This is a genomic window from Marmoricola sp. URHB0036, from assembly GCF_000426045.1.
Classification (GTDB): Bacteria; Actinomycetota; Actinomycetes; order Propionibacteriales; family Nocardioidaceae; genus Marmoricola.
The window spans coordinates 1-227,594 of the sequence record NZ_AUEP01000003.1 but is presented as its reverse complement, the minus strand read 5'-3'; the positions used below and the strand labels follow the sequence as shown (position 1 = coordinate 227,594).

The 227,594-nt window shown below is 70.1% G+C and carries 217 protein-coding genes, 3 tRNA genes and 1 pseudogene (1 of these 221 running past the window's edge); 105 read left to right on the top strand and 116 right to left on the bottom strand.

The genetic code is table 11. The features are described from left to right. Nucleotides 1–136 carry the 3' portion of a WecB/TagA/CpsF family glycosyltransferase gene (locus tag H976_RS23885; protein ID WP_081682569.1) on the top strand. It extends 731 nt beyond the left edge of the window, so only the last 136 of its 867 coding nucleotides appear in the window; its start codon lies off the left edge, out of view; it ends in the stop codon at nt 134–136. A 179-nt stretch (nt 137–315) separates the two neighbouring features. Further along, nucleotides 316–1,395: a hypothetical protein gene (locus tag H976_RS0101115; protein ID WP_027860024.1), complete on the top strand. Its 1,080-nt coding sequence runs from the start codon at nt 316–318 to the stop codon at nt 1,393–1,395. Between the two features lie 9 nt (nt 1,396–1,404). On the opposite strand, the gene pth is transcribed toward H976_RS0101115, so the two are convergent. The 6 genes from pth to H976_RS0101085 form a co-directional block, all read right to left on the bottom strand. Continuing rightward, nucleotides 1,405–2,001: an aminoacyl-tRNA hydrolase gene (gene pth / locus H976_RS0101110; protein WP_027860023.1), complete on the bottom strand. Its 597-nt coding sequence runs from the start codon at nt 1,999–2,001 to the stop codon at nt 1,405–1,407. A gap of 11 nt (nt 2,002–2,012) precedes the next feature. Next, the gene (locus H976_RS0101105; protein ID WP_027860022.1) at nt 2,013–2,723 is read right to left on the bottom strand and encodes a 50S ribosomal protein L25/general stress protein Ctc; all 711 of its coding nucleotides are present in this window, start codon (nt 2,721–2,723) and stop codon (nt 2,013–2,015) included. A 351-nt stretch (nt 2,724–3,074) separates the two neighbouring features. Continuing rightward, on the bottom strand, nt 3,075–4,055 hold the full coding sequence (locus tag H976_RS0101100; RefSeq protein ID WP_027860021.1) for a ribose-phosphate diphosphokinase: 981 nt from the start codon (nt 4,053–4,055) through the stop codon (nt 3,075–3,077). Nucleotides 4,056–4,162: 107 nt separating this feature from the next. Beyond that, nucleotides 4,163–5,611, bottom strand: a complete 1,449-nt coding sequence (gene glmU / locus H976_RS0101095) for a bifunctional UDP-N-acetylglucosamine diphosphorylase/glucosamine-1-phosphate N-acetyltransferase GlmU (RefSeq protein WP_027860020.1) — start codon at nt 5,609–5,611, stop codon at nt 4,163–4,165. A 1-nt stretch (nt 5,612) separates the two neighbouring features. Beyond that, a tRNA-Gln gene (locus tag H976_RS0101090) sits at nt 5,613–5,691 on the bottom strand. A 100-nt stretch (nt 5,692–5,791) separates the two neighbouring features. Beyond that, nucleotides 5,792–6,634 carry an acyl-CoA thioesterase domain-containing protein gene (locus tag H976_RS0101085; protein WP_027860019.1) on the bottom strand — a complete coding sequence of 281 codons (843 nt, stop codon included), beginning with the start codon at nt 6,632–6,634 and terminating at the stop codon, nt 5,792–5,794. Between the two features lie 105 nt (nt 6,635–6,739). Between H976_RS0101085 and H976_RS0101080 the strand changes: the two genes are divergently transcribed. Continuing rightward, on the top strand, nt 6,740–9,823 hold the full coding sequence (locus H976_RS0101080; RefSeq protein WP_155917863.1) for a hypothetical protein: 3,084 nt from the start codon (nt 6,740–6,742) through the stop codon (nt 9,821–9,823). Nucleotides 9,824–9,889: 66 nt separating this feature from the next. On the opposite strand, the gene H976_RS0101075 is transcribed toward H976_RS0101080, so the two are convergent. Further along, nucleotides 9,890–10,669, bottom strand: coding sequence for a trans-aconitate 2-methyltransferase (locus H976_RS0101075; protein WP_027860017.1), 780 nt, complete (start codon nt 10,667–10,669; stop codon nt 9,890–9,892). 51 nt (nt 10,670–10,720) lie between these two features. On the opposite strand from H976_RS0101075, the gene H976_RS0101070 reads away from it, so the two are divergent. After that, nucleotides 10,721–11,209, top strand: coding sequence for a MarR family winged helix-turn-helix transcriptional regulator (locus H976_RS0101070; protein ID WP_027860016.1), 489 nt, complete (start codon nt 10,721–10,723; stop codon nt 11,207–11,209). A gap of 7 nt (nt 11,210–11,216) precedes the next feature. On the opposite strand, the gene H976_RS0101065 is transcribed toward H976_RS0101070, so the two are convergent. From H976_RS0101065 to rsmI, 6 genes are all read right to left on the bottom strand, one after another. Continuing rightward, complete coding sequence (locus H976_RS0101065; RefSeq protein WP_027860015.1) at nt 11,217–12,992, bottom strand: ABC-F family ATP-binding cassette domain-containing protein; 1,776 nt, start codon at nt 12,990–12,992, stop codon at nt 11,217–11,219. Then, nucleotides 12,992–13,903 (bottom strand): 4-(cytidine 5'-diphospho)-2-C-methyl-D-erythritol kinase, encoded by a 912-nt coding sequence (locus tag H976_RS0101060; protein WP_027860014.1) that lies wholly within the window; start codon nt 13,901–13,903, stop codon nt 12,992–12,994. Before H976_RS0101060 ends, H976_RS0101065 begins: the two co-directional genes overlap by 1 nt. Beyond that, nucleotides 13,900–14,763, bottom strand: coding sequence for a 16S rRNA (adenine(1518)-N(6)/adenine(1519)-N(6))-dimethyltransferase RsmA (gene rsmA / locus H976_RS0101055; protein WP_027860013.1), 864 nt, complete (start codon nt 14,761–14,763; stop codon nt 13,900–13,902). Before rsmA ends, H976_RS0101060 begins: the two co-directional genes overlap by 4 nt. Nucleotides 14,764–14,782: 19 nt before the next feature. After that, nucleotides 14,783–15,898, bottom strand: a complete 1,116-nt coding sequence (locus tag H976_RS0101050; protein WP_304412351.1) for a resuscitation-promoting factor — start codon at nt 15,896–15,898, stop codon at nt 14,783–14,785. Nucleotides 15,899–16,099: 201 nt separating this feature from the next. Further along, nucleotides 16,100–16,954, bottom strand: a complete 855-nt coding sequence (locus tag H976_RS0101045; RefSeq protein WP_027860011.1) for a TatD family hydrolase — start codon at nt 16,952–16,954, stop codon at nt 16,100–16,102. Beyond that, nucleotides 16,951–17,805 (bottom strand): 16S rRNA (cytidine(1402)-2'-O)-methyltransferase, encoded by an 855-nt coding sequence (rsmI, locus tag H976_RS0101040; protein ID WP_027860010.1) that lies wholly within the window; start codon nt 17,803–17,805, stop codon nt 16,951–16,953. Before rsmI ends, H976_RS0101045 begins: the two co-directional genes overlap by 4 nt. A gap of 34 nt (nt 17,806–17,839) precedes the next feature. On the opposite strand from rsmI, the gene H976_RS0101035 reads away from it, so the two are divergent. After that, nucleotides 17,840–19,495 (top strand): dolichyl-phosphate-mannose--protein mannosyltransferase, encoded by a 1,656-nt coding sequence (locus H976_RS0101035; protein ID WP_231388757.1) that lies wholly within the window; start codon nt 17,840–17,842, stop codon nt 19,493–19,495. A gap of 38 nt (nt 19,496–19,533) precedes the next feature. Here H976_RS0101035 and H976_RS29790 read toward each other — a convergent pair whose 3' ends face one another. After that, on the bottom strand, nt 19,534–19,707 hold the full coding sequence (locus H976_RS29790) for a hypothetical protein (RefSeq protein ID WP_155917861.1): 174 nt from the start codon (nt 19,705–19,707) through the stop codon (nt 19,534–19,536). Nucleotides 19,708–19,925: 218 nt separating this feature from the next. Here H976_RS29790 and H976_RS0101025 point away from each other — a divergent pair, with 218 nt between their 5' ends. Both H976_RS0101025 and H976_RS23880 read left to right on the top strand, forming a co-directional pair. Continuing rightward, nucleotides 19,926–22,058, top strand: a complete 2,133-nt coding sequence (locus tag H976_RS0101025; RefSeq protein WP_027860008.1) for an MMPL family transporter — start codon at nt 19,926–19,928, stop codon at nt 22,056–22,058. Nucleotides 22,059–22,093: 35 nt separating this feature from the next. Further along, nucleotides 22,094–22,825, top strand: a complete 732-nt coding sequence (locus tag H976_RS23880) for a hemerythrin domain-containing protein (protein WP_051275904.1) — start codon at nt 22,094–22,096, stop codon at nt 22,823–22,825. Nucleotides 22,826–22,827: 2 nt separating this feature from the next. Here the strand turns inward: H976_RS23880 and H976_RS0101015 are convergent, their stop codons facing one another. The 5 genes from H976_RS0101015 to H976_RS0100995 all read right to left on the bottom strand — a co-directional run bounded on the left by H976_RS0101015 (nt 22,828) and on the right by H976_RS0100995 (nt 29,054). After that, a complete protein-coding gene (locus tag H976_RS0101015) occupies nt 22,828–26,130 on the bottom strand; it encodes an AfsR/SARP family transcriptional regulator (protein ID WP_027860007.1) in 3,303 nt (1,100 codons plus the stop codon). Between the two features lie 81 nt (nt 26,131–26,211). Beyond that, complete coding sequence (locus H976_RS0101010) at nt 26,212–26,682, bottom strand: hypothetical protein (RefSeq protein ID WP_155917859.1); 471 nt, start codon at nt 26,680–26,682, stop codon at nt 26,212–26,214. Nucleotides 26,683–26,810: 128 nt separating this feature from the next. Next, complete coding sequence (locus H976_RS0101005; RefSeq protein WP_027860005.1) at nt 26,811–27,284, bottom strand: SRPBCC family protein; 474 nt, start codon at nt 27,282–27,284, stop codon at nt 26,811–26,813. Nucleotides 27,285–27,315: 31 nt separating this feature from the next. Continuing rightward, on the bottom strand, nt 27,316–27,663 hold the full coding sequence (locus H976_RS0101000) for a helix-turn-helix domain-containing protein (RefSeq protein WP_027860004.1): 348 nt from the start codon (nt 27,661–27,663) through the stop codon (nt 27,316–27,318). Between the two features lie 71 nt (nt 27,664–27,734). Beyond that, nucleotides 27,735–29,054: an alpha-hydroxy-acid oxidizing protein gene (locus tag H976_RS0100995; RefSeq protein ID WP_027860003.1), complete on the bottom strand. Its 1,320-nt coding sequence runs from the start codon at nt 29,052–29,054 to the stop codon at nt 27,735–27,737. A gap of 160 nt (nt 29,055–29,214) precedes the next feature. On the opposite strand from H976_RS0100995, the gene H976_RS0100990 reads away from it, so the two are divergent. Beyond that, nucleotides 29,215–29,949 (top strand): DUF3105 domain-containing protein, encoded by a 735-nt coding sequence (locus H976_RS0100990; protein WP_027860002.1) that lies wholly within the window; start codon nt 29,215–29,217, stop codon nt 29,947–29,949. Between the two features lie 150 nt (nt 29,950–30,099). Here H976_RS0100990 and H976_RS0100985 read toward each other — a convergent pair. From H976_RS0100985 to H976_RS0100955, 7 genes are all read right to left on the bottom strand, one after another. Further along, nucleotides 30,100–30,172 (bottom strand) — tRNA-Ala (locus H976_RS0100985). Between the two features lie 70 nt (nt 30,173–30,242). Further along, nucleotides 30,243–31,124 carry a hypothetical protein gene (locus tag H976_RS0100980; RefSeq protein WP_027860001.1) on the bottom strand — a complete coding sequence of 294 codons (882 nt, stop codon included), beginning with the start codon at nt 31,122–31,124 and terminating at the stop codon, nt 30,243–30,245. Between the two features lie 61 nt (nt 31,125–31,185). Beyond that, the gene (locus H976_RS0100975; RefSeq protein WP_027860000.1) at nt 31,186–31,758 is read right to left on the bottom strand and encodes a GNAT family N-acetyltransferase; all 573 of its coding nucleotides are present in this window, start codon (nt 31,756–31,758) and stop codon (nt 31,186–31,188) included. A 35-nt stretch (nt 31,759–31,793) separates the two neighbouring features. Beyond that, the gene (locus H976_RS0100970) at nt 31,794–32,273 is read right to left on the bottom strand and encodes a molybdenum cofactor biosynthesis protein B (protein WP_027859999.1); all 480 of its coding nucleotides are present in this window, start codon (nt 32,271–32,273) and stop codon (nt 31,794–31,796) included. Further along, the gene (moaC, locus tag H976_RS0100965; protein WP_027859998.1) at nt 32,270–32,740 is read right to left on the bottom strand and encodes a cyclic pyranopterin monophosphate synthase MoaC; all 471 of its coding nucleotides are present in this window, start codon (nt 32,738–32,740) and stop codon (nt 32,270–32,272) included. Before moaC ends, H976_RS0100970 begins: the two co-directional genes overlap by 4 nt. Before the next feature lie 8 nt (nt 32,741–32,748). Beyond that, on the bottom strand, nt 32,749–33,990 hold the full coding sequence (glp, locus tag H976_RS0100960; RefSeq protein WP_027859997.1) for a gephyrin-like molybdotransferase Glp: 1,242 nt from the start codon (nt 33,988–33,990) through the stop codon (nt 32,749–32,751). A gap of 9 nt (nt 33,991–33,999) precedes the next feature. Beyond that, entirely contained in the window at nt 34,000–35,385 is a 1,386-nt protein-coding gene (locus tag H976_RS0100955; protein ID WP_027859996.1) for a UTP--glucose-1-phosphate uridylyltransferase, read from the bottom strand. A 22-nt stretch (nt 35,386–35,407) separates the two neighbouring features. Here H976_RS0100955 and H976_RS0100950 point away from each other — a divergent pair, with 22 nt between their 5' ends. From H976_RS0100950 to H976_RS0100940, 3 genes are read left to right on the top strand one after another with little or no spacing between them, the layout of a single operon-like run. Continuing rightward, the gene (locus H976_RS0100950; protein WP_231388756.1) at nt 35,408–35,989 is read left to right on the top strand and encodes a 5-formyltetrahydrofolate cyclo-ligase; all 582 of its coding nucleotides are present in this window, start codon (nt 35,408–35,410) and stop codon (nt 35,987–35,989) included. 47 nt (nt 35,990–36,036) lie between these two features. Further along, nucleotides 36,037–36,468: a GNAT family N-acetyltransferase gene (locus tag H976_RS0100945; RefSeq protein ID WP_051275902.1), complete on the top strand. Its 432-nt coding sequence runs from the start codon at nt 36,037–36,039 to the stop codon at nt 36,466–36,468. 27 nt (nt 36,469–36,495) lie between these two features. Continuing rightward, nucleotides 36,496–36,849, top strand: coding sequence for a nuclear transport factor 2 family protein (locus H976_RS0100940; protein WP_027859993.1), 354 nt, complete (start codon nt 36,496–36,498; stop codon nt 36,847–36,849). A gap of 1 nt (nt 36,850) precedes the next feature. Here the strand turns inward: H976_RS0100940 and H976_RS0100935 are convergent, their stop codons facing one another. Further along, nucleotides 36,851–39,412: a penicillin acylase family protein gene (locus tag H976_RS0100935; protein ID WP_231388755.1), complete on the bottom strand. Its 2,562-nt coding sequence runs from the start codon at nt 39,410–39,412 to the stop codon at nt 36,851–36,853. A 78-nt stretch (nt 39,413–39,490) separates the two neighbouring features. Here H976_RS0100935 and H976_RS0100930 point away from each other — a divergent pair, with 78 nt between their 5' ends. The 3 genes from H976_RS0100930 to H976_RS0100920 all read left to right on the top strand — a co-directional run bounded on the left by H976_RS0100930 (nt 39,491) and on the right by H976_RS0100920 (nt 40,977). Beyond that, entirely contained in the window at nt 39,491–39,823 is a 333-nt protein-coding gene (locus tag H976_RS0100930; protein WP_027859991.1) for an FmdB family zinc ribbon protein, read from the top strand. Between the two features lie 78 nt (nt 39,824–39,901). Next, nucleotides 39,902–40,558: an SAF domain-containing protein gene (locus H976_RS0100925; RefSeq protein WP_051275897.1), complete on the top strand. Its 657-nt coding sequence runs from the start codon at nt 39,902–39,904 to the stop codon at nt 40,556–40,558. 53 nt (nt 40,559–40,611) lie between these two features. Further along, nucleotides 40,612–40,977 (top strand): MscL family protein, encoded by a 366-nt coding sequence (locus tag H976_RS0100920; protein ID WP_027859989.1) that lies wholly within the window; start codon nt 40,612–40,614, stop codon nt 40,975–40,977. Nucleotides 40,978–40,981: 4 nt separating this feature from the next. Here the strand turns inward: H976_RS0100920 and H976_RS30255 are convergent, their stop codons facing one another. The 4 genes from H976_RS30255 to helR form a co-directional block, all read right to left on the bottom strand. Further along, nucleotides 40,982–41,158, bottom strand: a complete 177-nt coding sequence (locus tag H976_RS30255) for a hypothetical protein (RefSeq protein ID WP_196803910.1) — start codon at nt 41,156–41,158, stop codon at nt 40,982–40,984. A gap of 4 nt (nt 41,159–41,162) precedes the next feature. Further along, nucleotides 41,163–42,086, bottom strand: a complete 924-nt coding sequence (locus H976_RS23875) for an NAD(P)-dependent oxidoreductase (RefSeq protein ID WP_196803909.1) — start codon at nt 42,084–42,086, stop codon at nt 41,163–41,165. Between the two features lie 158 nt (nt 42,087–42,244). Continuing rightward, nucleotides 42,245–43,426 (bottom strand): LCP family protein, encoded by a 1,182-nt coding sequence (locus H976_RS23870; protein WP_051275894.1) that lies wholly within the window; start codon nt 43,424–43,426, stop codon nt 42,245–42,247. Between the two features lie 118 nt (nt 43,427–43,544). Continuing rightward, complete coding sequence (gene helR / locus H976_RS0100900; RefSeq protein WP_231388754.1) at nt 43,545–45,707, bottom strand: RNA polymerase recycling motor ATPase HelR; 2,163 nt, start codon at nt 45,705–45,707, stop codon at nt 43,545–43,547. Nucleotides 45,708–46,159: 452 nt separating this feature from the next. Here helR and H976_RS0100895 point away from each other — a divergent pair. The 3 genes from H976_RS0100895 to H976_RS0100885 all read left to right on the top strand — a co-directional run bounded on the left by H976_RS0100895 (nt 46,160) and on the right by H976_RS0100885 (nt 49,446). Beyond that, a tRNA-Arg gene (locus tag H976_RS0100895) sits at nt 46,160–46,232 on the top strand. A 243-nt stretch (nt 46,233–46,475) separates the two neighbouring features. Next, nucleotides 46,476–47,858 (top strand): pyridine nucleotide-disulfide oxidoreductase, encoded by a 1,383-nt coding sequence (locus H976_RS0100890; protein ID WP_027859987.1) that lies wholly within the window; start codon nt 46,476–46,478, stop codon nt 47,856–47,858. A gap of 31 nt (nt 47,859–47,889) precedes the next feature. Next, nucleotides 47,890–49,446: a DHA2 family efflux MFS transporter permease subunit gene (locus H976_RS0100885; RefSeq protein WP_051275892.1), complete on the top strand. Its 1,557-nt coding sequence runs from the start codon at nt 47,890–47,892 to the stop codon at nt 49,444–49,446. A 24-nt stretch (nt 49,447–49,470) separates the two neighbouring features. Here the strand turns inward: H976_RS0100885 and H976_RS23865 are convergent, their stop codons facing one another. After that, the gene (locus H976_RS23865; RefSeq protein WP_051275890.1) at nt 49,471–49,887 is read right to left on the bottom strand and encodes a response regulator transcription factor; all 417 of its coding nucleotides are present in this window, start codon (nt 49,885–49,887) and stop codon (nt 49,471–49,473) included. Nucleotides 49,888–50,055: 168 nt separating this feature from the next. Between H976_RS23865 and H976_RS0100875 the strand changes: the two genes are divergently transcribed. The 5 genes from H976_RS0100875 to H976_RS23845 are packed head-to-tail and all read left to right on the top strand — an operon-like array spanning nt 50,056 to nt 54,938. After that, nucleotides 50,056–51,093 carry an alpha/beta fold hydrolase gene (locus tag H976_RS0100875; RefSeq protein WP_051275888.1) on the top strand — a complete coding sequence of 346 codons (1,038 nt, stop codon included), beginning with the start codon at nt 50,056–50,058 and terminating at the stop codon, nt 51,091–51,093. A 58-nt stretch (nt 51,094–51,151) separates the two neighbouring features. Continuing rightward, entirely contained in the window at nt 51,152–52,042 is an 891-nt protein-coding gene (locus H976_RS23860) for an isoprenylcysteine carboxylmethyltransferase family protein (RefSeq protein WP_051275886.1), read from the top strand. Further along, a complete protein-coding gene (locus H976_RS23855) occupies nt 51,964–53,010 on the top strand; it encodes a C40 family peptidase (RefSeq protein WP_081682565.1) in 1,047 nt (348 codons plus the stop codon). The genes H976_RS23860 and H976_RS23855 overlap by 79 nt, the downstream gene beginning before the upstream one ends. A 49-nt stretch (nt 53,011–53,059) precedes the next feature. Beyond that, entirely contained in the window at nt 53,060–53,725 is a 666-nt protein-coding gene (locus H976_RS23850; protein WP_051275882.1) for a class I SAM-dependent methyltransferase, read from the top strand. Between the two features lie 34 nt (nt 53,726–53,759). Continuing rightward, nucleotides 53,760–54,938 (top strand): DUF2235 domain-containing protein, encoded by a 1,179-nt coding sequence (locus tag H976_RS23845; protein WP_051275880.1) that lies wholly within the window; start codon nt 53,760–53,762, stop codon nt 54,936–54,938. Here H976_RS23845 and H976_RS0100850 read toward each other — a convergent pair. Continuing rightward, nucleotides 54,935–57,031, bottom strand: a complete 2,097-nt coding sequence (locus H976_RS0100850; protein ID WP_027859984.1) for an MMPL family transporter — start codon at nt 57,029–57,031, stop codon at nt 54,935–54,937. The genes H976_RS23845 and H976_RS0100850 overlap by 4 nt on opposite strands. 272 nt (nt 57,032–57,303) lie before the next feature. Here H976_RS0100850 and H976_RS0100845 point away from each other — a divergent pair, with 272 nt between their 5' ends. Continuing rightward, the gene (locus H976_RS0100845) at nt 57,304–58,488 is read left to right on the top strand and encodes a molybdopterin-dependent oxidoreductase (RefSeq protein WP_196803908.1); all 1,185 of its coding nucleotides are present in this window, start codon (nt 57,304–57,306) and stop codon (nt 58,486–58,488) included. Further along, nucleotides 58,488–58,934, top strand: a complete 447-nt coding sequence (locus H976_RS23840; protein ID WP_051275878.1) for a hypothetical protein — start codon at nt 58,488–58,490, stop codon at nt 58,932–58,934. The genes H976_RS0100845 and H976_RS23840 overlap by 1 nt, the downstream gene beginning before the upstream one ends. Here H976_RS23840 and H976_RS0100835 read toward each other — a convergent pair. Beyond that, nucleotides 58,908–59,774 carry an aldo/keto reductase gene (locus H976_RS0100835; protein ID WP_027859982.1) on the bottom strand — a complete coding sequence of 289 codons (867 nt, stop codon included), beginning with the start codon at nt 59,772–59,774 and terminating at the stop codon, nt 58,908–58,910. The two genes, H976_RS23840 and H976_RS0100835, sit on opposite strands and share 27 nt — an antisense overlap. A 61-nt stretch (nt 59,775–59,835) precedes the next feature. Between H976_RS0100835 and H976_RS0100830 the strand changes: the two genes are divergently transcribed. The 4 genes from H976_RS0100830 (at nt 59,836) to efeB (ending at nt 64,195) form a co-directional block, all read left to right on the top strand. Next, on the top strand, nt 59,836–60,477 hold the full coding sequence (locus H976_RS0100830; RefSeq protein ID WP_027859981.1) for a DUF1345 domain-containing protein: 642 nt from the start codon (nt 59,836–59,838) through the stop codon (nt 60,475–60,477). 378 nt (nt 60,478–60,855) lie between these two features. Further along, on the top strand, nt 60,856–61,722 hold the full coding sequence (efeU, locus tag H976_RS0100825; protein ID WP_027859980.1) for an iron uptake transporter permease EfeU: 867 nt from the start codon (nt 60,856–60,858) through the stop codon (nt 61,720–61,722). A 20-nt stretch (nt 61,723–61,742) separates the two neighbouring features. Then, a complete protein-coding gene (efeO, locus tag H976_RS0100820) occupies nt 61,743–62,909 on the top strand; it encodes an iron uptake system protein EfeO (RefSeq protein WP_027859979.1) in 1,167 nt (388 codons plus the stop codon). Further along, nucleotides 62,906–64,195 carry an iron uptake transporter deferrochelatase/peroxidase subunit gene (gene efeB / locus H976_RS23835; RefSeq protein ID WP_036223884.1) on the top strand — a complete coding sequence of 430 codons (1,290 nt, stop codon included), beginning with the start codon at nt 62,906–62,908 and terminating at the stop codon, nt 64,193–64,195. The genes efeO and efeB overlap by 4 nt, the downstream gene beginning before the upstream one ends. A gap of 108 nt (nt 64,196–64,303) precedes the next feature. On the opposite strand, the gene H976_RS0100810 is transcribed toward efeB, so the two are convergent. Next, nucleotides 64,304–65,482 carry a trans-acting enoyl reductase family protein gene (locus H976_RS0100810; RefSeq protein WP_027859978.1) on the bottom strand — a complete coding sequence of 393 codons (1,179 nt, stop codon included), beginning with the start codon at nt 65,480–65,482 and terminating at the stop codon, nt 64,304–64,306. 63 nt (nt 65,483–65,545) lie between these two features. On the opposite strand from H976_RS0100810, the gene H976_RS0100805 reads away from it, so the two are divergent. Next, nucleotides 65,546–67,387 carry a beta-propeller domain-containing protein gene (locus H976_RS0100805; protein WP_027859977.1) on the top strand — a complete coding sequence of 614 codons (1,842 nt, stop codon included), beginning with the start codon at nt 65,546–65,548 and terminating at the stop codon, nt 67,385–67,387. 9 nt (nt 67,388–67,396) lie between these two features. On the opposite strand, the gene H976_RS0100800 is transcribed toward H976_RS0100805, so the two are convergent. Continuing rightward, complete coding sequence (locus H976_RS0100800; RefSeq protein WP_027859976.1) at nt 67,397–67,633, bottom strand: ANTAR domain-containing protein; 237 nt, start codon at nt 67,631–67,633, stop codon at nt 67,397–67,399. Between the two features lie 168 nt (nt 67,634–67,801). Between H976_RS0100800 and H976_RS0100795 the strand changes: the two genes are divergently transcribed. Next, entirely contained in the window at nt 67,802–68,074 is a 273-nt protein-coding gene (locus H976_RS0100795; RefSeq protein WP_027859975.1) for a DUF2277 domain-containing protein, read from the top strand. Continuing rightward, nucleotides 68,067–68,924, top strand: a complete 858-nt coding sequence (locus H976_RS23830) for an NAD-dependent protein deacetylase (protein WP_051275876.1) — start codon at nt 68,067–68,069, stop codon at nt 68,922–68,924. The genes H976_RS0100795 and H976_RS23830 overlap by 8 nt, the downstream gene beginning before the upstream one ends. On the opposite strand, the gene H976_RS0100785 is transcribed toward H976_RS23830, so the two are convergent. Further along, on the bottom strand, nt 68,862–69,548 hold the full coding sequence (locus H976_RS0100785; protein ID WP_027859974.1) for a metal-dependent transcriptional regulator: 687 nt from the start codon (nt 69,546–69,548) through the stop codon (nt 68,862–68,864). The genes H976_RS23830 and H976_RS0100785 overlap by 63 nt on opposite strands. A gap of 155 nt (nt 69,549–69,703) precedes the next feature. Here H976_RS0100785 and H976_RS0100780 point away from each other — a divergent pair, with 155 nt between their 5' ends. After that, on the top strand, nt 69,704–70,387 hold the full coding sequence (locus H976_RS0100780) for a response regulator transcription factor (protein WP_027859973.1): 684 nt from the start codon (nt 69,704–69,706) through the stop codon (nt 70,385–70,387). A 14-nt stretch (nt 70,388–70,401) separates the two neighbouring features. On the opposite strand, the gene csrA is transcribed toward H976_RS0100780, so the two are convergent. From csrA to H976_RS0100755, 5 genes are read right to left on the bottom strand one after another with little or no spacing between them, the layout of a single operon-like run. Further along, complete coding sequence (gene csrA, locus H976_RS0100775; RefSeq protein WP_027859972.1) at nt 70,402–70,644, bottom strand: carbon storage regulator CsrA; 243 nt, start codon at nt 70,642–70,644, stop codon at nt 70,402–70,404. A 47-nt stretch (nt 70,645–70,691) separates the two neighbouring features. Further along, complete coding sequence (gene fliW, locus H976_RS0100770; RefSeq protein ID WP_027859971.1) at nt 70,692–71,132, bottom strand: flagellar assembly protein FliW; 441 nt, start codon at nt 71,130–71,132, stop codon at nt 70,692–70,694. Continuing rightward, complete coding sequence (locus H976_RS0100765) at nt 71,129–72,019, bottom strand: flagellin (RefSeq protein WP_027859970.1); 891 nt, start codon at nt 72,017–72,019, stop codon at nt 71,129–71,131. The genes fliW and H976_RS0100765 overlap by 4 nt, the downstream gene beginning before the upstream one ends. Further along, on the bottom strand, nt 72,019–73,410 hold the full coding sequence (gene flgK / locus H976_RS0100760; RefSeq protein WP_027859969.1) for a flagellar hook-associated protein FlgK: 1,392 nt from the start codon (nt 73,408–73,410) through the stop codon (nt 72,019–72,021). Before flgK ends, H976_RS0100765 begins: the two co-directional genes overlap by 1 nt. A 2-nt stretch (nt 73,411–73,412) precedes the next feature. After that, nucleotides 73,413–73,889: a flagellar protein FlgN gene (locus H976_RS0100755; RefSeq protein ID WP_027859968.1), complete on the bottom strand. Its 477-nt coding sequence runs from the start codon at nt 73,887–73,889 to the stop codon at nt 73,413–73,415. Nucleotides 73,890–74,158: 269 nt separating this feature from the next. Between H976_RS0100755 and H976_RS0100750 the strand changes: the two genes are divergently transcribed. The 31 genes from H976_RS0100750 (at nt 74,159) to H976_RS0100600 (ending at nt 99,195) form a co-directional block, all read left to right on the top strand. After that, nucleotides 74,159–75,022 (top strand): sigma-70 family RNA polymerase sigma factor, encoded by an 864-nt coding sequence (locus tag H976_RS0100750; protein ID WP_051275872.1) that lies wholly within the window; start codon nt 74,159–74,161, stop codon nt 75,020–75,022. A gap of 195 nt (nt 75,023–75,217) precedes the next feature. After that, the gene (locus H976_RS0100745; protein ID WP_027859966.1) at nt 75,218–76,006 is read left to right on the top strand and encodes a flagellin; all 789 of its coding nucleotides are present in this window, start codon (nt 75,218–75,220) and stop codon (nt 76,004–76,006) included. Between the two features lie 121 nt (nt 76,007–76,127). Next, nucleotides 76,128–77,456: a flagellar filament capping protein FliD gene (gene fliD / locus H976_RS0100740; RefSeq protein WP_027859965.1), complete on the top strand. Its 1,329-nt coding sequence runs from the start codon at nt 76,128–76,130 to the stop codon at nt 77,454–77,456. A 26-nt stretch (nt 77,457–77,482) separates the two neighbouring features. Beyond that, entirely contained in the window at nt 77,483–77,869 is a 387-nt protein-coding gene (gene fliS, locus H976_RS0100735) for a flagellar export chaperone FliS (RefSeq protein WP_231388753.1), read from the top strand. Then, on the top strand, nt 77,866–78,204 hold the full coding sequence (locus H976_RS0100730; protein WP_027859963.1) for a hypothetical protein: 339 nt from the start codon (nt 77,866–77,868) through the stop codon (nt 78,202–78,204). The genes fliS and H976_RS0100730 overlap by 4 nt, the downstream gene beginning before the upstream one ends. A 151-nt stretch (nt 78,205–78,355) precedes the next feature. Next, the gene (flgB, locus tag H976_RS0100725; protein WP_027859962.1) at nt 78,356–78,724 is read left to right on the top strand and encodes a flagellar basal body rod protein FlgB; all 369 of its coding nucleotides are present in this window, start codon (nt 78,356–78,358) and stop codon (nt 78,722–78,724) included. Then, on the top strand, nt 78,724–79,116 hold the full coding sequence (locus H976_RS0100720; protein WP_027859961.1) for a flagellar basal body rod protein FlgC: 393 nt from the start codon (nt 78,724–78,726) through the stop codon (nt 79,114–79,116). Before flgB ends, H976_RS0100720 begins: the two co-directional genes overlap by 1 nt. Beyond that, on the top strand, nt 79,116–79,448 hold the full coding sequence (fliE, locus tag H976_RS0100715; RefSeq protein WP_027859960.1) for a flagellar hook-basal body complex protein FliE: 333 nt from the start codon (nt 79,116–79,118) through the stop codon (nt 79,446–79,448). Before H976_RS0100720 ends, fliE begins: the two co-directional genes overlap by 1 nt. Continuing rightward, nucleotides 79,448–81,028: a flagellar basal-body MS-ring/collar protein FliF gene (fliF, locus tag H976_RS0100710; RefSeq protein ID WP_027859959.1), complete on the top strand. Its 1,581-nt coding sequence runs from the start codon at nt 79,448–79,450 to the stop codon at nt 81,026–81,028. Before fliE ends, fliF begins: the two co-directional genes overlap by 1 nt. After that, nucleotides 81,028–82,041 (top strand): flagellar motor switch protein FliG, encoded by a 1,014-nt coding sequence (fliG, locus tag H976_RS0100705; protein ID WP_027859958.1) that lies wholly within the window; start codon nt 81,028–81,030, stop codon nt 82,039–82,041. The genes fliF and fliG overlap by 1 nt, the downstream gene beginning before the upstream one ends. Next, nucleotides 82,025–82,714 (top strand): FliH/SctL family protein, encoded by a 690-nt coding sequence (locus H976_RS0100700; protein WP_155917855.1) that lies wholly within the window; start codon nt 82,025–82,027, stop codon nt 82,712–82,714. Before fliG ends, H976_RS0100700 begins: the two co-directional genes overlap by 17 nt. Next, complete coding sequence (locus H976_RS0100695; RefSeq protein WP_027859956.1) at nt 82,711–84,015, top strand: FliI/YscN family ATPase; 1,305 nt, start codon at nt 82,711–82,713, stop codon at nt 84,013–84,015. Before H976_RS0100700 ends, H976_RS0100695 begins: the two co-directional genes overlap by 4 nt. After that, complete coding sequence (locus H976_RS0100690) at nt 84,012–84,458, top strand: flagellar export protein FliJ (protein WP_027859955.1); 447 nt, start codon at nt 84,012–84,014, stop codon at nt 84,456–84,458. Before H976_RS0100695 ends, H976_RS0100690 begins: the two co-directional genes overlap by 4 nt. Next, the gene (locus H976_RS23825; protein ID WP_036223879.1) at nt 84,455–85,408 is read left to right on the top strand and encodes a transglycosylase SLT domain-containing protein; all 954 of its coding nucleotides are present in this window, start codon (nt 84,455–84,457) and stop codon (nt 85,406–85,408) included. Before H976_RS0100690 ends, H976_RS23825 begins: the two co-directional genes overlap by 4 nt. Beyond that, the gene (locus H976_RS0100680) at nt 85,405–86,520 is read left to right on the top strand and encodes a flagellar hook-length control protein FliK (RefSeq protein WP_027859954.1); all 1,116 of its coding nucleotides are present in this window, start codon (nt 85,405–85,407) and stop codon (nt 86,518–86,520) included. Before H976_RS23825 ends, H976_RS0100680 begins: the two co-directional genes overlap by 4 nt. Nucleotides 86,521–86,529: 9 nt before the next feature. Further along, a complete protein-coding gene (locus H976_RS23820; protein ID WP_036223875.1) occupies nt 86,530–87,039 on the top strand; it encodes a flagellar hook capping FlgD N-terminal domain-containing protein in 510 nt (169 codons plus the stop codon). 28 nt (nt 87,040–87,067) lie between these two features. Continuing rightward, nucleotides 87,068–87,922: a flagellar hook protein FlgE gene (locus H976_RS0100670; protein WP_027859953.1), complete on the top strand. Its 855-nt coding sequence runs from the start codon at nt 87,068–87,070 to the stop codon at nt 87,920–87,922. Between the two features lie 386 nt (nt 87,923–88,308). Next, nucleotides 88,309–88,584 carry a flagellar FlbD family protein gene (locus tag H976_RS0100665; RefSeq protein WP_027859952.1) on the top strand — a complete coding sequence of 92 codons (276 nt, stop codon included), beginning with the start codon at nt 88,309–88,311 and terminating at the stop codon, nt 88,582–88,584. After that, nucleotides 88,584–89,348 carry a flagellar motor protein gene (locus tag H976_RS0100660; RefSeq protein ID WP_027859951.1) on the top strand — a complete coding sequence of 255 codons (765 nt, stop codon included), beginning with the start codon at nt 88,584–88,586 and terminating at the stop codon, nt 89,346–89,348. The genes H976_RS0100665 and H976_RS0100660 overlap by 1 nt, the downstream gene beginning before the upstream one ends. Nucleotide 89,349: 1 nt before the next feature. Continuing rightward, nucleotides 89,350–90,243 carry a flagellar motor protein MotB gene (locus tag H976_RS0100655; protein WP_027859950.1) on the top strand — a complete coding sequence of 298 codons (894 nt, stop codon included), beginning with the start codon at nt 89,350–89,352 and terminating at the stop codon, nt 90,241–90,243. Next, nucleotides 90,240–90,695, top strand: a complete 456-nt coding sequence (gene fliL, locus H976_RS0100650) for a flagellar basal body-associated protein FliL (RefSeq protein WP_027859949.1) — start codon at nt 90,240–90,242, stop codon at nt 90,693–90,695. Before H976_RS0100655 ends, fliL begins: the two co-directional genes overlap by 4 nt. A gap of 47 nt (nt 90,696–90,742) precedes the next feature. Next, nucleotides 90,743–91,693, top strand: coding sequence for a flagellar motor switch protein FliM (locus tag H976_RS23815; protein ID WP_051275866.1), 951 nt, complete (start codon nt 90,743–90,745; stop codon nt 91,691–91,693). Continuing rightward, complete coding sequence (fliN, locus tag H976_RS0100640) at nt 91,690–92,496, top strand: flagellar motor switch protein FliN (protein ID WP_027859948.1); 807 nt, start codon at nt 91,690–91,692, stop codon at nt 92,494–92,496. The genes H976_RS23815 and fliN overlap by 4 nt, the downstream gene beginning before the upstream one ends. 2 nt (nt 92,497–92,498) lie before the next feature. Next, nucleotides 92,499–93,014 (top strand): flagellar biosynthetic protein FliO, encoded by a 516-nt coding sequence (locus H976_RS28370; protein WP_051275864.1) that lies wholly within the window; start codon nt 92,499–92,501, stop codon nt 93,012–93,014. Then, nucleotides 93,011–93,880 (top strand): flagellar type III secretion system pore protein FliP, encoded by an 870-nt coding sequence (gene fliP / locus H976_RS0100630; protein ID WP_027859947.1) that lies wholly within the window; start codon nt 93,011–93,013, stop codon nt 93,878–93,880. The genes H976_RS28370 and fliP overlap by 4 nt, the downstream gene beginning before the upstream one ends. A gap of 8 nt (nt 93,881–93,888) precedes the next feature. Next, nucleotides 93,889–94,158: a flagellar biosynthesis protein FliQ gene (gene fliQ / locus H976_RS0100625; protein WP_027859946.1), complete on the top strand. Its 270-nt coding sequence runs from the start codon at nt 93,889–93,891 to the stop codon at nt 94,156–94,158. A 2-nt stretch (nt 94,159–94,160) separates the two neighbouring features. Beyond that, complete coding sequence (locus tag H976_RS0100620; RefSeq protein ID WP_027859945.1) at nt 94,161–94,928, top strand: flagellar biosynthetic protein FliR; 768 nt, start codon at nt 94,161–94,163, stop codon at nt 94,926–94,928. A 4-nt stretch (nt 94,929–94,932) separates the two neighbouring features. After that, nucleotides 94,933–96,078, top strand: coding sequence for a flagellar biosynthesis protein FlhB (locus tag H976_RS0100615; protein WP_027859944.1), 1,146 nt, complete (start codon nt 94,933–94,935; stop codon nt 96,076–96,078). Between the two features lie 75 nt (nt 96,079–96,153). Continuing rightward, nucleotides 96,154–98,202, top strand: coding sequence for a flagellar biosynthesis protein FlhA (gene flhA / locus H976_RS0100610; RefSeq protein ID WP_027859943.1), 2,049 nt, complete (start codon nt 96,154–96,156; stop codon nt 98,200–98,202). After that, nucleotides 98,199–98,438 (top strand): hypothetical protein, encoded by a 240-nt coding sequence (locus H976_RS0100605; RefSeq protein ID WP_027859942.1) that lies wholly within the window; start codon nt 98,199–98,201, stop codon nt 98,436–98,438. The genes flhA and H976_RS0100605 overlap by 4 nt, the downstream gene beginning before the upstream one ends. A 10-nt stretch (nt 98,439–98,448) precedes the next feature. Then, complete coding sequence (locus H976_RS0100600; RefSeq protein ID WP_051275862.1) at nt 98,449–99,195, top strand: hypothetical protein; 747 nt, start codon at nt 98,449–98,451, stop codon at nt 99,193–99,195. Between the two features lie 3 nt (nt 99,196–99,198). On the opposite strand, the gene H976_RS0100595 is transcribed toward H976_RS0100600, so the two are convergent. Continuing rightward, a complete protein-coding gene (locus H976_RS0100595) occupies nt 99,199–99,636 on the bottom strand; it encodes a MarR family winged helix-turn-helix transcriptional regulator (protein ID WP_027859940.1) in 438 nt (145 codons plus the stop codon). 268 nt (nt 99,637–99,904) lie between these two features. Between H976_RS0100595 and H976_RS0100590 the strand changes: the two genes are divergently transcribed. Further along, complete coding sequence (locus tag H976_RS0100590) at nt 99,905–100,183, top strand: hypothetical protein (RefSeq protein ID WP_027859939.1); 279 nt, start codon at nt 99,905–99,907, stop codon at nt 100,181–100,183. Between the two features lie 16 nt (nt 100,184–100,199). Here the strand turns inward: H976_RS0100590 and H976_RS0100585 are convergent, their stop codons facing one another. The 4 genes from H976_RS0100585 to pdxH all read right to left on the bottom strand — a co-directional run bounded on the left by H976_RS0100585 (nt 100,200) and on the right by pdxH (nt 105,385). Further along, a complete protein-coding gene (locus H976_RS0100585; RefSeq protein ID WP_027859938.1) occupies nt 100,200–102,224 on the bottom strand; it encodes an ABC transporter ATP-binding protein in 2,025 nt (674 codons plus the stop codon). Continuing rightward, entirely contained in the window at nt 102,221–103,957 is a 1,737-nt protein-coding gene (locus H976_RS0100580) for an ABC transporter ATP-binding protein (RefSeq protein WP_027859937.1), read from the bottom strand. The genes H976_RS0100585 and H976_RS0100580 overlap by 4 nt, the downstream gene beginning before the upstream one ends. Then, the gene (locus H976_RS28365; protein WP_196803906.1) at nt 103,957–104,571 is read right to left on the bottom strand and encodes a TetR/AcrR family transcriptional regulator; all 615 of its coding nucleotides are present in this window, start codon (nt 104,569–104,571) and stop codon (nt 103,957–103,959) included. Before H976_RS28365 ends, H976_RS0100580 begins: the two co-directional genes overlap by 1 nt. Nucleotides 104,572–104,728: 157 nt before the next feature. Beyond that, on the bottom strand, nt 104,729–105,385 hold the full coding sequence (pdxH, locus tag H976_RS0100570; RefSeq protein ID WP_027859936.1) for a pyridoxamine 5'-phosphate oxidase: 657 nt from the start codon (nt 105,383–105,385) through the stop codon (nt 104,729–104,731). Nucleotides 105,386–105,451: 66 nt separating this feature from the next. Between pdxH and H976_RS0100565 the strand changes: the two genes are divergently transcribed. Continuing rightward, nucleotides 105,452–106,582, top strand: a complete 1,131-nt coding sequence (locus tag H976_RS0100565; protein WP_027859935.1) for a citrate synthase 2 — start codon at nt 105,452–105,454, stop codon at nt 106,580–106,582. Here the strand turns inward: H976_RS0100565 and H976_RS0100560 are convergent. Both H976_RS0100560 and H976_RS23800 read right to left on the bottom strand, forming a co-directional pair. Continuing rightward, nucleotides 106,489–107,169 carry a hypothetical protein gene (locus tag H976_RS0100560; RefSeq protein ID WP_027859934.1) on the bottom strand — a complete coding sequence of 227 codons (681 nt, stop codon included), beginning with the start codon at nt 107,167–107,169 and terminating at the stop codon, nt 106,489–106,491. The two genes, H976_RS0100565 and H976_RS0100560, sit on opposite strands and share 94 nt — an antisense overlap. Before the next feature lie 74 nt (nt 107,170–107,243). Then, nucleotides 107,244–108,635 carry an amidohydrolase family protein gene (locus tag H976_RS23800; RefSeq protein WP_036223872.1) on the bottom strand — a complete coding sequence of 464 codons (1,392 nt, stop codon included), beginning with the start codon at nt 108,633–108,635 and terminating at the stop codon, nt 107,244–107,246. Between the two features lie 136 nt (nt 108,636–108,771). On the opposite strand from H976_RS23800, the gene H976_RS28360 reads away from it, so the two are divergent. Further along, complete coding sequence (locus tag H976_RS28360) at nt 108,772–109,563, top strand: hypothetical protein (RefSeq protein WP_051275858.1); 792 nt, start codon at nt 108,772–108,774, stop codon at nt 109,561–109,563. Here H976_RS28360 and H976_RS0100545 read toward each other — a convergent pair. Beyond that, nucleotides 109,545–110,060, bottom strand: coding sequence for a GNAT family N-acetyltransferase (locus H976_RS0100545; protein ID WP_051275856.1), 516 nt, complete (start codon nt 110,058–110,060; stop codon nt 109,545–109,547). The two genes, H976_RS28360 and H976_RS0100545, sit on opposite strands and share 19 nt — an antisense overlap. Here H976_RS0100545 and serC point away from each other — a divergent pair. From serC to H976_RS0100530, 3 genes are read left to right on the top strand one after another with little or no spacing between them, the layout of a single operon-like run. Next, nucleotides 110,059–111,210: a phosphoserine transaminase gene (serC, locus tag H976_RS0100540; RefSeq protein ID WP_369758985.1), complete on the top strand. Its 1,152-nt coding sequence runs from the start codon at nt 110,059–110,061 to the stop codon at nt 111,208–111,210. The genes H976_RS0100545 and serC overlap by 2 nt on opposite strands. Before the next feature lie 7 nt (nt 111,211–111,217). Beyond that, nucleotides 111,218–111,967: a pyrimidine reductase family protein gene (locus tag H976_RS23790; RefSeq protein WP_036223869.1), complete on the top strand. Its 750-nt coding sequence runs from the start codon at nt 111,218–111,220 to the stop codon at nt 111,965–111,967. Continuing rightward, nucleotides 111,960–112,472 (top strand): flavin reductase family protein, encoded by a 513-nt coding sequence (locus tag H976_RS0100530; protein ID WP_027859931.1) that lies wholly within the window; start codon nt 111,960–111,962, stop codon nt 112,470–112,472. The genes H976_RS23790 and H976_RS0100530 overlap by 8 nt, the downstream gene beginning before the upstream one ends. Here H976_RS0100530 and H976_RS0100525 read toward each other — a convergent pair. The 6 genes from H976_RS0100525 to H976_RS0100495 all read right to left on the bottom strand — a co-directional run bounded on the left by H976_RS0100525 (nt 112,469) and on the right by H976_RS0100495 (nt 118,618). After that, complete coding sequence (locus H976_RS0100525; RefSeq protein ID WP_036223866.1) at nt 112,469–112,960, bottom strand: O-acetyl-ADP-ribose deacetylase; 492 nt, start codon at nt 112,958–112,960, stop codon at nt 112,469–112,471. The two genes, H976_RS0100530 and H976_RS0100525, sit on opposite strands and share 4 nt — an antisense overlap. Further along, on the bottom strand, nt 112,957–114,000 hold the full coding sequence (locus H976_RS0100520; protein ID WP_155917853.1) for a hypothetical protein: 1,044 nt from the start codon (nt 113,998–114,000) through the stop codon (nt 112,957–112,959). The genes H976_RS0100525 and H976_RS0100520 overlap by 4 nt, the downstream gene beginning before the upstream one ends. Continuing rightward, the gene (locus tag H976_RS0100515; protein ID WP_027859928.1) at nt 113,997–115,205 is read right to left on the bottom strand and encodes an SAM-dependent methyltransferase; all 1,209 of its coding nucleotides are present in this window, start codon (nt 115,203–115,205) and stop codon (nt 113,997–113,999) included. The genes H976_RS0100520 and H976_RS0100515 overlap by 4 nt, the downstream gene beginning before the upstream one ends. A gap of 92 nt (nt 115,206–115,297) precedes the next feature. Beyond that, complete coding sequence (locus H976_RS23785) at nt 115,298–116,575, bottom strand: MFS transporter (RefSeq protein WP_081682560.1); 1,278 nt, start codon at nt 116,573–116,575, stop codon at nt 115,298–115,300. Beyond that, a complete protein-coding gene (locus H976_RS0100500; RefSeq protein ID WP_231388752.1) occupies nt 116,572–117,024 on the bottom strand; it encodes a MarR family winged helix-turn-helix transcriptional regulator in 453 nt (150 codons plus the stop codon). Before H976_RS0100500 ends, H976_RS23785 begins: the two co-directional genes overlap by 4 nt. 157 nt (nt 117,025–117,181) lie before the next feature. Further along, the gene (locus tag H976_RS0100495; protein WP_027859926.1) at nt 117,182–118,618 is read right to left on the bottom strand and encodes an NCS2 family permease; all 1,437 of its coding nucleotides are present in this window, start codon (nt 118,616–118,618) and stop codon (nt 117,182–117,184) included. 64 nt (nt 118,619–118,682) lie between these two features. On the opposite strand from H976_RS0100495, the gene H976_RS0100490 reads away from it, so the two are divergent. Then, nucleotides 118,683–118,964, top strand: coding sequence for a DUF2530 domain-containing protein (locus H976_RS0100490; RefSeq protein ID WP_231388751.1), 282 nt, complete (start codon nt 118,683–118,685; stop codon nt 118,962–118,964). A gap of 36 nt (nt 118,965–119,000) precedes the next feature. Beyond that, nucleotides 119,001–119,552: a dihydrofolate reductase family protein gene (locus tag H976_RS0100485; RefSeq protein ID WP_027859924.1), complete on the top strand. Its 552-nt coding sequence runs from the start codon at nt 119,001–119,003 to the stop codon at nt 119,550–119,552. Here the strand turns inward: H976_RS0100485 and H976_RS0100480 are convergent. Beyond that, complete coding sequence (locus H976_RS0100480; RefSeq protein ID WP_027859923.1) at nt 119,549–120,298, bottom strand: DUF3027 domain-containing protein; 750 nt, start codon at nt 120,296–120,298, stop codon at nt 119,549–119,551. The two genes, H976_RS0100485 and H976_RS0100480, sit on opposite strands and share 4 nt — an antisense overlap. Nucleotides 120,299–120,366: 68 nt before the next feature. Between H976_RS0100480 and H976_RS0100475 the strand changes: the two genes are divergently transcribed. After that, nucleotides 120,367–121,734, top strand: a complete 1,368-nt coding sequence (locus tag H976_RS0100475) for an MFS transporter (protein WP_051275852.1) — start codon at nt 120,367–120,369, stop codon at nt 121,732–121,734. On the opposite strand, the gene H976_RS0100470 is transcribed toward H976_RS0100475, so the two are convergent. The 3 genes from H976_RS0100470 to larE all read right to left on the bottom strand — a co-directional run bounded on the left by H976_RS0100470 (nt 121,710) and on the right by larE (nt 124,276). After that, nucleotides 121,710–122,345: a hypothetical protein gene (locus tag H976_RS0100470; RefSeq protein ID WP_027859921.1), complete on the bottom strand. Its 636-nt coding sequence runs from the start codon at nt 122,343–122,345 to the stop codon at nt 121,710–121,712. The two genes, H976_RS0100475 and H976_RS0100470, sit on opposite strands and share 25 nt — an antisense overlap. 16 nt (nt 122,346–122,361) lie before the next feature. Next, nucleotides 122,362–122,757: a cold-shock protein gene (locus H976_RS0100465; RefSeq protein ID WP_027859920.1), complete on the bottom strand. Its 396-nt coding sequence runs from the start codon at nt 122,755–122,757 to the stop codon at nt 122,362–122,364. 88 nt (nt 122,758–122,845) lie between these two features. Further along, nucleotides 122,846–124,276 (bottom strand): ATP-dependent sacrificial sulfur transferase LarE, encoded by a 1,431-nt coding sequence (gene larE, locus H976_RS0100460; RefSeq protein WP_231388750.1) that lies wholly within the window; start codon nt 124,274–124,276, stop codon nt 122,846–122,848. A 652-nt stretch (nt 124,277–124,928) separates the two neighbouring features. Between larE and H976_RS0100455 the strand changes: the two genes are divergently transcribed. Next, nucleotides 124,929–126,218 (top strand): HNH endonuclease signature motif containing protein, encoded by a 1,290-nt coding sequence (locus H976_RS0100455; protein WP_027859918.1) that lies wholly within the window; start codon nt 124,929–124,931, stop codon nt 126,216–126,218. A 541-nt stretch (nt 126,219–126,759) separates the two neighbouring features. Then, the gene (locus H976_RS23780) at nt 126,760–127,557 is read left to right on the top strand and encodes a DinB family protein (protein WP_051275850.1); all 798 of its coding nucleotides are present in this window, start codon (nt 126,760–126,762) and stop codon (nt 127,555–127,557) included. On the opposite strand, the gene H976_RS0100445 is transcribed toward H976_RS23780, so the two are convergent. The 8 genes from H976_RS0100445 to H976_RS0100410 form a co-directional block, all read right to left on the bottom strand. After that, a complete protein-coding gene (locus tag H976_RS0100445) occupies nt 127,490–128,689 on the bottom strand; it encodes an AGE family epimerase/isomerase (protein WP_051275848.1) in 1,200 nt (399 codons plus the stop codon). The two genes, H976_RS23780 and H976_RS0100445, sit on opposite strands and share 68 nt — an antisense overlap. Continuing rightward, the gene (locus H976_RS0100440) at nt 128,689–129,630 is read right to left on the bottom strand and encodes a glycoside hydrolase family 130 protein (protein WP_027859916.1); all 942 of its coding nucleotides are present in this window, start codon (nt 129,628–129,630) and stop codon (nt 128,689–128,691) included. Before H976_RS0100440 ends, H976_RS0100445 begins: the two co-directional genes overlap by 1 nt. A gap of 25 nt (nt 129,631–129,655) precedes the next feature. Next, on the bottom strand, nt 129,656–131,626 hold the full coding sequence (locus H976_RS0100435; RefSeq protein ID WP_081682559.1) for a hypothetical protein: 1,971 nt from the start codon (nt 131,624–131,626) through the stop codon (nt 129,656–129,658). Between the two features lie 2 nt (nt 131,627–131,628). After that, nucleotides 131,629–132,459: a carbohydrate ABC transporter permease gene (locus H976_RS0100430; protein WP_027859914.1), complete on the bottom strand. Its 831-nt coding sequence runs from the start codon at nt 132,457–132,459 to the stop codon at nt 131,629–131,631. After that, entirely contained in the window at nt 132,459–133,346 is an 888-nt protein-coding gene (locus H976_RS23775) for a carbohydrate ABC transporter permease (RefSeq protein ID WP_081682558.1), read from the bottom strand. The genes H976_RS0100430 and H976_RS23775 overlap by 1 nt, the downstream gene beginning before the upstream one ends. A gap of 4 nt (nt 133,347–133,350) precedes the next feature. Continuing rightward, nucleotides 133,351–134,634 (bottom strand): extracellular solute-binding protein, encoded by a 1,284-nt coding sequence (locus tag H976_RS0100420; protein WP_027859913.1) that lies wholly within the window; start codon nt 134,632–134,634, stop codon nt 133,351–133,353. 7 nt (nt 134,635–134,641) lie between these two features. Further along, the gene (locus tag H976_RS0100415; RefSeq protein ID WP_027859912.1) at nt 134,642–135,664 is read right to left on the bottom strand and encodes a LacI family DNA-binding transcriptional regulator; all 1,023 of its coding nucleotides are present in this window, start codon (nt 135,662–135,664) and stop codon (nt 134,642–134,644) included. Between the two features lie 66 nt (nt 135,665–135,730). Then, on the bottom strand, nt 135,731–137,179 hold the full coding sequence (locus H976_RS0100410; RefSeq protein WP_027859911.1) for an MFS transporter: 1,449 nt from the start codon (nt 137,177–137,179) through the stop codon (nt 135,731–135,733). A gap of 61 nt (nt 137,180–137,240) precedes the next feature. Here H976_RS0100410 and H976_RS0100405 point away from each other — a divergent pair, with 61 nt between their 5' ends. Further along, nucleotides 137,241–137,675: a hypothetical protein gene (locus H976_RS0100405; RefSeq protein ID WP_027859910.1), complete on the top strand. Its 435-nt coding sequence runs from the start codon at nt 137,241–137,243 to the stop codon at nt 137,673–137,675. 3 nt (nt 137,676–137,678) lie between these two features. Here the strand turns inward: H976_RS0100405 and H976_RS0100400 are convergent, their stop codons facing one another. Genes H976_RS0100400 through H976_RS0100390 form a run of 3 tightly spaced genes read right to left on the bottom strand, consistent with a single transcriptional unit; the run spans nt 137,679 to nt 141,707 of the window. Continuing rightward, nucleotides 137,679–139,331, bottom strand: coding sequence for a DUF885 family protein (locus H976_RS0100400; RefSeq protein ID WP_051275846.1), 1,653 nt, complete (start codon nt 139,329–139,331; stop codon nt 137,679–137,681). Further along, entirely contained in the window at nt 139,331–140,974 is a 1,644-nt protein-coding gene (locus tag H976_RS0100395) for an AMP-binding protein (protein ID WP_027859908.1), read from the bottom strand. The genes H976_RS0100400 and H976_RS0100395 overlap by 1 nt, the downstream gene beginning before the upstream one ends. Nucleotides 140,975–140,990: 16 nt before the next feature. Continuing rightward, entirely contained in the window at nt 140,991–141,707 is a 717-nt protein-coding gene (locus tag H976_RS0100390; RefSeq protein WP_027859907.1) for an SDR family NAD(P)-dependent oxidoreductase, read from the bottom strand. Nucleotides 141,708–141,827: 120 nt separating this feature from the next. Here H976_RS0100390 and H976_RS23770 point away from each other — a divergent pair, with 120 nt between their 5' ends. From H976_RS23770 to H976_RS0100375, 3 genes are read left to right on the top strand one after another with little or no spacing between them, the layout of a single operon-like run. Beyond that, complete coding sequence (locus tag H976_RS23770) at nt 141,828–142,316, top strand: SigE family RNA polymerase sigma factor (RefSeq protein ID WP_036224070.1); 489 nt, start codon at nt 141,828–141,830, stop codon at nt 142,314–142,316. Continuing rightward, nucleotides 142,313–142,963 (top strand): hypothetical protein, encoded by a 651-nt coding sequence (locus H976_RS0100380; RefSeq protein ID WP_027859906.1) that lies wholly within the window; start codon nt 142,313–142,315, stop codon nt 142,961–142,963. The genes H976_RS23770 and H976_RS0100380 overlap by 4 nt, the downstream gene beginning before the upstream one ends. A gap of 10 nt (nt 142,964–142,973) precedes the next feature. Continuing rightward, a complete protein-coding gene (locus H976_RS0100375; protein ID WP_027859905.1) occupies nt 142,974–143,522 on the top strand; it encodes a hypothetical protein in 549 nt (182 codons plus the stop codon). Here the strand turns inward: H976_RS0100375 and H976_RS0100370 are convergent. The 3 genes from H976_RS0100370 to H976_RS23765 all read right to left on the bottom strand — a co-directional run bounded on the left by H976_RS0100370 (nt 143,519) and on the right by H976_RS23765 (nt 146,977). Next, complete coding sequence (locus H976_RS0100370; protein ID WP_027859904.1) at nt 143,519–144,154, bottom strand: hypothetical protein; 636 nt, start codon at nt 144,152–144,154, stop codon at nt 143,519–143,521. The genes H976_RS0100375 and H976_RS0100370 overlap by 4 nt on opposite strands. 1 nt (nt 144,155) lies before the next feature. Next, complete coding sequence (locus H976_RS0100365; RefSeq protein ID WP_027859903.1) at nt 144,156–145,592, bottom strand: MFS transporter; 1,437 nt, start codon at nt 145,590–145,592, stop codon at nt 144,156–144,158. A 68-nt stretch (nt 145,593–145,660) separates the two neighbouring features. Next, nucleotides 145,661–146,977: an MFS transporter gene (locus H976_RS23765; protein WP_036223857.1), complete on the bottom strand. Its 1,317-nt coding sequence runs from the start codon at nt 146,975–146,977 to the stop codon at nt 145,661–145,663. Nucleotides 146,978–147,071: 94 nt separating this feature from the next. Here H976_RS23765 and H976_RS0100355 point away from each other — a divergent pair, with 94 nt between their 5' ends. From H976_RS0100355 to serA, 6 genes are read left to right on the top strand one after another with little or no spacing between them, the layout of a single operon-like run. Continuing rightward, nucleotides 147,072–147,755 carry a DUF2848 family protein gene (locus tag H976_RS0100355; protein ID WP_027859902.1) on the top strand — a complete coding sequence of 228 codons (684 nt, stop codon included), beginning with the start codon at nt 147,072–147,074 and terminating at the stop codon, nt 147,753–147,755. 27 nt (nt 147,756–147,782) lie between these two features. Beyond that, complete coding sequence (locus H976_RS0100350) at nt 147,783–149,936, top strand: helicase-associated domain-containing protein (protein WP_027859901.1); 2,154 nt, start codon at nt 147,783–147,785, stop codon at nt 149,934–149,936. Between the two features lie 9 nt (nt 149,937–149,945). Continuing rightward, nucleotides 149,946–150,635, top strand: coding sequence for an aspartate/glutamate racemase family protein (locus H976_RS0100345; RefSeq protein ID WP_027859900.1), 690 nt, complete (start codon nt 149,946–149,948; stop codon nt 150,633–150,635). Between the two features lie 37 nt (nt 150,636–150,672). Next, nucleotides 150,673–151,110, top strand: a complete 438-nt coding sequence (locus tag H976_RS0100340; RefSeq protein ID WP_027859899.1) for a hypothetical protein — start codon at nt 150,673–150,675, stop codon at nt 151,108–151,110. Between the two features lie 31 nt (nt 151,111–151,141). Continuing rightward, entirely contained in the window at nt 151,142–152,809 is a 1,668-nt protein-coding gene (locus H976_RS0100335; RefSeq protein WP_027859898.1) for a DNA repair helicase XPB, read from the top strand. Between the two features lie 26 nt (nt 152,810–152,835). After that, the gene (gene serA, locus H976_RS0100330; protein ID WP_027859897.1) at nt 152,836–154,044 is read left to right on the top strand and encodes a phosphoglycerate dehydrogenase; all 1,209 of its coding nucleotides are present in this window, start codon (nt 152,836–152,838) and stop codon (nt 154,042–154,044) included. Nucleotides 154,045–154,050: 6 nt separating this feature from the next. Here the strand turns inward: serA and H976_RS23760 are convergent, their stop codons facing one another. Beyond that, the gene (locus tag H976_RS23760; RefSeq protein WP_036223855.1) at nt 154,051–155,646 is read right to left on the bottom strand and encodes an alpha/beta hydrolase; all 1,596 of its coding nucleotides are present in this window, start codon (nt 155,644–155,646) and stop codon (nt 154,051–154,053) included. 20 nt (nt 155,647–155,666) lie between these two features. After that, nucleotides 155,667–156,404, bottom strand: coding sequence for a copper homeostasis protein CutC (locus H976_RS23755; RefSeq protein ID WP_081682557.1), 738 nt, complete (start codon nt 156,402–156,404; stop codon nt 155,667–155,669). Here H976_RS23755 and H976_RS0100315 point away from each other — a divergent pair. Continuing rightward, nucleotides 156,397–156,750: a hypothetical protein gene (locus H976_RS0100315; protein WP_051275840.1), complete on the top strand. Its 354-nt coding sequence runs from the start codon at nt 156,397–156,399 to the stop codon at nt 156,748–156,750. The genes H976_RS23755 and H976_RS0100315 overlap by 8 nt on opposite strands. Before the next feature lie 53 nt (nt 156,751–156,803). On the opposite strand, the gene H976_RS0100310 is transcribed toward H976_RS0100315, so the two are convergent. The 7 genes from H976_RS0100310 to H976_RS0100280 form a co-directional block, all read right to left on the bottom strand. Next, nucleotides 156,804–157,541, bottom strand: a complete 738-nt coding sequence (locus H976_RS0100310; protein ID WP_027859895.1) for a GntR family transcriptional regulator — start codon at nt 157,539–157,541, stop codon at nt 156,804–156,806. A gap of 87 nt (nt 157,542–157,628) precedes the next feature. Then, complete coding sequence (locus H976_RS0100305) at nt 157,629–160,166, bottom strand: ABC transporter permease (RefSeq protein WP_155917849.1); 2,538 nt, start codon at nt 160,164–160,166, stop codon at nt 157,629–157,631. 10 nt (nt 160,167–160,176) lie between these two features. Beyond that, nucleotides 160,177–160,953: an ABC transporter ATP-binding protein gene (locus H976_RS0100300; protein ID WP_027859893.1), complete on the bottom strand. Its 777-nt coding sequence runs from the start codon at nt 160,951–160,953 to the stop codon at nt 160,177–160,179. A gap of 74 nt (nt 160,954–161,027) precedes the next feature. Beyond that, nucleotides 161,028–161,720 carry an SRPBCC family protein gene (locus H976_RS0100295; RefSeq protein WP_027859892.1) on the bottom strand — a complete coding sequence of 231 codons (693 nt, stop codon included), beginning with the start codon at nt 161,718–161,720 and terminating at the stop codon, nt 161,028–161,030. Nucleotides 161,721–161,724: 4 nt separating this feature from the next. Continuing rightward, nucleotides 161,725–162,576 (bottom strand): xanthine dehydrogenase family protein subunit M, encoded by an 852-nt coding sequence (locus tag H976_RS0100290; RefSeq protein ID WP_027859891.1) that lies wholly within the window; start codon nt 162,574–162,576, stop codon nt 161,725–161,727. Then, nucleotides 162,573–165,056: a xanthine dehydrogenase family protein molybdopterin-binding subunit gene (locus H976_RS0100285; RefSeq protein ID WP_027859890.1), complete on the bottom strand. Its 2,484-nt coding sequence runs from the start codon at nt 165,054–165,056 to the stop codon at nt 162,573–162,575. The genes H976_RS0100290 and H976_RS0100285 overlap by 4 nt, the downstream gene beginning before the upstream one ends. Before the next feature lies 1 nt (nt 165,057). After that, on the bottom strand, nt 165,058–165,558 hold the full coding sequence (locus H976_RS0100280; RefSeq protein ID WP_027859889.1) for a (2Fe-2S)-binding protein: 501 nt from the start codon (nt 165,556–165,558) through the stop codon (nt 165,058–165,060). A gap of 192 nt (nt 165,559–165,750) precedes the next feature. Here H976_RS0100280 and H976_RS0100275 point away from each other — a divergent pair, with 192 nt between their 5' ends. Next, entirely contained in the window at nt 165,751–166,473 is a 723-nt protein-coding gene (locus H976_RS0100275) for a hypothetical protein (protein WP_027859888.1), read from the top strand. Here H976_RS0100275 and H976_RS0100270 read toward each other — a convergent pair. Further along, the gene (locus H976_RS0100270; protein WP_027859887.1) at nt 166,466–167,131 is read right to left on the bottom strand and encodes a VOC family protein; all 666 of its coding nucleotides are present in this window, start codon (nt 167,129–167,131) and stop codon (nt 166,466–166,468) included. The two genes, H976_RS0100275 and H976_RS0100270, sit on opposite strands and share 8 nt — an antisense overlap. A gap of 53 nt (nt 167,132–167,184) precedes the next feature. On the opposite strand from H976_RS0100270, the gene dapD reads away from it, so the two are divergent. Together dapD and H976_RS23750 are read left to right on the top strand one after the other, a co-directional pair. Next, a complete protein-coding gene (dapD, locus tag H976_RS0100265; RefSeq protein WP_081682555.1) occupies nt 167,185–168,150 on the top strand; it encodes a 2,3,4,5-tetrahydropyridine-2,6-dicarboxylate N-succinyltransferase in 966 nt (321 codons plus the stop codon). Nucleotides 168,151–168,166: 16 nt separating this feature from the next. Next, a complete protein-coding gene (locus tag H976_RS23750) occupies nt 168,167–169,009 on the top strand; it encodes a hypothetical protein (protein WP_051275838.1) in 843 nt (280 codons plus the stop codon). 112 nt (nt 169,010–169,121) lie between these two features. Here H976_RS23750 and dapC read toward each other — a convergent pair whose 3' ends face one another. Both dapC and fdxA read right to left on the bottom strand, forming a co-directional pair. Beyond that, entirely contained in the window at nt 169,122–170,219 is a 1,098-nt protein-coding gene (dapC, locus tag H976_RS0100255; protein ID WP_027859885.1) for a succinyldiaminopimelate transaminase, read from the bottom strand. Between the two features lie 9 nt (nt 170,220–170,228). Continuing rightward, nucleotides 170,229–170,552 carry a ferredoxin gene (fdxA, locus tag H976_RS0100250; protein WP_027859884.1) on the bottom strand — a complete coding sequence of 108 codons (324 nt, stop codon included), beginning with the start codon at nt 170,550–170,552 and terminating at the stop codon, nt 170,229–170,231. Between the two features lie 57 nt (nt 170,553–170,609). On the opposite strand from fdxA, the gene H976_RS23745 reads away from it, so the two are divergent. Further along, complete coding sequence (locus H976_RS23745; RefSeq protein WP_155917847.1) at nt 170,610–171,617, top strand: GNAT family N-acetyltransferase; 1,008 nt, start codon at nt 170,610–170,612, stop codon at nt 171,615–171,617. Between the two features lies 1 nt (nt 171,618). On the opposite strand, the gene H976_RS0100240 is transcribed toward H976_RS23745, so the two are convergent. The 6 genes from H976_RS0100240 to H976_RS0100215 form a co-directional block, all read right to left on the bottom strand. Then, nucleotides 171,619–172,119, bottom strand: a complete 501-nt coding sequence (locus tag H976_RS0100240) for an NADPH-dependent FMN reductase (RefSeq protein WP_027859882.1) — start codon at nt 172,117–172,119, stop codon at nt 171,619–171,621. A 62-nt stretch (nt 172,120–172,181) separates the two neighbouring features. Continuing rightward, nucleotides 172,182–173,585, bottom strand: coding sequence for a VanW family protein (locus tag H976_RS0100235; protein WP_196803905.1), 1,404 nt, complete (start codon nt 173,583–173,585; stop codon nt 172,182–172,184). After that, entirely contained in the window at nt 173,579–173,926 is a 348-nt protein-coding gene (locus H976_RS0100230) for a hypothetical protein (RefSeq protein WP_155917845.1), read from the bottom strand. The genes H976_RS0100235 and H976_RS0100230 overlap by 7 nt, the downstream gene beginning before the upstream one ends. A gap of 5 nt (nt 173,927–173,931) precedes the next feature. Next, nucleotides 173,932–174,837, bottom strand: coding sequence for an N-acetyl-1-D-myo-inositol-2-amino-2-deoxy-alpha-D-glucopyranoside deacetylase (gene mshB / locus H976_RS0100225; RefSeq protein ID WP_036223851.1), 906 nt, complete (start codon nt 174,835–174,837; stop codon nt 173,932–173,934). Nucleotides 174,838–174,861: 24 nt separating this feature from the next. Continuing rightward, a complete protein-coding gene (locus H976_RS0100220; RefSeq protein WP_036223848.1) occupies nt 174,862–175,134 on the bottom strand; it encodes a hypothetical protein in 273 nt (90 codons plus the stop codon). Beyond that, complete coding sequence (locus H976_RS0100215) at nt 175,134–175,532, bottom strand: (deoxy)nucleoside triphosphate pyrophosphohydrolase (protein WP_051275834.1); 399 nt, start codon at nt 175,530–175,532, stop codon at nt 175,134–175,136. The genes H976_RS0100220 and H976_RS0100215 overlap by 1 nt, the downstream gene beginning before the upstream one ends. A 34-nt stretch (nt 175,533–175,566) precedes the next feature. On the opposite strand from H976_RS0100215, the gene H976_RS0100210 reads away from it, so the two are divergent. Further along, complete coding sequence (locus H976_RS0100210) at nt 175,567–176,604, top strand: hypothetical protein (protein WP_027859877.1); 1,038 nt, start codon at nt 175,567–175,569, stop codon at nt 176,602–176,604. Nucleotides 176,605–176,614: 10 nt separating this feature from the next. On the opposite strand, the gene H976_RS23740 is transcribed toward H976_RS0100210, so the two are convergent. The 4 genes from H976_RS23740 to H976_RS0100190 all read right to left on the bottom strand — a co-directional run bounded on the left by H976_RS23740 (nt 176,615) and on the right by H976_RS0100190 (nt 180,721). Beyond that, the gene (locus H976_RS23740) at nt 176,615–177,886 is read right to left on the bottom strand and encodes a lytic transglycosylase domain-containing protein (RefSeq protein WP_051275832.1); all 1,272 of its coding nucleotides are present in this window, start codon (nt 177,884–177,886) and stop codon (nt 176,615–176,617) included. 131 nt (nt 177,887–178,017) lie between these two features. Further along, on the bottom strand, nt 178,018–178,875 hold the full coding sequence (locus tag H976_RS0100200) for a thioesterase family protein (RefSeq protein ID WP_027859876.1): 858 nt from the start codon (nt 178,873–178,875) through the stop codon (nt 178,018–178,020). 20 nt (nt 178,876–178,895) lie between these two features. Further along, the gene (locus H976_RS0100195; RefSeq protein ID WP_027859875.1) at nt 178,896–180,128 is read right to left on the bottom strand and encodes an NADH:flavin oxidoreductase; all 1,233 of its coding nucleotides are present in this window, start codon (nt 180,126–180,128) and stop codon (nt 178,896–178,898) included. Between the two features lie 35 nt (nt 180,129–180,163). Then, complete coding sequence (locus H976_RS0100190) at nt 180,164–180,721, bottom strand: NADPH-dependent FMN reductase (RefSeq protein ID WP_027859874.1); 558 nt, start codon at nt 180,719–180,721, stop codon at nt 180,164–180,166. Nucleotides 180,722–180,849: 128 nt separating this feature from the next. Here H976_RS0100190 and H976_RS0100185 point away from each other — a divergent pair, with 128 nt between their 5' ends. Further along, nucleotides 180,850–182,007: a GAF domain-containing sensor histidine kinase gene (locus H976_RS0100185; protein ID WP_027859873.1), complete on the top strand. Its 1,158-nt coding sequence runs from the start codon at nt 180,850–180,852 to the stop codon at nt 182,005–182,007. Here H976_RS0100185 and H976_RS0100180 read toward each other — a convergent pair. Then, a complete protein-coding gene (locus H976_RS0100180; protein WP_155917843.1) occupies nt 182,004–183,035 on the bottom strand; it encodes a hypothetical protein in 1,032 nt (343 codons plus the stop codon). The two genes, H976_RS0100185 and H976_RS0100180, sit on opposite strands and share 4 nt — an antisense overlap. 169 nt (nt 183,036–183,204) lie before the next feature. On the opposite strand from H976_RS0100180, the gene H976_RS28355 reads away from it, so the two are divergent. The 3 genes from H976_RS28355 to H976_RS23720 all read left to right on the top strand — a co-directional run bounded on the left by H976_RS28355 (nt 183,205) and on the right by H976_RS23720 (nt 198,217). Continuing rightward, nucleotides 183,205–188,556 carry a PKD domain-containing protein gene (locus tag H976_RS28355; RefSeq protein ID WP_155917841.1) on the top strand — a complete coding sequence of 1,784 codons (5,352 nt, stop codon included), beginning with the start codon at nt 183,205–183,207 and terminating at the stop codon, nt 188,554–188,556. 138 nt (nt 188,557–188,694) lie between these two features. Beyond that, nucleotides 188,695–193,347 carry a PKD domain-containing protein gene (locus H976_RS23725; protein WP_051275828.1) on the top strand — a complete coding sequence of 1,551 codons (4,653 nt, stop codon included), beginning with the start codon at nt 188,695–188,697 and terminating at the stop codon, nt 193,345–193,347. A 205-nt stretch (nt 193,348–193,552) separates the two neighbouring features. Then, nucleotides 193,553–198,217 (top strand): PKD domain-containing protein, encoded by a 4,665-nt coding sequence (locus H976_RS23720; protein ID WP_081682554.1) that lies wholly within the window; start codon nt 193,553–193,555, stop codon nt 198,215–198,217. Between the two features lie 85 nt (nt 198,218–198,302). On the opposite strand, the gene H976_RS23715 is transcribed toward H976_RS23720, so the two are convergent. The 11 genes from H976_RS23715 to H976_RS23700 all read right to left on the bottom strand — a co-directional run bounded on the left by H976_RS23715 (nt 198,303) and on the right by H976_RS23700 (nt 210,636). Then, the gene (locus H976_RS23715) at nt 198,303–199,295 is read right to left on the bottom strand and encodes a DUF5995 family protein (RefSeq protein ID WP_155917839.1); all 993 of its coding nucleotides are present in this window, start codon (nt 199,293–199,295) and stop codon (nt 198,303–198,305) included. 167 nt (nt 199,296–199,462) lie between these two features. Then, the gene (locus tag H976_RS0100150; protein WP_027859871.1) at nt 199,463–199,759 is read right to left on the bottom strand and encodes a putative quinol monooxygenase; all 297 of its coding nucleotides are present in this window, start codon (nt 199,757–199,759) and stop codon (nt 199,463–199,465) included. Nucleotides 199,760–199,823: 64 nt separating this feature from the next. After that, on the bottom strand, nt 199,824–200,417 hold the full coding sequence (locus H976_RS0100145) for a class F sortase (RefSeq protein WP_081682608.1): 594 nt from the start codon (nt 200,415–200,417) through the stop codon (nt 199,824–199,826). A 77-nt stretch (nt 200,418–200,494) separates the two neighbouring features. Continuing rightward, nucleotides 200,495–201,415 carry an ice-binding family protein gene (locus tag H976_RS23710; RefSeq protein WP_051275824.1) on the bottom strand — a complete coding sequence of 307 codons (921 nt, stop codon included), beginning with the start codon at nt 201,413–201,415 and terminating at the stop codon, nt 200,495–200,497. Between the two features lie 302 nt (nt 201,416–201,717). Next, nucleotides 201,718–202,794 carry a redox-regulated ATPase YchF gene (ychF, locus tag H976_RS0100135; RefSeq protein ID WP_027859869.1) on the bottom strand — a complete coding sequence of 359 codons (1,077 nt, stop codon included), beginning with the start codon at nt 202,792–202,794 and terminating at the stop codon, nt 201,718–201,720. A gap of 42 nt (nt 202,795–202,836) precedes the next feature. Beyond that, on the bottom strand, nt 202,837–205,590 hold the full coding sequence (locus H976_RS0100130) for an AAA family ATPase (RefSeq protein ID WP_155917837.1): 2,754 nt from the start codon (nt 205,588–205,590) through the stop codon (nt 202,837–202,839). 60 nt (nt 205,591–205,650) lie between these two features. Then, nucleotides 205,651–208,176 (bottom strand): RNA helicase, encoded by a 2,526-nt coding sequence (locus tag H976_RS0100125; protein ID WP_027859867.1) that lies wholly within the window; start codon nt 208,174–208,176, stop codon nt 205,651–205,653. A 3-nt stretch (nt 208,177–208,179) separates the two neighbouring features. Next, entirely contained in the window at nt 208,180–208,512 is a 333-nt protein-coding gene (locus tag H976_RS0100120; protein ID WP_051275822.1) for a TraR/DksA C4-type zinc finger protein, read from the bottom strand. Next, the gene (locus H976_RS0100115; protein ID WP_155917835.1) at nt 208,509–208,931 is read right to left on the bottom strand and encodes a hypothetical protein; all 423 of its coding nucleotides are present in this window, start codon (nt 208,929–208,931) and stop codon (nt 208,509–208,511) included. The genes H976_RS0100120 and H976_RS0100115 overlap by 4 nt, the downstream gene beginning before the upstream one ends. A gap of 216 nt (nt 208,932–209,147) precedes the next feature. Continuing rightward, complete coding sequence (locus H976_RS23705) at nt 209,148–209,663, bottom strand: DUF4190 domain-containing protein (protein WP_051275820.1); 516 nt, start codon at nt 209,661–209,663, stop codon at nt 209,148–209,150. A gap of 43 nt (nt 209,664–209,706) precedes the next feature. After that, entirely contained in the window at nt 209,707–210,636 is a 930-nt protein-coding gene (locus H976_RS23700; protein ID WP_036224033.1) for a metallophosphoesterase, read from the bottom strand. Nucleotides 210,637–210,695: 59 nt separating this feature from the next. Here H976_RS23700 and H976_RS0100100 point away from each other — a divergent pair, with 59 nt between their 5' ends. The 3 genes from H976_RS0100100 to H976_RS0100090 all read left to right on the top strand — a co-directional run bounded on the left by H976_RS0100100 (nt 210,696) and on the right by H976_RS0100090 (nt 212,242). Then, a complete protein-coding gene (locus tag H976_RS0100100) occupies nt 210,696–211,469 on the top strand; it encodes an exodeoxyribonuclease III (RefSeq protein ID WP_027859864.1) in 774 nt (257 codons plus the stop codon). Then, the gene (locus H976_RS23695) at nt 211,466–211,906 is read left to right on the top strand and encodes an N-acetyltransferase (protein WP_051275818.1); all 441 of its coding nucleotides are present in this window, start codon (nt 211,466–211,468) and stop codon (nt 211,904–211,906) included. The genes H976_RS0100100 and H976_RS23695 overlap by 4 nt, the downstream gene beginning before the upstream one ends. Before the next feature lie 69 nt (nt 211,907–211,975). Continuing rightward, entirely contained in the window at nt 211,976–212,242 is a 267-nt protein-coding gene (locus H976_RS0100090) for a GlsB/YeaQ/YmgE family stress response membrane protein (RefSeq protein ID WP_027859863.1), read from the top strand. 64 nt (nt 212,243–212,306) lie between these two features. Here the strand turns inward: H976_RS0100090 and H976_RS0100085 are convergent, their stop codons facing one another. Further along, complete coding sequence (locus tag H976_RS0100085; RefSeq protein WP_027859862.1) at nt 212,307–212,750, bottom strand: DUF1003 domain-containing protein; 444 nt, start codon at nt 212,748–212,750, stop codon at nt 212,307–212,309. 134 nt (nt 212,751–212,884) lie between these two features. Here H976_RS0100085 and H976_RS0100080 point away from each other — a divergent pair, with 134 nt between their 5' ends. The 3 genes and pseudogenes from H976_RS0100080 to H976_RS31050 all read left to right on the top strand — a co-directional run. Next, the gene (locus H976_RS0100080; protein WP_051275816.1) at nt 212,885–213,829 is read left to right on the top strand and encodes an aminoglycoside phosphotransferase family protein; all 945 of its coding nucleotides are present in this window, start codon (nt 212,885–212,887) and stop codon (nt 213,827–213,829) included. A 66-nt stretch (nt 213,830–213,895) separates the two neighbouring features. After that, nucleotides 213,896–215,023: a DNA recombination protein RmuC gene (locus tag H976_RS23690; RefSeq protein WP_051275814.1), complete on the top strand. Its 1,128-nt coding sequence runs from the start codon at nt 213,896–213,898 to the stop codon at nt 215,021–215,023. Between the two features lie 52 nt (nt 215,024–215,075). Next, nucleotides 215,076–215,405, top strand: a pseudogene (locus H976_RS31050) (DUF6542 domain-containing protein); the annotation flags it as partial. 44 nt (nt 215,406–215,449) lie between these two features. On the opposite strand, the gene H976_RS0100065 reads toward H976_RS31050, so the two are convergent. After that, on the bottom strand, nt 215,450–216,070 hold the full coding sequence (locus H976_RS0100065; RefSeq protein ID WP_027859859.1) for an L-threonylcarbamoyladenylate synthase: 621 nt from the start codon (nt 216,068–216,070) through the stop codon (nt 215,450–215,452). A 9-nt stretch (nt 216,071–216,079) separates the two neighbouring features. Continuing rightward, entirely contained in the window at nt 216,080–217,090 is a 1,011-nt protein-coding gene (locus tag H976_RS23685) for a 4-hydroxy-3-methylbut-2-enyl diphosphate reductase (RefSeq protein ID WP_036223829.1), read from the bottom strand. Between the two features lie 38 nt (nt 217,091–217,128). On the opposite strand from H976_RS23685, the gene xseA reads away from it, so the two are divergent. Next, entirely contained in the window at nt 217,129–218,400 is a 1,272-nt protein-coding gene (gene xseA / locus H976_RS0100055; RefSeq protein ID WP_027859858.1) for an exodeoxyribonuclease VII large subunit, read from the top strand. Continuing rightward, a complete protein-coding gene (locus H976_RS0100050) occupies nt 218,393–218,605 on the top strand; it encodes an exodeoxyribonuclease VII small subunit (protein WP_027859857.1) in 213 nt (70 codons plus the stop codon). The genes xseA and H976_RS0100050 overlap by 8 nt, the downstream gene beginning before the upstream one ends. Before the next feature lie 4 nt (nt 218,606–218,609). Here the strand turns inward: H976_RS0100050 and H976_RS0100045 are convergent, their stop codons facing one another. Both H976_RS0100045 and H976_RS28350 read right to left on the bottom strand, forming a co-directional pair. Then, nucleotides 218,610–219,518, bottom strand: a complete 909-nt coding sequence (locus tag H976_RS0100045) for an SGNH/GDSL hydrolase family protein (protein ID WP_051275812.1) — start codon at nt 219,516–219,518, stop codon at nt 218,610–218,612. 53 nt (nt 219,519–219,571) lie between these two features. Then, nucleotides 219,572–220,147 (bottom strand): DUF4245 domain-containing protein, encoded by a 576-nt coding sequence (locus H976_RS28350; RefSeq protein ID WP_051275810.1) that lies wholly within the window; start codon nt 220,145–220,147, stop codon nt 219,572–219,574. A gap of 43 nt (nt 220,148–220,190) precedes the next feature. Here H976_RS28350 and glpX point away from each other — a divergent pair, with 43 nt between their 5' ends. After that, nucleotides 220,191–221,216 (top strand): class II fructose-bisphosphatase, encoded by a 1,026-nt coding sequence (gene glpX, locus H976_RS0100035; protein WP_027859855.1) that lies wholly within the window; start codon nt 220,191–220,193, stop codon nt 221,214–221,216. A 12-nt stretch (nt 221,217–221,228) separates the two neighbouring features. Next, a complete protein-coding gene (locus tag H976_RS0100030) occupies nt 221,229–222,143 on the top strand; it encodes a carbohydrate kinase (protein WP_027859854.1) in 915 nt (304 codons plus the stop codon). Here H976_RS0100030 and H976_RS23675 read toward each other — a convergent pair. Then, nucleotides 222,076–222,939 carry an alpha/beta fold hydrolase gene (locus tag H976_RS23675; RefSeq protein ID WP_051275808.1) on the bottom strand — a complete coding sequence of 288 codons (864 nt, stop codon included), beginning with the start codon at nt 222,937–222,939 and terminating at the stop codon, nt 222,076–222,078. The two genes, H976_RS0100030 and H976_RS23675, sit on opposite strands and share 68 nt — an antisense overlap. Nucleotides 222,940–223,018: 79 nt before the next feature. Between H976_RS23675 and H976_RS0100020 the strand changes: the two genes are divergently transcribed. Then, the gene (locus H976_RS0100020) at nt 223,019–223,945 is read left to right on the top strand and encodes an alpha/beta fold hydrolase (RefSeq protein WP_036223826.1); all 927 of its coding nucleotides are present in this window, start codon (nt 223,019–223,021) and stop codon (nt 223,943–223,945) included. On the opposite strand, the gene H976_RS23670 is transcribed toward H976_RS0100020, so the two are convergent. Then, nucleotides 223,942–225,603 (bottom strand): sulfatase, encoded by a 1,662-nt coding sequence (locus tag H976_RS23670; protein WP_051275806.1) that lies wholly within the window; start codon nt 225,601–225,603, stop codon nt 223,942–223,944. The two genes, H976_RS0100020 and H976_RS23670, sit on opposite strands and share 4 nt — an antisense overlap. Before the next feature lie 72 nt (nt 225,604–225,675). Beyond that, the gene (locus H976_RS0100010) at nt 225,676–227,343 is read right to left on the bottom strand and encodes a sulfatase (protein WP_027859852.1); all 1,668 of its coding nucleotides are present in this window, start codon (nt 227,341–227,343) and stop codon (nt 225,676–225,678) included. Nucleotides 227,344–227,594: the final 251 nt, after the last annotated feature.

Genomic DNA, 227,594 nt, shown 5'->3' with positions numbered 1-227,594 from the left:
GCTGCGCCGCTCGGGCCTGGAGTGGATCGCGCGCGTCGCCCAGGCACCGCAGCGACTGGGTCCCCGCTACGCCAAGGGCGCCGGGGCCACGGCCGTCCTGGCGATGAGCACGCTCCGGCGCCGCTCACGGTCCTGACCGGTCCAGCTCCTCTACGGGGAGCTGGTCCAGTCCAGAAGCCACCCACCAGGTCCGCCCACGCGGGGAAAGCACCCCGTTCGACCTAGAATCTCCCGCAACGTCAACGCGCTCGCGTCCGCTTTCTGACGGGCCGGTGACAGGTTTTGTCTCACTCCTCGAACCGGACTGGCGCTCACATGTCGATCACGGCACTGACCTCTCCCGCGACGCGTGTCGCTGCGGTCGTGCTGCTCTCCGGACTGCTGGTCGTGGGCGGCGCCACCGCTCCGCGCGAGGGGCCGACCGCCGTCGAGACGGTGATCACGGCCGCGCCGGCGAAGACGCCGGCGAACACCGACCCGAGTCGCGTGGCGCGGATGAACCAGGTGCCGCAGTCACCCCGGAAGCGGCTCGCGCTCCGGGTGCTCGACAACGGTTGCCCCTACAGCCGGCGTGGCATCCCGAAGTGCGGCGTGCTGCTGGGGGCGGCGTACGGCTCGAACACCGACCCGACGTCCTGGGAACGCTCGATGGGTCACCGGCTCGGCGTGCACCGCACCTACTGGGCGGCCGACGAGGTGTCCGAGGCCGTGCTCACCGCGCGCCAGGACGTGGCCCACCAGCGGGTGCCCTGGATCAGCTTCAAGCTGCCCTACAGCTGGGCCGAGATGGCCGCCGGGCAGGGCGACACCTGGGCCCGTGACCTCGCCAGCCGGCTGGCCACCGTCGACGGGCCTGTGTGGGTGGCCTTCCACCACGAGCCCGAGGGCGACGCCCAGGACATCACCCAGTGGACCGCGATGCAGGAACGGCTCGCGCCGATCGTGCGCTCGACCGCGCACAACGTCGCCTACACGATCATCCTGACCGGCTGGAACCAGTTCTACGGTCCTCGCGACTACTCCCTGACGTCGTTGTGGCCACGCGGCACCAAGATCGACCTGGTCGGGTTCGACGTCTACAACAAGTACGGCGCCGTGGCCGACGGCCGGACCGTCACCGAACGCACCCGCTTCAAGAGCCGCTACCTCGCGAAGTTCGAGAAGTTCGCCCAGGAGCACCAGCTGGCGTGGGGCCTGGCGGAGACGGGCAACACCGATGTCTCCGCCGGCGTGGAGCCGAGGTTCGTGCAGCACCTCTACAACGGCGTGCGCAAGCATGGTGGCATCGCGGTCACCTATTTCAACTCGACGCTGAACAGCACCGCACCCTGGCGGTTGCTCGGCGGCAAGGAGCAGCACTTCGCGGCCCAGCTCCGGACCACGCCCACGCTCTGAGGTGGACCCTCAGCTGTTGTAGCGCTGCTGGGTGGCCTCGAGGCCGACCGTGATCAGCGATTCGACGGCGTCGGCCGCGGTGTCGACCTGGAAGGGCAGCTCCTTGCGCTCGGTCGAGGAGTACCCCGAGAGCACGAAGTCGGCCGGCGCCTGACGTCCCGGAGGCCGGCCGATGCCGGCGCGGACCCGGTAGAAGTCACCGGTGCCGAGCGACGAACGCATCGACTTCAGCCCGTTGTGGCCGTTGTCGCCACCACCCAGCTTGCTGCGCAGGGTGCCGAAGTCGATGTCGAGCTCGTCGTGGATCGCGATGATGTGGTCGGGCGGCACCTTGTAGAAGGTCGCCAGCGCCTTCACCGGGCCCCCGGACTCGTTCATGTAGCACCGGGCGCGCGCCAGCACGACGCGCGGCCCCGGTGATCCGGGAGCACCGAGACGCCCCTCGACCACGTCGGCCCGGCCGGTCTTGTGGGAGCGCCAGCTGCCCCCGATCCGACGGGCCAGCTCCTCGACGACCAGGTAACCCACGTTGTGGCGGGTGCCGGCGTACGTCGGGCCGGGGTTGCCCAGCCCGACGACCAGCCAGACGTCGTCGGCCGAGGTCAACTGACCCGGGCTCAGCTCTCGTCGTCGGAGGACTCGGAGGACTCGCCGCCCTCGCCCTCGGCGCTCTCGTCACCCTCGGCGGCCGCAGCCTCGGCTGCCTCCTCCTCGTCGGAGAGGTCGTGCTCGATGCCGGCCTCGGCCTCGGCCTCCTCGAGCTCGGCCTCGATCTCCTCGGCGGTCGGCGCGTGGACCACGTTGACCACGAGGGCCTCGTCGTCGGTGAGCAGCAGCGAGCCCGCGGGCAGCTGCAGGTCCTTGGCGAGCACGTGGAAGCCGGCCTCGGCGTCCTCGACGGAGACCTCGATGTACTCGGGGATGTTGGTCGCCTCGGCCTCGACGGAGACCGTGTTCAGCTCGGTCACGGTCATGGCGTCCGGCTTGGACTCGCCCACGACGTAGATGCGGACCTCGACGGTGACCTTCTCGCCCTTCTTCACCTCGACGAAGTCGATGTGCTCGAGGAAGCCCTTGATCGGGTCGGCCTGGACCTGCTTGGTCAGCGCGATCACGGTCTTGCCCTCGATGGTGATGTAGAGCAGGGCGTTGGTGCCGCCGTGCTTGAGCGCCATCATCGTGTCGTGGCCCGGCAGGGTGATGTGCTGCGGGTCGTTGCCGTGGCCGTAGATGACCGCGGGCACCTTGTCGGCGCGACGGATCCGGCGGGCCGCACCCTTGCCGAACTCGGTGCGGGTCTCGGCGGTGATCTTCAGGTCTTCAGCCATGCTGTGTGTGCTCCTCGTGATGCTTCATGTGCGTGTCGGTGGTTGTCCCGGGGCCGGAGACGACACATGCACCGCACTCCAGACGGGCGCGGTGCATGAAGTACCTGCATCCGGCCACGTCGATCACGGAGGTGAGTCCCTCGCCGAGGCAACTTGCCGATCCTAACGAACGCGTACTGGGTAAAGCGAATCAGGATGTGGGGAGGCCGTGCGGCTCGCGGTCACCTGTAGTGGAGCGTCGCCCGTGTCTGTCGACTTGCCGGCTCGCCGTGGACGCCGACAGGGCGGAGCCGCCCTCCCGCTGCGCTCCTCCGGTGCATTCCACCCGGTCGGCTGTGCTAGCCCTGCAGGCTAGGCATGCCCATCGAACATGCTCGTGACACTGCCGTCCTCGAAGACTTCCTTGATCGCGCGCGAGATGAGCGGGGCGATGGAGAGGCAGGTGAGCTTGTCGAACTCGCGCTCGGGGGCCAGCGGGAGGGTGTTGGTGACGATGATCTCGGTGGCCGGGGAGTTCTTCAGGCGGTCGACCGCGGGGTCGGAGAGGATGGCGTGGGTGGCGGCGATGATCACGCCGGCCGCGCCGTCGGCCATCAGTGCCTCGGCCGCCTTCACGATGGTGCCGCCGGTGTCGATCATGTCGTCGACCAGCACGCACATCCGGCCGTCGACCTGGCCGACGACGCGGTTGGCGACGGTCTCGTTGGGCCGGTCCTCCCGACGGGTCTTGTGGATGAAGGCCAGGGGTACGCCGCCGAGGCGGGCCGACCAGCGCTCGGCGACCTTGATCCGGCCGGCGTCCGGGGAGACCACGGCGAGCCGCTGGTCGCCGTACTTGTCCTTGACGTGGTCGGCGAGGATCGGCAGCGCCATCAGGTGGTCGACCGGGCCGTCGAAGAAGCCCTGGATCTGGTCGGCGTGCAGGTCGACGGTGATCAGGCGGTCGGCGCCGGCGGTCTTGAACAGGTCGGCCATCAGCCGCGCCGAGATGGGTTCACGACCGCGGTGCTTCTTGTCCTGACGGGCGTAGCCGTAGAACGGCAGCACCACGGTGATCCGCTTGGCGGAGGCGCGCTTGAGCGCGTCGACCATGATCAGGTGCTCCATGATCCACTCGTTGACCGGAGCGGTGTGGCTCTGGATGACGAAGGCGTCGCACCCGCGGACCGACTCCTCGTAGCGGATGTAGATCTCGGAGTTGGCGAACTCGTAGGCCGAGGTCGGGACCAGTCCGGAGCCGAGGTCCTCGGCCACCTCCTCGGCCAGCTCGGGGTGGGCCCGCCCACTGAAGAGCATCAGGTTCTTCTCGGTGGTCTTCTTGTATCCAGTCACGCTGTCTGGCTCCCCAGTGATGCTGGTGGCACGGTCACGTGTTGATTGTCACCCACGGTCCGTCCCGGACGGAACAGCGGGTCGGGCTCGTGACGTCGTGTCGCGAATCAGGACTCGTGCGCCTCGTCGGCTGCCCGCGCCTGGTCGGCTGCCTGTGCCTGGTCGGTGCCGGGGCGCTTGCGCTGGGCCCAGCCCTCGATGTTGCGCTGCGGGCCGGCGCTGACGGCGAGGGCGCCCGGAGGCACGTCCTCGCGGATCACGCTACCGGCGCCGGTGCCGGCACCGTCACCGACGTGCACCGGCGCGACGAAGGTGTTGTTGCTGGCCGTGCGGGCGTGCCGGCCGATGACGGTGCGGTGCTTCTGCTGGCCGTCGTAGTTGGCGAAGATGGTGCCGGCGCCGACGTTGGTGCCCTCACCGATCTCGGCGTCGCCGACGTAGGACAGGTGCGGGACCTTGGCGCGGTCACCGATCTTGGCGTTCTTGGTCTCCACGAAGCCGCCGATCTTGCCCTCGACCCCGAGCTCGGTGCCGGGGCGGAGGTAGCTGAACGGGCCGACGTTGGCACCGGCGCCGATCACGGCGAGCTCGCCGTGCGTGCGTACGACGCGAGCACCGGCGCCCACCTCGACGTCCTTGAGCGTGCTGTCCGGACCGATGACCGCGTCCTCGGCCACCACCGTGGCGCCGAGCAGCTGTACGCCGGGCAGGATCGTCACGTCGGCCTCGAGCCTCACGTCGACGTCGATCCAGGTGGTGTCGGGGTCGATGATCGTGACGCCGTCCTGCATCCAGCGGGTCAGGATGCGGCGGTTCTTCTCCTTGGCCAGGGAGGCCAGCTGGGCGCGGTCGTTGGCGCCCTCGGTCTGGAGCACGTCGTCGAGCGCGAACGCCCCGACGTCGAGGCCGTCCTGGCGGGCGAGCGCGACCGTGTCGGTCAGGTAGTACTCGCCCTTGACGTTGTCGTTGCTCAGCCTCGGCAGCGCTGCGTCGAGGAACCCGGCGTCGAAGGCGAGGATGCCGCTGTTGATCTCGCAGACGGCAGCCTGCTCATCGGTGGCGTCCTTCTCCTCGACGATCCCGGTGACCTCGCCGGACTCGTCGCGCAGCACCCGGCCGTAGCCGAACGGGTCGGTCACGATCCCGGACAGGATGCTGACCGCCCGACCGGCGGAGACATGGTCCTCGGCGAAGGCACGCAGGCTCTCTCCCTCGAGGAGCGGCGTGTCGCCGTACGCCACGAGGACGGTGCCGGTGCGGTCGCTCTCCTCGAGCGAGTCCCACGCGATGCGTACGGCGTGGCCGGTGCCGTCCTGGGTCTCCTGGACCGCGAGCACGGCGTCGGGCACCAGCTCCTGGATGTGCGGACCGACCTGCTCACGTTGGTGGCCGACCACGGCGACCACCCGGCGCGGCTCGAGGACGGAGACGGCCTCGAGGACGTGGCCGATCATGCTGCGCCCCGCGATCGGGTGCAGCACCTTCATGGTCTTGGACTTCATCCGGGTGCCCCCGCCGGCGGCGAGGACGATCACGGTGATGCTCGTGGTGCTCACGCTCCCCGGGTAGGAGTCGAACCTACGTCGCTTGTCCTGATTCAAAGTCAGGCGGGCCCTGCCGGCAGACCAACCGGGGAATGTCTTTGGTGGACTTTACTGGCGGGCCGCTCAGTCGTTGCGGTGCGTCATACGGACGGTGCGCTGGAGGCCACGATTCGTATGACGTCCGGGCGGTCCTCAGGCGCCGCTGGCCCGGGGGTCGTCGCTGAAGTCGTGTACGCCGAAGTCGACGGTGCGCTGGGCGTTGGCGATCGACGAGACGACGACCGATCCCAAGCGGCCCTGGCGGTCGAAGACGGTTGCCGTGCCGACGGCGATGCCCTCGCTGCTGATCCGATCGGTGGCCGCGAGACCGATCTCGAGGCTGACGGGGGTGCGGGCGAGTGTCAGGGTGATGTCGGTGTTGATCTGCTCGACACCGTTGCTGCCCCAGTTGGTGACCATGCTCGCGGCGTCGGCGATGCTCGCTGCCGCGACGAACGGAGACGGCTTCTCGTCGGGGATCACCGGCATGCCGGTCTGCCAGGTCATCTTGCGGTCACCGTTCTGGTGCTCGCCGAACGAGGTCGACCAGCCGATGCGTTCGCTGCTGAACAGAGGCACGCGCGGCTCGTCGGAGACCGGGGCCAGCTCCAGTGGCGGCGGGTCGAAGACGATCTCCGGCTCCCAGACCGCACCGGGCGCAGGCTCACTGGGCTTGAGGAACAGTCCGCTGGCGCGCGCGACCGGCTCCCCGCCCTGCTCGATGACGGCATCGACCAGGCACAGCCGTCGCCCCTCGCGGACCACGACGGTGCGCAGCTCGCACGGTTGCATCCTCGCGGCGCGGAACAGGTCGACGGTGTAGCGCGCCGGCCGCAGGTCGGCCCGGCCCGTCTCGGTCACGGCCCGTTCGAGGGATCGGGCGAGGGCGCCGCTCAGCGCGACGCCGTGCACCTGGTCGTCGCTCCACAGGCTGCAGGCGAGCTCGGTGGGAACAAGGACGTCCCCCTCGCCGCGGGTGAAGAACGAGAGCTCCATGCGGGGATTCTTCCCGATGCCCCGTTCGTCCCCTCGCCCGGCCCGGTCTACCAGTGTGGCGTACAGCGTCGCGCCCCGCAGGCTCCTCCACTATGGGTTCGGACGATGGGAGCACCCCTGATGGAGACCGTCGAGCTGCGCGTGCACGGAGTGCACGGGACCTCCCCCGCCACCATGCTCGGCGTCGCCGACGGAGAGGTGGGCCAGGTGGCCGGCGACGGCCTCACCGGCATCTACCGCACCAAGGACGGGAAGATCCCCTACCGCAGGCTCGAGGACACCTCGGTCAGCGTCGAGGCCTACTCCTGGGGGGCCCTCACCTCGGGTGTGCAGGGATTCTTCGGCTGGGTGAAGCGTGCGCTGTGGTTGATCCTGCTGCCGTTCGCGTTGGTGAACCTCGCCTACTGGGCCCGGCTGGAGCTCGGCCGGGGCAGCGGGCAGGCCCAGTGGGGTGCCCGCGCCGTACGTGTCTCCGGCCTGCTGCTCACCGTGTTCTTCGTGCTCACCCCCTGCGTGGTCGCCATCGACATGGGCGCCTGGCAGTGCTTCCGGTACGGCGTCCCGGGGTGCTCGGCCCTGCCGGGCTGGCTCGACTTCCTCGGCGGGATGGACCCGGGGCAGCGGATCGCCCTGGCGACGGTGGTCCCGATGGCGCTGGTCGCGGTGCTGTGGTGGCTCTCGAAGACCTCGATCAGCCGCTACGAGAGCGTAGTCGCGGCGGAGTCGCAGCCAACGACGGCAACCCTGACGGCCGAGGAGCCGGTGCTGCTCCACCCACACCTCTGGGACGGCAGCGAGCGGACGCTGCGACTGCAACGCTTCCACCTGGCGGCGGCGGTCTCCATCGTCGTCGCGTTCACAGGGATCCACCTGCTGCGCGCGGGCTGGGGCAGCCTCACCTTCTGGTCGGCCGCCGGCCTCGCCCTGTGCGTCCTGGCGGCCACGCTGATCATGGCCGTCTGCGTCGTCGGGGTCTGTGCCAACCACCCGAAGGACGTCGACTGGAGCGGGGCGTACGGCGAGCCGAACCTCGTCGACCTGCTGGGCCAACGACTCGGACCGCGCTTCGACAAGGGCATCGCGGTTGTTGCGGTGGCGGTCTACCTCCTGCACCTGCTGGTGCTGTGGACGCTGGGTGCGGCACCGCACCAGCACCTCGACGAGTCGATCGACTACACCTGGCGCAACGTCTGGTTCATCTCGATCTTCGTGCTGCTCACCGTGCTGCACCTGAGCGTGTTCGCCGGCGGCCGGATGCGCGCTCGCACGGCGGCGGCCATCGCCCTGTCGCCGCTGGTGATCGTCATCGCGGTGCAGGCCCTGCGCGTCGCCGGCCTCTACGACAGCAGCAACGCGTGGTTCATCCTGGGCGCAGCGGCGATCGCGCTCGGTTTCTGGGGGCTGCTGGCGTACTGGCAGTACCACCGCTCGCCCCCCAACGCCGACAAGGCCTGGCGCGGTGCCGGCGCCTCGGTCCTGCTCGCCACCGCCGCGTGGGTAGCGCTGCTCTTCACCTCCAGCACCGTCGTCGCGGCGGCGAACTTCCTCAACGGCTCCGACCACGGCGTCGGAGACCTGGTCAGCCAGGTGGAGGTCCCCGACAAGAGCGAGCCGGCGCCGACCATGCTCGACCTGACCAGCAAGCAGAGCACCGACGACTTCGTCGCCACCGGCGACATCACCCTCCGCGGTGCCCGGGTGATCCTCGACGGCAGCACGGTCACGGTCAGCTCGGGGACCATCGAGATGAAGGGCCTCTCGCTCAAGGTCAAGCCCGACTACACCGACGGCGTCCGCGCGTTCACCGAGGGTCGCGGACGGACCGTGCTGCGGGAGAGCTCGTCGTTGACCGTCCCCGTGCGGACGCTCACCCTGGCCGACAGCTGCCTCGGCCCGGTGCGCGGAGCCTGCACCCCCGAGGACCAGGACAACCAGTTCCGGCCGGCGGGTGTGCTGGCGTTGCCCGCGGGAAGCGGCCTGCTCACACTCCAGCTGGGCAAGGGCGTGGTCCTCGATCCGAGCGACAAGCCCGAGGTGCCGTTGGCCGTCCCGCAGGTGCTGATCTGGACCGCGATCGGCCAGCTGCTGTGGCTGCTCCTGGTGGTCGTCTTCCTCGGGGTGTGCCTGCGCCGCTTCGGGAGATACGTCGGATCGGTGATCGAGGAGCACTACGCGACCGACGCCGGCTGGCTGGAGAAGATCGCCCCTCGTGATCGGGCTCGAAGCGTCGCGGCCCGTCGTACTGCTGCACTGGCGCACCGGGCCGAGACCTTCCTCGACGTGGTCGGCGCCATCACCGCACCGGTCGCCCTGATCATCATCGTGACCTCGATGTGCGGAGTGCCGCCGTGGGAGCTGCCCGGCTTCGGGTGGACCCGATCGGTCGCGACGGCGTCGATGTGGCTGGTGGTCGGCATGTCCGCCGGGCTGATCGCCCTCGGTTCGCAGATCCGGCGCTCGGAGAAGGCGCGCAAGGCGGTCGGCGTCATCTGGGACCTGACCACGTTCTGGCCGCGCGCGGCGCACCCGCTGGCGCCGCCGTGCTACGCCGAGCGGGTGATCCCGGAGCTGCTGATCCGCTCACGCTGGGCCCTGGACCGGCACGGCGAGGTGCAGCACTCGAAGAACCGGCTGATCCTGTCCGGCCACAGCCAGGGCTCCCTCATCGTGCTGGCCACCGCCAGCCGGCTGGACCACGACGAGCTGGCGCGCACGCGCGTGATCACCTACGGCAGCCAGATCCGTGCGCTCTACGGCCGGATCTTCCCGCGCGTCTTCGGCCCGGCGTACGTCGGCAACGCACCCACCAGCGGCCCGCCCCTGCTCAGCAGCCCGGTACCCGACCTGCCCAGGACCGACGGCCTTCTCGGTCCCGAGGACGACCCGTCGATCCCGCCCGGGAACACCTTCCGTGGGCGGCTCGCGTCGGCCGGCGGCGCCTGGGTGAACCTGTTCCGTCGTACCGACCCCATCGGCTGGCGCGTCTTCTCCGACCGCGACAGCGAGTTCGACCTCCCGGTCCCCGAGGTCCCCGCCGACGGCGTCGGCGACCCCGGCCCCCGGATGATGGGCCACAGCGGCTACCAGCACTCGCAGGTCTACCGCGACCAGGTGGCCGCGTGGACCTACGAGACCCCGGTCCACGACCCGCCCGGAACGGTGCAGGTCCCCTCGCTCCCGCCGCTCTGACGCGTTGGTGCAACTCGGCTCGTCACAACCCGCGGGTGACCCGAGCGGGAACTGCACACCCGCGCGTCACAACGTGCTCGAGGCACCCCGACGAGCCACCACGAACACTCGCCTGAACGGAAGCACGACGGCGCCGTCGCGCTCGGGGTAGGCCTCGCGCAGTCGGCGCTTGAACTCCTGCTCGAAGGCCGGGCGCAGCTCGTCGGGCAGGGCCTGCAGAGTCGGTCGGGCGCCGGTGCCGCTGACCCAGGTGAACACGGGGTCCTCGCCCCGAAGGACGTGCAGGTAGGTGGTCTCCCAGGCATCGACCGAACAGCCCAGCCCGCTGAGGACGCTCAGGTAGCGAGCGGCGTCGTGGGCGTCAGGGGTGGCGACACCCGCAGTGTGCTCGGCGTACGGCGCCTCGGCGGCCAGCTCGCGGCGGATGGTGTGGCTGGGCTCCTCGAAGTTGCCGGGCACCTGGAAGGCCAACCAGCCACCGGGCGCGACGGCCTCGACGAGTCGCGGCAGCAGGTCGAGATGACCCGGGACCCACTGGAGCGCCGCGTTGGAGACGAGCACGCCGACCGGCTCGGCGGGCACCCACGAGGCGATGTCCCCGACACTGAACGACACCCCCTCGCCGACCGGCGCGGCATTGATCATCTCGCTGCTCGAGTCGACGCCGAGGATCTGCGCCTGCGGCCACCGGCGGGCGAGCAGCACGGTCAGGTAGCCGGCGCCGCAGCCCAGGTCGACTACCCGGTGCGGCGCGTCGGCTCCGACGCGCGCGAGGAGCTCGACGAAGGGCCGGCCGCGCTCGTCGGCGAAGGTGAGGTAGCGGTCCGGGTCCCAGCTGTGCGCCATGGCTCCGAGATTATCTCGATGTCAAGAATCTTGTCCGGCTAGCATTCACCCATGGAGCGCGACGAGGTCGACGAGCTGGTCGAGGCCTGGCACCGCGAGCGTGCCGACCTCGACCTCGCGCCCGTGGAGGTGTTCAGCCGCGTGGGCCGGCTCGCCCGGCTGCTCGACAAGGCACGACGTGACGCCTTCACCGCCCACTCGATCGAGACGTGGGAGTTCGACGTGCTCGCGGCGTTGCGTCGGGCCGGCAAGCCCTACCAGCTGACCCCGGGTGCTTTGCTGCGCCAGACGCTGGTCACCAGCGGCACCATGACCAACCGGGTCGACCGGCTCGCCCAGCGCGGCTTCGTCGAGCGCTCCCCCGACCCCCGCGACCGGCGCGGCGTGCTGGTCACCCTGACCGCAGCCGGCAAGCGCACCGTCGACGGCGCCTTCGAGTCACTGCTCTCCAGCGAGCGCGACCTGCTCGCCCATCTCTCGGAGGACGACCACGCCCAGCTCGCTGCCCTGCTGAAGCGGTTGATGGTCCCGCTCAGCTGAGCACGGATCACTCGAGGACGGCAACAGCCTCGAGCCACTCCCCCTCGAGCTCGTCCTTCTCGGCGGCCAGCTGCTGCAGCTCGGCCGAGAGCACCGCCAGCTTCTCGTGGTCGCTGGCGTTGGCCGCCAGCTCGTCGTGCAGCTCGGCCTCGCGTACGGCGATCCGCTGCAGCTGCCTGTCGATCCGGTCGATGGTCTTGCGGGCCGCTCTCTCCCCCGCCGAGCCGGAGCGCGACCGCTCGACCGCCGGCTGGGTCTGGGCGGCTGCGTCCCGGAGCTCCTGCCTGCGTCTCTCCAGGTACTCGTCGACCCCCCTCGGCAGCATGCTGATCTGCCCGTCGCCCATCAGGGCCCAGATCGAGTCGGTGACCCGCTCGAGGAAGTAGCGGTCGTGCGACACGACCACCAGCGTGCCCGGCCACGAGTCGAGGAAGTCCTCCACCACGTTGAGGGTGTCGATGTCGAGGTCGTTGGTCGGCTCGTCGAGGAGCAGCACGTTGGGCTCGGACAGCAGCAGCCGCAACAGCTGGAACCGGCGACGTTCGCCACCCGAGAGGTCGCCCAGCCGCGCGGTGAGCTTGTCACCGGTGAACCCGAAGCGCTCCAGCATCGCCGAGGCCGAGACGTCCTTGCCGGTGGCCATCCGGGTGACCCGCTGGATGTCCTCGATGGTGGCCAGCACCCGCGCCTCCGGATTGTCGACCGGGACGTGCTGGGTGAGGTGCTCCAGCGCGACGGTCCGGCCGATCCGCACCCGGCCGACGTCGGGCGCCAGTGTCCCGGCGACCAGCCCCAACACCGAGCTCTTGCCGGCGCCGTTGACCCCGACGATCCCGACCCGGTCGCCGGGACCGAGCCGCCAGGTGGCGTGCGCGAGCAGCCGCCGATCGCCACGGGTGAGATCGACGTCCTCGACGTCGATGACGTCCTTGCCGAGCCGCTGGGTGGCGAACTTCTGCAGCTCCAACCGGTCACGCGGCGGCGGCACGTCCTCGATCAGCTCGTTCGCCGCGTCGATCCGGAACTTCGGCTTCGAGGTCCGCGCCGGCGGGCCGCGCCGCAGCCAGGCCAGCTCCTTGCGGGCGAGGTTCTGGCGTCGCGACTCCGAGGCGGAGGCCTGCCGCTGCCGCTCGGCCCGGGCGAGCACGAAGGCGGCGTACCCACCGTCGTAGGCGTCGACCACCCCGGCACCGTTGGCTGCCGGGTGGACCTCCCAGGTGCGCTCGCAGACCTCGTCGAGGAACCACCGGTCGTGGGTGACCACCACCAGTGCCGACGTACGACGGACCAGGTGCTCGGCCAGCCACGCCACCGCCTCCACGTCGAGATGGTTGGTCGGCTCGTCGAGGATGAGCAGGTCGTCGTCGGCCAGCAGCAACCGCGCCAGCGAGCAGCGCCGCCGTTCCCCACCGGAGAGCCCACGGATCTCCCGGTCGAGCGACACCCCGGCCAGCAGCACCTCGACCACCTCGCGCATGCGTGCGTCGGCAGCCCACTCGTGGTCGTCCATCCCGCCCAGCACGACCTCGCGGACGGTGTGGGTCTCGTCGAGCAGGTCGCGCTGGTCGAGGTAGCCGATGTGCAGCCCGCGGTTCCGCGACACCCGCCCGCTGTCCGGCTCCTCGCGACCGGCCATCAGGTTCAGCAGCGTGGTCTTGCCGTCACCGTTGCGTCCGACGATGCCGATCCGCTCGCCCTCCCCCACGCCGAGGCTGACCTCGTCGAGCAGGATGCGCACGCCGTAGGACTTGGTGACCTTCTCCAGGTTCAGCAGGTTGGTCACTACGCGTACTCCACGACATGGGCGCCGGCAACGGGACCCGTGGCGACGTGCACGACCTCGAAGCCCGCCTCGAGCAGGGCAGCCCGCGAGTCCAGCGCGTCCTCCTGCGAGGCGACGATGCCGAGGATCGTCGGACCGGACCCGGAGAGCATCACCTTGGCGTCGCAGTGCGCCTGCACCAGCGCGATGCGTTCGGCCAGCTCGGGTCGCAGACTGAGCGCTGCGTCCTCGAGGTCGTTGCGCATCGAGGTCGCGAGGGCGTCGGGGTCGCCCTCCTGGAGCGCGCTGACCAGCGCGACCGGGTCCGCCTGGTGCGCGGTCGGGTCGAGGTCGGGCTGGAGCCGGTCGAACTCGCGGTAGACCTCGGGCGTGGAGAGACCCTCGTCGCTCGGAACCACCACCCACCAATAGGAGCCGTGGTCGGACAGCGGGCTCACCAGCTCCCCGTGCCCGAGGCCGTGGGCGCTCCCGCCGATCAGGGCGAACGGCACGTCGCTGCCCAGCTCGCCCGCGATGGCGAGCAGGTCCTCGTCGGTGGTGCGGAGGTCCCACAAGCGGTCGAGCGCGACCAGGGTGGCCGCGGCGTCGGCGCTGCCACCGGCCAGTCCGCCGGCGACCGGGATGCCCTTGTGGATCACGATGTCGGCGGCCAGCTCGAGGCCGTGGTGCGCGACCAGCGCCCGGCCGGCGCGCAGGGCGATGTTGGAGTCGTCGAGGGGTACGACGGAGACGTCCACCTCGCCGATCGGGTGCACCGACACGACCCAGTCCTCGGCGTCGGAGACCCGGACGTCGTCGTACAGGCTGATCGCCTGGTAGACGGTGTTCAACGGGTGGTAGCCGTCCTCCCGGGGACGGCCGACGACCAGCGCCAGGTTGACCTTGGCCGGGGCGCGCACGGTGACGCTCATGCGAGCGCCTCCGCGATCCGCACGAAGTCGGCCAGCCGCAGCTGCTCGCCGCGGGTCATCGGGTCGATCCCGGCAGCCGCCAGCGCGGCCTCGGACGCCTCGGCCGAACCGGCCAGGCCACGGAGTGAGGGTCGCAGCGCCTTGCGGCGCTGGGCGAAGGCGGCGTCGACGACGGCGAACACCTGCTCGCGCGTGACGGCGGTGGTGGGCGGCTCACGGCGGGTCCACGCGACCAGGCCCGAGTCGACATTGGGGGCCGGCCAGAAGACGTTGCGGCCGATCGCCCCGGCGCGGCGTACGTCGGCGAACCAGGCCGCCTTCACCGACGGGATGCCGTAGACCTTCGAGCCGGGCTGGGCCGCCAGCCGGTCGGCCACCTCCGACTGCACCATCACCAAGCCGCGCTCGAGAGACGGCAGCAACGCCAGCAGGTGGAGCAGCACCGGCACCGACACGTTGTAGGGCAGGTTGGCCACCAGGGCCGTGGGCGGTGGCCCGGGCACGGAGGTGACCCGCATCGCGTCCGCCGCGACCACCTCGAACCGGTCGGCCTGGTCGGGAGCGCGGTCGGCGATCGTCGCCGGGAGAGCGTCCGCGAGCACGCGGTCGACCTCGATGGCCACCACTCGGGCGGCGACGTCGAGCAGGGCGAGCGTCAGGGAGCCGAGGCCGGGGCCGACCTCGAGGACCACGTCGTCGGGACCGATGCCGGAGTCGCGCACGATCCGGCGCACGGTGTTGGCGTCGATCACGAAGTTCTGCCCACGCTGCTTGGTGGGTCGCAGGTCGAGCCGGTCGGCGAGCAGACGCACTTCTGCCGGACCGAGGAGTCTCGGTCCGGCAGAAGATGGGTGGCTCACGACAGCGAGCCTACGGATCTCAGCCGCGGCTGCCGCACACCGGCCACGCGCCGTAGCCGCCGGAAGCGTCGCGTACGCGCTCGGCCACGGCGATCTGCTGCTCGCGGCTGTTCTGGTCGGGACGACCGCTGCCGCCGTACGCCGCCCAGGTGCCCAGGTTGAACTGGAGGCCGCCGTAGTAGCCGTTGCCGGTGTTGGCGGCCCAGTTGCCGCCGGACTCGCAGGCAGCGATCGCGTCCCAGACGCCGGTGTCGACGGTCTTGGTGCCGACCTTGACGATCTCGGCGACCGGCTGGCGCAGCACGGTCTGCTTGAGCACCTGGCGCTTGACGACCTCGCCGTTGCGGAACTTCACCCGGTAGGTGACGTCGCGCATCCCGTCGCGCCCGTCACGGACGGTCTCGGTGTCGCCGGCCATCATCGAGCCGTCCTTCTGCTCGGTCACCGGAGCGGGGATCGACTCGCGGGGCACGTGCTTGGTGCGGACACCGATCTTGGTGACCACGATCTTGGTGCGGTCGGTCAGCTCGGCGCTGCGCGAGGGCCGGACGACGTCGTTGCGATCGACGCCGGCGCCGACCTTCTGGAGGAGCTCGCCGACGGTCTGCGCCGGGATGTTGCGCCGCTCGACCTTGTCGTTGCCGACCTTGAGGCTGACCAGCTTGGGCGTGGTCATCTCCAGGGCCATGCCGGAGCGGTCGATGTCGGCGCCACGACTCACGGAGAGCGCGACGTTGCCGGCCCGCAGCCCGAGCTGGTCGAGGGCGCCGGAGACGGTGGTCGCGGTGGTCCAGAGGGTCCGCTTCTTGTCGCCGTCGATGCTCAGCTCCAGCGGACGCCCGAGGCGTACGGCGATCCGCGAGCCGTCGTTGATCGGCGAGTCGACGCTCGGCACGACGGAGTCGTGCTCGTCGGGAGTGATGCCCTTGGCGGCGAGCACGTCGCCGACGTTGTCACCGAAGGTGCGGACCTGGGACTCGTGCCCGTCGACCGAGAGGGTGACCGTGCGGCTGAACGCCATGTAGCCGGCCGCGGTGCCGCCGAGCGCGATCACGATCGCGCCGACCAGGCCGCCGAGAAGAAGCTTGTTGTGGATGAGACGAGACAGGATTGGGTGCGTGTTTGAGGCGCGCACGATTCTCCGATGATCGCTTTTTCCGAGCCACGGGTGACGGCGCCGGTCCGCGCACGACCAGCTCTGGTCGTAACCGCTCCCCCGAAGGCGCACGCCGGGTTGGTGCTTCCCGCTCCCGGCCAACAGCCCACGACCCTAGGCAAGATAGCTGGGAGTTAGCAACTTGCAAGCGGCACTTGAAGGTCGGCGCTGTGGGCGGTCTCACACTCCGTGCGCACCCCACGGACCACCGAAGGCGGCGTCGGTGTTGACCGCGATCGCCGCGCACAGCTCCGACACGCCGAGGCCCCGGGTGCGGGCCATCGAGCGGACGGTCAGCGGCACCAGGTAGGAGGCGTTCGGACGTCCGCGGTGCGGCATCGGAGTGAGGTACGGCGCGTCGGTCTCCACCAGGATCCGGTCGAGCGGCGTGGCCCGGAGCGCCTCGCGGAGCGGTTCGGCGTTCTTGAAGGTGACCGTGCCGGCGAAGGACAGGTGTGCTCCGCGGTCCAGGCAGGCGCGGGCGAAGTCGGCGTCGCCTGAGAAGCAGTGCATCACCCAGCGGTCGGGGGCGCCCACCTCGTCGAGCAGGCGTACGACGTCCTCGTGGGCGTCGCGGTCGTGGATCACCAGTGTCTTGTCCAGGGCCTTGGCCAGCTCGACGTGAGCCCGGAACGACTCGTGCTGGGCGGCCCGACCCTCCTCGCCCGTGCGGTAGTAGTCCAGACCGGTCTCGCCGATCGCTCGCACCCGGTCGCTGCTCCGGGCCAGCCGCTCGATCTCGGCCAGCGCCTCATCGAGCCGGCCCTGCTCGGCGAGGAGGGGAGCCTCGTTGGGGTGCAGCGCCACACCGGCCACGACCTGGTCATGGGCCTGCGCCGTCTGCACGGCCCAGCGCGCGCCCTCGAGGTCGCAGCCGATCTGCACGACGCGGGTGACGCCGACCGAGGCAGCCAGCGAGAGGGCCTCGTCGACAGGAAGCGCCGGCTCGTCTCGACCGCGGGCGATGTCGAGGTGGCAGTGGTTGTCCGCGACCGGGTGCGACAGCGCCTCCGGCAGCTCAGGTCGACCACTCACGTGCGGTGCACCGCGTCGTAGACGACCCGCTTGGGCACCCCGGAACGACGGGCCACGTCCACGATCGCCTGCTTGCGCGGGACGCCGTCGGCCTCGTCCCTCGCGACCTGGGCGGCCAGGGTGGCCGGATCGGTGACCGCCTCGACCGGTGCTGCCCCCTCGATCACGATCGTCACCTCGCCACGAACCCCCGGCTGCGCCCACTCGACCAGGTCGGCCAGGCTGCCGCGGCGTACCTCCTCGTAGGTCTTGGTCAGCTCCCGGCACACGGCCCCGCGCCGCTCGGCCCCGAACACCTCGGCCATCGCCTGCAGGGTCGCGTGGGTGCGGTGCGGCGACTCGAAGAACACCAGGGTCCGCTCGTCGTCGGCGACCGCCGCCAGGCGCCGCGTCCGCTCCCCCGCCTTGCGGGGCAGGAACCCTTCGAAGCAGAACCGGTCGACCGGCAGCCCCGAGACGGCCAGGGCGGTGAGGACGGCCGAAGGGCCGGGCACGCTGGTCACGGGTACGTCGTGCTCGATCGCGGCCGCCACCAACCGGTAGCCGGGGTCGGAGACACTCGGCATCCCGGCATCGGTCACCAGCACCACGCGATCACCGGCGAGCAGCGACTCGAGCAGCGACTCGGTGCGCAGGTGCTCGTTGCCCTCGAAGTAGGAGACGACTCGACCCGGGATCTCGATGCCGAGGTCCGAGGCGAGGCGCCGCAACCGGCGGGTGTCCTCCGCGGCCACGATGTCCGCGCCTGCCAGCTCGGTCGCCAGCCTCGGCGCCGCGTCCTCGACACGGCCGATGGGCGTCGCCGCCAGCACGAGGGTGCCGGTGCCCGAAGACGTCGCCGGTGTCGTCATGGATCCGATCATCGCAGCCGTACGATCAGGCAGCGTGACCCTCCCCGCCCCGCTCGTGCGCACGATCGGGCTCTCGCGCACCGCGCGGGGCGACGTCGTCCCGAGTGCGGCGCTGCGGGCCCGGCTGCGAGCCCGCGACAACGACCCGGTGATCGCCTGGGTGGGCACGGCGGCCATCACCCTGCTGGCTGCGTTCCTGCGGCTCTGGGACCTCGGCAAGCCCCGGGCCTTCCTGTTCGACGAGACCTACTACGCCAAGGACGCCTGGGGGCTGCTGCACTTCGGCTACTCCCAGAACTACGTCCCGAAGGCCAACGACGAGATCCTGGCCGGCCACACCACCGGCCTGTGGAACGGCATCCCGAACATGGTCGTCCACCCCGAGGTCGGCAAGTGGATCATCGCGCTGGGCGAGCACACCTTCGGGATGACGCCGTTCGGGTGGCGGATCTCCTCGGCCGTCGTCGGGTCGCTGATGGTGATGGTGATGATCCGGCTGGCCCGACGGGTCACCCGGTCGACGCTGCTGGGCCTGATCGCCGGGCTGCTGATGTGCTTCGACGGCATGCAGCTGGTGCTCTCCCGGCTCGCCCTGCTCGACATCTTCGAGGCCTTCTTCGTGCTGTGCGCGGTCAGCTGCATGGTCGCCGACCGCGACTGGGGGCGGCAGCGCCTCTCCCTCCAGGTCCCCTCGGGCCACCGGTTGTCACCGGACTCGTGGGGTCCCCTGCTGCTGTGGCGCCCGTGGCGACTGGCGACCGGCGTGTTCTGGGGACTGGCGATCGGCACCAAGTGGTCGGCGCTGTTCCCGTTGGCCGCGTTCGGGATCCTGATGTGGCTCTGGGACGCGGGGGCGCGACGCTCCTTCGGCGTACGCCGGGCGGTGCTGAAGTCCGCCGTCATCGACGCCCTGCCGGCCCTCGGCTACGTCGTGCTCCTCCCCGGGCTGATCTACCTGGCCAGCTGGACCGGGTGGCTGCTCCACGCCGGCACCTACGAGCAGCACCTCTCCCACACCCAGTACGGCCCCTACTGGGGCAGCTACCTGCGCCACGACGCGCACGGCTTCTTCCCCGAGCTCTGGCAGTCGCTGCGCTCGCTGTGGCACTACCACCACGACGTCTACGCCTTCCACACCAAGTTCCTCGAGAACAGCACGCACGTCTACCAGTCCGACCCGTGGGGCTGGCTGGTGCTCAACCGACCGGTCGGGGTGGACAGCCAGCTCGACATCCAGCCCGGTCAGCAGGGCTGTGCCGCGGCGGCCGGCTCGACCTGCCTGCGCCAGGTGCTGCTGCTCGGCAACCCGGTGGTCTGGTGGTTCGCCGTGGTCGCCGCGATCTGGTCGGTGCTCGCCTGGGTGGGCCGTCGCGACTGGCGCTACGGCATCGTCGTGATCGGGATCCTGGTGACCTGGCTGCCATGGCTGCGCTACGACGGCCGCCCGATCTTCAGCTACTACGGCGTGGTGATCCTGCCGTTCCTGATCCTGGGCTCGACCATGCTGCTCGGCGAGATGCTGGGCCGGGCCGACGCCTCAGCGGTACGCCGCGCGGTAGGTGCCGCAGCCGTGGGGTCGGTGGTCGTCCTGACCATGATCTCGTTCGCGTGGTTCTGGCCCATCTGGACCGACCAGCTGATCACCAACCGCGAGTGGCTGCAGCGGATGTGGTTCCGGCGCTGGATCTAGCGCGGATCTGGTGCTGGATCCAGTGCGGGGCGGTCTGCTCAGACGTGCAGGGCCGGGCGCGGGCTGCTGGGCGCTGCCTGCGGCGTGCGGGTGACGGTGACGGGGCCGCGGTAGCGGCGCTCCTCGACGGCCATCCGGGCGACGGAGAAGGCGACGACGAGCATGCCGATGACACCGCACAACAGGACCGAGATCGGTGCGACAGACAACATCTGGCATTCCCCCTTTGGTTGACTAGACCAGGGTGACAACGTACCTCAAAAACGCCATATCGGACATAAATCTCTGAAAATTCGCGGTATCTCGATGCCGGTCCACCTTCTCCTGCACTGCGTTCAGTAGACCGCAAGTCGGCCGCAAGTGGGGCTCAAGCGCGCCGTCGGAGGCTGAGCAACATCGCAGTCAACGACGACCCGAAGGACCGATCACCATGTCACGCCTCCTCCACCGTCTCGGCCGCTCCACCGCAGCCCACCCCTGGCGGACGATCTTCGCCTGGGTGCTGGTCGCGCTCGGCATCTACGCCCTCGCCGGCAGTGTGGGCGGTACGCGGCAGGACAACTGGGACGTCCCCCACGCCCGCGCCCAGGTCGGCATCGACCAGCTGCGCGAGCACTCCCCCGGCGCCGGCAACGCCAGTGCCCGGGTCGTCGTACACACCCGGGACGGCTCGCCGGTCGACGCCGGCATCACCACTCCACTGACTCAACGCCTCGAGCAGATGCCGCACGCGGTCTCGGTGACCGCACCGCGGCTCAGCGCCGACCGCGACACGGCACTGCTCACGGTGGAGTACGACGCACCGGTGACCGACCACGACCTCTACGAGAACCTCGCCCCGCTGAACAAGGCCGTCGACCCGACCCGCGACGCCGGGATCCAGGTCGAGCTCGGGGGCGACCTGCCCGACACCGCGGCGGCCCCGATGCGCGGCAGCGGCGAGCTGATCGGCATCGTGGCCGCGCTGCTCATCCTGGTGCTGGCCTTCGGCTCGGTCGTCGGCGCCGGACTGCCGATCGCGGCCGCCCTGACCGGCCTGGCCGTCGGCTCCGCCGGCATCACTCTGCTCGCCGCGACGATGGACGTGAGCACGGCGGCCCCGATGGTGGCCACCATGGTCGGCCTCGGCGTCGGCATCGACTACGCGCTGCTGCTGGTCACCAGGTTCGCGGAGTTCCTCCGCACCGGCCACGACAAGGTCGAGGCCGCTGGTCGCGCCGTCGCCACCGCCGGACGCTCGGTGGTCTTCGCCTCCGCGACGGTGCTGGTCTCGTTGCTGGGCCTGAAGCTCGCCGGCCTGCCGACCTACGACGCCTTCGGGTTCGCCACCGCGATCGCCGTGGTCGGAGTCGCTTCCGCGGCCCTGACCCTGGTACCCGCCCTGTGCGGCCTCGCTGGTCGCCGGCTGCTGCCGCGCTCGGTGCGCAAGGGACGCCCCGAGAAGGGCAGCCCGCTGATGGCGCGCTGGGCCACCCGTGTGGGTCGTCGTCCGCTGGCCTGGGGTCTGCTGGCCGCGATCGTGATGCTGACGTTGGCGGCTCCTGCGTTGACGATGCGCACCTGGCCGCAGGACTCCTCGGCCCAGCCGTCCGACCTGACCACCCGCAAGGCCTACGACCTCGTCGCCGACGAGTTCGGCCCCGGCGCCAACGGTCCGATCATGTTCGTCACCGAGGGCCTCAGCGACGCCAGGGTCACCGCCCTGGCCGAGCAGGTGGCGGCCCGGGACGACATCGCGGCAGTCTCGCCGGTCGGTGCTTCGGCCGACGGTGCGCTGCGGGTCTTCGAGGCCGAGCCGACCTTCGGCCCGACCGACGAGCGCACACCCGGCCTGGTCGACGACCTGCGCGCGGAGGCACCCCCGGGTGTCGAGATCACCGGCACCACTCCCCTGTTCGCCGACATCGCCGACCTGCTCGGCTCACGGCTCTGGCTCGTGGTCGGGTTCGTGGTCGCGGTCTCCATGCTGCTGCTCGGCATGGTGTTCCGGTCGGTCGTGGTCCCGGTGAAGGCGGCCGTGATGAACCTGCTGTCGATCAGTGCCGCGTACGGCGTACTCACTGTGATCTTCCAGTGGGGCTGGGGCGCCAACCTGCTCGGCCTCGACCACTCGATGCCGGTGTCGAGCTGGATGCCGATCCTGCTGTTCGCGGTGCTGTTCGGATTGTCGATGGACTACGAGGTGTTCCTGCTCTCCCGCATCCGTGAGGACTGGCTGGACACCGGCGACGCCCACGGCAGTGTCGTGCGCGGGCTGTCGGCGACCGGACGCGTCATCTCTGCCGCCGCCGCGATCATGGTCGCCGTCTTCCTGGGCTTCGCCAGCGAGGTCGACGTGGTGGTCAAGCAGCTCGGGGTCGGCATGGCCGTCGCGATCCTGCTCGACGCGACGCTGGTCCGGATGGTCCTGGTGCCCGCCACCATGACGATGCTCGGCAAGTGGAACTGGTGGATGCCCTCGTGGCTCGACCGGGCCCTGCCCACCGTCCGCGCCGAGGTCAGCGACCTCGACGAGCCCGACGCCCGCCCCGACGAGTCCACCCGCACGCCTGTCGGCGTGTGACCCACCACCACCACACACCCCTGAGGGAGAACACGATGAGCACGACCGAGCACACCAGCCGCAAGACCGCCTGGCCCGTCCAGATCCACCTGCCCGGCCAGACCGCCGCGGCGGAGGGACCGGTGGACATGTTCATGATGTACGTGATGCACCACGCCTTCCGGCGCGACCTGTCGATGCTGACCGAGGCGGCCCAGCTCACACCCGCCGCCGACCGGGTGGCCTGGCGGCTGCTGCAGCAGCGCTGGCAGGTCTTCGCCGAGGCCCTGCACGGGCACCACAGCGGCGAGGACTCCGGCCTGTGGCCGCTCCTCCTCGAGCGCGGCACGCCCGGCGACGTGGAGACGCTGGAGGCGATGGAGGCCGAGCACGCGGAGTTCGAGCCGCTGCTCGAGGCGTGCGAGGAGGGCTTCGCCCGGCTGGCCGAGCACGCCGACGACGACGCCCGCGCGGCGCTGGCGGTGCGGCTCGCGGCCACCCGCGAGTGCCTGGCGCGTCATCTCGAGCACGAGGAGACGGGTGCCATCCCGATCATCCAGCGCCTGCTGACCCAGGAGGACTGGGAGCACCTCGACGAGGAGCACTTCAAGGAGGACCTGACCCCGGCCAAGATCGTGCGGATCGTCCCGTGGGCGGCGTACGGCGTGCCGCGGGACGTGCTCGACCAGGTGTTCGCGCAGACCGGGTTCGGGTTCAAGGTCGTCTGGCTGGCGACCCGTCGCCGGTTCGCCGCCAAGCAGGCGCGCGCCTTCCGGCACGTCAGCTAGAGCTAGAAGGAGTGCTTCTCTCGGGCAGACGCGAGCCATGAGGCAGCAAGCGGGATCTCCCACTCGGCACACAGACGGACAGCATCGTCCGCGTGCCGGATGGCGAGGTCCCGTTCGCCTGTCGCCAGGGCGGCCATCGCCAGGAACGTGTCGACCGGGCCGATCACGGTGCCCGAGCCCGAGGCCGAGGGCATGCCGGCGAACGGGAGCAGCCGGTCGTACGTCGTGGCGGCCAGGTCGGGCATCCCGGCGTACAACGCGGCCTCCGCGGCCATGCTGATCACCATCGTCGAGAACCACCAGTCGGGCGAGAGGTCGAGGTCGCGCTGGAGACGCTCGCGAGCCTGCTCGACCCGACCGGTGCGGCCGAGGACGGCAGCGATCGAGGCGTCGATCGGCATCACCCGGACCCCCTCGACGTCGTCCAGGATCTGCACGAGGTCCTCGTCACGACCGCTCCAGAGCAGGTCCATCAGGAACGCCCCGATCAGCGCGTCGCCACTGGCCGGCACCCCGATGCGCTCGTGGATGGACACCATCTGTGCCGTGAGTGCGTGCACCCGGTCGAACTCGTCACGCATCGCCCGCCACGGGATCTCCAGACCGTTGAGGAACAGCTGGGCGAACAGCTGACGCTGGTGGGTCGCCTGCTCGCGCGCCTCGTCGATGAGGGCGTACATCTCGACGACGCGGCCGGACTCCGACGCCGCGCTGGCCTGCAGCGCCAGGGCGATGGTCACGGCGGCCTCGTCCCCCACCCGGCGGGCCACCTCGGCCGCCTCGGCCGTGAGCTCGAACCGCTGGTCGGCGGAGCCCGGGCTCCACAGGGCGAGCGGCACGACGAGCAGGGTGTGCAGGAGGAGGTCGTCGTCACCGAGCCGCCGGGCCATCGCGAGCGCCTCGTCGCACAGGGCCTCGCGCTCGCGGAAGGTGCTGCCGTAGTAGATCTCGTGGGCCAGCGTGATCATCGCGCGGCAACGAGAGACGCCGTCGCCGGGCGGGAGCTCGTCCAGCAGCTGACGGATCGTGCCCACGACGCGCTCGTCCAGCTGGCCATAGGTCCCGGTCTGCCAGAGGGCCTTGGTGGCCAGCAGGCCCAGGAGGTCGACCCGCCGGTCGAGGTCGACCTCGAGACGCTCCTCGACCTCGAGCGCCCGGAGCACGACCAGCCGCAGGTCGATCAGGTTGTCGGTGAGCAGGTGGGCGTGGGCGAGCTCGAGCAGCAGCGAGAAGAGGTCCTGGTCGGAGGCGACGGGATCCGACTCGAGGACGGACACAGCGCTCGCGAGCAGAGCCACCGCCTCGTCGTAGGCATAGACGCGACGTGCCGCTTGCGCCGCCGACCGGGCGGCCGGCCACGCCCGCGCCGCGTGCTGCGGGCCGGCAGCCAGCCAGTGTCGCGCCACCTCGCTCTCGCGACCGGGTTGGTCGGCCAGCACCTCGGCCACGCGGGCGTGCATCCGGGCGCGACGGCTCTGCGAGAGGGCGGCGTACGCCGTGTCGCGGACCAACGCGTGCGCGAACCGGAACCGGTCGACGCCGAACTCCCGCACCAGGCCTGCCTGCAGCGCCGGGTCGAGGTGGTCGAGCACCTCGTCCTCGTCGGTGTCGAGGACGCCCGCCAGGGTGGGCACGTCAAAGTAGCGCCCGACCACGCAGGCCACCCGCAGCGCGGCGGCCGTCTCCTCCGGAAGTCCGCCGAGCCGACGCGTGAGCACGTCCTGCACGGCGGCCGGCGGATGCTCCTCGCCCAGCAGTGCGGCGAGATCGCCGCCGTCTCGCGCCAGCCGGGCGTACTCGACCAGGAAGAAGGGGTTGCCGTCGGTGCGCACCTGGAGCGCGTCGGCCTCGATCGCTGTGGGGATCGAGTCGGCCACGGACGTGACGATCTCTCCGGCTTCGGCGGCGGTGAGACCGGTGAGCTCAAGCCGGAGCGCGTGGCGACGGGCCATCATCTCGGCGACCTCGGCCAGCTGGCCCGTCGGAGGAGGTTCGTGGCGCCACGTCGAGACCACCATCAGCCGGCCGGACTCGGCGGTCTCGGCGAGCAGGCGCAGCACCCGCAGCGTCGAGGTGTCGGCCCAGTGCAGGTCGTCGAGCACCACCAACAGGTGCTGGTGGGCGGCCGCCTCGAGCACCGTGCGGGCGATCGACTCCCAGGCACCGAACCGCGAGCCGGCGTCGCCCTCGGGGGCGGCGCCCGACGGTAGGTCGTGGCCGAGCTCGCGGAGCACGCTGGCCCACGGGTAGAGCGGCGGCGCACCCTCGTCCTGGGAGCAGCGTCCGACGAGCACCGTGGCGCCCTCGCTCGTGGCGGTCGCGGCCAGCTCGGCGCACAGCCGGCTCTTGCCGATCCCTGGCTCACCGGTCACCACGGCGAACACCGGCTGCTCCTCGGACTGCTCGAGCAGCCCGACCAGCGCCGATAGCTGGTCGTCGCGGCCGACGAGCGGCGAGGCGAACTGGTGGACCCGAGGCGCCGGCTTGCGTTGCTGCGGCAGCTGGCGCGACTCGGTCCACTCGAGCTCGGGGTCCTGGCGCAGCACGGCGGTCTGCAGCGAGCGCAGCTCCGCACCCGGCTCGAGACCCAGCTCGTCGGCGAGCAGCTCGCGCACCTGGCGCAGCACCTCGAGGGCGTCCGCCTGTCGTCCGGAGCGGGTCAGGGCCACGGCGCGGAGACCCCACAACCGCTCACGCAGGGGGTACGTCGAGGTCAGCACCTCGAGCTCGCCGGCCACCATCGCGTGCCGCCCGAGCCCGAGCGCCGCGACCGCCCGGTCCTCCATCGCCATCGCGCGCAGCTCCTCGAGCCGTGCGCGCTCCGCCTGGGCCGCTGGCGCGTCCTCCAGCTCGGTGTAGGGCAACCCCCGCCACAGCGAGAGCCCCTCGTTGATGCGGGCGAACGACTCCTCGAGCTCGGCGGCCGGGAGGTCGGAGGTCATGGTGGTGCCGAGTCGCTGGTGCACCGAGACGACGGCGCTCTCGAAGCGGGCGGCGTCGAGCGCGTCCTCGGGCAGGATCAGTGCGTAGCCGGTCTGCTGGGTGACCAGCACCTCCGAAGGCGCGCGCGGTGCCCGGTCCGGCTCGAGAGCACGGCGCAGTCGTGCGACGTACCCCTGCAGGGTGGCGGTGACGGCCGTGGGCGGGGCATCGCCCCACAACAGGTCGACCAGGGCGTCCTGGCCCACTGGTTGACCGCGACGCATCGCGAGGGCGGCCAGCAGCGCTCGTTGCTTGCGCGTGCCGAGGTCCACCGCGGCACCGTCGATACGGGCCTCGGCCGCTCCCAGGATGCCGACGCGCACGTGCGCAGGATATGGGGCGTGCTGCCCCGGTCGGCGAGCTTCGGCGGCGGCGGCCTAGGCCGCCGTCCCCACGGGTCCGGGTCAGCGCGTGACGGCGATGGCGAACAGCAGGATCGAGAGGCAGGCGAAGAAGTAGGCCCAGATCACGGCGCTGGACAGCTCGGGCAGGACGGTGGCCATCCGTGGCAGCCGTCCGCCGAGGTCGCGGGAGAGGTTGGCCCGCAGATGGGCACAGACGCTCTCGATGTTCTGGCGCAGCCGGGTCGCGGCCTCGTCGTTCTCCGTCGGCGCGAGGCGTACCAGCACGATGTGGGCGGCGACGGCCACCTCGTGGGAGTCACCCGCTCCCAGGCCGGCGGCGAGCGCCAGGGCGGCCTCGATCTCCTCCTCGGAGACGGCCTCGGTGAGCCGCACCCACTGCGCGACCTCGAGCGCCGTCCACGCGTGCGACCCGGCGCGCGGCGCCAGCGCCAGCAGCGCCCGGACGGCGCGGATCCGCGCAGCCGGGCGGTGCGCCGCATAGGCGTCGGACACCGAGGCAGAAGAAAGCATGTCCATAAGGTCGGGCTCACCCGGAGAATCCGCAACCTTCGTGAATGTCTGGTGTAGTCCGGTTGGCCGCTTCCGTCGGTTTCGCGGACAGAGCCATCAGGGGTGGCCCTCAGGCCCGGCGCGCCTCGTCAGCGGACGACGAGGTGCTCGATGTTCTCGAGCGCCTGGCGCGCGTAGCCCTGCCACATCCGCGCGAAGACCGGCATCGCCGACGCCCCCAGGTGGCCGCGCGGGTGCAGCGTCCAGCGCCAGGTGATGCGTACGCCGGTACCGGCCCGCTCGAACTCCCAGGCGCCGTCGACCGAGCTGACCAGTGGCTTCATCGGTCCGGTGACCTGGTCGAGGTGGTAGGCGAACAGGTGCGGTGCGCGGACCTCACGCAACGTCTCGCGCATGGAACCTCCACCGGCCAGGAGCACGGTGCGCGTCTGCCCCGGCGTACCCCACTCACCACCCTGGCCGCGGACTCCCTTGATCGGCGGGATCGCGAGGTAGCGACGGTCGAAGAGGCGTGGGAGCTCGTAGGGCAGCAGCTCCTCGAAGGCCCGCTTGACGCCGGCAGGAAAGGTGCGGCTCCGGGCGACGTGGACGGCGCTGGTCATGCAGGGACCCTACGCGCGGACCCGTCAGGAGTCAGGCCCGTGCTGCCATCGTCGGGATGACCTGGTGGGCCGACTGGCGGGCGATGGCCTCGATCTCGTGGCGGCGCATCAACCGCACCCCCGACGCGTGCACGATGTGCGGCAGGCGGTGGCTGTCGAGCAGCTTGCGGACGGCCTTCGGCCGCATCCCCAGGATGCGGCTCGCCTGGGAGATGGTCAGCCAGTAGGACTCGGGATCGTTGAGGTGTCGACGCCAGTCGTAGTGGATCCGGGCGGCAGCCTCGACCTCGCCGGGCGTCACCGGTCGACCGCGGAGCAGACGGGCTGCTTCCTCCGGCGTGCAACCGAGGATGGTGACCAGATCGAGCCTCGGGCTCATGCCCCACATCGTATGCCCTCTCGCCGAGGATGACGCCTTGAGAATTCGCAATCGTAGTTAGTGACTGGACTTTAGTGACCACTGCTGGCGAAGTCACGGCTGGGCTGCAGCATGTCGGCGGTGATGTCGGCGAGCGAGCGCGCTCCGGTGAGCGACATCGTCAGGTCGAGCTCGGCGACGATGTTGGCCACGACCTCCTCGACACCACGCTGCCCGGCGACCGCGAGGCCGTACATGTAGGGCCGCCCGAGCAGCACCGCGTCGGCCCCGAGGGCGACCGCGGTGAACACGTCGGCACCGGTGCGGATGCCGCTGTCCATCAGCACGGTCGGCTCGTCGCCGACGGCGGCACGGATGTCCTGGAGGGCGTCGAGCGAGGCGATCGAGCTGTCCACCTGCCGACCGCCGTGGTTGGACACCACGATGGCGTCGACCCCCTGGTCGAAAGCGCGGCGGGCGTCGTCGGGGTGCAGGATCCCCTTGAGCACGACGGGGAGCCGGGTGCGCTCGCGCAGGGTGGCCAGGTGGTCCCAGCTCAGTCCGGGGTTGGAGTAGATGTCGAGGAACGCCTCGACCGACCCTCGCGGCTCGGGCGAACGCAGGTTGGCCCAGAACTTCCCGGGATGGTTGCGAGTGATCGAGAGCAGCGAGCGGATGGCGCCGAGGGTCACCTCCACCTCCTGCTTGACCCCGGAGGTCTTGGCGGCGGCGATGCGCTCGCGGACCAGCTCCCGAAAGCGTGGGTCGGAGGTGTACTGACCGATCCCGAGGCCCTGGGCGAACGGCAGCGAACCCAGATTGAGGTCCTGCGGACGCCACCCGAGCGTGGTGGTGTCGAGGGTGACGACCAGCGCCCCGGCATCGATGGCCTCGGCGCGCCGGATCAGGCTGTCGACCAGGGCCTCGTCGGTGCTCCAGTAGAGCTGCACCCAGCGGCGTCCCTCCCCCATGGCGGCGGCACACTCCTCCATCGGCGTACCGCCCTGGTTGGTGAACACGTAGGGAACGCCCGCCTTGGCGGCGGCCCGGGCCACGTGCAGGTCGCAGTCGGGGTCGATCAGCTGGCCGGCACCGACGGGAGCGAACAGGATCGGGGTGTCCAGCCTGGTGCCGAGGAGGTCGACGGACAGGTCACGGGTGGTGATGCCGTGCGCCATCCGCGGCACGATCACCCAGCGGTCGAAGGCGGCACGGTTGTTGCGCATCGTCCGTCCCTCGCCGGCACCCCCTGCGACGTACGCCCATCCCTTCTGCGAGGTGGCGCGACGGGCCCGGCGCTCGAGCTCGGCGAAGTCGGTGGGTACGGCGGGCCGCCGACCGAGCACGCCCTGCCGGTAGATCGCGCTCTGTCGTTCCCGCCCGATGGCGGCGGGAGTCGTGGGGTCGGTCATGCGGCTGCCCTTCTGCGTGGAGGTTCGGGCTCACGCTAGGCGAACGACCGGCACTGCCGTGGGAGAGCCTCCTCACCGCCCTTTTCGCGGGCCGTTAACCTGTCCCGAGCACGCCGCAGCCACCACCATGTGCCGGCACACGTCGCCAGAGAGGCCAGGGATGGCAGGGAAGAAGGAACGCGAGTCCGAGCGTCGCGCGATCGCTGACAAGCTTCGCCGCGAGCAGGAGCGGCGCGAGAAGCGGCGCAACCTCCTCTTCCTCGTCGGGATCGTCGTCGTGGTGGTCGGGCTCCTGGCCGCCGCCGTCATTCCCTACGTGAAGAACCAGCGACGCGAGCACGCGCTCGCCGGCACCGCGCTGGACAAGCTCGGCGTCAGCGAGAGCGCAGCGTCCTGCGACGACATCCTGAGCAAGAAGACCGACCACAACCAGCAGCACATCCCGGACCCGACGCCGATCACCTACCCCGACTCCCCTCCGTCCTTCGGGCCCCACCGGCCGAGCCCGGCCGCCTTCGAGCGCAAGTTCTACACCGCGCAGGACCGCCCCGAGGTGGCCACGCTGGTGCACAACCTCGAGCACGGCTACACGATCCTCTGGTACGACGAGACCATCTCGAAGGACCAGAAGCAGAAGGACGCCATCGAGGCCATCGCCAAGAAGATGGACGAGGAGCGCTTCATCGCCGCTCCCTGGACCTCCGATGACGGCAAGGCCTTCCCGGACGGCAAGCACGTCGCCCTGACCCGCTGGACCGCCGACGCCAAGGACCCCAGCAACGAGTCGTTGCAGCGCGGCAACTGGCAGTACTGCGGCGGTGTCAGCGGCCAGGTCGTGGGCAACTTCGTGGACAAGTGGCCGAACGCAGAGTCGCCGGAGCCCGGGATCTTCTGACGGTCGCCGGTTTGGCCGGGCGCCCGGCTGAACAGTGAGTGGAGGGTGGCAATTTCACCCCTCCACTGGAGGTTTGGCCGGGCGCCCGGCCAAACCGGCAGAGGCGCACGCCCCTACTGGCACCGCCAAGCAACCAGAGAGACGAATGGGTGGAGCTGAGGGGATTCGAACCCCTGACCTTCTCATTGCGAACGAGACGCGCTACCAACTGCGCCACAGCCCCATGCGCCCGCGAGCGCGAGGAAGAAGTTACCACCGGCCGGGGGGCGAACCCGAATCGGGGCGACTCGCGATCAGGCGCCGGCGGCCTTGCGACGGGCCGCGGACTCCTCGTCGGCGCGCGCTGACTCCCGAGCCAGCTCCTGGGCCTCGCGGGCCAAGGTGCTGTCGGTCTCGTCGTGACCCGAGGAGCTGATGCCGGTGAGCTCGATGGTCCGGACGGTACGACGGGCGCGGGCCTTGTTGACGTAGGTGGGTAGCGTCATCGGCAGCGGGTCCCAGAGCGAACCCTCGCTGGCCAGGGCGGCCTCGATCTCGTCACGGGCGAGGCCGGCGGTGTCCTCGTCGGCGAGCTGGTCGAGGAACTCGTCGGCGTTCGAGGTGAACGCGGGTGCCTCGACCCTCTCGGCCATGACGGGAGCCGGAGCGGGCACGTCGTAGTCGTCGTCGATCTCGGCGACGGGTGCGACCCGACGGCGGCGCTGCTGCTTGCGGACCGACAGCCGCGCGATCACCAGCCACGCGACGACGAGGGCACCGGGAACGCCGGGCGCCCAGATCGGGAGGTAGGCCAGCCAGGTCAGCGCCCACACGGCGGCGAGGGCGAGCACGAGCATGCCGAGGACCCGACGACGGCGCTGCGCGGCCTTGCGCGCCGTGGCCCGCGAGGTCGTGGGAGCGACGACAGGGTCGGCCTCGAGAGTCGCCGACTTGCGGGACGGGTAGCCCGGGTCGGAGGCCACGTCGTAGGCGGGCTTGGCGGCCACCGGCGTGACGGCCTCGGCCACCTCCGCGGCAGCGGCCCTGGCCTTGCGCGACAGGATGCGCACCTTGTCGGAGTGACCGTGCACGAGACGGTCACTGGCCATCTCGTCGTGGTGCTTGAGGGCCTTCGGGATCAGGTAGACGGCCCAGGCAAGGGCGAGCACGACGAAGATGACTGCTGACAGGTCCACGGCGCTGACGATACGAGCGGTTTGCAGCGTGTGACCGGAGCCGTCCCGGTGTGTCGTGAGATCACTCGTGTGACTGGTGTGATTGGGCCGCATCCAGCCGGCGGACCAGTCCCATCGGCACCTCCTCGCGGGTGATCGCGAAGAGCTTGTGGTCGCGCCAGTCACCGTCGATGTGCAGGTAGCGCGGCGCGTAGCCGATCTCCTTGATGCCCAGCTTCTCGACCACGCGCAGCGAGGAGGTGTTCTCGGGACGGATGGCCACCTCGATGCGGTGCAGCCCGACCGGTCCGAAGCAGTGGTCGATCGCCATGGCCACGGCGCGGGTGGTGATGCCGCGGCCGGCGTAGGTCTCGTCGATCCAGTAGCCGATCGAGGCGTACTGCGCCGAGCCGCGCACGATGTTGCTGACGGTCAGCTGGCCGACGAAGCGGCCGTCGTACTGCAGGACGAACGGAAGCTGTCGTCCCGCGCGCGCTTCGCGGCGCATCGAGCGCACCATCGAGGCGAAGCTGCGCGGCTGTGCCTGGGAGCGCGACGGCGCGGTGGCGTCCCAGCGACCGAGCCAGACGAGGTTGGCCTGGCGCACGCGACGCCACACGTCCTGGTCGCGTTGCGAGATCGGCCGGAGCACCACGCCTCGCGACTCGAGGACGACCGGCCAGCCGGGGCTCAGTGGTCGCTCCCCTCGATCTGCTCGACGGCGTGCCGCAGCAGGGGTACGACGACCGCGAGACCGTCCTTCACGCCACCGCGTGAACCGGGCAGGTTCACCACCAGTGCCGACCCGACCGTGCCGGCGACGCCGCGCGACAGGGCGGCCGTGGCAACACCCTTGCCGACACCGTGGGCGCGGATGGCGTCGGCGATGCCGGGCACCTCGCGGTCGAGCAGGGCGCGTGTGACCTCGGGAGTGAGGTCGGTCGGGGTCAGGCCGGTGCCACCGGTGGTGAGCACCGCTCGTGCACCGTCGGAGACGGCGGCCGAGATCGCCGCGCCCACCGCATCTCCATCGGGTACGACGACCGGGTCGCCCACGTCCCAGCCGTCGGCCCGGAGTGCCTCGACGATCAACGGCCCGGTCGTGTCGTCGTACACCCCGGCCGCGGCGCGGTTGGACGCCACCACCACGGCCGCGGCGTACGTGCTCATCGTCGGTACGTCCCGCTCTTGCCGCCGGTCTTCTCCTCGACCCGGACGTCGGTGATGACGGCTGCCTTGTCGACTGCCTTGACCATGTCGATCACCGTCAGCGCCGCCACCGAGACGGCAGTCAGGGCCTCCATCTCGACGCCGGTGCGGTCGGTCGTCCTGACGGTCGCCACGATCGAGACGCCGTCGTCCTCCACCGAGAGGTCGACGGTGACGCCGGAGATCGCGAGCGGGTGGCACAGCGGAACGAGGTCGGGGGTGCGCTTGGCGGCCATGATCCCCGCCACCCGGGCCACGCCGAGTGCATCGCCCTTGGGCACACCGTCGCCGCGCAACAACGCCACGACCTCGGCCGAGACGAGGACCTTGCCGCTCGCGGTGGCGCTGCGTGCGGTCACGTCCTTGCCGGACACGTCGACCATGCGGGCCGCGCCGGAGTCGTCGAGGTGGGTGAAGCCGTCGCTCATCGCGGCACCTAGGCCCGGTCCAGGAGGAGCACCGGCACCTCGTCGCCCTGGTCGACGTGGGTGACGCCCTCGGCCAGCACGATCAGCGCATCGGCCCGCGCCAGGCCCGCGATCAGGTGCGAGCCGGCGCCGCCGACCGGCGTGACCTGTACTCCCCCGGCGCCGAGCGCGACCTCGGCGCGCACCAGCTGCTGCTTGCCGCGCATCGAGCGGACGGAGGTGGTGACGGTGCCGGTGACCAGACGCCGCCCCACGGTCGCGCGACCGGTGAGCTTGTGGAGGGCGGGCACGACGAACATCTCGAAGGAGACGTACGCCGAGACCGGGTTGCCCGGCAGCGTGAAGATCGGGGTGCCGTCCTCGCCGACGACACCGAAGCCCTGCGGCTTGCCGGGTTGCATCGCCACCTCGAGGAACTCGACCGTGCCCAGCTCGCTGAGCACCTCCTTGACCACGTCGTGGGTGCCCTTGCTGACGCCGCCGCTGGTCACGACGAGGTCGGCGCTGCCCAGCTGGTCGCTGAGCGCCTCGCTGAAGGTGGCGGGATCGTCGGAGCTGGCCTTGACGCGGTAGGCGATCGCGCCGTGCGCGCGCACCGCCGCGGCCAGCAGGTAGCTGTTGGAGTCGTAGATGTTGTCGCGCCCCAGCGGCCGCCCCGGCTCGACCAGCTCGCTGCCCGTCGACATCACCACCACCCGCGGGCGAGGCGCGGTCGGCACGCGATGCAGACCGACGGCCGCGAGCACCCCGACCTGACGGGTCCCGATCACCTCGCCCTTCCGCATCAGGAGATCGCCCTGCTTGACCTCCTCGCCGGCGTAGCGGATGTGCTGACCCTCCTCGGGGGCCCGGCGGACGAGCACCTCGCGACCGGACTCCTCGGTCCACTCGAACGGCACGACCGCCGTACATCCCTCGGGAACGGGTGCACCGGTCATGATCCGCACGGCCGTGCCCGGGGTCAGCGTGAAGATCTGGGTCTGGCCCGCGGCGATCTCCCCGACGACCGGCAGGTGCAACGGGCGTTCGGGAGTGGCGTCGGCGACGTCCTTGAAGGCGACGGCGTACCCGTCCATCCCGGAGTTGTCGAAGACGGGCAGCGACACCGGGGCGAGCACGTCCTCGGCCACGGGCAACCCGATGGCGTCCATCAGGGGATGCTCGAAGGGCTGCATCGGTTCGATGCGGGACAGCACCCGCTCGAGGTAGTCCTCCACGGGAAGGGGCCGCTGGTCCGAGTCGGGAGGCATGTGCCGACCCTATTCGCTGCTGCTGCCCTCGCCGAGGACCGTGCCGGCCTCGACGCGGCCGTGGTCGCCCTTCAGCTTCGCGTCGCCCTTGACCTTGACCCGCTCGCCGAAGGTCCAGTCTCCCTTGACGACCAGCGAGTCGGCCTCCTTCAGCGAGGGGACCCCAGCCGGGAAGCGCTTGTCGAACTCCTCGACGACCTTGTAAACCTCGTCGAGGTCGATGAACGGCAGGCTCTCCGCGACCTGGTCGAGCACGAAGTCGGTGCCGAGGTCGTAGGCGTCGGAGCGCAGCACCAGCAGGTCGTTGGTCGTCTTGACCGGCACGAAGCGGTCGCGGCCGACCTCGATGGTGCGCGAGTCCGGGAACACCTCGATCGCGGCACCCATCGCCGTCTCGATCTGGATCACCTTCGGGCTCTTGGGGTCGCTCGGGTCGACGTTCTTCTCGTTGCGGATCAGCGGCAGCCCGAGGATGTTGTCGCGACGGTCGAGCTCGTCGCGCATCCGCCGGAGGTCGAACCACAGGTTGTTGGTGGAGCAGAACTTGTGGCGCTCGAGGTCGGCCAGCGCTTCCTTGTCCTTGTCGGCGGTCTGCGCGGTCTCGCGGAGCACGATGCGGCCGTCGGCCTTGCGGATGGCGAAGTGACCGCCCTTGCGGTCCGAGGGAGTACGCCGGACCGCCTCGATCGCGAACGGCGCACCCGACTCCGCGAACCAGCCGGCGACCCGGGCGTCCGGGACGGCACCGAGGTTGTCGGAGTTGGAGACGAAGGCGTAGCGGTAGCCGGCGTCGATCAGCTTGTCGAAGAGGCCGGTGCCCTTCATCGCGGTGTAGAGGTCACCGTGGCCGGGCGGACACCACTCCATCGACGGGTCGCGCGGCCAGCCGATCGGCGTCAGGTCGCCGACCTTGAGCTTGGGCTCCTTGTTCTGCAGGAACTCGATCGGCAGTCCGTCGACGGCCAGGTCGTCGTAACGGGCCAGGGCGGCCCGGGTGTCGGCCGAGGTCCGGAAGCTGTTCATGAAGATCAGCGGCAGCGTGGCGCCGTACTCCCGACGCAGGTGCAGGACCTGGCGGGCGATGACGTCGAGGAAGGAGAGCCCCCGGCGGACGCACAGCAGCGACTTCGCCCGCGCCATCCCCATGGACGTGCCGAGCCCGCCGTTGAGCTTGATGACAGCAGTCGCACCGATGGCGTCGGTGGCGACGTCCTCGCCGACCTCGACGTCGGCCAGCGACTCCATGTCCAGCGGCTTGATGGAGCTCTCGGGGATGATCCCCGTCTCACCGTGCTCGATCTGCCGGTAGTAATGCGCGAAGACGTCGATCGCCACGGGATCGACGCCGGCGGCCTGCATCTTCTCCCTCGCGAGCCGCAGTCCCTTCGAGTTCATGCTTCGATCGTAGGCTGGTGTGGTGCAGGAGTTCATGGGGGTCACCAAACTGGCGGTGCGCGACCAGCTCCTGACGGCCCGCAAGCGGCTACCGCTGGGCGTCCTCGGCGAGCGGGCACGCGCCATCGCGGAGCACCTCATTGCGGCACCCGAGGTACGCCGGGCGGCCACCGTGGCGACGTACGTCTCCGTCGCCAGCGAACCCGGCACCGGCCCCCTGCTCGACGCCCTCACCCACGCCGGCAAGCGGGTGATCCTCCCCCTGGTGCAGCCCGACCTCGACCTCGACTGGGCGGTGTACGACGGACCGGCAGCCCTGCACACCGCCCGGATGGGCCTCCTCGAGCCAGACGGACCACCGCTCGGCCTGGACGCGATCTCCCTTGCAGATGCGGTGCTGGTCCCGGGCGTGGCCGTGGGCCGCGACGGCATGCGCCTGGGTCGTGGCGGCGGCTGCTACGACCGCGTGCTCCAGCGGGTCTCCCCCGGCACCTTCGTCTGCCTGGTGCTCAACTCCGAGGAGGTCCTCGACTCGGTGCCCGCCGAGGACCACGATCGCCGGGTCACCGCCGTCGTCACGGAGCAGGGGATCACCCGCTTCTGAGCGCGACATCGTGGTCCGAGCTTCCGAGACACGGCTAGGTTTCCCCCATGGCTGGCGATCTGGTCGTGGAACCCGTGACGCACGTGGACGCCGACGCGCTGCTGGGTCTGTACGACGCCGTCGGCTGGTCGTCCTACACCCGCTCCCCGCAGGTGCTCGAAGCCGCGGTCGCGGGATCGTCCTACGTCGTCACCGCACGACGTGACGGTGGTCTGGTCGGCCTGGCGCGGGCCGTCTCGGACGACGCGACGATCTGCTACCTCCAAGACGTGCTGGTGCTGCCGATGGAGCAGCGGACCGGCGTCGGCCGGGCACTGGTCGGCGCCGTTCTCGATCGCTACCGGTCGGTGCGGCAGAAGGTGCTGCTGACCGACGACGAGCCTGCCCAACGTGCCTTCTACGAGTCGCTCGGCTATGCCGAGATCGGCGACTACGTCGGAGGGACCCTGCGGGCGTTCGTCCGCTTCGATCACACCTGAGCACCACGACGAAGGAGGCACGACGCGATGCCAGCCCAGAGCGCGAACCAGGCCAAGCAGTTCATGAGCGAGCTGCTCGCCACCTGGACCGAGACCGACCCGGCAGCCCGCCGAGCAGCAATCGTCAGCCACTACCACGACGACATCGTGTTCTTCGACCCCGACGGCGTCTTCACTGGTCACGCCGATCTCGAGTCCTTCAGCGACTCACTCCAGCAGCGTTTTCCGGGCCAGCGGTTCGAGATGGTGGGCGAGCCAGCCGCCGTCGGTGATGCGCTACGGACCTACTGGCACTTCGGTCCCGTCAGCGGCATGGACTTCGCCGTCATCGCGTACGGCAAGGTCAAGACGCTCTACGCCTTCCTGGAGGGGCCGGCCTGAGTCAGCCGTCCTCGGACGGTTCCAGCACCAGTCGGTCGTCCGTCGCCTTCGTGACCTCGTCGCGGGCGAAGGGCCAGGGCAGGGTCTTGCCGTCGACCCACAGCGGGGTCTGGTCGCGGTAGTGCCCCGAGAAGATGTGGCCCGACTCGCCGGTCAGGTTGATCCAGCGCGACCGTTCGAGGTCGTCGAGGTCGACCACCATCCGCATCGAGGGGGCGGAGTCGACGTCGTAGCCGATCGCGGCGTTCCAGCTGGTGGCGTCCACGATCGAGCTGCCGCCGCCGACGTCGTACGGCCCCCGGTTGAACAGGGCACGCACCAGGCCGATGTCGCTCTGCCCCAGGGACTGGTTGTCCAGATGCAGCCCGTGCAGGTGGCCCCAGGTCCACTTCGTCGGGCTGACCGAGATCCTGCGCGTGAGCTCGTCGCGGGCGTCACGCATCGCCTCGGAGAGGATCAGGTCGCGGTCCTCGACGACGCTCTCGGTGGTGGCGTCGTCCCACCACTGGCTGTTCGGCTGCCGCAGCAGGTTGCCGACCACCGCGATCCACCGATGTCCCCCGTCCGGCCACAGCGACTCGGGCAGCTGGTCGTGGAAGGTGAGGCGGAGCAGGTTGCTCCAGACCGCGTTGAAGTACGCCGCGGCAGCGGAGTCGGCGGGCTGGGTGTAGTCCCAGTCGACCAGCAGCCGCTGTCCCTCGGAGTAGTACTCGGAGGTCATCAGCTGTCGCATCAGGTACGGCACCAGCACGGGCGCGATCGGGTTGCGGGTGTCGAGCTGCAGCTGGGCCATGTCCGCGACGTCGAGCCGCTTGCCGTCCTCGATGTCGGCGGCGAGGAGGTCGCGGATCCGCTGGCTCCGGTAGCCCTGGTCGAAGGAGTCGGTCAGGTGCCACCGGTAGTCCGGACCGGTGACGGCCTGGTTGGCGGTGACGATGAACCCCTCGGCCGGGTTGAGCACGTTGGGCAGTGAGTCGAACGGCACGTAGCGGCCCGACCAGTCGTTCTGCGGCAACCAGCCGGCCGCCGGGTAGTCGCCGTCGCGGTTGCCCTTCCGGATCGGCACCACCCCCGGCGCCTGGTAGCCGATGTTGCCGGCGGTGTCGGCGTACACGAGGTTCTGGCTGGGTACGGCGAACGAGCGTGCGGCCTCGCGGAACTCGCTCCAGTTCGTCGCGGCGTCGAACCCGAACAACGCATCCGCGGTCGGTCGGGGCGTGAGGGCCGTCCACGCGAGCGCGACGGCGTACCCGTTCCCCCGATCGGGTGAGCCCGCCGGCACCTTGGCGTTGGCGCCGACGCTGGAGAGCTCGGCCGAGACGTCGGAGAGCAACGGTCCGTGCCGGGTCGAACGCACCGTGATCAGCTTCGAGCCGCCCCCAGCGATCCGGATCACCTCGTCGCGCTCGGACAGCGGCACCTGCTTGCCGTCGTAGAGATAGGTCTTGCCGCTGACCTTCTCCAGGTAGAGGTCGCTGACGTCGGGGTCGAGGTTGGTCATCCCCCAGGCGATGTCGCGGTTGTGGCCGATCACCACCCCCGGCAGTCCCGAGAAGGTGAACCCGCTGACGTCGAAGGGGCAGTCGGCGCTGACGGTCGTGCAGTGCAGGCCCATCTGGTACCAGATGCCGGGCATGCTCGCCTCGAGGTGCGGGTCGTTGGCGAGCAGTGGCTTGCCCGAGACGGTGTGGTCACCGGAGACGACCCAGCTGTTCGAGCCGATGCCGTCGCCGTGGCCCATCAGGTCAGGGATCGCGTCGACGCCGCGTCGTACGGCCTCGAGAGCGGTCAGTGCCGCCTGGCCGAACGCCGGACGCGGGGCCGCCCCCCTCCGCTCGCCGTCGGGGGTCGGCACGATCGGCGCGTGCCGGTCGTAGGGGTAGCGAGGGTAGAGCTCGTCGACCTGCTCCGGAGTCCGGCCGAGGGAGAGCCGGGTGCGCTCGACCTCCTCGTCCATGTTGCCGCGCAGGTCCCACGCCATTGCCTTGAGCCAGGCGAGCGAGTCGACCGGCGTCCACTTCTCCGGCTTGTAGTCCAGGCCACCGAGGCCGAGCACGGTGTACTCCGTTGACAGCTGGGTGGCGGACTTGCCGGCGAGGTAGGCGTTCACGCCGTCGCTGTAGGCGTCGAGGTAGGACCGGGTCGCCGGACTGAGCAGGTCGTACTCGCGGTCGGCGACCCGCCGCCAGCCCATCGTGCGGATGTACATGTCGGTCTCGACGGTCTGCTTGCCGAGCAGCTCGCTGATCCGGCCGGCGGTGACGTGCCGGCGGAAGTCCATCTCGAAGAACCGGTCCTGGGCCTGGACGAACCCCTGCGCGTAGAACAGGTCGCTGCTGTTGTCGGCGTACACCTGCGGAATGCCGTGGCTGTCCCGGAGCACCTCCACCGTGTCGTTGAGGCCCGGGACCCGGATGGTGCCGTCCACCTGCGGCAGCGGGCGGCGTACGGCGATCACACCACCGACCAGGGCCAGCAGCAGGACCAGCACGAGCAGAGCCGCCCCGAACGCCGAGCCGCGGACCCATCGCGGCCATTCGGCCATCGGTCGTCTGTCCGTCACGTCAGGCATTGTGCCGTAGCATTGGCAGTCGAAGACGACGAGTGCCAATCCCTCGCCCGTGTGACTCCCGGAGGACCAGTGCCCACCTATCAGTACTCCTGCACCGACTGCGGCCACTTCTTCGAGGCCGTGCAGAGCTTCTCGGACGACTCCCTCACCGTGTGCCCCGAGTGCGAGGGCCGCCTGCGCAAGGTGTTCAACGCGGTCGGCGTGGTCTTCAAGGGCTCCGGCTTCTACCGCACCGACAGCCGCAGCGAGTCGGGCCACAAGAACGGCCACGCGAGCAGCGAGAAGAGCCCGTCCAAGGACGGCGCGAAGAGCGAGTCGTCGGGCACCTCCTCGACCTCCGACTCCTCCTCCGGGTCCTCGGGGTCCTCGAGCGCGTCCAGCCCCACGCCCACCCCCGCCTGACCTTCACCCGGGGCCGCCCCGAACGGGGCTGTGGATTGACGACGCGCGTCCGGCCGGATCGGCCTACCTTCGGTCGCCATGAACGTGCTGCCTCGACCCGGTCCGCTCGGTCGCGCCCTGCGCCTGGTCCGTCGACTCCGGCGACGGGTGCTGCTCCACCGCCGCGTGCTCGCGGCCCTCTGTGCCGGGGCCGCCGTGCTCGTCGGCCTCCAGGCTGCCGCCCCTCCGCCTCCCGAGACCGTCACCGTCTGGACTGCCTCCCGTGACCTCACCGGCGGCAGCGTCCTCGGCCCGCACGATCTCGCCGCGTCCCGGTTCGCGCCGGAGACGGTGCCCGACGGCGCCGTCCGCCGACCGGCAGCAGTGCTCGGCCGGACCCTCGCCGCGCCGATGACCCGCGGCGAGCCGCTGACCAGGGTGAGCACGCTGGCTCGGGGGTTGCTCCGCGGCTATCCCGGCAGCACGGCGGTGCCCCTGCGCATCACCGACCCTGCCGTCGTCGACCTGCTGCGCGTCGGTGACCGGATCAGCCTGGTCGTCACCGATCCCGACGGCCGGGGCGCTCCCTCACGGCTGGTCGACGACGTTCCCGTGATCGCCATCCCCGAGGTGCACGAGTCGCTGGGCAGCGGCACGCCCGGTCGGTTGGTGGTGGCCGCGATCCCTGCAGGAGAGGCGAGCGAGGTGGCTGCGACCGCGGCCACGTCGATTCTCATCCCCGTCTGGAGTCGCTAGCGTCACCGGCAACGGCACCCGAACCGGTCGGGTCTCGGAGAGGAAGTGTCACCATGACTGGCTTCAAGAACTTCATCCTGCGCGGCAACCTCGTCGAGCTGGCCGTCGCGTTCATCATGGCCGCGGCGTTCGTCACCGTGGTGAACGCGACCGTCGACCTCATCATGGGCATCGTGGGCAAGATCGGCGACCAGCCGGACTTCAGCGCCTGGAGACCGGGAGGGCTCCTGTTCGGCGCGTGGCTCACCGCCATCGTCTCGTTCGTGATCATGGCGGCAGTCGTCTACTTCCTGATCGTGAAGCCCTACACGGTCGCCAAGGAGAGGTTCTTCCCGGCCGAGGACAGCGGCACGCCGGCCGACGTGGCGCTGCTCGAGGAGATCCGCGACCTGCTGGCGACCCGGAGTGGCGGCGTCTGAGGGGCTAGCCGCCGTGGTGCGGCGGCACCTGGCGCTTCAACCACTCGTCGTTGCCGTCGGGCCTGCTCTCGGGCACCTCGGCGTCGTCGCTGGTCTGCTCGGGGAGCACGTCACCGAAGACCTCGGCCAGCCGGCGACGGCGCTTCTCGCGCTCCTCCGGCGTCGGTGACTGCTCGCTCATCGGGTCACGAAGGGACCGGCGCCGCGAGACCCTCGCGGGCCGCGTCGAGCCATCCGGCGTCGAACTTGGGGCGTACGGCGCGCCAGCCGGTCTGCGCGGCGAAGTGGTCGCTGCACACGCGCAACGAGCGGCAGAGCGGCTCGAGTCGCGGCCCGATCAGCCAGCGTCCCAGCGAGCCCATGAAGGCGCCCGACCCGACACCGGCCGCGTCGGCGTACCCCTGCACGAGGTCGAGGCGTTGCACCGGTTCGGCCCCGACGTTGTAGACCCCGCTCGGGGCGTGCAGCGAGGCGAGTACGGCGCCGCCGAGGTCGTCGGTGTGGATGACGTGGGCCCAGTCGGAGGGATGGCCGATCCCGATGCCGCGACCGTGGCGCGCGGCGCGCAGCCAGTGGCGTGTCTGACCGTCGTCGCCGACGATCGTGCCGAACCGGAGCACCACCCCGACCCGGGAGTCGCAGGCGTAGTCCTGGACGTGCGACTCCCCCACCGCCGCGGGCTCGGTCATCGAGGAGATCTCCAGCGGGCTGTGCTCGGTGATCCAGTCGTCGCCCTGGTCGGCGTACATGAAGCTGACGCTCTCCTGCACCACGCGACGTACGCCGGCCCGGCGCGCCGCCTCGACGACGTTGGTGACGCCCGTCGTCCGCAACCGGTCGTGGCGCCGCCACGCGCCGGGCAGCAGGGCGCTGTGCCCGACGGGCGCGCTCGCGGCGAGGTTGATGACCGCCTCGGCCCCCTGGTAGGCCGACTCGAGGCTGTCGACGTCGAAGATGTTGCCGGCCACCGGTCGGGCGCCCATCCGGGTGACTGCGTCAGAGCTCTCGGTCGACCGCGTCACGACCACGACGTCATGGTCGGCGCCCACCAGGGCCCGGACAGCGGCCCTGCCGATGACGCCAGTGCCCCCGGTCACGACTGTCCTCACGACGCACATACTCCGGTAACGAACCGATAACAGCAACCGGGGCGCGCCCAAGAGGGGGCACTGGACTGCACGAGCGCGACCTGGACGGGCCCCTTGATGACCAAGCCCGAGGGGGAGCCCGCCACGCCCCGCTCACTACGCACCTCGGACTTGGCCATCTAGGCGCACAGACCGGCCTCTTCCGCCTCCTGCTTGCGCTTGGCCTCGGCCTGCTGGGCCGACTGCGAGGGGTTCGACGACGGTGTGCCGTTCGGCGACGGAGAGCTGCTCGGCGTGCCGTCGGCCTTGGTGCTGCCCGGGGAGACAGCACCTTCGCTGAGCCTGCCGAGCGGCTTGTCGAAGCGGATCTTGCGCCACACGTCGGCCGCACCGGGCGCGAGCTGGAGCCGGTTCGGGTCGGGCTGGTAGGTCTCGTTGGGCACGGTGATGAACTGGATGTTGTCGAGCCCGATGTTCTTCAGCGACGACCCGAGGGACGCGAGCTCCTTGAGGTGGGCGAATCCGGTGTCGGTGGTCAGCGACTTGGTCGCGGCGTCGAGGAACTTGTAGAGCCGCACCGGGTTGGCCAGGGTCCCCTTGGAGACGACCTTCTTGATCATCGCGGAGATGAACGCCTGCTGCCGTTTCATCCGGCCGATGTCGCCGGTCTCGGCGCCGATGTCGTGCCGCACGCGGACGTAGTCGAGGGCCTGGTTCCCGTTGACCTTGTAGGTCCCGGCCGGCAGGTGGATGTGCCCGACGTTGTCGTTGACCTCCTTGGGCACGCACACCTGGACGCCGTTGACGGCGTTGACCATCTCCTTGAAGCCGGCGAAGTTGATCACCACGAAGTGGTCGATCCGCACGTCGGTGATCTTCTCGACGGTGTGGATCGTGCACAACGGCCCGCCGACGGCGTACGCCGTGTTGAACTGGATGAGGCCGCCCGGGATCGTCTTCTTGCCGTCCTTGGACTTGCAGTCCGGTCGGTCCACCATCGTGTCCCGCGGGATGCTCACGCCGTAGGCACGCTTCCGGTCGGCCGAGAGGTGCAACAGGATCGTGGTGTCGGAGAGGCCGGGGGTGTCACCGCCGATCTTGGTGCCGTCGCGGTTGTCCGAGCCCATGATCAGGATGTTCAGCGGGTTCTGCGGTCCGCCGACGTCCACGGTCTTGGGCCGGTCCTTGCCGAGGGCGTCCCCGATGGGGATGGCGTTGATGTTCCCCTCGAGCTTCTTGTAGGCGATCACGAAGGCAGTGCTGACGATGAGCAGCACGACGGCGAGGGCGATCAGGACCTTGGTGGTGACGCGCCGTCGCCGAGGAACGCGATCTTTGTGGCGCGGCTCTTCCTCGGACAACGTGACCCTCGATCTCCCTGGCGACCCCCCATTGTGACCATGTGAGTGCGGGGCGCCCAAATCATGGCATGCAGCTGGTGACCCTAGGCCCGGATGCTGAAGGTCGGGTGCGCAGCGCTCAGGAGCTGCTCAGGATGACCAGTCGCTCGGTCGCCCGCGTCATCGCGACGTAGCGGTCGACACCCCCCTCGATGCCAGGACCGAACGACTCGGGATCGACCAGCACGACCAGGTCGAACTCGAGTCCCTTGGCCAGCTCCGGCGTCAGCGACCGCAGGCGGGGCGAGCCGTCGACCACCGGACTCTCGACCCGGTCGACGCCGATGACGCAGCCGATCCCGTCCTCGTGCCCGGCGAGCCAGGAGCCAAGGATCGAGTCCAGGTCCGAGACGGGGCCGTGCACGACGGGCACGCCGCTGCTCCTGACCGAGGTCGGGACGTTGGCGTCCGGGAGGACGGCCCGGATGACCGGTTCGGCCTCGACCATCACCTCCTGCGGCGTCCGGTAGTTGATGCTCAGCGAGGCCAGCTCGACGTGGTCGAGCCCGACGCGCTCCAGTCGCTCCCGCCACGACTCGGTGAAACCGTGCCGAGCCTGGGCGCGGTCGCCGACGACGGTGAAGCTGCGGGACGGGCAGCGGAGCAGCAGCATCTGCCACTCGGCGTCGGTCAGCTCCTGCGCCTCGTCCACCACGACGTGCGCGAACGGCCCGGCGAGCAGGTCGGGGTCGAGGCCCGGTACGGCGTCCTCGTCGACCAGCGCGTCACTGAGGTCCTGCCCGCGCAGCATCGACATCACCTGCATGTCCGAGTCGTCGGTCGCGATCAGGTGGTCGACGACCCGGGCCATCTCCTCACGGTCGGCCGCGATCGCCGCAGCCTGCCGACGGTTGCGCCGCGATGCCTCGGGGTCCCCCAACCGCTGCCGCGCGGCGTCGAGGAGAGGCAGGTCCGACAGCGTCCATGCCTGGGCGTCTTCCCGCTGGAGCGTGCGCACCTCCTCGGGGCTGAGCCAGGGAGCGGACAGGCGCAGGTACGCCGGCACCGACCACAGGTCCCCCACGAGATCGGTCGGCTCGATCATCGGCCAGGCGCGGCTGAAGGCCGTGGCCAGCTCCCGGTTCTGCCCGAGCGACCGACGGACCATCTCGGGGGAGACGTCCTCGTCGTCGTGCTTGTCGGTCAGGATCGTGAGCAGCGCGTCCCAGACCTGGTCGCGCGCCTCGTTGTGCGGCGTCCCGGGGTCCGGCGACTCGAAGGCTTCCTTCCACTCGTCGGCGCTGAGCCAGATGTCGGACCAGGGGGTCTCCACCAGCCTCCCTTCGGTCGGTGGCTCCTCGTAGAAGCGGACGGCCGGCTCGATCGCAGACACCATCTCCGCCGAGGACTTGAGTCGCGCGACCTCCGGGTCAGGCTCGATGGTGGCCCCGTCACCCTCGGGGACCAGGTGGCGCAGGGTGCAGGTCTGGACACCCTCTTCTCCCAGGCTGGGCAGGACGTCGGCGACGTAGGCCAGGTAGGGCTGGTGCGGTCCGACGAACAGGACCCCTCCCCTGCGGTGACCCAGTCGCGGATCGGCGTACAGGAGGTAGGCGGCGCGGTGCAGCGCTACCACCGTCTTGCCGGTGCCCGGGCCGCCATCGACCACGAGGGTGCCGCGGGATCCGGCCCGGATGATCGCGTCCTGGTCGGCCTGGATGGTGCCGAGCACGTCCCGCATCCGCCCCGACCGGCTGTCACCGAGGCTGGCGATGAAGGCGGACTGGTCGTCGAGAGCCGTGTGGCCCTCCAGCCCCTCGGGTGTGAACACCTCGTCCCAGTAGTCGGTGATCCGGCCACGGGTCCAGCGGTAACGGCGGCGGCTGGCCAGGCCCATGGGGTGTCCGTGCGTCGCCCCGAAGAACGGCTCTGCCGCCGGCGTACGCCAGTCGACCAGCAACCGCCGACCGTCGCTGTCGGTCAGCCCGAGCCGCCCGATGTGGACCATCTCGGAGTCCTCGCCGACCATCCGGCCCAGGCACAGGTCGAGGCCGAAGCGCCGGAGGGTCCGTAGCCGCGTGGTCAGTCGGTGCACCTCGAGGTCGCGGTCCATCGCCTCCTGGCCGGTGCCACCGGCCTCGCGGCGTGCGGCATCGACCCGGTCGCTCAGCTCGGCGATCGACTGCTCGAGGGTGGTCTTGATCGCCGCGAAGTGTTGTTCGTCGGCAGCGATCAGCTCCGGGTCGGCCTTGGCGGGGTGCGCGGCCAGGTCGAACGCGCTGGTGGTCAGGTGGTCCAACATCTGCTCCGAGTCCGTCGGTGTACGTGTACGGCCGGTGAGTGTGCGCCCCGACCGGGGCCTTGCCGCAAGACCCCTGGTGCGCTATACGTTGGGAGTGGAAAGGGAGCCGCGGCTTCCTTTCCTTCGTCGTTTCCGGCCGAGGTCTTCCTCGGCCGGACACCTCCGTGCAGCGAGCGGCTGCTCTACCCTCGGGAAAGCGTCGAAGCCATTCGGCCACCACCTGACTCGGAGGACCGAGGAACGACAAGGAGAACGCGCGTCCCGGTTGGTGGGCGACCTTCGGTGCCCGCCGCCGCGTGAAGGCCCAGATCCGCCGCCAGCGCGCCGACGAGCGCGCGCAGTCCCCCTCCCGGGAGCCGGAGCGCCCCGGGCACAGTGGCAGCATCATCAGCGGCTAGCCACCGGGTAGCACCGTCGTCGCGATGGTCGCCCCCGTGTAAATTCCGACCCCCGCCCCAGTAGCTCAGTGGATAGAGCAGCCGCCTCCTAAGCGAAAGGTCGCCAGTTCGACTCTGGCCTGGGGCACAAGGCGTAGGACGAGCGCAGGAGGGCTCGGTTTCCCCGGACGTCCGGGGAAACTCCGGGCTGGCAGGCAATGCTTTGCCCGCCATCCCCCAGAACTGCCCGCCAGCCCCGCCCGTCTTGGGCACGTGCAGCCGATGGGAGCAGTCGACTCGACCGCACGGGCCAGGGTCTGCCGATTCCGCTCTGCCGGCCTCGCCGCGAGGCCGGGTGCCAGCGGGTTCCGGGTCATGGTTGGGTTTCCCCGTGGGGCGCGAGGTCGAGGTCGACTACCTGGTGGTCGGAGCCGGGGCGATGGGCATGGGGTTCACCGATGCCCTGATCGACCACGCCGACGTGCGGGTCGCGCTCGTCGACCGTCGTCAGGGTCCCGGCGGCCACTGGCTCGAGGCCTATCCGTTCGTCCGGCTGCACCAGTCGTCGACCTTCTACGGCGTCGCGTCGACCGTGCTCGGCGGGAAGATCCAGACGGACGGACCGGAGGCGGGACTCCACGAGCGGGCCGACCAGCCGACGATCTGTGCCTACTACGACGACCTGTTGACCGACCGGATGGTCGGGTCTGGCCGCGTCGAGTTCTTCCCGGGACACGACTACCTCGGCGACCGCGCCTTCCTCTCGCTCGAGTCCGGTGAGCGGTTCGAGGTGCCGGAGCGCTGCCGGGTCGTCGACGCGCGCTACCTGGCGCCCGAGATCCCGGCGGAGACGCCGCCCCGCTTCGCAGTCGACGGCGCGCAGGTGATCCCGGTCAACGACCTCGTGCGGGTGGAGCACGACCCGAGCCAGTACGTCATCGTCGGCTCCGGCAAGACCGCGACCGACGCCTGCATCTGGTTGCTGCGCGAACGCGGCGTGGACCCCGACGACATCTGCTGGGTCAGGCCACGTGACCCCTGGATGCTCAACCGCGCGCTGATCCAGCCCGACCCCGCGATCTACCTCGGCATGGTCGCCAACATGATGCGCGTCTCGGCCGGGGCGGCCTCCCTCGACGACCTGTTCCTCGGTCTCGAGGAGGCCGGGATCATGCTGCGCGTCGACCGGTCCGTCGTACCCACCATGGCCAAGGCCCCCACCCTCGGCCTGTGGGAGCTCGAGCTCCTGCGCTGCATCGAGCACGTCGTACGCCGTGGGCACATCCGCTCTGCCTCGCGCGGCCGTCTCGAGCTCGCGGACGGTTCGGTCACGCTAGCCGACGACGCCCTGATCGTGAACTGTGCGGCCGACGGGCTCAGGAACCCCGGACGCATCCCCATCTGGCAGCCGGAGGTGATCACGCTGCAGACGATCCGGGCCGGCTTCCCCTGCTTCGGCGCGGCGCTGGCGGGGTACGTCGAGGCGACCCGCGACGACGATGTCGAGAAGAACAGGCTGTGCGCGCCCTCGTCGTTCGGCAACAGCCTGCGGGACTGGGCGACCATGAACGTGCTGGGCCTCCGCAACGCGGCCTCCTTCGGCTCCGAGCCCGACATCAAGGCGTGGACCGACAGCATCGCGGTGAACCCGGCCCGCATCCCCCCGGACCACGGCACCTCCCCCGAGCTCGACGACGCCCTCGACCGTCTCCAGACCAACCTGGCTCCCGGGCTGGCCCGGCTGACGGAGCTGAGCGACGTGGGGCGCGCCTAGACTTGCCGGACCAGTGGTCGAAGGAGCAACCATGACCGACAGCGTGGTCGACGTACCCGACGTGCCCGACCTCCCCGACCACATCGATCGGGCGGTCCTGAAGATCGCGGGCGTCGTCGTGATCGGCGCCATCATGTCGATCCTGGACATCACCGTCGTCAACGTCGCCCTGCCCACGTTCCAGACGGTGTTCGGCACGCGCGGCGACCCGATCGCGTACTCGACGGTGGCCTGGTCGGTCACGGCGTACACCCTCGCGTTGGCCACCGTGATCCCGATGACCGGCTGGGCTGCTGACCGCTTCGGCACCAAGCGCCTCTACATGACGGCCATCTTCTTGTTCGTCTCCGGCTCGGTGCTCTGCGCCACCGCCTGGAGCATCGGCGCCCTGATCGGCTTCCGGGTCCTGCAGGGCCTCGGCGGCGGCATGCTGATGCCTCTCGGCATGACGATCATGACCCGCGCAGCCGGCCCGCACCGGATCGGCCGGCTGATGGCGATCCTCGGGGTCCCGATGCTGCTGGGTCCGATCCTCGGCCCGATCATCGGCGGCTACCTCATCCAGGTCGCGAGCTGGCACTGGATCTTCCTGATCAACGCGCCGATCGGCCTGATCGCGTTCCTCTACGCGTGGCGGGTGCTGCCGCGCGACAGCCCGGAGCCGTCGGAGTCCTTCGACTTCCTGGGAATGGCGCTGATGTCACCCGGACTGGCGTTGTTCCTGTTCGGCGTCTCGTCCATCCCGGGCGAGGGCACGGCCAGCGCCCCGCGTGTGTGGGTGCCGATGCTGATCGGCGTCGTGCTGATGGTCGCGTTCGTCTTCCACTCGTTCCGACCGGCGCACCCGTTGCTCGACCTGCGCCTGTTCAAGAACCGCAACCTCACGATCTCGATCATCACGATGTTCCTGTTCGTCGCGGCCTTCTTCGGTGGGTTGCTGCTCGTGCCGACGTACTTCCAGGAAGTCCGTGGCGAGTCGACCCTGCATGCCGGTCTGCTGGTGGCACCCCAGGGCATCGGCGCGATGATCACGATGCCGATCGCGGGGCGTCTGGTGGACAAGCGACCCATCGGGCAGATCGTGCCGTTCGGCCTGGTGGGCATCCTGATCGGCATGTTCGGGCTGACCCAGCTGACCGCGACCACGCCCTACCCGGTGATCATGGGCTTCCTGTTCGTGATGGGTCTCGGCATGGGCTCGACCATGATGCCGCTGTTCACCTCGGCCCTGAAGACCCTGAAGGCCCACGAGGTGGCCCGCGGCTCGACGCTGCTGAACATCAACCAGCAGATCGCCAGCTCGTGCGGCGTCGCCGTCATGTCGGTGATCCTCACCAACCACCTGCAGGCCTCCAAGCTGGCCGGTCCTGCGATGGCCACCCTGCACATCCCGTCGCTGGCCGACAAGATCCCCGCGGCCGCGATCACCAAGGGGCTCGAGGACGCCGCCAGCGCGTTCACCGACACCTACTGGGTCGCCTGGGTGCTGGTGGCGCTCACCTTGATCCCGGCGTACTTCCTGCCACGCAAGCGCGAGGAGAGCCACCTGCTCGACGACGAGGGCGTGCCGCCCGTCGTCGTGCACTGACCGTCAGGCGACTTCAGCTGGGCGCTAGCACTGCGCGGTCGCAGAGACCGCTCCACCGGTGCGCCTCAGGATGGTCTCGAGCTTGGCGAGCAGGGCCTGGCGGGTCTGACCGTTGCGGATGAAGCCGTGCGCGCCCATCCGCCTGGCCAGCGACGCCTGGATGGAGTCCTCGCTGAACGAGGAGTGCATCACCACCGTGCTCAGGGGCGCCTCGGAACGGATCAGTCGCAGCGCCTGGAGGCCGTCCATGACCGGCATGGCGATGTCCAGCAGCACCAGGTCGGGCTGGTGCAGCTCGGCGGCCGCCACGCCGGAGCGACCGTCGGCCGCTTCCGCCACGACGGCGAACCGATCGTCGTACTCCAGCATCAGCCTCCACAGCGATCGGAGCTCATGGGAGTCGTCCACGACGACGGTGGTGTACGGCCGGGGTGATGGCATTGGCGAGCCTCTTCTTGACGTCGACAACCGGGCAGCAGCCGACGCTAGTCCACATCCTGAGATGTCTGGGCCCGAATGATGAACTGTCCGCGAACGTCCCGATTGTCGTCACTGAGTCGTTTGAGGGGTTCCGTGGCGTCGGCATTCCGGGCCGACCGGGACGGCAGAATGACGGTCGTGAAGCAGCGGCTGGCGACGACGCGACTGTCCGACGGGACCGAGATCGCGTACGCCGTTGCGGGCTCGGGACCACTGTTGGTGCACGCACCGGGATGGCTCACCCACCTCGAGCGGAGCTGGGCGATGCCTCCCGAGCGCGGGTTCTACGAGGCGTTGGCCCGCGGCCGGACCCTGGTCCGCTACGACCGGCCCGGGTGCGGCTTGTCGGGTACGACGTCGAGGGCGTTGTCCATGGACCTGGAGGTCGAGACGCTCGCCGCTGTGGTCGCCCACGTGACCTCCACGACCGGCCGTGACGGCGTCGAGCTGTTCGGGGCGTCGCTCGGTGCGGCCGCGGCTGCGAGCTTCGCGGCGGCCGACCCCGGTTCGGTGTCGCGGCTGGTCCTGTACGGCGGCTGGGTGCGCGGCCGCGATGTCGCCACGGCGGAGAACCGCGAGCACGTCCTCGGCCTGATCGGCGAGCAGTGGGGCCTCGGCTCCGACGTGCTGGCCGGCATCTTCGCCCCCAGCGCCGACGCGGCGACCCGAGCGGCGTTCATCGACTACCAGCGCGAGTCCACCACCCCGCAGCACGCCCGCAACCTGCTCACCCTGGCCTACGACCTCGACATCACCGACCGCCTCGGCAGCATCACGGCACCGACCCTGGTGATCCACCGCGAGCGGGACCGGGCCGCGCCGCTGGAGCAGGGCCGGGCGCTGGCGGCCGGCATCCCCGGCGCGAGCCTCGAGGTGCTCGACGGCCGCGACCACCTGCCCTACATGGGCGACGCCGCCGCCCTGGCCACGAGCGTCCGGCGCTTCCTCGGGCTTCCTGCGGTCCGGGCCGGCGCGGCAGCAGCGTTGACCGACCGTCAGCGGCAGGTCGCGCGGCTGGTCACCCAAGGTCTGACCAACCGGGAGATCGCCGCCGAGCTGACCATCACCGAACGCTCCGTCGAGTCGCACGTCGAGCGCATCCGCGACCGCCTCGGGTTCCGGTCGCGCTCGCAGGTCGCGGCCTGGTACACCGCCGGCGGCCGCTAGTGTCAAGTGCGGTAATTCCACCGCTGACACCGCACGCACCGGCCACGAGGCTGGCGGCATGCCCACGTTCCTGAGCTCCCTCGCCGCCCGCCTCTACTCCGGTTGCGCGTACGCCGCCTTCGTCGCCGCGTCGTGCTGGGGCGTGCTCTTCCTCGCTGATCTCGGTCCCCTGCCGACCGTCGACTCGAACGACTCGGTTCCGACCGGCTGGGCAGTCGTCATCGACCTGGCCCTGTTGCTGGTCTTCGCCGTCCAGCACACGGTGATGGCCCGCGACGGGTTCAAGCAGTGGCTCACCCGGACCGTGCCGAGCGAGGTGGAGCGCAGCACCTTCGTGCTGGCGGCCAGCCTGGCCATGGCGTTGATGTTCTGGCAGTGGCAGGCGCTCCCGGCCAGCGTGTGGGAGCTGCACACCCAGCCGTGGGTGTTCCTCGTCTGGGTCGTCTACGGCGTCGGCTGGATGATCGCGATCGCGGCGACGTACATGATCGACCACTGGGACTTCTTGGGTCTGCGCCAGGCCGGATGGCTTCCCGCACGACCCTCGTCGTCGGACACGGTGTCGCGCCGCTGGCTCTACGCCTGGGTGCGGCACCCGATGATGCTCGGGCTGCTCATCGCGTTCTGGGCGACTCCCTCCATGACCGTCGGCCACCTGCTGTTCGCGATCGGCGCCTCGGGCTACGTCGCGATCGGCGTCCGCTTCGAGGAGCGCGGCCTGCGCCGCCGGCTGGGCGAGGAGTACGACGACTACGCCCGGAGCGTGCCCCAGCTGCTGCCCAACTTTCGCGGCCACTCCGGGAGTCGACAGACGAGCGACCTGACGGCAGGATCGGGCGGGACCGGAATCTCGGGACCGGAAGGAAACCGATGCGACGCAGCACCACGCACCGCCCTGCACATCGACTTGTCTCGCTCGCCACGCTTCTCGCCGCCGTTCTCGTCGTAGCGCCGGGAGCCTCGGCGCTCAGCCCGGCGACAGCCGCCCCCTCGCCGCAGCGGATGTACGTCGCGGTCAACGTCGCCACAGTGTGGACCAACCCCGGCAAGGCGCGCCCGGTCGACAGGCCGGCGCTGACCAACCCCGCGCACCCGCGGAAGTGGCTGCACGACATGACTCCCGACCAGCGCGCCGACCTGACCGACAGCAACCGGACCCAGACCCAGGCGTTGTACGGCGCCCCGGTGCTCGTCCTCGTCCAGCAGGGTGCGTGGAGCCAGGTCGTCGTACCCCGGCAGCCGACTCCTCGCGATGCCCGCGGCTACCCGGGCTGGATCCCGACCCGGCAGCTGACGAGCAACCCGTCGTACGCACGCGCCGTCAGGAGCCGGCCGTTCGCCCTCGTCGACCGTGGCATCGGCACCGGCCTCTACGCCGGCCCGAAGCTGAGGCACCGGGTGCTCACGGTCAGCATGAACACCCGGCTGCCGGTCGTCGGTCGCACGCCCAGGGCCTTCGTGGTCGCCACCCCCAACGGCCGCGAGTGGCTGCCGAAGTCGCGGGCGCACGTCTACCGGACCGAGAAGTCCATCCCCCGGCCCACCGGACGTCAGCTCGTCCGCACCGCGAAGACCTTCCTGCACCAGCCCTACGTGTGGGCGGGACGGTCGGGCTTCGGCTTCGACTGCTCGGGCCTCACCGGGACCGTCTACCAGGTCCACGGCATCACCATCCCGCGCGACTCCGGCCCCCAGGCCCAGGACCCGCGCGCCCGCCGGGTGGCGGCCACGAACCTCCGCGCCGGGGACCTGCTCTTCTACTCGCACTCCCAGTCGGCCGACGACATCTACCACGTGGCGATGTACGTCGGGAACGGCCGGATGATCGAGGCCTACGACCACCTGACGCCGGTGCGCATCACGAAGGCACGCCTGGGTGAGAACTACTGGGGAGCGGTGCGCTACCCGCACCGCTGACGACTCGCACCCGGCGGACAGCGACGCCCGTGCGTGAGAGGCTGGCGCGATGGTTCCCGAGGTCCCCATTGGCGACTGGTTGCACCAGGGCTCGACCGATCCCGACGAGGTCGCCGACCGGTACGACGAGTGGGCGCAGGGCTACGACGACGACCTGGTGACGTGGAACTACCAGGCTCCTGCGGTGGTGGCGGACTCCGTCGTCTCCCGCCATCCCGACGCGGGCTCGGTGCTCGACGTCGGGTGCGGCACGGGTCTGGTCGGCCGAGCACTGCGCGCCCGAGGATTCACCGGGCGCCTGCTGGGGCTCGACATCTCCCAGGCGTCCCTCGACGTCGCCCGGCAGGGCGGGGCGTACGACTCGGTCGAGCAGGCGGACCTCCAGCAGCCCCTCCCCCTCGACGACGACAGTGTCGATGCACTGGTCTGCGTCGGCGTGATGACCTACCTGCCGGAGGTCGAGGCGGTGTGGCGCGAGTTCGCGCGGGTGGTCCGGCCGGGAGGAGTCCTGGTCACGACACAACGCGACGACCTGTGGGATGCCCGGGACTGCCAGTCCGTGGTGGACCGGCTGGCAGCCGAGGGAATCTGGACGCCGCTGGAGATCGCGGGCCCGGCGCCGTACCTCCCTGACGGCTACGGAGGTACGCCGGAGGTCGACTGCTACTACCTGACCGCGCGCGTAGGTGGCTCGGAGCCCACCGCCGAGGACTGATGCGCGACGGGCTCTTCGGTGCCAGCATGACCACATGAAGCGACTGGTCGTGTGCTGTGACGGGACGTGGAACAAGCCGGACAGCGAACACGTCACCAACGTCGAGAAGATCGCGCGCACCGTCCAGAGCGATCCGTCCGTGACCGGGGGCGACTACCAGCTGGTGTACTACGTCAGCGGGGTCGGCGCCGGCAGCTACGAGGCCGACCGGATCCTCGGCGGCGCCTTCGGTTTCGGGCTGTTCCACAACGTGGTCGCCTGCTACCGGTTCCTGGCCCAGAACTACGAACCTGACGACGAGATCTTCATCTTCGGCTTCAGTCGCGGGGCCTACACCGCACGCTCGGTGGCGGGGATGCTGGCGACCGTCGGGCTGCTCACCAAGGTCGCCCTCGTCGAGGAGCGACTTCCCGAGGCGGTGAACCTCTATCAGGGCAAGAAGGTGAAGGGCGGGGCCCTCGGAGAGAGCGTGGACGAGTTCAAGCACGACCACTGCCACGCCGCGAAGGTGACCTATCTCGGCGTCTTCGACACCGTGGGCGCGCTCGGGGTGCCGGGCTTCGAGAAGGAGGCGCCGCGCTTCCACAACGTCCAGCTGAGCAACCAGGTGCTGTGCGCCCGGCAGGCACTGGCGATCGACGAGACCAGGTTGAAGTTCGCACCGACCTTCTGGGAGGCACCCGCCGAGCCTGCGGGTGCCCCGACCGAGGACCCGCGGGTCAAGCAGGTGTGGTTCGAGGGTGCTCACTCCGACGTCGGCGGGGGCTATGCGCAGACCGGGCTGTCGGACACCTCGCTGCTGTGGATGGCACGCCAGGCGCACGCCGAGGGCCTGGTCTTCGACGTGGACCTGCTGGGCAGGTACGCCGACAGCGGGTCCGATCCCGTCTGTCACAACCCGCTCAGCCTGATGTACAAGATCGACAACGAGCTCCTCGAGGCCAAGCAGCACCTCCCGTGGCAGCACGAGGACAGCGAGTTCAGCCACGGGCTGCGGCTGCTCACCAACGACCACGCGCTGTCGGTGCGCGTGGCGTCCTCGGCGGTCAGCCACTACCAGGAGGGCGGCTACGCGCCTGCCAACCTGGTGGAGTTCGCGAACCAGACGAACGGGTTCGAGGGGATCATCGAGCACGTCGACCGCCTTCCCGAAGCCGGGCTCGACCTGACCGACCTCGGCAGTCCGCCCGCTCGTGCGGCGGCAGCCGGCTAGAGCGATCGACCGCCGCCTGGACGCCGGCGCGGGTCGGGATCGACCCGCAGCAGCCGACCCAGCGGAGCCGGCATGGTCCAGTTCAGCGGGCCGAGGACCGCCACGAGGGCCGGGGCCAGCAGGCCACGGACGATGACGGCGTCGATGACGATGCCCAGGGCGAGCGTCGTGGCCAGGATCTTCACCTCGACCGAGGGCACCGTCGACAGTGCCACGAAGGCCAGGAACAGGATCAGGGCAGCGGAGGTGACCAGCCGCCCGGTGTGCGAGATGCCGTCCACGACAGCGCGGTCGGTCTCGCCGTGCTCGTCGTAGGACTCGCGCATCCGGGACAGGATGAAGACCTCGTAGTCCATGGACAAGCCGAACAGGAACGCGAAGGCGGCGATCGGCACCCAGATCGTGATCACGCCCGACGCCGACTGCCCGAACAGCAGCTCCGAGCCGTAGCCGTGCTGCCAGACCAGCACCGTCACGCCGTACGCCGCCGCGATGGAGAGCACGTTGAGCACCAACGCCTTGATCGGCAGCCACAACGATCGCAAGGCACGCGCGAGCAGGAGGAAGGTGATCGCGACCACGCCGAGGATCACCCAGATGACGTTGCCGTAGACGGCCGAGACGAAGTCGGCGTCCTGCGCCGGGCTGCCTCCGACCCGACCCGCACGGGTGGAGCGGATCCGGTCCAGGGCCGAGCCGCCGGCATCGCTTGCCGGGTCCGAGGCCAGGTAAACCTGCAGCAGCTGGTCGCCCTCGGCACGCCACGCGTCATCGGGCGGACTGACGACCGCTCCGACGCCCTCGGTCCCACGGAGCTCGGTGGCGGCCGCGTCGGCCGCGTCGGCCGGGACGAGGACCTCGACCGGGCGTAGGACGCCGCCGGGTACGCCGCTGGCGACCGCCTGCGAGATGACCCGCGACGCCTTCGCGTCCGTCTCGAGACCGGACAGCTGCGGCGACCCCAGCCGCAGTCCGAGCACCGGGGCGGCCAGGGCCAGCAGTACGATCGTCGAGGCGACGATGGTCAACCAGCGGTGCGCGAGCACCGTCTGCGCCACCCAGGTCCAGAACCGGTTGCGAGCAGGAGGACTGTTGCGGCGCGGCCACATGAGTCTCGGGCCCAGGACGCTGAGCACCACGGGCACCAGGGTCAGCGTGGTGGCGACGCTGAACAGCGGGATCAGCAGCCCGCCGAGCCCGATGCTGCGCAGGAAGGGCAGCGGCACGAGGATCAGTGCCGCCAGCGAGACCGCCACGGTGACGCCGCTGAACAGCACGCTCCGACCAGCCGTGGCCATGGCCCGGTGCACGGCCTCGTCGCCCAGGAGACCGCCCGCCCGTTCCTCGCGCCATCGCGTCACCAGCAGCAGGGAGTAGTCGATGGCCACACCGAGGCCGATCAAGGCCACGAGGTACTGGACCACGAAGATGACGTCGGTCACGGTGGTCAGCCCGAGCAGCGCGAGATAGGTGCCCAGGATGGAGACTGCCGCCACGACCAGCGGGATGGCGGCGAGCAGCGATCCGAAGACGAGGACGAGGACGATCAACGCACCCAGTCCTCCCAGGAGCACCTCGACCAGGATCGAACGGTCACCGCCCCCTCCTTCGGACAGGAGTGTGAACCCGGTCAGCTCGACGTCGTCGCCCGAGGCGCGAGCCTTGGCTGCGACCGCCTCGATCCGTGGCTGGGCGGCGACGTACGGATCGGGTCCCGAGGCTGCCGGCGGGTACACCACCACCACTGACAGCGTTCCGTCGCGCACGGTCAGGTCCTTCCCACCCGGGTCGGCGGAGGTCACCGTCCTCGTGCCCGGCACCGCGCGTCCGACCTGCTCCGCCACCTGGGCGGCGCTCTCCTGCGCGTCCGGTCCGCGCGTCACGAGGAGGAGCGGGTCGTTGTCACCACCGCCACCGAAGCGGTCGGCGATGAGCTGGTTGGTCTCGTAGGCCGGCTGCCCGGGCAGGGCGAACTCGTAGGTGAGCCGGTCCACGGTGCGGGTGGCGTTGACTCCGCCGGCGACCGCGATCGCGATCCACACCAGGGCGACCAGCCCCCTGTGCCGCAGCACCCAGTGGGACAGAGAGGTCACGCGGGTCCTTTCCCGAGCGGGCGCGGATCTCGAGCCTACGGGCAGGGTGGCGATCGTCCTCGGGCTCGTCGCACCCGCCTTACCGTTCTCTTACGCATCGCTGGATCCGGGGTGAGACCCGCGACGCGGGCCACTCGCTGAGGCAGGCTGAGGGGCGATGCGGTGACATGGCCACGAGACCACCCTCGTGGCGGGTGTCCCGACCAGGAGATGAACGTGCCCGCCACCCTCGCGCTGTCGACGTCGCCCCAGGGGCGCCGCGGTGTGCTGCGATGACGCGGCCGTCGTGGTGGCCCCACTTCTCGAGTCCCCTGCGCTCGACCGCCGTCACTGCCCGGCTCGGACGAGTGCTCGGCATCGGCTTCGCCATCTGCTTCGTGACCGGGATGCTGAGCCACTACCAGTACCAGCCGTGGACCTGGTTGCCCGAGCCGGCGAGCCCCAGGCAGCTCTACCGGTTCACCCAGGGCCTGCACGTGGCGACCGGGGTCGCCTGCATCCCCCTGCTCCTGGTCAAGCTGTGGTCGGTCTACCCCAACCTCTTTCGCTGGCCGGCCGTGCGATCGGTCAAGCACGCGGTCGAGCGGCTGTCGGTGTTCGTGCTGGTGGCCTCGGCCCTGGTGCAGCTGACCACCGGGTTCCTCAACACCCTGGACTGGTACCCGTGGCCGTGGTCGTTCCCCTCCACCCACCGCTACCTGGCGTACGTCGTGATCGGCTCGGTGCTGATCCACGTCGGCGTGAAGCTCCCCGACATCAAGTACGGACTGCAGGCACGCCTGTCCGAGGCTGACGTGCTCACGGAGATCCCGTGGAGCGAGAACCCGAAGGCGCACAGCAACGCCGGCGTCGTACCGCTGGAGCCGATGCCTGCTCTCGACAGGCGCGGACTGTTCGTCGCCGTGGCCGCCGGCATCGGAGCCGTGGCCGCCACCACGATCGGGCAGACCGTGACGCCGTTGTCCCGGGTGGGACTGCTGGCCACCAGGCAGGCCTCCAAGGGGCCGATGGGCGTGCCGGTCAACAAGACGGCGGCACAGGCACGCGTCCTCGACCTCGCCCGGTCGCCCGACTGGACCCTCGAGGTCACCGGTCCGAAGCCGTTCCGGTTGACCCTGGCGGAGCTCGAGTCGATGGCGAAGCACGCGCGTCGTTACCCGATCAGCTGCGTCGAGGGATGGAGCGTCGGTGCGGACTGGGTGGGCGTCCCGCTCATCGACGTCGTACGCCGAGCCGGTGGTGAGGAGTCCTCGCGGGTACGCGTCGTCTCGATGCAGGAGCGCGGCGCCTACAACCACAGCACCGTCGATGGTCCGCAGGTGGGCACCGCGCTGCTGGCCACCCATCTCAACGGGGAGCGCCTCGACGTCGACCACGGCTACCCCCTCCGCCTGATCGCGCCCAACCGTGCCGGGGTCCTGAACACCAAGTGGCTGATGCGAGTGGAGGTGACCTGATGCGCCCCTACCGGATCGGTCTGGTGGTGGCCGGGGCCCTGCTCCTGGCCCTCGGTGCCTTCCGCCTCGTCACCGAGCTCGCGTCGGGCGATCTCGTCACGCTCGCCGTCTGGCTGGTGGTCGCGGTGATGCTGCACGACGCCGTCATCGCTCCTCTCACCGTGGGCGTGGGCATCACCCTGACCCGGGTGCCTGAGCGGGCTCGGCGCTATCTCCAGGGAGCCCTCATCGTCGCGGCCATGATCACGGTGATCGCGCTGCCGCTCATCAACCGTCGTGACACCCAACCCCTCGCCAAGGCCATCCTGCAGCGCGACTACGCCGGCAGCCTGGCCCTCCTGCTCGGCCTCACGGCAGCGGTGGCACTGGTCCTGTACGCCGTCCGGGTGGTCCGCGACCGATCGTTGGGTCCGGCTCCCTCAGAAGGGCATGGAGAGGAAGGGTGAGGAGTACTCACCGTCGCTGGTGAGCTGCTCCTCTGCCTCGCTGGGCGAGATCCGGTTCTGCTCCGCGTGAACCAGCATGCCCAGCAGCCCGACGTCTCCGGCGGTGGGGATGCCGGTCACCTCCGGGTGGGACAGCACCCACGAGACAGCGGCGGTGATGCGGTCCTGGTCGGCGTACGGCTCGTACCAGGTGGCGTGCGTGTGCCCCGTGTCGTCCGGCCAGTTGCGGCGTGACACGGTCTTGATCGTCATCAGGCCGGCGTCCTGACGGCGTACCTCCTCCACCAGGGCCTGGTAGTCGGCACGGTACGACTCGTCGCGCCACAGGACCGGGTTGAGCGGCGTGAGGACGGTGGCGAACGGATGGCGACGCAGGGCCTCGAGGTGGGTGGCCGGCGCCTGGTGGCCGTGGCCGGTGATGCCGATCGCGCCGACGAGGCCTTCGTCCTGCGCCCTGGTCGCAGCCGAGAGTGCACCCTCGGTGCCGGTCGCCGCATCGAGCTCGTCGAGGTCACCGACGGCGTGCAGCTGCAGCAGGTCGACCCGGTCTGTCTGCAACCGGTCCAGCGACTCGTTGATCTGCCGCCAGGCCGTGTCCCGGTCGCGCTCACCGGTCTTGGTGGCCAGGAAGATCCGCTCGCGGATCTCCGCCATCCACGGCCCCAGCCGCAGCTCGGCGTCCCCGTAGTCCCTCGCCACGTCGAAGTGGTTGATGCCCGCGTCGAGGGCCTCCTTGACCGACCGGTCCGCCACGTCCTGCGAGACGTCGCTCAGCGCGGCCGCGCCGTAGATCAGGACCGAGCTGTCGTGCTCGAGCCGCCCGAGCCTTCGTTTCTCCACGTCGACCACTCTCTTCCTCGTCCACGCGGCAGGCAACCCCGTCAGGCGCGAGGATGGACGCGTGCATCCTCGCCTGCTGGTCTCCGCCCTGCCACGGCTCGTGCTGGCGGTCGTCGCCGGCGCGGTCTGCGGCGTCGCTGCTGCGCTCGCCAACGCGCCGGACCGGGGTGTGCTCAGTGGGATCGCGGTCTCCGGCACGGTCTTCGTGGTGCTGGGGTGGTGGGTGCTGTGGGCGATGGACGCGGACACCACGCGCACCAGCGTCACGCACGAGGACTTCAACCCCCGGCTCGACGAGCTGGTCGTCATGGGCGCAGCACTGCTGGGTCTCGGCGGCATCGTCGGCCTGCTCCTCGCCGGCGGTGCCCACGCGGGACGCGCACCGGCAGCGGTGAGCGTGATCGGTGTCTTCATGTCGTGGGCGGCCCTGCACCTGATGTACGCCGCCCGCTACGCGTTCCACTACTACGCCGACGGCACCGAGGGGGGCATCGACTTCAACGAGGACGGCTACCGACCCGCCTTCCGTGACTTCTTCTACTTCAGCTACAACCTCGGCATGACCTACCAGGTCTCCGACACGGCCGTGACCGCGAGCACCATCCGATCGGTGGCCCTGCGGCACTGCCTGCTGTCCTACGTCTTCGGTGTCGCCGTGCTGGCCACCGTGGTCAACCTCGTCGTCGGGGTCGTCGCCGGCTGAGGCGCGGCGGCGTGCCACTCCCACGCCGAGGTGGTCGCCGAGCCGTCCACTCCTCAGGGCTGGAAGACCATCGAGTACACGGCGTACGCGACGACATCCCCGGCTCCTGGGGGAACCCACGGACACCGACGACTGCGAGTTCCAGCAAGTGGCCCCGGCGATGCGTGCCGGCGCAAAGCGGACAGGGCTGGCGGGCGAAACTGGGGGCTGTCGGCCGAAGTATTGCCCGCCCGCCTCCGGTTTCCCCGGGCGCCCGGGGAAACCTCTCCACTCTCAGCGGCTGCCCGACGCCCGTCTGTGACCTGGACCCCCCTTGTCGGCCGGATCGAGTGAGGTTTACCTTACGTAGGTAAGCCTTACTTCACTCCGGAGACGACGATGACCGCATTCCCACTCGGGAACTACCTGATCGGGCTCCGCGAGGGGCTCGAGGCGAGTCTCGTGGTCGTCATCCTGATCGCCTACCTCGTGAAGACCGATCGTCGACACCTGCTCCCCCGCATCTGGGGTGGCGTCGCGGCGGCCGTGGTGCTCTCGCTCGCCTTCGGCGCCCTGCTCACCTTCGGCCCGCAGAGCCTCACCTTCCAGGCCCAGGAGGGCCTCGGCGGCACGCTCTCGATCATCGCGGTCGGCTTCGTCACCTGGATGGTCTTCTGGATGGCCCGTCATGCTCGCGGACTCTCCGGTGAGCTGCGCGGGAAGATCGACACCGCCGCCGAGGGGGGCCGCGCCAGTCTCGTCGTGGTGGCCTTCCTCGCCGTCGGGCGCGAAGGACTCGAGACCGCGCTGTTCCTCTGGTCCGCGGCGCAGGCCACCGGTGACTCGGAGTCGGCAGGCCTCGTCGGGGGCACGCTCGGCATCCTGACCGCGGTCGTCATGGGCTACTTCTTCTACAAGGGCGTGCTGAAGATCAACCTCGCCAAGTTCTTCCGCTACACCGGCGTCATCCTGATCGTCGTCGCGGCCGGCGTGCTGTCGTACGGCGTGCACGACCTCCAGGAGGCAGGCATCCTGCCCGGCCTCTACAACCTGGCCTTCGACGTCAGCAACCAGGTCCCCGCGTCCTCCTGGTACGGCACCTTGCTCAAGGGCACCGTGAACTTCACGCCCAACACCACCTGGCTCCAGGCGATCGCCTGGCTGCTCTACCTGGTCCCCACGATGACGATCTTCCTGCTGCGCACCCGGACACCACGGCCGACCGCCCCTGTCGCACCGGCACCGTCGCCGGCGCGCGCCCACTGAAACCCGAAAGGCCCGACCCCGTGAACCGTCTGCTGACGGCAGCCTGTGCTGCCGCCCTCCTGGTGCCGCTCTCGGCGTGCAGCCTGACCCAGTCCAACAAGCCGGCCGCCCAGGGTGGTCAGGGCACCATCAACGTGGACTCCTCCTCCGACAAGTGCGACCTCACCACCTCCAAGGCGCCGTCGGGCAACGTCGTCTTCAAGGTCAAGAACACCGGCAACGAGGTCACCGAGTTCTACCTGTACGGCGAGGACGGCATGCGCATCGTCGGCGAGATCGAGAACATCGGACCCGGTCTCTCTCGTGACCTCGTCGTCCGCACGCCCCCCGGCAAGTACGTCACCGCCTGCAAGCCCGGCATGAAGGGCCAGGGCATTCGCAACGCCTTCGAGGTGACCGACTCGGGCAAGGACACCGACATCAAGGGCGTCGACCAGGCTGCGATCAACCAGGCGACGTCGCAGTACGCGGCGTACGTCAAGGACCAGTCGCAGGAGCTCGTCGACCAGACCACCGAGTTCGCGACGCTGTACAAGAACGGTGAGGACGACAAGGCACGTGCGCTGTTCCCGCTCGCGCGCGGCCACTGGGAGCGCATCGAGACCGTGGCCGAGTCCTTCGGCGACCTCGACCCGCGCATGGACCTCCGCGAGGCCGACCTCGAGAAGGGCCAGAAGTGGACCGGCTGGCACCGGATCGAGAAGGACCTGTGGCCGCCGGCCAGCGGTTACCGGGCAATGACGCCCGCCCAGCGCGCCACCTTCGTCGACGACCTGCTCGCCAACACCAAGGTCCTCGACAAGCGGGTGCAGACCCTCGACTACACAGTCGACCAGATCGGCAACGGCTCCAAGGGACTGCTCGACGAGGTCGCCAGCGGCAAGATCACCGGCGAGGAGGACATCTGGTCGCACACCGACCTCTGGGACTTCCAGGCCAACGTGGACGGCGCACGAGTCGGCTACGAGGGGCTCAAGCCCCTGCTCGACGTGAAGGACCCGGCACTCTCCAAGCAGATCCAGACCGCGTTCGACGCGCTGCAGGTGCAGCTCGACAAGTACAAGACCGGTGACGACTCCTTCGTGTTCTACGACAAGGTCACCGAGGCCCAGCGCAAGGACCTCTCCGACGCCGTCAACGCGCTCGCGGAGCCGTTGTCCAAGATGACGGGAGCCATCACTCTGTGACCCCCGACCCCCAGGACACACCCCGACCCGGTGCCTTCAGCCGCCGGCGGCTCCTCGGAGCCGCCGGCGCGGGCGCGCTCGCGGTCGGTGCGGCCGGGGTCGGCGGCTGGGCCTACGGGCACGAGTCGGAGGAGCCGCCGCACGGCGTCGACGAGGCTCGATACCCGTTCGAGGGCACCCACCAGGCCGGGATCACCACCCCCGCCCAGGACCGGCTGCACTTCGCCGCCTTCGACGTACGCACCGACTCGCGCGACGAGCTGATCGACCTGCTGAAGAAGTGGACGGTGGCGGCTCGGCAGATGACGGCCGGCCAGTCGGTGGGCGGTTCGCTGCCCACGCCGTACGACGCCCCGCCGAACGACACCGGAGAAGCCATCGGCCTGAACGCCGCCGGCCTGACCCTGACCTTCGGCTTCGGCCCGACCCTGTTCTCCCTCGACGGCAAGGACCGCTTCGGCCTGCAGGACCGTCGACCCGAGGCACTGCGCGAGCTGCCGCACTTCCCCGCCGACAACCTCGATCCGAACCGCAGCAACGGCGACCTCTGCGTCCAGGCCTGCGCCCACGACCCGCAGGTGGCGGTGCACGCGATCCGCAACCTCGCGCGCATCGGCTTCGGCACGGTCGCCCTGCGGTGGGCCCAGCTCGGCTTCGGGCGCACGTCGTCGACCTCGACCAAGCAGGTGACGGCGCGCAACCTGCTCGGCTTCAAGGACGGCACCGCCAACCTCAAGGCCGAGGACAAGGCCAACATCGACAAGTTCGTCTGGGTGGGCGAGGGCGACGATGCCCGCGCGGACTGGCTGGCCGGTGGCTCCTACCTGGTCGCGCGCCGGATCAACATGCACATCGAGCCGTGGGACCGCACCAGCCTCAGCGAGCAGGAGACGCTGATCGGCCGCGACCGCGAGGAGGGTGCTCCCCTGTCCGGCGGCAAGGAGTTCACCGAGCCCGACTTCACCGTGCAGGGCCGCGAAGGCCCGCTCATCGCGGTGGACTCCCACGTGCGGCTGGCCCACCAGAGCACCAACAACGGCGTACGCCTCCTCCGCCGCGGCTACAACTTCACCGACGGCAGCAACGCCCTCGGCCGCCTCGACGCCGGCCTGTTCTTCATCGCCTTCGTCCGCAACCCCGACGAGATGTACATCCCGATGCAGAACCAGCTCTCCTCCCGGGACGCGCTGATGGAGTACCTCCAGCACACCGGGTCGGGCCTGTTCGCCGTACCTCCGGGGGTGCGGTCGAAGGACGACTGGATCGGCTCGGAACTCTTCGCCTGAGCGCCTGGCACGAAACGGACAGGGCTGGCGGGCAAAACTGGAGGCGGTAGGCCGAAGTATCGGCCTACCGGTGGCAGTTTCCCCGGGCGCCCGGGGAAACCGCCGCCGCTACAGCACCTCGAAGGAGATCCCGGCCTTCTGCAACCGGGTGACGAGGTTCTCGGCCATCGCCTGGGCGGTGGTCACCTGGCCCGAGGTCTGGGGGTTGTCGTCGAAGGCGAGGGAGAGGGCCGACTCGGCGAGCATCTTCGCGGTCTCGTCGTAGCCGGGGTCGCCGCCGGAGACACGGGTGTGCACGGTGCGGCCGGCGCTCTCGCCGACGAAGTCCACGGTGAACCACGACTTCTTGCGGCGCTGGATCGAGGGGCCGTCGCCCTGCTTGATCCGGGTCTTCAGGAAGTTGCGCAGCGGCGGGATCTGCGCCGAGAGGGCCAGGCCGCCCACGACCACGGAGCCACCGACGGTGTAGCGCAGCGTCTTCAGGCCGGCGTAGTGGCTGTAGCGGAAGTCGGGGCCGTACGACGCCAGCGCCGCTCCCGACCTGGCCACCACGAACGGGTCGATCGTCGGCAGCGGCAGCAGCCACAGGCCGAGCAGGCGGTCGCGGTGCGGCTTGCCGGACACGGCACGTGACTTCCGGCCGGTCGGCCGACCTTCCTTCTTGCGCCGCTCGACCATCGCCTCGCGCATCTGGCGGGGGCGGCTCATCGCGGTCATCGCCGAGTGGAAGGTGCCCCCGGACGCCATCCCACCGGCGCGGACGACCCCACGCAGGGTGATCGGCGCGGACGACCCGAGCTCCTGGACGGTGAACCACGCGCCGAGGTCGTGCGGGATCGAGTCGAAGCCGGCGGCGTGCACGATCCGGGCGCCGCTCTCGACGGCCTGGTCGTGGTAGGCGAGGTACATCCGGTCGACGAACTCGGGCTCCCCGGTCAGGTCGACGTAGTCGGTGCCGGCCGCGGCGCACGCAGCGACCAGCGCTTCGCCGTGCAGCAGGTAGGGACCGACGGTGGTGATCACGACCGTGGTCGCCTCGGCCACGGCTCGCAGCGAGGCATCGTCGGAGCTGTCGGCGTGCAGCAGGGGGAGGTCGGCGAGCGAGGCATCCCGCTCGGCCAGCCGCGCCCGCACCTGCTCGAGCTTGGCCTGGTTGCGACCGGCCAGGGCCCACCGCAGGCCGACCGGCGCGTGCTGGGCCAGGTAGGCAGCGGTCAGCTCACCGGTGAAGCCGGTGGCGCCGAAGATGACGATGTCGAGCTCACGGGTGTCGCTGTCAGCAGGCATCCCCCGATTCTCCCTCATGCCGTCCGAGCGGAACCGGGGCGTCCCACTCTGCGTCCCACACCCATGGACACTCCAGCAAGGGCAGCACTCGGCGGAGCCCTCATCTCGACCCTGGCGATCGGCGGCATGGTGGCGGCGGGCGTGCTCGCGACGTCGGCCGCACTGGTGGCCTCCGACCCGGTGGCGCCCCCGGCCCACGCCGACGGCCTGGTGCGCTTCGCGGACTGCGACTCGCTGCGGGACTGGTACGTCCAGCACACCCTCGACCGGGTCGGGCCGTACGGGTGGGGCGGCGACAACGTGCCGATGATGACCGAGGACCTGGCGCGCATGCCCAGCTCCGACTCAGCGGCCAAGGGCGCTGTCAGCAACGGCCCGACCGGCACCAACACGCAGGAGACTGACGTCGACGAGCCCGACATCGCGAAGACCGACGGTCGACTCGTCGTACGCGTGCGTGACGGGCGGCGGCTGGTGGTCACCGAGGTCACCGGCGGCGCGCCGCGTCAGCTCTCGGACTGGCGACTGCCCCCCTCGACGTACGCCGACTCACTGCTCCTCGTCGGCGACCACGTGCTGCTGAGCAGCAGCGCCACCCGGATGCTGGGACGCGAGGGCTTCTTCCCCGGCGGTCGCGGCAGCACGGACGTGTACGACGTCGACATCTCCGACCCGGCCCACCCGCGACTCGCGGAACGTCACACCTGGTCCGGGCAGCAGCTCTCGATGCGGCAGTACGGCGACACGGTCCGCCTCGTCACCACCATCGGTCTGCCCCAACTGCGCTTCGTCCAGCCCGGCGACGGCATCCTCAGCGAGCACCAGGCCGAGAGGCGCAACAAGGAGATCGTGCGCAGCTCGCGGATCGACGAGTGGATCCCGGGGCTGTCGTGCGACGAGGTCTACCACCCGCTGACCTGGTCGGGGCCGGACACCGTGGCCGTGTGGACCTTCCGGCCCGGGTCGACCGCCGACGCCACCAAGGTGGGGGTCACCGGTGCGGGGAGCGAGGTCTACTCCTCGAGCGACCGGCTCTACGTCACCTCCACCGACTGGGGCAACCGGGTGATCCTGCGAGCCGGCCCGGACACGACCGTGAGGTCGGACCGGCTCGACCGGAGGTTGCGGCCGAAGACCTACATCCATGCCTTTGCCCTCGACGGCGACACCACCCGCTACGTGGCCTCGGGGACGGTGAACGGGACCATCAAGGACCGCTGGTCGCTCGACGAGCAGGACGGCCACCTTCGCGTCGCCGTCTCCTGGCTCACCGACGGACTCGAACCCGCGGACAACGGCATCGCAGTGTTCGACGAGCGCGGGGACCGGCTCGAACAGGTCGGAACCCTCCGCGGCCTGGGCGTCGGCGAGCAGCTGCAGTCCGTTCGTTGGTTCGACGACCTCGCCGTGCTGGTGACCTTCCGCCAGACCGACCCGCTGTACACGGTCGACCTGGGCGATCCCACCCGTCCGCGGCAGCTCGGTGCGCTGAAGATCCCCGGCTTCTCCTCCTACCTGCACCCGATCGGCGACGACCGGCTCCTCGGTATCGGCAGCGACGCCACCGACACCGGTCGGCAGCTCGGGGCGCAGGCCGCCGTCTTCGACATCGCCGACACCAGCGACGTGCACCAGGTCGGCAAGGTGACGTTCGGGACGAACAGCTGGCTGGAGGCCGCCGACGACCCGCACGCGTTCACGTGGCTGCCGGCCGCGCACGCAGCGGTCACCAGCGTGCAGGACGGCTCGCGTACGTCGATGGTGGTGCTGCGTGTCGGCGCTGACGGATCGCTCTCGACCCACGAGCTCGGCTCGGTCGGTGGGTGGGGCGCGCGGGCGCTGCCGCTCGCGGACGGCCGGGTCGCACTGGTCGGCGACCGGGTGCGGATCGTCGACCTCAGCTGAGGTGAGCGATCAGCGCTCGCCGTCGGTGTCCGTGGACTCCGCCAGGACACGGACCGCAGTCTCCCGGACGCTCGAGCACGCGTCGACGGAAGCCTCAACGAGTCGCGTGTAGGCAGCAATCTCACTGACGCCGTGCTCGGCCTTGAGCACCTGCATCGCGTCGTAGATCTCGACGCGCCTGGACTCGCGGCCCCGCGGGTCACCCTGCGATGCGTCGAGATGGGTTCGGTAGCTTCCCTGGAACATCTGCGACTCCTCATACTCCACGCACGGCACAGAGTGGCGTTTGCTGGACGAGACGCTGTGGTTCCCAGAGGACCGAGTGCTCAATCGAGTGAGAAGCGTGTCCAACCTACGCTCGCGCCCGGGGTCCGCTACTCGTAACGTCCCCACCCCCGGCGTAACCTCGTCCGCATGTGCCGCAACATCCGCACCCTCCACAACTTCGAACCGCCGGCGACCCGGGACGAAGTGCACGCCGCAGCCGTGCAGTACGTCCGCAAGATCAGTGGGTCGACCCGACCGTCCCAGGCCAACCAGCACGCCTTCGACCACGCCGTGGCCGAGGTCGAGGCGGCCACCCGTCGCCTGCTCGAGAGCCTGACCACGACTGCTCCGCCGAAGGACCGCGAGGTCGAGGCCGCCAAGGCGCGGGCCCGGGCCGAGGTGCGCTACGCGCGTGGCTGAGGCCGCGCACGACCTGCTCGACGGACGCACCGTCGTGCTCACCGGTGCCGGCCTGAGCACCGACTCCGGCATCCCCGACTACCGCGGACCGGGCGCACCGGTGCGGATGCCGATGACCTACCAGGACTTCGTCGCGAGCGGCGCGAACCAGCAACGCTACTGGGCCCGCGCACACCTCGGCTGGTCGCGGATGGGTGCGGCCGAGCCCAACGAGGGCCATCGCGCTCTGGCCCGGCTGGAGGCCCTCGGCCGGGTGCCGTTCCTGATCACCCAGAACGTCGACGGCCTGCACGAGCGCGCCGGCCACCAGCAGCTGGTCGCGCTGCACGGGCGGATCAGCGAGGTGGTCTGCCTCGACTGCGGCGGCAGCACGCACCGCACGCTCATGCAGCACCAGCTCACCCTGGCCAATCCCGGATGGCTGGAGGAGCACGCCGCCGTCACGGCCCGACCCGACGGCGACGTGGAGCTCGAGGAGACCAGCCGGTTCGTCGTACCCGCGTGCGCGGGATGTGGCGGACGCCTGAAGCCGCACGTCGTCTTCTTCGGCGAGAACGTGCCGAAGGAACGCGTGCTGCGCTGCTACGACGAGATCGACGACGCCGACGCGCTGCTCGTCGCCGGCTCCTCGCTGACGGTGATGAGCGGCCTGCGCTTCGTGCGCCACGCCGCCAAGTCCGGCCTGCCGGTCGTGATCGTGAACCGCGGCGCCACCCGGGGCGACGACCTCGCCACGGTCAAGGTCGAGGCGGGCTGCAGCGAGTGGCTGTCGGCCTGGGCCAAGAGCTCAGGCCAGCGTGACGAAGATGTGCTCGGCGGCCTCGGGGACGATCTCCGCAGTCTCGCCTGAGCTGCCCAGCAGCACGCCCTCCTGGGTCGACACGGCTGCGATCACCTGACCGGGAAGGGCACCGGCACGACGCAGGGCGCCCATCAGGGTCTCGTCCTTCTGCATCTCCTCGCTGATCCGGCGCACCTGCACCCGGCGGGACTCCTCCCCCACCACGGTGGCGAGCGCCTCGACGCCGTCGCGGAACTGCTCGCCGTCGCCCTGCTCACCGAGCTCGGCCAGACCCGGGATCGGGTTGCCGTACGGCGACTCGGTGGGGTGGTCGAGCAGCTCCAGCAACCGGCGCTCGACGGTCTCGCTCATCACGTGCTCCCAGCGGCACGCCTCCTCGTGGACGAGCTCCCAGTCCAGCCCGATGACGTCGGTCAGCAGGCGCTCGGCCAGCCGGTGCTTGCGCATCACCCGCATCGCGAGGCTGTGGCCCTCGGGGGTGAGCTGGAGGTGACGATCGCCCTCCACGGTGAGCAGACCGTCGCGCTCCATCCTGGCCACGGTCTGGCTGACGGTCGGCCCGCTCTGGTGCAACCGCTCCGCGATCCGGGCGCGCAGGGGAACGATGCCTTCTTCCTCGAGCTCGTAGACGGTGCGGAGGTACATCTCGGTGGTGTCGATCAGGTCGCTCACGCGGTCATTCTCGCACTGACCGCGTGAGCGGCCGGACGACGGCCCGACGCCCCTTGGCCGGTACGACCGAGCTCCACGAGCGCGTCGCCGGACACGGGACCACGAAGTCTCAGCATTCGGGCGCGCGATTCTGAATTTCGTACTAAAACTGTCGGGTGCAGACTTCTCGGGCCCGCCGTGTCTTCCTGCTGGACAGCCACGACATCTTTCGCATGGGCGTGCGCTCGGCGCTGAGCGAACGCAACGAGCTCACCGTCGTCGGTGAGGCCGGTGACCTCGACGTCGGGCTCCCGCTGGTCGCCCGGTCACGGCCGCACGTCGTGGTCGTCGGCATCCGGGAGCACGAACGCGCTCTGCTCGACAACCTGCCCCGGTTGCGCGCGCAGCACCCGTCGGCGAAGACGTTGGTGCTCAGCCGCACCGAGGACGACCAGCTCGTCGCCGCGGCGCTGCGCGGTGGGGCCAGCGGCCTGCTGGTCAAGGACATCGCCGTGACCCAGCTGGTCGCTGCCGTGCACTCGGTGGCCGGTGGGCACAACCTGATCGACTCGGTTCGCGCCAAGCGGCTGGCCGCCAACCGCGCACCCCAGCCGACCCATGACTCCGAGGACCCGTTGGCGGTGCTGACGCCCCAGGAGCGCAAGATCCTGGACCTCATCGGCCAGGGGATGACCAACCGCCAGATCGCCGAGCGCCTGTTCCTCGTCGAGAAGACGGTGCGCAACCACGTGACCCGGATGCTCGCGAAGCTCGGGGTGGAGCGTCGTACCCAGGCCGCGCTGCTCGCCGCCCGCCTGCACCACACCAGGTCCACGGGCAGCAGCCGCAACCCGCACTGATCCGACCGGGTGGGTCAGCCCCGCTGGTCGCGGTCGCCGAGGGCGCGCGTCAGCGACTCGACCGTCTCGTCGCTCGGGGAGGCCGCCTCCTGGTTGCTGCTCTCCAGCTGCGCCAGCAGCTCGGCGCGGTGCACGGCGATGGAACGCGGGGCGTCGATCCCCACACGGACCACGTCTCCGCGCACCTCGAGGACGGTGACGACGACCTCGTCACCGATGGCGACACTCTCGCCCGCGCGGCGGCTCACGACCAGCATGGGGTCGAGGCTACCCGTCGAGACACATCTCCTGCGGGAGATGGGCCTCAGGCGGCGACGAGTGGTGCGGCCAGCGGGTGCGCCGGGTCGTCGAGGACGACCTGCTGGGCGCGTCGGGTGGCGGCGTTGATCAGCAGCGGCGCGGCGAGGTTCGCGGTCGACTCCGCCAGCGAGGCGCCGGCCTTGACGACGACGAGCACGAGGACGTCTTCGGCGGTCTCGATGCCCAGCTCGCGCACCGTCTCCTCGTCGACCTCGGGGGTGTACTCCGGGAAGAACGCAGCCGGCGGTACGACGAGGAAGCGCAGGTCAGGGTTCTCGACCGAGCGGAACGCGCAGAGCACCCCGTCGTCGTCGAGCTGCACGAGCGCGAACTGTCGCAGGGCGGGGAAGCCGGGCATCGGCTGCACCAGCTCGATGAGCGGGATGTCGGTCATGGTGCTCCCGGGACGGCTGTGGGTGGGGGCGGGCGCGTACTCAGTGATCATCGCAAGAAGTCCAGGAGGCTCGGCTGCATGACACGGGACGTGGCAGCAAGGGCGGCTTGGTAGGAGGTCTGTTGCATCTGCAGGTCGACGATGACCTGCGGCAGGTCGGCGTTCTCGACGTTCGAGAGCGAGGACTTGAGCCGCAGCTCGGTGTCGGCGGCGGTCTGGGCGGCAGCATCTACGCGGGCGGCCCGCGTGCCGACCTCGGCGTGGGCGGTGGCGAGCCGGTCCAGGTCCTTGTTCAGGTGGTCGATCCCGGCCGCGATGCCCGCCTGGTCACCGGCCCGGAGAGCGGTCGAGAGATCGGACAGGTGCGAGAAGACGTTGGCCCCGTCGGCGCCGAAGACCGCGGTCGCATCGGCGTCCACCCGGATGGTGACGCCGTCGGCGACGGTCCGGGTGACGGGGGTGGTCGTGCCGACGAAGGCCCCGGACCCGTCGTACGCCACACTGCCGGCGGTGGTGCCGCCGAACACGGGACGCCCGAGGTAGGTCGTGTTCGCGTCGGCCAGCAGGCTCTTGCGCAGCTCGTCGATCGTGCCGGCCAGGCCGTCGCGGACGCCCTGGCCACCCGTCCCGGCGCTGGCCCCCTGCAGCGCGGTGTCCCGCGCCTCGCGGGTCTGGTCGGTGACGGAGGTCAGCGCGTTGTCGATGATCCCGAGCCAGGACACGCCGTCCTGGGTGTTGCGCTGGTACTGGCCGGTGGCGGCGAGGTCGTCCCGCAAGCGCATGGCCGCGGCGGCACCGGTCGGCGAGTCCGAGGGACGGTTGATGACGCGACCGGTGGACATCTGCTCCTGGAGCCGGGCCGTGCGGGACAGGTTGGCCTGCAGCGACGCCAGCGAGTCGCGGGTCATCATGTTCTGGGTGATCCGGGTGATGGCCATCAGCGCACCCCGGTCCGGTTGATCAGCGTGTCGAGCATCGAGTCGACCGTCGTCATCACCCGTGAGGCGGACTCGTAGGCCCGCTGGGCCGAGATCATGTTCACCATCTCCTCGTCGAGGTCGACGCCGCTGAGCTGTTCGCGCGCGCCGTCGACCTGGCTGGTCAGCACCTGCTGGTTGGCGGCCCGGCGTCGTGACTCCACGACCTCGGTGCCGAGTCCCGTGACCAGGCGCTGGTAGTCACCCTCGACACCGGGACCGGTGGCGAGCGCGTTGGCGTTGCCGACATCGAGTCCGCCGCCCGGCACCGACGACGCGGCCACCAGGTCGGGGTCGCTGATCGCGACGGACAGGGTGCCGAGCACGTCGGTGGGGTCGTAGGCGAACATCGCCGTGCCCGCCGTACCGGCTGCGTCGTACCCCGCCTGGTGCTGGGTGTTGACGGTGTCGGCCAGGTCCTTGGCCACGGCGGCGAGGCCGGTCAGGTAGGCGGGCAGCGTGGTCGTGAGCAGGTCGGTGAGGCCGCCGATCTCACCGCTCATGCCGGACGGGACGGTGGTGGCACCCGAGGCGTCCACGACCGCGAAGGTGAGGGCGGTGCCGTCGCTCTCGCCGTCGGGCGTGATCCCGGAGGCGACCGTGAGGCTGCCGGCCCGGCTGCCGGTGACGAGGGGTACGCCGTTGATGGTGACGTCCGCGCCACCGTCGCTGCGCACCGTGGCCTTCGCGCCGGTGAGCTCGGCCAGCCGCTGGGTGAGCTGGTCCCGCTTGTCGAGCAGGACCCCGACGTCGGAGCCGCCGAGGTTACCGGCCGCGATGGCCCGGTTGGTGTCGGCCAGGCCGCTGGCCACCGTGTTGACCTCGCTCACGTCGTTGAGCACGTGCACGCGCTGGTCGCCCGCCTCGGACTCGACGTTGCGGGCCTGGACGCCGATCGCGTCCACGACGCTGCGGGCGCTGGACAGCACCTGGGCACGCGCCGACTGGCTGCCCGGGCTGAGGGAGAGCTCGTGCCAGGCGTTGCGCAGATCGGCGAGCGCGGCGTTCACGCCCGAGTCGCCGGGTTCGCCGAGCCCGTTCTCGATGTTCTCGAGGCTGGCCTGGCGGACGTCGAGGTAGGCCTGGTTGCCGTGCTCGCGACGGGCACGCACGTTGAGCAGCTCGTCGGTCATCCGGGTCACGCCGGTGACCTGCACCCCGTCGCCGGCCCCGTCGTAGCGCGACCACAGGGCGGGCTGCGTGGGACCGGCGACGGCGGCGCCCTCCACGCGCCGTCGTGCATAGCCATCGGTCGTGACGTTGGCGATGTTCGAGCCCGCGACGTCCATGGCGACGCGGTTGTACCGCAGCGCCGTCAGGGCCGTGTTGAGCGAGGAGAAACCGCCGGACATGACTAGAAGCTCCTGTCCACCAGGCGCGGGACCGTCTCGGTCATCACCGCGGCACCGTCGGGCGCGTAGCCCTGGGCGACCTGCTCGAGGCTGAGCAGTGCCTCACGCGCGGAGCGAAGGCCGACGGTGAGCAGCTCACGGTTGGTCTCGGCCATCGCGGTGATCTCGCGGCTGACGGTCTCGAAGGCCTCCTTGTGGTCGAGCAGGATCGAGCGCCACGGCTCGTCCACCGCCTCGGCGAGGCTGCGCAGGCTGGGGTTGCTGGACAGGCCGATGGACTCCGCAGCCTCGTCGGCCGCGACGGAGCGCAGGATCTCGGTCTCGCGCAGCATCTCCAGCACCAGCGCCACCTCCTTGGCGGCGCGGGCCAGCCAGCGCGTGCGTCCGCTTCCCAGGACGAGCTGCTCCATCTCGAGCTTGAACAGCAAGGAGTCCAGGAGCTCTCGCTCGCGCCACAGGATCTGCGACAGCTTCTCCATCGGGTCCTCTTCCCAACAATCGTTCACCCCGTCATCGAGGCGTCATGCCCTGTTCATCGGCGCCCGCCGGAGGTGGCTGAGGAAAAAGCCTGAGCGATCGGAGAAAAAAGTGGGAGGCACTGGTCCAGCAAGAACCAGCCCAGTACTGGACCGGGGTAGTCCGTCCGGACTATCCCGAATGGGGACCTATGTCCCCAGTTTGTTGGGCTAGACAACTTCCACTCAGCTTTTGCTGCCAAAGCGGACATTTACGTCAAAAGTCCTCTCTCGTGACCAACGTTCTCTCTTCCGCCGCTCCTGCTCCCGCCCTCTCCGCCGACGAGCTGATCAGCCAGCACCTGCCGCTGGTGGCCCACGTCGTGCGCGAGACCATGGGGCGCGTCCCCGGCCACGTGAACCGGGACGACCTGACCTCCGCCGGCATGATGGCGCTGGTCCAGGCGCAGCAGGCGTACGACGCGAGCCGGGGCGTTCCCTTCGCCAGCTACGCCACCACCCGCATCCGCGGCGCGATCCTCGACGAGCTGCGCAGCGTCGACTGGGCCTCGCGCTCGGTACGCCGCCGTGCCCGCGACCTGGACGAGACCCGCAACAGCCTCGCCACCGCTCTCGGTCGCATCCCGACCCACGCCGAGGTCGCCTCGGCCCTGGGGCTCTCCGCCGACGAGGTGGCCCGCAACGAGGACGACATCGCCCGCGCCCAGGTCCTCTCCATCCAGGGCTCCTCGGAGGACTCCGACCTCGAGCACCTGATGCCCACGGCCGGACCGACCCCCGAGCAGATCGTGATGGACCGCGAGCGCCTCACCTACGTGGTCGAGGCCGTGGCCGAGCTGCCCGAGCGGCTGCGCATCGTCGTCGAGCAGTACTTCCTGGCCGAGCGCCCGATGGCCGAGATCGCGGCCGAGCTGGGCGTCACCGAGTCGCGGGTCTCCCAGATCCGGGCCGAGGCCCTCGTCCTGCTACGCGGCGCCATGGACCGTGCACTCGAGCCCGAGTCGGTCGTCGAGACCGGCAAGAGCACCGGCTGCATCGCCCGTCGCCGCGAGTCCTACTACTCCGCCGTCGCCGCTCGTCACGCCGCCGGCGTCGAGCGTGGGCCGCGCACCGCTGCCCTGGACGCAACTGCCTAGAGGTCGCGCGGTGAGGGCGAATGTCGGCTGGGCGTCGCTCCAGTGCGTGCAGCTCGACAGCCCCTCACCACGCAACCTCTGAGAAAAGCTTCGGCAAATCTCTCAGGAGGTTTCCGACCCGGCCGATGAGTCTGGCACGGAGCCCAAGGACGGGCTCCAGCAGTTCGACTCAACCATCCAGGAAGGAAATCCATCATGAGTCTCCGTATCAACCAGAACATCGACGCCTTCAACAGCTACCGCAACCTGTCGGTCACGCAGGGCGAGATGTCCAAGTCGCTGGAGAAGCTGTCCAGCGGTTTCCGCATCAACCGCGCTGCCGACGACGCCGCCGGCCTCGCGATCTCCGAGGGCCTGCGCTCGCAGGTCGGCGGACTCAAGGTGGGCGTGCGGAACGCCCAGGACGGCATCTCGGTCGCGCAGACCGCTGAAGGTGCCCTGACCGAGGTCCACAGCATGCTGCAGCGCATGAACGACCTCTCCGTGCAGTACAACAACGGCACGCAGAACACCGACTCGCAGGCTGCGCTGTCGGCGGAGTTCGACCAGCTCCAGACGGAGATCACCCGGATCACGGACAACACCAAGTTCAACGGTGTCGCCCTGTTCGGCGGCAGCGCGCTGACCTTCCAGGTCGGCTCGGACTCCGCTGACACCATCGACGTCTCGGCGACCGCCCTCGGCGCCGTCGACACCTCGACCGCGGTGATCACCGACAGCACCACGGTGCAGGACGCCATCACGGCGATCTCGACCCAGCGGGCCGAGCTCGGTGCGGTGCAGAACCGGTTCGAGCACACGATCAACTCCACCAACGTGGCGATCGAGAACCTGTCCGCGTCCGAGTCCCGCATCCGGGACACCGACATGGCCTCGGAGATGGTGAACTTCACCCGCTCCCAGATCCTGTCGCAGGCCGGCACCGCCATGCTCGCTCAGGCCAACCAGGCCCCGCAGAGCGTGCTCAGCCTGCTCCGCGGCTGATCCACCCGATCAGCAGCACAGGCACCATGAGCTCCGGCGAGGGGGTACTTCGCCCCTTCGCCGGAGCTCGCTCCATCTAGGAACGACAGCGGCTCACCAGGACTTGTAAGGGGATCGGGACATGGCCACCTCCACCGCCTCCGTCAGCGGCCTCTCCAGCGGCCTCGACACCGCCTCCATCATCGAGCAGCTGATGGCCGTGGAGTCCGAGCCCCAGACGCGGCTCAAGACCACCCTGACGGGCGAGCAGAGCAACGTCAGCTACCTGCAGGCGATCAACACCAAGGTCGCCGCCCTGCTGACCCAGGCCAAAGACCTGTCCTCCGGCACGGGTTTCAACGCCCTGACCGCGACCTCCTCGAGCACCGCCGTCGCCGTGAGCACCACCGGCGGCGTGGCGAGCGGCTCGTTCAGCTTCTCCGTCGACCAGACGGCCGCTGCGCACCGGCTGACCTTCAACAACACCGCCGCCGGCAACGGCGTCGTCGTCACCGGTGGCACCAGCGTCACGCTCACCTCTGGTGGCGTCACCAAGACCCTGGACACCGGCAACGGCAGCCTCGACGGTCTGGTCAACGCGCTCAACGGAGGCGGCACCGGCGTCACCGCGGCCAAGGTGAAGCTCGACGACGGCACCTTCCGTCTCGTCGTCACGGCCTCCCAGACGGGCGCGGCCGCCGACTTCACCCTGGCCAATACCGACGGCACCGACCTGCTCGGCGGTGCCGCTGTCTCGGCCGGCCGCGACGCCGCGATCACCCTGGGCGGCGACACCATCCACTCCCCCACCAACACCTTCACCGGTGTGGTCCCCGGCGTGAACCTCACCGTGTCCACGGGTGCCGTGGGCACCACCGTCGAGGTGACGGTGGCCAAGGACACCAGCAAGGTGCAGGGCTCGGTCAAGGCGATGGTCGACGGGGTGAACGCGATCCTCACCCAGATCGACACGCTCACCTCCTACAACGCGGACACCAAGACCTCGGGCCCGCTGTCCGGCGACGCGGCGCTGCGCACCCTGCGCAACAGCCTGCTGAACGCTGTCTACCCGGGCGACAACACCACGATGGCCGACGTCGGCCTGCAGACCGACCGCTACGGCAAGCTGGTCTTCGACGCCGACAAGTTCGCCACCGCGTACGCCGCCGACCCGGCGCTGGTCGCCTCGAAGTTCACCTCCGGCACCGTCGACGGGTTCGCCGCCCGGGTCGCGACCATCGCCGACAAGGCCAGCGACAAGTACACCGGCACGATCACCGCCGCCATCACCGGTCACACCTCGGAGATCAAGGAGCTCCAGGACAACATCGAGACCTGGGACACGCGCCTCGAGCTGCGTCGTACGACGCTCCAGAACCAGTTCACCGCCCTCGAGACGGCGATGAACCAGATGACCAGCCAGTCGAGCTGGCTCGCAGGACAGATCAAGTCCCTATCCGGATCATCGTAAAAGCCAAGGAAGGCAAGAACATGATGATGACTGACGCCCGCGCCGCCTACATGGATGCATCGGTGGCCACGGCAGACCCCAGCAGGCTCCTCGTGATGCTCTGTGACCGACTCGTGCTCGACGTGCAGCGCGCCCTCGGCGCGCAGGTCGCCGGCCACCACGAGACGGCGCACCACCAGCTGGTCCACGCCCAGGCGATCGTGACCGAGCTCCGCGTCAGCCTCGACCCCGACGGCTTCCAGGGTGGCGCCGAGCTCGCCGCCCTCTACGACTACCTCTACCAGCAGCTCGTCCTGGCCAACATCCGCCGCGACTCCGCGGTGACCGAGGAGTGCCTGCAGATCGTCACCCAGGTCGCCGACACGTGGCGCGAGGCCGCCCTCTCCCTCACCCGTACGGCGGTCCCGGCATGAGCCACCCCACGAGTCCCGAAGATCGCGACCGGGCCGAGGACCTGACCCTGGAGTGGGAGGTCGAGCTGGACCGGCTCGAGCTCGAGGTCATCCGCATCGAGCGGCTGCTCGTCGCGATGAAGCCGATGGACCAGAAGAACTGGGTGGCCCCGTCGCCGAGCGCGCCGATGCCGATCCACCTGCTGCCCCGGGCCGTCGACATCCACCGGCGCCAGGGTGCCGTGCTCGACAAGGTCGTGCTGGCCCTGCGCACGACCACCCAGCACCGCGTCTACGTGGAGAGCCTCCGCGACCCGCAGGACTCGGCGCCGCGCTACCTCAACGTCACCGGCTGACGACGCGCTTCAGGAATATTGGGGCTATTTGTCCCAATCTTTGGGCTTTCCCTCAGGCCCGGGCTAGTCCGGCCGAAGAGACCATCGAGCACGGATCGCTCCCACCCCGCCGAAGGACCGGCTGCCCCTCTCCATCCCCGGAGGCATCGCCGTGTCCTTGGCCGTATCCGACGCCGTCAGTCGCGTGCTCGGTCTCGCCCTCGACGGCGTCACCATGCGCCAGAAGGTGACCGCCGACAACATCTCCAACGTCGACACCCCCGGCTTCCGGGCGATGAGCGTCGACTTCGAGAGCTCGCTGCGCCAGGCGGTGGACAGCGGCGACATCACCGCCGCCTCCGACGGCGGTCTGCACGTCGAGGCCACCCCGACCGACACGCCCGTGGGCGCCAACGGCAACAACGTCGACCTGCGCAAGGAGACCCTGTCCGCGGTCCAGACGCAGTACCAGTACCAGATGCTCACCCGCGCCGTGAACGACAAGTTCACGCGTCTCCACGACTCCATCGGTGGTCAGTGATGGGTGCCTTCGACATGCTGCGCATCGCCGGCTCCAGCCTCGGCTTCCACCAGACCTGGCTGGACACGCTCGCCAACAACATCGCCAACGTCAACACGATCAAGCCGACCAGCGGCAGCGCCTTCCAGGCGCAGAGCGTCGTCGCCCAGGCCCAGCAGGGCGGCGGCGTCGAGGTCGCCGGCATCGCCGAGGGCGACCCCACCGGCCGGCTCGAGTACCAGCCGGACCACCCGATGGCGGACGCGAACGGCTACGTGCGGGCCCCCGACATCGACATGGCCACCCAGATGACCGAGCTCGTGATGGCCCAACGCGGCTTCCAGGCCTCGGTGCAGGTCACCAAGGACGCGCAGGAGACCTACCAGTCGGCGCTCTCGATCGGACGTGGCTGATGAGCGTCTCCGGGATCGAGGCGGTCAGCGGGTTCACCCCGCTCGCCACTCCGCAGCTCGACGCGACCAGCGGCGTCAAGGGCGCCGCCGGGTCCAGCGCCGTCGACGGCTCGAAGGAGTTCGGGAACCTCGTCCTCGACGGCATCGACCGGCTCCAGTCGGTCCAGTCGACGAGCGACCAGCTGGCCGTGAAGGCAGCCACCGGTGACCTCGACGCGATTCACCACTACACGATCGCGGCCTCCGAGGCCGCGGTGACGACGCAGCTGACCGTGGCTGTGCGCAACAAGGCCCTCGAGGCGTTCAACGAGATCATGCGGATGCCGGTGTGATGAAGGATCTAGTTCTCAACAGGCTCTCCGGCTACCAGCGGAGCTTCTCCGGCTTCACGGCCGGTCAGAAGGTCGTCGCCGTGCTCGGCACGGGAGCCCTGCTGCTCGCCGGCGTGATGGTCTTCCGCTGGGTCTCTCAGCCCGACTACGCCCCGCTGTTCAGCAACCTCTCCTCCTCGGACGCGTCGGCGGTCATCGACCAGCTCGACACCCAGGGCGTCAAGTACAAGATCACCAACGGTGGCGACACCGTGATGGTGCCCAAGAACGACGTCTACACGACGCGCATCAAGCTCAGCGGCGAGGGCCTGCCCAGCGGCGGCGACGGCGGCTACTCGCTCCTCGACCAGCAGGACCTGTCCACCTCGCAGTTCAAGGAGCAGACCGACTTCAAGCGGGCGATGGAGGGCGAGCTCGCCAAGACCATCGAGGCGATGGACGGCGTGCAGTCGGCCGTCGTACACCTCGCGCTGCCGGCCAAGCAGGTCTTCGCCGACAAGCAGGACCCGCCCACCGCGTCCGTCCTCGTCTCCACCCGCCTCGGCAGCACGCTGAGCCCCGAGCAGGTGCAGTCGGTGGTCCACCTGGTCGCCGCGAGCATCGACGGCATGGACCCGGAGAAGGTCACCGTCGCCGACTCCACCGGCAAGCTGCTCTCCACCAGTGACTCCATCGGCGGCGCGGTCGCGAGCTCGCGTGACCAGTACGTCACCAACTTCCAGGACGAGAAGGCCGCACAGGTCCAGGCGCTGCTGGACCGCGTGCTCGGCCCCGGCAACTCGACCGTCCAGGTCACTGCGGACCTCAACTTCGACAAGACCACGACCGAGCTGCGCAAGTACACGCCGGCCGACCCCAACGGCCTGACCCTGTCGACGTCGAAGAACTCCGAGGACTACACCGGCCCGGCCGGTACGGCGGCCGCCTCGGGCGTCGTCGGACCCGACGGGCAGATGGGCACCACCACCACGGGCGGTACGGCGGGCTCGTCGTACAAGAAGGCATCGGAGACCTCCGACAACGCCCTGAACACCGAGACCCAGCAGATCGAGAGCGCACCGGGAGGCATCAACTCCCTGCACATCGGCGTCGCCCTCGACCGCACCGCCGCGGCCAACAACGACCCGGCGGCGATCGAGAAGATGATCACGGCTGCGCTGGGCATCAACACCAAGCGGGGCGACACGGTCTTCGTCCAGCCACTGCCGTTCGACCGCACCGTCGAGAAGGCTGCCGCCAAGGACACCAAGACGGAGGCCGCCGCAGCCGCCAAGGCAGACCGCATGAACATGTTCCGCAATATCTCGATCGCCGTGCTGGTGCTGCTGGGGCTGCTCGCGGCCTGGATCCGCGGGCGTCGCAAGGCCAAGCAGCGCAAGGAGGCCACGACGTACGTCGTCGAGCAGCTGAAGAACGACGCCGCACGACGTGAGGACCGCGCGATCGAGAACCCCGCGACCGCACTGCTCAGCCTGGAGGCTTCGGAGGAGCAGAACGTCCGCGAGGAGCTGATCGCGCTGGTCGAGAACCAGCCCGAGGACGTCGCCGCCCTCCTCCGCGGATGGCTGGTGGAGCGCTGATGAGCCAGAGCGTCGCCACCCTGGGTCTGCGCAAGGCCGCCATCGTGCTGATCCAGCTCGGCCCCGAGCGTGCCGCGGCCGTCCTCAACAAGCTCAGCGAGGCCGAGGTCGAGGCCGTCAGCGCCGAGATCGCTCGCCTCGACTCGATCGGCGCCGACGAGAACGCCGTCGTGCTGGGTGAGTTCCGCGACCTGATGACCGCACGCTCGCACATCGCCCAGGGCGGCCTGGCCTACGCCCGACAGCTGCTCGAGCAGTCCCTCGGCAACGACCGTGCCGCGGAGATCATCGACCGGCTCAACGCCGCCGCCGTGCAGATGCCGTTCCAGTTCCTGCGCCGGGTCGACCCCGCGCAGCTGCGTTCGTTCATCTCCGACGAGCACCCGCAGGTGATCGCGCTGGTGCTCGCACACATGTCGGCCGAGAAGGCGTCGCTGCTGCTGTCGGGGCTTCCCTCCGAGCAGCAGGCCGAGATCGCCCACCGCATCGCCGTCATGGACCGCACCACGCCCGACACCATCAAGGCCGTCGAGAGCACCCTGGAGCGCAAGCTCTCCTCGATGCTGCAGCCGGCCGACATGTCGCGCGTCGGCGGTCTCGACCCACTGGTCAACATCATCAACCGCTCCGACCGCTCCACCGAGCGCCAGATCGTCGAGGGGCTCGAGTCGCTCGACGCCGCGCTGGCCGAGGAGGTCAGGAGCCGGATGTTCATGTTCGAGGACATCGTCCAGCTCGACGACCGCGCGGTGCAGCTGGTGATGCGCTCCATCGACACCGGCAGCCTCGCGCTCGCGCTCAAGGGTGTCTCGGAGACGGTCCGCGACAAGATCACCTCCAACCTCTCCGAGCGTGCCGCGGCCGACCTGATCGACGAGATCGAGATCCTCGGCCCGGTCCGCCTGACCCAGGTCGAGGAGGCCCAGCAGGGCATCATCCGCTCGATCCGTGAGCTCGAGGAGCAGGGCCAGATCATGCTGCGGAGGGGGAACGACGATGACTTCGTCGTCTGAGACCCGCGTGCTGCGGGCCGACGAGGCGGGGTCGGCGTACACACCTCGTACGCCGGACCTCCGCGCCGGCACCTGGACCCGGCTCGGCTCGGGCGCTGCCCTGGGCGACGTCGCAACCGAGGACACCCTGTCCAGCCTGGCCGAGCGCACCCGCGCGACGGCGGAGGCCCAGGGCTACGCCATCGGGTGGGCCAAGGGCGTCCGCGAGGCGCAGGCCGCGGAGCAGCAGGCGATCGCCGAGCGCACCGAGCGGGCCGAGCGCGAGCGCACCCAGCGGTTGGCCGAGCACGCCGCCACCGTCGCCGCCCTCCGGGAGGCAGCGAACGGGTTGGACGTCGCCCGGTCCGAGCTGTGCCGTCGCCTCAGCGAGCAGGCCGCCGGCCTGGCCGTCGCGGTGACGGCCGAGGTGCTGGGCCAGCGGGCCGACGAGCAGACCCCGGCCGACGTCGTACGACGGGCGCTGGACGTGCTCCCCGAAGGTGAAGCCGCCGCCACCCTGAAGCTCAGCCCCGAGGTGGCCAAGCACGCCGTCGCGGCCGACCTGCCCTCGTCGATCACCGTCATCGTCGACCCGTCCCTCTCCCCTGCCGATGCGCTGGTGGAGCTGCACGACCACGTCGTCGACCTGCGGGTCGACCGGGCCGTCGCGCGGGTCCGGGAGGCACTGCGATGAGCCCGCTCAGCACCGCCGTGCTCGAGCGTGCCCGCGGCGCCGCCCGACCCGCACGCCTCGGTCGCGTCTCGGAGCTCCTCGGCCTGCAGCTGCGGGTCACCGGCCTCCAGGCCGCCGTCGGCGACCTGCTCTCCGTCGAGAGCGCCGTTCCCGTGCTGGCCGAGGTCGTGGCCAGCGGCCCGACCGGCCTGGTCTGCCTGCCGCTCGGCTCGACCGCCGGCCTGACCATCGGTGCGCCGGTGCACGCTGCCGGGGGCCCCCTGACCATCGGCGTCGGCGAGGCGCTGCGGGGTCGTGTGCTCGACGGCCTCGGTCGTCCGATCGACGGCGGTCCCGCCATCGACGGGCTGCCCCGCGTGACGGTGGAGAACCCCGCCCCCGGTGCCCTGACCCGCCCGCGCATCGACCACCAGGTCGGGCTCGGCGTACGCGCCCTCGACGCACTCGTGCCTTGCGGTCGCGGGCAACGGATCGGCATCATGGCCGGCTCCGGGGTCGGCAAGTCGAGCCTGCTCTCCATGGTGGCCCGCGGCACCGACGCGGAGGTCTCCGTGATCGCGCTGGTCGGCGAGCGTGGCCGTGAGGTCCGGGAGTTCATCGAGAACGACCTCGGGCCGGGGGGTCTCGCGCGCTCGGTGGTCGTCGTCGCCACGTCCGACGCACCGCCCGTCGAGCGACTGCGCTCGGCGTTCGTGGCGACGCGGATCGCGGAGTTCTTCCGCGACACCGGCAAGAACGTCGTACTGATGATGGACAGCCTGACCCGCGTGGCCATGGCCCAGCGCGAGATCGGCCTGTCGGCCGGCGAGCCCCCGGCCACGCGCGGCTACCCGCCGAGCGTGTTCACCCTGATGCCCCGGCTGCTCGAGCGTGCGGGCACCAGTACGGCGGGCAGCATCACCGGCCTCTACACGATCCTCGTCGAGGGCGACGACCTCCAGGACCCGATCGGTGACGCCGCCCGCTCGATCCTCGACGGCCATGTCGTGCTCTCCCGCCGGCTCGCGACCTCGGGCCACTTCCCGGCCGTCGACGTGCTGGAGTCCATCTCGCGCGTCACCAACGCCGTCACCACTCGCGAGCAGCAGCACGACGCCCGCCAGCTGCGGCGGATGCTCGCGGCCCACCGCGACGTGCGCGAGCTCGTCGAGATCGGCGCCTACGTGCCCGGCGCCAACCCCGACGCCGACCAGGCGCTCGCCCGGATGCCCCGGATCGAGGCGTTCCTCCAGCAGGACATGGACGACCCCACTGACACCGCCACCACGTGGCAACGACTGAACGGACTCCTGAGCTCATGAACGGACGCAACCTGCACTCGCTCGACGCCGTCGAGCGGGTCCGCCGTGTGCGCGAGCAGGACAGCCTGGCCGGCCTCCACCTCGCCCTGCGCGAGGTGGAGAGTTCCCAGCAGCAGCTGACGGCGATCGAGAACCGCCTGGCCGACCTGTCCTCGCGGACGGTCACGACGCCGGAGGAGTTCATCGCGCTGCGCCAGGGCCTGCTCGCCCTCGGCCAGGCGGTCGACGACGCCCGGGAGTCCCTCGAGGCCGCCCGCAACCTCGCCGTCTCCGCCCAGTCGCACTGGCAGCAGGACCGGATCCGCCTGCGCACCATCGAGATGCTGCAGGAGCGACGCATCGCCCAGGCCCAGGCCGAGCACGCCCGTGCGCAGGCCAAGGTCCAGGACGAGGTCGCCGGTCAGCAGTGGCGTCGCCAGCGGCACCTGCGAGTGGTCTCGTGACGGTCGGCGCGGTCACCTCCCGGATCCAGGAGCTCCAGTCCCAGCTGGCGCTGCTGACGCCGGTCAGCACCTCGTCGCTCCAGGCGGCCAACGGGGCCTCCTTCTCCCAGGCCCTCGACTCTGCGAGCGCCAGCGGGAGCACCACCGGCGACGCCGTCGTCGCCGAGGCCAAGGAGTTCCTCGGCCTGCCCTACGTGTGGGGCGGCAACTCCAAGGAGAAGGGCGTCGACTGCTCCGGCCTCGTCCAGCAGGTCTACAAGAAGTTCGGCATCGAGCTCCCACGGCTCTCCGCCGACCAGGCGCGCCAGGGCACCGCGGTCGCCAACCTGTCCCAGGCCAAGCCCGGCGACCTGCTGGCGTGGAACAACTCCAGCCGCAACAACGGTGCCGACCACATCGCCATCTACGTCGGCAACGGCAAGATGATCGAGGCGCCGCGCACCGGTCTGAACGTCCGGCTCGTCGACGTCCCGTCCACCCCTGACTACATCCGCCGGATCCTGCCGGACAACGCGGTCAGCGGCACCAGTCAGGTCTCCGCGGCTCGCGTCGCCGGCGGCCAGGTCTCGGGTGTGCCGTACGCCGACCTGTTCAACCAGGCCGGTGCCCGCTACGGCGTCAGCCCGGCGCTGCTCTCCGCCGTCGCCAAGCAGGAGTCCGGCTACCGCGCCGACGCCGTCAGCCCGGCGGGTGCCCGCGGCCTGATGCAGCTGATGCCCGGCACCGCCAAGGGCCTCGGCGTCAGCAACTCGCTGGACCCGGCCCAGGCCGTCGACGGGGCAGCCCGGATGCTGCGCGACCTCACCCACCGGTTCGGCAGCACCCAGCTCGCGCTCGCGGCGTACAACGCCGGCCCGGGTGCGGTGATGAAGTACGACGGCATCCCGCCGTACGCCGAGACGCAGCACTACGTGAAGAACATCATGGCGATGCTGGGGAACGCCGCATGAGCACCACGGCTGTCGAGTCCCCGATCCCTGCTGCCCTCCCGACGGGTGTGCTCGGCAACCCGCCGGCCACCGACGTCGGTGCGGCGGCCGCCTTCGCGCTCGCCATCCAGCTCGCCCTCGGCGTGGGCGGCACCCTCCCGACGACCCCGGCCGCGCACGGTTCCGGCCAGCCGACCGACGGAAAGCCCGCCGACGGCGACGACGCCTCCGGGGACTCGGGCGACGCCGTGGGGACCGTTGCGTCTGACGCAGCGATCGCCGCGCTCGTCGTACCCGCTCCGCTGGTGCTCCCGGTCCCGGCCATCGGCACCGAGGCCCCGGCGACCGAAGCGCTGCCCGAGGTCGACGCCACGGCCACGGCACCGCTGCGAGGCGCGCAGACGGCACCGACCGAGAGGCCCACGGCTCCTGTCACGACCGACGCAGGCGCGGCCTCTGCGAGCGCCGACCAGCCGAAGGACAGCGCACCCGACACCTCGACCGCCCCAGCACCGTTGCCCGCTCTGCCGGTGGCAGCGCCGACGCAGACGGCCGCGCCCGCGAACCCGGTGGCGTCGGTCCCTGTCGTCACCACCGCTGACGCGGCTGGGACACCGGCACCACGCCCCGTCGTGCACCAGGTGATCCCCGAGGTGACCAGGCTGGTCACCACCGGCGAGGGCGTGCACCGCGTGACCCTCGAGCTGAACCCGAAGGCGCTCGGCGAGGTCAAGGTGGTGCTGACCGTGCGCAACGGCGACGTGCACGTGCGGCTCGCCGCCGGCTCCGAGGCTCGCGAGGCACTGGCCCACTCGGCCGCCGACCTGACGCGCGCTCTCGAGCACATCGGCGTCAAGGACCACCGCCTCACCCTGGCCGAGCTCCGGGGCGTCGCGGTGAGCGCGAGCACGCAGACCTTCTCCGACACCACGGAGCAGCAGGGCCAGAACGCGTCCTTCACCGGACGCTTCGACACCGAGCACCACCACGATTCTCGTCAGCCACGGATGGGTGACGGCAGTACGGCCACGGACGGCACCGACCACGACCACGGCTCCCGCACCCGCGGGGACCGTTCGATCCACGAGGTCAGCCGCGTCCCCAGCCGGGGCGGGGTCGACCTCCGGATGTGAGGAGGACGCATGTCCATCGGAGCAACCGAACCGGTGTCCTACACCGGCATGTTCGGCACCGCACCGACGACCGGTACCGACACCGGGGCCACCACGACGACCAGCAAGTCGGCCGACAAGGACATGTTCCTTCAGCTGCTGGTCGCGCAGATGAAGTACCAGGACCCGATGAACCCCACCGACTCCAGCCAGTTCCTGGCCCAGTCGGCGCAGTTCACCGCCCTGGAGAAGATGCAGGCGGTCGCCGACCAGACCCAGCAGCTCGTCGCCAGCCAGATGGCCTTCGGAGCGAGCGGTCTCGTCGGTCGCACCATCAGCTGGACCGACGCCCAGGGCGCCACCCAGTCGGGGAGCGTCACCGGGGTCACCTTCGGCACCGACGGCCCGATGCTCGACGTGGGCGACAGCCAGGTCGCGCTGAGCCAGGTCCAGACCGTCAAGGCGGGTACGGCGGCTGCCGCGTCCGCGTCCACCAGCACCACCACCGGCACGACCGGCAGCCCCACCACCACCGTCTAGCAGCACCCATCCATCGAGAGGAACCACCATGCTTCGCTCACTCTTCGCCGGCATCAGCGGCCTGCGCGTCAACCAGACCATGCTCGACGTCACCGGCAACAACATCGCCAACGCCAACACCATCGGCTTCAAGTCCAGCTCCACCGTCTTCTCCGACACGCTGAGCCAGATGCTCACGGCCGCCGGCGGCGCGAACGCCGCCCGCGGTGGCACCAACCCGATCCAGGTCGGGCTCGGCGTACAGGTCGCGGGCACCAGCACCAACTACAACCAGGGCTCGACCCAGACGACCGGCCGGGCGACCGACCTGATGATCCAGGGCGACGGCATGTTCGTCGTACAGAAGAACGGCGAGCAGCTCTACACCCGCGCCGGCTCCTTCAGCTTCGACGAGACCGGCACCCTGGTGAACCCGACCGGCGGTCGCGTGCAGGGCTACGCGCTGGACGCCAGCGGCAACCCGACCGGCGGGCTGATCGACATGTCCCTCGACTACTCGGGCCTCACTCCCCCGGTGGACCCGGGCGTGCAGATGACGTCGTACAACATCGGTGGCGACGGCAAGCTGCGCGCCGTGTTCTCCGACGAGAGCCAGCGTGAGCTCGGTCAGCTGGCGATGGCCAACTTCAACAACCCGATGGGCCTGGAGAAGGTCGGCGAGACCTCCTTCCGGGAGTCCGCCAACTCCGGCGCCGCCCAGCTCGGCATCCCCGGCCAGGGCATGAACGGCGACATCCAGGGCGGTGCCGTCGAGATGTCCAACGTCGACCTCGCCCAGGAGTTCACCAACCTGATCCTCGCCCAGCGCGGCTTCCAGGCCAGCTCCAAGGTGATCACCACCTCCGACCAGGTCCTCGAGGACCTCGTCAACATCAAGCGCTGACCCAGCGCCCCGCAGCCACGGCTGCGCCCCGGGGGATCGACGACACGCACCACCACGTCGTCGGTCCCCCGTTGGCATGCCGACCGGGCAGTTCTGGTTGGCGCAAGTACGCCGACCGGGCAGTTCTGGTTGGCAGACGTACGCCGACCGGGCAGTTCTGGCTGCTCGTGGGACCCGAACCGGCAACCAAAGGAGCCCGGTCAGCGAGCTCCCGGCAACCAAAGGAGCCCGGTCAGCGAGCTCCCGGCAACCAGAAGTGCCCGGTCGGGGATGGAAGTTTTCCGCCGGATCGGGCGAGTCCGCTCAGGTCGGGGTGGGTCCGGCCGATGGAAGTCGTACCTGGCCAAGGAAGGCCATCACAGGTGTAGGCACTAGGAGGGTGCGTCGTGATTGCGCTCACGAGAATCTCGGGTCAGCCGTTCGTCTTGAACTGCGACCTCATCGAACGTATCGACGTCACCCCGGACACCGTGGTCTCGCTCGTCGACGGCAAGAAGTACGTCGTCCTGGAGTCGTCCACGGCAGTCGCCGCGGCGATCCGGCTCTACCGCGCCGAGATCATCGCGCTGAGCCACCACCTCGGTCCCGACGACCTCGGTCTGGTGGACGACGACGAGCCGACCCACCTGTCCCCCGTCACTCCGATCACCCGGGAGGTGTGATGGATCCGGCACCCGCCATCGGCATCGGAGCCGGCTTCGCGGTCGTCATCGGGGCGAACGTGATGGAGGGCGGCAACCCGATGAGCCTGCTCGAGATCGCCCCCATCCTGCTCGTCTTCGGCACCACGGTGCTCGTCACGATGGCGGGCGGCACGATGAAGGACGCCAAGAAGGCCGTTGCGTCGGCCAAGCGCGCCTTCACCGGCAACGCCGCCTCGGCCGAGGACCTCATCCCGGCCGTCGTCGACCTCGCCGAGCGCGCCCGTCGCGAGGGCCTGCTGGCCCTCGAGGACGCCGTCAAGGCCGTCGACGACGACTTCCTGCGCAAGGGGGTCACGATGGCCATCGACGGCACCGACCCCGAGGAGCTCCGCGACATCCTGGAGTCCGAGGTCTACGCGAAGCGGTTGGCCGACAAGCAGGCCGCGAAGTTCTTCGCCGATGCCGGCGCCTACGCGCCCACGATCGGCATCATCGGCACCGTCATGGGCCTCGTGCACGTGCTGGAGAACCTGGCCGCGCCGGCCGAGCTCGGACACCTGATCGCCGGCGCCTTCATCGCCACCCTCTGGGGTGTCACCTCGGCCAACGTGATCTTCCTGCCGATCGGCAACCGCCTCAAGCGCCTCGGCGAGCTGGAGGCGTCCCGCATGGAGGTCACCATCGAGGGCATCGCCGCCATCCAGAACGGCTCCAACCCGCGCATCGTCGCCCAGAAGCTGCGTTCGCTGCTCCCGGGCGCCGCCGACGCAGAGGCGGCCTGAGATGAGCGCCAAACGCCGAGAAGTGCACGAGGAGCACGAGAACCACGAGCGCTGGCTGGTGACGTACGCCGACATGGTGACCCTTCTGATGGTCCTCTTCATCGTGATGTTCGCGATGAGCGTCGTCGACGAGAAGAAGTTCAACATGCTCAAGGAGGGGCTCGCGGCCGGCTTCGGACAGCCCACGTCGATCCTCAGCGGCTCGCACACGATCCTCGAGGAGCCGGGCACCGCGATCACCGCACCGGTGGCCGCTGCCGACCTGGCCGCCGACGTACCCGAGAAGAACCGGACCGCCGTCGACGAGGCCGTGCAGAAGATCGAGTCGCGCGCCGCCGACCGGAAGCGGGCAGCGGCCGAGGTCGAGGTCAAGCGGCTCGACGAGGTGCGCCAGAAGATCCTCGCGGCCGCCAGGAAGGCCGGCCTCCAGGACGACATCAGCACCCGCTTCGACGAGCGCGGCCTGGTGGTCAGCCTGGTCTCCCGGCACGTGGTCTTCGAGCCCGACGTCGCCGAGCTGTCACCCCGCGGCCGCAAGGTCGTCGACGTGCTGGCGCCGGTCCTGAAGACGCTGACCGACCCGCTGTCGATCGACGGCCACACCAACCAGGTGAAGGTGAAGCCGAAGTACTTCCCGACCGACTGGGAGCTCTCGGCCGCACGAGCCGTCGGGGTGCTGCGCTACCTGCACTCCACCTGGAACCTGCCCAACGACCGGATGACCGCCACGGCGTACGGCCACGAGAAGCCGCTCGTCGACCCCGCCAAGCCCGGGTCCCAGGAGATCAACAAGCGCGTGGACATCGTCGTCCAGTCACCGCTCCCCTCCGAGACCCGATCCCTGATGTCCGGGGTCCTCGCGGCCCAGCACCTTCCCGTAGGAGAAAAGCCATGACCGTCACCGCCATGCCGGCCACCGCCCAGAAGGGTGAGGCAACCACGTCCGAGCCCGAGGAGAAGAAGAAGGGCGGGCTGAAGAAGATCTTGGTCATCCTGGTGGCCCTGGTCGCCGTGGGGGGCGGCGCCTACTGGTTCGTGCTCAAGCCGAAGCCGGTCGCGGCCCCCAAGCCCGGCGAGGTGGTCGCACTCGACCCGATCCAGATCAACCTGGAGGGCGAGCACTACCTCCGCATCGGGATCGCCCTGCAGCTGACCGCCTCGACGAAGGAGGCCGACGGCAGCAAGGCGCTGGACGCCACCATCAGCGAGTTCAGCGGCCTCTCGGTCGCCGAGGTCAACGACCCGAAGAAGCGCGCGACGCTGAAGAAGGAGCTGCAGCACCGGCTCGGGGAGCTCTACGAGGACGAGGTCATGGGGGTCTATTTCACGGAGTTCGTCACGCAATAAGTTTCGAATTTCCTCAGGTCTGGTCCACGCCGGTCGATTCGACCGGCGTGAACCCCCCTGCATCTACTCCGAGCGTCGCCGAGGGCACCGGCGCGCACGGAGGGCGTGAGTCGTCCAAGGCCGTTGCCTACGACTTCCGTCGACCCATCCAGCTCTCGCGCGAGCACTCGCGCATCCTGCAGGTGGGCTTCGACAGCTTCGCGCGCCAGGCGACGACCCTGTTCACGTCGTCGCTGCGCACCGTCTGCACGTTGTCGCTGCTCTCGGTCGAGCAGCAGAACTACGGCGAGTATGTCGAAGGCCTGCTCGCTCCGACGTACATGACCATCTTCACCGCGGAGCCCCTTGCCGGGCGCTGCGTGCTCGAGATGCCGGTCAAGGCGGCGATGACCTGCATCGACCACACCCTGGGTGGTCCGGGCTCGGTCCTGCAGCCTCTGCGCAACCTGAGCGAGATCGAGAACACCGTGATGACGCGGCTCACCGAGCGCCTGCTCGCCGAGATGCGCTACTCGCTGGGCAACGTCCTCGACTGCCAGCCGCAGATCGCGGGCGTGGAGTACAGCCCGCTGTTCGCCCAGCTCGCCGCCGCTTCCGACGTGATGGCGGTCGCCACCTTCGACCTGCGCATCGACGACCGGCCCTTCAAGCTGACCATCTGCCTGCCGTTCTCCGAGCTGCTCCCCTACCTGGTGGCCGCCGCTGCCCCGGCGCCGGTGTCCGACCGCGAGCGCGCCACCCGCACCCGCTCGGCCCAGCTGCTGCGGGCCCAGTTCGACTCCGTGCCCGTCGACCTCGCCGTCCGGTTCCGTACGACGCGCGTCTCCCCCGACTCGCTCGGGGAGCTCGCCGTCGGCGACGTGATCCGCCTCAGCCACCCGGCCGCGGCGCCCCTCGACGTCACCACCGACGACGCGGTCTTCGCGCACGCCACTCCGGGCTCCAAGGGCCCGAAGCTCGCCGCCCTCGTCGTGGGCGCTCCCAAGGAGGACCGATGACCACCCAGCTGACCACCGTCGACACCGATCTCGCGCTGGCCGCCGCCACCCTCGTCTCCACCGTGCTGCCCTCGGTGCACCCGCTGACCGTCGCCGGCGCCCAGCCCGGCACCGACGAGGTCGGCACCGGCTTCCCGGGCGCCGTGGTCGCGAACCTCACCGGCCACCCCACCGGCCGGGTCGGGCTGCTGGTCGGCGAGGAGCTGGTCGACGCGCTCGCCTCCAGCCCCACGCAGGGCCTCGAGCTGGCCGCCGCTGTCCAGCCGGCCGTCGACGGGATCGCCCAGGGTCTCGGGCTCACGGCCGACACGGCCCGCCAGGTCGACCCCGGGACGCTGGCCCAGCACCTCGGCGGTCCCTTCACCGTCGTACCCCTCATCGGCGCCGGTTCCGCCGCCGCCATCGCCGTGACCAACGATGTCCTCGAGAAGGCTGCCGACGTGACCGAAGAGTTCTCCACCGCCACCAGCGCCGCCACGGCCAACGCGCCGGTCGTCGAGTCGACCGACGTGACGCACCAGCCGCTGACCCCGTCACCGCAGCCGGGCATCGCGCCCCGTCGCGGGATCGAGATGTTGCACGGCGTCGACATGGAGCTCACCGTCGAGCTCGGTCGTACCCGGATGGCGGTCCGCGACCTCCTGGCCCTGGCTCCCGGCGACGTGCTCGAGCTCGACCGTGCCGCCGGCAGCCCGGCGGACCTCCTGGTCAACGGCCGCCTGATCGCACGGGGAGAGGTCGTCGTCGTGGACGAGGACTTCGGCCTGCGCATCACGCAGATCCTCGACTCCAACGCAGGCTGAGCATGGTCGAGCTCGCGGTACGGCTGGTCTTCTCGCTGGCCGTCGTCGTCGGACTGCTGCTCCTGACCGTCAAGGTCGGCGGGCGCAAGTTCCGCCCCCGCAACGGTGCAGCAGTGCGCATCGTGCACCGGCAGGCGCTGAGCCGGGGCACCGCGGTCGCCGTCGTGGAGGTCGGCAACCGCGTCCTCGTCCTCGGCACCACCGAGCACCAGGTCAACGTCCTCGCCGAGCTCGACGAGGGTGAGCTGGACGGTCCCGCCGACCTCACCCTGGTCGACAACACACTCGACCCCGCCTCGCACATCATCGCGCTGGAGGAGGTCCGTTCGCCCGCGACCGTGCACCTCGAGGCGAACACGGAGGCGGCACCGCCTCGTCGGCCCGGCAGCCACGCCGCCCGCCCGGCGCCGAAGCGCAAGGCTGCGCCGGCCGCCACGAGCGGCCCGCTGGCCGGCTCGATCCTCTCCCCGCAGACCTGGCGCCAGGCGCTGGGTGCCGCTTCCGGACGAGCTTCGTGAGCGCGGGGTCGCGCACGCTGACGCTCATCGCTTCGCTGTTCGCGGGCTTCGTGCTGTCGATCTTCGTGCTTCCCGGTGCCGCCAACGCGGCCACCACCACCTCGGCGCCCGCGTCAGCAGCCGCCACGGTGAGTACGGCGGTCCAGCTGCCGGCCGCGCCGGCCGACCCGGCCGGTCCGAAGGGGCCGAAGCAGAAGAACTCCAACGAGGTGAACGTCAAGCTCAGCGGCCTCACCAACAAGCCGAGCACCTCGGTGTCGGTCATCCTCACGATGACCCTGCTCTCCCTGCTGCCGGCGATCGTGCTGACCTGCACCAGCTTCACCAAGATCCTGGTGGTGCTCGGACTGACCCGCAACGCGCTGGGCCTGCAGCAGTCGCCGCCCAACCAGGTGCTCGCCGGGCTGGCGCTGTTCCTGAGCCTGTTCATCATGACGCCGGTGCTGACCGCCATGAACCACGACGGGCTCAAGCCCTACATGGACGGCACCAAGACCTCCGCGCAGGCCTGGGAGGACGGCTCCAAGCCGCTCAAGGCCTTCATGCTGAAGAACACCGACGACGAGCAGCTGGAGCTGCTCACCAACGTCGCCAAGCGTGACCTGCCCAAGGACCGGGCCGACGTACCGTTCGTCACCCTCGTGCCGGCCTTCGTGCTGAGCGAGCTGAAGCAGGCCTTCATCATCGGGTTCATCGTCTTCATCCCGTTCCTGGTGATCGACTTCGTCGTCTCCGGGGCACTGATGGCGCTCGGCATGATGATGATGCCGCCGGTGATGGTCTCGCTCCCGTTCAAGCTGCTCCTGTTCGTCATGGTCGACGGCTGGGGCCTGCTCATCAAGTCACTCATCGCGAGCTACGGATAGGTGCTCCCATGACCGATACCTCGATCATCGAGCTGGCGATGCGCACCATGATGGTGGCGCTGAAGCTCTCGGCTCCCATCCTGGTGACCTCGCTCGTCATCGGCTTCACCGTCTCGCTGTTCCAGTCGATGACCCAGATCCAGGAGTTCACCCTCGCCTTCGTGCCGAAGCTGATCGGCGTCGGCATCGCGCTGCTCATCTGCGGCAACTGGATGCTGCACACGCTGATGTCCTTCACCATCGACCTCTTCGAGGGCCTCCCGGCCATGCTGGGCTGACCGTGGAGATCACCGTCCCCGGCGACGCGCTGATCGGGTACCTCCTCGCCTCGGTCCGGATCGTGTCGTGGCTGGTCGTCGTACCGCCGTTCTCGTCGCGTGCCGTGCCGTCCATGGTCAAGGTGGTGCTCTCGCTCGGACTCGCCTTCGCGGTCGCGCCGGCCCTGCACCCGACGCAGCTGCCGACCACCGCGTTCGGCCTGATCACCGAGACCGTCACCCAGGTCGCGATCGGCGCCTCCATGGGCTTCGTGACCTTCCTGCTGCTCTCGGCCCTGGCCGCCGCGGGCAGCCTGATCGACGTGTTCGGCGGCTTCTCGCTCGCCCAGGGCTTCGACCCGCTCGGCATGAACTCCAACACCGTGTTCGGCACCTTCCACCAGATGATCGCCACGATGATCCTGTTCGTCACCAACGGGCACATGCTGGTCCTCGGCGGGCTGCTCAGCACCTTCCGCTTCCTGCCGGTCGGCGCCCGGCCCGACACCAGCCACGGCACCGAGGTGCTCGTCGACGCGTTCCACGTCTTCTTCGTGACCGCGGTGCAGATCGCGCTGCCGATGATCGCCGTGCTGTTCCTCGCCGACCTGGGGCTGGCGCTGCTGACCAAGGTGGCCCCGCAGCTCAACGCCATCAACGTGATGTTCCCGGCCAAGATCGGCCTGACCCTGCTCCTGGTCGGGCTGTCCTTCCCGGTGCTGCCCCAGGCGATGGACAAGATGATGGAGCTCTCCACCCAGGCGATGTCCGTGATGGCAGGGGCGGGGTGATCCGGTGAGCGGCGAGAAGACCGAGAAGCCCACCGCCAAGCGGCGCAAGGAGAGCCGCAAGGAGGGACAGGTCGCCCGGACCCAGGAGCTCGGCGGCTGGGCCTCCGTGCTCGTCTTCGGCATGGCCATGCCCGTCCTGCTCAAGCACGAGTTCCACTCCGTGTGGGCGCTGTTCCAGCGCAGCCTGACGCTGACCGAGCACCCCACGACGGCGGTCGCGCTCACCTTCCTCGGCGACGCCGCCAAGCACGTCTTCATCGTGCTGCTGGCCATGGGCGCGACGGTGATGGTCATCGGGGTCGCCTCGGCGCTGGCACAGGGCGGCTTCGTGCTGGCCACCAAGTCGGTCAAGCCGAGCGCGGCCAAGCTGAACCCGATCAAGGGCGCCAAGCGCATCTTCGGCCCGCAGGCGGGCTGGGAGGGGGTGAAGATGCTGCTCAAGAGCAGCCTCGTCGGGCTCCTGGTGTACGGCGCCATCCGCGGCCTGATGCCCCTCGTCGGCGGCATGGTGCCGATCCAGGCGACGATCCAGCAGCTCTCCCACAGCGCGTTGGGACTGATGCGCAACATCGCGCTCGCCGGTCTGGCGCTGGCGGCCGCCGACTACGCGATGCAGCGCCGGCGCGTCGGCAAGCAGACCCGGATGAGCAAGGAAGAGGTCAAGCAGGAGCACAAGCAGAGCGAGGGCGACCCGATGCTCAAGGGCGCGATCAGGGCCCGCCAGCTCGCCGCCTCGCGCAACCGGATGATCGCCGACGTCGCGACCGCCGACGTGGTCCTCGTCAACCCGACGCACGTCGCGGTGGCCCTGCGCTACGAGTCGGAGCTCGGTGCCCCCCGCGTCGTGGCCCGCGGTGCCGGAGCCATCGCCGCCAAGATCAGGGAGCGGGCAGCCGAGGAGCGGGTCCCGCTGGTCCGCGACATCCCGCTCGCCCGGTCGCTGTACTCCTCGACCAACGTCGGCCAGACCATCCCGAGCGAGCTGTTCGCGGCCGTCGCGACGGTGCTGGCGTTCGTGATCAGCCGGCGCACGGCTGGACAGCACGGCGGCGAGCACCGCTCCCCCCGGCAGGAGAGCCAGCTGCCCGACGTACCCGCCATCGGACGTCGTCGCCGGATTCCCTCAGCTCCCGTCGCAGCCGGCCGATAGGACACTCGTCGCCAGGAGGGCGCACTGCGGCGCCAGGAGGGCGCAGAGGACTCTGCTTCCCCGAAAGGTTCGTCCGTGCCCCCCAAGCTTCTGACCAAGCTCGGCGTTCCCGTCGGCATCGTCTTCATCGTGGTGATGCTGGTCGTCCCGCTGCCGGCCATCGTGCTCGACCTGCTGATCGCGCTCAACATCGTCGGCGCGCTGTTGATCCTCCTCACCGCGATGTTCGTGCACCGCCCCCTCGACTTCGCCGCCTTCCCGGCCGTCATCCTGGTGATGACCCTGTTCCGCCTCGCCCTCAACGTCAGCGCCACCCGGCTCGTGCTCCTCGACGGCTTCGCCGGCAAGGTGATCGACACCTTCGGCCACTTCGTGGTCGGTGGGTCGCTGATCGTCGGGCTGATCGTGTTCGCGATCCTGCTCGTCATCCAGTTCGTCGTCATCACCAACGGTGCGGGCCGCGTGGCCGAGGTCGGCGCCCGGTTCACCCTCGACGCGATGCCCGGCAAGCAGATGGCCATCGACGCCGACCTGAACTCCGGCCTGATCGACGAGGACGAGGCCCGCAAGCGCCGGCGCGAGGTGCACGCCGAGGCCGACTTCTACGGCGCGATGGACGGTGCCTCGAAGTTCGTCAAGGGCGACGCGATCGCGGCCATCATCATCACGCTGGTCAACCTGATCGGCGGCTTCGCCGTCGGGGTCGCCCAGAACGGCATGTCCTTCAGCGACGCGATCAACACCTACAGCCTGCTCTCGGTCGGCGACGGCCTCGTCTCCCAGATCCCGGCGCTGCTCCTCTCGGTCGCCACCGGCCTGATCGTCACGCGCAACACGGGCGAGGACGACATGGGCTCCGACATCGTCCGCCAGGTGATGGCCCGGCAGATGCCGCTGCGGGTCGCCGGCTTCGGTGGCCTCGCGCTGTGCCTCATCCCGGGCCTGCCCAAGCTCCCGTTCATCATCGCCGGCGGCCTGATGCTGCTCGCGTCGACGCGGGCGGAGTCCCCGGAGGGCAACGAGGCCGAGCCGGAGAACGCCCTGGCGCTCACGGCGAGCGAGAACGAGACGCCGGAGGACCTGGCCCAGGAGATCCAGATCGACCCGCTCGCCCTCGACCTGTCCGCCGACATCGTCGACCTGGTCGACCCGGCCAGCGGCGGCGACCTGCTCAACCGGGTCAAGGCGCTGCGCCGCAAGATCGCCTCCGACATCGGCATCGTCATCCCGCCGCTGCGCACCCGCGACAGCCTCGAGCTGCCGGCCCAGACCTACGCGATCAAGCTGTTCGGCGTCGAGGTGGCGCGTGGTGAGGCGCCGCGCGGCCAGGTGCTGGCCATCGGTGAGTACCTCGGCTCGCTCCCCGGTACGCCGACCCGCGAGCCCGTCTTCGGTCTCGATGCGAAGTGGATCGCCCAGGAGCTGCGCAGCCAGGCCGAGCTCAGTGGCGCCACCGTGGTCGACCGCACCTCGGTGATCACCACCCACCTCGCCGAGGTCGTCAACCAGCATGCCGCCCGCCTCCTCGGTCGCGAGGACGTCCGGCTTCTGACCGACGTGGTCAAGCGCACCCACCCGGTCGTCGTCGAGGAGCTCACGCCCACCCAGCTCAGCCTCGGGGAGGTGCAGCGCGTGCTGCAGTCCCTGCTCGACGAGGGCATCTCGATCCGCGACCTGGTGCGCATCTTCGAGGCGATCTCGCTGCGTGCCGCCGTCACCAAGGACGTCGACACCCTGGTCGAGAGCGCCCGGATGGCGCTCGGCCCGGCGATCGTGGCCCAGCACACCAGCGGCAACACCGTGCACGTGATCAGCTTCGACCCGCGCCTCGAGCAGCAGATGCTCGAGGCCCAGCGCCAGACCGAAGCCGGGATGATCATCGCCCTCGACCCGGACACCGCGCAGCGGGTGCTGACCCAGGTCGACCACCTGGTCCGCGAGGCCCAGAACTCCAACACCCACCCGGTCGTGGTGTGCGCACCGCAGATCCGCGCGTCACTGCGCCGCTTCCTGCGTCCGACCATGGCGCGGGTACCGGTCCTGTCCTACTCCGAGCTGGTCGGCACCGGCCAGATCGCCTCGGTCGGCGTGGTCGCCCATGAGCCGCTCGCGGTGGCCCGATGAGCGGTCGTCTCGGCACCGCCCTCGGTGCCAGCGTGCTGATCTCCTCCCCCGTCCTGTGGATGCTCCAGCAGGGCACCATGACGGTCGAGGTGGCGCTGGAGCGCTGGGCGGTCTGTCTGGCGGTCTGCTGGCTGGCGATCACGGTCATCGGCTCGTTCGCCTTCCCCGAGCCTGTTCGGCAACCGGTCGCCGCGGAGACCGAGGAGCCCGAAGGGATCCCGGTCGACGCGCCGTAGTCTGTGGAGGATGAAGGACACGCTCCTCGTGCAGGCTCGGTACTGCGGCCCGGCGAAGTCGGGCAACGGTGGCTACGTCGCGGGCGCGCTGGCCCACGAGCTCGGCGACACCCTCGGACGGGCGGTGTCCGTGACGCTGCGGCAGCCCCCACCCCTGGACTCGACGATGCACGTCAACCAGGTGGACGGAGGACTCACGCTCACCTTCGGCGGCGCACTCGTGGCGCAGGCCGAGCCCACCGACCGCGAGATCGAACCGGTCGAGGGCGTCTCGTGGGACGAGGCGGTGGCGGCGAGCCCGTCGTACCCCGGCCATCGCTCGCACCCGTTCCCCCAGTGCTTCTCCTGCGGCACCGAGCGCGAGGACGGCCTGCGCATCTTCCCCGGCCTGGTGCCGCCCGTCAGTGACGAGACCCGGTTGGCGGCGCCGTGGATCCCGGACCGGACCCTGGCGGCCGACTTCCACGAGTACGACGACCCCTCGCCGCGAGCCTGTCTGGCCGCGACCTGGTCCGCACTCGACTGCGTGGGCGGCTGGGCCGGCGACATCACCGAGCGGCTGATGGTGCTCGGCCGGATGACCGCGATCGTCGACGCGCTGCCGGTGCTGGGCGAGGAACACGTGGTGATGGGCGAGCGACGCGGCTCGGAGGGGCGCAAGACGTTCACGGCCTCGACCCTGCACGACGCCGACGGCCGCATCGTCGGTCGGGCCGAGCACACCTGGGTCGCGGTCGACCCGGCGCTGTTCAACTGACGCCTAGCGCTCCAGCGCGTTGTTGTAGCGGGCCATCACGTCGACGAACGCCTGCAGGTCCTCGTCACTCCACCCCGACAACCGCTCCAGCACCTCGCGGCGGCGCATCTCGGCGATGGTGCCGAGCCGGCGGCTGCCCTCCTCGGTGATCGCGAGGATGGCCGCCCGGCGGTCCTCCGGGTCGGGGGAACGCTCGATCAGCCCGAGGTCGAGCAGGGCGCCCACCTGACGACTCACGGCGCCCTTGTCGATGGAGAAGATGTCGACGAGATCGCTGGCCCGACGGGGCCCGGAGTCGTTGAGCGCCATCAGCATCGAGTAGGCGACCGGGGACAGGTCCGGGTGCACCATCCGGGCTCGTTCGGCGATCAGTCGACGGATGCGTCGTACGAGCACACCCATCTCGTGCTCGAGTGCGCGCATCGTCTCGTCGTCCGCCACGTGGACACCCTACAAAGCAGCGACCCGCAGGTGTGGCTCGAGAGCCTCTCCGGGGACGTTTCCGGATCACCTGCGGGTCGGGTGACTGCTTGAAATTCACCAGCTCGCTCACACGGCTGGCCGGTGAGCTGCTAGCGGGCAGCCACCTCACGCGTCCTAGAAGAACTCATTCTTTGGACCACCTCCTTTCCCGTGTGCGACCACGGTAGGCCGCGGGAGGGCGCGACTCAATCGTTTTTGGCAGGACAGGGATGGGTACGAAGGTCACATGAGTGACCAGCAGCCGGAACCCGACCAGAGCGACTCCTCCGAGGACCAGCACGAGGACTCCCAGCAGGAGCTGGACTCCGGAGCGCCGGGTGACGTCGGCGACGACCAGCTGCCGGAGGACCTCCAGCCGACCGACGACAACCCGCTGGCCCGCCACCCCGGCCAGACCGGCCAGGAGGACGACCAGATCGGCGCCGACCGCGAGGGCGACCCCGACACCGCTCCCCTGACCGAGGACGACGCCGACTACGGCAGTGGCGAGAGCGAGAGCTCCTGAGCGACGGGCCGGGGCGTCAGCCGACAGCCGCCGCCGTGAACTGGGCGTTGTAGAGGCGGGCGTAGGCGCCGTCGGCGGCGAGCAGCTCGTCGTGGGTGCCCTGCTCGACGATCGCGCCGTCCTCCATCACCAGGATCAGGTCGGCGTCGCGGATCGTGGAGAGCCGGTGGGCGATCACGAACGACGTGCGGTCGGTCCGCAGCGCCGCCATCGCATGCTGCACGAGCAGCTCGGTGCGGGTGTCCACCGACGAGGTCGCCTCGTCGAGGATCAGCAAGGCCGGGTCGGTCAGGAAGGCCCGCGCGATCGTGACCAGCTGGCGCTCACCCGCGGACAGGTTCGAGCCCTCCTCGTCGATCACCGTGTCGTAGCCGTCCGGCAGCGAGTGCACGAACCGGTCCACGAAGGTGGCCTGCGCCGCCTCCATGATCTGCTCCTCGGTGGCATCCGGCCGCCCGTAGGCGATGTTGTCGCGGATGGTCCCCTCGAACAGCCAAGTGTCCTGGAGCACCATCCCGATCTGGCCGCGGAGGTCCTTGCGCGGCATGGTGGCGATGTCGACCCCGTCGAGGGTGATCCGGCCGGCGTCGACGTCGTAGAACCGCATCACCAGGTTGACCAGCGTGGTCTTGCCGGCACCGGTCGGGCCGACGATGGCGACCGTCTGGCCGGGTCGCGCCACCAGCGAGAGGTCCTCGATCAGCGTGACCTCGGGGCTGTAGGAGAACGCGACGTGCTCGAAGGCGACCTCGCCACGACGGTCCTCCACCGCGGCGGGTACGCCGCCCAGGTCGGCCGGCTCCTCGTCGGCGTCCAGCAGCTCGAAGACCCGCTCCGCCGACGCGACACCGGACTGCAGCAGGTTCATCATCGAGGCCACCGTGGTCAACGGTTGGGTGAACTGGCGGGTGTACTGGATGAAGGCCTGGACGTCGCCGAGGGACAGCGAGCCCGAGGCCACCCGGAGGCCGCCGATGACGGCGATCGCCACGTAGTTGACGTTCCCGATGAACATCATCGCCGGCATGATCAGCCCGGAGACGAACTGGGCGCCGAAGCTGACCTTGTACAGCTCCTCGTTGTGCTCGGCGAAGGTCTGCTCGACCTCCTGCTGGCGGCCGAACACCTTGACCAGCGCGTGCCCCGAGAATGCCTCCTCGATGTGGCCGTTGAGCTGTCCGGTACGACGCCACTGGGCCACGAACTGCCCCTGCGAGCGCTTCATGATCGCCCGCGTCACGAACAGCGAGACCGGCACCGAGATCAGCGCCACGAGCGCGAGCAGCGGCGAGATCCAGAACATCATCGCGAGCACCGCGACCACGGTCAGCAGCGAGGTCATCAGCTGGCTCATCGTCTGCTGCAGCGTCGTGCTGACGTTGTCGATGTCGTTGGTGACCCGGCTGAGCAGCTCGCCGCGCGGTGAGCGGTCGAAGTAGTTCAGCGGCAGTCGGTTGATCTTGTCCTCGACGTCCTGGCGCATCCGGTAGACGGTGTTCTGCACGACGCGGTTGAGCACCATGCCCTGCAACCAGCCGAGTACGGCGGCGGCGGCGTACACGAGCAGCACCATCATCAGCACGTCGCCGACGGCCGAGAAGTCGACGCCCTGGCCGGGGACGACGTGATCCATGTGGGCGAGCATGCCGGCGAGGGTGTCGTCGCCACGCGCACGCAGGTCCTCCACGAACTCCGCCTGCGTGACGCCGGCCGGGATGCTGCGGCTGAACAGGCCCGAGAAGACGAGGTCGGTCGCGTGCCCGAGGATGCGCGGCCCGATCGACATCAGCCCCACGCTGGAGACACCGAGGACGACGACCATGAACGCCTTGGCGCGGTCGGGCCGCATCCGGGCGATCAGCCGTTTGGCCGACGGACCGAAGGTCATCGCCTTCTGCCCGACCATGCCGCCGCCCATCGGGCCGCGACCGGGACCGCCCTGGGGCGCCTCGATGCGTTCGGTGGCCTGGAAGCCGGCCTGCTTGTCCTTGACCGCGCCGGTGGCCGGCGGGGTGCGAGTGGTGTCGGTGTCCTCGCTCATGCCGCCTCCTCCGCGGTCATCTGGGAGGTGACGATCTCCTGGTAGGTGGTGCAGTCCTCGAGCAGCTCCTGGTGGGTGCCGCGGCCGACGACCCGGCCGTCCTCGAGGACCAGGATCAGGTCAGCATCCATGATCGTGGTCACCCGCTGCGCCACGATGATCGTCGTCGCGTCGGTCGTGATCGGCCGCAGCGCCGCCCGCAGCCGGGCGTCGGTGGCCAGGTCGAGGGCCGAGAACGAGTCGTCGAACAGGTAGATCCCCGGCCTCCGGATCAGGGCGCGCGCGATGGCGAGGCGCTGGCGCTGGCCGCCGGAGAAGTTGGTGCCGCCCTGGTTGACCGAAGCGTCCAACCCGTCGGCCAGCGCCTCGACGAAGTCGCGCGCCTGGGCGGTCTCCAGGGCCGCCCAGATCTCGTCCTCGGTGGCGTCGGGCTTGCCGTGCAGGAGGTTGCTGCGGATCGTGCCGGAGAACAGGTACGCCTTCTGAGGCACCAGCCCGATCTGGGCCCAGAGCGCCTCCGGCTCGACCCGGCGTACGTCGGAACCGCCCACGCTCACGACACCAGTGGTGGCGTCGAACAGCCGCGGGACCAGGTTGACCAGGGTCGACTTGCCGGCACCGGTCGACCCGATCACGGCCACCGTCTGACCGGGACGCGCAGAGAAGGTGACGTCGCTGAGCACGGGCGACTCGGCGCCCGGGTAGGAGAAGGTGACGTCCTCGAGGTCGAGCCATCCGCGGCGCTCGGGGTCGGGGAGCTCGGGATCCTCCGGCGGAGGCACCGAGGTGTGCGTGTCCAGCACCTCGGTGATGCGGTCGCCGCAGACCGAGGCCCGCGGCACCATCATCAGCATGAAGGTCGCCATCATCACCGACATGAGGATCTGCATCAGGTAGGAGAGGAACGCCGTCAGCGCGCCGATCTGCATCTGCCCGTTGTCGACGCGGTGTCCGCCGAACCAGATGACCGCGACGCTGGACACGTTCACCACCAGCATCACCAGCGGGAACATCGTCGCGAGCCACCGGCCGGCGCGCACGGCGACGTCGGTCAGCTCGTCGTTGGCGTGCCCGAATCGGCCGGCCTCGTGGCGCTCGCGCACGAACGCCCGCACCACCCTGATGCCGGTGATCTGCTCGCGGAGCACGCGGTTGACCTCGTCGATGCGGGCCTGCATCTTGCGGAAGTTCGGCACCATCTGGCTGACCACCAGGCCGACGCTGAGGAACAGCGCCGGCACCACGATGGCCAGGATCCAGCCGAGCCCGAAGTCCTCGCGCAGTGCCATGAAGACGCCGCCGACCATCATGATCGGCGCGGACACCGCGATGGTGCAGGCCATCAGCACGAGCATCTGCACCTGCGTGACGTCGTTGGTGCCGCGGGTGATGAGCGAGGGCGCGCCGAACTCCTGCACCTCGCGGGTCGAGAAGGTGCCGACCCGTTGGAACAGTGCCGTGCGGAGGTCACGACCGAGGCTCATCGACGTACGCGCCCCGAACCAGACGGCGCTGACCGAGCAGACGACCTGCAGCAGCGTGACGCCGAGCATCATCGCGCCGGTGCGGATGATGTAGCTGGTGTCGCCGACGGCCACGCCCTTGTCGATGATGTCGGCGTTGAGGCTGGGCAGGTAGAGCATCGCGACCACGCCGATGAACTGGAAGACCACCACGGCGGCCAGCAGGTTCTTGTAGGGCTTGAGCCGCTCCTTCAGCAGTTTGAGTAGCACTAGGAATCCCTCCTCAGGACCCCGCCGAGAACGATGTCGGCGATCTGGTCAGCAGTGAGCACGGCCTTCATCCCGAGCTCGGGTCGGCTCGCGCCGAAGATCAGGCTGCGCAGGGCGGTGGCTGCGACCTCGGGCTCCACTGCGAGCTCGTCGCGGTGGGGCTCGAAGACCCCTGTCAGCCGGAGGTGGAGGTCTTCCTGCGCCTTGAGCACGAACGCGGGCGGGCCCATGTGCTTCTTGCTGTCGGGGTCCTCGTGGAAGGCCTGGATCAGGTGCGGGCGCACAGCCACCATCACCGACATGGTCAGCAGCATCCGGTCGAGCACCCGCTGCGCGGCGAGCACGATCTGGTCGCGCAGGTCGGTGACGTCGGCCATCGCCTTGTCGAACAGCTCCTGGCCGCCGGCGGGGTTGATTGCCTCCTCCGCCGCGGCCATCAGCAGGCTCTTCTTGTCGGGGAAGACCCGGAAGATCGTGCCCTCAGCAATGCCGGCCGCCTGCGCGATCTCGCGGGTGGTCACCTCTCCCCCGCGCTCGACGAGCAGCGGGACGAGCGCCGTGACGATCGCCTTGCGACGGTCGTCCGGCGACATGGAGGTGGCACGAGGAGACACGTCGTACAGCATAAGTGAGTGAGTACTCACTCACAACCTGTTTTATCGTGATCCGAGGACACAACGGACAGGGCTGGCGGGCAGAACTGGAGGCGGGGGGCCGAAGTATCGGCCGCCCGGCTCCGGTTTCCCCGGGTGCCCGGGGAAACCGACGGCCCTACGGCGCCAGCCGCACCGTCTCCCAGCCCTCCCCCGTACGCCGGTAGACGAGCCGGTCGTGCATCCGGCCACGGCGGCCCTGCCAGAACTCGACGACCTCCGGGTGGACCCGGTAGCCGCCCCAGTTCGGCGGGAGGGGCACGTCGCCGGACCCGAAGCGTGCCTCCATCTCGGCGTACCGCTCCTCGAGCTCGTCTCGTGTCGGCACCTCGTTCGACTGGGGGGATGCCCAGGCGCCGAGCTGGGAGGCGCGCGGCCGGGTGCCGAAGTACGCCGCACTCTCCTCCTCCCGGACCTGCTCGGCGCGGCCCTCGACCCGGACCTGGCGCTGCAGGTCGTGCCACGGGAAGAGCAGCGCGACGTGCGGGTTGCCCGCGAGCTCCTGGCCCTTGCGCGAGTCGTAGTTGGAGTAGAAGACGAAGCCGCGCTCGTCGATCCCCTTGAGCAGCACCATCCGCGACGACGGACGGCCCTGCGCGGAGACGGTGGAGACCACCATGGCGTTGGGCTCGTGCAGGCCGGCCACCACCGTGTCGTGCATCCAGCGGCGGAACATCGCGACCGGATCGGCGCTGAGGTCCGGGTCGTCGAGACCGGCGTCGCCGTACTCGCGACGAAGTGCGGCGAGCGCGTCAGGGTCGGGTGTGGACGACATGAGACTCAACCTACTTGCGTGAACGCGGTGTATCCCGATCAAGGCCCACAGTGCAGAATGCCCCTCATGACTGAGGTACATCACGGGCTCGAAGGCGTCGTCGCGTTCGAGACACAGATCGCCGAACCCGACAAGGAAGGGTCCGCCCTCCGCTACCGCGGCGTCGACATCGAGGACATCGTCGGGCGGATCCCCTTCGAGAAGGTCTGGGGACTGCTGGTCGACGGGAAGTACGAGCCCGGCCTCCCGCCGGCCGAGCCCTACAACATCGCGATCCACACCGGCGACGTCCGCGCCGACGTCCAGGCCTCCGTCGCGATGCTCGCGCCGATGCTCGGGATGGGTCAGACCTACGACATCTCCGACGAGCAGGCCCGCCTCGACCTGTCCCGCGTCGCCGTGATGGTGCTGTCGTACGCCGCCCAGTCCGCACGCGGCCTCGGCAAGAACGTCGTACCGCAGAGCGAGGTCGACAAGGGCGGCACGCTCGCCGAGAAGTTCCTGATCCGCTGGCGCGGAGAGGCCGACCCGGCCCACGTCAAGGCGATCGACGCCTACTGGAGCTCGGCCGCCGAGCACGGCATGAACGCCTCCACCTTCACCGCCCGCGTCATCACCTCCACCGGCGCCGACGTGGCCGCCGCGTTCTCCGGCGCCATCGGCGCGATGAGCGGCCCGCTCCACGGCGGCGCCCCCTCGCGCGTCCTCGGCATGATCGAGGACGTCGAGAAGAGCGGCGACGCCGAGGCCTACGTCAAGAAGCTGCTCGACGACGGCGAGCGGCTGATGGGCTTCGGGCACCGCGTCTACCGCGCCGAGGACCCGCGCGCCCGCGTCCTGCGTCGCACGGCGAAGGAGCTGAACGCCCCGCGCTACGAGGTGGCCGAGCAGCTCGAGAAGGCCGCGCTCGCCGAGCTCAAGGAGCGTCGTCCCGACCGCGTGCTCGAGACCAACGTGGAGTTCTGGGCAGCGATCGTGCTCGACTTCGCCGAGGTCCCCGCCAACATGTTCACCTCGATGTTCACCTGCGCCCGCACCGGCGGCTGGTCGGCCCACATCCTGGAGCAGAAGACGACCGGTCGACTGATCCGCCCGTCGGCCATCTACGTCGGACCCGGCGAGCGACCGGCCAGCGACATCGAGGGCTGGAACGATGCCTGGGGCGACACCGACGCCTCCGAAGAGCCCGTCGCCTGACGCACGCGCGCGGCGGGCACCCGGCCGACGTACCAGCTCGTCCGACCGGCACCGCCCGGCCGGATCAGCGAGATGTGCATGTGGTCGCGGTGTCGCAGCGTATTCGAGCACGTCGCGAGCGTCTTGCAGCTCGAGCTGCGGTAGGCCCGCACGCGGAACTGGTCGTACGACGCATAGATGTGGTCGTTCCAGATCACGTACATGATCCCCATCCGACGGGCCAGCTCGGCCGGCTCGCCGGACGGACCGGTCGCGAACGCTGCCCGCAGGAAGCGCTGCGCACGGGTCCGGTCACCGGTCTTCAGGGCGTTCAGCGACCAGTCGAAGGCGCGCCCCTCCTTGTGCTCGGAGACCGACCTGCCCCTGCAGGTCTCGGAGATCCGGCCGAAGCCACCGCCGTAGGTCCTGACCAGCCAGTGCCCCAGCGCCACGGTCCCGGGCTTGGCCTTCGGTGCGCACGCGGTCTGGGGCTGGTAGGACGCATACGGCTCCACCGGAGTCGTCTCCGCCCGGGCCGTGCCGACCAGCAGCAGGCAGGCCACCGCCGCGAGCAGTGGCAGCAGGAGTCGCCTCGTGGCGTGCAGCATCGGTGGTCCCCTCCGTCGGTGGCACGAGGGTAGGCAAAATCTGACCGATATGTCCGCATTTAGGAGAAGAGGGGTCAGGCCCAGATGGGTCCGACCGGCGGGTAGATCTTGGTGAGCGACGACCGGATCGAGGAGAGCCGCGGGGTGGGGTCTCCTCCCGGGACGACCTCGAAGCTGGTGTCCAGCAGCATCGACCGGCCCCAGGCGAGGACCGGTTCGAGGTCGGGGTCCGCGGCATCGGCGGCGAGCTGGGTGACCCAGTCGGCGCGGCCGTAGGCGACGTCGCCGCCGATCATCACCAGCTCGACGTCGGCCGGGGTCGACTCGCACACCGACTCGTAGGCGTCGTCGTCCTGGCGGGCCATCACCACGAGGTCGGCCACCCGGCCGACCTCGAGCGAGCCGAGCTTGCCGCCGAGCGCCGCGACCTCGGCCGCGCCCGAGGTGACCATCGTGACGAGGTCCTCGGCGGTGATCGGGTGGTCCTGCTCGACGAGCTGCTGCCGCGCGACCTTCATCTCGCCGAGCAGGCTCATCGAACCCGACGGCAACCAGTCGGCGCCGAGCGCCATCGGCAGCCCGACGTCGAGGGCATCGCCTGCTCGCGTCGTCTCGCCGTAGAGGCGCAGGTTGGACTGCGGTGACCACACCAGCCTCGCGCCGGCGTCGGCGGCCTGGCCGAGCTGGTCGCGGCTCAGCGCGGTGCCGTGGATGATCACCGTCGCCTTGGTCAACCCCTTGAGGGTGTCGGCGAGCAGGTCGAACTCCTTCTGCGAGCGTTCGTTGTCGCGCATCCCCTCCGCCAGGTGAAGGTAGTGCGCATCGACCTCGCCGGCCGTGATCGCGTCGAGCACGTTCTGGAACTCCGGCCCGCCACGCCCGGTGAGGCTGGTCGGCAGGTCGATGGCCGCGCGCGCCCGGTGCTCGCCGAAGATCATCCCGTCGACGTTGCGCACCATCGACTCGTGCGAGCCCTTCTGGGTCACGATGCTGGCACCCTGGATCGCGGTCACGCCGCCGACGAGGGCCCGGATCTCGGCGTACCTGAGCTGGACGCCCTTCGGCAGCTGGGTGAGCAGGTCGTTCTGCGGTGTGCGCACGAGGTCCTGGTAGGGCTTGCTGGCCCGCCAGGAGTAGCGGTTGACGTAGCTCTTCGGCGGCTCCCACGGCGCGAAGACGTTGAACTCCGGGTGGCCGTGCAGGTCGAGCATCCCGGGCATGATCACGCCGTCGGTCTGGATCGCCAGCGCGGTCGTGGGCTTGCGGGTGGTGATGGCGGCGACGGTGCCGCCCTCGATCCGCACCCATCCCTTGCGTACGCCGTCCGGGGTGATCACCTGGCCCCCGAGCGCGATCGCCTCGCGCGGCAATGTCCGCGGCCGGGGGCGGACCGGCCCAGTGCCCTCGAGCGTGTCCGGCATCCCCGCGAGGTAGGCCGTGGTGAACGGATCGTCCTTGCTGGCCATGGCTGCCCCTTCCCGATCACCCCGTCCTACTCGCACCGGACGGCCTCGACAAGGTCTGGGCGGCCCGGACCGGACCACCCTCGACAAGGACCGAAGCGAGGAGCAAGGTGGGCCGGAACCCTCCCGGGAGGTCGCCATGGTCGCCTTCGACAAAGGCCCGCCGGCAGCACTGGCGCAGCACTTCGCCGATCTGCCCGACATTGCGCCGGAGCTCCGGTCGTTGTTCTGGTACGACTGGGGCCCCGTGTTCTACCGGGGACGGCTGACCGGGAGGGCACGCTTCCTCGGCATCGCCTCCGACCCCGGCCCCACCGAGCGCGTCGTCGGACGCACCCTGGTGGGCGACGCCGGCCAGCGCGTGCAGGGCTTCCTGGAGAAGGTGGGGCTGACCCGCAGCTATGTCCTGGTCAACGCCTTCCCGGTGGCGGTCCACCCCGGCAAGGTGAGCAAGGCCCAGCCCCTGCTGAGCGACCCCGACCAGCTGCGCTGGCGCAACCGCTTCTACGACCTGGTCACCGGGCCCGACCTGGAGGCGATCGTGGCCTTCGGCACCAACGCCCACCTCGCCCTGGACCTGTGGGACAGCAAGCCGGACGTGCCGACCTTCAAGGTGCCGCACCCCTCCAGCCACGACACCGAGTCACTGCTCGAGGAGTGGCGTACGGCGATCCCGGACCTGCGCGCAGCTGTGGCGGCCGACCCTGACGGCACCCAGGGTGGTGCCAACTACGGCTCCACCTTCAAGGAGTCCGACTACCAGGCGATCCCGCCGCTCGACCTGCCGTTCGGGCTGCCGCCCTGGGTCGGCAACGACGCATGGGGCCGCCGGGCGAAACCACGGCACAACAACTCGGTCGAGCGGCTGAAGAGCGACCAGGAGCACACCCTGGTCTGGCGGGCGCCGAGCCCTCAGGACCTCGACTCCTGAGCCGGGAGCAGCAGGCTGCGCGCCAGGCACCGTGACAGCGGGGCGTCCTTGTAGTAGCCGAACCCGGCGATCGGCTGGTAGCCCGCCGACTCGTAGAGGGCGATCGCCTCGGGCTGGCGCAGTCCGGTCTCGAGCACCATCACCTCAGCTCCCGACTCGCGAGCGGTGTCCTCGAGGTGGGCCAGCATCGCGCGGGCCAGGGAGAGTCCGCGAGCCCGCGGCACGACGTACATCCGCTTGACCTCGGCCGTCAGCGAGGTGCCCTCGACCAGCACGTCCGTACGCCGCCGCCAGGCACCCGTGGCCACCGGGCGGCCGTCGAGGTAGCCGACGAAGAAGGCGCCATTGGGCTCCTCGAAGTACGTCGGGTCGATCGGCGTCTCGTCGCGACCGCCGTAGCGAGCGACGTACTCCCCCTGCACCTCCTCGACGAGCAGCGCCGCGTCGGGGTGCGTGATCGGGAGTCGCTCGATCCGCCATCCGGACACCCCCACCATGGCTGACACAATAGGCACCGTGACCGACATCGCGATCCCCGAGGACCTCCTGCCCGCCGACGGCCGATTCGGAGCCGGACCGTCCAAGATCCCGGCCGGCGCGCTCGACGCCCTCGCCGCCACCGGCACCTCGCTGATGGGCACCTCCCACCGCCAGGCGCCGGTGCGCAACCTGGTCGGCCGGGTGCGCGAGGGACTCGGCGCGCTGTTCAACCTGCCGGACGGCTACGAGGTGGTGCTCGGCAACGGCGGTGCCACGTCCTTCTGGGACATCGCGACCTTCGGACTGATCCGCGAGAAGAGCCAGCACCTGAGCTTCGGCGAGTTCTCCTCGAAGTTCGCGAAGGCGGCGACCGAGGCTCCGTTCCTGGCCGACCCGAGCGTGATCAAGAGCGAGCCCGGCTCGCTGCCGACGCCGCAGGCCGAGGACGGCATCGACGTCTACGCGTGGGCGCACAACGAGACCTCGACCGCCGTGATGGCGCCGGTGCAGCGCCCGGACAGAAGGAATGGCTCCGACGACTCGTTGGTGCTGATCGACGCGACGTCCGGTGCCGGCGGCCTGCCCGTCGACGTCAGCCAGACCGACGCCTACTACTTCGCCCCGCAGAAGTCGTTCGCCTCCGACGGTGGGCTGTGGCTGGCGCTGATGTCGCCGAAGGCGCTGGAGCGCGCCGAGTCGATCGCGGCCGGCGACCGCTGGATCCCGGCCTTCTTCGACCTGCCGACCGCCATCGACAACTCGCGCAAGAACCAGACCTACAACACCCCCTCGATCGCCACCCTGTTCCTGATGGCCGAGCAGCTGGACTGGATGAACGGCCAGGGCGGCCTCGAGGCGATGGTCAAGCGCACCACCGCCTCCTCCGAGGCGCTCTACGGCTGGGCCGAGCGCACGTCGTACACCACGCCGTACGTCGCCGATCCGGCGCACCGTTCGCTGGTGATCGGCACCATCGACTTCGACGAGGCGATCGATGCCGACGCCGTGGCGGCCATCCTGCGGGCCAACGGGGTCGTCGACACCGAGCCCTACCGCAAGCTCGGCCGCAACCAGCTGCGGATCGCGATGTACCCCGCGATCGACCCGGCCGACGTCGAGGCGCTCACCGCGTGCGTCGACTACGTCGTCGAGCAGCTCCAGGCCTAGGTCCCCCATGCGATTCCTCGAGCTCGGGACCGAGGTCGAGGACGCCTTGGCGCCGTACGCCGCCGTCGACCGTACGCCGGCCGAGGGACGGTGCTGGGTGACGGCCCACATGGTCGCCGGGCTGGACGGATGCGCCGCCGTCGGGGGCCGCGTCGGCGCCCTCTCGACCGCGCCGGACAAGGCGCTGTTCGCGGACATGCGCACCCTCGCCGACGTCGTGCTGGTCGGGGCGCGCACCGTGCGCGAGGAGGGCTACGGGCCGATCCGCCTCAGCGAGGAGCGCAGCGCGACGCGCGTGGCCCGGGGACTGACCCCGGCCCCGCCGCTGGCGGTCGTCTCGCGGTCGCTCGACCTCGACTGGGACTCACGCGCCTTCGCCGACGCTGCACCCGAGAGTCGCACCATCGTGGTGACCTGCGCCGACGCTCCGGCCCCACGGCTGGCCCGGGCCCGCGAGGTCGCAGAGGTGCTCGTGGCGGGCGAGGAGTCGGTGCAGCCCGACGACCTGTTCCGACAGCTGGCGGCCCGCGGACAGCAGCGGGTGCTGTGCGAGGGCGGGCCGAGCCTGCTGGGCGAGCTGGTCGTCGCCGGCCACGTCGACGAGCTGTGCCTGACCATCTCGCCCATGATGGGCGGAGACCCGCTCCCCGTCGCCGTTTTCCCACCCGGGGCGCCGCTCACCGGCTTCTCGCTGCGACACGTCCTGGGCGAGGACGACACCCTGTTCCTGCGTTACGAGGTGGACCGCGATGACTGACGCCTTCGACTCACTGATGGCCTCGCTGGACGGGCCGATGGCGGTCGTCACCACCGCTGTCGCGGGTGAGCGGGCGGGGTGCCTGGTCGGCTTCCACGCCCAGTCGGCCATCGAGCCGGAGCGCTACTGCCTGTGGCTGTCCAAGGCCAACCACACCTACCGGGTGGCGCTGCGTTCCACCCATCTCGCCGTGCACTTCCTCACCGAGGACGACCTCGACGTGGCCGAGCACTTCGGCACCCTGACCGGCGAGGACGTCGACAAGTTCGCGGACATCGATGTCCTCGACGGTGTCGACGGCGTACCCCTGCTCGAGCGGTGCCCGCACCGGATGGTGCTCACCCGGGTGGCCTTGCTGGACGAGGGCGGCGACCACGTGTGCGTCACCACGGAGTGCCTCGAGGCGACGACCAGCGGCGGCTTCACGCCGCTGCGCCTCTCGCAGGTCCAGCACCTCACACCGGGCCACGAGGCCGACGAGCGCGCCGATCCCCCGACCGGTTAGAGCGCCGCGCTGACCAGCTCGTACGTCGCGGCGTCGAAGGCCACGATGCGGGCCTCCTCGACCTGAGTGGCGGTCGAGGAGAGTGTCTCGACGGCGGCGGCGACGGCGTCGTCCTTGGGCCAGCCGTAGATGCCGGCCGACACGAGCGGGAAGGCGATCGTGCGAGCGCCGAGCTCGTCGGCGACCGCCAACGCGTTGCTGTAGCAGGAGGTGAGCAGCGACCGGTCGCGTTCCCCCGCCGTGAAGTTGGGGCCGACCACGTGGATCACCCACTGCGCAGCCATGGCCCCGGCGGTGGTCCACCCGGCCTGACCGGTGGCGAGGCCGTGCGGGAAGCGCCGCTTGCTGTCCGCGAGGATCTCCGGCCCACCGGCACGGTGGATGGCGCCGTCGACGCCACCACCACCGCGCATCGCCCGGTTGGCCGCGTTGACCACGGCGTCGACGTCCTGGACGGTGATGTCTCCCTGTACGGCGGTCAGCCTCATTCGGCTCTTCTCCTGAGTCCGAGGCCGATGCCGAGAGCACCGACGCCGATCACGGCCGGGATGGTCCACATCAGCCAAGGCGGGTCGATCGACCCGATGGTGCCGCTGGACGAGGAGTCGGAGCCGCTGCTCGCCGGCGTGGGTGAGGGGGTCGGCGACGGGCTGGGACTGGCGCTGGGGCTGGGGCTGGGGGACGCGGTGGGCGGCGGCGGTGCGAGCGCGGGGTCGAAGACCTTGAGCAGGGCCGGCGGCAGGGCGACCTCGCGGACGGCGCTGTGCACCCCCTCGCTGTCGACCCGGATCTTGCCGGTCGGGCCGACCGCGATGCCCTCGCCCTGGGGCTGGAGCGGCAGCCGGATGGCCCCCACCCGCTGCAACCCGGGCAGGGTGTAGACCCCGGCGAACTCGGGACCACGCACGATCAGGTGTCGCCCGTCGCGGGAGCGGGCAGCGTCGGTGGCGTACTCGGCGACGCGGCCGACCGCCTGCAAGCGGTTGGGCTTGGTGCTGCTCAGCGGGGCCGGCGCGCGGTAGACGACGCCACCGCCGATGTTCTTGGTGATGACGTGCAGCCGGCCCTCACGGTCGACGAACATCGACTCGGCGTTGGGGTGCTGCCCCTTGGGGTAGACGAGCGTGTAGCGGCGCGGTGTGACGTCGATGAGATCGGGGCCGACCGTCACCCGGAACACCTGGATCGAGCGGCGCTTGTTGTCGTTGTCGCCGATGTCGCCCACCCAGACCGCACTGGGGCCCGCAGGCGCGAGCGCCTCGACGTCGACCACCTTGGTGCGGAAGCGGACCAGTCCGATGGTCCGGCCGCTCCGTGGGCTGATCACGAACAAGCGGCCGCTGTCACCGGAGTCGTTGCTGGTCACCCAGATCGAGCCGAGGTCGACCAGGGCACTCGCCTCGTTGATCCGGGCGTCGCGGAGCGGCACGACTCCAGGGGTGACCGCTGCACCTGCGGCGAGCGGCGTGAAGCACAGGCTCGCGAGCAGGCTGACGGTGGCCCAAGCATGTCGTGGGCGCCACTTCACTGCGGATCCCCCCTTTCCAGCAGCTCCGCCAGCTGCGGGTGCAGGTGCCAGGTCGACACCAGCTCGTCGTACTCCGCGCGATCCAGCTCCCGGGGGGAAGAGCCGGTGCGCACCGCACGCAACAAGGTGTTGCGTGGCGTGTGCGCGCTGTCGACGAATTCGACGACGTCCACGCGGTAACCAACCAGACGCAGGATGGCCGCGCGCAGGGCGTCGGTCAACGTGTCGGCCAATCTCTCCCGCAAAATCCCGTCTCGGGTCAAACTGGTGTAGCCCACCGGTGTCGGAACTCTGCGTAATTGTGCGGAAATATCGTGATGGCAGCACGGGGCTGCTAGGACCAGGTCGGCCTCCCAGTCGACCGCACGCAGCAGGGCATCGTCGGTCGCGGTGTCGCACGCGTGCAGGGCGAGCACGACGTCCGGTCGCTCCTCCAGGACGGCCTCGCGGATGCCGGCTGCGACGAAGCTGAGCTCGTCGGCGACGCCCAGCCGCTCGGCGACCTCGGTGTTGTGGCGACGCGACTGCTCCTTGACGTCGACCCCGACCAGCCGCACCGGAAGCTGCTCGTGCAGCCAGGCGTGCGCGGCGAAGGTGAGGTAGGCGTTGCCGCAGCCGAGATCGACCACCCGCAGCGGGTCCTCGGCGGTGGGGGTACGCAGCTTGCCCGTGCGCTGCGCGTCGTCGATGGCGACCGAGAGGGCGCGGAGGAACTCCTCGACCTGCCGGTACTTCCCCTGCCGCGACGGCTTGACCCGCCCCTGGGCGTCGGAGATGCCGAGCGCGACCAGGGCCGGGTGGTCCTCGGGCAGCAGCCGCTCCTTGGCCTGGTCGTGGCTGCGCCGCGCGGCGACCGGCGCCTTCCGCTCGGCCGTGTGCAGCAGGGCCTGACCCTTCTTGGTCACCCGCAGCTGATGGGTCGCGGTGGAGGTCTCGACGTGCCAGTTGGCGAACGGCTCCTCGAGCAGGTCGTCGAGCACCTCGCGAGGGTCGGCATGGTTGGAGACGTGGGCCTGGGTGTCGTCGTACGCCGTGAGCTGGAGGTGGCGACCGGCCTTGAGGTCGACGTACCTCAGCTCGATGCGGCGCCAGCGGGGCTCCGGCTGACCGCGGCGACGCCCCGACGCGAGCGCGCGGACGAGGTGCTCGTCGTCGAGGATCTCGCTGCGCAGTCGGGACAGGGCCCGCAGAAGTGGTTCGGCCATGCCGGACCCCTACTTGACCAGGGCGGCGATCACGACGATGAGGATCAACCCACCGAGGGCGACCGGGATCACGAGTCGCCGGCACCGGGGGTTCATGCAGCCGAGCCTACGGGCTCCTCCATGGCGGACTCGTGGGTGACCACCCGGCGCTTGAGCATGCCCGGTCCGCGGGTGAAGACGGCGACCGAGGCGAGCACTCCGAGGATCGTCAGGCTGCCGCCGCCGAGCAGTGTCCAGCGGGCACCGAACTGCTCACCGAGCCAGCCGATGAACGGCGACCCGAGAGGGGTGCCGCCCATGAACACCATCAGGTAGAGCGCCATCACCCGACCGCGCAGCCCCGGCGCCGTGGCCAGCTGCATGGTGGTGTTGGCGGCCGTGATCATCGTCAGGGCGGTGAGGCCGAGCAGCGGCACGATGGCCGCGTAGGCGAGGTACGTCGGCATCAGGCCGGCCGCGATCTCCACCACCCCGAACACGAGCGCGGCGCCCACGACGAGTCGCAGCCGGATGTGGGTACGACGGGCCGCGAGCAGTGCCCCGGTCAGCGAACCGATGGCCATGATCGATCCGAGCAGGCCGTACTCGGTCGCGCCCTTGTGGAAGACGTGTGTCGCCATCAGGGCCGAGGTCATCTGGAAGTTCAGCCCGAAGGTGCCCGCGAAGAACACCACGCTCATGATCAGCAACAGGTCGGGACGTCCGCGCAGGTAGCGCAGCGCGTCGCGGATCTGGCCCTTGTGCCGCGGCTGCCGGTCGACGACCTGGAGGTCAGCGACCGTCATCGATCGAAGCGCGATGACCACGGCGACGTAGCTGACCGCGTTGACCAGGATGACGAAGCCCGTGGCCCTGACCCCGCCGCCGAAAGCGCCGATCAGCAGACCAGCGACGGCCGGGCCGGCCAACCGGGCGGCGTTGAAGGACGCGGAGTTGAGGCCGACCGCATTGCTGAGGTCGTCGGGTCCGACCATCTCGCTGACGAAGCTCTGCCGCGCCGGCGCGTCGAAGGCGGAGCCGGTGCCGAAGACGAAGGCCAGCACGTAGACGTGCCACACCTCGACGGTGCCGGTGATCGCGAGGACACCCAGCAGGAGGGCGGTGAGCGCCATCACCGTCTGGGTGACCTGGAGGAGTCGCAGCTTGGGGACGCGGTCGGCCACCAGGCCGGCGTACGGCGAGAGGAGCAGGGCAGGCAGGAACTGGAGACCGGTCGTGATGCCCAGGGAAGTCCCGTCGTTGACGGCGAGCAGCACGACCAGCCAGTCCTGTGCCACGCGCTGCATCCAGGTGCCGGTGTTCGACACGACACCGCCCATGGCGTACAGGCGGTAGTTGTGGTTCTGCAGGGCGCGGAATGTGGGACTCAACTAGTGGTGGCCAATCGTTGGAGAAGCGGGGCGACCTCACGGAGGAGGGCACGTTCGTCGGGGGTCAGCTCGCGCAGTCGCTGGGCGAGCCAGGCGTCGCGGCGACGCCGGTCGGCCAGGAGGATCTCCCGGCCCATGTCAGTGAGGTCGACGAGCACCTGGCGCCCGTCCTTGGCATGCGGCCGGCGGGCGGCGTACCCCTCCTCGACCAGGCAGTTCACGGTGCGCGTCATCGACGGCGGCTGCACGCGCTCGTGGGCGGCCAAGGTGCCGATGGTGCACTCGCCCTCGCGGAACAGCACTCCGAGCGCGCTCAGCGCAGCGACGCTGAGGGTGTTGTCAGGCTGGCGCTCGCCCCGCAGCCGTCGCGACAGCCGCATCACCGACAGCCGCAGCTCGCTGGCGAGCCCGGAGTCGGTGCGCGAGGCCATCTGTACGGTGGGGGTCATAGTTGCTTAGCATAACTCATTACCCGGGCTAAGTATTTCGAAGGGCACGGTCCACCCGGACATTTCGGGGAGGCTGGCGGGTGGTTCTGGAGGCGGGCGGGCGATGTTTCGCCCTTCCGGTGGCAGTTTCCCCGGGCGGCCGGGGAAACCGCCGCCGCTACGTGAGCAGGTCGGTCAGCGGGTTGATCGCGAAGTACGCGATGAACAGCACGCTGATCACCCAGAGGAGCGGGTGGATGGCGCCGGTCTTGCCCTTGACGACCTTGATCAGCACGTAGCTCAGGAAGCCGGCGCCGATGCCGACCGTGATCGAGTAGGTGAACGGCATCAGCACGATCGTGAGGAACGCCGGGATGGCGATCTCGAGGTCGTCCCAGGAGATGCCCTTGACCTGCTGCATCATCAGGAAGCCGACCAGCACCAGGGCGGGTACGGCGGCCTCGCTCGGGATCACTGCGACCAGCGGAGCCAGGAAGATCGCGAACAGGAACAGCACGCCGGTCACCACCGAGGCCAGCCCGGTGCGCGCACCCTCACCGACGCCCGACGCGGACTCGATGTAGGAGGTGTTCGACGAGACACCGCCGGCACCACCGGCCACGGCGGCGAGCGAGTCGACCACCAGGATGCTCCGCGTGTTCGGCGGAGCGCCGTCGGCGTCCAGCAGCCCGGCCTCGGCGCCGATCGCGGTCATCGTTCCCATCGTGTCGAAGAAGTCGGCCAGCATCAGCGTGAAGATCAGCAGGATCGCGGCGACGGCGCCGACCGAGGCGAACGAGTCGAACAGGTTGAACTCACCGAGCGTCCCGAAGTCGGGGGTGTCGAAGATCTTGTCGGGGAACTTCGGCACGGTCAGGCCCCAGCCGGTGGGGTTCTTTGCGCCGCCGGCGCCGAAGCTGCCGATCGCCTCCACGATCATCGCGACCACCGTCGTGACGATGATCGAGATCAGGATGGCGCCCTTGACGCGCAGCACCCAGAGCGAGATCACCAGCGCGAGGCCGAAGCAGAACACCAGGACCGGCCACCCCTGCAGGCTGCCGCTGGGCCCGAGCTGGACCGGCACCGTGGTGTTGGCGGCATCGGGGATGCGGCGTACGAATCCCGCGTCGACGAAACCGATCAGGGCGATGAACAGGCCGATGCCGACGGAGATGGCGACCTTCAGCTGGGCGGGTACGGCGTGGAAGACCGCCTCCCGGAAGCCGGTGAGCACCAGCACGAGGATCACGATCCCCTCGAGCACGATCAGCCCCATGGCGTCGGCCCAGGTCATCTGGGTGGCAATCGAGAACGCCACGAACGCGTTCAGCCCAAGCCCGGTCGCGAGTGCCAGGGGGAAGTTGGCCACCACGCCCATCAGGATCGTCATGACGCCGGCCACCAGCGCCGTACCGGCCGCGATCATCGCGAGGTTGGGCGCGGACCCGCCGCCGAGGAACTTCCCGTCGACGTCCTTGGCGAAGCCGAGGATCAGCGGGTTGAGCACGATGATGTAGGCCATCGTGAAGAAGGTGACGACCCCACCGCGGACCTCACGCCCGACGGTCGAACCACGCTCGGTGATCTTGAAGAACTTGTCCACGCGCGTGATCCAACCAGACCGCGGCCTGCCCGGTGTTACAGGCGCGTCAATTCGAGCAGGTTAGATTTGGCGCATGCTTCCCGAGGACGACCAGCCGATGGTGCACGAGATCGGCAACCGCACCTACGTGGTCGCCCCGGTCGAGCCGCTGGACCTCGACGGAATCCGCACCATGCAGGTCGGCACCGCCTTCTGGGCGATTGCCTTCGTCCTGCTCCTCCCGTTCTACGGGCGCCTCGAGGACGACGGCCATCTGTGGTGGCTGTGGACCTGCGTGGCCGGCTTCGGTCTCGGCCTGGTCGGGTGGGACCACTGCCGACGCCGCCGCAAGCGTCGCCAGGAAGGCACCGACTGAACCGGACCTGTCGGTGGTCGGACGCAGACTGCGTCGATGGCAACCACTCGCGGGCTCTACTTCACAGCCATGACGCTGGACGGCTTCCTCGCCGACGAGCACGACTCCCTCGACTGGCTCTTCGAGCAGCAGACCGAGGAGGGCGGGCCGGCCGGCTACGAGGAGTTCATCAAGGGCGTCGGTGCGATCACCATGGGCGCCACCACCTACCAGTGGGTCCGTGACCACCTCGAGCGCAGCGGCGAGCCCTGGCCCTACGAGCAGCCTTGCTGGGTGTTCACCCACCGCGACTTCGAGCCGGTCGACCACGACGTCCGGTTCGTCGCGGGCGCCGTCGAGGACCACTACGCAGCCATTGCCGAGTCGGCCGGTGACCGTGACATCTGGGTCTGCGGCGGCGGCGACCTGGCCGGTCAGTTCGCCGACATCGGCCGGCTGCAGCAGGTGATCGTGGCCATCGCGCCGGTGACGCTCGGCGCAGGACGACCGCTGTTTCCCCGCCAACACGACTTCAAGCTGGTCGAGCTGGGGCGCAACGGCGACTTCCTGACGGCGACCTACGACGTCGTCGGCCCGCGACCGGGTTAGAACTCCTCGAGGTCGTCCCGGCTGACGGTGTCGAAGACGTGGTCGGGCATGGGCGGCGGGAGCTGCTTCTTGCGCAGCTGGGCCTCGGAGTGGGCGCCGCAGCCGTGGTCGAGCGCGACCACGCGGCCGTCGTCATTGGCGTACTCGTTGGCGCACACCCCGAACATCGTGGACAGGGGCCCTTCCAGACGCACCAGGAAGCCACAGCCACCGCACCGGCCGGGAGCCGACTGGGCGAGCGGGACGTCGGGACCTTGGTCACCGTCGTACCACCGTTGGGCGGCGAGGTCGCGGCCCTCCATGGAGAGCACCCGGGCCCGGCCGAGACCGACCTCCTCGACGACCTCCACCTCGTCGTCGTCGGGCCGCTGGCCGACGAGGTACGTCGGAACGAGTCGCGGGTCGTCCTCGTCGGCGGGCAACAGGTCGCCGGGTGACAGGTCACCGGGCTGGATGCGGTCGCGCCACGGCACCCACTCGGGTGCGGTGATCGCCTCGTCACCGGGCAGCAGCACGATCTCGTCGATCGTGACGCCGTCCTGACCGTCAGCATGGGCCACCGTCACGCCCCACACCCAGCCGGGATATCCCGCCTGCAGGCAGCCGAAGTGGTGGGTGGCGGCCCCCTCGGACTCCGACCCCACGGACAGGTGCTCACCGACGACGTCGGCGCCCACCTCGGCGACGAGCGCGGCGCGGGCGGCGTCGACCGCCTCGACGGCGACGGAGTCGGGTGCGGAGATCACGTGCTGGATTCTCCCTCATCGGCATGGGTTGTGTCTGCCCGGGCCCACCGTGTTGGCAGGATGTGGACATGGAGGAGGAGACGGCCCAGGACTCCGGGCGGGGACGCCGCGTCGTGGGCGCCACCGGTCGCGGGATCAAGGGCGCCGCCTCGGCGACCGGCCGCGGTGCGTCGTACACCTTCCGCCAGGCGCGCCGCGCCTCGCACGCCGAGGGCGCCGGCGACTCCGGCCTCTACCGCCTGATCGAGCTGCACGCCTTCAACGCCGCGGGCGACGCGGCGGTGGCCATCTCGCTCGCGGGCACGCTCTTCTTCGCCTCGCCCGGGTCGGCGCGTGGCCAGGTCGCGCTCTTCCTGGGACTGACCATGCTGCCGTTCGCGGTGGTGGCTCCCCTGCTCGGCCCGTTCCTCGACCGGTTCAGCCACGGCCGCCGGTGGGCGATCGGCTCCACGATGGCGTTGCGGGCGTTCCTGTGCTGGCTGATGGCCGACGCGGTGGCGACCCAGTCGATCGCGATGTTCCCGACCGCGCTCGGGGTGCTGGTGGCGTCGAAGGCCTACGGCGTCACACGGGCCGCCACGGTCCCCCGCCTGAAACCGCAGGAACTCTCCCTGGTGAAGGCCAACAGCCGGATCTCGCTGGCCGGCGTGGTCGGCGCCGCGATCTCGGCGCCGCTCGCCGGCCTGGCGGCGACCTTCGGCTCGCAGTGGTCGCTGCGCTACGCCTTCGTGGTGTTCGCCGGTGCGACCATCCTCTCGATCCTGCTGCCGGCCAGGGCCGATGCGACCGAGGGCGAGCTGCCGGTCAGCCTGCGCGACGACCAGAAGAAGTTCCGGGTGCCCCCCGGCGTCGTCTTCGCGCTTCGCTGCAACGCCGGGCTGCGGCTCCTGTCCGGCTTCCTGACCATGTACATGGCCTTCCTGCTGCGGCAGTACCCGTTGCCCGGCTTCGAGCACCGCACCACCCTGCTGATGGGACTGGTCATCGGAGCCGCCGGCCTGGGCAACACGATCGGCATCGGACTCGGCTCGATGCTGCGCAAGATCACGCCCTCGGTCACGGTCGTGGTCGCGCTGCTCGCCGACGCTGCCGCGGCTGTTGTGGCGGCGGTGTTCTACGGGTTGATCCCGGCCATCGCGCTCGGCCTCACCGCGGGCGTCGCCGCGGCGATGGGCAAGATCTCGCTGGACGCGCTCGTGCAGCGCGACGTTCCCGAGCGCCACCGGACCTCGGCCTTCGCGCGCTCCGAGACCCTGCTCCAGCTGTCCTGGGTGATCGGCGGGTTCATCGGGATCGCGTTGCCCCTCAAGCTGGGCGACACCGTGGTGCCCGAGCTCGGGCTCGGCGTACTCGCCGCGATCATGGTGCTCTGGACGGTCTTCGTGCTGATCCGTCGGCCGAGCCAGACGGGTCAGGCCAGGCCGGCCGTCTCCTGACGTACGCCGGACCAGCGCTGGGCCACCGCCCCGGCGAGCAGGCCGGCCACGACCAGGACGAGGCCCTCGACCGCGTATTCGCGCAGCCAGTAGCCGTCCAGGAACAGGTCCACGTCGTCGACCACCCTGGCCAGCACCAGCTGGTAGATGCTGATCACCGCCGACAGCACCCCGACGAGCAGCCCTGCCACCGCACCGAGGAGCGGGGTGTCGACCGGCCGACGCCAAACGAGCAGATCGGCGGCCAGCAGGGCGCACGCCGCCACGACCGCGCCGCCGATGAGCGACATCCAGTCGTCGGGGCCCAGTGACACTCCCGCCCTGGTCAGGCTGAGCACCTCGGCCGCCATCATCGCCACGGCGCTCGCCACCGCGATGGACACCCCGACGAACGGTCGCCCCGAGATCACCACCGCCGCGAGCGCGAGGAGGTTCGGCACGCCCACGATGATCGCCCGCGCGAGCAGCATGCCCGAGATGCTGTCGATGCCCACGAACGCGTACGTGAGGTTGTGGTAGACGAACGGCGTCACTGCGGCGTACAGCACCGCCGCCACGGCACAGACCGTGATGACGGTACGGGCACGTTCGGTGAGCTCTCCCCGAGTCATGCAGGGAGAGTACGGCTCAGAGCTCGAGCTCGTCGGCCAATCCACGCAGCAGCTTGGCAGTGGGCTTCGCGGTCTTCGGGTCGGGATGACGTCCGGCCCGGTAGCCCTGCTCGACGCCCTCGAGGAGCCTGATCAGGTCCTCGACGATGCCGACCATGTCCTCGGGCTTCTTGCGCTGGGCGTTGCGTCGGTTCTGGGACACCGACGGCGGCGCGTCCAGCACCTGCACCTGGTGGGCCTGCTCGCCCTTGCGACCCGAGAGGATGCCGAACTCGACGCGGGTGCCGGCCTTGAGGGTGGTGACTCCCTGGGGCAGCGAGGACGAGCGGACGTAGACGTCGTCCCCGTCCTCACGTGAGAGGAAGCCGAATCCCTTCTCGGCGTCGTACCACTTGACCTTTCCGGTTGGCACCGTCCTGGCCTTTCTCTCGGTCGAATTCTGCGGCTTTCGGCAGCGAGAGCACAGCGTACGCGGTCGACGGAAACGCGCGCCAACGAGTTCAGCGGTAGTGCTCCGGGTCGTCGAGGAGCTCGTTCATCGACCCCGAACGGAAGCCGAGCGGATCCACCTCGACGCCGTCGAAGCCGGCGTCGCGCACGACGGACTTCATCTCCTCGGCCGCCTCGATGAGTCCCCGGTCGACCTCGATCCGGGCCTGGTCGCCCAGGTCACGGACCCGCAGGTTTCCGACCCGGTGACCGGCATCGCTCAGGGCCGTGCGCAGGGCCGCCTCGGCGCGCTCGACGCGGGCCAGACGAGCGGGGGTGATCTCGATGCCGTAGGCGACCCGTGAGCTCAGGCAGGCCGCCGCGGGCTTGTCCCACGTCGGCAGGCCCCAGTCGCGCGACGCCGTACGGATCTGGTCCTTGGTCAGCCCGACGTCCTGGAGCGGCGTGACGGCTCCCCGGTCGGCGGCCGCGGCGATCCCCGGACGGAAGCCGGCGCGCGCGTCGTCGGCGTTGGTCCCGGTGGCGACGGCGTCGTACCCGTGCGCCTCGGCGAGGGGTCCGAGCACGTCGAGCAGCTCGGCCTTGCAGAACGCGCACCGGTCGCCGTCATTGGCGCGGTAGCCCTCGCGCTCCATCTCCGACGTACGCGGCGTCAGCACCTCGACGCCGAGGGACTCGGCGAACTCCTGGGCAGGCCCACGCTCGGCCGCGGGTAGTGAGGCGGAGTACGCCGTGGCAGCCGCGACGTTCTCGGCCCCCAACGCGCGCACCGCGGCCGCGAGCAGGAACGCGCTGTCGGCTCCCCCGCTGAACGCGACCATCAGCCGCCCGTGCCGCTCGAGCCGCTGCTCGAGCTCGGTCAGCCGGTGCTCCAGCAGATGGCCGTCCAGCCAGGCCGGGAACTCGTCCAGGTCGGCCAGCACGACGTCGGTGCCGGCCTCCTCGAGCTGTTCGCGGGTGCTGCCGCCGGTCAGCACGGAGACGCTCGTGATCCCAGCCGCCCGCGCACCCTCGACGTCGTGCACGTGGTCGCCGACGTAGATGTCGGCGTCGTGGCGCCTCAGCACCTCGCCCTTGCCGGTCCCCCACACCCGTCCCTCGACGACGTCGACGTCCAGGCCGAGGTGGTCGACGTGCAGCTGTGCGTTGGGCGTGTGCTTGCCGGTGACCAGCACGATCCGCCCGTGGTGGCGTCGTACGGCAGCCAGCGCCGCGGCCACCCCGGGAAACGCCGGCGTCGGCGTGACAGCCGTGTCGGGGTAGATCTCGCGGAACCGCTCGACCGCCGGCACGATCTGCTCGGCCGGCAGGTGCGGCTCGAGCAACAGGTCGAGCGGCGGCCCGAGGTTGGCCGTCATCTCTGCGGTCGGGAACTCCACCCCCAGCTCGGCCCCCAGCACATCCAGCGTCGCCGCAAACCCCACCACCGTGTCGATCAGGGTCATGTCGAGATCGAACCCGACCACCAGCTGACCACTCACAGGATCCAGCCTACGTGGGCCGTTCGGGCCCGGCGGACAAGGTGGTCGAGCAGCGAGCGAAGCGAGCGGATAGTCGAGACCACTCGGGGCTGGTCGGCCGGTCTGGGTCAACGAGAGTCGTGGTTTCCGTGGGCGTGGGGTTGCGGTGGCGTCCCGACGCCTCTGTGCGCCTTCCGGCGGCGGGGGTTCAGATCCTGTGGTTGCGGTCGCTGGGTTCGGGAAGTGGGTCCGTCACGGTTTGCTTGGCATTCGGTGGTTGAGGAGCGAGCGCCAGCGAGCGTCTCGAAACCACCCGCTCCCGCATCGGCCGCGAGGGACAAGGTGGTCGAGCAGCGAGCGGAGCGAGCGGATAGTCGAGACCACTCGGGGCTGGTCGGCCGGTCTGGGTCAACGAGAGTCGTGGTTTCCGTGGGCGTGGGGTTGCGGTGGCGTCCCGACGCCTCTGTTCGGCTTCCGGCGGCGGGGGTTCAGATCCTGTGGTTGCGGCGGTCAGGGTTCTTGCAGCGGGTCCGTCGCGGTTTGCTTGGTGTTCGGTGGTTGAGGAGCGAGCGCCAGCGAGCGTCTCGAAACCACTGATCGAGGTGTCAGAGGAGTTCTCCACATCTTCGAATCTGTTATCGAAACTGTCGGTGCCGACGTCTAGAGTTTCTTCATGGACACCACCACCACTCTCACCGCAGCCGAGGTGATCGACCGTGTCCAGGCAGCCCGCGCGCTGGCCCACCAGTGTGAAGTCGAACAGCTCTACATGGCGATCCACTGGGCACTTCTGCACCCCTGTCGTGATGAGTTCCCGGCGGGCTGGGAAGACGACCGCGGCCTTTTCTCCGCGGGTGCTCCCTTGGCAGGGCCGGGTGCGCCGCTGGTCGACGAGTTCGCGCCGGCGTCCTTTGCTGCTGCCCTCGGCATCTCCCTGGAGGCCGCCAAGCAGCACATCGCGGACGCCCTCGAACTCACGTACCGACTCCCTCGGCTCTGGGAGCTCGTGCTCGACGGTCAGGTCCCGGTGTGGCGAGCCCGGGCGATCTCCCGGGAGACCCACGACCTCTCACCAGAGGCCGTGGCGTTCGCCGACCGGCTGATCAGCGCCACGCCCTCGAAGATCGGACTGGTCGACGCCGCCCGCCTCGTCCAGGAGGCACGGCTGTACTTCGACCCCGACCGGGCTGTGGCGGACGAGGAGGAGGAGCTCGCTCGTCGCGGAGTGTGGATCCGCCACCGCGGCAACCCCGCCACCACCGACGTGGTGATGACCCTCGACACCCCCGACGCATTGTTGTTCGACCAGACCGTCGGCCGGATCGCCGGCGAACTCAGGAGCCTCGGCGACAGCGACCAACTAGATGTGAGGCGGGCCCGGGCCGTCGGGATCCTGGCCGACCCCCAGTACGCCCTGGACCTGCTATCCGGACGCGACGCAGTACCCAGCGTTGGCACCGGTCTCGGTGCGGTGAACCTCTACGTGCACCTCGACCCCGACCAACCAGGTGCAGTGTCGATCGAGAAGCTCGGTGCCGCCACCGACCAGCTCCTCACCGACTGGCTCACCAGGTATGCAGCCGCCGCCGGCGGCAAGGTCATCGTCCGGCCCGTCCTCGACCTGAGCTCGACCCAGGCGGTCGACCAGCACGACCCACCATCAGCGATGCGAGAGCTCTGCACCCTGCGCGACGCCTACTGCGTCTTCCCCGGCTGCATCCGCGACTCCAGGGCTTGCGACCTCGACCACATCACCGCCTACATCCCCATGTCCGAGGGCGGACCGCCGGGTCAGACGAACCCGCTGAATCTTGCGCCGTTGTGCAGGACGCATCACCGGATGAAGACCTTCACCGCCTGGGACTACAAACGTCTCGAGGACGGCACCCACATCTGGACCAGCCCCACCGGACACCAGTACGAAGTCCCACCCATCAGCCGCCGCCCACCCCGAAGAACCTGAAGCCCCCACCACCCCGGCCCACCCCAGCCGGGGGCACAGCCATGCCTTCAGACGAAAACCCACCTCACCCGGCAGCCGCAACCACAGGATCTCGAGCCAAACGACCGCAAGCCGACCAAAGGCACCGGGACGCCACCGCAACCACCGCGGACATCGACCGCGTACCCCGTCAACCCGCATCCCCGACCAGCCCCGAGCGCGCCCGGAAGCCCCACCAACGAAACCTGCGCCCGGGTGACCGCGGACCCTCGCCACCGCTGCCGCAGAACAGACCAGTGGTTTCGAGACGCTCGCTCCTCAACCACCGACCAACAGTGACGGACCCTCTCTCCGAAACCCGACCACCGCAACCACAGGACCTGTTCCCAGGCGACCGCAAGCCGACCGAAGGCGTCGGGACGCCACCGCAACCCGAGCGGACGTCGACCACGTACCCCGTCAACCCGCATCCCCCGACCAGACCGAGCAGGCACGGAAGCAACACCAACAAACCCACGCCCATACAACGGGACCTGTCACCCCCGTGGTCGAAGATGCGGGCATGGCAACTTTCACTGGGGCTGACGCACTGCGGGGCGCGGAGTTCGTCGATGCGGACCTGCGGGGGGCGAGGTTCGTCAGGGCCGACCTGTCCGGGGTGGTGATGCGCGCGGTCGAGGTGTCGGGGACCGACATCGATGCGCCGTGGCTCTCGGAGGGCGAGGGACTGGTCGTCAACGGCGTCGACGTGGGTCCGTTCGTCGAGGCGGAGCTCAACCGGCGGTTCCCCGGGCGCGCGGACAGGCGGGCCGGTGATCCCGACGGTCTGCGTGCGGCGTGGGCCAGGCTCGAGCAGACCTGGGCGGCGACCCTCGAGCGGGCGGCGGCGATGCCGGCGGGCACGGTCGAGGTGTCGGTGGACGGCGAGTGGTCGTTCTCGCAGACATTGCGTCATCTGGTGATGGCGACCGACACGTGGCTGAGGCGAGCAGTGCTGGGGGTCGAGCAGCCGTACCACCCGCTCGGCCAACCGCATGCCGAGTACGAGACCGACGGCTACGACCTGGCCGTCTTCACCACCGAGACCCCGGCGTACGACGACGTGCTGGGGGCCCGGGCCGATCGGGTGGCGATGGTCCACGACTACCTGGCCACCGTCACGGCCGAGGTGCTGGCCGAGCCACGACCCCACGCGTGGGCTCCCGACCACCCGGTGACGACCTTGGCGTGCCTGCACGTGATCCTCAACGAGGAGTGGGAGCACCTGCGCTACGCCGTGCGCGACCTCGAGGCTATCGAGGCCGGATCCCGTCAGCCAGCGCCCGGGCCAGCGTCGGAGAGAGCGGAAGCCGGGGAATGAGCGTGGCCTGGTAGGCGTGATAGGTGTCCGGCTTGCCTTCCCAGGTCGAGCTGCTGGGGGTCAGGTCGGGAGTGAGCTCGTGGTGCCAGGAGCCGTGCTCGCGATCGACGAAACAGGTCTCGATGTGCTGCCACCAGGTCGCGTACCAGTCGGCGTACGACGATTCACCGGTCACCGCGTGCAGGGCGGCCGCGGTGGCGGTGCCCTCGGCGACGACCCAGTGCATCCGCTCGCGTACGACGGGGCGGCCCGACCAGTCGACGGTGTAGACGAACCCGTCGGCGCCGTCGACTGCCCAGCCCTCCCGGACAGCGGCGTCGAACAGCGCGACCGTGTCGGTGAGCAACCAGGCCGGGGCGTCCGTGCCGAGACCGGCACGGAGATGCAGCGCCAGCCGTCCCCACTCCAGCCAGTGGCCGATGGTGGCGCCGTAGGGACGGAAGGGGTGCGCGGGCTGGTCGGCGTTGTACTCCAGCTGCGGCGTCCACGTCGCATCGAAGTGCTCCGGGATCCGCCAGTGGTTGGACGCGGCGAGGTCGTGGATGACACGCGTGGTGATCCGCAGGGCCCGCTCGCGCAAGGAGGCGTCGTCGAGCACGTCGGCCGCCGACAACAGTGCCTCGACCGTGTGCATGTTGGCGTTCACGCCGCGATAGGGGTCCAGCGTCGTCCACGTCTCGTCCCACTGCTCGACGACCATCCCGAACTCCTCGTCCCAGAAGTGGTCGAGCAGCACGGTCAACGCCTCGTCGAGCAGCTCGCGGGCACCGGGACGGTCGGCAGCGGTGGCACTGGCGGCGGCGAGTACGACGAACGCGTGCTCGTAGGCCGTCTTGTCCGTCGTGACCGGACCGTCGGGACCGACCTGCGCCCACCAGCCGCCGTTGACCCCGTCGCGGAACCGGCCCCGCAGGGCGGCCACCCCGTGGTCGACCAGCGACGCGCAGTCGGGCCGTCCGAGCAGGTGCCCGAGCGCGTAGACGTGGGTCATCCGGCAGGTGATCCACAGCTCGACCGGGCGGTCGGTCTCGACCTCGCCCTCGGAGGAGAGCCACCCGAAGCCACCCTCGGGGAGGCGGGAGGCGCGGCCGAAGTCGAGCAGCCGGTCACCTTCTTCGGCGAGGTCGAGCATCAGTACGTCTCGCCGACCCGGTACGTCGCGACGCCGAGCGTCGAGTCGCTCTGGCCGTAGTAGGCGAACCAGGTGTCCTGGAAGTGCACCAGGCCCTCGACGAAGGTCACGTTCGAGACCAGTCCGTGCTGGTCCTCGCGGGTGGTCGGCTCCAGCCAGGGACGGTTCATCTGCGCCAGGATCTCGGTCGGTCGCGCGGGGTCGAAGAGCAGCTGACCACAGGTGTAGCGCACGGTGCCGTCCTCAAACTTCACAGCAGCATTGTGCAGCAACAGGATGAGCCCGTTGTTGATGATGATCGGCTGCGGCCCGACCTCGACCAGGAACTCACCGAACGTCCCCGGCGGCGTGGGCACCATCAGCGGCTCGTCCTGGGGGCCCGGCTCCCAGTGGATCAGGTCGTCGGACCAGGCGTGGTAGATCGAGCCCTCGCCGAAGTACATCAGCCAGCGGCCGTTGACCTTGCGGTCCAGGATCGCGCCGGCCTTGCTCCACGGCGTCGGGACGTCGGCAGCGTTCGGCTCGAAGGTGTTGAAGTCCGGAAACAGCGGGCCGTGCTTCTCCCAGGTGAACAGGTCGGTCGAGGTGGCCAGGCACAGCTGGGCGTTGGTGCCGTCGTAGGCCGTGTAGGTCAGGTAGTAGGTGCCGTCGATCTCGGTGACGCGGGGGTCCTCGCAGCCGTGGCGCTCGTAGTTCTCGGTCGGCGAGAGCACCGGCTCGGTATGCCGCTCGAAGTGGAGGCCGTCGTCGCTGGTCGCCAGCCCGACGTGGCTGACGATGTCGTCGGCGTGGGCGCGGTAGAGCAGCACCACCTTCCCGTCCTTGACGACCGCCGCCGGGTTGTAGACGCTCCCGGACTCCCAGCCGTCGCCCTGCGGGGTGAGGATCGGGTTCTCGGCGTACGGCGTGAACGGGCCGAGCGGAAATTCTGCGTGCGGCATGGGAAGCCTTTCTGTGGGAAGGGGGTCAGCGGCGGACGATCGTGACGCCGCCGGGAGCGACGGTCACGGGTACGTCGGAGGCAGCGCTCGTGGTGTGGCCGAGCAGGCGACCGGTGCCGTCGTAGGACCACACCTCGGCCCGGCCGCTGCCGGGTACCTCGACCGTCGTACGTGAGGTCGAGGTGGCTGCACTGCGCAGCAGGGCGGTGCCGTGCCCGTGCCCGCCGAGGACCAGCCGGGAGACGAGCGGCTGCACCATGACGGCGTCGAGCCGCGCGGTGCCGCCCCTGGTCGAGGCGGTGAGCGTCGGGGCCGAGGTCGGCGTCGGGAGCGTCACCGGCAGCAGCGCGCCGGGGGCCGGCGAGTCGCCCTGGGGTCCGATGGCGCCGGAACGCACCGAGCCGAGCCCGCGACCCGCGACGAACGACGTGACCGCCCGCGACGACGGCTGCAGCTCGACCACCGGGATGACCAGCGACGCCGGGTGGGGCCCGAGGTCGAACGTCGCGGTGCTGCCGGCCGGCATCGAGGCATAGCCGGTGCCGCCGTACTGCGCCTCGCCGGTCCAGGCCGACTCGGGCTTGACGGCAGTGGCGCCGCCGGACAGCTGGGCGTCCTCGGCCTGCACGTAGGAGGTGCCGACCTGCTCCTGCAGGTCGGACGTCTGCGCGATCCGTCGTACGGCGGGGTGGGCGTCCAGGGCGAGCATGGTGAGCAGGCCGTGGATGGTCGACTCCGCGCCGGAGTTGTGGTTGACCGTGCCGTCGGCGGCGATGCCGTCGATGGTGACACCCGTGGCGGGGTCGTACGCCGGCTGGCCGGACGCGTTGGCACCGAAGAACCAGGCAGCCGTGATCCCGGCCATGCGGTCGGCCCCGCCACCCGTGGCGATCAGCGACTGGACGCGCGAGTCCACGCCGTAGGCGATCTGGGTGCCGTCGGCCCGGGTCGGGAACCGGCCGTTGTCGGGGCCGCCCGAGGTCAGCAGCCACGGGTCGAAGGTGAACGAGTCACGTGCCGCTGCCGCCCGCGCGGCCCGGTCCCCCGTCGCGGCCGCGGAGGCGGCCAGCGCCGCCGGCATCTGCGAGGCCCAGGCGTGCCAGTGCGACAGCGACTGGTTCCACGGCTGGACGGCACCGAACGGCCACGTCCGGGCGTTGCCGGCGGACATCTCGGTGATCCCGCGCGTGAGCTGGGTGAGCACCGTTCGTTCCTTGCCGCCACCGCCGGCCCGCACGTAGGCCGCGAGTCCGAGGACAGCCTCGGCCGAGGCGTCGGCGCCGTTGGCGATCAACCAGGCCGGCATCCGCCGACCGTCGATGTTCAGGTGCTGTCCGTAGGCGTCGAGGACCTGCCGGTCGATCGCTCCGGTGGCCAGGTCGAGCCGGGTGCGCAGGAACCGCGCAAAGGCAGGATCGGTGCGCTCGAACGCGGCGTACCCCTCCCCCAGCGCCCAGACCGTGCGGGCCAGCCAGTACGACGCGTCGCTGTCCGACGGGTCGGGCTGCTCGACCGGATCAGCGCTCGGGTGCAGGGTGCCGTCGGGCTGCATCCAGAGGACGACGTTGCCGCGGTGGGCACCGGTCGTGGTCTGCAGGTAGGTCAGTCCGCGCAACATCTCGTACGCCGCGTGCCGGCTCGAGGCGGCACCGGTCAGCTTCCAGTGGCGCAGGTACACGACAGCAGCCCGGGCCATGTCGTCGGCGTTGAACGCCCCCTGGCCATAGGTGTCGTGAGTGGCGTCGTACGTGCCCCCGCCGACGCGCTTGAAGGAGCCGTCGTCCTGTCGGTCGGCATAGGTCCAGAGGGTGCCGACCGAGGGGTCCTGGGCGAGCCGGTACGTCGTGTGGCCGGTCTGCTGGGGAGGCGTGACCCGGTCCCCGAGGAAGTCGAGGTGGGCGAGGTTGGTGAGCGGTGTGGGTTCGGCCGCTCCTGCTCCTCCGACCGGAGCCAGCACGACGCCGGCGAGGACAAGTGCGATGAGACTGCGGAGCATGGTCATCCCTTCACCCCACTGCTGAGCTCGGCGCCGGTGAACCGCTTCTGGAACACCACGAAGAGGGCGACGGCGGGTGCAGCGAGCACCACGGCCCCGGCGAGGATCGCGCCATAGGGGTTGGAGGCGCGTCCGGCGATGTTGCTGATGTAGTTGGCGAGCGTGACCGCCAGCGGTTGCAGGCTCTGGTCCTTGGTCACCAGGAACGGCCACAGGAACTCGTTCCAGGGCCCGATGAAGGTCAGCAAGGTGGCGGTGAGGATGGCCGGGCGCACCAGGGGCAGGGCGATGGACCACAGGATCCGCAGCTCGCTCGCCCCGTCCAGTGCCGCCGCGGCGAAGAGATCCTCGGGCAGCTGCAGGAAGAACTGCCGGAACACGAACACCGCGGTCGAGTTGATCGCGAACGGCGCGATCATCCCCAGGTAGCTGTCGGCCAGCCCGTAGCTGCGCACGATCATCACGTAGATCGGGATGATCAGCAGCTGGAACGGGATGATCTGCACGAGCAGCATCACCGCGAACAGCGCGCCGCGACCGCGGAACTTCAGCCGGGCCAACGCATACCCGGCGAGTACGCCGAACACGACCGTCCCGAGCAGCACGCCGCCGGTGAACACCACCGAGTTGAACAGCGACTGCGCCAAGTCGACGCGACTGTTGATCTCGCTGTAGTTGTGCAGCGTGAGTCCGCCGGTCGGGAACGCGCCCTTGACGGTGGTGTCGGGCTTCTCCTGCAGGGAGCCGATCACCATGTAGTAGAAGGGGAAGAGGAACACGAAGGCACCGAGGAACAGTGCGGCCGTGCTCCAGATGCGGCGTTGCTTCACCATCAGTCACGCTCCAGGAAACGTCGTTGGACGAGTGCGATCACGAGCACCAGGGCGACGAGGATCACGCCGATGGCCGAGGCGGTGTCGGGGTTCCCCTGCTCGATGCCCTTCTGGTACATCACGAACACCGGTGACGCGGAGGCGCCGTCGGGGCCGCCACCGTTGGTGAGCAGGTAGGGCTCGGTGAACAGGTTGGCGCCGGTGATCGTGGCGAGGATGACCACCAGGCTGGTGGCCGAGCGGACCCCCGGCACCGTCACGTTCATGAACGACCGGAAACGTCCGGCCCCGTCGATCGAGGCCGCCTCGTAGAGGTCCTTGGAGACCCCCTGCAGCGCCGCCAGGTAGAGCAGGATGAAGAACCCCATCTGCTTCCAGGTCACGAACAGCGCGATCACCGGCATCGCGAGGTGGCTGTTGACCAGCCACGACGGCGACGGCGCCAGCGGCCCCAGCACCTGGTTGACCAGGCCGCCGGAGCTGAACAGGAACAGCCAGACGCCGACCAGCGCGACACTCGCCGTCACGTAGGGCACGTAGTAGGAGACCCGCAGGAAGGTGCGGGCCCGCACGATCGAGTTCAGCCCGGTCGCCAGCACCAGCGACAGCACCACCGTGAGCGGCACGTTGATCACCAGGAAGATCGCGACGTTGAGGAACGCACGCTGCACGTCGGGGTCGGAGAGCACCGTCTGGTAGTTCTCCAGCCCGACGAACGGGCGGTCCACCTGCGCGCCCGGGGCGGCGAAGAAGTAGTCGTGGAAGCTGATCCAGACCGCCAGCCCCAGGGGGTAGGCGAACACCAACGCGAGGAAGAGCGCGTACGGCGCCGCGAACACCGTCCCCAGGGGCTGGCGGCCGAAGACCTTCGTGAGCACTGGCCTCACGCCGTCAGGACTGACCGGCGAGCTCGTCGGCCTTGTCGGCTGCGGCCTTGATGGCCTCGTCGACCGAGGTCTTGCCGAAGATCACCGAGGAGGAGAAGTTGTCGCGGATCTCCTGCCAGATCTCCACCGAGTTGGGCACGTTCGGCACCTCGACGGTGCGTGATGCCTGGTCGGCGAAGGCCTTGTAGTCCGGGTTCTTGGCGAAGTAGTCGGCGTACGTCGTCGGCAGGTCGCTGCGGATCGGCATCTGGCCGGTCGTCTCGAGCAGCTTGCCGTCCTGCTCCTTGCTGGTGGCGAACTTGAGCACGTCCCAGGCCGTCTTCTGGTTCTTGCACGCCGAGTAGAGCGCGATGTTCTTGGCGTCGGTGAAGGTGTGGATCTCGCTGGGGTCCATCCCCTCCTTGGTCGGCACCGGGACCGCGCCCCAGTTGACCTTGCCCTTGTAGACGGCGATGGCCCACGGACCCACGACCGCCATCGCGGCCTTCTTGTCGGCGAACGAGTCCCCGTCGTACTTCTCCTGCGGGGTGTAGCCGTCCTTGTACATCTGGGCCCAGAAGTTCCAGACGTCCTTGCCGGCCTCGTCGTTGAAGGTGGCCTTGCCGTCCTCGATGGTCTGCTTGCCACCGGACTCGGCGGCGTACAGCGGGTAGAAGTCGAACCAGGACTGGAAGAACTCGCTCGACGGCGCCGGGGCGATCGCGGCCGGAGCGGCCTTGCTGTCGACGATCTTCTTGCTGGTGGCCAGGAACTGGTCGTAGGTCTTCAGCGGCGGGTTGTCGACGTCGAGCCCGGCCTTCTTGAACATGTCCTTGTTGTAGAAGATCATCACCGGGTTCTGCTTCCACGGGATCTGGTAGTACTTCCCGTCCGGCGACTGGTACTGCTCGGCGGAGTCACCCGAGCGCTGCTCGATGTAGTCCTTGGCCCCCTTGAAGTCGTCGAGGGCGACGAGGCCGCCCTGCTTCTCGAACTGGGGTACGGCGGCCGGGCTGGTGTTGAAGACCAGGCACGGCGCGTTGCCGGCGGTGATCGCGGCGCCGATCACCTCTTCGGAGGTCTTGCCGGCCGGGATCTCCTGCGCCGACACCTTTTGATCGGAGTGCGCGTCGTTCCACTCCTTCACCATCGCCTTGCCCCAGGCGATCTCCTCGGGGTTGTTGGAGAGCCAGACCTTGATCGGGCCGGTCGAGCTCTCGGCCTTGCCCGAGTCACCGCCGCTCCCGCAGGCGGCGGTGACGCCCAGGGCGAGGACGGCGAGCGAGGTGGTGACGAGATGGCGTTTCATGGTGCTCCTATCGGCGAGGTGTTGGTCCGGTCGACGAGCGCACGACCAGGCGTGCGGCGGGCAGATCGGCGGGCGTTGGCTCCTCCAGGTCGATCAGCTGGAGGAGCCGGGTGGCGGCCGCACGTCCCCAGGCCACGACGTCGGTGTGCACCGAGGTCAGGGACGGCTGGAGGTGTGCGGAGATCTCGACGTCGTCGAACCCGGTGACCGACAGGTCACCCGGCACCGAGACGCCGCGTGCGAGGGCCAGCGAGAGTCCGGCCATGGCCATCAGGTCGTTGGCGAAGACGACGGCAGTCGGCGGCACCGCCTGGTCGAGCAGCACGCCCATCGCGCGGGCGCCCGACTCGGCCGAGAAGTCCGCCTCGACGCAGGTGCCCTCGGGCAGCCCGGCATCAGCGAGGGTCTGGCTCCAGGCGCGGCGGCGGGACCGGCCGTGCACCATCTCCAGCGGACCGGCGACGTGGGCGATGTCGCGATGACCCAGTGCGATGAGGTGCTCGACGGCGGCCCGGATGCCGGGCGCGTCGTCCACGCCCAGGCCCGACTGTCGCTCTCGCGGCTGCTCCCCCAGCTCGGGTCCGATCAGGACGGCCGGCAGGCCGAGCTCCTCGAGCAGTGCCGGTCGCGCGTCGTCGACCCGCAGGTCGGTGACGAAGACGCCGTCGACCCGACCCTCCTGCACCAGCCGGCGGTACGCCGGGTGGTCGGCCTGCTCGGCGACCTGGAGCAGCAGGGCGTGGCCACGCGGCGACAGGGCGGCCTCGAGACCGGCGATGAACGAGGGGAAGAACGCGTCGGCGCGCAGGATCTCGGGGGGCCGGGCGATCACCAGCCCGACGGCGAGGGCCTTGGAGACCGACAGCGCCCGGGCCCGCGGGCTCGGCGCCCAGCCCAGCTGCTCGGCGGTCTCGAGGATGCGGCGGCGGGTGTCCGGGGAGATACCCGGACGACCGTTGAGGGCGAAGGAGACGGCACCCTTGGACACACCCGCGGCAGTCGCCACGTCGTTGATCGTCGGCCGTCCCATACCGACCGACTAAACCGGTTTAGTTCCGATGTGTCAACCGTCACGTCGTACGGCGGGCGCGACTCCTCAGGCCTCCTGGGCGGTCAGCGGGGTCGCGATGTTCTCCAGCGACTCGCCCTCGGCCTTGACGCCGAGCACCGCCTCGACCAGGCCTCCGGCGACCATCAGGGCCGCTCCGATGAAGTAGCCGATCGCGATCGCGGTGATGTCCTTGTCCGCGGAGGCGTTGTCGATCAGCTTTCCGAACAGCAGGGGGCCGGTGATGCCGCCGACCGCGGTCCCGATGGCGTAGAAGAACGCGATGCACAGGGCCCGGGTCTCCATCGGGAAGACCTCACTGGCCGTCAGGTACGCCGCGCTCGCCCCGGCCGAGGCGAAGAAGAAGATCACTGCGCCGAACACCGTCAGCGAGACGGCATCCAGGTCGCCGAGCACGATGCCTGCGGCCGCGAGCAGCACCCCGGAGAGGATGTAGGTACCGCTGATCATCTTCACCCGGCCCACCCGGTCGAACAGCGGCGAGAGCAGCAGGGCGCCGGCGAAGTTGCTCACCGCGAAGATGGCGAGGTACCAGCCGGTCTGCTTGACGTCGAAGAACGTGGACAGGGTGTCGCCGTAGGTGAAGAAGAAGGCGTTGTAGAGGAAGGCCTGGCCGACGAACAACGAGAAGCACAAGACGGTGCGCTTCGGGTAGAGCGCGAAGACGGTGCGGGCGATCTCCACCATCCCGATCGAGCGCCGCTGGCGGATCGTGATCGTCTCCTCCACCGGGTCCAGCGGCGAGCCGGTCTCGTCGCTGACGGTCTGCTCGATGTCGCGGACGATCTCCTCCCCCTCGTCCTCGCGACCGTGGATGAACAGCCACCGGGGGCTCTCCGGCACGTTGCGTCGCACGATCAGGATGCCGACAGCCAGCACCGCCCCGAGCCCGAAGGCGATCCGCCATCCCCAGGCGGGATTGACGATGTTGGGGTCGAGCAAAGGGATGGTGAGCAGCGACCCGGCGGCGGCGCCGACCCAGAACGAGCCGTTGATCGCCACGTCGACCCGTCCGCGGAAGGCCGCCGGGATCAGCTCGTCGATGGCAGAGTTGATCGCGGCGTACTCCCCGCCGATGCCGGTGCCGGTGAGGAAGCGCGCCGCGAAGTACCACGTCGGGTTCATCGAGAAGGCCGTCAGCACCGTCGCCACGGTGTAGACGCCGAGGGTCACCAGGAACAGCTTCTTGCGGCCGAACCGGTCGGTGAGCTGGCCGAAGAACAGCGCGCCGATGCACGCGCCGGCGACGTACGCCGCTCCGGCGAAGCCGATCTGGGAGCTGTTCATCCCGAGCCCGGTGCTGGCGGGCTTCAGCGCGTCGCTCATCGAGCCGACGATGGTCACCTCGAGCCCGTCGAGGATCCACACCGTGCCGAGCCCGATCACGACCAGCCAGTGCCACCGAGCCCACGGCAACCGGTCGAGCCGGGCCGGGATGTCGGTGGTGATGCGTCCTGTCTCGACTGTCTCTGCCACGTCCGACCTCGTACCCCGGGCCTTCGGGGGCAAACACAGGGTGCGCGTCTAGGCTCCGGGTGTGCTGATCACCAACCACGTCGTCGCCGGTGCGGTGATCGGGGCCGTCGTCCGTCGACCGGCGTACGCGTTCGGGATCGGGGTGACCTCCCACGCCGTGATGGACGCCCTGCCGCACTGGGGCCATCCCGACTACTCGGTCTTCATCAAGGTCGCCGTCGTGGACGGGCTGTTCGGCCTGGCCACGATGGCGACCCTCGCCCGCGCCGCCGGACCGGAGCGCCGCGCGGCCGTGGTCGCAGGCATGCTCGGCGCCTGCCTGCCGGACGCCGACAAGCCGAGCACGCTGTTCTTCGGGCGCTCACCCTTCCCGGCGTGGGTCGACGAGGTCCACAAGCGCATCCAGAACGAGGCCCACGAGCGGATGCCGTTCGAGGCGATCGGCGGCGTCGTCGGCTCCTTCGCGGCGCGCGCGCTGCTGCGTCGCCTCGCCTAGCTCCTAGGCCAGCTTGGCCCGGACCACGTCGTCGAGGACGCCGAGCGGCAACGAGCCCGAGTCGAGCACCGCGCTGTGGAACCTCTTCACCTGGAAGGCGTCGCCCTGGCGCTGCTCGGCCTCGGCGCGCATCCGCTGGATCTCCAGCCGGCCGACCATGTACGACGTCGCCTGCCCCGGCGAGACGATGTAGCGGTCGACCTCCGGGCGTACGACGCCCTCGGCCAGCGGTGAGTTCGCCACCATGTACTCGACCGCCCGCTCCCGGCTCCAGCCCAGCGCGTGCAGCCCGGTGTCGACGACCAGCCGGCAGGCCCGCATCGAGTCGGCGGAGAACATCCCCATCCGGTCGACCGAGGAGCTGTACAGCCCCATCTCGTCTGAGAGGCGTTCGGTGTAGAGCCCCCAGCCCTCGGCGTACGCCGAGTTGTGGATGTGCTTGCGGAACTCAGGGACGTCCTCGAGCTCGCTGGCGATCGCGATCTGGAGGTGGTGGCCCGGGATGCCCTCGTGGAAGGCCATCGCCTCGAGCTCGAAGGTGCCCCACGCGGTCGGGTCGGCGATGTTGACGAAGAAGGTGCCGCCACGGCTGCCGTCGCTCGCCGGCGGGAAGTAGAACGCCTTCGCGCCGGTCATCGTCGACTGCACGGCACACGGCGCCTGCGGGAGCACCTCGAACCACTCCGGCATCGCGGCCCACGCGCGCGCCATCGCCACCTCGGAGGCCTCGACCAGCTGCTCGCCGTTCTCGAAGTGCAGCTTGGGGTCGGTCCGCATCGCCTCGAAGATCTCGCCGAGGTCGTCGGTGCCGACCACCTCGGGACCGAGGCTGCGGTACTCGTCGGCCAGCTTGGCGATCTGGGCCAGCCCGATGTCGTGGATCTCCTGGGCGGTCTTCGTGGTCGTCGTGTAGAGCCGCAGCGTGGCGGCGTACGCCTCCTCGCCGTCCGGCAGCCAGCTCAGGCCGCACTGCTCGTCGCTGCGGCCCTGGGGCAGCACCAGGTCGCGGAGCACGTCGCGGTACTCAGCCATCCCGGGACGTACGTCGGACTCGATCGCCTCGCGCAGGCCGGCCTTCCACCCGTCGACGTCCATCCCGGTAGGAGGAGGCGTGGTGTTCAGGAGGGGGTCGTCGGCCACCGGCGAGGAGAGGATGGCGTCCAGCTGGGCGATGGTGTCGCGCACGGCGAACGCCGCCGGGAACCTCCGAGCCGCCACGCCCTCGCGCTGCCGCTCGGCCAGCTCGCGGTAGTAACGCCCGAGCCCGCGGAACTTGTCGACCAGGGCGTTCGCGACGTCCGCGTCGGGGAACGCGAGCATGCCCATCAGGATCGGCATCGAGACCTGCTCACCGAAGATCGGGTCGGCCGCCAGCTCCTTGAGCCGGGCCTCGGCGATGTCGGCCCGGGCGGTGGCGTCGGAGGCGACCACGGCGCGGGTGATCCGCTGCTGCTCGTCCAGACCGGTCTCGTCGAGCTCCTCAGCCCGCTGCGCGAAGGCGCGCAGGGCCGCGATCTCGGCGTCCTCGGCCGCTCGGGTGGCCTCCTCGAACTCCCCGGCCCGGCCGTACTCACCCAGCAGGTGGGCACTCGTGGGGTTGGTCTGGAGGTAGTAGGCCCAGTACTCCTCGGCCAGGACGTCGATCTCCGCGCTCATCATCGCTCCTTCGTGTCGCCGTCATCGGGTTCGAGACCGAGCTTCAGCGTGGTCTCCTCGCGCATCTGCACCTTGCGGATCTTGCCAGTCACGGTCATCGGGAACTCGTCGACGAGCAAGACGTAGCGCGGAATCTTGTAGTGGGCCAGCTTGCCGGTCGCGAAGGCGCGCACCTTCTCGGCGTCCAGCGGGTCGGCACCCTGGCGCAGCTTGACCCAGGCGGCCAGCTCCTCGCCGTACTTCTCGTCCGGGACCCCGATCACCTGCACGTCCTCGATGTCGGGGTGGGTGTAGAGGAACTCCTCGATCTCGCGGGGATAGATGTTCTCCCCACCCCGGATGACCATGTCCTTGATGCGGCCGACGATGTTGCAGTAGCCGTCCTCGCGCATCTCGGCGAGGTCGCCGGTGTGCATCCAACCGTCGGAGTCGATGGCTTCGTCGGTCTTCTCATGGTCGTCCCAGTAGCCGATCATCACCGAGTAGCCGCGCGTGCACAGCTCGCCCGGCTCACCGCGTTCGACGGTCTCGCCGGAGACCGGGTTGACGACCTTGATCTCGACGTGCGGATGCACCCGCCCGATGGTGGCCGTACGACGGTCGAGGTCGTCGTCGGCCCGGGTCTGGGTCGAGACCGGCGAGGTCTCGGTCATCCCGTAGGCGATCGACACCTCGGCCATGTGCATGTCGTTGACGCAGTGCTTCATCACCTCGACCGGGCAGATCGACCCGGCCATGCACCCCGTGCGCAGCGAGGTCAGGTCGTGGTCGGCGAAGGACGGGTGGTTCTGCATCGCGATGAACATCGTCGGGACGCCGTACAGCGCGGTGCACTTCTCCTCCGCGACCGCTCGCAGGGTCGTCTCAGGATCGAACCCGGGAGCCGGGATGACCATCGTCGCGCCGTGCGTCGTACAGCCGAGGTTGCCCATCACCATCCCGAAGCAGTGGTAGAAGGGCACCGGGATGCAGAGCCGGTCCTCGTGCGTGAAGTTGATCGTCTCGGTGACGAAGAAGCCGTTGTTGAGGATGTTGCGATGGCTCAGGGTGGCGCCCTTGGGGTAGCCGGTGGTGCCGCTCGTGTACTGGATGTTGATCGGGTCGCTGGGCTCGAGGCTGGCCAGGCGCGTGGCCACGGCGTCCTGGGGCAGGCGCTCCCCCTCGGCCAGCAGCGCGTCCCAGTCGGAGGTGCCGATGTAGACGACCCGCTCGAGGTCGGGGTTGCGGTCCTCGGTCTCCTCGACCATCGAGCGGTAGTCGCTGGTCTTGAACGACTCGGCGCTGATCAGCATCCGCAGTCCCGACTGGTTGACCGCGTAGGAGAACTCGTGGGTGCGGTAGGACGGGTTGACGTTGACCAGGATGGCGCCGATCTTGGCGCTGGCGTACTGCGCGATCGTCCACTCGGCGCAGTTGGGCGACCAGACGCCGACCCGGTCGCCCTTCTCGATGCCGGCACCCATCAGGCCACGGGCGAGGGCGTTCACGTCCCGGTCCAGCTCGGCGTAGGTCCATCGTCGTGCGGTGGCGAACTCGACGAGTGCCTCGTTCTCGCCGTACGACGCAACGGTGCGCTCGAAGTTGGCCCCGATGGTCTCCTCGATCAGGGGCGGTTCGGTCTCTCCGCGGGCATAGGACTCCATGGACCGAACCTATGGCTCAGCCCATGCCTCCGTCGACGGCGAGGACGGCACCGGTCACGAACTTCGCCTCCTGCGAGGACAGGTAGCGGATGGCCGCAGCGATCTCGGCCGGTGCGATGGTGCCCGAGAGCATCATCATCAGCCGGTCGGCGACCCGGGTGTCGAGGTCGTCGGTGAGCTTCTCGAACACCTCGGCGACGATCGGGGTGTCGACCGTCCCGGGACAGATCGCGTTCACCCGGATGCCCTCGGGCGAGAGCTCCAGGGCGAGCGAGCGGGTGAGCATGGTCAGGCCGCCCTTGGCCGCGGAGTAGGCCGTCGTGTACGGCTGGGGCACCCGACCGGCCACCGAGGACACGTTCACGATGTTGCCCGTGGCGGCCCGGATGAACGGCAGGGCGGCCTGCATCACCAGGAACGGCCCCTTGAGGTCGACGGCGTGCACCCGGTCCCACTCGGCCTCGGTGATGGTCTCGAACCGGCCGAACTGCACGACCCCGGCGACGTTGGCCAGCACGTCGATGCGCCCGCCTGCGGAGCAGACCTCGATGGCGGCCTCGACGGAGCCGCGATCGCCGACGTTGCACTCGACGTAGGTCACGCCGTCGGGGACAGTCGGGGCGATGTCGAGGCCGAAGACGGTCTCGCCCATCTCGACGAACATGGCCGCCGTGGCGTGACCGATGCCGGAGGCGGCACCGGTCACGACGACGACGCGTGGTTGCTGGCTCATGGCTGGACGCTACCAGCGAACTAGAACACGTTCTAGACGGAAGAGTTTTGGGGGCCGGGGCAACCCTTCGGCTCCGCCGGCACGTCGATCATGGTGAGGACCACCGACGAGGGAGGCAGCGTGCACGACGAGTTCGAGCGTTTCGTCGAGGCGTCGGGACCCCGGCTGCTGACCACCGCGGGGCTGCTCACGCGGGAGCGACAGCTGGCCGAGGACCTGCTCCAGGTCACCCTGCTCAAGACCTGGAGCGCCTGGCCGCGCATCACCACCAGCCCGGAGGCCTATGCGCGCCGCACGATGGTGAACACCTACGTGAGCTGGTGGCGGCGCCGGTGGAACAACGAGGAACCCAGCGAGGAGCTTCCGGAGGCACCGACCGAGCATCCCGACACCGACCGGAACCTCGACCTGCGGTCAGCGCTCGCGCGACTTCCACGACGGCAACGGGCGGTCATCGTGCTGCGCTACTACGAGGACCTCACCGAGGCAGCGGTCGCCGAGCTGATGGGGGTCTCCGTCGGGACCGTGAAGAGCCAGACCAGCAAGGCGCTCAGCCGGCTCGGGATCGACCCGGCGCTGGGCGCCGAGGCGATGGAGGTGTCCCGATGAGGATCGATGACCTCACCCGCGAGCTGCAGGCCCAGGCCGAGGAGACCCGTTCGTGGCCGATGCCGGCAGCACCCTCACCCGTACGCATCCGGCACCACCGGCGTCAGGCCGTGCTCGTGCTGGTCAGTGCCGTCGCCGTGGCAGCCATCGTCGGGCTCCCCCAGCTGCTCGACCGGGACACCACCTCCGGGCTGCCGGCCACGGGCCGCCCATCGGCGGCGTCGAGCCCGACGACCGTCCCGCAGTGGCACGAGTGGACCGCCCTTCGGTGTCCGTCGCGCACGCGCCACACGTGTGCGGTGCCGTGGATCCTCCAGGTGCATGCCGGGAGATACTCCTCCGGCACGGGTGCGCGCCAGCCCGTCGTCGAGGGGACGGTCACCAGCCGGGACCTGAAGGTACGCCTCCACGGCCCGCCCCGTGGACGACTCGTGCTGGTAGGCGCCATCCGCCCGGGTCCGCACTCGCGGCTGATGGCGCGGATCGGCGACGCGGATCCGGTCCGGGTGGAGGAACACCTCGCCCTCCTCTGGCTGCCGCGCTCCCGCGGACCCATCGACGTGTGGGTGACCGAGGAAGGCGTACCGGCCCACCAGGAGTCGCTCGTCATCGAGGAGTACCGACCCGTCGAGAACACCGGGGGGTGACACTGGGGGTGTGGACGAGTACGGCGCGATGCGAGCGCTCGCCGCGGTGGGAGCCTCGGTGGTGGCGGTGCTCGCCACGCTGACCCTCCCCCATGCGCTCTCGGCTCAGGGCCGAGGTGGGCCCACCGTGCCCCAGCCCCCGAATCCGGTGCACACGCCTGACGCTCCCGGCACCCGCACCTGGCAGCAGCTCGAGTGCCCTCGGCACGCCAACGACGGTTGTGCCGCGCCCACCAGGATCGACCACGCCGGCCTGATGCTCCGCAGCGTCGACGGCCGGCGCGTCGTCTGGCGCGACGAACCGGGCGCCGTCGCGTCGCTCCAGATGACGGTCCCGCGCTCGAAGGCGACACGCTGGGTGCTGGTCGGGGCGAGGTACACCGGTGGGGCAGCACACCTGGTCGTCATGATCGGGCAGCAGTACCCGGTGTCCATCCCGCCGGACCGGCTGAGCCTGTTCGCGTTGCGCGGTCACGGCCCGGTGACCGTCAAGGTCGCGGACCTCGGCAAGCCGTTCGGAGGCGAGGTCCTCCGCATCGAGGAGTACGTCGAACGCTAGTCCGCAGGGACCACTCGGTCGAAGTAGCCCGTGATGTCCTCGTCGCTCCACTGCCGCGACTCGCGCAGGCCGTCGGCGAGCATCGCGAGGTAGGCCGAGGACGGCTCGTTGTGCTCGACGTGGTCGAGGCCGTGGGGAGCCGTGAACAGCAGCATCGGCACCCCCTCGAGCCGGCCCACCTCCACCAACGTCTCGTAGTGCCCGGGTCCGACATGGTGCCGGCCGCCGTCGATGCCGTCCACCACCACCTCGACGAGCGGGTCGCCCGGCTGGGGGATGCGGTACATCTCCTGGGCGGCGATGTCGGCGAACTGGTGAGCGGTGATCAGGTAGGCCCGGGCCGCGGTGGGTCCGCCCTCGCCGTCGTGGTCGTAGAACGCCACCCCACCGTGCCACTGGCGCGAGTCGCCGGCGAAGTACACCGCACCGGGCAGGTCGACCGGGACGCTGCGCCGTGGCGGTGTGGAGTCGTGCGCACCCGGGTTGGCGGCCTTGCCACCCGGTGGGATCCCTCCCTCGAGGTAGGCGGTCAGGCGCGCCTGCGACATGTTCGAGCCGTAGCTGACGTACCAGACGTCGCCCTCGCGGGGCAGTGGCTGCGCGGGCGGCTCGTCGCTGTCCTCGGTCGACATCTCAGGCCGGCTGCTTCTCGGCCTCGGCCACGAGCTCCTCGGCCTCCTCGGAGGACTGTGCCGCAGGTGCAGAGCCCCACATCCGTCGGCCGTTGGGCTCGGTGATCGCCCAGACCGAGGCGCAGCCGATCAGGCCGGCGATGATCAGGTAGTACGCCGGCCAGTTGAGGTTGCCGGTCGCGCTCACCAGCGCACCGACCACGACGGAGGTGGTGCCGGCGAACGCCGAGACGCTGACGTTGAAGCTCACGGACAGCCCGCCCCCGCGTACGTCGGTCGGGAACAGCGACGGCAACGTCGAGGGCATCGTGGCGCTGAAGCAGATCAGCATCAGTCCCATCAGGAGCAGCCCGAGGAAGATCGAGATCCCGGTCTGGTGCCGGATCAGCAGGATCATCGGGAACGCCAGCACCACCAGGCCGACCGACCCGACCCAGGCGATCGGCTTACGGCCGATGCGGTCCGAGAGCAGGCCCAGCAACGGGATCAGGACCAGGGCGACGGCCATCACGGCGATCTGGAGGTACTGCGAGGTAGTCGACGACACCGAGGACCCGCCCTGCATCTTCGGCATGGTGTCGGTGACGTAGGTCGGCATGTAGGAGGTGAGCATGTAGTTGGTCACGTTCCAGGCCAGCACCAGGCCCATGCAGACCAGCAGGAACGGCCACAGCTTGAACAGCTTCTTCATCTCACCGGCGGCGCGGTTCTCCTTCTCGCGCTCCTGGGCCTCGGCCTCCAGCGCCGTGAAGGCCGGGGTGTCCGCCAGCCGGGTGCGCATGTAGACCCCCACGATGCCCAGCGGCAGCGCCACGAAGAACGGCAGCCGCCAGCCCCAGGACAGCAGCTGGTCCTCGCTGAGCTGCGCGTCGGCGACGGTGACGATGATCGCGCCCAGGATGTAGCCGGTGAAGGTGCCGAACTCCAGCCAGCTGCCGAGGAAGCCACGCTTGCGGTCCGGGGCGTACTCGGCGATGAACGTCATCGCGTTGCCGTACTCCCCACCGGTCGAGAAGCCCTGCACCAGCCGGGCGACCAGCAGCAGGATCGGGGCCAGCACCCCGATCTTGTCGTGGCTCGGGATGCAGCCGATCGCGAACGTGCCGGCCGCCATCATCAGCATCGTGGTGGCCAGCACCCGGTTGCGCCCGATGCGGTCGGCGAGCGGCCCGAAGAACATGCCGCCGAAGGGACGCACCAGGAAGGCGACCGCGAACAGGCCGAACGTGGCGATGGTGCCGGCCGTGTCGCCGAGGTCGCTGAAGAAGACCTCCTTGATGGTCGGCTCGAAATAGGCGTAGACGCCGAAGTCGTACCACTCGGTGAGGTTGCCGATCGCGGCTGCGCCGATCGCCCTCCGGACCACCGAGGGTTCGGTGACCATCACGTCCTCGGTCGTCCAGGTCCTGCTGGGTTCCTGCGGTGTCAACACGGCCACGCGGGGCGTCCTCCTCGAGATGGTGGATCAGGACAACTTCACGACCTTGTGTGTTCTCTTCGCCGGAGTCAAACTCGCGCGGCGACCTTGACGGGTGCCGCGTCGACCTCATCGACCACGCGGCGCCCGATGCACAGCCCGACCAGGGTGACCACCATCGCGACCACGACGTACGCCGCCACGGTGTGGCCGGAGTCGTCCTTGGAGAGCAGCCAGGTGAACGCCGCCGGCGCAACCGCACCGCCGATGATGCCGGCGAAGGTGTAGGCCAGCGAGGTGCCGGTGTAGCGCAGCCGGGCGTGGAACTGCTCGGCGATGTACGCCGCCTGCGGGCCGTACATGAAGGCGTGCAGGGCCAGCGCGACCGTGACGCCGAGGAACAGCGCGAGCAGGCTGCCCGACCGGGTGATGGCGAGGAACACCCACACCCAGACGGCTGCCCCGATCGCGGCCGCGCCGTACACCAGGCGGCGGTCGACCCGGTCGGAGAGCCAGCCGGCGAACGGGATCAGCGGCACCTCGACGAGCGAGGCGACCATCACGGCTGCCAGGGCCTCGCCCTTGCTGAACCCGAGGGTGTCGACCGCGTAGGTGAGCACGAACACCACGAACATCGCGTACAGCACGTCGGGACCGACGCGCGAGAGGATGCCGCTCGCCAGGCCGCGCGGGTGCTCGCGCAGGATCTCCTTGACCGGCTCGGTGGGCGCCTCACCCTTCTCGGCGATCTGTTGGAACACGGGCGTCTCCTCCAGCCGGGTCCGGATCCACAGGCCGAACGCGACCAGCACGGCGGAGAGGATGAAGGCCACCCGCCAGCCCCACGACTGGAACGCCGCGTCGCTGAGGAGCAGCGCCAGGCCACCGAGGACGGCGTTGGCGAGCACGTTGCCCAGGGGCGGGCCGACCTGCGCGGCCGAGGCCCAGAACCCGCGCGTCTCAGGCGTCGCGAACTCCGAGCTCAGCAGCACCGCACCACCCCATTCGCCGCCGACGCCCACGCCTTGGGCGAAGCGCAGCGCCACGAGCAGGATCGGCGCCAGGATGCCGACCTGGCCGTGGGTGGGCAGGAAGCCGATCAGCACGGTGGAGACGCCGATCAGGCTCAGTGTCCAGATCAGCACCTTCTTGCGGCCCACCCGGTCACCGAGGCGGCCGAAGACGATCCCACCGAGTGGTCGGGCGACGTAGCCGGCGGCATAGGTGCCGAACGCCAGCAGGGTGCCGGTCAGGGCGGCGCCGGTGGGGAAGAACAGGTCGCCGAAGACGAGAGCGGCCGCGGCGCCGTACACCGCGAAGTCGTACCACTCCAGAGAGGTGCCGGAGAGACTCGCCGCGAAGGCGCGGACCAGGCTGCGCCGGTCTCCGGTTCGTTGGCCACTCATCCGCAGGCCCCTTTCCTCGGGATTGGGTGCGTGTTCCACAGTGGTTACCCACGCCCTTGCCCGTCTGGGCCGCTTCCAAACCGAGGGGATACGCATGACCGTGCTCGAGCTCGACGTCGTCGGCGAGGCCTCCCGCACCATCGAGGTGGGGTGGCTGTTCAACGCGGGGTACGCCGGCCGGGACTCCGCCGCGGTCCGGCGGCACGTCGCGGAGCTGGCCGACCTGGGCGTGCCGGCTCCGGACTCCGTGCCGACTCTCTACCCGCTGAGCAGCCTGCTCGCTCGGCAGGACGACAGGGTGCAGGTCCCGCACGGACGCACCTCCGGCGAGGCCGAGTGGGCGCTCGCGGTCGGAGGCTCCCCCGACGACCTGCTCGTCGCCGCCGCCTGCGACCACACCGACCGCGAGCTCGAGAGGCACGGGGTCGCCTGGAGCAAGCAGTCCGCCGACATCGTGGGCAACCGGGCCTGGCGCTGGGACCGGGTGGCCGACGGGTTCGACGACTTCAGCCTGCGCGCCTGGGTGACCCACGGCCACGACGAGGAGCTGATCTCCGACGGGTCGCCGGCCGAGCTGCTCTCCCCCGGCTACTGGATCGACCGGCTCGACGAGGCCGGAATGCTGCGCCCGGGCACGGTCCTGCTGAGCGGCACCATCGCGATGATCGAGGGCGTCGACCAGTTCGCCGACGGGTGGCGGGTCGAGCTGGCCGACACCGACGGGAACACCAGCACGGCGGCGTACCGGGTGGAGCGGCTCAGCGAACCGTGGGAGTGAGACGACCCCCTGCGTAGAATTGGCCGGATGTCCACGTCGGCCCCTCGCACCCTCGCCGACCAGCTGCGCGGCTGGTCCGAGCAGCAGCTGTCCGCGCTGCTCGACGCGCGCCCCGATCTGGCCGCGCCCGCACCGCACGACTCCTCCCAGCTCGCGGCCCGGGTGGTGGTGAAGGCCTCGGTGCTGCGGGCGCTGGACGGGCTGGACACCCTGGAGCTCACCGTGCTCCAGGCGGTCGTGCAGGAGACCGATCCCGCCGCGCTCGGAGTGCCCGCCGAGGCGGTCGAGCAGGCACTCGACCGGTTGCGCACACTGGCGCTCGTCTGGGGCTCGCCCGACCGACCGGTCCTGGTCGTCCGCGAGGTGCTCCGGTTGCCCGACGGTCCCCCTCCCGAGGAGGTGCCCGGGCTGCTGGAGCGGCTGGAACCGCCGGCGCGCACGATCCTGGACCATCTCGCCGAGACGCGAGCCGACGGCCGCTGGAGCGGGGCCGCCGGGCCGACCGCCGACCTGGTCGCGCTCGGCCTGCTCGTGCACGTGGACGAACGGCACGTCCGGCTGCCCTGGTCGGTGCGCCTCGAGCTCGATGCGGCGGCCGGACGGAGGGTGGACGCTCCCCCGGAGCCGGCCACGTCGGAGCGGGCGCAGGCCCTGGTCGACCGGGCCGCGGCCGGCGCCGCCTTCGAGCTCGTACGACGCACCGAGCTGCTCCTCGACCGGTGGGGCACCCATCCCCCGGCCGCGCTGAAGGCGGGCGGTCTCGGCGTACGCGAGCTGCGTACGACGGCCGCACTGCTGCACGTCGAGCCGGACGTGGCCGCCCTGGTCATCGAGACCGCGGCCGCGGCCGGCCTCCTCGACCAGGGCATGACCGACGACGTGGACGCCGCCTGGCTGCCCACCGACGCCTACGACAGCTGGCTGCTCGGCTCGCCGGCCCGCCGCTGGCTCGTCCTCGCGCGGGCCTGGCTGGCCAGTCCTCGCCTCGTCTCGGCGGTCGGGGGCCGCATCGGCGACAAGCCCGTCAACGCCCTCTCGCCCGACCTGCCGCGCAGCTGGCTGGTCGCCCTGCGAAACGACGTGCTGGCGGAGCTCGCCGACCTGCCGGCCGACCACGCGCTCGCGGCCGGCACCGGCGTCGCGTCGCTGACCCAGCGGCTGCGCTGGCGCCGGCCCCGTCGACCGCTGGCCCGGCTCGACCAGGTGGCTCCGATGCTGGCCGAGGCAGCCCTGCTCGGGATCGCCGGGCTGGACGCCATGTCGAGCTTCGGCCGGTTGGTCGTCGCCGGCGAGGATCCGACCGACGCGCTGGAGCGGCTGCTGCCCGCACCGGTCGACCACATCCTGCTGCAGGCAGACCTGACCGCGATCGCCCCCGGGCCGCTGGAGCAGGAGCTGGCCCGCAAGCTCTCACTGGTGGCCGACGTCGAGTCGCGGGGCGGCGCCACCGTCTACCGGTTCGCGGCGTCCTCGGTGCGGCGGGCGTTCGACGCCGGCTGGTCCGCGGCCGAGGTGCACGACTTCGTCGCCTCGACCTCCAGGACGCCGGTGCCGCAGTCGCTCAGCTACCTCGTCGACGACGTGTCCCGCCGGTTCGGGACCCTGCGGGCCGGGCACGCCGAGTCCTTCCTCCGCAGCGACGACGAGACCGCGCTGACCGAGCTGATGCACGCCACCGGCGCCGAGTCGCTGCGGCTGCGCCGGATCGCGCCGACCGTCGTGGTCTCCGACGTGCCGCTCGGCACCCTGCTCCCGCGCATCCGCGAGCTCGGCCTGGCTCCGGTCGTGGAAGCCGTCGACGGCACCGTGCGGGTGGCCCGGCCCGATGTGTTCCGGGCACGGTCCAGGCGTCGTACGCCGGCCGGGGCGGGTGCCCGCACCGCCGCCCACACAGCAGCGGTCGTGTCGGCGATCCGGGTCGGTGACCGGTCGACCGCGGGCCGGCCGACCCGCGGCGCCAGCGCGTCCACGCCCGCCGACGTCATCGCGATGCTGCGCCAGGCCGCCGAGTCCCGGGAGCAGCTGGTCATCGGCTACGTCGGCAACGACGGCACCGTCGCCGAGCGGATGGTCACCCCGGAGAGGGTCGAGGGCGGCCAGGTCACGGCGTACGACGAGCGCAGTGACTCCCAGCGGTCGTTCTCGCTGCACCGCATCACCGCTGTCAGCCGACCCGGCTAGCGTGAGCGGATGCGCACCATCGGACTGCTCGGCGGGATGAGCTGGGAGTCCACGGCCATCTACTACCGACTGGCCAACGAGCTCGTCCGCGACCGGCTCGGTGGGCTGCACTCCGCCCGGCTGCTGATGCTGTCGGTCGACTTCGCTCCCATCGAGGAGATGCAGGTCGCCGGTCGGTGGGACGAGGCAGGCCAGCTGCTGGCTGCCGACGCACGTCGGCTCGAGGCCGGCGGCGCCGACCTGCTCGTGCTGTGCACCAACACGATGCACAAGGTGGCCGACGTCATCCAGGACGCCGTCTCCATCCCGCTGCTGCACCTCGGCGACGCCACCGCCGCCGCCGTCCGCGGGGCCGGACTCACCACCGTCGGGCTGCTGGCGACCGGGTTCACCATGGCGCAGGACTTCTACCGCGACCGGCTCGAGTCCCACGGGCTGACCGTGCTGGTGCCGTCCACCGCGGACCAGGCGCTGGTCCACCGCGTCATCTACGACGAGCTCTGCCTCGGCGTCGTCCGCGACGAGTCGCGTGCGGCGTACGTCGACGTCGTGGATCGGCTCGTCCAGCGCGGAGCCGAGGGCGTCATCCTCGGGTGCACCGAGATCGAGATGCTGATCGGTCCGGACGACCTCGAGGTCCCCTCGTTCCCGACCACGCGCATCCACGTCGAGGCGGCGCTGGACGCTGCTTTGGGATGAAGGTTCCGCAGGCAGGCGGCAGCCGTAGCCTGAGCCCATGACGTTCGGGGACTGGGAGGACGTGCAGGCAGCCCTGCTGCTCGCTCTCGGTCTGCTCGCGGAGGGCAGCTTCCTGATCCTCGGTGAGCCCACCGCCGACCCGCTCCCGAAGCGCAGTCTCTTCGGCCGGCGTGCGAAGCCGGCGGCCACGCGCTACGTCCAGGTGCTACGGATCGAGGACCTCTACACCGCCGAGTGCGTCGGGGCCACGTCGCTGGGCGGCACCTGGGAGATGAGCCAGGCCTCGATCGACCGGCTGCTCTCGCTGGGCTGGCGCAGTCCCGAGGAGAGCACGCGCGAGTTCGACAGCGTCGTCCCCAACTTCGACATGTACGTCGCCCTCACCGCCGCCCCCACGCTCGCCGAGCTGCTGGTCGAGACCCTGCGCCACCTCGGCGCCAAGCCAGGAGACCTCACCTTGCAGACCTCGCAGTGATGTCAGGCCGGGTCCGTAGAGTTGATCCGACATGAATGACGGCCCCCTCATCGTCCAGTCGGACAAGACCCTCCTGCTCGAGGTCGACCACGAGCAGGCCGACGCCTGCCGCAAGGCGATCGCGCCCTTCGCCGAGCTCGAGCGCAGTCCGGAGCACATCCACACCTACCGGCTGACCCCGCTCGGGCTGTGGAACGCGCGAGCCGCCGGCCACGACGCCGAGCAGGTCGTCAACGTGCTGCTCACCTTCAGTCGCTACGCCGTGCCGCACGCCCTGCTGGTCGACGTGGCCGAGACGATGGCGCGCTACGGGCGGTTGCGCCTCGACAAGCACCCCACCCACGGGCTCGTGCTCGCGAGCAACGACCGCGCCGTCTTCGAGGAGGTGGCGCGCAGCAAGAAGGTCGCCGGCATGCTCGGTGAGCGACTCGACGACCAGCCGGGTGCCGAGGGGGGCGCGGTCGCCGTACACCCCAGCCAGCGCGGCAACCTCAAGCAGGCACTGCTCAAGCTCGGCTGGCCGGCGGAGGACTTCGCGGGCTACGTCGACGGCGAGGCCCACGCGATCAAGCTCGACGAGTCCGACTGGACGTTGCGGGCCTACCAGCAGGAGGCGGCCGACTCGTTCTGGCACGGCGGTTCCGGGGTCGTCGTACTCCCCTGTGGCGCGGGCAAGACCCTGGTCGGCGCCGCCGCCATGGCCCGCGCGCAGGCGACGACGCTGATCCTGGTCACCAACACCGTGAGCGCCCGCCAGTGGAAGTCCGAGCTCGTACGCCGCACCAGCCTGACCGAGGAGGAGATCGGGGAGTACAGCGGCGCGCGCAAGGAGATCCGCCCCGTCACGATCGCGACCTACCAGGTGCTCACCATGCGCCGGAAGGGCGTCTACCCCCACCTCGAGCTGCTCGACGCCCGCGACTGGGGCCTGATCGTCTACGACGAGGTGCACCTGCTCCCGGCGCCGATCTTCCGGATGACCGCCGACCTGCAGGCACGCCGGCGCATCGGCCTGACCGCCACCCTCGTGCGCGAGGACGGGCGCGAGGGCGACGTGTTCAGCCTGATCGGGCCCAAGCGCTACGACGCCCCGTGGAAGGACATCGAGAGCCAGGGCTGGATCGCGCCCGCCGACTGCGTCGAGGTCCGGGTCACGCTGCCCGAGGGCGAGCGGCTGGCCTACGCCACCGCCGACCCCGACGAGCGCTACCGGCTGGCCAGCTGCACCCACGCCAAGACGCTCGTGGCCGAGCAGCTGGTCAAGCAGCACGCCGGCGAGCCGACGCTGGTGATCGGCCAGTACCTCGACCAGCTCGACGAGCTCGCCGAGCACCTCGACGCTCCGGTCATCAAGGGCGACACCACCGTCAAGGAGCGTGAGCGGCTCTACGAGGCCTTCCGCACCGGCGAGCTCGACCTGCTCGTCGTCTCCAAGGTGGCCAACTTCTCCGTCGACCTCCCCGGAGCGGCGGTGGCGATCCAGGTGTCCGGGAGCTTCGGGTCCCGTCAGGAGGAGGCGCAACGCCTCGGACGGTTGCTGCGACCCAAGGCGAAGGGACCCGACGGCACCCAGAAGCCGGCTCGCTTCTACGCGATCGTCAGCCGCGACACCGTCGACGCCGACTTCGCCCAGAACCGGCAGCGCTTCCTGGCCGAGCAGGGCTACGCCTATCGCATCGTGGATGCCGCCGATCTGTGACCCGGAGCCCCTCGTAGGCTTGCTCGGTGACCAAGCACGAAGTCCTACTGCTCGAGAACATCCATCCCGCGGCGACCGAGGTCTTCGAGCGCAACGGCTTCGTCGTGCACACGCTCTCCAGCTCGCTGGGTGAGGACGACCTGATCGAGGCCCTCCAGGGCAAGACCATGGTCGGCATCCGCTCCAACACCAAGGTGACCGAGCGCGTCCTCGCCGAGTCGCCCGACCTGCTGGCGGTCGGCGCCTTCTGCATCGGCACCAACCAGATCGACCTCGCAGCAGCGGCCCAGCGCGGCATCGCGGCCTTCAACGCGCCGTACTCCAACACCCGCAGCGTGGTGGAGCTCGTCATCGGCGAGATCATCGCGCTCGCCCGCCGGTTGCCTGAGAAGACCCAGCGGATGCACGACGGCATCTGGGACAAGTCGGCCCAGGGCAGCCACGAGGTGCGCGGTCGGACGCTGGGCATCGTCGGCTACGGCAACATCGGCACCCAGCTGTCCAACCTGGCCGAGTCGCTCGGCTTCCGGGTGATCTTCTTCGACACCGCCGACCGCCTGGCCCACGGCAACGCCCGCCGCGTGGGCACCCTCGACGAGCTCCTCGAGCAGGCCGACGTGGTCTCCCTGCACGTCGACGGCCGTCCCGGCAACGCCGGGCTGTTCGGGGCCGAGCAGTTCGCCCGGATGAAGCCGCGCTCGATGTTCATCAACGCCTCGCGCGGCATGGTGGTCGACGACATCGCCCTGCGCGAGAACATCCTCTCCGGCCACATCGCCGGAGCCGCCCTCGACGTCTTCCCGGTCGAGCCGAAGGCCCAGGGCGACGAGTTCGAGTCCGCGCTGCGCGGCCTGCCCAACGTCATCCTCACCCCACACGTCGGCGGCTCCACCCAGGAGGCCCAGGAGGAGATCGGCTTCTTCGTCTCCGGCAAGCTCTCCGCCTTCGCCCACGGAGGCATTACGGCGCTGTCGGTGAACCTGCCCGAGGTCGCGGCTCCGCGCCTCGAGAGCGGGTTCCGGGTCGCGCTGCTGCACCACAACATCCCGGGCGTGCTCGCCTCGGTCAACCAGGTGTTCGCCGACCAGCAGGCCAACGTCACCGCGCAGTACCTCGCGACGCGGGGCGAGCAGGGACTCGTGGTCACCGACATCGACGCCGAGCTCCCGGAGAGCGTGCTCGACGGCCTGCGTTCGGACGAGTCGACGATCTGGCTGCGGACCTACGTCGGCTGAGTCCCGTCAGCGGTGGCGCTGGGCACTGAGCAGGGCGTGCCGGAGCAGCGGTGAGAGGCGGTCCTGGCCGGTCGGGGTCGTCGTACGTCCCCAGACGCCGTTGGGCGACGGCGGCAGCAGCCGCGAGCAGCGCCGGTCGGCACGGTTGCCGGCCAGTCGGGTCGGGACGAGGCCGGTCCGCAGGTAGTTGCCGACCGTGTTGTCCACGCAGGGCACGCCCGACAACGAGCTGGCGTGGGTGGTCCCGTTGACCCCGGCGACCAACGAGGCGCTCGGGAACAGCCGACGCACGGCCAGCGCTCCGGAGTACGGCGTGGCCGCGTCGCGCGTCTCGCTGATCAGCAGGATCTTCGAGCTGACCGCACCCCCGGTCACCCCCAGACGGCGGTGGGCCGGCGACTTCCAGGCCAGGCAGGGGGCGTTGTACCAGGTGTTCCCCCACGTCAGGAACGGCGCGCGGCGGTGCACGGCCCAGCTCGACGCGCGGGTGCGGGCCCAGCCGGGCCACACGACGTCGGAGCACTGGACCGCGTTGTACATCGCGAAGCTGTTGTCGTCGCCCATGTTGGCGTCGCGGTAGAGCGCGGCGAGGGTGCCTCCGCGGTGCTTGCGCACCAGCGCCGAGTAGGCCAGCCCGAGGTCGACCCAGTTGTAGACGTAGTAGCCGGCGTCCAGCATCACGTCGGCGAGCTCGTCGGGGCCGAGGCGGCCGTTGGCGGCCGGCTTGCGGTCGAGGCGCTTGAGCTGCTTGTAGTAGCCGGTCTTGATGACCCGCCAGCGCTTGCCGAGGTGGAAGGCGCCGGGGTGGCGGGCGACGTACTGCCAGAACACGTTCATGTTGGCGTCGAAGGCGCGGTCCTGGTCGAGGTTGGCGGCGTACCAGACGCGGCTGGGGTTGACCACGCCGTCGAGCACGAAGCGACCGACCCGGCTGGGGTAGCGGGTCGCGTAGACCTCACCGAGGTAGGTGCCGTAGGAGAAGCCGTAGTAGCTGATCGTGTCGACCCCGAGCGCCTGCCGGACCAGGTCCATGTCGCGCACGGTGTCGAGCGTGGTCAGGTGCGGCAGCAGGGCCCGCTTGGCGGCGGTGTTGGCACAGGCAGCGGCGTAGGCGCGGCTGCGGGCCAGCCACGCGCGCGTGATCGCCGGCGACTTCGGCACGTAGCTCGGCCGGTTCCAGGTGAAGAACCGCCGTGAGCAGTGCAGCGAGGGCGAGCTGGCGCCGACGCCGCGCGGGTCGAAGCCGATCCAGTCGTACGTCGACCCCACGTCGCCCGGCACGTAGTCGCTCAGCGAGGGCATCGACAGCCCGGAACCACCCGGGCCACCGGGGTTGACCAGCAACGCGCCGTTGTACGTCGTGGACGTGTGCGCACGGCGGGTCAGGGCAAGCCGGATCGTGGGTCCGCCGGGGTGGTCGTGGTCGAGCGGCACCGCGAGGCTGCCGCACTCCAGGCCCAAGTAGTCGAGCTCGGGATCCGAGCAGGCGCGCCAGCTGACGGTCCCGCCGGCGGCCGCTGCGGGCGCCTGCGTGGCCGCAGGGACGCTGACCAGCCCCAGGACGACGAGTACCGCGGAGGCGATCACAGGCAGGCGAAGCACGCGAACACCCTCGCACAGGATCAGTCGGTGGGGATGCCCAGTGCCCGGGACAACGCGTCGTCGAGCAGCATCCGCCAGGAGCGCACGTGGTCGACGTCGACAGATGCGCGGGTCCAGGAGGCGCTCGTGCGGGCCGAGGACCCGATCGCGAACCGGCGTACGCCTGCTCGGACCAGCCAGGGCACCAGCTCGGGCGTGAGCCCTCCCCCGGCCAGCACCAGCTCGGCCACGCGCGGGTCGCTCGTCGTACGCGCGATCAGCTCGTCGGCGCCGTGGGTGAGGCCGCGGGTGGAGCCGGCGGAGATCACCGACTCCAGCCCCGGGAGCCCGCGTACGTCGCGCCACGCGTGCTCGGGGTCGAGGGCCTCGTCGAAGCCGTGGAACAGCCAGGGCACTCCACCCAGCTCGGTGCACATCTCCGTGCAGGACTCGCGGTCGATCTCCAGGTCGCGGTCGAGGAAACCGAAGGCCAAGCCACGGGCGCCGAGCTCGAGGAAGGTGGCGCCGAGGTCGACCAGGCGTCGGAAGTTCAGGTCGGGAGCACGCAACACGACGTACACCGGCAGGTCGGTCTCGCGTACGACGGCCGAGACCGTGGCCGGCTCCGGGGACAGGTACCCCTCCTCCGGCTCGACCCCCAGCAGCAGCCGGTCAGCCCCACCCGTGGTGGCCGCCTCCGCGTCGCGGGCGTGCAGCACCACGACGTCGAGGTGGGCGGTCTCGGAACCCATCGTTGGGTGCGGGGTCACAATGGACATCGTGACATCCCAGGACGTGGTGATGAGGGCACGCGCCCTGGTGTTGCATGACCTCGAGACCACCGGCTGCGCCGACCCGGCGACGGTCTCGGCACTGGAGAAGGCCCTGGCCGATCGCGGGTGGTGGGTCGACCAGTGGGCCGAGGGGCGTGACTTCGTGGTCGGCCTGGTCGCCCAGGACGTGCAGGACGCCCTCCTGGAGACCAACGGCCGCTGGCCGCTGTGCCGCGCCTGCGACCACCTGGAGCCGCACGCGCTCTACGTCCACCCCGACCTCGGCGGCCCCGACCCCACCTGGTGCTGCGAGCACGCCGGGATCGAGGTCGCGCCGGTGGGTCGGCTGTAGTCGGGCGGGAGCCTCTTTCGGCGTCCCCGGGCGCCCGGGGAAACTTGTGCCGATCAGCGCAAGTGCTCAGGCCGCAGCACCGGCACCCAGAGGGTGTAGCGGTCGGCGCGGTAGACGCTGCGGGTCACCTCGACGACGTTCTCGCGGCAGAACGCGCGCCGGGAGATGTGCAGGACCGGGGAGCCGGGCTCGAGCTCGAGCAGCTCGGCCTCCTCCTCGGTCGCGATGCCGGCGAGCACGGAGTCCTCGCCCCAGGTCGGCATCAGGTCGCGCATGGCGAACCAGAAGTAGAGACTGGTCGGCAGCGCCTCGTCGAGGAAGTTCGGGAACAGCTCGAGGGAGAGGTAGACGTGCTGGATGGCCATCGGCACGCCGTCGGCAAGGCGCAGCCGCTGCCAGTGCGCAATGGCGGTGCCCTCCTCGACCTCCAAGGCCCGCGCCACACCCGGTCCGGCGCTCTCGCGCCGGGCGAGCAGGGTCTTGGACTCCGGTCGCTTGCCGCGCCGCTCCATCTCCTCGGTGTACGCCGAGAGCCGCATCTGCATGTCGATCAGCGGCTTGGTCACGAACGTGCCGCGACCGGCCACCCGCTCCAGGAGCCCCTGCGCGACCAGCGCGTCGATGGCGTGCCGCACGGTCATCCGGGCGACCCCGAACTGCTCGGCCAGATCGCGCTCGGAGGGGGCCGGAGTGCCGGGCTCGGCGTTGACGATCACGGACCGGACGTACTCCCGGACGAGGACGTGCTTGCGGCCCCGTCGGCCTCCACCTCGCGGTGAGTGGTCGTCCACCCGTGAGCTCCTTCGTCAGGTCGTAGGCAGAAACCTAGCCAACGTAGCCCCCGAGCGGGGTTTAAGTTGCGAAGATTTCGAGACTCGTCACTCGGTTCCGATGGCTTTGAGCACGTTGAGACGGGCCGCGCGCCGAGCCGGGAACACGGCCGCGAGTACTCCCGCGGCAGCCGCCAGGAGCAGAAAGACGGCCAGCTGCAGCCACGGGATCGACAGCTCGGTCAGGCCGTCCTCCTCGAGCGCGGAGACCATCAGGCCTCCGAACAGCACCCCGAGAACCGTGCCCAGCACGCCGCCGAGGGCAGCGACTGCGACGGACTCGAGGCGGATCATGGTGCGTAGCTGACGGCGGCTGACGCCGACCGCCCGGAGCAGGCCGACCTCCCGGGTCCGCTCGATCACCGAGAGGCTGAGCGTGTTGATCACGCCCAGGATGGCGATGATCACCGAGAGCCCGAACAAGCCGTAGATCAGGTAGAGGAACTGGTTGATCTGCTTGCGCTGCTCGGCCGCGAAGCCCTCGGGGTCCTTCACGGTCACCGTGGGGAGGTCCTTGACCACTCCCTCGATGTCGTCACGCACGGCGTTGGTGCTGGCCGAGGGGTCCTTGGTCACCATCACCATCGCGTCCAGGGGCGCCAGGCCACCCTTCGCGAGGGTGTCGGGGGTGACCACGTAGTCGCCCGGCACGACCGGGTTGCTCGGGAACAGCGCCACCACCTTGAGCTTGAGGTCGCGGGCCTGGAACTTCATCGTGACCGTGTCGCCGATCCCGAAGCCCTTGGACTTCGCCTGGTTCTCGGCGATCGCGACGGTGCCCGGCCCCAGCTCGGCGAAGGAGCCAGCGACGGTGGGGACCGAGAACGCGATCCCGAACGCCTTCGGGTCGACGCCGACCGTCCAGGCGCTGCCACCGCCCTTGAGGTCGGGATAGGCGCTGCGCAGCTCGGTCACGCCGGAGACGCCGTCGATGCGGCGTACCTCGTCGGCGACGTCGGTCGAGAACGGCTGGCCGACGACGTTGGAGATGATGAACTGCGAGGTCAGCGACTTCTGGAGGGCGGCGTCGGTGCTGGCCGAGGCCGAGCTGCCGAAGATCGCCATCATCGACATCAGCGCCAGCCCGATCATCAGGGCACTGGCGGTGGCGCCGGTGCGGCGCGGGTTGCGCAGCGCGTTCTGGGCGGCCAACCGGCCGACGGTCCCGAACGTACGCCGGTAGAGCACCCCGAACAGGAGCAGCACGGGTCGCCCCAGGAACGCGCTCATCAGGAACACCCCGATCAGCACGAGGACGATTCCGCCGCCGATGCCGAGGAGGGCCGCGTTGCCGTCCCCGTTCAGGTTGACGCCGATCAGCACCGCTCCGACCGCCACCAGCCCGGTGCCGACGAAGACACGTCGCCGCATCGACGACTCCGGAAGCGCGACGTCGTCTCGCAGTGCCTCGATCGGAGCGATCCGGGAGGCCCGTCGAGCGGGGAACAGGGCCGCGATCGCGGTGACACCGACGCCCACGGCGTACGACCAGATCACCGCCTCCCAGGTCATCGGGAAGTCGGCCCGGCTCAGGTCGAGGCCGAACACGCCGAACAGCCAGCGCAGGCCGAGCGCGAGCAGGTACCCGACGCCGAGGCCGACGGTCGAGCCCAGCAGTCCCACCGCTGTTGCCTCGACCAGCACCGATCGGTTGACCTGCCTTCGCGAGGCACCCATGGCCCGCAGCAGCGCCAGCTCTCTGCTGCGTTGGGCGACCAGGATCGAGAAGGTGTTGAAGATGATGAAGATCCCCACGAACAGGGAGACCGCTGCGAAGACCAGCAGGAAGGTCTGCAGGAAGCCGAGGATCTTGTCGAGGCTCTCCTTGTTCTTCTCGACGTAGGAGTCACCCGTCTGCGCGACGACGCCCTCCGGCAGCACCTTCTGGGCCGCCTTGGCCAGCTCGCTCTGGGAGACACCCGGAGCCGCGTTCAGCGAGATCGAGCCGTAGACGTCCTTCCCGCCGAAGAAGCGCTCCTGCATGAAGCGGTCGTCGAAGACCGTCATGGTCGCGCCGTTGAGGCCACCCGACCCGAACTCGACCAGCCCGGTGATCTTGGCCTTCATCAGCGGCGGGCGACCCGAGGTCGCCAGCTCGACCTCGTCGCCGACGTCGAAGTGGCCCTTGTCGGCGGTGTCCACGTCGAGGGCGACCTGGTCCGCCCCGGTCGGGTACTCGCCCTTCGTCAGGCTGAGGATCGGCTTGCCGTTCAGGGAGTCGGCCTCGGTCGGGTTGATGGCCAGCCCGGGCGGGCCGTTGCCGCCGATGACCTTGCCGTCCTTGCCGATCACGAAGACGGTCTGGAGGGTGTTCTGCGGGCTCGCCGAGGCCACCTCGGGCAGGGCCTCGAGCTTCGGTACGACGCTGGCCGGGAAGGTGCGGTTGTCCTGGCCGGAGTCGAAGTCGTTGGCGCCCTTGTAGGCCACCTCCACGTCCGCCGTACTGCCCTCGATGATGTTGTCGAAGGCACCGCCCATGGCGTTGGTGAAGATCAGGGTGCCGGCCACGAACGCGACGCCGAGCACGATCGCGAACGCGGAGAGCAGCAGGCGCAGCTTGCGGGCGAAGAGGTTGCGCCAGGTCACGCGCCACACGTCAGGTGCCCTCGCCGGGCGGGGCGGGCTCGCGGGAAGCGAGCTCCTGCATCTTGTTGAGCACCTGGTCACGGTCGGGACTGCGCAGCTCGTCGACGATCTTGCCGTCGGCGAGGAACACCACCCGATCGGTGTACGCCGCTGCCACCGGGTCGTGGGTCACCATCACGATGGTCTGTCCGCTGTCGTCCACGCTCGAGCGGAGCAGCGTGAGCACCTCCGCCCCCGACTTGGAGTCGAGGTTGCCGGTGGGCTCGTCGGCGAACACGATGTGCGGCCGGCTCATCAGGGCCCGGGCCACGGCGACCCGCTGCTGCTGCCCACCGGAGAGCTGGTTGGGGCGGTGGTCGAGCCGGTCCCCGAGCTTCACGGTCGAGATGACGGACTCGTACCAGGCCGGCTCAGGCTTGCGGCCGGCGATCGACAGCGGCAGCAGGATGTTCTCGCCGGCGGACAGCGTCGGCACCAGGTTGAAGGACTGGAACACGAACCCGATCCGTTCGCGGCGCAGCTGGGTCAACTTCTTGTCCGAGAGGCTGCCGATCTCGGTGTCACCGACGAACACCTGCCCGGAGGTGGGGACGTCCAGCGCGGCGCAGCAGTGCATCAGGGTCGACTTGCCTGATCCCGAGGGCCCCATCACCGCGGTGAACTCGCCGCTCGCGATGTCCAGGCTGACCCCGTCGAGCGCGCGCACCTCGGCGTCGCCTGACCCGTACACCTTGGTCAGGTCGACCACCCGGGCCGCCACCGCCGTACCGCTGTCCACCACCGTCATGACACAACCGTGCCAGTCCGCGGGTGATACCGCACTCGGGTATGTCCCCGATCCACCCCAGGGTGTGGCTTTTGTCAGCGTCTGCGGAGCAATCGCCTCAGCACGAGCAGCACCACGACCACGCCGAGTGCCTGGCGCCAGTAGCTCTTCAGCAGCACCGGCAGGACCGTCGCGCCCAGGTCGAGGGCGTCGTCGGGTGCCGGCGGTGGTGGAGCAGCCGCTGCCGCCACCGGGGGCTCCATGGTTCTGACGTTGTCGGTCGGCGCGGCCCGCGGCGGGGCCTCCTCCTGCGTGGCGGCCTCCGCCGCAGCTGCCGCCTCGCTGCCGCTCGTGACCTTCTGCTCCAGGCAGGCGGTGAACTGCCCGAGCAGCTTGTCGCTGACGTCCTGCATCACCCCGCGACCGAACTGGGCCGGCTTGCCGGTGATGGCGAGGTCGGTGACCACCTCGACGCGGGTGCCGGTGCCGGCCTCGGTCATCGTGGCGGTGACGTGGGCGCCCGCGGTGCCGTTGCCGCGCTTGTCCTTGCCCTTGGCGTCGATCACCATCCGGTGGCTGGACTCGTCCTTCTCCACGAACGTGCCCGAACCGTTGTAGACGAGCGCGATCGGTCCCAGCTTCACCTTGCAGGAGCCCTGGAAGGTGTCGCCCTCGACCGAGGTGACCACGGCGCCCGGGAAGCAGGCAGCTACGGACTCGATGTCGTTGAAGGCGTTCCAGGTCTCGTCGATGCCGGCGGGAACGGTGAACTCGTGCGTGAGATCCAAGGGGTCAGCCTCCAGCCGCGGCGAGCACGGCACGTCGGGTCAGCACCGTGGCCAGGTGCCGGCGGTAGTCGGCGTCGCCGTTGAGGTCGGACGGCGGGTTGGCACCCTCGGCGGCCAGGTCGCACGCTTCGCGTACGCCGTCGACGGTGGCCTCCCGGCCGACCAGGGCCTGCTCGGTGGCACGGGCACGCAGCGCGGTCGAGCCCATGTTGACCAGGCCGATACGGGCCTCGCTGATGGTGCCGCCGTCGGTCTTCACGGCCGCCCCGACAGCCACGATCGGCCACTGGTGGGCCACCCGCACGAACTTCTGGTAGTTCGAGCCCCATCCGTCGTACTTCGGGATGCGGATGTGGGTGAGCAGCTCGTCCTCACCGACGGCGGTGGTGAACAGGTCCTCGAAGAAGTCGACCGCCGCCACGGTGCGCTCACCACCCTGCCCGGCGATCACCAGCTCACCGTCGAGGGCGAGCACCGGCGCTCCGCAGTCCCCGGCCGGGTCGGCGTGCACCAGGGCGCCACCGAGCGTGCCGCGGTGGCGGATCTGGGGGTCGGCGACCTCCGAGATGGCCTTGTGTAGCAGCCCGAGGCTGTTCTTGACGGCGTCGTTGGCGAGGATCTCGTAGTACGGCGCCATCGCCCCGATGACGATGCTGTCGCCGTCGTCGCGGATCTCCTTGAGGGTGTCGATGCCGCCGATGTCGACGAGCAGGTCGGGTGCGTTGAGCCGCATCCGGAGCACCGGCAGCAACGACTGCCCACCGGCGATCACCTTGGCGTCATCGCTCTGCGACAGCGCGGACAAGGCCTCCTCGACCGAGGTGGCGGCGAGGTAGTCGAACTTGGCGGGGATCACTGGCCCGCTCCGTCCGTGCGGTCTGTCTGGCCCTCGTGGCCGGTGGACTCGTCGAAGTGGGGTGCCGCGCCTCCCGTGGTCGGATCTGCGCCGCCGGCATCACCGGCATGGATGGCCCGCCAGACGCGTTCGGGGGTGCACGGCATCTGGATGTCGCTGACCCCGAAGGCGCGTACGGCGTCGACCACCGCGTTGACCACCGCCGGCGTGGAGGCGATCGTGCCCGCCTCGCCGACGCCCTTGGTGCCCAGGGTGTTGGTCAGCGACGGCGTGGTGTTGTGGTCCACGTCGAAGCTGATGGTGTCGGCTGCCGTCGGCACCAGGTAGTCGACGAACGACGCCGACACCAGGGTGCCCGACTCGTCGTGAACGGCCTCCTCGAACAGCGCCTGCGCGATGCCCTGCATCAGCCCGCCGTGCACCTGTCCGGCCACGATGAGCGGGTTGATCACATTGCCGATGTCGTCGACGCAGGTGTACTTGCGCATCTTCACCTGCCCGGTCTCGGTGTCCACCTCGACCGCGCACAGGTGGGTGCCGTGCGGGAAGTTGAAGTTCACCGGGTCGTAGGTGGCGTCGGAGTCCAGCGTCGGCTCGACCCCGTCGGGCAGGTCGTGCGCGGCGAAGGCAGCCATCGCGACCTCGGCCAGGGCGACGCCCTGGTCGGTGCCGCGGACGCCAAGCCGGCCTTCCTTGAACTCGATGTCGTCGACGTTGGCCTCGAGCATGTGCGCCGCGATCGGCTTGGCCTTCTCGATCACCTTGTCGGCCGCCTTGACCAGCGCCTCACCGCCGACCACCAGCGAGCGTGAGCCGTAGGTGTCCAGTCCCTTGTGGGAGACCTGGGTGTCGCCGTGCAGGATCTCGACGTCTTCGAAGCGCACCCCGAGCCGGTCGGCCACGATCTGGCTGAACGCGGTCTCGTGGCCCTGGCCGTGGGCGCTGGCGCCGGTGACCACCTCGACCGTGCCGGTGGGCAGCATCCGCACGCTCGCGTGCTCCCAGCCGCCTGCCCCGTAGTTGAGCTGGCCGAGCACCCGGCTCGGTGCCAGCCCGCACATCTCGGTGAAGGTCGAGACGCCGATGCCGAGCTGGACCGGGTCGTTCTCGTCGCGACGCCGCTTCTGCTCGGCCCGCAGCTCGTCGTACCCGAAGTTGGCCTTGGCCTTGGCCGTGGCCTCCTCGTAGTTGCCGGAGTCGTACTCGAGGCCCGCGACCGTGGTGAAGGGGAACTCCTCGTGCTTGATCCAGTTCTTCTCCCGGACCTCGAGGGGGTCGACGCCCAGCTCGACGGCCAGCTCGTCCATCAGCCGCTCGATGGCGTAGGTCGCCTCCGGCCGGCCGGCGCCCCGGTAGGCGTCGGTCCAGGTCTTGTTGGTCAGGACCGTCTGGCAGGCGAAGTGGTACGCCGGGAACTTGTAGATCGAGTTGAACATGAAGGCACCCAGCACCGGCACGCCACCGCCGACGATGGCGACGTGCGAGCCGAGGTCGGCCAACAGCTCGACCTTCAGACCGGTCACGCTGCCGTCCTTCTCGGCGGCGAGGGTGAGCTTCTGCCACTGGTCGCGACCGTGGTGGGCCGCCATCAGCGACTCGGAGCGGGTCTCGGTGTACTTGACCGGCTTGTGCACCTGACGTGCCACCCACCAGGCGGTCCACTCCTCGGGCGTGACCTGGAGCTTGCCGCCGAACCCGCCGCCGACGTCGGGTGCGATCACCCGGATCTTGGACTCGGGGACGCCGGTCGTCGCGGCCAGCGCGAACCGGAGGATGTGCGGGATCTGCGTGGCCGACCACATGGTCAGCTGCTCACCCGTGGGGTCGACGACGACGGAGCGGGGCTCCATGAACGCCGGGATCAGCCGCTGCTGGCGGTACTCCCGCTCGATGAGGATCCCGTCGGTGCGCGCCTTGGAGATGGCGTCCTCGACGTTGCCGCCGGTGCCGGCCTCGCCCGAGTCGAAGACCCAGAGGGCGCTCTTGTTGGTGCCGAGGTCGGGGTGGGCCAGCACCTTGTCCTCGGCCGCCTCCTTGAGGTCGAGGGCAGCGGGGAGCTCCTCGTAGTCGACGTCGACCAGCTCGGCGGCATCGCGTGCCTCGGCCGGCGTGCGGGCGACGACCACCGCCACGATCTCGCCGGCGAAGCTGACCCGGTCGGCCGGGATCGGCGGGTGGTCGGGGGCCACCTGGTCGGTGGTGATGGCCCAGGCGTTGATGAGCACCCCGGCGGACTCGTCGAGGTCCTTGCCGGTGTAGACGGCGACGACGTTGGTGGCCGCCTTGGCGGCGCTGGTGTCGATCGCGGTGATCTTGGCGTGCGCGAACGGGCTGCGCACCATCGCCATGTGCAGCATGCCCGGGAGCTGGATGTTGTCGGTCCAGCGGGTGCGGCCGGTGATCAGCCGCTGGTCCTCCTTGCGCCGGCGGTCGCGGCCGATCTCGGTCACGCTGGCCGGGGCGTCCTGGGTGGCAGTCATCTCAGGCCTCCACCTTCTCGGCTGCCGGCTGGGCCGTGGTGGCGCCGGCGGCAGCCGCTGCCTGCACGGCGCGGACGATGTTGTGGTAGCCGGTGCAGCGGCACAGGTTGCCCTCGAGCCCGTTGCGGATCTCGTCCTCGGACGGGTTCGGGTTGTCGTTGAGCAGGTCGACGGACTGCATGATCATGCCCGGCGTACAGAACCCGCACTGGAGGGCGTGGCACTCGTGGAACGCCTCCTGCATGGCGTGCAGGCTCCCGGGCTCGGCGAGGCCCTCGATTGTGGTCACCTCGTGGCCGTTGGCCTGGACGGCGAGCACGTTGCACGACTTCACGCTGCGTCCGTCGAGGTGGACGGTGCAGGCCCCGCAGTTGCTGGTGTCGCAACCGATCACGGTGCCGGTCTTGCCGAGCTTCTCGCGGAGGTACTGCACGAGCAGCATCCGCGGTTCGACGTCGTCGGAGACCTGGGCTCCGTCGACGGTGAGTTCGATCCTGGCCATGGGCGCGCTCCTAGGCTTGCCGAGGTGTCCGATGAGTGTGATGCCGCTCACGCTAGGCCGCCCCGGTTGGCCAAAGGTTGGCCGGTCTCCGGCTCCGGTCCTGCCTCTCGGTGAACGCCCGGCCCGCTGTCGTCGTGCTCCTCCTCGACACGGCACCGACTCCGCTGCCGCCTCCTATCGAAGGGCTGTTCCATGCATCTCCACTCCTCGCCGGCACCCGATCGCGGACTGCTGCGGATCGGCGTCGTCAGTGGCGTCCTCGGGGTCGTCACGGCGCTCGTCCAGTCGGCGATCGACCCTGCCTACTCCGATGATCCGACGAAGGCGATCGGGCAGGCGTCACTCAGCCACTTCCTCACGCTCTCGCGCGTGCTCGACATGACGGCGTTCCTCCTGCTGCTGGTCTCGGTCAGCGTCGTCACGACGGCGTTCCCGTCCGGGCGGGGCGCGAGCTGGGCTCGGCTGGCTCGCACGGCGTACGTCGTGTCGGCCACCGCCGGGGCGATCGCCACCATGCTCGTCGGGAGCCTCCCCGACGTAGCGTCGTCCTGGGCCGACGCGACTCCTGCACTCAAGCCGGGATACGTCGCTGCCTACGACGCGCTCGGCAACGTCAGTGGGGGGATCTTCTCGGTCTCGTGGGCGGCCCTGGGCCTGTTCGGCCTTGTCTTCGCGGTGGCCGCCTTCCGTAGCGAGCAGTTCTCCAACCTGTTGGCCGGGGTCTCCGCGACGAGCGGCGTCGCGCTGGTGGGCGCGGTCGTGATCGGCGTCGGTCTGCACGTGCCGGTCGCCTTCGTGCTGCTGATCCTCGGGCTGGTGCTGTCCTACGTGGTGATCGTCGCCTCGGGCGTCCGGACGTGGCGGGTCGCGGCAGCAGCCGACACCAGGTCAGCGGCCCACGAGGAGGTCAGCTGAAGACGCAGAACTCGTTGCCCTCGGGGTCGGCCAGCACGGTCCAGCGCGGCCGGTCCCACAGGTGCGTCGCTCCCTTGGCGAGGAGCTCGTCGACATCGCCGTACACGTCCCAGTGGATGCGGTTCTTGACCGTCTTGGGCTCGGGCACGGTGTCGAAGACCACCAGCTCGAAGGGCATGCCGGGCACCTTCTCGATCCACCAGTACGAGCGGTCCTGGTTGAGCGGCTCGACCTCGAAGACGTCGGCCCACCAGCGGGCGAGCCGCTCGCCGTCGGCGGCGTCGACGCACATCTCGTAGAGCTTGTACGCCGGGACCTCGTCCCGCACGAACGCGCACAGCTCCCCACCCTCCGGGTCGAGCAGCACCGTCCAGGGGTCGTCCGGGTTGTCGTAGCCCGGTGCCTCGGTGGCACCCAGGGCCAGCAGCGTGTCGACCGAGTCGACGTGGACGTCGAGGTGCACGCGGTGCTTGACCGACTTCGCTTCGGGCACCGGACACAGCGCGATGCCCTGTCCTTCGAGATCGCCGACCAGGTCGCCGGGGTCGTCGGGCGCCGAGCCGCGGACGTAGGGCACCCCGATGGCCGCGGACCAGAACTCCCCCATCACGGCCGGGTCGCCGTGCACGTCCATGCACAGCTCCTTGAACCTCGTCACACGCCACTCCTCCCGTGCCCGGAACGCCTGTGTGGCCCCGGTAGCCTGCAGGCATGTCCCAGCAGACTCCTGACTCAACCCTGCCCCAAAACCCGCGGGCCTGGGGACACGGCCTCGCCACCGTCGCTGAGGACGGCACCGTCCTCGACACCTGGTACCCCGCACCGCAGCTCGGGAACCCAGCCGGTGAGTCGGCTCCGGAGTCGCTGGCGACGCTGGCCCAGAAGTACGCCGAGCGCCGGGTGCACACCGATGTCGTCACCGTCTCGATCGACCTCTCGGCGCCGCCGGCGGACGCAAGCGACGCGTACCTGCGCCTGCACCTGCTCAGCCACCGGCTCGTCCGGCCCCGCGAGGTGAACATCGAGGGCATCTTCGGTGTCCTCGCCAACGTCGTGTGGACCAACCACGGTCCGTGTGCAGTGGCCGGCTTCGAGGACGTGCGGCTGGCGCTGCGCGCGCTCGGCCCGGTGCAGGTCTTCGGGGTCGACAAGTTCCCCCGGATGACCGACTACGTGCTGCCCACCGGCGTACGGATCGCCGACGCCGACCGGGTGCGTCTCGGCGCCCACCTCGCCGAGGGCACCACGGTGATGCACGAGGGGTTCGTGAACTACAACGCCGGCACGCTCGGGGCCTCCATGGTCGAGGGCCGGATCAGTGCGGGGGTCGTCGTCGGCGACGGCTCGGACATCGGTGGCGGCGCCTCGATCATGGGCACCCTGTCGGGCGGCGGCAAGGAGGTCATCTCCATCGGCGAGCGCTGCCTGCTCGGTGCCAATGCCGGCATCGGGATCTCGCTCGGCAACGACTGCGTCGTCGAGGCCGGCTGCTACGTGACGGCGGGGACCAAGGTCACCATCAGGGACATCGACTCCAAGCCCAAGGTGGTCAAGGCCGGTGAGCTCTCCGGTGCCGACAACGTCCTGTTCCGCCGCAACTCGGTGACCGGCACGATCGAGGCCCAGCCCTGGAACCGCGACGGCGTCAGCCTGAACGCGGCCCTGCACAGCAACTGATGCGCGCCCCTTCCCCATGAAGTTCCGGTACCTCGTCTTCGCCGTCGTCCTCGCGGTCGTCGCGGGCGTCGGCATCGCGTTCTGGCGCGGCTCCGGTCCCCTGCCGGACCCGGAGGGATGCTCGGTCACCCTCAACGGCCACCAGGTCGACCTCTCCACCGAGCAGGCGGAGAACGCGACCCTGATCGCCGCCATCGGGATCAGGCGCGGCCTGCCGGCACGAGCGGTGTCCATCGCCCTGGCGACGGCGATCCAGGAGAGCAAGCTCAGCAACCTCGACCACGGCGACCGCGACTCACTGGGCCTCTTCCAGCAGCGGCCGTCGATGGGCTGGGGCACGGCCCGGCAGGTGCAGGACCCCTACTACGCGACCAACGCCTTCTACGACGCGCTGGTCAAGGTGGCCGACTACGAGACGATGCCGATCACCCAGGCGGCGCAGAAGGTGCAGCGCTCTGCCTTCCCGGACGCCTACGGAGCCCACGAGATCGACGCCCGCTCCCTCGCCTCGGTGCTCACCGGCTACAGCCAGGGTGGGCTGTTCACCTGCGTGGTGCACGACAGCGACGCCCGCGGCAGTGGCGACAAGGTGATCCGCCAGGTCGAGCGCGCCTTCGGCAACCTCGACATCAGGCGCACCGGGTCGCGCCAGGACGTCGCCCTCACCGTCGACGACAGCGAGGCCGGTCGGCGACTCGGCTGGTCGGTCTCCCAGTTCGTGCTCGCGCACGGCGTACGCCTCCATCCCCAGGGGGTCGCCTACGCCGGCAAGCAGTGGCACGTCGGCCGCGCCTCCGAGGACGGCTGGAAGTCCGGCGGCGGCGAGGGTGTCACCCGCGTCCGCGTCTCGATGGGCTAGGGGCTGCTCCTCGCATTTCAGGCGGGGCTGGCAGGGAGAGCTGGGGGCTGGCGGGCGAAGTACTGCCTGCCATGCCGTGGTTTCCCCGGACGTCCGGGGAAACCCGGACCCGCTACCGCAGGCGGTCCGCGGCGGCCGCGATGCGCTCGTCGGTGGCGGTGAAGGCGACGCGTACGTGGCGGTCGCCGGCGCGGCCGTAGAAGGATCCCGGGGCGACCAGCACGCCGCGGTCGGCCAGCCAGGCGACGGTGTCCCGGCAGGGTTCGTCGCGGGTGGCCCAGAGGTAGAGCGAGGCCTCCGAGTGGTCGATCCGGAAGCCGGCCGACTCGAGCGTCCCCCTCAGCGTCGTACGACGGGCGGCGTAGCGGGCGTGCTGCTCCTCGACGTGCGCATCGTCGTCGAGTGCTGCGACCATGGCTCGCTGCTGTGGCCCGGGCATCATCAGCCCGAGGTTCTTGCGCACCGCGAGCAGCTCGCCGACCACCGCCGGGTCGCCGGCCACGAACGCGCACCGGTAGCCGGCGAGGTTGGACCGCTTGGACAACGAGTGCACCGAGAGGATCCCCTCGAGCGAGCCGCCGTTGATGTCCGGGTGGAGGACGGAGACCGGCTCGGCCTCCCAGGCGCACTCGAGGTAGCACTCGTCGGAGACCAGCAGTGCCCCACGCTCACGGCACCAGTCGACCACCTTGCGCAGGTGGTCGGGCGGCAGCACCCGGCCGGTCGGGTTGGACGGTGAGTTGAGCCAGACCAGCGCGGGGGTGCGCGGGCCGACCGAGGTCAGCGAGTCGGTGGCGATCGCCTCCGCGCCCACCAGGGCGGCGCCGACCTCGTAGGTCGGGTAGGCCAGCGTCGGGTAGACGACCAGGTCCCCGGCACCCAGCCCCAGCTGGGTCGGCAGTCCGGCGATCAGCTCCTTGGAGCCGACCGTCGGCAGCACGCCGTCGAGGCCGAGCCCGGTGACGCCGAAGCGTCGGGACAGCCAGTCGATGCAGGCCTGCCGTGTCTCGGGCAGGCCGATGGTGACCGGGTATCCCGGCGAGTCGGTCGCCTCACGCAGGGCCTGCTGGACGACCTCGGGAGTCGCGTCGACCGGCGTACCGATCGAGAGGTCGACGATCCCCCCGGGATGGGCGCGCGCCTTCTCGGCGTACGGCGTGAGCTGGTCCCACGGGAAGTCCGGGAGGCGGGACGAGACGCGCTCGGGCAAAGGGGCGGGTCAGTCCTGCGGCTGCGGCGGGAGGGCCTCGATCAGCGGGTGGTCCTTGTCGATCTCACCCATCTTGGCCGCGCCGCCGGGCGAGCCGAGGTCGTCGAAGAAGTGCACGTTGGCGTCGTAGTAGTCCTTCCACTCCGCCGGAGTGTCGTCCTCGTAGTAGATGGCCTCGACAGGGCACACCGGTTCGCAGGCACCGCAGTCCACGCACTCGTCGGGGTGGATGTAGAGCATCCGCTTGCCCTCGTAGATGCAGTCGACAGGACATTCGTCGACGCACGCACGGTCCTTCAGGTCGACGCAAGGCTGGGCGATGACGTAGGTCACCTGAATCCTCCTACGGGTTCGGTCCGGTGCGGGCTGAGCCCAGCCTAGTATCCCACCGTGAGCGGCGATGAGGTGCCCGAGGATCGATACGGGAACTCACCCCTCCTCGGCCCCCACGTGGTCGGCCAGCGGGTCGTCGTACGCCGCCTGGTGCGCGGCGAGACCGGTCCGACGGGCGGTCCCGCGATGACCGACGTGCTGGGTGTCTGCGAGTCCTGGGCCGACGGCGTCGTGGTTGTACGCCGGGAGCAGGGCGACGTGGTCACCATCGACACGGCCGACATCGTCTCGGGCAAGCCGGTGCCTCCCCGACCCACGCGCTACCGGCACCTCGACCCGGTCACGGCCGACCGGTTGGCCCTTCCGGGGTGGCAGCCGGTGGAGTCCGAGCCACTCGGGGACTGGGTGCTGCGGGCTTCGGGCGGGTTCTCCTCGCGGGGCAACTCGGTGCTCGCGCTCGGCGATCCGGGGCTGCCGCTGTCGGAGGCGGTCGAGCACGTGGCCGGGTGGTACCGGACGCGAGGTCTCGAGCCACGGGCCCACGTGCACCTCGACGGCGACATCGCGCCCGCGTTCGCCGACGCCGGCTGGACGAGCTACGACCCCACGCTGCTGATGCTGGCCGGGGTGTCCCGGGTGCTGCGCCGGCTGGGCCGCCCGCCGGGTGTCGAGGTCGAGCACCACGGCAGGGTCGACGACGCCTGGCTGGCCAGCGACGGACGCGCCGCCCGCTACGGCGAGGCGGCCAGGCAGGTGCTGGCGACCGGCGAGGTCACGCTGGCGACGGTGCGCGACGAGCACGGCCAGGTGCTGGCCCGCGGTCGTGGCGCCAGCCACGGCGACTGGGTCGGGGTCTCCTCGCTCTGGACCCGCGAGGACGTGCGTCGTACGGGCCTGGGCAGCGCGGTGCTCCGGTCCCTCCTGGAGTGGGGATCAGAGCGCGGTGCGACGACGACCTACCTCCAGGTGGTGCTGGCGAACGTCACCGCCCAGGAGCTTTACCAGGCCCACGGCTACGAGGTGCACCACCGCTACGACTACCTGGTCCTGGATCTCGGCCCGTGACCTACGCACGACCCACCTCCGGGAGCCGGACGTGCCGACGCGCGGCGGCGAGCCAGGACTCGTAGGCCGCCGGGTCGTCGAAGGCGGAGTCGACGACGTAGAGCCCGCGCACCGGCACGCTCCCCCCGATCTCGGTGAGCACCGGACGCAGGGTCAGCTCCGGTGCAAGGGCGTGAGCCGGTCCGGCGCCGAGCATGAAGGGGACGGCTACCCCGCTGAGGCCGTCGGTGGCGAACCGGTCGAGGAAGAGCTTGAGCAGCCCGGTGTAGGTGCCCTTGTAGGTCGGCGAGGCGACGACCACCAGGTCGGCCTCACCGACCAGCCTGACCAGCTCGGCGACCTCCGGGTCGGACCAGTCGAGCAGGGCCGGACCGAGATCGGCCAGGTCGACGACGAGGTCGGGTTCGCTGCCGGCGAGCTCGGTGGCCAGCCAGGTGGCTGCGGACAGCGTGCGCGACTGCGCCTTGGGGTTGCCGACGACGACGGCGACGCGCGTTAACATCCCTTATTTATATCAGATTAATAGTCTTTGCTTACGGCGGGTACGAGGGTCGGTATCGGTGGTCAGCCGTCGCGCGGCTTCGGCTTCTTCTCCGGCTTCGGCGGCGCACCACACCGGACCGTGGCGGCCGCGATGTAGTCGGTGTGGAACTTCTCCTTGCGCAGCACCTTGCCAGATCCCAGCGGGTGGAAGGTGCGGAAGACGTTGACGCTGAACCCCGGGGAGCCGATGGCCTCCTCGCAGTCCTCGGCCTGCAGGTAGCGCACCTGCGGGGAGCGGTAGTCGGTGCGCGGGCCGTTGCTGCTGGTGATCCGCCAGCGCTTGGTGGAGTACATCGACACCGTCGCCGCACCCTCGGTGCTCGGCGTCGACCTGCGCACGTGGGCCTTGATCAGCACGCCGTAGGGCGTGGTGTTGGTGAACTTCAGGTCCGCTGTCGGCCACGCCACGGTCGCCTCGCGGCCCTCGGGGTAGCGGTCGATGTAGACCGAGTGCGGCTTGTGCTCGACGTCCTCGAGCCCGGCGAAGTAGATCGCGTTGAAGGTCGTGGTCGCGATCTGCGAGACGCCACCGCCGAGGTCCTTGCGGAAGAGGCCGTCGGAGATGACGTAGCCCTCGGTGAAGCCGTTGGCCTTGGTGCGCTCCCCCACGGTGTCGTTGAGGCTGAACGTCTGGCCGGGCTGGAGCACGGTGCCGTCGATCAGCTCGGCAGCTCGCGGCAGGTTGACGTTGCGGTACTCCGCGTAGGGGAAGTGCGTGGTGAAGGTGCTGACCCGCTCGGTGATCCCGAGCGCCCGGGCGTCGGCCGTGGTGAAGGCCGGCTGGGAGGTCGTCCTGCCCTTCAGCCTGAGCACGCGCTCGGCTCCCCGACGTACGGCGACGTCGGCGAAGTGCTCCTCGATCTCGGCCGGATCGACCTCGACGCCGACCTTGGCCGGCACCACCCGGGGCTTGCCCCGGCGGACCACGAACCGGGCGTCCTCGGGTTCCTGGCCGACCTCGCGCATCACCGGGGCCAACGCCTCGAGCATCAGCTCGCCGTCGACCCTGGGCTCCAGCCGGCCGTCCACCTCCTCCATGGACAGCCCGGCGGAGAACAGCCGAGGTGGGGCGACCACCGTGCGTCCGGCGAGCACGAACGTCACGGGACCCGAGACGGCCGGCCGGCCGAAGTCGGCGAGTGCCTGCCGGACCTCCTCGTCGCCGATGTCGGGCTGCTTGGTCTCGGTGGGCAGCTTGTGCGACCCACCGCGGAGGAGCTGTCGCTCCAGGAGGTTCTGGGTGGCGGTGCGGGAAACCACGGTCCCGGGCTGGCCGACGACGGGGAGCGCGCGGCCGCCCTCGAAGGAGACGGTGCCCTCGCGCGGAGCCTGTCCGAGGCCGGCGTCGAGGTCCTCGATCGTCCCCTGCAACCTCGACTGGTCGACGTCGACCACCGCGTGGTGGTCCCCGCCTCCCGTCACCACGTCCCACATCCGCGACGGACCGAACCCCGACCCACCGCCGGCCTCCCGGATCGAGGCCGCGTGTCGATGCTCAACCCAGCCTTGGTCGGGTCGACGTCCACCGTGCGTCCGTCGCCGTAGCTGACCGAGATGGGTCGGGAGGTGCGCGTCTCGAGCTCGGCCCGCAGCTTCCTCTCGGCGGCGGCCGGGGTGAGGCCGCCGATGCCGACGCCCTCGACCGCGGCGTTGCGGGGCGCCTTGTCGCCGGTGTGCAGACAGATGCCACCCCAGGCCACGCCCCCGGCCAGCACCAGGCCCAGGACCGTGAAGCCGGCCACCTTGGCGCCCAGCTGGTCGGCCACCGAGGTCACGCGAGTCCGGCGAACAGGTCCGTCTCGAGCCCCCCTGGCTCGTCGGGTGCCGGGGTGCCCTTGGCGATGCGGAAGAACTCGGTGCCCCAGATCTCGTTGCCCTTGTTGTTCGCCAGCGCGAAGAACGGGCCGTCGACGGCGATCTGGGTGGCGTGGGCGCGCATCGCGTCCATCTTGGCGCCGACGTAGTCGTCGGCCTCGACGAGCGCGGTGAGGTCCTCGTCGTCGACCATGAACTTTGGCAGGTCTCCGTCGGGGTCCATGCCCTCGAAGGTGGTGGTGTCACCCGCGTCGCGCAGGTCGCGAAGGCCCTGCCGCACCCGGCTGGCCGACATCGCTCCCCAGTAGATCTTGGCGATCTCGTGGGCCTCGCCGAGGTCGCGACGGAAGGACGGCACGGCCGCCAGCGACGCGGCGTACGTCGCGACGCGGTGGGCCTGGATGTGGTCGGGGTGCCCGTAGCCGCCGAAGTCGTCGTAGGTGACCAGGACCTGCGGGCGCACTTCGCGGATCACCTCGACGAGGTGGCTGGAGGCTTCGAGGAGGTCGGCGCTCCAGAAGGCGTTGGCGTGCACGTCGTCGGCCGGGATGGCGTAGCCCTCGGCGTGCCACTGCATCCCCGAGTCGCGGTAGCGCTTGAAGCCGCCGAGGTAGCGGTGGTCGGTCACCCCCAGGGCCTTCATCGCGTTGTCGAGCTCGATCTTGCGCTGGTCGGCGAGGGTGTCGTCCTGGTCGGCGGCCATGTGCGTCAGCTCGGGCACCAGGATCTCGCCCATCTCACCGCCGGTGCAGGTGACCAGCGTGACGCCGACCCCCTCCGCGACGTAGCGCGCCATGGTGGCGCCCTGACCGATGCTCTCGTCGTCCGGGTGGGCGTGCACGAGGAGCAGGTGCTTGTCCATGCCGGTGATCCTAGAGGCGAGCACCTACAGGTCTCGTTTGACCCTTCTGGGGGCGGTGGGCAGCACGAGCGGGGCGGTCGGGGGCGGTGGCTCGTCGGGCTCCAGCCACCCGTCGTACTCCTCGACGAGCAGCTCCAGCATCACGACCGGGGCGTCGCTGGAGACCACCCACGGGTGGCCTTCGTCGTCGTCCTCCCCGGCGAACGGCTCGCGCTCGCAGGAGGCGTCGAAGCCGTCGCGCAGCAGCCGGGCCACGACCGCGCCGGCGTGGTCCTCGTCGAAGAAGACGCCGCGCATCAGCGCTCGCCCATCAGGTCGCGCAGTGGATCCAGGAACGGTACGTCGGCCCCGGCCCAGGTGACCTCGTCGAGCTCGTCGGACTGCAACCAGCGCACGGCGTCGTGCTCGTGCGGGACCGGGTCCCCGTCGGCCAACCGCGCCAGCACGACGCGCAGCGCGAGGTCGTGCGCGATCGGCGAAGTGCCGTCCAGGAGCCCGGTCACCTCGACCGTGCAGCCGAGCTCCTCGACGATCTCCCTGACGGCGGCGGCCTCGAGCGACTCCCCGGCCTCGACCTTGCCGCCGGGGAGCTCCCAGAGCCCGGCCAAGGCGGGCGGACGGGCGCGACGGGCGGCGAGCACGCGACCCTCCTCGAGGATGGCGACACCCACCACTGTCCTGGCCAGCTCCTGCATGCGGCCAATGTAGGGGGACGTCTACGTTGGGGCCGTGAGCCCGGACCCGTCGAGCATCCACCTGCGGCGTACCGACGAGAACGCGGCCGACATCGACGAGGCCGTCGAGCGGTTCGGCCGCCGGGTCGGGATCGCGGGGGTGCTCGCCCACCTCAACCGGAAGGCCGAGAAGGCCCGGGTCCCGGGGCGCGCGGTCGACCACGGCTTCCGGTGGAACGCCGGCGACGAGGCCACCGAGCGGTGGTGGCCACAGGGCATCACCACCTCGGCCGACGCCAGCGACACCGAGGACATCGACGGGCGACGGCTGCTGATGACGAGCTGGTACTCCAAGACCGTGCGCGGTGAGAACCGCGGCAGCCGCGTCAGCGTGGTCGACATCGACACGCTCGAGTACCGCCACGTGCTGCTCGTGGTGCCCGAGCGGGCCAGGAACGGCGCTGTACAGCTGAAGCCGCTGCTCGTGCACGCCGGCGGGCTGGTCTGGTGCGGGCCCTACCTGCACGTGGCCGGCACCCGGCGCGGCCTGTTCAGCTGCCTGGCCGACGACATCATCCGGGTGGACTCGACCGAGGACACCTTCGGCTACCGGTTCGTGCTGCCGGTCCGGTTCGCCTACGACGCGGCCGCGAGCGAGGGTGTGGAGGCGATGCGCTACTCGTTCCTCTCCCTCGACCGGGGTGCGCAGCCACCACAGCTGGTGGCGGGCGAGTACGGCCGGGCCGAGATGACCAAGCGCCTCGTGCGCTACCCGCTCGACCCCGAGACGCGCCACCTGGCCGCGCACGAGGACGGGACGTCACGCCCGGTGTCGCTCGACGATCGTGGGCTCGGGCACATGCAGGGCGCCGCCGTGGTGGGCGACACCTACTACGTCACCTCGAGCCGCGGGCGCTACCGCCTCGGTCACCTGCACGTCGGTGAACCGGGAAGCTTCCGCACCTTCCCCCGTGCGCTGCCCGTCGGACCCGAGGACATCTCCTACTGGCCCTCGACCGATCTGCTCTGGTCGCTCTCGGAGTATCCCGGCCGCAGATACGTCTTCGCCATGCGCCGCAGCCAGTTCGACTGACCGACCGGTCTCAGGGGGTCGGGCTGGTCGCCGGCACCGGGACCAGCAGTCCGGTCTCGAGGTCGAACTGGTAGCCGTCAGGAGCCGTGCAGGTCTCCGGAGAGACGACTGGCTCGTCCTGGGTGACGGGCGCCTCCGTGGTCGGCTCGTCGGTCGGGACCGGGCAGACGGGCAGCGGTGTCGGGTCGGCGGGTGTGGGATCGGCCGGCGGGTTCGCCGGCGTCGGGTCGGCCGGCGGGCTCGCCGGGGTGGGGTCGACGGGCGTTGGGTCGGCCGGGGTCGGGTCCGGTGCCGTCGTGGCGGGTGCGGACGGCGTGCTGGCCGGAGGCGCGGTCGTGCCGGGTGATGACGGCGTGGTGGACGAGGACGGCGTGGACGGTGTGGTCGGGGTGGCCGACGGGGATCCCGGCCTGGTCACCGGCACCGCGGGGCTCGCCGGCTCGGCTGCCGTCGTGGTCGATGCGGGGGCCGGCGTACGCGTGGAGGTTGCGGCCAGCGACTGCGGCCCGGTCATCGGGACGTCGAGCGCGGCCACGAACGGCACCGCACCGCTGCCCTCGAGGTCGGCGTTGTCGAAGACCGACTTCCAGGCGAGCACCGCCCGGAGGTAGGCGTCGGACTGGTTGTAGGAGAGGACCGCTTGCTTCAACCCGGCCGCCGTGGAGAGGTCGCGACCGTCGGCGCACAGGTAGGCCATCGCCGCACCGGCGGAGTCGTAGATGTTCTGCGGGTCCCGGACCCCGTCACCGTCCATGTCGAGGCCGACGACCCGCCAGCTCGCCGGGATGATCTGCATCGGGCCGAGCGCCCGGTCCCACTTGGTGTTGTGGTCCCAGTGGCCGGCGTCGGTGTCCTGGACGGCGCGGTAGGTGGTGCCGTCGAGGACCGGGCCCAGGATTTCCGGACTGACGCGGTGGGCGGAGTCGAGGGTGTGGCCGGCCAGGTTGCCCGACTCGACCTGTCCGATGGCAGCGAGCACGGGTGTGGTCAGGTGGCACTGGGCCGGGGAGACGGCGACCGCGAGGGTGTACGCCGCGAGCACGTCGGCCGTCAGGTCCTCCGTCGGCGCGATGGCCGCCGATCCGGCCCAGCCGCGGCTGTTGAGCGCAGCGGCACTGGGCACCACGACCGGAGCCTCCGGGGCGACCGTCATGCTGGCGGGCTGGAGCAGGGGGGTCTGGAGCGGCTCGAGCCGCGATCCTGCGAGCTGCGCAGCCGGGCCGCCCGGCGCCCAGAACAGGGCGCTGAGCAGCAGGACTGCGAGGCCGAACTTGGCCTTCATGATTCCGAGACTCCCCCTCCACGCAAACGGGCGTCGAGTGCTTCTCGGTACGCCCGTCCGGAAAGTGTCGGCCAGCATCCGCAGGGAGACCAGCCGGAACCCCCAACTGACCCGAAACGAGTCCAGGCCGTCTAGACCTGATCGCCCGGTTGACCCGATTTGCCGGAAACGCGTGGTAACAGGGCCAGTTGCCGTGACTGGGCCACCAGCCGGCCGCGGCTGTCCCACACCTCGCAGTCCTCCTCGAACTGGCCGCCGGAGATGTTGCGGGTGGCGTGCCGCACGATCGCCCAGCCGGGCGCCGGGTCGGCGCGGACGTGGGCGGTCAGCTCGATGGTGGGCGCCCATCCGGGGAGGCCGAGGTCGAAGGTCACCGGCGGCAGGGCGTCGACGACCAGCAGCAGGGCGATCGGGTCCAGCGGCCGGTCGTCGGCGAGCTTGAACCAGCCCTGGATGATGCCGCTGCCGCTCGGCTCACCCACCGCCCAGCCGACGTACGCCGGATCGAGGCGGGTGCCGAACCGCTCGAGCAATGGCGCGACCCGGCGTACCTCGTCGGGCGCGAACCTCGCCTCCACGCAGTCCTCCACCGGCGGCAGGTCGGGCGGCGGGATCTGGCGATCGACCTCCGGGGACTGTCCGGCGAGCGACCCGTAGACGGCCAGGACGGTGATCCGCTCGACCTCGGCACCGCCCTCCTGCTGCACAAGGCTGGCCGCGACCGTCGAGCGGCGACCACCCTCGCGGACCCGACGGACACGGACCACTGCCGGCCCCGGCGTGGTGGGAGTCAGGTAGTAGGCACTGACGCTGACCGGGTCGGGCTGACCCGAGTCGGTGAGCTCGGCGCGGATGGCGTTGCCGATCACGGCCAGCAGGTAGCCGCCGTTGAGCCCACCTCCGACCACCCAGCCACGGTCGAGTGTCGCGGCGTACTCCCCCGGGCCGGAGGCTGCGACGGCGATGCCGCGGTCGAGCTCGAAGTCCATGGCCGTGAGCCTAGAGCGGGCTAGGCGTAGCCGGCGGGGGTGCCCCAGGTGGCGGATCGTGAGCTGCCCTCGTGGACGACCGGGCAGTGGGTGCCGACGAAGTTGGTCGGCATGCACAGGTTGCAGTGGATGCACAGCGACGGCGTGGCGGCGTCCGCCGCGATCCGGTTGACCAGATCGGGCTCACGCAGCAGGGCGCGCCCCATGGCCACGAACTCGAACCCCTCCTGCATCGCGAGGTCCATCGAGGACCGGTCGGTGATGCCGCCGAGCAGCACCATCGGCAGCGTGATCTCGGCCCGCACCTTGCGGGCGTCGTCGAGCAGGTAGGCGTCGCGGTAGGGGTACTCGCGGATGAACTGCTTGCCCGCGAACCGCATCACCGTCTTGATCGGCTGCGGCATCACCTCGACGAACTCCTTGACGGGCGCACCTCCGCGGAACAGGTACATCGGGTTGAGCAGCGAGCTGCCCCCGGTCATCTCGAAGGCGTCGACGGTGCCGTCCTGCTCGATCCACTGTGCGGTCTGGATGGCCTCCTCGACGGTGATGCCGCCCCGCACCCCGTCGGACATGTTCAGCTTGGTGAGGATGGCGATCCGGTCGCCCACGGCGTCGCGGACCGCACGCAGGATGCCGCGACCGAACCTCGCGCGGTTCTCCAGCGAGCCGCCGAACTCGTCCTTGCGGTGGTTGACCTTGGGACTGAGGAACGCGCTCGGCAGGTAGCTGTGGCCGAGGTGCACCTCGACCGCGTCGAACCCCGCCTCGATGGCGCGCACCGCGGCGGCGGCGTGGGCGCTGGTGATCCGCTCGAGGTCGGCCGCCTTCGCCTTGCGCGAGACGCCGAAGGACATGTTCGGGAAGCGGGTGCTGGGCGAGAGTGCGTGCCGCTTGTTGCCCCGCGAGTCGGCCACGGGACCCGCGTGCCCGATCTGGGCCGAGATCGCGGCACCCTCGGCCTGCACGGCCTCGGTGAGCACGCGCAGGCCGGGCATCGCCTCGTCGGTCCACTGGATCTGGTCGGGCGCGGTGCGGCCGTCCGGTGCGACGGCGCAGTAGGCGACCGTGGTCATGCCGACCCCGCCGGCGGCGTACGCCCGATGGAAGTCGACGAGGTCGGTGGTGACGCGGGAGCGGTGGCTCAGGCCTTCGTACGTCGCCGCCTTGATGATCCGGTTGCGCAGGGTGAGCGGACCGATCCGACCCGGCGAGAAGACGTCCGGCGTACCGTTTTCTAGAACGTGTTCCACTTTGTCAGGTTACATGGATCCGGCGTCGCAGGCCCCTACTCGCGCAGCGTGCGGATCGCCCGCGTGGTCTTCACGACGTGGTCGAGCACCCGCTTGAGCTCGCCCGCGCGTCGCTCGCCCGGGGTGAACTCACCGTCGGTCCAGTCACCGAAGTTGTGCAGCACCACCTGCGGACGCACGGTGTACATCACGACCGCGGCCAGGATGCCCCGCCACTGCTCGATGGCCCGGGTGGCGCCGTCGAAGCCGTAGCCGACGAAGCCGGCCACCTTCTGGTTCCACTCGGGGTAGAGCAGGTCGACGGCGTTCTTCATCGCGGCCGGTACGCCGTGGTTGTACTCCGGCGTGACCCACACGAAGCCGTCGAACCCGTCGACCACCCGGCTCCACACCCGGGTCGACTCGCGCTCGTAGTCGCGCTGGGCGGCGCCGGCGTCGACCGGCTCGTCGAGCAGGGGCAGGTGGTAGTCGTCGATCTCGACCAGCTCGAAGTCCGCGTCGTCACGCTGCCTCGCGGCGTCGTACACCCATTGCCCCACCGCGGAACCTTTCCGTCCAGGGCGGGTACTACCGACAAGAATCGCGATCTTCACGAAAACCTCCGTATGACTTACCGTTGAGCAACTCCTCGGTCACTGGGTGGCTGAGGGTTTGGGGGAGAACCGAATTGCAACCGGGAGCCGGGGACTCCGGGTGCGACAGTGATGCCGTCCTGGACATCTTGTCGCGTCCTGACGACGACGACCTCGCCGACGTGGTGGAGCTCGTCGCCAAGATCTGTGACGCCCAGGCGGCGGGCATCACCATCTCGCGCGGCAACGAGTACCACGTGCCGATCACCTACGGGATCGAGCCCTTCGTCTCCCCGGCCAACGACACCTTCTGCCAGCACACCATGGGCACCACGGGCGTCTTCGTCATCGAGGACGCCCGCGCCGACCCCCGCTTCGCCGACATCGGCTGGGTCGACGGCACCATCGCCAAGTCGAGGTTCTACGCCTCGGCCCCGCTGTACGCCCCCTCCGGCGAGATGGTGGGCAGACTCTGCGTGATCGACCCCGCCGTGCGCGCCTTGACCACCCTCCAGCGGCGGTCCCTCGAGACGCTGGCCGGCAGCGTCACACAGGTGATCGAGCTGCGGCTGCTCCGCGATGCCCGAGCCCCGCTGGTCACACCCGAGTCGGGCCAGACCGCGGCGACGGTCGTCTCCCAGCTGGCGGCCGAGCTCAGCCACGACCTCCGGGTGCCGCTCAGCTCGATCACGGCCTCCGTGGAGATGCTCGAGGACGAGCTCGACGACCGGTCCAACCCTGTCGTCGACGCTCTGCTGACCCGCACCATGCGGGCAGCCGCACGCATGGAGCGGATGCTCGAGCAGTCCATGGAGTACGGCGCCGCCGGTGAGGAGCCCACCTTCGCCGAGGTGGATCTGACCCAGCTCGCCGACCAGCTGGTGCTCAGCTCGGCCAGCCTGCTCGAGACGGCCGGTGCCACCATCGAGACGGCCGACCTGCCCGTCGTACGCGCCGATCCCGACGACATGTACTCGGTGCTCCAGAACCTGCTCACCAACTCGCTGAAGTTCGCGCGTCCCGGGGTGCCGCCGCGCGTGCACATCTCGGCGCGACACCTGCCCGAGACCTGGCGGATCTCCTTCCGCGACAACGGCGTGGGCATCCCGGAGGAGCGCCGGGTGGACGTGTTCTCCCTGTTCAGCCGGGCCACCAGCGACGTCGAGGGGCACGGCATCGGACTGGCCACCGTCTCGCGGATCATCGCCTCCCACGGGGGCCTGGTCGGCGCCGACGCCGTGCCCGGTGGCGGGGCGGAGATCTGGTTCGAGCTGCCCGACGACGAGGCGGAAGAGCAGGCTCGCTAGAAGCCCGCGAACCCGCAGTCGGCCTTGCGGCCGTGGCCGAGCCCGGGCCACTCGAACCGGTTCACCGCGGCGGTCAGGGGCTTGCGGGACTTCACGTAGGGGCGGGCACCGGACTCGCTGACGACGTACAGCCTCCGGCCGGCCGGCCCGAACTGGATGCCCTCGGCCCCGGGCACGAACCCGAGCCGGCGACCGCCCGGTGTGACCAGCTCGCCGCACGCGAGCGAGGAGCGCGCCAGGTAGAGGCCGCCGGCGCCGTCCAGCGTCGCGCCCTGCACGAGGGTGGGCACCCGGGTGCGCGCCACCGCCCCGACCTGGGTGGTCCCCTTCGCCTGCGCGCCGAGGTCGAGGACGCCCGGCTTCTGCAGCTGCTTGAAGCGGAACCAGTAGATGGAGGGATGCCCCTTCGTCACGAACGGCACGAGACCGATGCTCTTCCTGGTCGCGACGATGGCCGAGCCGCGGGCCGGCGCCTTGATGCGCCACACCCGACGCGCGTCCAGGACACTGCTCGTGCCCGACGGGTCGACCTGCCAGAGCTTGTTCTTCTCCACGATCCACAGGTAGGCGCCCCGCTGCAGGATGCCGCCGCCGTGCCGGCAGTAGGTGCGCGGACGTTGGCCGACCCGGCCGTAGATGGCGCTGTGGAAGGCGAGCTGCTCTCCCGTCGCCAGGTTGATGCGTCGGAGCTGGCACGGCCTCTCGCCGTACCCCGGGCGAAAGCGGAAGCCGCTCACCCAGGCGGTGCTGCCGGTGACCGCGAGCCCCTGGGGCACCAGGTAGCGGCGCGGTGTCGGCAGCCACAGTCCGCCACACAGGCGCTTGTGGTTGCGGAAGTCGGCGAGCGTCTTGCGGGTGTACGTCGGGTCGGTGCCCCGGACCGCGCCACGGTCGATCCCGTGGCACTCGAACCGCGCCTTCCTGGCCACCGGGGCGGTGCCGCCGGAGGTGGCGTCGGCGGCGACCGCACCCCCGCTCACCGCAAGCAGGAGCACGATCACGGCGACCCGGAGAGCACGCAGCAGCATCGAGGTCACGCTAGCCGCGCAGGCGCTCCCGGAGTCGGAGCCGCGCGGAGCACGGCGGACTAGACCCATTCACAGCGCTTGTGGGTATTTCGCCACATCGGGCCGAGGATACGAACTCGGGCGTCTCTGTCCTGACGTCCGGCACGACGTATCGGGGGGATCCACCAGCATGTCTGCACACCGCGTGTCCGCGTCCAGTCAGCGACGACCACTGGCGGCGATCGTGGCCGTGCTCGCCACGGCCCTCTCGGTCCTCGGCCTCTCGCCTCTGCCCGCTGCCAGCGCGGCCGACCCGACGCTCTCGTTCGTCGGCGCGGCCAGCAGCTCCGGCAACCGCACGGCCCACGTCGTCAAGCTCCCCGCCAACGTGCAGGCGGGCGACACCATGGTCATGTTCCTGTCCACCAACTCGATCAGCGGCACCATCACCAACCCGGCCGGCTGGACGTTGCTGCAGGGCAAGGACGGCACCGCCACGCGCGGCCGTGCCTGGACCAAGCAGGCCGTGGCGGCCGACGCGAACGCCAACGTCACGGTGACCTCGAGCGCGACCATCAAGGACACGATGAGCGTCGGCGTCTACCGCAGCGCCGGAGGTACGTCGTCGGTGACCGCCTCCGCGCAGACCGCCGGCACCACGACGACGGCCAACCACGTCTCGCCGACGGTCGCGGTCGCCCAGGCCAACTCCTGGCTGGTCAACTCCTGGAGCGAGAAGTCCTCGGTCACCCAGACCTGGACCACGCCCGCCACCAGCACCACCCGCGCCAACCCCGCCGCCACCGGCAGCGGCAAGGTCAGCTCCCTCTTCGCGGACTCCAACGGTGCGGTGGCCACCGGCACCGCCGCGTCCCGCACCGCCACCACCAGCACCGCCGCCGGCGGCGAGCAGCTGTTCTCGGTCGTGGTCAGCCCGGGCACCTCCGGCACCCCGACCAACCAGCCGCCGGTCCCCTCGTTCACCGTGAGCTGCACCGGTCTGACCTGCTCGTTCAACGCCTCGGCCACCACCGACCCCGACACCGCAGTCGGCTCGCTGACCTACAGCTGGGCCTTCGGCGACGCCACCACCGGCACGGGCGTCACGACCTCGCACACCTACGGGTCCGCCGGCAACCGGACCGTCACCCTGACCGTCAGCGACGGCACCAGCAGCCCGACCACCACCCGCACCGCCACCCCGACCAGCGCCGCCGCCGCGACGCTGTCGTTCGTCGCGGCCTCGAGCAGCGCCGGCAACCGCACCAACCACGTGGTGACGATCCCGTCCACCGTGCAGGCCGGGGACACCCTGGTGATGTTCCTGTCCACGGCGTCGATCACCGGCACCGTCAACAACCCGACCGGCTGGACCCTGCTCCAGGGCAAGGACGGCACCACCACGCGCGGCCGCGCCTGGACCAAGCAGGCCACCGCGGGTGACGCCAGCTCCACGGTCAGCTTCACGTCGAGCGCCACCATCAAGGACACGATCAGCGTCGCGGCCTACCGCAGCAGCGGAGGCGCGGCCTCGGTCACGGCCTCCGCGCAGACCGCCGGCACCACGACGACGGCCAGCCACGTCTCCCCGACGGTGGCCGTCGGCCAGGCCAACTCCTGGCTGGTCAACTCCTGGAGCGAGAAGTCCTCGGTCACCCAGACCTGGACCAAGCCCGCCACCAGCACCACCCGCGCCAACCCCGCCGCCACCGGCAGCGGCAAGGTCAGCTCCCTGCTCGCCGACTCCGGCGGCGCCGTGGCCACCGGCACCGCCGCGTCCCGCACCGCCACCACCAGCACCGCCGCCGGCGGCGAGCAGCTGTTCTCGGTCGTCGTCAGCCCCGGCACCGGTGGGGTGACGCCCCCGGCCGACCCGGGCACCACTCCCCCGCCCGGCCACACGGCGCTGGTCCCCCAGACCACGCGCACCGACATGCCCAAGATCACGACCGGCGAGATCTACGACATGGCCACGATGGGCAATCGGGTGTTCATCGCCGGCACCTTCACCTCGATCCAGAACCAGCGGTCGGGCAACACCACCAGCTACCCGCAGGCCGGGCTGGCGTCGTACAACCTCGACACCGGGCTGGTCGATGCCAGCTTCCGCCCCGACTTCGCCGGCGAGGAGGTCGACTCGGTCGCCGTGAGCCCCGACGGCACCAAGCTGTACGCCGCCGGCACCTTCAGCACGGTCAACGGGATCACGCGCAAGGGACTGGTGCGCCTCGACCCGCTAACCGGAGCCCCGGTCAGTGAGTTCACCGCCAACACCGACGCGCGCGCCACCGAGGTGGTCGCGTCCAACACGACCGTCTACGCCGGCGGCCGCTTCACCAAGGTCAACAACGTCGCCCGCGGCTCGCTCGTCGCCGTGGACGCCACCACCGGTCAGGTCGACGGCGGCTTCGTCAACAACATCACCCAGGGCGTCGGCGTCAACGGCGCCATCGGCGTGCAGCGGATGGTGCTGACCCACGACATGAAGAAGCTCATCGTGGTGCACACCGGCCTCCAGGTGAACGGCCAGGACCGCGGTGGCGTCGCGATCATCGACACCGTCACCAAGCAGCTCACCTCCTGGCACAGCCACCTGTGGGAGGACAACCTCGAGTTCGTCGGCGGCATCCAACGCGCCTACGGCGCCGCCATCGCACCCGACGACTCCTACTTCGTGGTGACCAGCGGCTCCGGTGGTGACCGTCCGCCGATCAACGACACGGTGGTGGCGTTCAACCTCACCGGTGGTGACGACGTCCAGCCACTGTGGATCTCGCGCTGCTTCGACAGCGTCTACTCGGTGGCGATCTCCGAGAAGGCCATCTACATCGGCGGTCACTTCGCGTGGAACGAGTCACCGACCGCCAACGACCCGTGGCCCGGCCAGGCCGACATCGGCTACGGGACCGGCCAGGGCCTCTCGGCCTACGCCCTCGGCGACCAGGTCGTCGGCCGCGAGCACCTCGGCGCCCTCAACCCCACCGACGGCAAGGCGCTGGAGTGGGCTCCCGCCTCGAACTCCTTCGAGGGCAACAAGGCGATGCTGGTGACCTCGCGCGGCCTGATCACCGGCGGTGACGCGGTCGCGCAGGGCGGCGCCAACGTCGGCCGCATCGCGGAGTTCGACTTCAGCCAGGTGCCGACCCCCAACGGCGTCGACACCGCGATCACCGAACCGATCATGGGCCGGGTCGAGAACGCCGCCCACTCCTTCGACATCAAGGGCACCGCCTCGACGACCGCGGGCACCGTCGACCGGGTCGAGGTGACCGTCCAGGTCCGCGACAGCAGCCCCGTCCAGTACCTGCAGACCAACGGGACCTGGGGTACGACGAAGAACGTGTTCACGCCCACGCTGGACACCCCCGGCGCTGCCTCGAGCACCTGGACGCTGCCGGTCACCGTGGCCGGCAACGTGAAGATGGAGGCCATCGCCAAGACGGTGTCCTCCACCAACGCCCCCGACCCGAGCCCGGCGACCAAGAAGTTCGAGACCTTCAACCTCGACGACGCACCGCCGACGGCCACCATCACGGCCCCGGCAGCCGGCACCGTCCCGACCAAGACGTTCACCGTCACCGGCTCGACGACCGACGACAAGGGCGTCGCCTCGATCACGCTGAGCATCCGCAACGCTGCCAACAAGTACCTCCAGGACGACGGCACCGTCGGCTCGGCGTACAACTCCTTCAGCTTCCAGCCTGACGTCCCGGGCGCCACCAGCACCACCTGGCAGAAGGAGATCACCGTCCCCGACGAGGGACTGTGGCGGGCACAGGTGCGGGCCAACGACACCGGCGGCAACAGCTCGCTCGACACGACCGACCGTGACTGGACCGTCTCGGCGACCGCTCAGGCGCCGGTCGTCTCGATCACCTCGCCGAGCACCGTGACGCCACCGACGGCGCCGCAGACCTTCACCGTCCAGCCGGGCCAGCCGATCACCTTCACCGGCTCGGCCACCGACGACGGCACCATCAAGAACATCGACATCGCGCTGGTGAACAACTCCACCCAGGAGTACCTCACCACCGACGGCAGCTTCGGCCGCAACAACGGCCTGAACACCTTCCGGCTGATGAGCAACGTCGGCCAGAAGACCGTCAACTGGACCTACACCACGCCGTTCAACCTGACGCCGGGCAGCTACCAGTTCGCGGTACTGGCGACCGACAACGACAACATCACCACGCCCTCGAACCTGTGGGCGGTCGCGGGGTTCACCGCACAGGTCACCGGTGACGCGCCACCGAAGGCGACCCTGGCCCTCGGCACGACCGGCGTGCAGGCACCGCTGCCCTCCCACAGCCTCACCCTGTCGGGTACGGCGACCGACGACGTCGGCGTCAAGGAGGTGCACGTCTCGCTGCGCGACGCCGACACCGCGAAGTACGCCAACGACACCGGCGGGACGCAGGCCGGGTACACGTACTTCACCGTGCCCGTGGTCAACAACCCCGACGCGAAGAGCGTCACCTGGTCCACGACGATCACGCTGCCGACCGACGGCTACTGGAACGTCACGGCCGTGGCGGTGGACACCTCCGACCAGTACGACTTCAGCAACACCGGCGCGACGGCGACCTACCCGTCGTACCCCAACGACGCGCCGCCGACCTTCAACCCCGACCTGCTGGCGCCGAGTGACGGCACCGCCTTCACCGACGGCAAGATCTTCATCAGTGGACGGGCCGAGGACACCAACCCGGGCGGGACGCCCGCCATGTCCAAGGTCGAGGTCTCGGTGCAGAACACCACGAGCAACCAGTACATGACCTCGTCCGGATCGTTCACCACGTCGGCCAACCCGGTCTGGGTCACCGCGTTCCTGACCAGTCCTGGTACGCCGGGGTCGAACTTCTCCTACACCACCCCGATCGTGCCGGCAGGCAGCTACAAGATCCTCTACCGCGGCACCGACCAGCACCACCTGGTCACGACGGCCCCGCCGTCGCGCTCGGTGACGGTGACGCAACCGCCGAACAACAAGCCGGTCGCGGTCATCGACACCCCGGCCTGCACGAACAACGTGTGCCAGTTCGACGGTCGCCACTCCACCGACGAGAGCCCCGCGACGCTGACGTACGTGTGGAGCTTCGGCACCGGACAGGGCTCGAGCACGGCTCCCAACCCGAAGAAGACCTACACGGCCGCCGCGCCGAACCCGCCCGGCACCTACACGGTGACCCTGACGGTGAAGGACCAGTGGGGCGTGGCCTCCGACCCGGTGACCGTCCAGCTGCCGATGACCGAGCCTCCGGGCAACGTGGCACCCAACGCGGTGTTCAACGACCCGTCGTGCTCCGGGCTGACCTGCAACTTCTCGGCGGTCGGCACCATCGACCCGAACACCGGCGACTCGATCAGCTACCAGTGGACGTTTGGAGACCCGGGCAGCGGCGCCAACAACGCCAAGACCGGATCTGCGACGTCACACCTGTTCAGCGCGACCGGGAGCTACGACGTCACCCTCGTCGCGACTGACGGCTGGGGCAAGTCCTCGCCCGTCAACACGAGGTCGGTGGCCGTCACCGCTCCCTAGCTCGACCGCTCCACCAGCAGTGCCACAGCTATCTGGACTAGACCCATTCCGGGCCGTTGTGGGCGAAAGCACCAGATTGGACCGAAGATACGGCACGGGCTCTCGAAGACGGGGGCCCATCAACGGGGGGTACCACGGATGTCTGCACTCCACGCGTCAGCGCGCACTCGCACGCGACTCGTTCCGGCTCTGGTCAGCGTTCTCGCTGCCGCACTCGCGATCTTCGGGCTCACGCCGGCACCGTCGGCGAGTGCCGCGGACCCGGTGCTGTCCTGGGTCGGCACCGGCAGCAACGCCGGCAACCGCACCGCGCACACGGTCGTGGTGCCGGCCGGTGTCCAGGCCGGCGACACGCTGGTGCTGTTCATCGTGACGAACTCCGCGGCCGCCCTCACCGGGCCGGCCGGCTGGACGCAGCTGCAGACCCAGACCGGCACCTCGACCTCGGGCCGCGCCTACACCAAGCAGGCCGTCGCCGCCGACGCCGGGTCGACCGTGACCGTGAGCAGCGGCACCACCCTCGTCAAGGACGCAATGACGGTCTCGGCCTACCGCTCGGCCGGCGGCACCCCGTCCGTCACCGCCTCGGCCAGCAGCCCGGGCACCACCGGCACCTCGTTCACCACGCCGTCGGTCGCGGTCGCCCAGGCCGGCTCCTGGCTGGTCAGCTCCTGGGCCGAGAAGTCCTCCACCGCGTCCACCTGGACCGCCCCCGCCGGCACCGTCAACCGCGCCGCCCCCGCCGCCACCGGCGGCGGCAAGGTCAGCTCCCTGCTCGGCGACTCGGGCGCCCCGGTCGCCACCGGCACCGCGGCCGGCAAGACCGCCACGTCCAGCATCTCCGGCGGCGCCACCCCGATGTTCTCCGTGGTGGTCAGCCCCGGCACCGGCGGCGTGACGCCGCCCACCAACATTGCGCCCGTCGCCTCGTTCACCGCGACCTGCGCCAGCCTGACCTGCACCTTCGACGCCTCGGCTTCCTCCGATGCCAACAACGACCCGCTGACCTACGCCTGGAACTTCGGCGACGGCACCACCGGCACCGGCGTCACCGCCTCGAAGACCTACACCACGGTCGCGACGCGCACCGTGACGCTGACCGTCAACGACGGCAAGGCGACCAACTCGACGACACGCTCGGCCACCACGACCGCCGGCCTGCCCGTGCCCGGGCACACCAAGCTGGTGCCCGACACCGCGCACACCGACCTGCCCAAGATCAGCGACGGCGAGATCTTCGACATCAAGGTCGTCGGCAGCCGGGTGTTCGTCTCCGGGAGCTTCACCAAGATCCAGAACCAGCGGTCGGGCAACACGACGACCTACACCCGCACGGGCCTGGCGTCGTACAACCTGACGACCGGGCTCGTCGACACCGGCTTCAACCCGGTGTTCGGAGGCGGCGGCGTCGAGGGCATCGCCTTCACGCCCGACAACACCAAGCTGTTCGCCATCGGCTCCTTCAGCACCGTCAACGGCACCTCCCGGAAGGGCCTGGTCTCGATCAACCCGACCACCGGCGCCGTGATCTCCGGATTCACCGCCAACCTCGACGCGCGGGGCTCCGACGTGGTGGCCACCAACTCGACGCTCTACGTCGGCGGCAAGTTCACGAAGATCAACGGGACGACCCGCGTCGGCCTGGGCGCCGTCAGCGCCAGCACCGGCGCCGTCGACACCGGCTTCGTGAACAACCTGAGCGGCGGTCTCGGGGCCAACGGCGCCATCACCGTCCAGCGCCTGCTGCTCACCCATGACATGTCACGACTGATCGTGGTCCACACGGCCCGCCAAGTCGCCGGCCAGGACCGCTACGGCGTCGCCATGATCGGCGTCTCCTCCAAGCAGCTGCTGCCGTGGAAGACCAACTTGTGGCAGGACAACTTGCAGTACGTCGGCGGCATCCAGCGCGCCTACGGCGGGGCCGTCGCACCGGACGACTCCTACTTCGTGGTGACGAGCGGCTCGGGCGGCGACCGCCCGCCGATCAACGACACCGTGATGGCCTTCCCGGTCAACCCCGCGGGTGACCAGAGCGACGTGCAGACCAAGTGGATCACCCGATGCTTCGACAGCGTCTACTCGGTGGCCATCTCGGAGAAGGCCGTCTACATCGGTGGCCACTTCGCCTGGAACGAGTCCCCGACCGCTCCCGACCCGTGGCCGGGCCTCGACGACGTCGGCTACGGCACCGGCCAGGGCCTGTCCGGCTACGGCCTCGGCGACGCCGTGGTCAACCGCGAGCACCTCGGTGCGCTCAACCCGGTCGACGGTCACGCCCTCGAGTGGAACCCCGGTTCGAACTCCTACGAGGGCAACAAGGCCATGGAGGTCACGCCTCGGGGTCTGTTCACCGGCGGTGACGCCACCACGCAGGCCGGCGTGAACATCGGCCGGATCGCGTTCTTCGACTTCAACTCCGTGGCCGCGAGCAACGGCGTCGAGACGGCGATCACCGACCCGATCGAGGGCCGCGTCAATCCGGCTGCTGAGGCCTTCACCGTCAAGGGCACCGCGTCGGTGACCAGCGGCACCATCAACCGGGTCGAGCTGCGCGTCTACGACCGCGACGCCAACCGCTACCTGGCCGACAACCTGACCACCTGGCAGACCGCGTCCAACACCATCAACACAACGCTGCAGAGCACCGGCACGCGGACCGCGAACTGGTCCTTGCCGCTCACCATCACCGGCAACCACCGGATGGCACTGCGCGCGCAGACGTTCTCCTCGGCCGGCACCGGCGACAACACGCCGGCGACGAAGAAGACCGAGACCTTCGGCCTCTCCGACCAGCCGCCGAACACCAACGTCACAGGCCCCACAGCCAACCCGGTCACGACCAAGACGTTCACGGTCACCGGCACGGCGTCCGACGACGTCGGCGTGAAGTCGATCGGCTTCACCGTGCGCGACGAGGCCAACCGCTACCTTCAGCCCGACTGGACCGTGGCCTCCTCGCAGTACACCTTCCGGCTCGACCCGGACGTGGTCGGCGCGACGAACACGACGTGGTCCAAGGAGATCACCGTGCCCGCCGAGGGCACCTGGCGTCTCCAGGCCCGGGCGGTCGACTCGGCCAACCAGTCCGACCTCGACACCGCCGACCGCACCTGGATCGTCAGCGAGGGCGGCGTGGCCCCGACCGTGTCGATCGGCGCCCCGGTCACCATGCTGCCGCCGACGGCGGCCTCCCCGGTGACCGTGGCTCCCGGAAGCCCGATGACCTTCTCGGGGTCGGCCGACGACGACAAGGCCATCACCTCTGTCGAGGTCTCGCTGCGCAACACCACCACCCGCGAGAACCTCGCCTCGGACGGCACCTACGGCCCCAACGCGATCCAGGGTTGGTACCGCGTCGTGCCGCAGAACCTGTCGGGCAGCAGCCAGCAGTGGACCTACACGACGCCGTTCAACCTGAAGGCAGGCACCTACTCCTTCGCCGTGCGGGCGACCGACGACATCGGCCTGACGACGTCCTCGACCAACCAGGGCAAGCTCACGATCAACGCCCAGGTGCCGGGTGACGCGCCGCCGGACGGCAAGCTCAACGTCACGGGCACGGTCACGGGCGGCCAGGCGCTGCACCTCGACCTGGCCGGCACCGCGACCGACGACAAGGGTGTGAAGGAGGTCCGGCTGTCGCTGTACGACGGCGACACCAGCAAGTACCTCCAGCCGAACAACACCATGGGGTCCGGTTTCGCCACCCGTACGGCCACGCTGGGCACGCCCGGGGGGACGTCGACGACCTTCACGCTCGCGGTCGACCTGCCCCAGGGCGGCGACTGGAACGTGACCGCCTACGCCATCGACACCGTCGACCAGCAGGATCTCTCGACCGTGGGAGCCACGGCTCGTTACCGGATCTACCCCGGTGACCTGCCCCCGACCCTCACCGACGCGCTGCTGTCCCCGACCGAGGGGGCGTCCTTCACCGACGGCCGCATCCAGGTCAGCGGGCGCGCCGAGGACGACCACGCGATGCAGGCCGTCCAGCTGACGGTGATGAACTCCGCCAACCAGTACATGGGATCCAACGGTGCCTTCACCAGCACGACGCCCAGCTGGCGCACGGCGTTCCTGACCAGTCCGGGCACTCCGGGGTCCAACTTCTCCTACACCACGCCCGTGGTGCCGGACGGTGCCTACACGGTGACCATCCAGGGCGTCGACCAGCACGATCAGACGACGACCCCACCGGCCGTGCGCCACGTGACCGTGTCGCACCCGGCTAACAACCAGGCGCCGGTCGCGAAGTTCACCTACACCTGCCCTCCGACCGGGACGACCTCGTCGACCAACGTGTGCGGGTTCGACGGTCGTACGTCGACCGACGAGAACGCGCCGACGCTGACCTACGCGTGGACCTACACGCTCAACGGGGTCAGCACGACCCAGACCGGGCCGAAGCCGACCAAGACCTTCACCCAGGCCGGCGGCTACACGGTGCAGCTGATCGTGACCGACGAGTGGGGTCTGGCCAGCGCTCCGGTGACGCAGACGGTGACCATCGCCGAGCCGACCACCAACGTCGCTCCGACAGCGGTGATCAACACGCCTTCGTGCAACGCCAACGTGTGCAACATCTCCGGTGTGGGCTCGGCCGACAGCAACGTCGGTGACACGATCAGCTACTTCTGGACGTTCAGTGATGGTCCTCTGACCAGCACCTCATCGTCGCTGACCCACACCTTCCCGACCGGACCAGGCACCTACACGGTGTTCCTGACCGTGACGGACGGATGGGGCAAGTCCTCGCAGGCACAACGGACGATCACCATCCCGTAGCCGAGGTCTCACCACTCACCACCCTCACCAACGCGCAGGGCCCCTCCGATACCTCGGAGGGGCCCTCCGTGTATGCGGATCACCAACCCACATCACCGCGGACTAGACCAAACAGGACCGATAGGTGCAAAGCAGACAGATCTGGGCGCACTATTCGGCTGGGCCGCCGCTCGGGCTGGCCCACTGCCACGGGGGATTCCAGACCATGACTGTGCCTACTGCGCCCGCACGCGGGCGTCGCCGCCTTGCCACCCTGCTCACCACCACGGTCGTGGGCGCTCTGGCACTGGCTGCCCTGGGTCCTCTGCCCGGCGCCAACGCCGCCCTGCCGGCACCGACGCTGAGCTACGTCGGCGCGGCCAGCGCCGCCGGGTCCACCACGAGCCACGTGGTCAAGGTCCCGGCGACCGTCGTGGCCGGCGACACGATGCTGCTGTTCACCATCGCCAACACCAAGAGCGGCACCATGACCGGTCCGGCGGGCTGGACCCAGCTCCAGTCGCGCGACGGCTCCGCCAGCCGGGCGCGCGTCTGGACCAGGAAGGCCACCGCCACCGACAGGGGCACCAACGTCACCGTGCGCACCAGTGTGAAGGCGCTGACCAGCACGAGTGTGGTCGTCTACCGCAGCTCGCGCGCCACCTCGGCCGTCACCGCCTCGGCGAGCGCCACGCTGGCCACCGCGGGCACCTCCCACACCGCGCCGGCCGTCGCTGTCAGCCAGCCGGGCTCCTTCCTGGTCAGCTACTGGGGTGGCAAGGCATCGGTCGCGTCGCTCTGGACGCCGCCCGCCAACGCCGTCCAGCGCACCGGGGTCGCCGGTGGCGGCACCAACCACACGACGGCGATCGTGGCCGACTCGAAGACCCCGGTGCCCACCGGCACCGCCGCTGCGCGGGTCGCGAAGTCGGCCAAGGCGCTGACCAGCAACCAGCTGATGTCGGTCGTGGTCAGCCCCGGCCCTGCCCCGGCCAACCGCGCCCCGGTCGCTGCGTTCACCTCGTCCTGCGCCGTCCTCGCCTGCAGCTTCGACAGCACCGGGTCCTCCGACCCCGACGGTGACGCCCTCACCTACGCCTGGACGTACGGCGACAACGCGACCGGCACCGGCGCGACCTCGAGCCACTCCTACGCCAGGACCGGCACCCGCAACGTCACCCTGACCGTGAACGACGGCACCACCTCGATCTCGATCACCAAGCCGGTCACCGCGACCTACGCCGAGCCGCTGCCGGGCCACACCCGCCTGGTCTCCGAGGCTCCCGAGGTCGGTCTGCCGAAGTTCCTCGACGGCGACGGCACCCCGGCCGAGATCCACGACATCGAGGTGGTCGGTGACCGCGTCTTCGTCGTCGGCAGCTTCGCCACGGTGGCCAACGATGTGAGGGCCAACGGGGCCACCCCCGCCAACACCACGTCCTACAACCAGCCGCACATCGCGGCCTACGACCTGGGCACCGGCCTGGTGGACCCGACCTTCAACCCCGTGTTCGACGGCAACAGCGGTTTCGACGTCGACGCGGTGGAAGCCTCCCCCGACGGCACCCGTCTCTACGTCTCCGGCAGCTTCAACACCGTCAACGGCGTCACCAAGAAGGGCATCGCCGAGATCGACCCCGACAACGGTGACACCGTGCCGGGCTTCACCGCCGACGCCGACAGCCGGGTCACCGAGCTCGCTGTCTCCGGTACGACGGTCTACGCCGGTGGTCGCTTCGGCAAGATCAACGGAGTCGTCCGCAAGTCCCTGGCCGCCGTGGATGCACTGACCGGCGTCGTCGACACCGGCTTCGTCAACAACCTCTCCGGGGGCATCGGCGTCAACGGTGGGCTGACCGTGCAGAAGCTGCTGCTCACCCACGACGGCAGCAAGCTCCTCGTCATCCACACCGGTCGGCAGATCAACGGCCAGGACCGCTACGGCATCGGCATCATCGACACGGCCACCAAGCAGCTGACCCCGTGGCGCACCCGCCTCTGGGACGACAACCTGCAGTTCGTCGGCGGCATCCAGCGCATCATCAGCGGCTCGATCGCGCCGGACGACTCGTGGTTCGTGGTCTCCAGCGGCTCCGGCGGCGACCGTCCGCCGATCAACGACACCGTCGTCGCCTACCCGATGACCGGCGGCAACGACGTCCAGCCCAAGTGGATCTCCCGCTGCTTCGACAGCGTGTACAGCACCGCGATCTCCGAGAAGGCCGTCTACATCGGCGGACACTTCGCGTGGAACGAGTCCCCGTCGGCTCCGCTGCCGTTCCCGGGTGCGGCCGATGTCGGCTACGGCACCGGTCAGGGCTTCTCCGGCTACGGCCTGGGCGACTCCGTCGTCGGGCGCGAGCACCTCGGCGCGCTCAACCCAGTCGACGGCCACGCGCTCGAGTGGAACCCCGGCTCGAACTCCAACATCGGCAACGAGGCGATGGCACTGACTCCGCACGGTCTGCTCACCGGCGGGGACGCGACCACGCAGGGCAGCTCCAACGTCGGCTCGGTCGCCTACTTCGACCTCGACAACGTCGACGCCCCCGGTGGGGTCGACACCACGATCACCACCCCGATCTCCGGTCGGGTGCTGACCACCGCGCAGAACTTCACCATCACCGGCACGGCCACCGCTCCCACCGGTGTCCGCAAGGTGTTCCTCGAGGTGCAGGACCGCGACAGCCTGCAGTGGTTGCAGCCCAACAAGACCGACTGGGGTCCAGCCGCGAACTTCGAGGCGACCGTGACCCCGGTCGACGCGACCACGGCCACCTGGTCGGTGACCCTCAACGTGCCCAGGAACGTCAAGATGCTGGTGCGTGCGAAGGCCCAGGGCTTCGGACCCAACAACACCAAGGGTGACGAGGACCCGACCAAGGCGATCAAGAAGATCGAGACCTGGAGTCCCGACGACGCGCCGCCGACGATGGCGTACGCCGCCGTCCCCGCGGCCGGTCTGGTGAACAGCAAGACCTTCACCGTCTCCGGTACGGCAGCCGACGACCACGGCGTCACCGGCATCACGATGACGCTGCGCGACTCGGCCGGCCGCTACCTCCAGGACGACGGCACCTCCGACCCGACGTACAACACGATCCGGATCACGCCGGACGTGCCCAACGCGACCAGCACCACCTGGTCGAAGGAGATCACCGTCCCGACCGAGGGCACCTGGCAGGCCCAGTCGCTCGCCCACGACACGGCGGGCAACGCCTCGCTCGACACCCTCGACCGCACCTGGGTCATCTCCGCGAACGGCCAGGCCCCGAGCGTGTCCATCAGCTCCCCTGGCTCCGTGGTCCCACCGACCACGCCGCAGCCGGTCACGGTTGCGCCGGGCGGACCAATGACCTTCTCCGGAACCGCCACCGATGACGGCACCATCAAGGCCGTCTACGTCGCCATGCTGAACAACTCGACCGGGGAGAACCTCACCGTCGACGGCACCTGGGGCATCGACAACGGCCTGGCGCTCTACAAGCTCCCGGTCACGCCCAACGTGCAGAGCTACCACTGGACCTGGACGACGCCGCAGGACCTCGGCCCCGGCAACTACACCTTCGCGGTGCTGGCCACCGACAACGAGGACATCACCACGCCGCAGTCGAGCTGGGCGCTGATGACGCTGAACGCGGTCGTCCCCGGGGACGCACCGCCGAAGGCCACCCTGAGCGCGACCGGCACCCAGCCGCCGTCGGGTGCCCTTCACCTGGGCGTGATCACGGGACAGGCGACCGACGACCAGGGCGTCGCGGCCGTGCGGCTGATCGTCAAGGACATGGACACCAGCCGCTACCTCAAGGAAGACGGCACCGTCTCCTCGACGTTCGCGACCGTGCCGGCAGACGTGGCCAACGTGGGCGCGACCAGCACCCCGTGGTCGACGGACCTGACACTGCCCACCCAGGGCAGCTGGAACGTCACGGCGTACGCCGTCGACGCCGCAGGCCAACGTGACCTCGCCACCACCAACGCCGTCGCCCGCTACCCGATCTACCCCGGTGACTCGGCGCCGACGCTGACCGACAGCCTGCTGGCACCGACCGAGAACGCGTCCTTCACCGAGGGCAAGATCCTGGTCAGCGGCAGGTCGGAGGACGACCAGTCCACGAGCAAGGTGGAGGTCGCGATCATCGACGGCACCGGCAAGTTCCTCACCTCGACCGGCACCTTCGGTGTCGCCGAGAGCTGGCGGGCAGCGTTCCTGACCAGCCCGGGGACCCCGGGGTCGAACTTCTCCTACACGACCCCGGTCCTGCCCGAGGGCAGCTACACGGTCAAGGTGCGCGCCACCGACCAGCACGGCCTGGTCACCGTGACCCCGCCGGTTCGCCACGTGACCGTGACGATCCCCGCCGGGAACGCAGCGCCGGTGGCGGTCCTGAAGAAGTCGTGCACCGAGAACGTGTGCGCCTTCGACGCGAAGGACTCCACCGACGAGAACGCGCCGACGCTGACCTACACGTGGAACTACGGCGCGGGTCAGGGCACTGGCACTGGTCCGAACCCGACGAAGACCTACACCGCGGCCGGCACCTACACGGTGACGCTCACGGCGAAGGACGAGTGGGGCGTCTCCTCCGCCCCTGCCACCACGACGGTCACGATCACCGAGCCGGCCGGCAACACGGCGCCGGCCCCGGTGATCCAGGCGCCGTCGTGCAACGGTCTCGCCTGCAACTTCTCGGCGGTCGGTACGACGGACAACCTCGGTGACGCCATCACCTATGCGTGGAACTTCGGCGACACCGCGAGCAACACGGCGACGGGGTCGGCGACCTCGCACGTCTTCTCAGGACCGGGGACCTACACGGTGACGCTGACGACAACTGACGGCTGGGGCAAGACGGCCTCGGTCACGAAGGACGTCACGTTCGCACCATGAGGCGGGAGCCCCACCGGTAGGTGATGGGGGGCACGCAGGCCCCTCCGGGAAGTGTCCGGAGGGGTCGACGTGTGTCTGCGGACGGTCAGCCGCCGTACGGCGTCGGCGTACCGAACGGGTAGGCAAGGGGTGCCGCGTCGGCCTTGTGCACCGCGCAGTAGGCATCGCGAGCAGTCGTCGTGCTCAGCGGCGGCGTGTAGGCCTGCGAGAGCAGGATCGAGTTCGCGGCCGCGTTCGCACCGTTCTCGATGCCCTGGGCGACGAGCGCCCGGGCAGCGGCATTCGGGGCGTTCACCAGTGCCTCGGCGTTGCGCCAGGCCGCCTCGCGCCAGGTCGTGAGCAGCTGCATGACCGACGCGTAGTTGAGCCCCAGTGGGTCGTTGACGTCATCGATGGTCGGGTCGAACCGCTGGGAGAGCTCGGCCATCAGCGCGTCGGAGGCGTCGTTGAGGAACAGGTCGGCCTTGTCGAAGTCCGGCTTTCCGGACTGACCGTCCGGACGCACGATGCCCATCGAGGCGAGCACGAACGGCAGGTCGCGGTTGACGTGCGCGTTGATCCCGAGGAGGAGGTCACCGGTACCCGTCATCCGCCGGTCCCTGGCCGCGTCGAACGCGGTCTGCCACGCCGCGGGCACGGCGGCCCGGTTGCCCGACTTGTAGTTGTCGTAGGCGTCGAAGTAGTACTTCGCGAACACCGCGTCCATGTGGTTGATGTAGGGCACGTCCTGGAAGTAGCCCGGGATGTCGCGCACGTAGCCGTAGGTCTGGGTGATGCGCGTGTAGGTCATCGCGAACACCGACTCGTGGGTGCAGCTCTGCGCGTTCTCCTTCAGGATCGTCCCGAACTTCTTCAGGGTGGCCTTCAGGCAGCTGGGTCGGCCGGCGACGCAGTCGTTGTCGCTGCTCGGGACGTACTGGTCGGTCCAGCTCGGCAGGTACGCCGTCCAGGCGACGTACGGAAGATCATCGGCGTGGGCGGAGCTCACCCCCACGCCCGCCACCAGGAGCGGTGCGGTGACCACAGCCATCACCGCCGCCACCCACGTCCGGGCATGACGAACCCTCTTCTCGGGCATCCGGCGCTCCCTCCCCAGGAACCACGCGCACTACCCGGGAGTCTGCACCTGCTGGCAGCGACTTGTCCCGTTCGGGGAGGAAATGACGGCCACTGGACTACCCAAAACGGACAGGTGGTCCATATTCTGGACGCTGCTCGACTAGTCCGGCCGAGCCTGGAGGAGCCCTACTTCACCGCGATGATGTCGGTCGTCCTGATGTCGGGATCGCTGGCCAGCAGGTCAGGTCCCACTGCCCCGAGCGCCGCGGGGATCTGCCCGTTGAGATGGGCCTGGCGGCCCTCCTCGTTGGCGAAGGTGTCGAAGATGCCGTACGTCGTGTCGCTGAGCCTGAACGCGTACCAGGTGACGGTGCCGTCCTCCAGCGCGGCCAGCGCCTGCCCCTGTCTCAGGAACGACGCGAGCTCGTCTCCCTTGCCGGGCTTGGCCTCCAGGATCGCGAGCAGTCCTCGGTCGACAGCCATGTGCAGCTCCTCGTCTCGTCGTGGGGCTTCGACGGTAGCCCGGCACCCTGAGGCCGCGGGCTGATCAGGACTGCTCGAGGTCGGCGAAGACCACGACGTTCTCCTCGAACACGTTGGTGTCGGCGTCGAGCCCCCCACAGGTGATCAGGCGCAGACCGGCGTGGTCGATGTTCCCGTAGACCCGCTTGGTCGGGAACGCGGACTTCGCGAAGTGCGCCAGACGGGTGACCCGGAACTCCGCCGTGCTCCCGTCGCGGCGCTTGACCGCGATCCCGTCACCGGGTCGGAGGTCGGTCAGTCGCGCGAAGACGCCCGGCGTGACGTAGCGGACGTGACCCACGATGATCGCCGGACCCAGCTGGCCGGGAGTGGGGCTCCCCGTGAACCACCCGGCCGGGAAGGCGCCAGGCGGGGTCTCGAGGGTCCCGTCGGACTCGAGCCCGAGGTGCATCAGCGAGGAGTCGACGCCGATGGCGGGGATCCGCAGCCGCACCGGCACCGACCGGCGCATCACCGATGGCGACGCGGGAACGGCCGTGGGAGGGGGGGACGTGTCGTCGGGGGTCGCCGACGCGGCAGGTTCTCCCGCCGTACGACGCCCCGGTGACTTCTCGGAGCCGCCGATGAGCCCGGTCGCCAGCGCGATGGAGACGAGCATCCCCAGCACGGCGACGACCAGGACCAGCGACCATCGACCTCGGGCGCTCAGGCGAGTGGAAGTCCTGTCGGACCCGCTCACATCACCCGACGTCGACGGACGGCGACCAGCGCCAGCACACCGAAGCCGATGATGCCCATGCCGCCAGTGAGGGCGGAGACCGAGGTGCCCGCAGAGCTGGAGACAGGTCCGGCGAACCCTGTGTCGACCGAGCCTTCGGGGACCGTGGAGATCTGGCCACCGCCGCCACCGCCGCCATTTCCGTTGCCGCCGCCGTTGCCGTTGCCGCCGCCACCGTTCGTGCCGCCAGTGCCACCGTTGCCGCCGGTGTCAGTGGGCGTCGCGTCCGGCACGTCTTGGTCGTAGGCGCAGTTCGCCGAGGTGAACACGTTGTTGTGCAGGTTCACCGCGCCACTTCGGGCGAGGGTACGACCCTGGATGGTCGCTCCTGTGTTCATCGTGATCGTCGCCTCGGCCATGATCGTGCCGATGAAGTGGGTCGTGGTGTCGAGCGTCGCCGAACTGCCTACCTGCCAGAAGACGTTGCACGGGTTCGCCCCGTTGATCAGCACGACCGAGCTTCCCGGTGCGGTGATCAGTGTGCTGCCGGCCTGGAAGACCCAGACCGAGTTCGGGTTGTTGGCGCCGTCGAGCGTCAGCTGTCCGGTGAGTCCCATGGCCGCGGCCCGGTTGTAGACACCGCCCACCAGCGTCTCTCCGCCGAGCTCGGCGTCCTCGCTGATCGGCGGAGTCTGGGCGGCGGCGTTGTTGTACGCCGTGGTCAGGTCTGTCTTGGCCTGCAGTGCGACGGCGTCGGCCTTGTGGACCGTCCCACCGACGACCATGGTGCTCTCGCCGGTGACGGCGCTTCCGGGATGCACGCCGACGCTGCGGTCGATGGTCGTGGCACCCGTGTTCGTGACGGTGGTGCCAGCCAGCACCGAGAAGGCGGAGGCGGTGCCGAGCGGCGGCACGGTGGCGGCTGCCTGGGCGCTCATCGCGAGCGGCCCGGCGACGAAAAGGGCACCGAGTGCGGCGGCTGTGGTCAGCCGCGCGGGGGTTCGCAGGGCAACAGGAAACTTCAAGGTCGGCAACACAACGGGTCCTCTGATCATCGATCATGGCGCCCGGGGGCCGAGGTCTGGGGCGAGCAGGGGCGTTGGTGCGATTGGCTCGATTGCACCACAGAGTCGGCCACAAAGCCGACGTTTGCGCCGGGAATTGGTCCAGTGGCGCAAAAGGACGTCATACGTCCTGGTCGCTATGACCACCACTTCGTATGACGTCCCGGACGCCCTGCTCAGACGTTGAAGCGGAACTCCACGACGTCTCCGTCGGCCATCACGTAGTCCTTGCCCTCCATGCGCACCTTGCCGGCCGCCTTGGCCGCGTTCATCGAGCCGGCGGCGACGAGGTCGTCGTAGGACACGATCTCGGCCTTGATGAAGCCCTTCTGGAAGTCGGTGTGGATCACGCCAGCGGCCTCGGGGGCGGTGGCGCCCTTCCGGATCGTCCAGGCGCGGGCTTCCTTGGGTCCGGCGGTCAGGTAGGTCTGCAGGCCGAGGGTGTCGAACCCGACCCGGGCGAGTACGTCGAGACCGGGCTCCTCGACGCCCATCTCGGCGAGCATCTCGCGGGCCTCCTCGTCGTCACCGAGCTCGACCAGCTCGGACTCGAACTTGGCGTCGAGGAAGATCGCCTCGGCCGGAGCGACGATCTTGCGCATCTGCTCCTTGAGCGACTCGTCGTTCAGCTCGTCGGCGTCGCAGTTGAAGACGTAGATGTAGGGCTTCGCAGTGAGCAGGGACAGCTCACGGACCAGCTCGCGGTCGATCGTGGTGGCCAGGATCGGGGTCCCGGCCTCGAGGGCCTCCTTCGCGTCCTGCGCGGCGGCCAGGTTCGCCGCGCGGGACTTGTCGCCGCGGGCCTCCTTCTCCAGCCGCGGGATCGCCTTCTCGACGGTCTGCAGGTCGGCCAGGATCATCTCGGTCTGGATGGTGGAGATGTCGGACTCCGGGTTCACCTCGCCGTCGACGTGGGTGACGTCCTCGTCGCGGAAGACCCGTGTCACCTGACAGATCGCTGCCGCCTCGCGGATGTGGGAGAGGAACTTGTTGCCCAGCCCCTCCCCCTCCGACGCGCCCTTGACGATCCCGGCGATGTCGACGAACTCGACCGTGGCCGGGAGCTGCTTGGCCGAGGAGAAGAGCTCGGCCAGCTTGCCGAGACGCTCGTCGGGGACGGCGACCACGCCGACGTTGGGCTCGATCGTCGCGAACGGGTAGTTCGCCGCGAGCACGTTGTTCTTCGTCAGCGCGTTGAAGAGGGTCGACTTGCCGGCGTTGGGCAGTCCGACGATTCCGATGGTGAGGGCCACGGGCGGCGAGTTTACGGCGACGGACGCCGCATCAACGAATCGTCACGACGGATCCTCGGCGTCCTCGAGCGCCAGCGCCACCGCTTCGTCGAGGGAGAGCCGCGCACCCTCGACGAGCAGCTCCTCGAGGCGGGCCTCGCCCAGCTCGGCTCGCAGGGCGGCCGACACCCGATCGAGCTCGGGCGTGTCCCCCGGAGACGGGTCGACGCCGAGCCGCCGCAACGCCTCCTGGGAAGCTCCCATCAGCACGGCACCTCGCTCGGGACGCCCGAGGCCGAGGCCCGCTCCCGCCATCTGGGCCATCGTCGAGGCGAGCACCAGCCGCCGCCCCAGGGCCCAGCTGAGCCTGACGGCCTCGACGCACAGGCGCCACGCCTCCTCGTAGTCGCCACGGTGCTCGGCGATGAAGCTCAGGTTGCCGACGAACATCGCCTCGTGGGTCCGGTCGCCGGCAGCCCTGGCCACCTCGAGCCCTTCTTCGTACGCCGCGAGAGCGCGCACGTCGTCACCCGAGACGCGGGTCAGCTCGCCGAGGATGTTCAGCGCCTGGGCGAGCAGGGGCAGCTCGCCGACCCTGCGCGCCAGCCCGATCGCCTCCTCACACATCGCCACTGCGTCCGCGAGGTTGTCGGTGTCGCCGATGAAGGTCACCGAGGTCAGGGCCAGGGCATAGGCGAGGTAGCGCTCGTGCCCGAGCGGACGGAACAGGTCCACGGCGCACTGCCACAGCCGTCGACCTTCGCGCTGGTCGCGTCCCCACTCGACGAAGCCATGGGCGAGGTACAACCGCCCGACCAGGTAGGGGTCGAGCTCATCCACGTGCGCGAACGCCTGGACCGCCCAGCCCCGACCCTCGTCGTGGTGCCCTTCCCGGTGCCAGTAGGTGCCGAGGTCCGCGGTGATCCTCGCCTCGACCTCGAACGCACCGGTGGCCACCGTCCACTCGTGCGCGGCCCGGATGTCGGCCAGCAGCACGGTGATCTCCTCGATCCACGTGCCCGAGGCCCCGCCCCAGCGTCGCTCGTCGAGGTCGTCGAGGCGGTCCGCGAGGTACGCCGCATGCCGGTCCCGCACCGCGCGCTCCAGCTCGGCATCCTCCACGAGCAGCTCGCGGGACCGCTCACGCATCAGCTCGAGCAACAGGAAGCGCGGCAGGCCGTCGGCGTCGATGATCCGCCGGACGAGGCTGTGGTCGACGAGGCGGCTCAGCGACTCGACCACGTCGCGACCCGGCTGCGCGCACACCTCCTCGACGATCTCCAGGGGCACCGGTCCGTGGAAGACCCCCAGTCGCACGAACAGGTCGCGGTCGTCGTCGCCGAGCAGTCGCAGGCTCCAGTCGATCATCGCCGGGACGGTCTGCTGACGTTCCGGCGTACCCCTGCTCGCGCCGGCGGGCGAGCCCAGACGTTGGTTCAGCCGGGCGCGCAGCAACGGCGGGGAGAGCGTGCGCACGTGGCCGGCGGCGAGCTCGATGGCGAGTGGCAACCCGTCCACCGCACGGCAGATGGTGACCACGTCGTCGAGGTGTCGGTCGACCTCGAAGGCGGGGTCGATGGCCCGCGCTGTCTGCTCGAAGAGTGCGATGGCGTCGGGCCTGCCACCCTCGACGTCGGAGGACTCCACGGACAGCGGAGCCACGTCGTACACCTGCTCGCCGGGGACCCGCAGCCGTGCCCGTGACGTCGTCAGCACCCGCAGGTCCGGTGACCGTTCGATGAGACGGGGCACGATCTCGGCGGCCTCGAGCACGTGCTCGACGTTGTCGAGGATCAACAGCAGCTCCCGGTTGCGGAGCGCCTCCGCCAGGGCCTGGACGACATCGCCCTGGGACTCCACGAGGATGCCCAGCTCGCGGGCGATCAGGCCGGGCACCAGCGACGGGGAGCCGACCTTGGTCAGGTCGACGTAGCAGGCGCTCTCATCGGTACGGCGCAGCGCTACCTCGGCCGCCAACCTCGTCTTCCCCACGCCCCCCGGGCCCAGAAGAGTGAGCATCCGCTCCGAGTCCAGCAGCTCGTTGACCCGCTGGATGTCGCGTTCGCGACCCACCGTGCGGGTCGCCGGCGTCGGGACGCGCACGCGGACCGACTGCACCGGCGCGAGCTCCACCGGTAGGGCGGCCGCCTCGTCGCGCAGTGCCAGTGCAGTGGCAGTGAGCCCCTCCCCCAGCTCGCGCTGCCAGACCTTGTCCATCGCGTCGAGCTGGCGCAGGGCGGCGCGGCGGTCACCCCGGTGAAGGTGCTCCTGCACCAGCCGCAGGTGGGCGACCTCGTCGAGCGGGTCGGCGGAGATCAGCGCCTCCCAGCGGCCGAGGACGTGCAGCATCTCGGCGTACGCCAGCCGGAGGCGGTCGCGATCCTCCTCGGTCCACGGCTCGTAGGCGTCCTCGGGCAACAGCTCGCCGCCGTACAGCTCCACCGCCTCGGCGGCGGCCCCGACCCCGCCGTCTCCACGCGCGGAAGCGACGGCCGCGTCGAACGCGACCACGTCGACCACCAGCGCGGCGGTCGGCAGCAACGCCACCGTGTCGGACGAAAGCACCAGGCCGTCGCTCGCCCCGAGCGCCGACCTGGCGTAGTGCGCGGCCTTGTGCAGCCGGGGTGCAGCGCGTTCGACGAGCAGCTCCGGCCAGAGCAGGTCGATCACCTGCTCGCGGCGCAGCCGGTGGCCCGGGGACAGCGCCAGCAGCTTGACGAGCGCGGCCGGAGCCCGTCGCGACCAGGCCTCGTCGGGCAGCCGGACGCCGTCCACGGACACCGCGAAGCCGCCGAGCAGGCTGATGTCGACGCGCATGGTCACCCCTTGGACCGATCATCTCGATCGTAGGACGTGAGCGGACCGACCCCTCCTCGGCTAGAGCCGGACGAGCCCCGTCACGTCGAGGACCAGCTCGCCCTCGGCGTCGGACGCCTCGAGGTCGACCGTGGCCACGATCCGCCAGTCGTGGTCGCCCTCGGGGTCGCCGAGGATCTGCTGCACCTCCCAGGTGCGCTCGCGCTTCTCGACGATCAGCATCTGCGGACCGCGGGCATCCGGGCCGGTGTCGATGGCGTCGTGCTCCTCGAAGTACGCCGCCAGCTCCCCGCGCCACTCCTCCGGGCCGGTCGTCGAGCCGGCCTCGGCCTCGAGCTCGCCCAGCTGCTGCCACCGGTCGAGGGCCGCCAGCTCCACGCGCCGGAACATCGCGTTGCGGACCAGCACCGTGAAGGCGCGCTCGTTGGCGGTGATCCGCTCCGGCGTCGGCGGCAGCACGTCCGGTGCCGCGTCGGCCGCCAGCCGGTCGGGGTCGTTGAGCTGCTCCCACTCGTCGAGGAGGCTCGAGTCGGTCTGGCGTACGACGGCACCGAGCCACTCGACGATGTCGTCGAGCTCATCGGTGCGCACGCTCTCGGGAACCGTCTGCCGCAACGCCCGGAAGGCATCGCCCAGGTAGCGCAGCACCAGTCCCTCGGAGCGGGTCAGCCCGTAGAAGGCGACGTACTCGGCGAAGGTCATCGCCCGCTCGTACATGTCGCGCACCACCGACTTGGGCGACAGCGCGTCCTCGGCCGCCCAGGGGTGCCGCTGCCGGTAGAGCGAGTAGGTGTGCTCCAGCAGCTCCTCCAACGGTTTGGGCCAGGTCACCTCGTCGAGCAGCTCCATGCGCTCGTCGTACTCGATCCCCTCGGCCTTCATCTCGCCGATCGCCTCGCCGCGCGCGAGGTGCTCCTGGGCCCCGAGCACGGGCCGCGGGTCCTCGAGCGTCGCCTCGACGACGGACACGACGTCGAGGGCGTACGTCGCCGCCTCGGGGTCGAGGGTGTCGAAGACCGCGAGCGAGTACGCCGACAACGGCTGGTTGAGCGCGAAGTCGAACCGGAACCCCTCCGCAAGGCGCACCCGTCGACCATCGGGCTCGGGTGGGTCGACCAGCTCCACGACCCCGGCCGCGAGCAACGACCGGTGCTGGGCGGCGGCCAGGCGCATCAGTCGCAGCTGCGAGCGCGGCTCCTCGTGGTTGTCGCGCAGCAACCGCCGCATCGCCTCGGCCGGGTTGCCCGGTCGGGCGATCACGTTGAGCAGCATCGCGTGGCTGACCCGCATCCGGGACACGAGCGGTTCCGGTTCGGCGGCCACGAGCCGCTCGAAGGTCTCCTCGGTCCAGTTGACCTGGCCCTCGGGCGGTTTCTTGCGCTGCACGCGCTTGAGCTTCTTCGGGTCGTCCCCGGCCTTCCTCACCAGCCGCGCGTTCTCCACGACGTGGTCGGGCGCCTGTACGACGACGGTCCCGGCCGTGTCGAAGCCAGCCCGCCCCGCCCGGCCGGCGATCTGGTGGAACTCACGTGCCTTGAGCAGACGCTGACGGCGTCCGTCGTACTTGGACAGCCCGGTGAACACCACCGTCCGGATCGGCACGTTGATGCCGACGCCGAGCGTGTCGGTGCCGCAGATGACCTTCAGCAGGCCGGCCTGGGCGAGCTGCTCGACGAGCCGGCGGTACTTCGGCAGCATGCCGGCGTGGTGCACGCCGATCCCGTGCTTCACCAGTCGCGACAGGGTCTTCCCGAAGCCGGGACTGAACCGGAAGCCAGCGATCATCTCGGCGATCCGGTCCTTCTCCTCGCGCGTGCAGACGTTGATGCTGGTCAGCGCCTGCGCCCGCTCGAGGGCAGCCGCCTGGGTGAAGTGCACGACGTAGATCGGCGCCTGGTGGGTGCTGAGCAGCTCCTCCAGGGTCTCGTGAAGCGGCGTCAGCGCCCATTCGTAGCTCAGCGGCACCGGCCTGGTCGCGTTGCTGACCACGGCGGTCTCCCTGGCCGTACGCCGCTTCAGGTCGTCGACGAACCGGCTGACGTCACCGAGCGTCGCGGACATCAGCAGGAACTGGGACTGCGGCAGCTCGAGCAGCGGCACCTGCCAGGCCCAGCCCCGATCGGGCTCGGAGTAGAAGTGGAACTCGTCCATCACCACCTGGCCGATGTCGGCCGCCGCCCCCTCGCGCAGCGCGATGTTGGCCAGGACCTCCGCGGTGCAGCAGATCAGCGGAGCCTGCGCGTTCACCGCGGCATCGCCGGTCAGCATGCCGACGTTCTCGGCGCCGAAGATCCCGATCAACGCGAAGAACTTCTCCGAGACCAGCGCCTTGATCGGCGCGGTGTAGAAGGTGCGCTCCCGCCGCGCGAGAGCGACGAAGTGCGCGCCGGTCGCGACCAGGCTCTTCCCGGTGCCGGTCGGCGTCGACAGGATCACGTTGGCCCCGCTGACCAGCTCGATCAGCGCCTCCTCCTGCGCGGGGTAGAGGGTCAGCCCCTGCTCGGTGACCCACGTCTCGAAGACGTCGAAGAGCACGTCCGGGTCGGGAGGTTCCGGCGTCAATGGGAGGCGGTCGAGGAGCGTCATCGCTCAGCGCTTGCCCGCGTCCTCGACGCAGAGCACGGCCCAGGGCAGCGCCTCGAGCCGACCCTCGGGGATCGGCCGTCCGCAGACGTCGCAGCTGCCGTAGCTGCCCTCGTCCAGCTTCTCCAGCGCCCGCACGACGTCGGCCCGGACGAGCTGCAGCCGGTCGTGCACGGCGACCTGGGCCATCCGGTCGATCGCCGCGGTGGTGCCCTCGCCGATGCGCTTGCCGAAGGAGATGGCGCCCTGGTCGACGGGAGGCTTCTCCATCTCTGCCATCTCGGCGTCGATCTCCGCGAGCTTGGCGGTCAGGGTGGCGCGGACCTCGTCGGCGTTCACGTCGCGGCCCTCGACCCCGAGAGCAGCTCGCCGCGGTGTCGCCACGACCAGCTCAGGATGGTCACCGAGAAGACCAGCGTCAACAGCACGATCACCGCCTCGAACGCACCACCGCCGCCCTTGGCGAAGATGCCGTTCTCCACGTCGTACAGGAAGTCCATCGCGAACAGGTAGAGCCCAGCGCTTCCAGCGCACAGCAACCAGAACAGGGCCGACTCGTGGCGACGGCGCAGGGTGACCAGCGCGAACACGCAGGCCACGCCGAGCCAGAGGTCGGCGAGCGGGAAGGCGTTCTCGAACTCGTAGTACGCCGAGGTGTGCTCGCTCGCGATCCAGTCACGCTGGGCGAACCAGATGGACCAGTACGCGACATCGAGCACGATGGCCACGACCAGCATGGCCTCCACGGTGCGCCTCATGCGACGATCCAATCACCATGAGCACCATCGGTGAGCGCTTCGCCGACGCGATCGCCGTCCACGACGCGACCGCACTGCGCCGGAGGTCGTCGAGGTCGTCCTCGGGAACTGGTTCGAGAGGACCGACCTGATCGGTTCCGTGACTCGCGCCGAGGACGACCGCATCGTCTGGATGCGGGTGCTCTGCTCAGGCTTCCGCCCCCGCAACTGAGGCAATCAGGTGTTGTCGCACGTGAGCGAGGAGTTGCCGTTCTCGTCGATGACGGTGTGGCAGTTCTTCTCGATCTCGTTGCCGATCACGCCACCGACGGCGATCAGCACCACCACCAGGACCGCGGCGAGCACCGACCAGACGGTGCCGATCAGACCGGTGACGAAGCCGGCAGTGGCCAACCCGTCCCCGCCGAGCCGTCCCTGCGACTCCGCGATCTCGCGCTTGGCCTGACGCGACAGGATCATCGCCGGGACACCCAGGAACAGCCCGCACAGCACGATCGAGACGATGCCGAGGATGAGGCTGGTGGTGGCCTTGCTCGAGTTCGGCGCTGCGGGCGGGATCGGGTACTGACCCGGCGGGTACTGACCCGGTTGGTACTGACCCGGTTGGTACTGGCCGGGTTGGTACTGGCCGGGTTGGTACTGACCCGGCTGGTACTGGCCGGGCGGGTACTGACCCGGTGGCGGGTACTGGCCCGGAGGGTCGTTCGGCGGGTTCGGCGGCGTCTCGCTCACCCCCTGAAGTTAGGGCATGGCGAGGGCAGTGCCTAGGTCGCCGTCAGTCGAGCGCGTTCTCGTGGACCCACACCGGCGAGTCCTTCGCGGAGAGGAGCTCATGGCGCTCCGCGGGCGGCAGCGCCTCGATCTGCTCCATCAGCTCCGAGGAGTACCCCGCTTTTTCCTCGGCGTCCGGGACAGGCACCACGGAGTGCACCACGCGGTCGTCGTAGAAGTGCATCATCGTGACCGACTGGTGGCCGTCGACCGCGGAGAGCAGCCGCCCGACCGGAGCGGGGTCGGCGAGGTAGCAGGTCGAGGAGGCCACCGACACCGGCACCCCCGCGAAGGTGGAGTACGACGAGAAGTGGATGTGGCCCGCGATCACGCCACGCACGTCGGTGCCCTCGATGACCTCGGCCAGCAGGTGCTGGTCCTGCAGCTCGATGATCTCGGCTGCGCGCACCATCGGCACCGGGATCGGTGGGTGGTGCATGGCGAGAAGGGTGCCGTGCTCGGCCGGGGACGCGAGCTGGTCGGCCAGCCAGGCCAGCTGGGCCGGCGAGATCTCACCGTGGTGGTAGCCGGGGACGCTGGTGTCGAGGGAGATCACCCGGAGACCGGACACGTCGTGCACCCGATCCTGGGTGACGTCCTCGGTGACCTCCTCGCCGAACAGCTCGCGCGCATAGGGCTCGCGCTCGTCGTGGTTGCCCATCACCCAGACGACCTCGGCCCCGATGGCGTCGGCCGCCGGCTCGACGATCTCACGCAGCTTGACGTAGGCCTTCGGCTCGGCGCGGTCGGCCAGGTCACCGGTGAAGACGATCGCCTGGGGCGGGATCTCGAGGCGGCCCAGGCGGGACATCGCGCCGCGCAAGGTCTCGTGGGTGTCGATGGCGCCGTACAGACGACGCTCGGCCAGCAGGTGCGGGTCGCTCACGTGGGCGACGACGTGGGTCGGGAGGGGGTACTGACCCAACGGGATCACGGACACAAGCGTAGGCGGCCGAAGCAACACGTAGCGGGATTCCCGCATAGTGTCGCGGAGTGCGAATTGCCACCTGGAACGTCAACTCCCTGCGCAGCCGGATCGACCGCGTCGAGGCGCTCCTGCAACGCCACGACATCGACGTCCTCGCCGTGCAGGAGACCAAGGCTCGCGAGGACCAGCTGCCGCTGATGGGGCTGACGGTGCTCGGCTACGACGTCGCCTCGGCAGGGTACGACCAGTGGAACGGTGTCGCGATCATCAGCCGCGTCGGGATCGAGGACGTGCAGGTCGGTTTCCCGGGCATGCCGACGTGGGGCGACCCGGCGGCAGCGGAGGCCCGGGCCATCGGGGCGACCTGCGGCGGCGTACGGCTGTGGTCGCTGTACGTCCCGAACGGGCGCAAGGTCGACGATCCGCACTACGTCTACAAGCTCGAGTGGCTGGCCCGGCTACGGGAGGCGGCCCGGTCGATGACGGGCGACGTGGCCCTCGTCGGCGACTGGAACATCGCGCCGCAGGACGACGACGTCTTCGACATCGCCGTCTTCGCCAAGAGCACGCACGTGACCCCGCCGGAGCGGGCGGCCTTCGCGGCGTTCCTGGAGGACGGTTTCGTCGACGTGGTGCGCCCGCACGTGCCGGGCCCGGAGGGCTTCACCTACTGGGACTACTACCGCCAGCGGTTCGAGCGGAACCGCGGCATGCGCATCGACTTCGTCCTGGGCAACGCCTCGTTGGCCGCTCGCGTGACCGGCGCCTTCATCGACCGCGACGAGCGCGCCGGCAAGGGTGCCAGCGACCACGCCCCCGTCGTGGTCGACCTCTCGTGAGCCTCGAGCTGCGACCCGCCCGGGAGGCCGACGCGGCCTTCCTCACCGACGTGGTGATCGAGACGACCCGGGACCAGGGCCGGCTCGCCCCGGACTTCGACGAGCACGCTTTCCGCCGCCTGTACGAGCAGTGGAGCGCGACCCAGCTCGACGACACCTCGGTGATCGTGGTCGACGGCGCCGGCGCCGGCCGCCTGCGCGTCGTACGCACTCCGGAGTCGATCGAGCTCGCCGGCATCCAGCTGCTCCCGGCGTACCAGGGTATCGGCATCGGCCGCCTCGTCCTCGCCGGCATCAAGCAGGAGTCCTCCTCCACCCGGGTCCCCATCGAGCTCACCGTCGAGCTGGACAACCCCCGGGCGAAGGCCTTCTACGAGCGCGAGGGCTTCCGCCACGTCGCCAGCACTGATACCGACCACGTCCTCCGCTGGCCCTAGGTCGTCGCCGGCCCCGGCGGTCACCTCCGTCGTCCATGGAATCCGCGAATCCTCGGTTACGCTCCGGGCATGTTGATCCTCGCCATCATCCTGTTCGGCATGATCGCTGGCGCCGCGGCCCAGCTCCTGCTGGGCAAACCGGCCCGGGGTATCGACTGGCCACTCGCGTTTGGCGCCGGGCTGATCGGCTCGTTCGTCGGAGGGCTGCTGATCAGCCTGCTGGCGGGCGACGGTGTGGACCTGAAGCCGAGCGGTCTGATCGGGTCGATCCTCGGTGCGGTGATCGTCACCGCGGGATGGCTGTGGTTCAAGCGCCGAGGCGCGACGGCCCAGTAGACAGCACCGGTACCCAGCACATCGTGCGTAGCCCTGGGTGAGACTCGGTGGTCGAGGAGCAGACTCAGGTCGTCGCCGGCCCCGGGACGTCGTCGATCACGCGCCGGTGCAGCTCGGTGGTGAGGACGTGGATCTCGCGCGTGAGATCGGTGTTGGTCTTGAGCTCGAGCTCCTGCGCCACGAAGTCGTGGTCGGCCTTGGCCTGCTGGAACGCCGACTGCCGGTTCTGACCGATCATCACGAAGGTCGACAAGAAGATGGCTTCGAGCGACACCACCAGCGTCAGGGTCGGCCACGGGTTCGTCTCCGCGAACAGCATCCACAGGGCAAAGATCACCGCGTGCAGGTAGACGAAGGTCATCGACCCGGCGAGCTTGGTGATGGCATCGGCGATCCGCAGCTGCAGATCCTCTGCCTCCCGCGCCCGCATCGCCAGCACGACGGGATGCGCCCGGTGGGCCTTGCCCGTTGGCTTCGAGGGTTCTCCTGCGAGTGCTGGGTCGCTCATGGTTGATCTCCGTCCGCTGCGTTACCTCGACACCATCATCGACCGGACCTGGCCGTGCCACGGTCAGGACGCGGGAACGTGGAGTCGCTGAAAGTCGGTTGCGTCGAGGTCGAGCGGTGGGATTGGTTCCCGGGGTGGCTCGAGCTCTGCATGCTGACGAGATCCCGATCGACACCGAGCTGGTGCGCGGACTGGTGGATCGGGCGATGCCTGCCTACGCCGACGCCCCGCTACGCCGGCTCCCGGCGACCGGGTCCACCAACGCGATGTTCCGTCTCGGCGAGGATCTCCTGGTGCGGCTGCCGCGCCAACCCGGAGGTTCGGAGAGCATCTCGAAGGAAGCCAAGCTGCTGCCGATCCTGGGGCCAGCGCTGCCGGTCTCCGTGCCTGAGGTGGTGGGCGTGTTCGAACCGGCCGCCGACTACCCGGAACGCTGGTCGGTGGTCCGGTGGATCGACGGCGTACACCCCGGGGTGGTCGATCCGAGCACGCCCGTCGACTCCCGACGCGAAGACCTGGCGCAGGATCTGGCCTCGGTCCTGGACGCGCTGCAGCGGACAGAGGTGCCCGCTGGGGGTGACACGGACCCGCGCCTCTGGTCATACCGAGGCGATCCGCTCGCGACCATGGATCGGGCGACGCGGGAGAACATCGAGCGTTGCCGGTCCTTGGATGACTTCGGTTTCGACCTGGCCGCTGCCGAGCAGGTCTGGGACGCAGCCATGGAGCTGCCCGGAGCGGCGGTGCGTACGACGCCACGGTGGTACCACGGTGATCTGGCAGCCGAGAACCTGTTGATGCGGGATGGAGCTCTGGCCGCGGTCCTGGACTTCGGAGGCGCTTCGGTCGGCGACCCGACCGTTGACCTCGTGGTGGCGTGGGAGGTTCTGGATGCTCCTGCCCGGGACCTGTTTCGGAGCCACCTCGGCGTCGACGACGCCACCTGGCTCCGCGGCAGGGCATGGGCACTCTGCATCAGCCTGATGATCTGGTACTACTGGGCGACCATGCCGGAGAGACGTGCCAGCCGCGTGGCGGTGGGTCGCAACGTCCTGGCCGATGCGGGCTTCTCCGTATGACGACACCGCCCCGGCACCGGGCGCACGATCCACGATTGTGTCGGTCCCGGCTGCCACCCTCGCGGCATGGACATCATCCTTCCCCTCCTGACCCTCGTGATCGGGGTGCTGCTCGGCGCGGTCGCGGTGTTGGCGTGGTCGCGCCAAACCGGTGACCCCGACGTACTGCGGGCACTCTCGGCCCGCGGCGAGGACCAGGCCGTGCTGCGCGACGGGCTGGAGCGGCTGCACGAGCGGCTGATGGACGTCGAGCAGCAGCGCGCCTCCTGGCAGGGGCAGCTGCGCCAGCAGGTCGAGGACATGCGGCACAGCACCGACCTGCTGCGGCGCGAGACCGGCGCGCTGTCGACTGCGCTGCGCAAGCCGCACGTGCGCGGCCAGTGGGGCGAGCTGCACCTGCGTCGAGCGGTGGAGCTGGCCGGCATGGTCGAGCACTGCGACTTCGAGGAGCAGGTGCACCTCACCCACGCCGACGGCCACCACCGTCCCGACCTCGTGGTGCGGCTGGCCGGAGGGCGGTCGGTCGTGGTCGACGCCAAGGTGCCGCTCGACGCCCAGCTCGACGCGATGACCACCGACGACCCGGAGGAGGCGGCTGCCCACTGGCGGCGCCACGTGCGCCAGGTCCGCACCCATGTGGACGCGCTCTCGGGCAAGGCCTACTGGCGGTCGCTCCCCACGGCGCCCGAGTTCGTGGTCATGTTCGTGCCGGCCGAGTCGTTCCTCGCCGCCGCGTTGGAGACCGACCCCTCCCTGCTGGCGTACGCCGCCACCAAGGACGTCGTGATCGCCACCCCCACCACCCTGATCGCCCTGCTGCGCACGATCGCCCACGGCTGGACCACCGAGGCGCTGGCCGAGCGGACCCGCGAGATCCACGAGCTCGGCCGCGAGCTGCACACCCGCATCGGCGTGATGGGTGGTCACCTCGACAAGGTCGGGCGCTCGCTCAAGGCGTCGATCGAGGCCTTCAACAGTGCCGTCGGCTCCATCGAGAGCCGCGTGCTGGTGACGGCGCGGCAGTTCGAGGACATCGGGGTCGCTCGGGAGCCGCTCGCGCCGGTGCAGCCGGTCGACCAGGTGCCCCGCCCGCTCACCGCCGCCGAGCTGCTCGACGCAGTGGCCGAACAACGCCCTGACCTGCACGAACTCTCCGAGGGGGGCTCCGGCGAGTCGCGCCGATCCAGCGCCTGAGGCGGCCTACCTTGTGCCTGTGAGCGCACCCACCCTGTGGGAAGAGGGCCGGATGACCGGCAGCCGCGTCACGCGGCTGGCAGTCGTGGCCGCCCTGGTGGTGCTCGCCCTCGACCTCCTGGTCCAGCGGCGACTCACCTTCGTCTTCGACATCGGCTTCGTGCTGGTCTGCATCGGGGCAGCCCTTGCGGTGCACCCGCGCGACTTCTTCCACGTCGGTGTGCTGCCACCGTTGCTGCTGCTCGGGCTGATCTCGCTGGTCGCGATCGTGCACAGCGGGTGGGTCGGCCAGACCGGCGACGGCTTCGTGCAGGCGGTGGTCTCGGGGCTGGCCCACCGGGCGACCGGCCTGCTGGCGGCGTACCTCCTGGCGCTCGGCGTGCTCGCCATCCGGCAGCGCGTGATTGCCAAGCGGCGTCGCTCGACCTACTCGAAGCGCGAGGTGTCGCCGGCGCCCACGCGAGCGACGACGGGCAGCCCGTCGGAGAAGTCGACCACCGTCGTCGGCTCGGAGCCGCACTCGCCGGAGTCGATCACCGCGTCCAGCCAGTGATCCAGCTCCTCCTTGACCTGCCAGCCGTCGGTCATCGGCTCGGTCGCGCCCGGCATCAGCAGCGTGCTGGACAGCAGCGGCTCCCCCAGCTCGGCGAGTAGGGCCTGCACCACGGCGTTGTCGGGGATGCGGACGCCGACGGTGCGCTTCTTCGGGTGCATCAATCGCTTCGGCACCTCACCCGTCGCGGGCAGGATGAACGTGTAGGGACCGGGCGTGGCCGACTTGATGGTCCGGAACGCGGCGTTGCTCAGGTGCACCAGCTGGCCGAGCTGCGCGAAGTCGCGGCAGACCAGTGTGAAGTGGTGCTTGTCGTCGAGCTGGCGCAGCTGTTTGATCCGGTCGAGGCCATCGCGGTTGCCGAGCTGGATGCCGAGCGCGTAGCCGGAGTCGGTCGGGTAGGCGATCAGCGCGTCGTCACGCAGCAGGGCCACGGCCTGCGCGATCGCCCGCGGCTGCGGGTCGACCGGGTGTACGTCGAAGTAGCGGGCCACCTCAGCGCCTCACCCGTCTGAAGACGCAGCCGCTGCCGTACGCAGGTCGCGGCGCAGCTCGGGGGGAAGCGCGAAGATCAGGGACTCCTCGGCCGTGTGCACGGCCTGGGCGTCGGGGTAGCCGCGCTCGGTGAGGAAGGCGAGTACGCCGTCCACCAGGTCGTCGGGCACCGAGGCGCCGGAGGTCACGCTGACCGACTGCACGCCCTCGAGCCAGGCCTCGTCGATCTCGGAGGCGTCGTCGACACGGTGGGCCGCCCTGGCACCGGCCTCCAGCGCGACCTCGGCCAACCGGACCGAGTTCGAGGAGTTGGCCGAGCCGACCACGATCACCAGGTCGGCACCGTCGCTGATCTCCTTGATCGCCAGCTGGCGGTTCTGGGTGGCGTAGCAGATGTCGTCGCTCGGCGGGTCCAGCAGCTGCGGGAAGCGCTCGCGAATGGCCTCGACGGTCGCCATCGTCTCGTCGACGGAGAGCGTGGTCTGCGAGAGCCAGGCGACCTTCTCCGGATCACGTACGACGATCCCGGCCACGTCCTCGGGCCCTTGCACCAGCTGGATGTGCTCGGGAGCCTCACCGGAGGTGCCCTCGACCTCCTCGTGCCCCTCGTGGCCGATGAGCAGGATGTCGTAGTCGTCGTTGGCGAACCGCTTCGCCTCGTGGTGGACCTTGGTCACCAGCGGGCAGGTCGCATCGATCGTCTTCAGGTTGCGCGCGGCTGCCTGCTCGTGCACGAGCGGGGAGACCCCGTGGGCGGAGAACACCACCGTGCGGCCTTCCGGCACCTCGTCGAGCTCCTCGACGAAGATCGCACCGCGCGACTCCAGGTTGGCCACGACGTGCTTGTTGTGCACGATCTGCTTGCGCACGTAGACCGGCGAGCCGTAGAGATCCAGCGCCTTCTCGACGGTGATCACCGCGCGGTCGACGCCCGCGCAGTAGCCACGGGGTGCGGCCAGGCGCACGGCGCGCTCGGCCTCGTCGGGCGAGAGGACGCTCGGCGTACCCAGGTCAGTCATGCCCACAACTGTAGGTGGCCAGCACTAGGGTGCGAGCCATGCCCTTGGAGACCTCGCCCGAGCATCCGGCGCCGGTGCGCCAGATCACCCAGGCGATCGGTCAGTGGGTGGAGCGGCTCGGCGCGGTCTGGGTCGAGGGACAGGTCACCCAGATCAGCCGTCGCGGCGGGATGAACACCGTCTTCCTCACCCTTCGCGACAAGCTCGCCGACATCTCGGTGCCGGTCACCTGCAACCGCGGGGTGATCGACTCGCTGCCCACACCGCTGGTCGAGGGCGCCCACATCGTCTGCCACGCCAAGCCGTCGTTCTACGCCAACCGCGGCACGCTCTCGCTCAACGTGCGCGAGATCCGTCTGGTCGGCGAGGGTGAGCTGCTGGCCCGCCTCGAGCGGCGACGGCAGCTGCTGGCCGCCGAGGGCTTGTTCGCCGAGGAGCTCAAGCGCCCGATCCCCTTCCTGCCGCGCAACGTCGGACTGGTCACGGCCCAGAGCTCCGCTGCCGAGCGCGACGTCCTCGACAACGGCCGGCGACGTTGGCCGGGGGTGAACTTCACCGTGCGCTACGCCGCAATGCAGGGGATGCACGCCGCCCGCGAGGTGATCGAGGCGATCCAGTCCCTCGACCGCGACGAGGCCGTCGACGTGATCGTCGTCGCTCGGGGAGGTGGCTCGGTCGAGGACCTGCTGCCGTTCTCCGACGAGGCGTTGATCCGCGCCGTCCACGAGATCCGGACGCCACTGGTCTCCGCGATCGGGCACGAGCCCGACTCCCCCATCCTCGACCTGGTCGCCGACGTACGCGCCTCGACGCCCACCGACGCGGCCAAGCGGGTGGTGCCGGACGTCGCCGAGGAGGCCCAGCGGGTGCTGCAGGCCCGCGAACGCGGCCGGATGGCGATCCGCTCGATGATCGACCGCGAGGTCCACCAGCTCGAGTCCCTGCTGTCCCGGCCCAGCCTGGCCGACCCGCGCACCGGCCTCGACGAGCGGCGGGTGGAGGTCGACGGCCTGGTCGAGCGGGCTCGGCGTACCTTCCGCCACCGCCTCGACCGGGGCGAGGACGACCTCGTCCACCAGGTGGCCCGCATCCGCGCGCTGTCCCCGCTGGCGACCCTGCGCCGGGGGTACGCCGTGCTCTCCGACGCCGAGGGGCAGGCACTGTCCAGCGTCGCCACCCTCGAGCCCGGCCAGGACATCCACATCCGGGTGGCCGACGGACGCATCGGAGCGACCACCACCACGGTCGACCGCATCGAGCTGATGACCGACCACGACGACGAGACGGACACCGAGGATGGCGATGGCTGAGCAGAAGGACGACCTCTCCTACGAAGAGGCCCGCGATCGACTGATCGAGGTGGTCCGCACCCTCGAGCAAGGCGGCACCAGCCTGGCCGAGTCACTTGCGTTGTGGGAGCAGGGCGAGGAGCTGGCCAAGGTCTGCCAGCGCGCGCTCGAGGGCGCCCGCGCCCGCCTCGACAAGGCCCTCGACGAGGACCCGTCCGAGGACTAGTGCCCTAGGAGCCCTCGACCGCCGCGAGCGCCGAGCGGAACTGGGAGGCCGCGCCTGCCGAGTTCGGGTGCGCCGGGACGGCGACCGCCGGTCCGTTGACCGAGACGCCGCCCAGCCCCTCGACGTAGCGCACGTTCGGCAGCGCGCACACGTGGTGCCCCAGCGAGGGCACGTAGGTGTCCACGAACTCGGCGCCGCCCTCGTCGGCGGCCCGGTGCACCATCGCGTTCAGCTTCTCGAACGTGGCGTGCAGGTAGGCCATGTCGGAGTCACTGATCGGGACGAACGGGTAGCAGCCCTTCTCCGGGATGCCGGCCAGGTAGTCGAGCATCAGCACCCGGGCGTTCGGCGAGCGGCGGTGGATCTCCTGGAGCGCGGCGACCAGCTTGGGCTCGGAGGCGTTGATGCGCTGCTCGAGCTGGTCGACGCCCCCAGCCGTGTACTTCTCCTTGCAGTGCGCTCCCCGTGGGTCCGGGTTGATGCAGTCGGTGGCCGCACCAGCGAACCCGGCGTCGTTGCCGCCGATGCCGACGGTGACCAGGTCGGTGGTCGGCGTCAGCCGGTCGAACTGCGCCGGGTTGGTCTCACCGGTCGGCAGTCCGGTCTGCGGGGCGTAGAAGTCGTCGGTGGTGGCCGAGCCGCACGTGGCGTCGCGGAAGGTCGGGACCTGCAGGGCGGCTGCGAGGAGCTTGGGGTAGTTGCGGTGCGACTGGGCACAGCCCGTCGGGGCGTACGTCGAGTCGGGGATGCCGTCGGTGTCGGCCACCACCACGTCGGCCGACCACGAGTCGCCGAGCGCGACGTACTCCTGGTAGGCCGGTGGCGTCGCCGCGCGCGCCCACGGCGCCAGCACGGTCAACGGGAGGACCACGGCGGCGACCACGAGGAAGGTGGTCAGGACTGGCTTGCTCACGGTGCCTCCCGAGTCGGACGGTCAGGAGGTACAACGCGCCGCGCGCCCAGAGGTCACCCGGGAGGCCGGACCGACCCACCCTCCAGGCGGCCGGCGAAGTCGCGGATGGTCGCGGGCGACGCCGGCCCGACCACCAGGTAGGACTCGACACCGCCCGGGACAGGCACGGTCCGGGACACCGCGTAGTCGCCGCCGGCGTCGGTCCAGGTCTGGTAGGTCTGACCGTCGATCCTCACGTCCTTGCCCTGCACGGCGTCCTCGTCCACGTGCTCCTCGACGAGGTCCTTCACCCCGCCCAACGCCTCCTCGACCCCGACGTACTTGCCCGTGTCGGTGAGCATCCCGAGGTGCCAGCTCGGCGTCGTGCCGGTCTCGTAGGTCGCGCTGGTGGCCTTCCATCCGTCGGGCAGGCTGGGCGGTGCCATCACGAGCAGCTTGTGGTCGGCGCGGCCGGCCCGCATCATCGCGGTGTAGTCGACGGCACGCACCGGAGTCGTGTCGTGGTCGGTCTTGAGCGCGTTGAGTCCCCAGAAGGCGACGACTGCCACCACGGTGACGATCATCGCGCCCACGAGACCACCGGTGGAGCGGGTGTAGCGGCCGCCCCCGGCGCTGCTCGTCTGGCTCATGCGACCCATCCTGCCAACCGCTGTGGAGGCTACGATCACTGCCATGTCCGAGAGCCACATCCCTGACTCCCTGTCCGTCGCTCCCTCCTCCCCCGACCGCAACCTGGCTCTCGAGCTGGTCCGGGTGACCGAGGCGGCCGCGATGGCCGCCGGTCGCTGGGTCGGCCGGGGCGACAAGAACGGTGCCGACGGCGTTGCGGTCAACGCGATGCGGGTGCTGATCTCGACCGTCGGCATGCGCGGCGTCGTGGTGATCGGCGAGGGTGAGAAGGACAACGCCCCGATGCTGTTCAACGGCGAGGAGGTCGGCGACGGCGACGGTCCCGAGTGCGACGTCGCGGTCGACCCCATCGACGGGACCACGCTGGCCGCCAAGGGGATGACCAACGCGATCGCGGTGCTGGCCGTCGCGCCCCGGCACACGATGTACGACCCGTCGGCCGTCTTCTACATGGAGAAGCTCGTCACCGGGCCCGCGGCCGCCGACGTCGTCGACATCCGCTACCCGGTGGCCGAGAACATCCACCAGGTAGCGAAGGCCAAGGGCTCCAAGCCCGAGGACGTCACCGTCGTCGTGCTCGACCGGCCCCGCCACGAGGAGCTCGTCGAGCAGATCCGGGGCACCGGAGCGCGCATCAAGTTCATCACCGACGGCGACGTCGCCGGGGCGATCATGGCGGCCCGCGAGGGCACCGGCATCGACCTGCTGCTCGGGATCGGCGGCACCCCCGAGGGCATCATCGCGGCGTGCGCGATGAAGTGCCTGGACGGCGTCATCCAGGGACGGCTGTGGCCGACCGACGACGCCGAGCGCGAGCGTGCGATCGACGCCGGGCACGACCTCGATCGCGTCCTCTACACCAACGACCTGGTCGCGGCCGACGACTGCTTCTTCGTGGCCACCGGCATCACCGACGGCGAGCTGATGCAGGGCGTGCGCTACAAGGCCGGCGGTGCCTCCACGCACTCGCTGGTGATGCGCTCACGCAGCGGCACCATCCGCTCGATCCACTCCGAGCACAAGCTCTCGAAGCTGCGGGCGTACGCCGACGTCGACTTCGAGCGCTGAGCAGGCACTCGCGTGATCGTCGTCGCCGGCGAGGCCCTCATCGACGTGGTCGTCGACTCCGACGGTGACAGCTCGGAGACTCCGGGTGGCTCACCCCTCAACGTGGCGGTCGGGCTCGGCCGCCTCGACATCCCCGCCACCCTGATCAGCCAGGTCGGGCACGACGAGCGCGGCGGGCTGGTGGTGCAGCACGTGACCGGCAGCGGCGGCGAGATCGTCGCCGTACCCACCGCCTCAGGACGTACGTCGGTCGCGACCGCGCGCCTCGACAGCACCGGTGCCGCCCACTACGACTTCGACCTGGAGTGGTCCCTGCCCCGCCAGGAGCTGCCGCCGTGCCGTGCGCTGCACGTCGGCTCGCTCGGCACCCTGCTCGAGCCGGGACGCGACAGCGTCCTCGACCTGGTCGAGCAGGCCTGCGCCCGGGAGCTGTTCGTCAGCTACGACGCCAACCTGCGCGACTCCTTCATGGACGACCGCGAGCGCGCGTGGCGCGACGTCCGGGCGCTCGGAGCCCGTTGCACGCTGGTCAAGCTCAGCGACGAGGACGCCGAGCTGCTCGATCCCGACTCCGATCCCGACGACGTGGCGCGCACACTGCTGCGAGGCGACCGCACCCGCATGGTGCTGCTCACCCGCGGGTCGAAGGGCGCGACCGCCTACGCTAACGGGTCCGAGATCAGCGCCACGCCACGTCCGGTCGAGGTGGTCGACACGGTCGGCGCCGGCGACGCCTTCATGGCCGCGACGCTGGCCCAGCTCTCCGACCTCGACGCCTTCGAGCGTCCCGGGCCGGGGCTCCCGCTCGACGAACCAAGCCTTGCCCGATTGGTGCGCGGGTCGATCGAAGTCGCTGCCGTCACGTGCGAGCGACGCGGAGCGAACCCACCTCGTCGGCAGGATCTTCCTGCCGGCTGGCCCGCCTGAACTGCTGCGCGCGCAAGGCAGTGAGCACGTGGTCCATCACCACCGGGTCGACGGCCATGCCGACGTGACTCGTGCGCACCTCGACGTGCTCGGCCGCCGGGTCGAGGCAGGCCCGCCAGTCGACGATGCCGTCGCGCTTGCTGTAGATCGCGGTGAACGCGAGGTCGGGGTCGATCGGCAGCTTGCTCTCCTCGAAGCTGAGTCGGGCACACTCGCCGCCGAAGCAGTCGGAGCTCATCATCCCGCGGAAGCCGGCTCGGGTGAGCCGCGCCAGCATCTCGGCGTCCCACGCCAGCACCTTGTGCACGGCTCCCGGCGCGAGCACCGGGCTGCCCATGCTCACGATGCCCTCGATGAGATCGGGCCGGCGGGAGGCCAGCCCGCGGGCCAGCATGCCGCCGAGGCTGTGCCCGACGATGGTGACCTTGCAGTTGCGCCGGATGGCGATCGTCTCGATGCGCCGCTCGAGCCGGTCGGCCGCCTCACGGGTGCAGCCCGCGTTGACGTGGATCTGCGAGCGGTAGGTGCGGAAGCCCTGGTGGCGCAGGAACAGCGCCATCGCCTTGAGGGTGGCGTCACCGGCCATGAACCCCGGGACGAGCAGGACCGGGTCGTGGGCCGTGATCTTGTGGGTACCGGCGTACGGCAGCAGGGCCCGGGCCCGTCGGTCCGCCCTGGTACGCCGGATCAGCCGCCCCGCCTCCACGACGGTGCTGGCCTCGCGGGCCAGTGCGCGCAGCCCGGCCGGGCTGTCGAAACCCGTGGGCAGGAGGAACGAACCGAGCGGTGAGTTCACTCAAAGAAGGTAGCGTTGTCAACTAGTTGCGCGTGGGATTTCACCCCGTTCATCGACAAATCGTGAAAAGGCGGTCTAGATGTCGATCCCGGTGTCCAAGGAGCTGTTTGCCGAGGTCGCACCCGGCGTGCAGCTGTGCTACCAGACCTTCGGCAGCCCGGGCGGTGACCCGCTGGTGCTGGTGATGGGCCTCGGCGGGCCGATGACCTGGTGGGACCCCGAGCTCTGCACGATGCTCGCCGAGGCGGGGTTCCACGTCGTCCGTTACGACAACCGCGACACCGGACGGTCCTCGCGCTCCCGGGGTCGGGTCTCACGGACCCAGCTCGTCCGCTCGTTCCTCGGCCGGGGCGGTCGACCGCCGTACACCCTCAGCGATCTGGCTGCCGACGCGTTCGGCCTGATGGACCACCTCGGCTGGGAGAGCGCCCACGTCGCCGGGGTGTCGATGGGCGGGATGATCGCCCAGACGATGGCCGTCGACCAGCCGCGCCGGGTGCGCTCGCTGACCTCGATCATGTCGACCCTGGGCAAGCGCACGGTCGGCTGGCAGCACCCCGCGATCCTGCCCGCGCTGATCGGACCCCGGGCTGCGGGCCGCGAGGCCTACGTCGCCTCGTCGACCAGGATGTGGCAGCTGATCGGCTCCCCCGGCTTCCCCAACGACGACGCCAAGGTGCGGTCCCGGGCCGAGGAGACCTTCGATCGCGGCGTGTCCGCGAGCGGGGTGATGCGGCAGATGCTCGCGGTCCTCAACCAGCCCAACCGGTCGCGCAGCCTGGCCGCGCTGCGGATCCCGGCCGCGGTGGTGCACGGCTCGGCCGACAAGATGGTGCACGTCTCCGGCGGTCGTGCCACCGCCCAGGCCATCCCCGGGGCCGAGCTGCTCGTCATCGACGGGATGGGCCACGACATGCCGGCGGAGCTGTTCGAGACGTTGACCGACGTGATCCGTCGTACGGCGGACCGGGCTGGTCAGGACGCCGCCTCCCACCGCTCGGCCTAACGAGTCGCCGCCCGGCACTGCGCCGGCGTGCAGTCGTCCCACTGGCGCAGCTTGCGCATCAGGGTGCGCGCCCACGGCTGGTCGTGGTCGGCCGCGAACACGTTGGTCCTCTCGAAGAACCCGCGGTGGTAGCGGTAGAGCTCGTAGGCGTAGCGGTGCCCGGACCACGAGTTGTCGAGGTCGAAGCGCGCGAGCAGGCCCTGTCGGCCACGCACACCGATGTACGACGGCACCTGCTCGAGGTCACCCCCGACCGCGGTGTCGTTGTCCACCTCACCGGGCTGTGAGAGCGCGTAGGTGTGGTCGAAGAAGACGTAGCGGCCGCCACGGGCGTGCGGGTGGCGCAGGCTGTTCAGGAACGAGACGCCGGAGACCGAGGACGGCGGCGTGATCCCGGCCAGCCGCTCGAAGGTCGGTGCCAGGTCGATGTTGCTCACGAACTGGCGACGCGGACCCGGAGTGACACCGGGACCGTCCACGACCAGGGGGACCCGCGTGTCGAAGTCGTACGGCGTGCCCTTGCCGCCGTTCAGCCGCAGCTGGCCGAGGTGGTAGCCGTTGTCGCTGGTGAGGATCACGTAGGTGTTGGGCCCGACAGCGGCACGCAGGCGGCCGATCATCCGGTCGACGGCCTGGACCATCCGCGCGCGGTTGCGGTACTCGCGCAGGGCCTGGGAGGCCTTCAGCGTGACCGGGTTGACGTTCCACGGCGGTGCCGGTGACGTCGACCCGTCGCGGTGCAGGTAGGTCGGCGCGTTGTCGGCGCGCGGGTCGCCGAACCCGGCCAGGTCACGCAGCGCGAGCTGGCTGCACAGCTTCATCCCGCAGTTGCCACCGGTCGGGTCGCCCGTGGGTGGGCGGTCGGCGAAGGCGGGAGGGAACGGCGGGTTGTCGGGATAGGCCTTCTTCAGCTGGGCGTGCGGTGCATAGGTGGCCACCTCGAGGAAGTACGGCTTGTTGTCGTCACGGTGACGCTGGACGAAGTCGACGGCGTCGCGCGACTCGACGTTCGTGGCGTAGTGCGCGTCGAGCTGGTCGGTCGTCGAGTCCCGCGGCGGCTTGGCGTCGTACGTCAGTCGCATTGGCCCGTGCTCGTTGTGGTGGGCCCGCCAGAAGCCCCACTCCGGGTAGCCACCGCCCAGGATCGCGTCGAAGTGGTCCCAGCCCGGGACGATCGGCGGCGGCACCCGTTTGCCGTGCTTCATGGTGACGTCGTAGCCGTTGAGGTACTTGCCGACGAAGCCGGTCGTGTAGCCGCTGCGCTGGAGGGCGAGGTTGAAGGCGCGCTGGGCGTTGCCGTGGCGCCTGAACGCTGCGAAACCCCCGATCGGGTCGCGTGGGTCGTTGGGGGTGTTGGTGAGCACGCCGGTCTGGTGGGGCGGCCGGCCGGTGAAGATCGAGGTGCGCGAGGAGCAGCACAACGAGTCCACGACGTGCGCGTTCTGGTACGACGCACCCTCGGCCGCCATCCGCATGCTCTGCGGCATCGTGGCGAGCAGCTCGTAGGACGCATCGTCCATCAGCACCATCACGATGGACGGACGTCCGCTGGCGGTCTCCTGCGGCCCCTGGTGACCAGCGGTCGCCCGCCCTGCGGGAGCTGTCGCGAAGTGGATCGCCGTGGCGACCAGGATCAGGGTTGCCAGAGTGGCGCTCACGCCGAGTGTCTTCCTCCACGCCATCCCCACAGCATGGGTAGTCGACCTGATGGCAGCCTGAGGGAAGGCGAATCAGCGGCTGAGTGCTCGGCACTCCTCCGGCTCGCACCCGTCCCACGCCCGCAGACGGCGCATCAGCTCGCGCGCCCACGGCTTCTCGTGGTCGGTCGCGAACACGTTGCGGTCCTCCCACGGGACGTCGTAGCGGTAGAGCTCGTAGGCGTAGTCGGTGCCGCGGGCCGAGTCGTCGAGGTCGAAGCGCGCCAGCAACCCGCGCTTCCCCCGCACCGCGAGGTACGACGGCACCTGCTGGATGTCACCGCCGGAGGACCTGTCACTGTCCACCTCACCCGGTTGGAGCTTGGCGTAGGTGTGCTCCATGAACACGAACCGACCACCCGGCGCCTGCGGGTTGGCCAGGCTCGAGGCGAACGAGGTGCCCGAACGGTAGGACTTCGGCCGGAGCCCGGCGATGGTCTCGAAGGTCGGCGCGAGGTCGATGCTGCTCACGAGCTGAGATCGTGCGCCCGGCTGCACGCCGGGACCGGCCACGACGAGCGGCACGTGCGTGTCGAAGTCGTAGGGCGTGCCCTTGCCTCCGTTGAGCTGCAGCTGGCCGAGGTGGAAGCCGTTGTCGGAGGTCAGGAAGAAGTAGGTGTTCGGGCCGGCCTCCGCTCTCAGCCGACCGAGCATCCGGTCGATGGACTGCACCATCCGGGCACGGTCGCGGTACTGCTGGAGCGCCATCCGGTCCTTCAGCGTGACCGGGTTGATGTTCCACGCCGGAGCAGGCGCGGTGGTCCCGTTGCGGCGCAGGAAGGTCGGCGCGTTGTCGTCCCGCGGGTCGGCGTACCCCTTGAGGTCGCGCAGGGTCAGCCGGCCGCACGGCCTGGTGCCGCAGTTGCCGCCCGCCGGGTGCCCCTTGGGCGCGCGGTCGGCGAAGGCCGACGGGAACGGCGGGTTGTCGGGGTAGGCCTTCTGCATCTGTGCGTGCGGCCCGTAGGTGGCGACCTCCAGGAAGTACGGCTTCTTCTGGTCGCGGTGCTCGCGGAGGAAGGTGCCGGCGTAGCGGGACATGACGTTGGTGGCGTAGGCGTGGTCGAGCGTCGCCGTCGATGCGCTGCGCGGCGGCTTGCGGGTGTGCCGCATCCGCACCCGGCCGTCCTTGTCGAGGTACGTCGTGCGGAATCCCCACTCGTGGTAACCGCCGCTGAGCACGGCGTTGAAGACGTCCCACCCCGGGATCTTCGCCGGGGCGAAGTTCTCACCGTGGTTGGTGTACATGCTGTAGCCGTTCATGTACTTGCCGATGAACCCCGTGGTGTAGCCGCCCTTCTGCAGGGCGACGTTGAAGGCCTTGGAGGTGTTGTCGTTGCGCACGAACGCCCGGTAGCCACCCATCGGGTGCTCCGGGTCGTTCGCCGTGTTGGTGAACACCCCGGTCTGGTGGGGCGGCCGGCCGGTGAAGATCGCGGCGCGAGAAGGGCAGCACAGCGAGTCGACGACGTGGGCGTTGCGGTACGTCGCACCGACCGCGCGCAGCCTTTGCGCCTGGGGCATCGTCGCCAGCAGCTCGAGCGAGAAGTCGTCCATCAGCACCAGCACGATGTTGGGCCGGTGGTCGGCATGCGCGACCTGGACCGCCGACGACCGCCCGGCGGCGGTCGCGAAGTGGCCGCCGGCCACCGTCACGGCCGTGGCCAGCACCACCCCGAGCAGGGCACCCGTTCTGCGTCGCACGTCTGGTCCATCCTGTTAAAATCCACTAAGTCACTAGAGTTTGCCCTAATAACTGGGAACGAACCAAACCACCCGCGTGTCGCACCGGTCACAGGGACCGTCACGACACGCGGGCGGGCGTTGCTTCAGGCGCTGAGACGGTCCCCCGTGTCGGCGTCGAAGACGTGGACGTCGTGGGGGTCGGTGGTCACGTGCAGCACGTCGCCCTTGTGCACGGTGTTGCGTGCCGCGACGCGCACGATCACGTTGCT

Coding starts and splice junctions, on each gene's coding strand:
- H976_RS0101115 (WP_027860024.1), top strand. CDS start 316: ATGTCGATCACGGCACTGACCTCTCCCGCGACGCGTGTCGCTGCGGTC.
- H976_RS0101105 (WP_027860022.1), bottom strand. CDS start 2,723: ATGGCTGAAGACCTGAAGATCACCGCCGAGACCCGCACCGAGTTCGGC.
- H976_RS0101085 (WP_027860019.1), bottom strand. CDS start 6,634: ATGGAGCTCTCGTTCTTCACCCGCGGCGAGGGGGACGTCCTTGTTCCC.
- H976_RS0101080 (WP_155917863.1), top strand. CDS start 6,740: ATGGGAGCACCCCTGATGGAGACCGTCGAGCTGCGCGTGCACGGAGTG.
- H976_RS0101075 (WP_027860017.1), bottom strand. CDS start 10,669: ATGGCGCACAGCTGGGACCCGGACCGCTACCTCACCTTCGCCGACGAG.
- H976_RS0101070 (WP_027860016.1), top strand. CDS start 10,721: ATGGAGCGCGACGAGGTCGACGAGCTGGTCGAGGCCTGGCACCGCGAG.
- H976_RS0101060 (WP_027860014.1), bottom strand. CDS start 13,903: ATGAGCGTCACCGTGCGCGCCCCGGCCAAGGTCAACCTGGCGCTGGTC.
- rsmI (WP_027860010.1), bottom strand. CDS start 17,805: ATGACGACACCGGCGACGTCTTCGGGCACCGGCACCCTCGTGCTGGCG.
- H976_RS29790 (WP_155917861.1), bottom strand. CDS start 19,707: ATGTTGTCTGTCGCACCGATCTCGGTCCTGTTGTGCGGTGTCATCGGC.
- H976_RS0101025 (WP_027860008.1), top strand. CDS start 19,926: ATGTCACGCCTCCTCCACCGTCTCGGCCGCTCCACCGCAGCCCACCCC.
- H976_RS23880 (WP_051275904.1), top strand. CDS start 22,094: ATGAGCACGACCGAGCACACCAGCCGCAAGACCGCCTGGCCCGTCCAG.
- H976_RS0101010 (WP_155917859.1), bottom strand. CDS start 26,682: ATGCTTTCTTCTGCCTCGGTGTCCGACGCCTATGCGGCGCACCGCCCG.
- H976_RS0101005 (WP_027860005.1), bottom strand. CDS start 27,284: ATGACCAGCGCCGTCCACGTCGCCCGGAGCCGCACCTTTCCTGCCGGC.
- H976_RS0101000 (WP_027860004.1), bottom strand. CDS start 27,663: ATGAGCCCGAGGCTCGATCTGGTCACCATCCTCGGTTGCACGCCGGAG.
- H976_RS0100995 (WP_027860003.1), bottom strand. CDS start 29,054: ATGACCGACCCCACGACTCCCGCCGCCATCGGGCGGGAACGACAGAGC.
- H976_RS0100990 (WP_027860002.1), top strand. CDS start 29,215: ATGGCAGGGAAGAAGGAACGCGAGTCCGAGCGTCGCGCGATCGCTGAC.
- H976_RS0100970 (WP_027859999.1), bottom strand. CDS start 32,273: ATGAGCACGTACGCCGCGGCCGTGGTGGTGGCGTCCAACCGCGCCGCG.
- moaC (WP_027859998.1), bottom strand. CDS start 32,740: ATGAGCGACGGCTTCACCCACCTCGACGACTCCGGCGCGGCCCGCATG.
- glp (WP_027859997.1), bottom strand. CDS start 33,990: ATGCCTCCCGACTCGGACCAGCGGCCCCTTCCCGTGGAGGACTACCTC.
- H976_RS0100955 (WP_027859996.1), bottom strand. CDS start 35,385: ATGAACTCGAAGGGACTGCGGCTCGCGAGGGAGAAGATGCAGGCCGCC.
- H976_RS0100945 (WP_051275902.1), top strand. CDS start 36,037: ATGGCTGGCGATCTGGTCGTGGAACCCGTGACGCACGTGGACGCCGAC.
- H976_RS0100940 (WP_027859993.1), top strand. CDS start 36,496: ATGCCAGCCCAGAGCGCGAACCAGGCCAAGCAGTTCATGAGCGAGCTG.
- H976_RS0100925 (WP_051275897.1), top strand. CDS start 39,902: ATGAACGTGCTGCCTCGACCCGGTCCGCTCGGTCGCGCCCTGCGCCTG.
- H976_RS0100920 (WP_027859989.1), top strand. CDS start 40,612: ATGACTGGCTTCAAGAACTTCATCCTGCGCGGCAACCTCGTCGAGCTG.
- H976_RS30255 (WP_196803910.1), bottom strand. CDS start 41,158: ATGAGCGAGCAGTCACCGACGCCGGAGGAGCGCGAGAAGCGCCGTCGC.
- helR (WP_231388754.1), bottom strand. CDS start 45,707: ATGTTGGACCACCTGACCACCAGCGCGTTCGACCTGGCCGCGCACCCC.
- H976_RS0100885 (WP_051275892.1), top strand. CDS start 47,890: ATGACCGACAGCGTGGTCGACGTACCCGACGTGCCCGACCTCCCCGAC.
- H976_RS23865 (WP_051275890.1), bottom strand. CDS start 49,887: ATGCCATCACCCCGGCCGTACACCACCGTCGTCGTGGACGACTCCCAT.
- H976_RS0100875 (WP_051275888.1), top strand. CDS start 50,056: ATGACGGTCGTGAAGCAGCGGCTGGCGACGACGCGACTGTCCGACGGG.
- H976_RS23860 (WP_051275886.1), top strand. CDS start 51,152: ATGCCCACGTTCCTGAGCTCCCTCGCCGCCCGCCTCTACTCCGGTTGC.
- H976_RS23855 (WP_081682565.1), top strand. CDS start 51,964: ATGCGACGCAGCACCACGCACCGCCCTGCACATCGACTTGTCTCGCTC.
- H976_RS23850 (WP_051275882.1), top strand. CDS start 53,060: ATGGTTCCCGAGGTCCCCATTGGCGACTGGTTGCACCAGGGCTCGACC.
- H976_RS23845 (WP_051275880.1), top strand. CDS start 53,760: ATGAAGCGACTGGTCGTGTGCTGTGACGGGACGTGGAACAAGCCGGAC.
- H976_RS0100845 (WP_196803908.1), top strand. CDS start 57,304: ATGACGCGGCCGTCGTGGTGGCCCCACTTCTCGAGTCCCCTGCGCTCG.
- H976_RS23840 (WP_051275878.1), top strand. CDS start 58,488: ATGCGCCCCTACCGGATCGGTCTGGTGGTGGCCGGGGCCCTGCTCCTG.
- efeU (WP_027859980.1), top strand. CDS start 60,856: ATGACCGCATTCCCACTCGGGAACTACCTGATCGGGCTCCGCGAGGGG.
- H976_RS0100810 (WP_027859978.1), bottom strand. CDS start 65,482: ATGCCTGCTGACAGCGACACCCGTGAGCTCGACATCGTCATCTTCGGC.
- H976_RS0100805 (WP_027859977.1), top strand. CDS start 65,546: ATGGACACTCCAGCAAGGGCAGCACTCGGCGGAGCCCTCATCTCGACC.
- H976_RS0100800 (WP_027859976.1), bottom strand. CDS start 67,633: ATGTTCCAGGGAAGCTACCGAACCCATCTCGACGCATCGCAGGGTGAC.
- H976_RS0100795 (WP_027859975.1), top strand. CDS start 67,802: ATGTGCCGCAACATCCGCACCCTCCACAACTTCGAACCGCCGGCGACC.
- csrA (WP_027859972.1), bottom strand. CDS start 70,644: ATGCTGGTCGTGAGCCGCCGCGCGGGCGAGAGTGTCGCCATCGGTGAC.
- fliW (WP_027859971.1), bottom strand. CDS start 71,132: ATGATCACTGAGTACGCGCCCGCCCCCACCCACAGCCGTCCCGGGAGC.
- H976_RS0100765 (WP_027859970.1), bottom strand. CDS start 72,019: ATGGCCATCACCCGGATCACCCAGAACATGATGACCCGCGACTCGCTG.
- flgK (WP_027859969.1), bottom strand. CDS start 73,410: ATGTCCGGCGGTTTCTCCTCGCTCAACACGGCCCTGACGGCGCTGCGG.
- H976_RS0100755 (WP_027859968.1), bottom strand. CDS start 73,889: ATGGAGAAGCTGTCGCAGATCCTGTGGCGCGAGCGAGAGCTCCTGGAC.
- H976_RS0100745 (WP_027859966.1), top strand. CDS start 75,218: ATGAGTCTCCGTATCAACCAGAACATCGACGCCTTCAACAGCTACCGC.
- fliD (WP_027859965.1), top strand. CDS start 76,128: ATGGCCACCTCCACCGCCTCCGTCAGCGGCCTCTCCAGCGGCCTCGAC.
- fliS (WP_231388753.1), top strand. CDS start 77,483: ATGACTGACGCCCGCGCCGCCTACATGGATGCATCGGTGGCCACGGCA.
- H976_RS0100730 (WP_027859963.1), top strand. CDS start 77,866: ATGAGCCACCCCACGAGTCCCGAAGATCGCGACCGGGCCGAGGACCTG.
- H976_RS0100720 (WP_027859961.1), top strand. CDS start 78,724: ATGGGTGCCTTCGACATGCTGCGCATCGCCGGCTCCAGCCTCGGCTTC.
- fliE (WP_027859960.1), top strand. CDS start 79,116: ATGAGCGTCTCCGGGATCGAGGCGGTCAGCGGGTTCACCCCGCTCGCC.
- fliF (WP_027859959.1), top strand. CDS start 79,448: ATGAAGGATCTAGTTCTCAACAGGCTCTCCGGCTACCAGCGGAGCTTC.
- fliG (WP_027859958.1), top strand. CDS start 81,028: ATGAGCCAGAGCGTCGCCACCCTGGGTCTGCGCAAGGCCGCCATCGTG.
- H976_RS0100700 (WP_155917855.1), top strand. CDS start 82,025: ATGACTTCGTCGTCTGAGACCCGCGTGCTGCGGGCCGACGAGGCGGGG.
- H976_RS0100695 (WP_027859956.1), top strand. CDS start 82,711: ATGAGCCCGCTCAGCACCGCCGTGCTCGAGCGTGCCCGCGGCGCCGCC.
- H976_RS0100690 (WP_027859955.1), top strand. CDS start 84,012: ATGAACGGACGCAACCTGCACTCGCTCGACGCCGTCGAGCGGGTCCGC.
- H976_RS0100680 (WP_027859954.1), top strand. CDS start 85,405: ATGAGCACCACGGCTGTCGAGTCCCCGATCCCTGCTGCCCTCCCGACG.
- H976_RS23820 (WP_036223875.1), top strand. CDS start 86,530: ATGTCCATCGGAGCAACCGAACCGGTGTCCTACACCGGCATGTTCGGC.
- H976_RS0100670 (WP_027859953.1), top strand. CDS start 87,068: ATGCTTCGCTCACTCTTCGCCGGCATCAGCGGCCTGCGCGTCAACCAG.
- H976_RS0100660 (WP_027859951.1), top strand. CDS start 88,584: ATGGATCCGGCACCCGCCATCGGCATCGGAGCCGGCTTCGCGGTCGTC.
- H976_RS0100655 (WP_027859950.1), top strand. CDS start 89,350: ATGAGCGCCAAACGCCGAGAAGTGCACGAGGAGCACGAGAACCACGAG.
- fliL (WP_027859949.1), top strand. CDS start 90,240: ATGACCGTCACCGCCATGCCGGCCACCGCCCAGAAGGGTGAGGCAACC.
- fliN (WP_027859948.1), top strand. CDS start 91,690: ATGACCACCCAGCTGACCACCGTCGACACCGATCTCGCGCTGGCCGCC.
- H976_RS28370 (WP_051275864.1), top strand. CDS start 92,499: ATGGTCGAGCTCGCGGTACGGCTGGTCTTCTCGCTGGCCGTCGTCGTC.
- fliQ (WP_027859946.1), top strand. CDS start 93,889: ATGACCGATACCTCGATCATCGAGCTGGCGATGCGCACCATGATGGTG.
- H976_RS0100605 (WP_027859942.1), top strand. CDS start 98,199: ATGAGCGGTCGTCTCGGCACCGCCCTCGGTGCCAGCGTGCTGATCTCC.
- H976_RS0100600 (WP_051275862.1), top strand. CDS start 98,449: ATGAAGGACACGCTCCTCGTGCAGGCTCGGTACTGCGGCCCGGCGAAG.
- H976_RS0100590 (WP_027859939.1), top strand. CDS start 99,905: ATGAGTGACCAGCAGCCGGAACCCGACCAGAGCGACTCCTCCGAGGAC.
- H976_RS0100585 (WP_027859938.1), bottom strand. CDS start 102,224: ATGAGCGAGGACACCGACACCACTCGCACCCCGCCGGCCACCGGCGCG.
- pdxH (WP_027859936.1), bottom strand. CDS start 105,385: ATGTCGTCCACACCCGACCCTGACGCGCTCGCCGCACTTCGTCGCGAG.
- H976_RS0100565 (WP_027859935.1), top strand. CDS start 105,452: ATGACTGAGGTACATCACGGGCTCGAAGGCGTCGTCGCGTTCGAGACA.
- H976_RS0100560 (WP_027859934.1), bottom strand. CDS start 107,169: ATGCTGCACGCCACGAGGCGACTCCTGCTGCCACTGCTCGCGGCGGTG.
- H976_RS23800 (WP_036223872.1), bottom strand. CDS start 108,635: ATGGCCAGCAAGGACGATCCGTTCACCACGGCCTACCTCGCGGGGATG.
- H976_RS28360 (WP_051275858.1), top strand. CDS start 108,772: ATGGTCGCCTTCGACAAAGGCCCGCCGGCAGCACTGGCGCAGCACTTC.
- serC (WP_369758985.1), top strand. CDS start 110,059: ATGGCTGACACAATAGGCACCGTGACCGACATCGCGATCCCCGAGGAC.
- H976_RS0100545 (WP_051275856.1), bottom strand. CDS start 110,060: ATGGTGGGGGTGTCCGGATGGCGGATCGAGCGACTCCCGATCACGCAC.
- H976_RS23790 (WP_036223869.1), top strand. CDS start 111,218: ATGCGATTCCTCGAGCTCGGGACCGAGGTCGAGGACGCCTTGGCGCCG.
- H976_RS0100530 (WP_027859931.1), top strand. CDS start 111,960: ATGACTGACGCCTTCGACTCACTGATGGCCTCGCTGGACGGGCCGATG.
- H976_RS0100525 (WP_036223866.1), bottom strand. CDS start 112,960: ATGAGGCTGACCGCCGTACAGGGAGACATCACCGTCCAGGACGTCGAC.
- H976_RS0100515 (WP_027859928.1), bottom strand. CDS start 115,205: ATGGCCGAACCACTTCTGCGGGCCCTGTCCCGACTGCGCAGCGAGATC.
- H976_RS0100500 (WP_231388752.1), bottom strand. CDS start 117,024: ATGACCCCCACCGTACAGATGGCCTCGCGCACCGACTCCGGGCTCGCC.
- H976_RS0100490 (WP_231388751.1), top strand. CDS start 118,683: ATGCTTCCCGAGGACGACCAGCCGATGGTGCACGAGATCGGCAACCGC.
- H976_RS0100485 (WP_027859924.1), top strand. CDS start 119,001: ATGGCAACCACTCGCGGGCTCTACTTCACAGCCATGACGCTGGACGGC.
- H976_RS0100475 (WP_051275852.1), top strand. CDS start 120,367: ATGGAGGAGGAGACGGCCCAGGACTCCGGGCGGGGACGCCGCGTCGTG.
- H976_RS0100470 (WP_027859921.1), bottom strand. CDS start 122,345: ATGACTCGGGGAGAGCTCACCGAACGTGCCCGTACCGTCATCACGGTC.
- H976_RS0100455 (WP_027859918.1), top strand. CDS start 124,929: ATGGACACCACCACCACTCTCACCGCAGCCGAGGTGATCGACCGTGTC.
- H976_RS23780 (WP_051275850.1), top strand. CDS start 126,760: ATGGCAACTTTCACTGGGGCTGACGCACTGCGGGGCGCGGAGTTCGTC.
- H976_RS0100445 (WP_051275848.1), bottom strand. CDS start 128,689: ATGCTCGACCTCGCCGAAGAAGGTGACCGGCTGCTCGACTTCGGCCGC.
- H976_RS0100440 (WP_027859916.1), bottom strand. CDS start 129,630: ATGCCGCACGCAGAATTTCCGCTCGGCCCGTTCACGCCGTACGCCGAG.
- H976_RS0100435 (WP_081682559.1), bottom strand. CDS start 131,626: ATGCTCCGCAGTCTCATCGCACTTGTCCTCGCCGGCGTCGTGCTGGCT.
- H976_RS0100430 (WP_027859914.1), bottom strand. CDS start 132,459: ATGGTGAAGCAACGCCGCATCTGGAGCACGGCCGCACTGTTCCTCGGT.
- H976_RS0100420 (WP_027859913.1), bottom strand. CDS start 134,634: ATGAAACGCCATCTCGTCACCACCTCGCTCGCCGTCCTCGCCCTGGGC.
- H976_RS0100415 (WP_027859912.1), bottom strand. CDS start 135,664: ATGGGACGGCCGACGATCAACGACGTGGCGACTGCCGCGGGTGTGTCC.
- H976_RS0100400 (WP_051275846.1), bottom strand. CDS start 139,331: ATGAGCGCGGAGATCGACGTCCTGGCCGAGGAGTACTGGGCCTACTAC.
- H976_RS0100395 (WP_027859908.1), bottom strand. CDS start 140,974: ATGGAGTCCTATGCCCGCGGAGAGACCGAACCGCCCCTGATCGAGGAG.
- H976_RS0100390 (WP_027859907.1), bottom strand. CDS start 141,707: ATGAGCCAGCAACCACGCGTCGTCGTCGTGACCGGTGCCGCCTCCGGC.
- H976_RS0100380 (WP_027859906.1), top strand. CDS start 142,313: ATGAGGATCGATGACCTCACCCGCGAGCTGCAGGCCCAGGCCGAGGAG.
- H976_RS0100370 (WP_027859904.1), bottom strand. CDS start 144,154: ATGTCGACCGAGGACAGCGACGAGCCGCCCGCGCAGCCACTGCCCCGC.
- H976_RS23765 (WP_036223857.1), bottom strand. CDS start 146,977: ATGAGTGGCCAACGAACCGGAGACCGGCGCAGCCTGGTCCGCGCCTTC.
- H976_RS0100355 (WP_027859902.1), top strand. CDS start 147,072: ATGACCGTGCTCGAGCTCGACGTCGTCGGCGAGGCCTCCCGCACCATC.
- H976_RS0100350 (WP_027859901.1), top strand. CDS start 147,783: ATGTCCACGTCGGCCCCTCGCACCCTCGCCGACCAGCTGCGCGGCTGG.
- H976_RS0100345 (WP_027859900.1), top strand. CDS start 149,946: ATGCGCACCATCGGACTGCTCGGCGGGATGAGCTGGGAGTCCACGGCC.
- H976_RS0100340 (WP_027859899.1), top strand. CDS start 150,673: ATGACGTTCGGGGACTGGGAGGACGTGCAGGCAGCCCTGCTGCTCGCT.
- H976_RS0100335 (WP_027859898.1), top strand. CDS start 151,142: ATGAATGACGGCCCCCTCATCGTCCAGTCGGACAAGACCCTCCTGCTC.
- H976_RS0100315 (WP_051275840.1), top strand. CDS start 156,397: ATGGACATCGTGACATCCCAGGACGTGGTGATGAGGGCACGCGCCCTG.
- H976_RS23755 (WP_081682557.1), bottom strand. CDS start 156,404: ATGTCCATTGTGACCCCGCACCCAACGATGGGTTCCGAGACCGCCCAC.
- H976_RS0100300 (WP_027859893.1), bottom strand. CDS start 160,953: ATGACGGTGGTGGACAGCGGTACGGCGGTGGCGGCCCGGGTGGTCGAC.
- H976_RS0100285 (WP_027859890.1), bottom strand. CDS start 165,056: ATGACTGCCACCCAGGACGCCCCGGCCAGCGTGACCGAGATCGGCCGC.
- H976_RS0100280 (WP_027859889.1), bottom strand. CDS start 165,558: ATGGCCAGGATCGAACTCACCGTCGACGGAGCCCAGGTCTCCGACGAC.
- H976_RS0100275 (WP_027859888.1), top strand. CDS start 165,751: ATGCATCTCCACTCCTCGCCGGCACCCGATCGCGGACTGCTGCGGATC.
- dapD (WP_081682555.1), top strand. CDS start 167,185: ATGTCCCAGCAGACTCCTGACTCAACCCTGCCCCAAAACCCGCGGGCC.
- H976_RS23750 (WP_051275838.1), top strand. CDS start 168,167: ATGAAGTTCCGGTACCTCGTCTTCGCCGTCGTCCTCGCGGTCGTCGCG.
- H976_RS0100240 (WP_027859882.1), bottom strand. CDS start 172,119: ATGTTAACGCGCGTCGCCGTCGTCGTCGGCAACCCCAAGGCGCAGTCG.
- mshB (WP_036223851.1), bottom strand. CDS start 174,837: ATGGACAAGCACCTGCTCCTCGTGCACGCCCACCCGGACGACGAGAGC.
- H976_RS0100220 (WP_036223848.1), bottom strand. CDS start 175,134: ATGCGCGGCGTCTTCTTCGACGAGGACCACGCCGGCGCGGTCGTGGCC.
- H976_RS0100215 (WP_051275834.1), bottom strand. CDS start 175,532: ATGCAGGAGCTGGCCAGGACAGTGGTGGGTGTCGCCATCCTCGAGGAG.
- H976_RS23740 (WP_051275832.1), bottom strand. CDS start 177,886: ATGAAGGCCAAGTTCGGCCTCGCAGTCCTGCTGCTCAGCGCCCTGTTC.
- H976_RS0100200 (WP_027859876.1), bottom strand. CDS start 178,875: ATGGACTTCGAGCTCGACCGCGGCATCGCCGTCGCAGCCTCCGGCCCG.
- H976_RS0100180 (WP_155917843.1), bottom strand. CDS start 183,035: ATGCTGCTGCGTGCTCTCCGGGTCGCCGTGATCGTGCTCCTGCTTGCG.
- H976_RS28355 (WP_155917841.1), top strand. CDS start 183,205: ATGTCTGCACACCGCGTGTCCGCGTCCAGTCAGCGACGACCACTGGCG.
- H976_RS23725 (WP_051275828.1), top strand. CDS start 188,695: ATGTCTGCACTCCACGCGTCAGCGCGCACTCGCACGCGACTCGTTCCG.
- H976_RS23720 (WP_081682554.1), top strand. CDS start 193,553: ATGACTGTGCCTACTGCGCCCGCACGCGGGCGTCGCCGCCTTGCCACC.
- H976_RS23715 (WP_155917839.1), bottom strand. CDS start 199,295: ATGCCCGAGAAGAGGGTTCGTCATGCCCGGACGTGGGTGGCGGCGGTG.
- H976_RS0100150 (WP_027859871.1), bottom strand. CDS start 199,759: ATGGCTGTCGACCGAGGACTGCTCGCGATCCTGGAGGCCAAGCCCGGC.
- H976_RS0100145 (WP_081682608.1), bottom strand. CDS start 200,417: ATGCTCGTCTCCATCGCGCTGGCGACCGGGCTCATCGGCGGCTCCGAG.
- H976_RS23710 (WP_051275824.1), bottom strand. CDS start 201,415: ATGAGCGCCCAGGCAGCCGCCACCGTGCCGCCGCTCGGCACCGCCTCC.
- H976_RS0100130 (WP_155917837.1), bottom strand. CDS start 205,590: ATGCGCGTCGACATCAGCCTGCTCGGCGGCTTCGCGGTGTCCGTGGAC.
- H976_RS0100125 (WP_027859867.1), bottom strand. CDS start 208,176: ATGACGCTCCTCGACCGCCTCCCATTGACGCCGGAACCTCCCGACCCG.
- H976_RS0100115 (WP_155917835.1), bottom strand. CDS start 208,931: ATGAGGCGCACCGTGGAGGCCATGCTGGTCGTGGCCATCGTGCTCGAT.
- H976_RS0100090 (WP_027859863.1), top strand. CDS start 211,976: ATGTTGATCCTCGCCATCATCCTGTTCGGCATGATCGCTGGCGCCGCG.
- H976_RS0100085 (WP_027859862.1), bottom strand. CDS start 212,750: ATGAGCGACCCAGCACTCGCAGGAGAACCCTCGAAGCCAACGGGCAAG.
- H976_RS23690 (WP_051275814.1), top strand. CDS start 213,896: ATGGACATCATCCTTCCCCTCCTGACCCTCGTGATCGGGGTGCTGCTC.
- H976_RS23685 (WP_036223829.1), bottom strand. CDS start 217,090: ATGACTGACCTGGGTACGCCGAGCGTCCTCTCGCCCGACGAGGCCGAG.
- xseA (WP_027859858.1), top strand. CDS start 217,129: ATGCCCTTGGAGACCTCGCCCGAGCATCCGGCGCCGGTGCGCCAGATC.
- H976_RS0100050 (WP_027859857.1), top strand. CDS start 218,393: ATGGCTGAGCAGAAGGACGACCTCTCCTACGAAGAGGCCCGCGATCGA.
- H976_RS28350 (WP_051275810.1), bottom strand. CDS start 220,147: ATGAGCCAGACGAGCAGCGCCGGGGGCGGCCGCTACACCCGCTCCACC.
- glpX (WP_027859855.1), top strand. CDS start 220,191: ATGTCCGAGAGCCACATCCCTGACTCCCTGTCCGTCGCTCCCTCCTCC.
- H976_RS0100020 (WP_036223826.1), top strand. CDS start 223,019: ATGTCGATCCCGGTGTCCAAGGAGCTGTTTGCCGAGGTCGCACCCGGC.